This window comes from Nocardia sp. NPDC050712 (genome assembly GCF_040654295.1).
Lineage (GTDB): Bacteria > Actinomycetota > Actinomycetes > Mycobacteriales > Mycobacteriaceae > Nocardia.
Map to the genome: position 1 here is coordinate 620355 of NZ_JBFAHT010000001.1, position 221575 is coordinate 841929.

General features: G+C 69.2%; 220 protein-coding genes, 1 tRNA gene, 1 other RNA gene, 1 pseudogene and 1 riboswitch (2 of these 224 only partly in view). Of the genes and pseudogenes, 125 read left to right on the forward strand and 98 right to left on the reverse strand.

Annotated elements, in window-relative coordinates:
* The 15 genes from AB0H76_RS02895 to smpB form a co-directional block, all read left to right on the forward strand.
* Positions 1–8385, forward strand: the 3' portion of a protein-coding gene (locus AB0H76_RS02895) for an HAD-IIIC family phosphatase (RefSeq protein WP_357316481.1). It extends 1695 nt beyond the left edge of the window; the window shows 8385 of its 10080 coding nt (coding positions 1696–10080); its start codon lies off the left edge, out of view; its stop codon occupies positions 8383–8385.
* A complete protein-coding gene (locus tag AB0H76_RS02900) occupies positions 8382–10610 on the forward strand; it encodes a thioester reductase domain-containing protein (RefSeq protein WP_357316483.1) in 2229 nt (742 codons plus the stop codon). Before AB0H76_RS02895 ends, AB0H76_RS02900 begins: the two co-directional genes overlap by 4 nt.
* Entirely contained in the window at positions 10607–11671 is a 1065-nt protein-coding gene (locus tag AB0H76_RS02905) for an alpha/beta fold hydrolase (RefSeq protein WP_357316486.1), read from the forward strand. The genes AB0H76_RS02900 and AB0H76_RS02905 overlap by 4 nt, the downstream gene beginning before the upstream one ends.
* Positions 11672–11709: 38 nt before the next feature.
* On the forward strand, positions 11710–12999 hold the full coding sequence (locus tag AB0H76_RS02910) for a glycosyltransferase (RefSeq protein WP_357316488.1): 1290 nt from the start codon (positions 11710–11712) through the stop codon (positions 12997–12999).
* A 3-nt stretch (positions 13000–13002) separates the two neighbouring features.
* Positions 13003–14256 carry a glycosyltransferase gene (locus AB0H76_RS02915; protein ID WP_357316491.1) on the forward strand — a complete coding sequence of 418 codons (1254 nt, stop codon included), beginning with the start codon at positions 13003–13005 and terminating at the stop codon, positions 14254–14256.
* A gap of 11 nt (positions 14257–14267) precedes the next feature.
* On the forward strand, positions 14268–15383 hold the full coding sequence (gene prfB / locus AB0H76_RS02920) for a peptide chain release factor 2 (RefSeq protein ID WP_357316494.1): 1116 nt from the start codon (positions 14268–14270) through the stop codon (positions 15381–15383).
* Positions 15384–15521: 138 nt separating this feature from the next.
* On the forward strand, positions 15522–16373 hold the full coding sequence (locus AB0H76_RS02925) for a mechanosensitive ion channel family protein (protein ID WP_357316497.1): 852 nt from the start codon (positions 15522–15524) through the stop codon (positions 16371–16373).
* A gap of 19 nt (positions 16374–16392) precedes the next feature.
* Positions 16393–16566 (forward strand): hypothetical protein, encoded by a 174-nt coding sequence (locus AB0H76_RS02930; protein ID WP_357316500.1) that lies wholly within the window; start codon positions 16393–16395, stop codon positions 16564–16566.
* Positions 16567–16616: 50 nt separating this feature from the next.
* Entirely contained in the window at positions 16617–17306 is a 690-nt protein-coding gene (ftsE, locus tag AB0H76_RS02935) for a cell division ATP-binding protein FtsE (protein WP_357316502.1), read from the forward strand.
* Positions 17306–18208, forward strand: coding sequence for a permease-like cell division protein FtsX (gene ftsX, locus AB0H76_RS02940; protein WP_357316505.1), 903 nt, complete (start codon positions 17306–17308; stop codon positions 18206–18208). Before ftsE ends, ftsX begins: the two co-directional genes overlap by 1 nt.
* Before the next feature lie 173 nt (positions 18209–18381).
* A complete protein-coding gene (recQ, locus tag AB0H76_RS02945) occupies positions 18382–20232 on the forward strand; it encodes a DNA helicase RecQ (RefSeq protein WP_357320347.1) in 1851 nt (616 codons plus the stop codon).
* A 96-nt stretch (positions 20233–20328) separates the two neighbouring features.
* Complete coding sequence (locus AB0H76_RS02950) at positions 20329–21117, forward strand: alpha/beta hydrolase (RefSeq protein ID WP_357316508.1); 789 nt, start codon at positions 20329–20331, stop codon at positions 21115–21117.
* Positions 21118–21254: 137 nt separating this feature from the next.
* Positions 21255–22319 carry a metallophosphoesterase gene (locus tag AB0H76_RS02955; protein ID WP_357316511.1) on the forward strand — a complete coding sequence of 355 codons (1065 nt, stop codon included), beginning with the start codon at positions 21255–21257 and terminating at the stop codon, positions 22317–22319.
* A 100-nt stretch (positions 22320–22419) separates the two neighbouring features.
* Entirely contained in the window at positions 22420–22635 is a 216-nt protein-coding gene (locus tag AB0H76_RS02960) for a hypothetical protein (protein ID WP_357316514.1), read from the forward strand.
* A 59-nt stretch (positions 22636–22694) separates the two neighbouring features.
* Positions 22695–23171, forward strand: a complete 477-nt coding sequence (gene smpB, locus AB0H76_RS02965) for an SsrA-binding protein SmpB (protein WP_357316517.1) — start codon at positions 22695–22697, stop codon at positions 23169–23171.
* On the opposite strand, the gene AB0H76_RS02970 is transcribed toward smpB, so the two are convergent.
* Genes AB0H76_RS02970 through AB0H76_RS02980 form a run of 3 tightly spaced genes read right to left on the reverse strand, consistent with a single transcriptional unit; the run spans position 23168 to position 25949 of the window.
* Positions 23168–23836 (reverse strand): class I SAM-dependent methyltransferase, encoded by a 669-nt coding sequence (locus AB0H76_RS02970; RefSeq protein ID WP_357316520.1) that lies wholly within the window; start codon positions 23834–23836, stop codon positions 23168–23170. The genes smpB and AB0H76_RS02970 overlap by 4 nt on opposite strands.
* A gap of 45 nt (positions 23837–23881) precedes the next feature.
* A complete protein-coding gene (locus AB0H76_RS02975; RefSeq protein WP_357316523.1) occupies positions 23882–24625 on the reverse strand; it encodes an SDR family oxidoreductase in 744 nt (247 codons plus the stop codon).
* A gap of 7 nt (positions 24626–24632) precedes the next feature.
* A complete protein-coding gene (locus AB0H76_RS02980) occupies positions 24633–25949 on the reverse strand; it encodes an acyltransferase (RefSeq protein ID WP_357316526.1) in 1317 nt (438 codons plus the stop codon).
* A gap of 214 nt (positions 25950–26163) precedes the next feature.
* On the opposite strand from AB0H76_RS02980, the gene AB0H76_RS02985 reads away from it, so the two are divergent.
* From AB0H76_RS02985 to AB0H76_RS03005, 5 genes are read left to right on the forward strand one after another with little or no spacing between them, the layout of a single operon-like run.
* Positions 26164–26445: a hypothetical protein gene (locus tag AB0H76_RS02985; RefSeq protein WP_357316529.1), complete on the forward strand. Its 282-nt coding sequence runs from the start codon at positions 26164–26166 to the stop codon at positions 26443–26445.
* Positions 26442–27164 (forward strand): F0F1 ATP synthase subunit A, encoded by a 723-nt coding sequence (gene atpB / locus AB0H76_RS02990; RefSeq protein WP_357316532.1) that lies wholly within the window; start codon positions 26442–26444, stop codon positions 27162–27164. The genes AB0H76_RS02985 and atpB overlap by 4 nt, the downstream gene beginning before the upstream one ends.
* A gap of 44 nt (positions 27165–27208) precedes the next feature.
* Positions 27209–27469 (forward strand): ATP synthase F0 subunit C, encoded by a 261-nt coding sequence (atpE, locus tag AB0H76_RS02995; protein WP_357316535.1) that lies wholly within the window; start codon positions 27209–27211, stop codon positions 27467–27469.
* 6 nt (positions 27470–27475) lie between these two features.
* A complete protein-coding gene (locus tag AB0H76_RS03000; RefSeq protein WP_357316537.1) occupies positions 27476–27949 on the forward strand; it encodes a F0F1 ATP synthase subunit B in 474 nt (157 codons plus the stop codon).
* 4 nt (positions 27950–27953) lie between these two features.
* Positions 27954–28469: a hypothetical protein gene (locus AB0H76_RS03005; protein ID WP_357316540.1), complete on the forward strand. Its 516-nt coding sequence runs from the start codon at positions 27954–27956 to the stop codon at positions 28467–28469.
* 37 nt (positions 28470–28506) lie between these two features.
* On the opposite strand, the gene ssrA is transcribed toward AB0H76_RS03005, so the two are convergent.
* Positions 28507–28878: a transfer-messenger RNA gene (gene ssrA / locus AB0H76_RS03010) on the reverse strand.
* A gap of 215 nt (positions 28879–29093) precedes the next feature.
* Between ssrA and AB0H76_RS03015 the strand changes: the two genes are divergently transcribed.
* From AB0H76_RS03015 to AB0H76_RS03040, 6 genes are read left to right on the forward strand one after another with little or no spacing between them, the layout of a single operon-like run.
* Positions 29094–29879, forward strand: coding sequence for an ABC transporter ATP-binding protein (locus tag AB0H76_RS03015; RefSeq protein WP_357316543.1), 786 nt, complete (start codon positions 29094–29096; stop codon positions 29877–29879).
* Complete coding sequence (locus AB0H76_RS03020; protein ID WP_357316545.1) at positions 29876–30655, forward strand: ABC transporter ATP-binding protein; 780 nt, start codon at positions 29876–29878, stop codon at positions 30653–30655. Before AB0H76_RS03015 ends, AB0H76_RS03020 begins: the two co-directional genes overlap by 4 nt.
* Positions 30652–31848 carry an AMP-binding protein gene (locus tag AB0H76_RS03025; RefSeq protein WP_357316548.1) on the forward strand — a complete coding sequence of 399 codons (1197 nt, stop codon included), beginning with the start codon at positions 30652–30654 and terminating at the stop codon, positions 31846–31848. Before AB0H76_RS03020 ends, AB0H76_RS03025 begins: the two co-directional genes overlap by 4 nt.
* Entirely contained in the window at positions 31845–32786 is a 942-nt protein-coding gene (locus tag AB0H76_RS03030; RefSeq protein ID WP_357316551.1) for a branched-chain amino acid ABC transporter permease, read from the forward strand. The genes AB0H76_RS03025 and AB0H76_RS03030 overlap by 4 nt, the downstream gene beginning before the upstream one ends.
* Entirely contained in the window at positions 32783–33931 is a 1149-nt protein-coding gene (locus AB0H76_RS03035) for a branched-chain amino acid ABC transporter permease (protein ID WP_357316554.1), read from the forward strand. The genes AB0H76_RS03030 and AB0H76_RS03035 overlap by 4 nt, the downstream gene beginning before the upstream one ends.
* 27 nt (positions 33932–33958) lie before the next feature.
* The gene (locus AB0H76_RS03040; protein WP_357316556.1) at positions 33959–35263 is read left to right on the forward strand and encodes an ABC transporter substrate-binding protein; all 1305 of its coding nucleotides are present in this window, start codon (positions 33959–33961) and stop codon (positions 35261–35263) included.
* Position 35264: 1 nt separating this feature from the next.
* Here AB0H76_RS03040 and AB0H76_RS03045 read toward each other — a convergent pair whose 3' ends face one another.
* Complete coding sequence (locus AB0H76_RS03045) at positions 35265–36494, reverse strand: MFS transporter (protein ID WP_357316559.1); 1230 nt, start codon at positions 36492–36494, stop codon at positions 35265–35267.
* A 277-nt stretch (positions 36495–36771) separates the two neighbouring features.
* Between AB0H76_RS03045 and AB0H76_RS03050 the strand changes: the two genes are divergently transcribed.
* Positions 36772–37608: an alpha/beta hydrolase gene (locus AB0H76_RS03050; protein ID WP_357316561.1), complete on the forward strand. Its 837-nt coding sequence runs from the start codon at positions 36772–36774 to the stop codon at positions 37606–37608.
* A 30-nt stretch (positions 37609–37638) separates the two neighbouring features.
* Here the strand turns inward: AB0H76_RS03050 and AB0H76_RS03055 are convergent, their stop codons facing one another.
* The 4 genes from AB0H76_RS03055 to AB0H76_RS03070 form a co-directional block, all read right to left on the reverse strand.
* Positions 37639–38472 (reverse strand): NAD(P)H-binding protein, encoded by an 834-nt coding sequence (locus AB0H76_RS03055; RefSeq protein WP_357316564.1) that lies wholly within the window; start codon positions 38470–38472, stop codon positions 37639–37641.
* Positions 38473–38558: 86 nt separating this feature from the next.
* Positions 38559–39467, reverse strand: coding sequence for an alpha/beta fold hydrolase (locus AB0H76_RS03060; RefSeq protein ID WP_357316567.1), 909 nt, complete (start codon positions 39465–39467; stop codon positions 38559–38561).
* A gap of 156 nt (positions 39468–39623) precedes the next feature.
* Positions 39624–40295: a response regulator gene (locus AB0H76_RS03065; protein ID WP_357316570.1), complete on the reverse strand. Its 672-nt coding sequence runs from the start codon at positions 40293–40295 to the stop codon at positions 39624–39626.
* The gene (locus AB0H76_RS03070; protein ID WP_357316573.1) at positions 40292–41851 is read right to left on the reverse strand and encodes a sensor histidine kinase; all 1560 of its coding nucleotides are present in this window, start codon (positions 41849–41851) and stop codon (positions 40292–40294) included. The genes AB0H76_RS03065 and AB0H76_RS03070 overlap by 4 nt, the downstream gene beginning before the upstream one ends.
* 173 nt (positions 41852–42024) lie before the next feature.
* Here AB0H76_RS03070 and AB0H76_RS03075 point away from each other — a divergent pair, with 173 nt between their 5' ends.
* From AB0H76_RS03075 to AB0H76_RS03085, 3 genes are read left to right on the forward strand one after another with little or no spacing between them, the layout of a single operon-like run.
* The gene (locus AB0H76_RS03075; RefSeq protein WP_357316576.1) at positions 42025–43002 is read left to right on the forward strand and encodes a tripartite tricarboxylate transporter substrate-binding protein; all 978 of its coding nucleotides are present in this window, start codon (positions 42025–42027) and stop codon (positions 43000–43002) included.
* The gene (locus AB0H76_RS03080) at positions 42999–43619 is read left to right on the forward strand and encodes a tripartite tricarboxylate transporter TctB family protein (protein ID WP_357316579.1); all 621 of its coding nucleotides are present in this window, start codon (positions 42999–43001) and stop codon (positions 43617–43619) included. The genes AB0H76_RS03075 and AB0H76_RS03080 overlap by 4 nt, the downstream gene beginning before the upstream one ends.
* Positions 43619–45136 carry a tripartite tricarboxylate transporter permease gene (locus AB0H76_RS03085; RefSeq protein ID WP_357316582.1) on the forward strand — a complete coding sequence of 506 codons (1518 nt, stop codon included), beginning with the start codon at positions 43619–43621 and terminating at the stop codon, positions 45134–45136. The genes AB0H76_RS03080 and AB0H76_RS03085 overlap by 1 nt, the downstream gene beginning before the upstream one ends.
* Here AB0H76_RS03085 and AB0H76_RS03090 read toward each other — a convergent pair.
* Positions 45121–46056: an ADP-ribosylglycohydrolase family protein gene (locus tag AB0H76_RS03090; RefSeq protein WP_357316584.1), complete on the reverse strand. Its 936-nt coding sequence runs from the start codon at positions 46054–46056 to the stop codon at positions 45121–45123. The genes AB0H76_RS03085 and AB0H76_RS03090 overlap by 16 nt on opposite strands.
* A gap of 146 nt (positions 46057–46202) precedes the next feature.
* Here AB0H76_RS03090 and AB0H76_RS03095 point away from each other — a divergent pair, with 146 nt between their 5' ends.
* On the forward strand, positions 46203–46991 hold the full coding sequence (locus tag AB0H76_RS03095) for a Rossmann-like fold-containing protein (protein ID WP_357316586.1): 789 nt from the start codon (positions 46203–46205) through the stop codon (positions 46989–46991).
* On the opposite strand, the gene AB0H76_RS03100 is transcribed toward AB0H76_RS03095, so the two are convergent.
* Together AB0H76_RS03100 and hutC are read right to left on the reverse strand one after the other, a co-directional pair.
* Positions 46988–47479: a GNAT family N-acetyltransferase gene (locus tag AB0H76_RS03100; RefSeq protein ID WP_357316589.1), complete on the reverse strand. Its 492-nt coding sequence runs from the start codon at positions 47477–47479 to the stop codon at positions 46988–46990. The two genes, AB0H76_RS03095 and AB0H76_RS03100, sit on opposite strands and share 4 nt — an antisense overlap.
* 9 nt (positions 47480–47488) lie before the next feature.
* The gene (gene hutC, locus AB0H76_RS03105; RefSeq protein WP_357320350.1) at positions 47489–48241 is read right to left on the reverse strand and encodes a histidine utilization repressor; all 753 of its coding nucleotides are present in this window, start codon (positions 48239–48241) and stop codon (positions 47489–47491) included.
* 129 nt (positions 48242–48370) lie between these two features.
* Between hutC and AB0H76_RS03110 the strand changes: the two genes are divergently transcribed.
* From AB0H76_RS03110 to hutG, 4 genes are read left to right on the forward strand one after another with little or no spacing between them, the layout of a single operon-like run.
* A complete protein-coding gene (locus tag AB0H76_RS03110) occupies positions 48371–49810 on the forward strand; it encodes a cytosine permease (RefSeq protein ID WP_357316592.1) in 1440 nt (479 codons plus the stop codon).
* Positions 49811–49848: 38 nt separating this feature from the next.
* Positions 49849–51531, forward strand: a complete 1683-nt coding sequence (gene hutU / locus AB0H76_RS03115) for a urocanate hydratase (protein WP_357316595.1) — start codon at positions 49849–49851, stop codon at positions 51529–51531.
* A 3-nt stretch (positions 51532–51534) separates the two neighbouring features.
* The gene (gene hutI, locus AB0H76_RS03120) at positions 51535–52725 is read left to right on the forward strand and encodes an imidazolonepropionase (RefSeq protein WP_357316598.1); all 1191 of its coding nucleotides are present in this window, start codon (positions 51535–51537) and stop codon (positions 52723–52725) included.
* Positions 52715–53671: a formimidoylglutamase gene (gene hutG, locus AB0H76_RS03125; protein WP_357316601.1), complete on the forward strand. Its 957-nt coding sequence runs from the start codon at positions 52715–52717 to the stop codon at positions 53669–53671. The genes hutI and hutG overlap by 11 nt, the downstream gene beginning before the upstream one ends.
* A gap of 4 nt (positions 53672–53675) precedes the next feature.
* On the opposite strand, the gene AB0H76_RS03130 is transcribed toward hutG, so the two are convergent.
* Together AB0H76_RS03130 and aztA are read right to left on the reverse strand one after the other, a co-directional pair.
* Positions 53676–55172, reverse strand: a complete 1497-nt coding sequence (locus AB0H76_RS03130) for an FAD-dependent oxidoreductase (RefSeq protein WP_357316604.1) — start codon at positions 55170–55172, stop codon at positions 53676–53678.
* Between the two features lie 79 nt (positions 55173–55251).
* Positions 55252–55950, reverse strand: coding sequence for a zinc ABC transporter ATP-binding protein AztA (aztA, locus tag AB0H76_RS03135; RefSeq protein ID WP_357316607.1), 699 nt, complete (start codon positions 55948–55950; stop codon positions 55252–55254).
* A gap of 48 nt (positions 55951–55998) precedes the next feature.
* Between aztA and aztB the strand changes: the two genes are divergently transcribed.
* The 4 genes from aztB (at position 55999) to AB0H76_RS03155 (ending at position 61451) form a co-directional block, all read left to right on the forward strand.
* On the forward strand, positions 55999–57984 hold the full coding sequence (gene aztB / locus AB0H76_RS03140) for a zinc ABC transporter permease AztB (RefSeq protein WP_357316609.1): 1986 nt from the start codon (positions 55999–56001) through the stop codon (positions 57982–57984).
* Positions 57981–58898 carry a zinc ABC transporter substrate-binding protein AztC gene (gene aztC, locus AB0H76_RS03145; protein ID WP_357316612.1) on the forward strand — a complete coding sequence of 306 codons (918 nt, stop codon included), beginning with the start codon at positions 57981–57983 and terminating at the stop codon, positions 58896–58898. Before aztB ends, aztC begins: the two co-directional genes overlap by 4 nt.
* Positions 58899–58914: 16 nt before the next feature.
* A complete protein-coding gene (aztD, locus tag AB0H76_RS03150) occupies positions 58915–60078 on the forward strand; it encodes a zinc metallochaperone AztD (RefSeq protein WP_357316615.1) in 1164 nt (387 codons plus the stop codon).
* An 80-nt stretch (positions 60079–60158) separates the two neighbouring features.
* Positions 60159–61451, forward strand: a complete 1293-nt coding sequence (locus tag AB0H76_RS03155; RefSeq protein WP_357316617.1) for a glycosyltransferase 87 family protein — start codon at positions 60159–60161, stop codon at positions 61449–61451.
* Between the two features lie 3 nt (positions 61452–61454).
* Here AB0H76_RS03155 and AB0H76_RS03160 read toward each other — a convergent pair whose 3' ends face one another.
* The 3 genes from AB0H76_RS03160 to AB0H76_RS03170 all read right to left on the reverse strand — a co-directional run bounded on the left by AB0H76_RS03160 (position 61455) and on the right by AB0H76_RS03170 (position 63373).
* Positions 61455–61700, reverse strand: coding sequence for a glutaredoxin domain-containing protein (locus AB0H76_RS03160; protein WP_357316619.1), 246 nt, complete (start codon positions 61698–61700; stop codon positions 61455–61457).
* A gap of 132 nt (positions 61701–61832) precedes the next feature.
* The gene (locus AB0H76_RS03165; protein WP_357316621.1) at positions 61833–62576 is read right to left on the reverse strand and encodes a GAF and ANTAR domain-containing protein; all 744 of its coding nucleotides are present in this window, start codon (positions 62574–62576) and stop codon (positions 61833–61835) included.
* An 8-nt stretch (positions 62577–62584) separates the two neighbouring features.
* A complete protein-coding gene (locus AB0H76_RS03170) occupies positions 62585–63373 on the reverse strand; it encodes a GAF and ANTAR domain-containing protein (RefSeq protein ID WP_357316623.1) in 789 nt (262 codons plus the stop codon).
* 269 nt (positions 63374–63642) lie between these two features.
* On the opposite strand from AB0H76_RS03170, the gene AB0H76_RS03175 reads away from it, so the two are divergent.
* Together AB0H76_RS03175 and AB0H76_RS03180 are read left to right on the forward strand one after the other, a co-directional pair.
* On the forward strand, positions 63643–64779 hold the full coding sequence (locus tag AB0H76_RS03175) for a serine hydrolase domain-containing protein (RefSeq protein WP_357316625.1): 1137 nt from the start codon (positions 63643–63645) through the stop codon (positions 64777–64779).
* A gap of 115 nt (positions 64780–64894) precedes the next feature.
* Positions 64895–65194, forward strand: coding sequence for a hypothetical protein (locus AB0H76_RS03180; protein WP_357316626.1), 300 nt, complete (start codon positions 64895–64897; stop codon positions 65192–65194).
* Between the two features lie 4 nt (positions 65195–65198).
* On the opposite strand, the gene AB0H76_RS03185 is transcribed toward AB0H76_RS03180, so the two are convergent.
* Complete coding sequence (locus AB0H76_RS03185) at positions 65199–66134, reverse strand: threonine/serine dehydratase (protein ID WP_357316628.1); 936 nt, start codon at positions 66132–66134, stop codon at positions 65199–65201.
* A 71-nt stretch (positions 66135–66205) separates the two neighbouring features.
* Positions 66206–66976 (reverse strand): dienelactone hydrolase family protein, encoded by a 771-nt coding sequence (locus tag AB0H76_RS03190; protein WP_357316630.1) that lies wholly within the window; start codon positions 66974–66976, stop codon positions 66206–66208.
* 241 nt (positions 66977–67217) lie between these two features.
* On the opposite strand from AB0H76_RS03190, the gene AB0H76_RS03195 reads away from it, so the two are divergent.
* Both AB0H76_RS03195 and AB0H76_RS03200 read left to right on the forward strand, forming a co-directional pair.
* Complete coding sequence (locus tag AB0H76_RS03195) at positions 67218–67694, forward strand: hypothetical protein (RefSeq protein WP_357316632.1); 477 nt, start codon at positions 67218–67220, stop codon at positions 67692–67694.
* 28 nt (positions 67695–67722) lie between these two features.
* Positions 67723–68430, forward strand: a complete 708-nt coding sequence (locus tag AB0H76_RS03200; RefSeq protein WP_357316634.1) for a DUF6597 domain-containing transcriptional factor — start codon at positions 67723–67725, stop codon at positions 68428–68430.
* Positions 68431–68433: 3 nt separating this feature from the next.
* Here the strand turns inward: AB0H76_RS03200 and AB0H76_RS03205 are convergent, their stop codons facing one another.
* The 6 genes from AB0H76_RS03205 to AB0H76_RS03230 all read right to left on the reverse strand — a co-directional run bounded on the left by AB0H76_RS03205 (position 68434) and on the right by AB0H76_RS03230 (position 73960).
* Positions 68434–68823, reverse strand: a complete 390-nt coding sequence (locus AB0H76_RS03205; protein ID WP_357316635.1) for a VOC family protein — start codon at positions 68821–68823, stop codon at positions 68434–68436.
* Between the two features lie 49 nt (positions 68824–68872).
* Positions 68873–69283 carry an arsenate reductase ArsC gene (locus AB0H76_RS03210; protein ID WP_357316637.1) on the reverse strand — a complete coding sequence of 137 codons (411 nt, stop codon included), beginning with the start codon at positions 69281–69283 and terminating at the stop codon, positions 68873–68875.
* Between the two features lie 230 nt (positions 69284–69513).
* Positions 69514–70416, reverse strand: coding sequence for an oxygenase MpaB family protein (locus AB0H76_RS03215; RefSeq protein ID WP_357316639.1), 903 nt, complete (start codon positions 70414–70416; stop codon positions 69514–69516).
* Between the two features lie 105 nt (positions 70417–70521).
* Complete coding sequence (locus tag AB0H76_RS03220) at positions 70522–71823, reverse strand: D-arabinono-1,4-lactone oxidase (protein WP_357316642.1); 1302 nt, start codon at positions 71821–71823, stop codon at positions 70522–70524.
* A 59-nt stretch (positions 71824–71882) separates the two neighbouring features.
* Positions 71883–72551, reverse strand: coding sequence for a TetR/AcrR family transcriptional regulator (locus tag AB0H76_RS03225; protein ID WP_357316644.1), 669 nt, complete (start codon positions 72549–72551; stop codon positions 71883–71885).
* 101 nt (positions 72552–72652) lie between these two features.
* Positions 72653–73960 (reverse strand): lipase family protein, encoded by a 1308-nt coding sequence (locus tag AB0H76_RS03230; protein WP_357316647.1) that lies wholly within the window; start codon positions 73958–73960, stop codon positions 72653–72655.
* Between the two features lie 166 nt (positions 73961–74126).
* Between AB0H76_RS03230 and crcB (AB0H76_RS03235) the strand changes: the two genes are divergently transcribed.
* The 5 genes from crcB (AB0H76_RS03235) to AB0H76_RS03255 all read left to right on the forward strand — a co-directional run bounded on the left by crcB (AB0H76_RS03235) (position 74127) and on the right by AB0H76_RS03255 (position 78865).
* On the forward strand, positions 74127–74567 hold the full coding sequence (gene crcB / locus AB0H76_RS03235) for a fluoride efflux transporter CrcB (RefSeq protein ID WP_357316650.1): 441 nt from the start codon (positions 74127–74129) through the stop codon (positions 74565–74567).
* Positions 74568–74613: 46 nt separating this feature from the next.
* Positions 74614–74976, forward strand: a complete 363-nt coding sequence (gene crcB / locus AB0H76_RS03240) for a fluoride efflux transporter CrcB (RefSeq protein ID WP_357316652.1) — start codon at positions 74614–74616, stop codon at positions 74974–74976.
* 47 nt (positions 74977–75023) lie between these two features.
* Complete coding sequence (gene pgm, locus AB0H76_RS03245) at positions 75024–76667, forward strand: phosphoglucomutase (alpha-D-glucose-1,6-bisphosphate-dependent) (protein WP_357316655.1); 1644 nt, start codon at positions 75024–75026, stop codon at positions 76665–76667.
* Between the two features lie 127 nt (positions 76668–76794).
* Positions 76795–78054, forward strand: a complete 1260-nt coding sequence (locus AB0H76_RS03250; RefSeq protein ID WP_357320352.1) for an MFS transporter — start codon at positions 76795–76797, stop codon at positions 78052–78054.
* A gap of 73 nt (positions 78055–78127) precedes the next feature.
* Positions 78128–78865 carry a thioredoxin domain-containing protein gene (locus tag AB0H76_RS03255; RefSeq protein WP_357316657.1) on the forward strand — a complete coding sequence of 246 codons (738 nt, stop codon included), beginning with the start codon at positions 78128–78130 and terminating at the stop codon, positions 78863–78865.
* A gap of 1 nt (position 78866) precedes the next feature.
* Here the strand turns inward: AB0H76_RS03255 and AB0H76_RS03260 are convergent, their stop codons facing one another.
* The gene (locus AB0H76_RS03260; protein ID WP_357316659.1) at positions 78867–79307 is read right to left on the reverse strand and encodes a MarR family transcriptional regulator; all 441 of its coding nucleotides are present in this window, start codon (positions 79305–79307) and stop codon (positions 78867–78869) included.
* Positions 79308–79381: 74 nt separating this feature from the next.
* Between AB0H76_RS03260 and AB0H76_RS03265 the strand changes: the two genes are divergently transcribed.
* Both AB0H76_RS03265 and AB0H76_RS03270 read left to right on the forward strand, forming a co-directional pair.
* Positions 79382–80032, forward strand: coding sequence for a maleylpyruvate isomerase family mycothiol-dependent enzyme (locus AB0H76_RS03265; RefSeq protein WP_357316662.1), 651 nt, complete (start codon positions 79382–79384; stop codon positions 80030–80032).
* 6 nt (positions 80033–80038) lie between these two features.
* A complete protein-coding gene (locus AB0H76_RS03270; protein ID WP_357316664.1) occupies positions 80039–80914 on the forward strand; it encodes a hypothetical protein in 876 nt (291 codons plus the stop codon).
* Between the two features lie 7 nt (positions 80915–80921).
* Here the strand turns inward: AB0H76_RS03270 and AB0H76_RS03275 are convergent, their stop codons facing one another.
* Positions 80922–82388 carry a DUF222 domain-containing protein gene (locus AB0H76_RS03275; RefSeq protein ID WP_357316667.1) on the reverse strand — a complete coding sequence of 489 codons (1467 nt, stop codon included), beginning with the start codon at positions 82386–82388 and terminating at the stop codon, positions 80922–80924.
* A 123-nt stretch (positions 82389–82511) separates the two neighbouring features.
* Here AB0H76_RS03275 and AB0H76_RS03280 point away from each other — a divergent pair.
* Positions 82512–82584 (forward strand) — tRNA-Ala (locus AB0H76_RS03280).
* Positions 82585–83018: 434 nt separating this feature from the next.
* On the opposite strand, the gene AB0H76_RS03285 is transcribed toward AB0H76_RS03280, so the two are convergent.
* A complete protein-coding gene (locus AB0H76_RS03285; protein WP_357316669.1) occupies positions 83019–83846 on the reverse strand; it encodes a hypothetical protein in 828 nt (275 codons plus the stop codon).
* A 603-nt stretch (positions 83847–84449) separates the two neighbouring features.
* On the opposite strand from AB0H76_RS03285, the gene AB0H76_RS03290 reads away from it, so the two are divergent.
* The 3 genes from AB0H76_RS03290 to AB0H76_RS03300 all read left to right on the forward strand — a co-directional run bounded on the left by AB0H76_RS03290 (position 84450) and on the right by AB0H76_RS03300 (position 86402).
* The gene (locus tag AB0H76_RS03290; protein ID WP_357316672.1) at positions 84450–84725 is read left to right on the forward strand and encodes a hypothetical protein; all 276 of its coding nucleotides are present in this window, start codon (positions 84450–84452) and stop codon (positions 84723–84725) included.
* Positions 84726–85167: 442 nt separating this feature from the next.
* Positions 85168–85857 (forward strand): MauE/DoxX family redox-associated membrane protein, encoded by a 690-nt coding sequence (locus AB0H76_RS03295; RefSeq protein WP_357316674.1) that lies wholly within the window; start codon positions 85168–85170, stop codon positions 85855–85857.
* Entirely contained in the window at positions 85857–86402 is a 546-nt protein-coding gene (locus tag AB0H76_RS03300) for a hypothetical protein (protein WP_357316677.1), read from the forward strand. The genes AB0H76_RS03295 and AB0H76_RS03300 overlap by 1 nt, the downstream gene beginning before the upstream one ends.
* Positions 86403–86408: 6 nt before the next feature.
* On the opposite strand, the gene AB0H76_RS03305 is transcribed toward AB0H76_RS03300, so the two are convergent.
* From AB0H76_RS03305 to AB0H76_RS03315, 3 genes are all read right to left on the reverse strand, one after another.
* On the reverse strand, positions 86409–87386 hold the full coding sequence (locus AB0H76_RS03305; RefSeq protein ID WP_357316679.1) for an AraC family transcriptional regulator: 978 nt from the start codon (positions 87384–87386) through the stop codon (positions 86409–86411).
* A 33-nt stretch (positions 87387–87419) separates the two neighbouring features.
* The gene (locus tag AB0H76_RS03310) at positions 87420–87623 is read right to left on the reverse strand and encodes a hypothetical protein (RefSeq protein ID WP_357316682.1); all 204 of its coding nucleotides are present in this window, start codon (positions 87621–87623) and stop codon (positions 87420–87422) included.
* 90 nt (positions 87624–87713) lie between these two features.
* Positions 87714–88379 carry a hypothetical protein gene (locus AB0H76_RS03315; RefSeq protein WP_357316684.1) on the reverse strand — a complete coding sequence of 222 codons (666 nt, stop codon included), beginning with the start codon at positions 88377–88379 and terminating at the stop codon, positions 87714–87716.
* Positions 88380–88636: 257 nt separating this feature from the next.
* Between AB0H76_RS03315 and AB0H76_RS03320 the strand changes: the two genes are divergently transcribed.
* Positions 88637–89290: a TetR/AcrR family transcriptional regulator gene (locus tag AB0H76_RS03320; RefSeq protein ID WP_357316687.1), complete on the forward strand. Its 654-nt coding sequence runs from the start codon at positions 88637–88639 to the stop codon at positions 89288–89290.
* A gap of 7 nt (positions 89291–89297) precedes the next feature.
* Here AB0H76_RS03320 and AB0H76_RS03325 read toward each other — a convergent pair whose 3' ends face one another.
* The 3 genes from AB0H76_RS03325 to AB0H76_RS03335 all read right to left on the reverse strand — a co-directional run bounded on the left by AB0H76_RS03325 (position 89298) and on the right by AB0H76_RS03335 (position 91273).
* Complete coding sequence (locus tag AB0H76_RS03325) at positions 89298–89876, reverse strand: DUF4822 domain-containing protein (protein WP_357316688.1); 579 nt, start codon at positions 89874–89876, stop codon at positions 89298–89300.
* 30 nt (positions 89877–89906) lie between these two features.
* Positions 89907–90917, reverse strand: a complete 1011-nt coding sequence (locus tag AB0H76_RS03330; RefSeq protein ID WP_357316691.1) for an NADP-dependent oxidoreductase — start codon at positions 90915–90917, stop codon at positions 89907–89909.
* A gap of 68 nt (positions 90918–90985) precedes the next feature.
* Entirely contained in the window at positions 90986–91273 is a 288-nt protein-coding gene (locus AB0H76_RS03335) for a DUF427 domain-containing protein (protein WP_357316694.1), read from the reverse strand.
* 8 nt (positions 91274–91281) lie between these two features.
* Positions 91282–91480: riboswitch (cobalamin riboswitch) on the forward strand.
* A gap of 16 nt (positions 91481–91496) precedes the next feature.
* On the opposite strand from AB0H76_RS03335, the gene AB0H76_RS03340 reads away from it, so the two are divergent.
* From AB0H76_RS03340 to AB0H76_RS03350, 3 genes are read left to right on the forward strand one after another with little or no spacing between them, the layout of a single operon-like run.
* Positions 91497–93092, forward strand: a complete 1596-nt coding sequence (locus tag AB0H76_RS03340; protein WP_357316697.1) for an ABC transporter substrate-binding protein — start codon at positions 91497–91499, stop codon at positions 93090–93092.
* 4 nt (positions 93093–93096) lie between these two features.
* Complete coding sequence (locus AB0H76_RS03345; protein WP_357316700.1) at positions 93097–94062, forward strand: ABC transporter permease; 966 nt, start codon at positions 93097–93099, stop codon at positions 94060–94062.
* The gene (locus tag AB0H76_RS03350) at positions 94055–96277 is read left to right on the forward strand and encodes an ATP-binding cassette domain-containing protein (RefSeq protein ID WP_357316703.1); all 2223 of its coding nucleotides are present in this window, start codon (positions 94055–94057) and stop codon (positions 96275–96277) included. The genes AB0H76_RS03345 and AB0H76_RS03350 overlap by 8 nt, the downstream gene beginning before the upstream one ends.
* 46 nt (positions 96278–96323) lie before the next feature.
* Here the strand turns inward: AB0H76_RS03350 and AB0H76_RS03355 are convergent, their stop codons facing one another.
* The 7 genes from AB0H76_RS03355 to AB0H76_RS03385 form a co-directional block, all read right to left on the reverse strand.
* Entirely contained in the window at positions 96324–96707 is a 384-nt protein-coding gene (locus AB0H76_RS03355; protein WP_357316706.1) for a hypothetical protein, read from the reverse strand.
* A gap of 73 nt (positions 96708–96780) precedes the next feature.
* The gene (locus AB0H76_RS03360; RefSeq protein WP_357316709.1) at positions 96781–97764 is read right to left on the reverse strand and encodes an ABC transporter substrate-binding protein; all 984 of its coding nucleotides are present in this window, start codon (positions 97762–97764) and stop codon (positions 96781–96783) included.
* Positions 97765–97781: 17 nt separating this feature from the next.
* Positions 97782–98765 carry a hypothetical protein gene (locus tag AB0H76_RS03365; protein WP_357316711.1) on the reverse strand — a complete coding sequence of 328 codons (984 nt, stop codon included), beginning with the start codon at positions 98763–98765 and terminating at the stop codon, positions 97782–97784.
* Entirely contained in the window at positions 98762–99838 is a 1077-nt protein-coding gene (locus AB0H76_RS03370) for a hypothetical protein (RefSeq protein ID WP_357316714.1), read from the reverse strand. Before AB0H76_RS03370 ends, AB0H76_RS03365 begins: the two co-directional genes overlap by 4 nt.
* Positions 99835–100278 (reverse strand): hypothetical protein, encoded by a 444-nt coding sequence (locus AB0H76_RS03375; RefSeq protein ID WP_357316717.1) that lies wholly within the window; start codon positions 100276–100278, stop codon positions 99835–99837. Before AB0H76_RS03375 ends, AB0H76_RS03370 begins: the two co-directional genes overlap by 4 nt.
* Positions 100275–101756: a hypothetical protein gene (locus AB0H76_RS03380; RefSeq protein ID WP_357316719.1), complete on the reverse strand. Its 1482-nt coding sequence runs from the start codon at positions 101754–101756 to the stop codon at positions 100275–100277. Before AB0H76_RS03380 ends, AB0H76_RS03375 begins: the two co-directional genes overlap by 4 nt.
* A gap of 153 nt (positions 101757–101909) precedes the next feature.
* Positions 101910–102746, reverse strand: a complete 837-nt coding sequence (locus AB0H76_RS03385; RefSeq protein ID WP_357316722.1) for an alpha/beta hydrolase — start codon at positions 102744–102746, stop codon at positions 101910–101912.
* A 175-nt stretch (positions 102747–102921) separates the two neighbouring features.
* On the opposite strand from AB0H76_RS03385, the gene AB0H76_RS03390 reads away from it, so the two are divergent.
* Entirely contained in the window at positions 102922–103605 is a 684-nt protein-coding gene (locus tag AB0H76_RS03390; RefSeq protein WP_357316725.1) for a L,D-transpeptidase family protein, read from the forward strand.
* Position 103606: 1 nt separating this feature from the next.
* On the opposite strand, the gene AB0H76_RS03395 is transcribed toward AB0H76_RS03390, so the two are convergent.
* Genes AB0H76_RS03395 through AB0H76_RS03410 form a run of 4 tightly spaced genes read right to left on the reverse strand, consistent with a single transcriptional unit; the run spans position 103607 to position 107423 of the window.
* The gene (locus AB0H76_RS03395) at positions 103607–104932 is read right to left on the reverse strand and encodes a hypothetical protein (RefSeq protein ID WP_357316728.1); all 1326 of its coding nucleotides are present in this window, start codon (positions 104930–104932) and stop codon (positions 103607–103609) included.
* Positions 104929–105468 (reverse strand): GNAT family N-acetyltransferase, encoded by a 540-nt coding sequence (locus tag AB0H76_RS03400; protein ID WP_357316730.1) that lies wholly within the window; start codon positions 105466–105468, stop codon positions 104929–104931. The genes AB0H76_RS03395 and AB0H76_RS03400 overlap by 4 nt, the downstream gene beginning before the upstream one ends.
* Positions 105465–106460, reverse strand: coding sequence for a hypothetical protein (locus AB0H76_RS03405; RefSeq protein ID WP_357316733.1), 996 nt, complete (start codon positions 106458–106460; stop codon positions 105465–105467). The genes AB0H76_RS03400 and AB0H76_RS03405 overlap by 4 nt, the downstream gene beginning before the upstream one ends.
* A gap of 42 nt (positions 106461–106502) precedes the next feature.
* On the reverse strand, positions 106503–107423 hold the full coding sequence (locus tag AB0H76_RS03410) for a LysR family transcriptional regulator (RefSeq protein ID WP_357316736.1): 921 nt from the start codon (positions 107421–107423) through the stop codon (positions 106503–106505).
* A gap of 132 nt (positions 107424–107555) precedes the next feature.
* On the opposite strand from AB0H76_RS03410, the gene fdxA reads away from it, so the two are divergent.
* A complete protein-coding gene (fdxA, locus tag AB0H76_RS03415) occupies positions 107556–107894 on the forward strand; it encodes a ferredoxin (protein WP_357316739.1) in 339 nt (112 codons plus the stop codon).
* Between the two features lies 1 nt (position 107895).
* On the opposite strand, the gene AB0H76_RS03420 is transcribed toward fdxA, so the two are convergent.
* Both AB0H76_RS03420 and AB0H76_RS03425 read right to left on the reverse strand, forming a co-directional pair.
* A complete protein-coding gene (locus tag AB0H76_RS03420) occupies positions 107896–108477 on the reverse strand; it encodes a GNAT family N-acetyltransferase (RefSeq protein ID WP_357316742.1) in 582 nt (193 codons plus the stop codon).
* Between the two features lie 42 nt (positions 108478–108519).
* A complete protein-coding gene (locus tag AB0H76_RS03425) occupies positions 108520–109989 on the reverse strand; it encodes an FAD-dependent monooxygenase (RefSeq protein WP_357316744.1) in 1470 nt (489 codons plus the stop codon).
* A gap of 72 nt (positions 109990–110061) precedes the next feature.
* Here AB0H76_RS03425 and AB0H76_RS03430 point away from each other — a divergent pair, with 72 nt between their 5' ends.
* Positions 110062–110706 carry a TetR/AcrR family transcriptional regulator C-terminal domain-containing protein gene (locus AB0H76_RS03430; protein ID WP_357316747.1) on the forward strand — a complete coding sequence of 215 codons (645 nt, stop codon included), beginning with the start codon at positions 110062–110064 and terminating at the stop codon, positions 110704–110706.
* 76 nt (positions 110707–110782) lie between these two features.
* On the opposite strand, the gene AB0H76_RS03435 is transcribed toward AB0H76_RS03430, so the two are convergent.
* The 4 genes from AB0H76_RS03435 to AB0H76_RS03450 all read right to left on the reverse strand — a co-directional run bounded on the left by AB0H76_RS03435 (position 110783) and on the right by AB0H76_RS03450 (position 113775).
* Positions 110783–111499 (reverse strand): hypothetical protein, encoded by a 717-nt coding sequence (locus AB0H76_RS03435; protein ID WP_357316750.1) that lies wholly within the window; start codon positions 111497–111499, stop codon positions 110783–110785.
* A 238-nt stretch (positions 111500–111737) separates the two neighbouring features.
* Entirely contained in the window at positions 111738–112169 is a 432-nt protein-coding gene (locus tag AB0H76_RS03440) for an XRE family transcriptional regulator (protein WP_357316753.1), read from the reverse strand.
* Positions 112170–112211: 42 nt separating this feature from the next.
* Positions 112212–113255 carry a DUF6545 domain-containing protein gene (locus AB0H76_RS03445; RefSeq protein ID WP_357316755.1) on the reverse strand — a complete coding sequence of 348 codons (1044 nt, stop codon included), beginning with the start codon at positions 113253–113255 and terminating at the stop codon, positions 112212–112214.
* Positions 113256–113259: 4 nt separating this feature from the next.
* Positions 113260–113775: a hypothetical protein gene (locus tag AB0H76_RS03450; RefSeq protein ID WP_357316758.1), complete on the reverse strand. Its 516-nt coding sequence runs from the start codon at positions 113773–113775 to the stop codon at positions 113260–113262.
* A 172-nt stretch (positions 113776–113947) separates the two neighbouring features.
* Between AB0H76_RS03450 and AB0H76_RS03455 the strand changes: the two genes are divergently transcribed.
* Entirely contained in the window at positions 113948–114388 is a 441-nt protein-coding gene (locus AB0H76_RS03455) for a hypothetical protein (protein ID WP_357316760.1), read from the forward strand.
* A 5-nt stretch (positions 114389–114393) separates the two neighbouring features.
* Here the strand turns inward: AB0H76_RS03455 and AB0H76_RS03460 are convergent, their stop codons facing one another.
* The gene (locus tag AB0H76_RS03460; protein ID WP_357316763.1) at positions 114394–115230 is read right to left on the reverse strand and encodes a hypothetical protein; all 837 of its coding nucleotides are present in this window, start codon (positions 115228–115230) and stop codon (positions 114394–114396) included.
* 315 nt (positions 115231–115545) lie between these two features.
* On the opposite strand from AB0H76_RS03460, the gene AB0H76_RS03465 reads away from it, so the two are divergent.
* Both AB0H76_RS03465 and AB0H76_RS03470 read left to right on the forward strand, forming a co-directional pair.
* Positions 115546–116160: a hypothetical protein gene (locus AB0H76_RS03465; protein WP_357316764.1), complete on the forward strand. Its 615-nt coding sequence runs from the start codon at positions 115546–115548 to the stop codon at positions 116158–116160.
* 117 nt (positions 116161–116277) lie between these two features.
* Positions 116278–117378 (forward strand): alpha/beta hydrolase family protein, encoded by a 1101-nt coding sequence (locus tag AB0H76_RS03470; RefSeq protein ID WP_357316766.1) that lies wholly within the window; start codon positions 116278–116280, stop codon positions 117376–117378.
* Between the two features lie 61 nt (positions 117379–117439).
* Here AB0H76_RS03470 and AB0H76_RS03475 read toward each other — a convergent pair whose 3' ends face one another.
* From AB0H76_RS03475 to AB0H76_RS03485, 3 genes are all read right to left on the reverse strand, one after another.
* Positions 117440–117643 carry a DUF397 domain-containing protein gene (locus AB0H76_RS03475; protein ID WP_357316768.1) on the reverse strand — a complete coding sequence of 68 codons (204 nt, stop codon included), beginning with the start codon at positions 117641–117643 and terminating at the stop codon, positions 117440–117442.
* A gap of 272 nt (positions 117644–117915) precedes the next feature.
* A complete protein-coding gene (locus AB0H76_RS03480) occupies positions 117916–118458 on the reverse strand; it encodes a YaeQ family protein (protein ID WP_357316770.1) in 543 nt (180 codons plus the stop codon).
* 21 nt (positions 118459–118479) lie between these two features.
* Positions 118480–120081, reverse strand: coding sequence for an alkaline phosphatase D family protein (locus AB0H76_RS03485; RefSeq protein WP_357316773.1), 1602 nt, complete (start codon positions 120079–120081; stop codon positions 118480–118482).
* Between the two features lie 87 nt (positions 120082–120168).
* On the opposite strand from AB0H76_RS03485, the gene AB0H76_RS03490 reads away from it, so the two are divergent.
* Positions 120169–123594 (forward strand): arabinosyltransferase domain-containing protein, encoded by a 3426-nt coding sequence (locus AB0H76_RS03490; RefSeq protein ID WP_357316776.1) that lies wholly within the window; start codon positions 120169–120171, stop codon positions 123592–123594.
* Position 123595: 1 nt separating this feature from the next.
* Here AB0H76_RS03490 and AB0H76_RS03495 read toward each other — a convergent pair whose 3' ends face one another.
* The 3 genes from AB0H76_RS03495 to AB0H76_RS03505 all read right to left on the reverse strand — a co-directional run bounded on the left by AB0H76_RS03495 (position 123596) and on the right by AB0H76_RS03505 (position 126070).
* A complete protein-coding gene (locus tag AB0H76_RS03495) occupies positions 123596–125035 on the reverse strand; it encodes an MFS transporter (RefSeq protein WP_357316778.1) in 1440 nt (479 codons plus the stop codon).
* A gap of 73 nt (positions 125036–125108) precedes the next feature.
* The gene (locus AB0H76_RS03500) at positions 125109–125567 is read right to left on the reverse strand and encodes an SRPBCC family protein (protein ID WP_357316781.1); all 459 of its coding nucleotides are present in this window, start codon (positions 125565–125567) and stop codon (positions 125109–125111) included.
* On the reverse strand, positions 125564–126070 hold the full coding sequence (locus AB0H76_RS03505; RefSeq protein ID WP_357316784.1) for an NUDIX domain-containing protein: 507 nt from the start codon (positions 126068–126070) through the stop codon (positions 125564–125566). Before AB0H76_RS03505 ends, AB0H76_RS03500 begins: the two co-directional genes overlap by 4 nt.
* 34 nt (positions 126071–126104) lie before the next feature.
* On the opposite strand from AB0H76_RS03505, the gene AB0H76_RS03510 reads away from it, so the two are divergent.
* Complete coding sequence (locus AB0H76_RS03510) at positions 126105–126437, forward strand: MmcQ/YjbR family DNA-binding protein (protein WP_357316786.1); 333 nt, start codon at positions 126105–126107, stop codon at positions 126435–126437.
* A gap of 64 nt (positions 126438–126501) precedes the next feature.
* The gene (locus tag AB0H76_RS03515) at positions 126502–127275 is read left to right on the forward strand and encodes a 2-phosphosulfolactate phosphatase (RefSeq protein WP_357316789.1); all 774 of its coding nucleotides are present in this window, start codon (positions 126502–126504) and stop codon (positions 127273–127275) included.
* On the opposite strand, the pseudogene AB0H76_RS03520 reads toward AB0H76_RS03515, so the two are convergent.
* Positions 127232–128044 (reverse strand): annotated as a pseudogene (locus tag AB0H76_RS03520) (tyrosine-protein phosphatase). The gene AB0H76_RS03515 and the pseudogene AB0H76_RS03520 sit on opposite strands and share 44 nt — an antisense overlap.
* Here AB0H76_RS03520 and AB0H76_RS03525 point away from each other — a divergent pair.
* The 5 genes from AB0H76_RS03525 (at position 128004) to AB0H76_RS03545 (ending at position 132078) form a co-directional block, all read left to right on the forward strand.
* Positions 128004–128264, forward strand: coding sequence for a hypothetical protein (locus AB0H76_RS03525; protein WP_357316792.1), 261 nt, complete (start codon positions 128004–128006; stop codon positions 128262–128264). The pseudogene AB0H76_RS03520 and the gene AB0H76_RS03525 overlap by 41 nt on opposite strands.
* 97 nt (positions 128265–128361) lie before the next feature.
* Entirely contained in the window at positions 128362–130224 is a 1863-nt protein-coding gene (locus AB0H76_RS03530; protein WP_357320355.1) for a hypothetical protein, read from the forward strand.
* Complete coding sequence (locus AB0H76_RS03535) at positions 130221–130394, forward strand: hypothetical protein (protein ID WP_357316794.1); 174 nt, start codon at positions 130221–130223, stop codon at positions 130392–130394. The genes AB0H76_RS03530 and AB0H76_RS03535 overlap by 4 nt, the downstream gene beginning before the upstream one ends.
* Positions 130391–130759, forward strand: a complete 369-nt coding sequence (locus AB0H76_RS03540) for a hypothetical protein (protein WP_357316797.1) — start codon at positions 130391–130393, stop codon at positions 130757–130759. The genes AB0H76_RS03535 and AB0H76_RS03540 overlap by 4 nt, the downstream gene beginning before the upstream one ends.
* A complete protein-coding gene (locus AB0H76_RS03545; RefSeq protein ID WP_357316800.1) occupies positions 130756–132078 on the forward strand; it encodes a hypothetical protein in 1323 nt (440 codons plus the stop codon). Before AB0H76_RS03540 ends, AB0H76_RS03545 begins: the two co-directional genes overlap by 4 nt.
* A gap of 1 nt (position 132079) precedes the next feature.
* On the opposite strand, the gene AB0H76_RS03550 is transcribed toward AB0H76_RS03545, so the two are convergent.
* The 3 genes from AB0H76_RS03550 to AB0H76_RS03560 form a co-directional block, all read right to left on the reverse strand.
* On the reverse strand, positions 132080–132451 hold the full coding sequence (locus AB0H76_RS03550; RefSeq protein WP_357316803.1) for a hypothetical protein: 372 nt from the start codon (positions 132449–132451) through the stop codon (positions 132080–132082).
* Positions 132452–132581: 130 nt separating this feature from the next.
* Positions 132582–133265: a hypothetical protein gene (locus AB0H76_RS03555; protein WP_357316806.1), complete on the reverse strand. Its 684-nt coding sequence runs from the start codon at positions 133263–133265 to the stop codon at positions 132582–132584.
* 69 nt (positions 133266–133334) lie between these two features.
* Positions 133335–134657, reverse strand: coding sequence for a serine hydrolase (locus tag AB0H76_RS03560; protein WP_357316809.1), 1323 nt, complete (start codon positions 134655–134657; stop codon positions 133335–133337).
* A gap of 171 nt (positions 134658–134828) precedes the next feature.
* On the opposite strand from AB0H76_RS03560, the gene AB0H76_RS03565 reads away from it, so the two are divergent.
* From AB0H76_RS03565 to AB0H76_RS03585, 5 genes are all read left to right on the forward strand, one after another.
* On the forward strand, positions 134829–135788 hold the full coding sequence (locus AB0H76_RS03565; RefSeq protein WP_357316812.1) for an ATP-dependent DNA ligase: 960 nt from the start codon (positions 134829–134831) through the stop codon (positions 135786–135788).
* A gap of 20 nt (positions 135789–135808) precedes the next feature.
* The gene (locus AB0H76_RS03570; RefSeq protein ID WP_357316815.1) at positions 135809–137023 is read left to right on the forward strand and encodes a serpin family protein; all 1215 of its coding nucleotides are present in this window, start codon (positions 135809–135811) and stop codon (positions 137021–137023) included.
* Positions 137024–137385: 362 nt separating this feature from the next.
* Positions 137386–138153 (forward strand): hypothetical protein, encoded by a 768-nt coding sequence (locus AB0H76_RS03575; RefSeq protein WP_357316817.1) that lies wholly within the window; start codon positions 137386–137388, stop codon positions 138151–138153.
* 121 nt (positions 138154–138274) lie between these two features.
* A complete protein-coding gene (locus tag AB0H76_RS03580; RefSeq protein WP_357316821.1) occupies positions 138275–138706 on the forward strand; it encodes an anti-sigma factor in 432 nt (143 codons plus the stop codon).
* Positions 138696–139511, forward strand: coding sequence for an RNA polymerase sigma factor SigF (locus tag AB0H76_RS03585; protein WP_357316824.1), 816 nt, complete (start codon positions 138696–138698; stop codon positions 139509–139511). The genes AB0H76_RS03580 and AB0H76_RS03585 overlap by 11 nt, the downstream gene beginning before the upstream one ends.
* Here AB0H76_RS03585 and AB0H76_RS03590 read toward each other — a convergent pair.
* A complete protein-coding gene (locus tag AB0H76_RS03590) occupies positions 139508–140278 on the reverse strand; it encodes an SDR family oxidoreductase (protein ID WP_357316826.1) in 771 nt (256 codons plus the stop codon). The two genes, AB0H76_RS03585 and AB0H76_RS03590, sit on opposite strands and share 4 nt — an antisense overlap.
* Before the next feature lie 99 nt (positions 140279–140377).
* Positions 140378–140581, reverse strand: coding sequence for a hypothetical protein (locus tag AB0H76_RS03595; RefSeq protein WP_357316828.1), 204 nt, complete (start codon positions 140579–140581; stop codon positions 140378–140380).
* 144 nt (positions 140582–140725) lie between these two features.
* Here AB0H76_RS03595 and AB0H76_RS03600 point away from each other — a divergent pair, with 144 nt between their 5' ends.
* From AB0H76_RS03600 to AB0H76_RS03610, 3 genes are all read left to right on the forward strand, one after another.
* Entirely contained in the window at positions 140726–141637 is a 912-nt protein-coding gene (locus AB0H76_RS03600) for an NADP-dependent oxidoreductase (protein ID WP_357316831.1), read from the forward strand.
* An 8-nt stretch (positions 141638–141645) separates the two neighbouring features.
* Complete coding sequence (locus AB0H76_RS03605) at positions 141646–142410, forward strand: MBL fold metallo-hydrolase (RefSeq protein ID WP_357316834.1); 765 nt, start codon at positions 141646–141648, stop codon at positions 142408–142410.
* Positions 142411–142729: 319 nt separating this feature from the next.
* Positions 142730–143065 carry a transglycosylase family protein gene (locus tag AB0H76_RS03610; RefSeq protein WP_357316836.1) on the forward strand — a complete coding sequence of 112 codons (336 nt, stop codon included), beginning with the start codon at positions 142730–142732 and terminating at the stop codon, positions 143063–143065.
* A 65-nt stretch (positions 143066–143130) separates the two neighbouring features.
* On the opposite strand, the gene AB0H76_RS03615 is transcribed toward AB0H76_RS03610, so the two are convergent.
* Both AB0H76_RS03615 and AB0H76_RS03620 read right to left on the reverse strand, forming a co-directional pair.
* Positions 143131–143574, reverse strand: coding sequence for a nuclear transport factor 2 family protein (locus AB0H76_RS03615; RefSeq protein WP_357316838.1), 444 nt, complete (start codon positions 143572–143574; stop codon positions 143131–143133).
* Between the two features lie 71 nt (positions 143575–143645).
* A complete protein-coding gene (locus AB0H76_RS03620; protein ID WP_357316841.1) occupies positions 143646–146357 on the reverse strand; it encodes a discoidin domain-containing protein in 2712 nt (903 codons plus the stop codon).
* A 94-nt stretch (positions 146358–146451) separates the two neighbouring features.
* Between AB0H76_RS03620 and AB0H76_RS03625 the strand changes: the two genes are divergently transcribed.
* A complete protein-coding gene (locus AB0H76_RS03625; RefSeq protein WP_357316844.1) occupies positions 146452–147963 on the forward strand; it encodes a phosphatase PAP2 family protein in 1512 nt (503 codons plus the stop codon).
* A gap of 11 nt (positions 147964–147974) precedes the next feature.
* On the opposite strand, the gene AB0H76_RS03630 is transcribed toward AB0H76_RS03625, so the two are convergent.
* Positions 147975–148367: a helix-turn-helix domain-containing protein gene (locus AB0H76_RS03630; protein WP_357316846.1), complete on the reverse strand. Its 393-nt coding sequence runs from the start codon at positions 148365–148367 to the stop codon at positions 147975–147977.
* A gap of 184 nt (positions 148368–148551) precedes the next feature.
* Between AB0H76_RS03630 and AB0H76_RS03635 the strand changes: the two genes are divergently transcribed.
* From AB0H76_RS03635 to AB0H76_RS03670, 8 genes are all read left to right on the forward strand, one after another.
* Positions 148552–149913: a glutamine synthetase family protein gene (locus AB0H76_RS03635; RefSeq protein WP_357316849.1), complete on the forward strand. Its 1362-nt coding sequence runs from the start codon at positions 148552–148554 to the stop codon at positions 149911–149913.
* Positions 149894–150631, forward strand: a complete 738-nt coding sequence (locus AB0H76_RS03640; protein WP_357316851.1) for a gamma-glutamyl-gamma-aminobutyrate hydrolase family protein — start codon at positions 149894–149896, stop codon at positions 150629–150631. The genes AB0H76_RS03635 and AB0H76_RS03640 overlap by 20 nt, the downstream gene beginning before the upstream one ends.
* The gene (locus AB0H76_RS03645; protein WP_357316853.1) at positions 150628–151989 is read left to right on the forward strand and encodes an aldehyde dehydrogenase family protein; all 1362 of its coding nucleotides are present in this window, start codon (positions 150628–150630) and stop codon (positions 151987–151989) included. The genes AB0H76_RS03640 and AB0H76_RS03645 overlap by 4 nt, the downstream gene beginning before the upstream one ends.
* 7 nt (positions 151990–151996) lie before the next feature.
* The gene (locus AB0H76_RS03650; RefSeq protein ID WP_357316856.1) at positions 151997–152770 is read left to right on the forward strand and encodes a 3-oxoacyl-ACP reductase; all 774 of its coding nucleotides are present in this window, start codon (positions 151997–151999) and stop codon (positions 152768–152770) included.
* Positions 152771–152822: 52 nt separating this feature from the next.
* Positions 152823–153053: a hypothetical protein gene (locus AB0H76_RS03655; RefSeq protein ID WP_357316859.1), complete on the forward strand. Its 231-nt coding sequence runs from the start codon at positions 152823–152825 to the stop codon at positions 153051–153053.
* A gap of 72 nt (positions 153054–153125) precedes the next feature.
* The gene (locus tag AB0H76_RS03660; RefSeq protein WP_357316862.1) at positions 153126–154544 is read left to right on the forward strand and encodes a nitrilase-related carbon-nitrogen hydrolase; all 1419 of its coding nucleotides are present in this window, start codon (positions 153126–153128) and stop codon (positions 154542–154544) included.
* 224 nt (positions 154545–154768) lie between these two features.
* Positions 154769–156226 (forward strand): MFS transporter, encoded by a 1458-nt coding sequence (locus AB0H76_RS03665; protein ID WP_357316864.1) that lies wholly within the window; start codon positions 154769–154771, stop codon positions 156224–156226.
* 22 nt (positions 156227–156248) lie between these two features.
* Positions 156249–157145 (forward strand): TIGR03619 family F420-dependent LLM class oxidoreductase, encoded by an 897-nt coding sequence (locus AB0H76_RS03670; RefSeq protein ID WP_357316867.1) that lies wholly within the window; start codon positions 156249–156251, stop codon positions 157143–157145.
* Positions 157146–157150: 5 nt separating this feature from the next.
* On the opposite strand, the gene AB0H76_RS03675 is transcribed toward AB0H76_RS03670, so the two are convergent.
* Positions 157151–157849: an NmrA family NAD(P)-binding protein gene (locus AB0H76_RS03675; RefSeq protein ID WP_357320357.1), complete on the reverse strand. Its 699-nt coding sequence runs from the start codon at positions 157847–157849 to the stop codon at positions 157151–157153.
* Between the two features lie 46 nt (positions 157850–157895).
* Between AB0H76_RS03675 and AB0H76_RS03680 the strand changes: the two genes are divergently transcribed.
* From AB0H76_RS03680 to rox, 3 genes are all read left to right on the forward strand, one after another.
* Positions 157896–158726 (forward strand): helix-turn-helix transcriptional regulator, encoded by an 831-nt coding sequence (locus AB0H76_RS03680; RefSeq protein WP_357316869.1) that lies wholly within the window; start codon positions 157896–157898, stop codon positions 158724–158726.
* Positions 158727–158776: 50 nt separating this feature from the next.
* Positions 158777–159301 carry a hypothetical protein gene (locus AB0H76_RS03685; RefSeq protein ID WP_357316872.1) on the forward strand — a complete coding sequence of 175 codons (525 nt, stop codon included), beginning with the start codon at positions 158777–158779 and terminating at the stop codon, positions 159299–159301.
* Between the two features lie 83 nt (positions 159302–159384).
* A complete protein-coding gene (gene rox / locus AB0H76_RS03690; protein ID WP_357316874.1) occupies positions 159385–160812 on the forward strand; it encodes a rifampin monooxygenase in 1428 nt (475 codons plus the stop codon).
* On the opposite strand, the gene AB0H76_RS03695 is transcribed toward rox, so the two are convergent.
* From AB0H76_RS03695 to AB0H76_RS03705, 3 genes are read right to left on the reverse strand one after another with little or no spacing between them, the layout of a single operon-like run.
* Entirely contained in the window at positions 160813–161430 is a 618-nt protein-coding gene (locus AB0H76_RS03695) for a class I SAM-dependent methyltransferase (protein ID WP_357316877.1), read from the reverse strand.
* A gap of 32 nt (positions 161431–161462) precedes the next feature.
* Positions 161463–161801 carry a hypothetical protein gene (locus tag AB0H76_RS03700; protein ID WP_357316880.1) on the reverse strand — a complete coding sequence of 113 codons (339 nt, stop codon included), beginning with the start codon at positions 161799–161801 and terminating at the stop codon, positions 161463–161465.
* Positions 161802–161836: 35 nt separating this feature from the next.
* The gene (locus tag AB0H76_RS03705; RefSeq protein WP_357316882.1) at positions 161837–162406 is read right to left on the reverse strand and encodes a TetR/AcrR family transcriptional regulator; all 570 of its coding nucleotides are present in this window, start codon (positions 162404–162406) and stop codon (positions 161837–161839) included.
* 99 nt (positions 162407–162505) lie between these two features.
* Between AB0H76_RS03705 and AB0H76_RS03710 the strand changes: the two genes are divergently transcribed.
* On the forward strand, positions 162506–162943 hold the full coding sequence (locus tag AB0H76_RS03710) for a DoxX family protein (protein ID WP_357316885.1): 438 nt from the start codon (positions 162506–162508) through the stop codon (positions 162941–162943).
* 158 nt (positions 162944–163101) lie between these two features.
* On the opposite strand, the gene AB0H76_RS03715 is transcribed toward AB0H76_RS03710, so the two are convergent.
* The gene (locus AB0H76_RS03715; protein WP_357316888.1) at positions 163102–163851 is read right to left on the reverse strand and encodes an SDR family oxidoreductase; all 750 of its coding nucleotides are present in this window, start codon (positions 163849–163851) and stop codon (positions 163102–163104) included.
* A 19-nt stretch (positions 163852–163870) separates the two neighbouring features.
* Positions 163871–164242 (reverse strand): hypothetical protein, encoded by a 372-nt coding sequence (locus AB0H76_RS03720; protein WP_357316891.1) that lies wholly within the window; start codon positions 164240–164242, stop codon positions 163871–163873.
* Positions 164243–164459: 217 nt separating this feature from the next.
* On the opposite strand from AB0H76_RS03720, the gene AB0H76_RS03725 reads away from it, so the two are divergent.
* From AB0H76_RS03725 to AB0H76_RS03735, 3 genes are all read left to right on the forward strand, one after another.
* On the forward strand, positions 164460–164939 hold the full coding sequence (locus AB0H76_RS03725; protein ID WP_357316893.1) for a sigma-70 family RNA polymerase sigma factor: 480 nt from the start codon (positions 164460–164462) through the stop codon (positions 164937–164939).
* 188 nt (positions 164940–165127) lie between these two features.
* Positions 165128–166312, forward strand: coding sequence for an N-acetylmuramoyl-L-alanine amidase (locus tag AB0H76_RS03730; protein WP_357316896.1), 1185 nt, complete (start codon positions 165128–165130; stop codon positions 166310–166312).
* A gap of 51 nt (positions 166313–166363) precedes the next feature.
* Positions 166364–167440 carry a GTP-binding protein gene (locus AB0H76_RS03735; protein WP_357316899.1) on the forward strand — a complete coding sequence of 359 codons (1077 nt, stop codon included), beginning with the start codon at positions 166364–166366 and terminating at the stop codon, positions 167438–167440.
* Between the two features lie 137 nt (positions 167441–167577).
* Here AB0H76_RS03735 and AB0H76_RS03740 read toward each other — a convergent pair whose 3' ends face one another.
* The 4 genes from AB0H76_RS03740 to glp all read right to left on the reverse strand — a co-directional run bounded on the left by AB0H76_RS03740 (position 167578) and on the right by glp (position 171317).
* Complete coding sequence (locus AB0H76_RS03740) at positions 167578–168549, reverse strand: AraC family transcriptional regulator ligand-binding domain-containing protein (protein WP_357316902.1); 972 nt, start codon at positions 168547–168549, stop codon at positions 167578–167580.
* 81 nt (positions 168550–168630) lie between these two features.
* Complete coding sequence (locus AB0H76_RS03745; RefSeq protein ID WP_357316905.1) at positions 168631–169059, reverse strand: molybdenum cofactor biosynthesis protein MoaE; 429 nt, start codon at positions 169057–169059, stop codon at positions 168631–168633.
* Positions 169052–170077 carry a bifunctional molybdenum cofactor biosynthesis protein MoaC/MoaB gene (gene moaCB, locus AB0H76_RS03750; protein ID WP_357316908.1) on the reverse strand — a complete coding sequence of 342 codons (1026 nt, stop codon included), beginning with the start codon at positions 170075–170077 and terminating at the stop codon, positions 169052–169054. The genes AB0H76_RS03745 and moaCB overlap by 8 nt, the downstream gene beginning before the upstream one ends.
* Positions 170078–170111: 34 nt before the next feature.
* Positions 170112–171317, reverse strand: coding sequence for a gephyrin-like molybdotransferase Glp (glp, locus tag AB0H76_RS03755; protein WP_357316910.1), 1206 nt, complete (start codon positions 171315–171317; stop codon positions 170112–170114).
* 158 nt (positions 171318–171475) lie between these two features.
* On the opposite strand from glp, the gene moaA reads away from it, so the two are divergent.
* The 4 genes from moaA (at position 171476) to AB0H76_RS03775 (ending at position 174850) form a co-directional block, all read left to right on the forward strand.
* Entirely contained in the window at positions 171476–172534 is a 1059-nt protein-coding gene (moaA, locus tag AB0H76_RS03760) for a GTP 3',8-cyclase MoaA (RefSeq protein WP_357316913.1), read from the forward strand.
* Complete coding sequence (locus AB0H76_RS03765) at positions 172527–172769, forward strand: MoaD/ThiS family protein (RefSeq protein WP_357316916.1); 243 nt, start codon at positions 172527–172529, stop codon at positions 172767–172769. The genes moaA and AB0H76_RS03765 overlap by 8 nt, the downstream gene beginning before the upstream one ends.
* A gap of 123 nt (positions 172770–172892) precedes the next feature.
* Positions 172893–173609, forward strand: coding sequence for a YciI family protein (locus AB0H76_RS03770; protein ID WP_357316918.1), 717 nt, complete (start codon positions 172893–172895; stop codon positions 173607–173609).
* Positions 173606–174850, forward strand: a complete 1245-nt coding sequence (locus AB0H76_RS03775) for a sigma-70 family RNA polymerase sigma factor (RefSeq protein ID WP_357320360.1) — start codon at positions 173606–173608, stop codon at positions 174848–174850. The genes AB0H76_RS03770 and AB0H76_RS03775 overlap by 4 nt, the downstream gene beginning before the upstream one ends.
* Before the next feature lie 13 nt (positions 174851–174863).
* On the opposite strand, the gene nadE is transcribed toward AB0H76_RS03775, so the two are convergent.
* The gene (gene nadE, locus AB0H76_RS03780; RefSeq protein ID WP_357316921.1) at positions 174864–175688 is read right to left on the reverse strand and encodes an ammonia-dependent NAD(+) synthetase; all 825 of its coding nucleotides are present in this window, start codon (positions 175686–175688) and stop codon (positions 174864–174866) included.
* Between the two features lie 6 nt (positions 175689–175694).
* The gene (locus AB0H76_RS03785; protein ID WP_357320362.1) at positions 175695–176288 is read right to left on the reverse strand and encodes a helix-turn-helix domain-containing protein; all 594 of its coding nucleotides are present in this window, start codon (positions 176286–176288) and stop codon (positions 175695–175697) included.
* Positions 176289–176436: 148 nt separating this feature from the next.
* Between AB0H76_RS03785 and AB0H76_RS03790 the strand changes: the two genes are divergently transcribed.
* The 4 genes from AB0H76_RS03790 (at position 176437) to nrdE (ending at position 180294) form a co-directional block, all read left to right on the forward strand.
* Positions 176437–177009, forward strand: coding sequence for an NAD(P)H-dependent oxidoreductase (locus AB0H76_RS03790; protein WP_357316924.1), 573 nt, complete (start codon positions 176437–176439; stop codon positions 177007–177009).
* Between the two features lie 416 nt (positions 177010–177425).
* Complete coding sequence (gene nrdH / locus AB0H76_RS03795; RefSeq protein ID WP_357316926.1) at positions 177426–177659, forward strand: glutaredoxin-like protein NrdH; 234 nt, start codon at positions 177426–177428, stop codon at positions 177657–177659.
* 35 nt (positions 177660–177694) lie between these two features.
* A complete protein-coding gene (gene nrdI, locus AB0H76_RS03800) occupies positions 177695–178147 on the forward strand; it encodes a class Ib ribonucleoside-diphosphate reductase assembly flavoprotein NrdI (protein WP_357316929.1) in 453 nt (150 codons plus the stop codon).
* A 65-nt stretch (positions 178148–178212) separates the two neighbouring features.
* The gene (gene nrdE / locus AB0H76_RS03805) at positions 178213–180294 is read left to right on the forward strand and encodes a class 1b ribonucleoside-diphosphate reductase subunit alpha (RefSeq protein ID WP_357320365.1); all 2082 of its coding nucleotides are present in this window, start codon (positions 178213–178215) and stop codon (positions 180292–180294) included.
* Positions 180295–180349: 55 nt separating this feature from the next.
* Here nrdE and AB0H76_RS03810 read toward each other — a convergent pair whose 3' ends face one another.
* From AB0H76_RS03810 to AB0H76_RS03855, 10 genes are all read right to left on the reverse strand, one after another.
* Positions 180350–181126, reverse strand: coding sequence for an alpha/beta hydrolase (locus AB0H76_RS03810; protein ID WP_357316932.1), 777 nt, complete (start codon positions 181124–181126; stop codon positions 180350–180352).
* 140 nt (positions 181127–181266) lie between these two features.
* On the reverse strand, positions 181267–182259 hold the full coding sequence (locus tag AB0H76_RS03815) for an LLM class F420-dependent oxidoreductase (protein ID WP_357316935.1): 993 nt from the start codon (positions 182257–182259) through the stop codon (positions 181267–181269).
* Between the two features lie 69 nt (positions 182260–182328).
* Entirely contained in the window at positions 182329–182655 is a 327-nt protein-coding gene (locus tag AB0H76_RS03820) for a ferredoxin family protein (protein WP_357316938.1), read from the reverse strand.
* A complete protein-coding gene (locus tag AB0H76_RS03825; protein WP_357316941.1) occupies positions 182652–184226 on the reverse strand; it encodes an FAD-binding protein in 1575 nt (524 codons plus the stop codon). The genes AB0H76_RS03820 and AB0H76_RS03825 overlap by 4 nt, the downstream gene beginning before the upstream one ends.
* Positions 184223–185455, reverse strand: coding sequence for an MFS transporter (locus AB0H76_RS03830; RefSeq protein WP_357316944.1), 1233 nt, complete (start codon positions 185453–185455; stop codon positions 184223–184225). Before AB0H76_RS03830 ends, AB0H76_RS03825 begins: the two co-directional genes overlap by 4 nt.
* Positions 185452–186792, reverse strand: a complete 1341-nt coding sequence (locus tag AB0H76_RS03835) for an LLM class flavin-dependent oxidoreductase (protein ID WP_357316946.1) — start codon at positions 186790–186792, stop codon at positions 185452–185454. The genes AB0H76_RS03830 and AB0H76_RS03835 overlap by 4 nt, the downstream gene beginning before the upstream one ends.
* Positions 186793–186810: 18 nt before the next feature.
* On the reverse strand, positions 186811–187689 hold the full coding sequence (locus AB0H76_RS03840; protein WP_357316949.1) for an ABC transporter permease: 879 nt from the start codon (positions 187687–187689) through the stop codon (positions 186811–186813).
* Positions 187682–188542 (reverse strand): ABC transporter ATP-binding protein, encoded by an 861-nt coding sequence (locus tag AB0H76_RS03845; protein WP_357316952.1) that lies wholly within the window; start codon positions 188540–188542, stop codon positions 187682–187684. The genes AB0H76_RS03840 and AB0H76_RS03845 overlap by 8 nt, the downstream gene beginning before the upstream one ends.
* A complete protein-coding gene (locus AB0H76_RS03850) occupies positions 188539–189615 on the reverse strand; it encodes an ABC transporter substrate-binding protein (protein ID WP_357316954.1) in 1077 nt (358 codons plus the stop codon). The genes AB0H76_RS03845 and AB0H76_RS03850 overlap by 4 nt, the downstream gene beginning before the upstream one ends.
* 349 nt (positions 189616–189964) lie before the next feature.
* A complete protein-coding gene (locus AB0H76_RS03855) occupies positions 189965–190684 on the reverse strand; it encodes a helix-turn-helix domain-containing protein (protein WP_357316957.1) in 720 nt (239 codons plus the stop codon).
* Positions 190685–190803: 119 nt separating this feature from the next.
* Between AB0H76_RS03855 and AB0H76_RS03860 the strand changes: the two genes are divergently transcribed.
* The 6 genes from AB0H76_RS03860 to AB0H76_RS03885 all read left to right on the forward strand — a co-directional run bounded on the left by AB0H76_RS03860 (position 190804) and on the right by AB0H76_RS03885 (position 195544).
* Complete coding sequence (locus AB0H76_RS03860; RefSeq protein WP_357316960.1) at positions 190804–191316, forward strand: hypothetical protein; 513 nt, start codon at positions 190804–190806, stop codon at positions 191314–191316.
* A gap of 289 nt (positions 191317–191605) precedes the next feature.
* Positions 191606–192988: a magnesium transporter gene (gene mgtE / locus AB0H76_RS03865; protein WP_357316963.1), complete on the forward strand. Its 1383-nt coding sequence runs from the start codon at positions 191606–191608 to the stop codon at positions 192986–192988.
* Between the two features lie 166 nt (positions 192989–193154).
* Positions 193155–193997, forward strand: a complete 843-nt coding sequence (locus tag AB0H76_RS03870) for a dioxygenase (RefSeq protein ID WP_357320368.1) — start codon at positions 193155–193157, stop codon at positions 193995–193997.
* A gap of 172 nt (positions 193998–194169) precedes the next feature.
* Entirely contained in the window at positions 194170–194427 is a 258-nt protein-coding gene (locus AB0H76_RS03875) for a hypothetical protein (protein WP_357316966.1), read from the forward strand.
* Positions 194424–195152 (forward strand): hypothetical protein, encoded by a 729-nt coding sequence (locus AB0H76_RS03880; RefSeq protein WP_357316968.1) that lies wholly within the window; start codon positions 194424–194426, stop codon positions 195150–195152. Before AB0H76_RS03875 ends, AB0H76_RS03880 begins: the two co-directional genes overlap by 4 nt.
* A 140-nt stretch (positions 195153–195292) precedes the next feature.
* The gene (locus tag AB0H76_RS03885; protein ID WP_357316971.1) at positions 195293–195544 is read left to right on the forward strand and encodes a hypothetical protein; all 252 of its coding nucleotides are present in this window, start codon (positions 195293–195295) and stop codon (positions 195542–195544) included.
* A 92-nt stretch (positions 195545–195636) separates the two neighbouring features.
* Here AB0H76_RS03885 and AB0H76_RS03890 read toward each other — a convergent pair whose 3' ends face one another.
* Both AB0H76_RS03890 and nrdF read right to left on the reverse strand, forming a co-directional pair.
* Positions 195637–196788: a DUF3089 domain-containing protein gene (locus AB0H76_RS03890; RefSeq protein WP_357316973.1), complete on the reverse strand. Its 1152-nt coding sequence runs from the start codon at positions 196786–196788 to the stop codon at positions 195637–195639.
* Between the two features lie 127 nt (positions 196789–196915).
* Positions 196916–197878, reverse strand: coding sequence for a class 1b ribonucleoside-diphosphate reductase subunit beta (gene nrdF / locus AB0H76_RS03895; RefSeq protein WP_357316976.1), 963 nt, complete (start codon positions 197876–197878; stop codon positions 196916–196918).
* 394 nt (positions 197879–198272) lie between these two features.
* Between nrdF and AB0H76_RS03900 the strand changes: the two genes are divergently transcribed.
* From AB0H76_RS03900 to AB0H76_RS03910, 3 genes are all read left to right on the forward strand, one after another.
* Positions 198273–200393, forward strand: a complete 2121-nt coding sequence (locus tag AB0H76_RS03900) for an MMPL family transporter (RefSeq protein WP_357316979.1) — start codon at positions 198273–198275, stop codon at positions 200391–200393.
* A gap of 94 nt (positions 200394–200487) precedes the next feature.
* Positions 200488–201453 carry a hypothetical protein gene (locus AB0H76_RS03905; RefSeq protein ID WP_357316982.1) on the forward strand — a complete coding sequence of 322 codons (966 nt, stop codon included), beginning with the start codon at positions 200488–200490 and terminating at the stop codon, positions 201451–201453.
* A 53-nt stretch (positions 201454–201506) separates the two neighbouring features.
* On the forward strand, positions 201507–202373 hold the full coding sequence (locus tag AB0H76_RS03910; RefSeq protein WP_357316985.1) for a glycosyltransferase family 2 protein: 867 nt from the start codon (positions 201507–201509) through the stop codon (positions 202371–202373).
* Here the strand turns inward: AB0H76_RS03910 and AB0H76_RS03915 are convergent.
* From AB0H76_RS03915 to AB0H76_RS03925, 3 genes are all read right to left on the reverse strand, one after another.
* The gene (locus AB0H76_RS03915) at positions 202370–203386 is read right to left on the reverse strand and encodes a TIGR03617 family F420-dependent LLM class oxidoreductase (RefSeq protein ID WP_357316988.1); all 1017 of its coding nucleotides are present in this window, start codon (positions 203384–203386) and stop codon (positions 202370–202372) included. The two genes, AB0H76_RS03910 and AB0H76_RS03915, sit on opposite strands and share 4 nt — an antisense overlap.
* 55 nt (positions 203387–203441) lie before the next feature.
* On the reverse strand, positions 203442–204524 hold the full coding sequence (locus tag AB0H76_RS03920; RefSeq protein WP_357316991.1) for an ABC transporter substrate-binding protein: 1083 nt from the start codon (positions 204522–204524) through the stop codon (positions 203442–203444).
* Positions 204525–204593: 69 nt separating this feature from the next.
* Positions 204594–205391 (reverse strand): VOC family protein, encoded by a 798-nt coding sequence (locus AB0H76_RS03925; RefSeq protein WP_357316993.1) that lies wholly within the window; start codon positions 205389–205391, stop codon positions 204594–204596.
* 255 nt (positions 205392–205646) lie between these two features.
* Here AB0H76_RS03925 and ctaD point away from each other — a divergent pair, with 255 nt between their 5' ends.
* From ctaD to AB0H76_RS03955, 6 genes are all read left to right on the forward strand, one after another.
* Positions 205647–207386, forward strand: a complete 1740-nt coding sequence (gene ctaD, locus AB0H76_RS03930; protein WP_357316996.1) for a cytochrome c oxidase subunit I — start codon at positions 205647–205649, stop codon at positions 207384–207386.
* 119 nt (positions 207387–207505) lie between these two features.
* On the forward strand, positions 207506–208741 hold the full coding sequence (gene serB / locus AB0H76_RS03935) for a phosphoserine phosphatase SerB (RefSeq protein ID WP_357316998.1): 1236 nt from the start codon (positions 207506–207508) through the stop codon (positions 208739–208741).
* Positions 208742–208841: 100 nt separating this feature from the next.
* Complete coding sequence (locus AB0H76_RS03940) at positions 208842–209321, forward strand: protease inhibitor I42 family protein (protein WP_357317001.1); 480 nt, start codon at positions 208842–208844, stop codon at positions 209319–209321.
* 11 nt (positions 209322–209332) lie between these two features.
* Positions 209333–210088 (forward strand): aminoacyl-tRNA hydrolase, encoded by a 756-nt coding sequence (locus AB0H76_RS03945; RefSeq protein ID WP_357317004.1) that lies wholly within the window; start codon positions 209333–209335, stop codon positions 210086–210088.
* A gap of 375 nt (positions 210089–210463) precedes the next feature.
* Complete coding sequence (locus AB0H76_RS03950; RefSeq protein WP_357317007.1) at positions 210464–211297, forward strand: ABC transporter ATP-binding protein; 834 nt, start codon at positions 210464–210466, stop codon at positions 211295–211297.
* A gap of 44 nt (positions 211298–211341) precedes the next feature.
* Positions 211342–212151, forward strand: coding sequence for an NUDIX hydrolase (locus AB0H76_RS03955; protein ID WP_357317010.1), 810 nt, complete (start codon positions 211342–211344; stop codon positions 212149–212151).
* 10 nt (positions 212152–212161) lie between these two features.
* Here the strand turns inward: AB0H76_RS03955 and AB0H76_RS03960 are convergent, their stop codons facing one another.
* The gene (locus tag AB0H76_RS03960) at positions 212162–212989 is read right to left on the reverse strand and encodes a GNAT family N-acetyltransferase (protein WP_357317013.1); all 828 of its coding nucleotides are present in this window, start codon (positions 212987–212989) and stop codon (positions 212162–212164) included.
* 130 nt (positions 212990–213119) lie between these two features.
* On the opposite strand from AB0H76_RS03960, the gene AB0H76_RS03965 reads away from it, so the two are divergent.
* From AB0H76_RS03965 to AB0H76_RS03975, 3 genes are all read left to right on the forward strand, one after another.
* On the forward strand, positions 213120–213887 hold the full coding sequence (locus AB0H76_RS03965; protein ID WP_357317016.1) for an enoyl-CoA hydratase-related protein: 768 nt from the start codon (positions 213120–213122) through the stop codon (positions 213885–213887).
* Positions 213888–214019: 132 nt separating this feature from the next.
* On the forward strand, positions 214020–214997 hold the full coding sequence (locus AB0H76_RS03970) for a class I SAM-dependent methyltransferase (RefSeq protein WP_357317019.1): 978 nt from the start codon (positions 214020–214022) through the stop codon (positions 214995–214997).
* A complete protein-coding gene (locus tag AB0H76_RS03975) occupies positions 214998–216176 on the forward strand; it encodes a class I SAM-dependent methyltransferase (RefSeq protein ID WP_357317022.1) in 1179 nt (392 codons plus the stop codon).
* A 6-nt stretch (positions 216177–216182) separates the two neighbouring features.
* Here the strand turns inward: AB0H76_RS03975 and AB0H76_RS03980 are convergent, their stop codons facing one another.
* On the reverse strand, positions 216183–217460 hold the full coding sequence (locus AB0H76_RS03980; protein WP_357317025.1) for a PQQ-binding-like beta-propeller repeat protein: 1278 nt from the start codon (positions 217458–217460) through the stop codon (positions 216183–216185).
* 166 nt (positions 217461–217626) lie between these two features.
* On the opposite strand from AB0H76_RS03980, the gene AB0H76_RS03985 reads away from it, so the two are divergent.
* The 3 genes from AB0H76_RS03985 (at position 217627) to AB0H76_RS03995 (ending at position 219690) form a co-directional block, all read left to right on the forward strand.
* A complete protein-coding gene (locus tag AB0H76_RS03985) occupies positions 217627–218376 on the forward strand; it encodes an acyltransferase (RefSeq protein ID WP_357317028.1) in 750 nt (249 codons plus the stop codon).
* A 39-nt stretch (positions 218377–218415) separates the two neighbouring features.
* Positions 218416–218967, forward strand: a complete 552-nt coding sequence (locus AB0H76_RS03990) for a DUF1697 domain-containing protein (RefSeq protein ID WP_357317031.1) — start codon at positions 218416–218418, stop codon at positions 218965–218967.
* A gap of 78 nt (positions 218968–219045) precedes the next feature.
* Entirely contained in the window at positions 219046–219690 is a 645-nt protein-coding gene (locus AB0H76_RS03995; protein WP_357317033.1) for a hypothetical protein, read from the forward strand.
* A 9-nt stretch (positions 219691–219699) separates the two neighbouring features.
* Here the strand turns inward: AB0H76_RS03995 and AB0H76_RS04000 are convergent, their stop codons facing one another.
* Both AB0H76_RS04000 and AB0H76_RS04005 read right to left on the reverse strand, forming a co-directional pair.
* Positions 219700–220962, reverse strand: a complete 1263-nt coding sequence (locus AB0H76_RS04000; protein WP_357317036.1) for a glycosyltransferase family 4 protein — start codon at positions 220960–220962, stop codon at positions 219700–219702.
* On the reverse strand, positions 220959–221575 hold the 3' end of the coding sequence (locus AB0H76_RS04005; protein WP_357317039.1) for a glycoside hydrolase family 57 protein. Its footprint extends 961 nt past the window's final position; only the last 617 of its 1578 coding nucleotides appear in the window; the start codon falls outside the window, past its right edge; its stop codon occupies positions 220959–220961. Before AB0H76_RS04005 ends, AB0H76_RS04000 begins: the two co-directional genes overlap by 4 nt.

Sequence of the window (221575 nt, forward strand, 5' to 3'; positions counted from 1 at the left end):
CCGCTGCGGTCGCCGGAGGACGAGCTCTACGACGAACCGGATACCGACCCCACGGAGTCGACCGAGGCGGGGCCGTCCGCGGCGGCGATCAGATCCTGGCTGGTGACCGAGATCGCGCGCCAGGCCGTCCTGGATCCGGAACGCATCGACGTCCACCTGCCGCTGGTCGAATTCGGTTTGGGCTCACACGATCTGGTGGAATTGGTCGTCGACCTCTCCGACTTCGTCGGCCGATTCATCGATACCAACGTCTTCTTCGACCACCCCACGATCGACGGTGTGGCAACGGTATTGGCGCCCGCCGCGCCGATCGAGTTGGGCGACACCACTCCGGAGCCCGAACCGACGGTTACGGACGGCGGCGCGACCGAGCACGACGCCGACGCCATCGCGATTCTGTCGATGTCCTGCCGGTTCGCCGGCGCCGCGGACTCACCCGAGGCGCTGTGGCGGCTGCTGGACGGCGCGGCCGACGGGCTCTCCGAGGTGCCCGAGGGCCGCTGGGATATCGACGGGCTCTACGACCCCGATACCTCCGCGACCGGTAAGGCCTACACCTTCCGCGGCGGATACGTCGACGGCGTCGATCGTTTCGATGCCGCGTTCTTCGGTATCGGCCCGCGCGAGGCCGCGGTCATGGATCCGCAGCAGCGCATGATGTTGCAGCTCAGCTGGGAGGCGATCGAGCGGTCGGGGCGCGATCCGCGCACGCTGCACGGCAGCGCGACCGGGGTGTACCTCGGCGTGTACGGGACCGGCTATCTGGCCGACCCCGCGCCGGAACAGCTGAACGGTCAAGTGGGAACCGGTCTTTCGCCGAGCGTCGCCTCCGGCCGGATCTCCTACACACTCGGCTTGCACGGCCCGGCGGTCACCATGGACACCGCGTGCTCCTCCTCGATCGTCGCCATCCATTCGGCGATGGCCGCGCTGCGCGCCGGCGAGTGTGATCTCGCGCTCGCGGGCGGCGCCACGCTGCTGATGTCGCCGATCGCGCATATCGAATTGTGCAAGCTGGGTGTGTTGTCCCCGCGGGGCCGGTGCGCGCCGTTCTCCGCCGAGGCGGATGGCACTGTCTGGGCCGAGGGCGCCGGCCTGCTGCTGTTGAAGCGGCTCGGCGACGCCCGCCGCGACGGCGACCGGGTACTCGCCGTCATTCGCGGTTCGGCCGTCAACCAGGACGGCCGCAGCCAGGGCCTGAGCGCCCCCAACGGAGCGGCCCAGGAGCAGGTGGTGCGTTCGGCGCTGCGGGTCTCGGGGCTGACGCCGCACGATATCGACTACGTCGAGGCGCACGGCACCGGGACGGCGCTCGGCGATCCGATCGAGGCGCGGGCCTTGGCGCGGGTGTTCGGTCCCGATCGTGACCCGGCTCGGCCACTCGGGATCGGCTCGCTGAAATCCAATGTCGGGCATACCCAGGCGGCGGCCGGCGTGGGCAGCGTCATCAAACTGGTGCTCGCGCTGCAGCACGGGCGCATCCCCGCCACCTTGAACGCGAGTGTGCCCTCACCGCAAGTGGATTGGGAACGCAGCGGGGTGGCCGTCGCGGCCGAGCCGTTGCCGTGGCACCGCGGTGACCGGCCGCGCCGCGCCGGGGTGAGCGCCTTCGGGCTCAGCGGCACGAACGCACACCTGATTCTCGAGGAGGCCCCGCCCGAGGCCGAGTCCGCGCCGGAGCCGCCGGCCGACGTCAAGAGCATTGCCTTGCTGCCGATTTCGGCGCGCAGCACGGCGTCCCTGCACGGTCAGGCCGAGCGGCTACTCGCCCTGGTGGCGGCCGACACGAGTTTGGCGCCCGGCCCGGTCGCGCGCGCGTTGGCGTTGCAGCGCACCCAGTTCGAACGCCGAGCTGTCGTTGTGGCGGCCGATCGCGCGGAGATGGCCGGGGGACTGCGCGATCTGGTGGCCGGGGATTCGTCCGCGCAGGTCATCGTCGGCACCGGCCCGATTCTTACCAATGCCAAAACCGCGTTCGTCTTCCCCGGGCAGGGCGCGCAGTGGGTCGGTATGGCGCGCGACATGTTCGCGCACTCCGAGGAGTTCCGCACCGAATTCGAGCGGTGCGACAAGGCTTTCGGTGCGCACACCGGCTGGTCGCTGGTGGACCGATTGACCGCCATGACCGCCGCCGACCTCGATGACTTCCCGGTCGTGCAGCCGCTGCTGTTCGCGACCATGGCGGCGCTCGCGGCGACCTGGCGGGCGGCGGGCGTCATCCCGGACGCGGTGATCGGCCACAGTCAGGGCGAGGTCGCCGCCGCCTACTGCGCGGGCGCCATCGAATTGAGTGACGCCGCACGGATTATCGTCACGCGCAGCCGCCTCATGCAGGACGTGCGCGGCGCGGGTGCGATGGCGCTGGTCGGGCTGCCCGAAGCCGACGTCAGCGCGCGGATAGCGGTTTACGGCGGCCGGGTGTCCATCGCGGCCGTCAATGTGCGCCGTTCGACGGTCATCGCGGGCGAGCAGGACGCGGTCCAGGAGTTCGTGCGCGAGCTGGACGGCGCCGGGATCTACACGCGGCTCGCCGGTTCCGGCGCCGGTTTCGCCGGGCACAGCCGGTTGATCGATTCGATCCGGGAGCCCTTACTGGCCGAGCTCGCTCAGATGACCGCTTATTCGACTGCCACGCAATGGTATTCGACTGTCACCGGGGAGCCGGTGGACGGCGGGCAGCTCGGCCCCGACTACTGGTATCGGAACGCGCGTGACACCGTACGGTTCGGGCCCACCGTCGAGCGCATGGTCGCCGACGGTTTCCGGTACTTCGTCGAACTCGGCGTGCACCCGTCGCTGACGGCGGCGGTGAAAGCGGTCTCGGAGGAGTTGGCGCGCGAGGTGGTGGCGGTGGGTTCGCTGGTGCGCGACCAGTCCGGGCCGGCCTGCCTGGCCAGGGCGCAGGCCGAACTCTACGTCGCGGGTCACGACCTCGACTGGAGCGGATTGCTGCCCGAGTACGGGCGGGTGGATCTGCCCACCTATGCCTTCGACGAGCGGCGATTCTGGACCGAACGCGTCCAGCGCGACACCGCCGGGCTCGGTCTCGGCGACACCGATCATCCGGTGCTCGGTGCTGTTGTGCCGCAGCCGGATTCGGACGGTGTCATGCTGACCGGCCGGTTGTCACGGCAATCGCAGCCGTGGGTGGCCGAGCACGCGGGCCCGAACGCGGTGCTGCTGCCCGGTGCGGCGCTGGTCGAGATGGCCGTCCGCGCCGGTGACGAGGTGGACAGCCCCGTGGTCCGCGAGCTGGTGTTGCGGGCCCCGCTGCTGGTTCCCGAGCGCGGCGCCCTGCAGATCCAGACGGTGGTCGGCGGCGCGGACGCGCAGGACCGTCGGACCGTGCGTATCTACGGCCGCGACGAGAGCGATCCGGACGCCCGGTGGACGCTGCACGCCGACGGCACGCTGGCCGAAGAAACCGAACCTGTTCCGGCAGCGGTTGATTCAGCGGAGTGGCCACCCGCGGACGCGGTGCCCGTCGATGTCGACGAGCTGTACGCCGGGCTCTTCGCGCGCGGCCACCACTACGGTCCGCTGTTCCGCGCGATGCGCGCGGCCTGGCGCCGCGACGACGAGATCTTCGTCTCGGTCGAACTCGCCGAAGCCGCGCACGAGGACGCCGCGAAATTCGGCATCCATCCGGCTCTGCTGGATGCGGCACTGCACGCCACCGCGCTGTTCGCCGAGGCGGGCGAGCACGCGCTGCTGCCGTTCGTGTGGACCGACGTGGCGCTGTGGGCCTCGGGGGCCACCGCGCTGCGCGTCCGGCTCACCCGGTCCGGCGCCGACGCCATCACCATGTCCGCGACCGACCGTGGCGGACGACCGGTGGTGGCGGTGGGTTCGGTGCTCCTGCGGCCGGTCGCCGCCGCGCAGTGGGATGCCGCGTCGCTCACGCCCGCCCACCGCCGCCTGTTCCATCTGGAGTGGTCGGCGCTGGCGCTCACCGCGCCGGAACGGGCGCTCTCGCTGGGCGAGTGGGATTCCGCCGAGGCGGGGACCGCTGATGCCATCCTGCTGCCGGTGCCCCAGGGCGAGACGCCGGAGCAGGTGCGCGCTGTGGCCCAGCGGATTTTGGCCGCGCTGCAAAAGATCCTCGGCGACAGCCGATTCGAGAAGGCGACGCTGCTGGTCCGCACGCGCCGCGCCGTATCCGTCGACGGTGTGGAGGTGCCCGATCCGGCGGGCGCGGTGGTGTGGGGCCTGGTGCGCTCCGCGCAGTCGGAGAACCCGGGCCGGATTGTCCTGCTGGACACCGACGACACCGTCGTGGACAACGCCGCACTGCTCGCCTCGGGCGAACATCAGGTGGCGGTGCGCGGGGGCTCGGCGTTCATCCCGCGGCTGGCACGGCTGCCGGAGACGACGGAACACACGCCGCAGGGCCGGGTGTCGCTCGGCGCCGGTGCCGTGCTGATCACCGGCGCGCCGGGGCGGCTCGGTTCGGCGCTGGCCCGGCATCTGGCCGACGCGTACGGCGCGCGCGATCTGGTGCTGGTCAGTCGCCGCGGCATCGACGGCCCGGGCGGCCACGCGCTCCGCGACGAGCTCGAAAGCCTGGGTGCCCGCGTGCGATTCGCGGCGTGCGACATCACCGACCGCTCGGCGCTGGCCGAACTGCTCGACGGCCTGTTGCTGACCGGCGTGGTGCACGCCGCGACCGTCCTCGATGACGGCGTCCTCGGCTCACTCACTCCCGAGCGGCTGGACCGGGTCCTGCGCCCGAAAGTCGATGCGGCACAGCATCTGCACGAGCTGACGATCGAACGGAAGCTCTCGATCTTCGTGTTGTTCTCCGCGGCGGGCGGCTTGTTCGGCACGCCGGGGCAGGCCAACTACGCGGCGGCCAATGCCTACCTCGACGCGCTGGCGTTGCGGCGGCGGTCGCTCGGATTGCCCGCGCAGTCGCTCGCCTGGGGTGCGTGGGAAGTCGATATGCACGACCACTACGCGCAAGCCGACATTCGGCGGATCGAACGCGCCGGTATCCGCGCGTTCCCGGTGCCGAAGGGCATGGCCTGCTTCGATGCCGCACTGCGGCAGGGCGATCCGATGCTGGTGCCGCTGCTGCTCGATACCGGCGTGCTGCGTCGCGCGACGGGTATCCCGCCGCTGCTGCGCGGACTCGTGCGCCGCGCGCCGCGCCGGGCCGTCGCCGAGGCGGCGATCGTCGATCCGGCGACGGGATCGCGCTTCGCCGAACAACTTCGGGCGGTGCCGCCTGCTCAGGCCCGCGCCCAGGCGCTGGCCGCGGTGGCCGAGTGGACCGGGCAGGTGCTCGGTCATGCCGGCACCGAGACGGTCGCGACCGAGGAGAGCTTCCAGAGTCTCGGCCTGGATTCGCTGATGGCGATCGAATTGCGCAACAAGGTGCGCGAGCACACCGGCATCTCGGTGCCGCTCGGCACGATCCTCGCCGAGCGCAACCTGACCGACCTCGCCGAGTACCTCGTCGAAGAAGTACTGCGGCAGAACGACACCCGGGCGCCCGCGACCGTCGCGGTCCCGGAGCTCGAGGTGCTGCCGGTGACCCGCGACATGATGCGGTTGCTGCGCACCGAACAGCTCGGCATCCCGAGCGCCGCGCAGACCGGCGGTGTCGCCGTGCGCCTGACCACCCGGGTGACCGCGGCGGAGCTGGAATCGGCGCTGACCCGGCTGGCCAACCGGCATGCCGCGCTGCGCACCACTATTCGGCCCAGCCAGGAGCACGGACGGCAACTCGAGATCCGGCGTGAGCCCGGCGCGCTGGCGGCGTGGCGCGACCTCGACCACCTCGACGACACCGTCGTGCGGGAGTGTTTCCAGGAACTGATGGCGCGGCCGTTCGACCTGGAGACGGGTCCGCTGTGGCGATTCGAACTGCTCGATGCCGGATCCGCCGATCAGGTCCTGCTTTTCGGCGCCCACCACAGCATGAGCGATGTGCAGTCGATGCTGCTCGTCGCGGGTGAGCTGGCCGCGGAGCTGTCCGGTGCGCCGCTCGATGACACGGTGACCAACCGCGACCTGCACCAACTGCTCGCTGCCCAGCCCGCCAAGCGCGAGGCCACCGAGGCGGCGGCTACCCAATGGCGCGAGGCCTTCGGCGGAGCACGCCGACTGGAGCTGACCCTGGCGCATCCGCGCCCGGTGCGGCGCAGCTACGGTGCGGGAGCGATCGCCGTCGACCTGCCCGCCGGATTGCACGACCGGGTGGCGGACCGCGCCCGCGACCTCGGCCTCACCCCGGCCGCGATCTTCCTGGGCGCGCTGACCATGCTGCTGGCCCGCAGGCAGGGGGTGGACCAGTTCGCGCTGGCGGTCCCGGTGGATACCCGGATGCACGCCGACGCGACCGACGCCGTCGGGTACTTCGGTCTGCCCGTGCCGTTCCCGGCGTCGGTCACCGCCGATGATCTCGTCGCCGACGTGCTCCGGCGCACCGGCCTGCGGTTGCGGGCACTGCTCGCGCCCGGCGCGGGATTCGCCGACGTGCTCGCCGCCCTGGCCGGCGCGGGCCTGCACCGGGACAACGCGCCGATGATCGAGGTGTACTTCAACTATCTGCGCGCCAACTCCGCGGTCGCGGCGGCCGAGGTGGTGCCGGTGAGCACCGGCTACTCCGATCTCGATCTGATGGTGGCGGTGCTGCCCGATACCGGGCAGGTGTGGTTCACCTACAACAGCGACATCATCGACGCCCGCACCTGCGCGGAATTCGGTGCGGAATATCTGGCGACGGTCGCCGCGGCGATCGCCGACCCCGGTGCTCCGGCGCGGCCCGAAATAGCCGGGCAGCAGCCGGTTTCCGGCACGCGGGTGGCGCTCGGTGCGACCTTCGCCCTGGGCAGGCTCCCGGACTTGCTGGTGGCGGCCGCCGCGGACAGCTCAGCGATCACCGTCGCCGAAGCGCCCTATCACCATGTGCTGTCCTGCCTGCGCGACCCGTCGGGCATCTTCGCGCAGTCCTCGATGGCACTGAGCATCGTGCTGCTGCGTGCGGCGGATCTGGAACGGTTCGGCGCGCTGTCGGACGATCTGCTCACCGAGCTCGCCGCGGAATATCCGGCGGCCGTCCGTGAGCTGGCCGAACGGACGCGCAAGCCGGTGATCGTCGGCCTCTTGCCGTCGGCCGCACCGGAAGAGCGACTCTCGGCCTGGGAGCGGCTCGTCGGCGAACGCCTGCGAGAGATCCCCGGCGTCGCGGTGCTGGCACCGCAGGAGTGGACACGGCTGCACCCGGTGGGGGATCCCTTCGACGCCCGGACCGAAGCCCTGGCCCACCTGCCTTTCGCCGCGGAATTCCAGGCGGCCGTGGCACTTACACTCACCGCGACCGTCGCCGCCGTCCTCGAGCCCGCGCCGAAAGTGATCGCGGTCGACGGCGACGACACCCTGTGGAGCGGTACGGCCGGCGAGATCGGCGCCGCCGCAGTGGTGTTCGACGCACCGCGCCTGGCACTGGCCCGGCGACTGGCGCAGTGGCGCGCGGCGGGCACTCTGCTGGTGCTGGTCACCAACAATGACGCCGACGTGGTCGAAGCCGTCCTGAATCGGCCCGAAAGCCCGCTGCGCAGCGCCGATTTCGCCGCGATCTCCGCAGGCTGGAGCGACAAGACCGAACGGCTCGAGGCGGTCGCGCGCACGCTGCGGTTGGGCCTGGACAGCTTCTGCTATCTCGACGACAACCCCGTCGAGGTGGCGCGCATGCGCGTGCGGTTGCCCGAGGTGCTGTCGGTGACCTGTCCCCCCGCCGGGGAATTGGAGTCGTTCCTCGCCCGGCTCTGGCCGATGGTGCCGGTCGCGGCGACCGCGGAGGACAGTGCGCGCGCCGACTTCTACCAGCAGGAGCAGGCTCGCGACACGGCCCGCGCCGCCGCGGAATTCGCGACCTTCCTCGATCAGTTGGACCTGACCGTCGACGTCGAGCCGCTGACCGAGGCCACGCTCGAACGCGCCCGGCAACTGGTGCGGCGCACCAACCAGTTCACCCTCGCCGCCGTCACCCCCGACGACCTCGACCGCTGGCGCGCCGAGGGCGAAGTGTGGACCGCCACGGCCCGTGACCGGTTCGGCGACTACGGCCTGATCTCGGTACTCGCCCTGCGGATCGACGGCGACAGTCTGTGCCTCAGCGGCTGGCAGCTCAGCTGCCGCGCGCTCGGTCGCGGCGTCGAGGAACAGCTGCTGACCTGGGTGGCGGACCGGGCCGAATCCCTCGGTTGCGCGACCGTGCGGATAGTTGTCGACCACACGCCGCGCAATGAACCCGCACGCCGATTGGCCGCACGCCTGCTCGGCCGTACCTCGGACGAGCAGCGCATCGAGGGTGCGCTGACACCGGAACAGCTGCGGGAGTTCCGATCCTGGGCGAACAACGCGGAGGTGACCGGGTGATCGGCCCAGACGAGCGGACGACCGTCCGCAACGCGACGGTCGATCGCCGCGTATCCGGCGAAAACGGCGCTACCGGAATGGATATCGCGGCCCTGCTCGCGCGCACCGGCGCCACGCCGCGCGTCGAGACGCGGCCCGCCGCGCGGCAATGGGACGCCGACACGTTGGCCACGGCGATCACCGAGGTGGCCAACAGATTCAGCCGGACACCCATCGACGCCGACACCGACTTCTTCGACGCGGGCGGCACCTCGCTCGACGCGGTCGAATTGGTCGCGGCGCTACAGCGCGAACTCGATGTCCATCCGGATCTCGACACCGTGTTCTTCGACGCCCGCCCACGCCGGCTGGCGCACCGCTGGCTGGCCGACCACCCAGAATCCGTACTGCCGGAAACGAAGCCGCACCGCGAGGCGGAGAACGACGACCTCGCCCAGCTTTTCGCCGATCTCTCCGGGGCCGACCGGCTGCCGCTGGTCGCCGCGCCGGAACGGGTCGCGCCGCGCCATATCCTGTTGACGGGTGCCACTGGCTTTCTCGGTAGCCACCTGTTGCTGGATCTGTTGCGGCACAGCGAAGCCCACGTGGTGTGCCTGGTCCGCGCGGACGACGATCAGGCCGCCGCCCAACGGCTGGAGCAGGCGGTGCGCCGCTTCGCGCTGCCCTGGTCGCGCGAGGTGCTACGGCGGGTCACTCCGCTCGCGGGTGATCTGCGTGAACCTCGGCTCGGCCAGTCCGAGGAGCGCTGGAACTCTCTTGCCGCAGAAGTCGATTCGATCGTCAACGCCGGCGCCGCGGTGGACTTTCTGCGCGGCTATCCTTCACTGCGCCGGACCAACGTGCTCGGTCCGCTGACGCTGGCGGAGCTGGCCTGTACGGGCCGGCCCAAACCGGTGCACCACATCTCGTCCCTGGCGGTATTCAACGGCTCCGAGGCCACCACCCTTGGTGAGGACGAGCCGACCGCGAATGTCGCCGCGCTGCCCATCGGATACGACCGCTCCAAATGGGCCGCCGAGGCCATTCTGCGCCGGGCCGGTGAGCACGGGCTCGTAGTGACCATCCTGCGGCCCGGCGGGATCGGCAGCCATCCGGAGACCGGTGCGCACAATCCACGCGATCTCAATGCCGGAATCACGGCGGCGCTCATGCGTTTTCGCACGGTGCCGGGATTCCGGTATCTCAATGCCGCGCCGGTGGATTGGGTCAGCCGGGTGGCCGCGGAGGTCGTCGGCACGCCGAGCGCCTGGGGGCACACCTATCACCTCACCGGCGCACCCACCTCGCTCGAGCAGCTGGTCGCCGAGACCACGCTGGGCGGCTTGGGTATTCGCGTGCAGCACTGGGAGCAGTGGTGCGAGGAGACGGTACGGGGCATCAAGGAAGGACCGGTGCCGGAACTGGAATCGCTGGCCCAGGTGCTCCAGAGTCCCGTGGCCCGAACCCAGCTGGCGGCGATGGTGACCGCGCCACCCGCCGCGGCCGCGCGGACCGAGGCCTTCGTCGCCGCGCAGGGTCTGCCCGCGCCCGTCACCCCCGGTCCGGCGGCCCGCGGGAAGATGCTCGCGGCGATGGCGGGCGGGGGACCGCAGCCGGACGCCGATCCGTACCTGCGATTCCGCGAAACACTGACGGGGACAATCGGACCCGTCGGCGAGACGGCCGACATCCAGTGCGATCTCCGGCTGACCCTGTCGGTCGCGAGCAGTGCTCAGGTATTCAGCGCGCGAACCCTGGATGTCAGCGGCGAACTCACCTGCGGCGGGCTGCACACCGAGCCCCTCACCGTGACCGGCACCGCGATCGTCCGTCCGCACGACGGCATCCCGCTGCGCCACGAGACCCGGCATCCGATCATGCATTATCAACTGACACTGCGTGACTCGTCCGGCGGCACCTGGTGGCTGGCGGGCTACAAGTTCGCGGCCGCGCGCCGCCGCCTGGTGCGCCAGCTCGGCACCCAGGTGATCGAGATCGGCCGCACCGGGGAGCCCGCCTGCTATGCCGGCGAGGTCGCCGTGCCGATGCACACCTATCTGCCCGACCAGATCGACGGCATCGAGATCGATCCACGCCTGCCGGAACGACAGCGCCGACTTGCGAAACTGTTGTGGCTCAGCTGGTTCGGCGGTCAACTGGGAAAGAGCGTGATGGAACCGGTCTTGCGAGTGGGCACCGACCTGCTGGATCTGCGCCGCGCCCTGCGTAAGGAGCAGCGCCGGTGACCGGGATTCGACCGGAACTCGGTGCCGGGGAGACGATCTCCTTCCGCACCGCCGACGGGGTCGAACTGCGGCTGCGGCGCGTGGGCCCCGCCGACGCGCCCGCGGTCCTCCTGGTGCACGGGCACGGGGTGTCCTCGGAGATGTTCGCCCTCCCCGAGATACGCAATGTCACCGACGTCCTGGCCGACGCGGGCTATCAGTCCTGGCTGCTCGACTGGCGCGGCAGTTCCCAGCTGTCCCACAACACCTCTGGACGGCCCTACACCTTCGACGACGTCGCCCTGTACGACCTGCCCGCGGCGGTCGCGCAGATCCGCGAGCGCATCGGCGGCCGCCCGCTGTTCGTGGTGGCGCACTGCATCGGCGCGCTCGCCCTGGCGCTGAGCATGACCGGTGGCCTGCTGCCCGGATTGGCGGGTGTGGTCGCGCAGGGCGTCTTCCTGACCCCGAAGGTCAGCACCTCGACGCGCTGGCGCGTGCTGGTCGGCAGCGAACTGATGGGTTCCCGTGTCAGCCATATCGAATCGGATTTCCGCAAGGTCGGGCTGTGGAACCGCCGCACCCTGCTCTACGCCGCGCTGTCGCGCAAAGGCGACTGCCCCGACCCCACCTGCCGCATGGTGCACGGCGGCTGGGGGATGGGCGCCAGACTGTTCGAGCACGATCACCTCGACCCGCGCACCCACGATCGGCTCGCCGAATTGTTCGGCGCGATACCGCTTTCGGTACTCCCGCACCTGCGGCAGATGGAACTGGCGCACGCCGTCGTCCGCTGGAACGTCGACGACGAACGCTACCGCGCACTCCCGGAGAACGCGCTGGACCAGGCCGACCGCATCGACTGCCCGGTCCTGCTCCTGTCCGGCAGCCGCAACGAGGCCTGGCTCGATTCCAACCGGCTCTGCTCCGAGGTCCTCGCGGCCCGCAATCCGGGCGTCGAGGTCCGCTACACCGAAATCCCGTCCTACGGCCACCTCGATACCTTCATCGGCCGCGGCGCGGCCCTGGATGTGTTCGGGCACATCGTCGATTTCCTCGACGAGATGTCCGCTCGGCCGTAGTGGCACCCACCGGCAAGATCACGAACGGAGTCGAGAGTATGCGAATCGCATTGTTGACGGCGGGCACCCGCGGCGACCACCAGCCGTATCTCGCCCTGGCCGACGAATTCCGCTCGCGCGGCCATCATGTGGAGATCACCGCGACCGAGAACTACGCGGAGGTGGTGCGGCGCTCGGGCTTCGAGCCGCACGTCATCCCGTTCAACTCGGCGGAGCTGCTGGAATCGCCCGCCGCCAAACGTGGTCTGTCCTCCGGTAATCCGCTCCCGTTCCTGCAGATCATGCTGGATACCGTGAAGATCATGGCGGGTGAGCGCGGCGAGCAGATGCACGAGGTGCTCAGCGGCGCTTGCGAATCCGCCGATGTGATCGTGTCCTGCGCCTCGACGCTGCCGTGGGCCATGGAGCGTGGCGAGAAGACCGGACAGACCGTCATCGGTGGTCTGCCCTATCCCCTCGAGCGCACGGCCGAATTCCCGTCCTCGTTCATGGTCAAGCAGATGATCTCGTCGCGGCGGCTGCGCTTGGCCAGTTACTCGGCGTTCGAACTCGCCTACGGCGTCGCCTATCGCAAGATGGATCGCCGGGTCCGGGAAATGATGAAGCTGCCCGGTAAGCCCCGCAACCCGTTCCGGCGCATCCGCGAGGACGCGATTCCCCTGGTGCACATGGTGAGTCCGGTCCTCCTGCCGAAACCGGCCGACTGGCCGGACCGTTCGACCATTGTCGGTGCGCCGATCCTGCCCACGCACATGCGCGACGCGTGGGGCGAATCGGAGGTCGACCCGGCCCTGACCGCATGGCTCGACGAGGGCGAAGCGCCGATCTACTTCTGCCTGACCGGCATGCCGATCCTGGACCCGGCCGGGTCCTGCGATCTGATCGCCGCCGTCTGCCGCAGGCTCGGGGCACGTGCGCTGATCACCGTGAAGGGCGAGGGCTACCCCCGCGGGATCGGCTACGACCGCAACCTGTTCGTCCTGGACTCCTTCGATTACGACCGAGTCCTGCCGCGGTGCCGCGCCGTCGTCCATCACGGCGGCAGCGGAAACTCCCACGACGTCCTGCGCGCCGGACTGCCGGCGGTGGTGATCGGCGTGCACAGCGACCAGTTCTTCTACGGCTGGCGGATGTCGGCGCTCGGGATCGGCGCCGACTTCCCGTACCCGAAGCTGACCGCGGACCGCCTGCACGATGCCCTGGTGCGGACCCTGACCTCGCAGGCCCGCGACCGGGCGGCGGAACTCGGTGCGCTGGTCGCCGCCGAGAACGGCATCCAGGCCGCGGCGGACGCGGTGGAGAAGCTCGCCGTCTCGGCATCGGCCTGACGCATGGGCGATTCCGTGCACATCGCGTTCTTCACCGATTTCCACCCGGCCACCCTCGGCGGCGTCCAGACCGCGATGCGGTCGCTGTGTGACAGCCTGCGCGGCCTCGGGCACCGGGTGACCGTGTTCTGCCCACCCGCACCGGGCTCCCCGGCGGACGACGCCGATACGGTCGTCCTCGCGGCGGTGCCGACCCTGAAGATGTCCAACGGCCTGCCGGTGGTCCTCCCGACCCGAGCCAACCTGCGCCGCGTCGACGCCGCGTTCACCGAACGCGGCACCGTCGATATCGTGCACGCGCTCACCACCTACGGCTGCGGAATCTCCGGCCTCCGCGCCGCGCGCAGGCACGGCATCCCGGTCGTCCAGACCATGCAGAGCCGCGACGACGCCATGATCGAGAAGTACGCACCCGCGCCCTATCCAGCGGCCCTGACGATGCGGTTGCTGCACGGCTGGTTCGTGCCGCTGCGACACCAGCCGAAGTACGACGGCGACAGCCGCGTCGCCCGGCTGGCCTGGCGGCCGCTGATCGCCCAGGCACAGGCGGCCGATCGGGTGATCGTCCCGACGCGGCACTTCGCCCGCCGCCTGGCCGCCCGGGGCGTGGACCGTCCCGTCCACGTGGTGTCGAACGGAATCGACGACGCGCTGCTGGATCGCCTCCGAACCACGACCGAGACGGCGACGAGTACGGGCACGCCCTTGCGCGCGCTGTGGTGCGGGCGACTGTCCGCGGAGAAACGCCCGCTCGAAGCGATCGCCGTGGCGGGTCTGGTCGAAGACTGCACCCTCGATATCTACGGCAGCGGCCCGCTGGCCGACCGCACCCGCGCGGCGGTCACCGCGGCGCGACTGGGCGACCGCGTCCGGCTGCGCGGCGAGGTCACCCAGGCCGAATGCTTGCGGGCAATGCGCGAGCACGACCTGCTCCTGCTCACCTCGGATTGCGACACCCAGGGCATGGTGCTGTTGGAGGCGCTGGCGATGGGCCTGCCCATCGTGTACTGCGACCCCGAACTCTCCGAAACCGTGCCCGACGCGGGCGGTATCCGCGCCGCCGATCCCTCGGTGGCGGCGTTCGCCGCGGTCCTGCGGGACCTCGCGCGCGACCGATCGCGGCTGCCGGCGCTGCGCGCGGGTCTCGCCGCACACGCCGACGAACCGCGGCAGTCGCGGCACGTCGCTCAGATCCTGTCGGTCTACGCCGACGCACTCACCCGGGCTGAAGGGCCGCTCGGGCACGGCGCCCGCTAGTCTTGAACATCGTGCATCCTGACGTTTCCGCTGATCTCGCCGAACTCGACACCACGCTCAAGACGGTCGAGTCGGTCCTCGACATCGAGGAACTGCGCCGCCGTATCGATGAGCTCGAGCACCAGGCCGCCGACCCGGAGCTGTGGAACGACCAGGACCATGCCCAGCAGGTGACCAGCGAGCTGTCGCACGCCCAGAGTGAGCTGCGGCGGGTGCAAGACCTGCGGCAACGGCTAGAGGATCTGCCCGTGCTCTACGAGCTGGCCGAGGGCGAAGAGGGCGAGGCGCAGGTGCAGGCCCTGGCCGATGCCGACTCCGAGCGCGCGTCGCTGCACGTCGACGTGGAGGCGATGGAGGTCCGCACGCTGCTCTCCGGCGAATACGACAAGCGCGACGCGCTGGTCAACATCCGCTCCGGCGCCGGTGGCGTGGACGCCGCCGACTGGGCCCAGATGCTGATGCGCATGTACGTCCGCTGGGCCGAACGCCACAAGTACACCGTCGAGGTCTACGACACCTCCTACGCCGAAGAAGCCGGCATCAAGAGCGCCACCTTCGCGGTCAAGGCGCCCTACGCCTACGGCACCCTCTCGGTGGAGATGGGCACGCACCGCCTGGTGCGGATCAGCCCGTTCGACAACCAGGGCCGCCGCCAGACCTCCTTCGCCGAGGTCGAGGTGCTGCCCGTGGTGGAGACCACAGACCACATCGAGATCCCGGAAAACGAGATCCGCGTCGATGTGTACCGCTCCTCGGGTCCGGGCGGCCAGAGCGTCAACACCACCGACTCCGCGGTGCGCCTGACCCACATCCCGACCGGCATCGTGGTCACCTGCCAGAACGAGAAGTCCCAGCTGCAGAACAAGATCTCGGCCATGCGCGTGCTGCAGGCCAAGCTGCTGGAGCGCAAGCGGCAGGAGGAGCGCGCCGAGATGGACGCGCTCAAGACCAACGAGGGCGCCTCCTGGGGCAACCAGATGCGGTCCTACGTGCTGCACCCGTACCAGATGGTGAAGGATCTGCGCACCAACTACGAGGTGAACAACCCGTCAGCGGTACTGGACGGCGAGATCGACGCCTTTGTCGAGAGCGGAATCCGGTGGCGGATGCGAGAGCAGGCGAATTAGCTTGTCGCTCGCTGGATTTCGATCCGGATCCGCGCGCGCGGCCGGGCGACGGCGCTCGTGTCGCGGGGCGCTGCGCGGTAGCCTGTCTGGCGTGCGTGTTACGGATGGTACGAATCTGCGGCCGGGAGGTGCGCGGTGATGGCTCTCGGTCTCGCCTCGGACACCACGGTCTGGCTGCGTTCGCAGGGCTTGGAGATCGTGCTGCTGATTCTGGGCGCGATCCTGTTCAGCAGGTTCGCGACCTTTATCAGGGATCGGGTCACCAGCAAGATCGATGCCGGATTCCGCAGCAGCGACGCGCTGGTGCGGACCGAGGCGGCCAAGCACCGGCATGCGCTGGCGCAGGTGCTGACCTGGGTGGTGCTGACAATTGTCTACGTGCTGGTCGGCATGGAGGTGCTGCGCCGGCTCGGGTTCCAGGTCACCGGCCTGGTCGCACCCGCCGCGGTGCTCGGCGCCGCGCTCGGTTTCGGCGCGCAGCGCATCGTGCAGGACATTCTCGCCGGCTTCTTCCTGATCACCGAGCGGCAGTACGGCTTCGGTGATGTGGTGAGCATCTCGGTCACCGGCTCCTCGGAGCTGGCCGAGGGTACGGTCGAGGACGTCACGCTGCGGATCACCACGCTGCGCAATCCGGACGGCGAGGTGATCACCGTGCCGAACGGCCAGATCGTGAAGGTGACCAACCTTTCCAAGGATTGGGCGCGCGCCGCGATCGACGTGCCGGTGGCCGCCACCGCCGACATCACGCGAATCAACGAGATCCTGCATCAGGTAGGCGCTGAGGCCTATCGCGACCGCAGGCTCGAGCCGCTCCTGCTCGACGAGCCCAGTGTGATGGGCGTCGACGATCTCACCATGGACCAGATGAACATCCGAATGGTTGCCCGTACTTTGCCGGGCAAGCAATTCGAGGTCAGTCGCGAGCTGCGGGTGCGTGTGGCCGCCGCGCTGCGACGAGAGGGAATCAGTGAAACTTCAACTTCGTAAGCCGACTTCGATCAAGCCGTTGCAGACGACCGAGATGAAGCCGCGAAAGTCCACGGCCATCCTGATGGCGGCCTGGGTCGGAACGTTCGCGCTCTGGCTGTTCGTCAAGCCTGATGAACCGGCGCAACCGGGCGCCGGTTTCTTCGAGAACAACCTGTCTACTTCGCAGAACGCGGAGCCCGCTGGTCGATAGCTGTTGCGCTTGGGTGTGTGCGCGGGCGTTGCTGGCTACACTGGCTCCCCGTGATCACCATGCGGAACGTCACCAAGCTGTATAAGACGTCCACGCGCCCCGCGCTCCAGGACATTTCACTGCAGGTGGACAAGGGCGAATTCGTCTTCGTGATCGGTCCGTCCGGTTCCGGCAAGTCGACCTTCATGCGGCTGCTGCTGAAAGAGGAGGCGCCGACCACGGGGCAGATCAAGGTCGCCGACTTCCAGGTCGACCGGCTGCCCGGGCGCAAGGTCCCCAAGCTGCGCCAGCGAATGGGCGTCGTCTTCCAGGACTTCCGGCTGCTGCAGCAGAAGTCCGTCTACGAGAACGTGGCGTTCGCGCTGGAGGTGATCGGCAAGCGCCGCCAGTTCATCGACCGCACCGTCCCGGAGACGCTGGAGATGGTCGGGCTCGGCGGCAAGGCCGATCGGCTGCCCAACGAACTCTCCGGTGGTGAGCAGCAGCGCGTCGCGATCGCGCGCGCGTTCGTGAACCGGCCGCTGGTGCTGCTCGCCGACGAGCCCACCGGCAACCTGGACCCGGATACCAGCGCCGACATCATGATGCTGCTGGAGCGGATCAACCGGATCGGCACCACCGTGGTGATGGCCACACACGACAACAACATCGTCGACGCGATGCGCAGGCGGGTCATCGAACTCGACCGCGGCCGCATGGTGCGCGACGATGCCTACGGCGTTTACGGAGTGGATCGGTAATGCGGCTGAGCTTTCTGTTCAACGAGGTTTTCACCGGTCTGCGCCGCAACGTCACCATGACGATCGCGATGGTGCTGACCACCGCGGTGTCGCTGGCGATGCTCGGCGGCGGTCTGCTGTCGGTGCGGATGGCCGACAAGACCGAGCAGTACTTCACCGGCCGGTTGGAGGTGCGCTTCTATCTCGACGAGGCCGTCTCCGACACCGATCCGGATTGCGCGGCCGAGCCGTGCCGGTCGCTGCTGGCCGACATGAAGAAGACCGACGGCGTGGTGAGCGTGCAGTTCCTCAACCGCGCGGCCGCGCTGGAGGAGGCGAAGAAGCTCTTCGCCGACCAGCCCGAGATGGTGCAGTACATCTCCGAGACGCCCTTGCCCGCCTCGATGCGGGTGAAGATGAGCGACGGTAGTCAGTACGAGCACATCTACGAGTCCTTCCACGGCCGCCAGGGCGTGCGCACGGTCGCCAACGACCGCGAGTTCGTGGACCGGCTGCTGCGGCTGTTCGACGGCTTGCGCAACGCGGCCTTCGGCCTGGCGATCGTGATGGCGCTGGCGGCACTGCTGCTGATCGCGAACATGATGCAGATCGCGGCGTTCACCCGCCGCACCGAGGTCAGCATCATGCGGCTGGTCGGCGCCACCCGCTGGTACACGCAGCTGCCGTTCCTGATGGAGGCGGTGGTCGCGGCGCTGACCGGTTCGGTGCTGGCGATCCTGGGCCTGCTCATCGCGCGTCCGCTGGTGATCGACCGGGCGCTCGGGCCGCTGTTCGACAGCAATGTCTTCCCGCGCATCACCGGTGACGACGTCGCCGTGGTGGCGTTGACCATCGCACCGGTCGGCGTGCTGGTAGCGGCCGTGACGGCGTACGTGACACTGCGCTACTACGTGCGCGAATGACGTAATTCCCTGGTCCCGGCGCGCATTCGGCCGGGACACCCGACCTCGACGAATTTGGTTTATCCCCATGTGGACAACTTCGGCATCCGCCCAGGACGACCTTCGCGACGGCGGCGCGCTCGCCGCGCACCGCTCGTAGGATGGGCCGGGTGACCCTCTCCGATGCATTCCAGGTGACCGACGGCGACGCCCCCGTGGGCGCGGAATCCACTGCGGCGCAAGAGGTTCTACATCGCGTCTTCGGCTACGGCAGCTTCCGCGGCGAGCAGGAGCAGATCGTCGAGCAGGTGATCGCCGGCGGCGATGCCCTGGTGCTCATGCCGACCGGCGGCGGTAAGTCGCTGTGCTATCAGGTGCCCGCGCTGGTGCGTCCCGGCGTCGGCGTGGTCGTGTCGCCGCTGATCGCGCTGATGCAGGACCAGGTGGACGCGCTCAGCGCGCTCGGCGTGCGGGCCGGGTTCCTGAATTCCACGCAGTACCCGGACGAGCGCCGCCTGGTCGAGGCGCAGTTCCTCTCCGGTGATCTGGATCTGCTCTATCTCGCCCCGGAACGGCTGCGCCTGGAATCGACCGCGCAGCTGCTCGACCGCGGCAAGGTCGCGCTGTTCGCCATCGACGAGGCGCACTGCGTCTCGCAGTGGGGTCACGACTTCCGGCCCGACTATCTGGCGCTGTCCATGCTGCACGAGCGCTGGCCCGACGTGCCGCGCATCGCGCTCACCGCCACCGCGACCGGCAAAACCCGCGACGAGATCGTGCAGCGGCTCGATCTGGGCGGCGCGCGGCAGTTCGTGGCCAGCTTCGATCGGCCCAATATCCAGTACCGGATCGAGCCGAAGAACAAGCCCGATCGCCAGCTGCTCGAGTTCCTGCGGGCCGAGCATCCCGGTGACGCGGGCATCGTCTACTGCCTGTCGCGCAATTCCGTCGAGAAGACGGCCGCCTTCCTGACCGAGAACGGGATCACCGCGGTCCCGTATCACGCCGGTCTGGACCACCGCACCCGTGCCGAGAACCAGGCCCGGTTCCTGCGGGAGGAGGGCCTGGTGGTGGTCGCCACCATCGCCTTCGGCATGGGTATCGACAAGCCCGACGTGCGCTTCGTCGCCCATCTCGATCTGCCGAAGTCGGTCGAGGGCTACTACCAGGAGACCGGCCGTGCCGGTCGCGACGGGCAGGCCTCCACCGCGTGGATGGTCTACGGCCTCAACGATGTTGTCCAGCAACGGAAGATGATCGATTCCTCCGAGGGCGACGCCGCGCACCGCAGGCAGCTGCAACTGCATCTGGACGCGATGCTCGCGCTGTGCGAGACGGTGAGCTGCCGCCGCACCCAGTTGCTCGCCTATTTCGGGCAGCAGGGCGATCCGTGCGGCAACTGCGATACCTGCCTCACCCCGCCGGAGTCCTGGGACGGCACCGTCGCCGCCCAGAAGCTGCTGTCGACGGTGCTGCGCTTGAAGCGCGAGCGCGGGCAGAGCTTCGGCGCCGGGCACATCATCGACATCCTGCTCGGTAAGTCGAATCTTAAAGTGCTGCAACACGAGCACCACGAGCTGAAGGTGTTCGGCATCGGCACCGATCTGCGCGATCTCGAATGGCGCGGCGTCGTGCGGCAGGTGCTCGCGCAGGGGCTGCTCGCGGTGCACGGCGATTACGGCGTGCTCACCCTGACCGAGGCCGGCAACGAGGTGCTGTTCGACGGCCGCCAGGTGCGGTTGCGGCGCGAACCCGAGCGCGCCACCAAACCGGCCCGCGCCGCGAAAGCCAAGTCGGGCAAGGCCGCCGGTGCGGATCTCGCCCCGGCCGATGTGCCGCTGTTCGAGCGGCTGCGGGCCTGGCGCGCGGCGACCGCGAAGGAGCAGGGCGTACCCGCGTACGTGGTCTTCCACGACGCCACCCTGCGGGAGATCGTGAGCCGCAAGCCGGCCAGCCTGTCCGAGCTCGGTGGCGTCGGCGGCGTCGGCGAAGCCAAACTCGCCAAGTACGGCGAGGGTGTGCTGGAGGCGCTTTCGGCCGAGTAGCGGGTGTGTGTCGATGAATTTCGCGATGTGACGGCGTCCTACCGGTAGCAGACCTCGAGATCCGGGGTCCGCCCACGCGCTCGAGGAGACCGATTCATGAGTGACCAGCTGACCACCGCCCGCGGCGACCGCGTCGCCTACGACCTGCGCGGCTCGGGTCCCGCGCTGCTCTTCCTCGCCGGCGCCGGGCCTTACCGGGCCATCGATCCGGTCACCACCGCGACCGCCGAACTGGTTGCGCGGCAAGGCCTCACGGCCATCGTGTACGACCGGCTCGGGCGCGGCGAGAGCCAGGTCGACGGGCGTATCGATCTGGCCCGGGAGCTCGAGGCCGTGGCCGCCCTGATCGACCGGGCGGGCGGCAGCGCGGTCCTGTGCGGGCACTCGTCGGGTTGCTCGATCGCGCTCGCCGCCGCCGTGCGCGGCCTCGCCGTCGACGGGCTCGCGCTCTGGGAGGCGCCGCTGGGCCCGCCCGACAGTGGCGCCCGGGAATGGGCCGCCGAGGTCGAGCGGCGCATCGACACCGGTGATCTGGAGGGCGCCATGCGGTACTACATGAAGGACATGCCGCCGGAGTTCTTCGACGCCTGGCGGCAGTCGCCGGAGTTCCCCGATCTGGTCGCCCAGGCCGGCAGCCTGCGCCCGGATGGGGAGTCGCTGGTCTGGGCGGAGTCCGCGCCCCTCGCGGAACTGCTCAAGGGCATCGAGGTTCCGGTCTTGGCGATGTTCGGCGAGCAGACCTTCCCGGAGATGCCGGTTGCCGCGGCCTCGATCGTCGCCGCCGTCGCGGGCGCGAAACAGAAGCAGATGCCCGGGGCCCAGCACAGCTGGGAGCCGGAGTCGATGGCGAAGGAACTCGTCGAATTCGTGTTCGCCACCCGCTGATATCCCGGCCACCGGCCGATCGTTGCGGCAGGATGCCGGGTGTACGAGTCGTGAACGATCGGTGCCGCGCTGGACACGTCTTGGTCAGTCGACCAATATGTCCGGGGGACCGTCGCTGGAACAGCTGGAGGCAATGCATGAGTGGCGCGCAAGGCATCGGACGCCGGGAGCTGCTGACGGGTGCGGCGGCCGTCGCGGCGAGCGCGACCCTGGTCGGGCTCTCGCCCGCCCAGGCCGTGCCGGTGGACGAGGGCATCGAGAAGTTCGGCTTCCCGCCCGGTCAGCAGAGCGCCCGCGTCCTCATCACCGGTGACGCCGGCACCGGCACCCGCACCCAGTGGGCGGTCGCCGACGCCGCACGCGAGTTCCACCGGCGCGAGCCGTTCGCCCTGGCGCTCGGCCTCGGCGACAACATCTACGAATCCGGGCCCACCAGCGTCACCGACGTGCAGTTCGCGGACAAGTTCGAAAACCCCAACGCCGGGCTGGATTTCCCCTGGGCGATGGTGCTCGGCAACCACGACACCAGCTCCGCGCTCCCCGGCGACGGCGGCTGGCTGCTGCGCGGCAACACCGAGGTCGAGTATCACGCGGTCTCACCGCGCTGGTGGATGCCGAGCCGCTACTACTCCGTGCGCCCCAATCCGGTGGTCGAGTTCTTCGTTCTCGATCTCAATCCGCTGGCGGCCTACGTTCCGCCGCTGCTCTCGGAGTACTGGGCGGTCGACGGCACGTTCATGAACGAGCAGCGCGCCTGGCTGGACAACGCCCTGGCCGCGTCGACGGCCACCTGGAAGATCGTCTGCACCCACCACCCGTATCTGAGCAACGGCAGCCACGGCAACGCCGGCAACTACGAGAACCTGCCTCTCGAGCCGATCAACGGCGTGCACGTGAAGCGCTTCTTCGAGGAGCACGTCGCGGGCAAGGCGCATTTCATCCTGTCCGGTCACGACCACGACCTGCAGGTCCTCGAACCGACGCCGGAATCCAAGGGCACCCGTCAGCTCGTCTCCGGCGCGGCCGCCAAGACCTCCGGGCACGAGGCCCGCACCGGTCCCAACGCGGCTCTGTTCGAGAACCACCACCAGCTCGGCTTCATGGTCATGGACCTCTCCGCGCACGCGGTGGACCTGCGCGTTATCACCGTCGACCCGGCCACCGGCGCGGGCACCGAGGCTTTCCGCCGCCGCCTGAGCTGAGGGCAATAGCGCTGCGCCGCAATATCACCGAATCGCAACAGCTGGGGCGATCGGGGACCAAACCGGCCAGGATGGTCTCGCGGCCCGCTACCCTGCACGCGTGACATCCGGTGACGGCGAGTCCGAAGTATCCGGCGGATCCCCCGGCGAACCGGGGAACGCCGACATCTTCGGGCGCAGAAGAGGAGACTCCCTGGTGGATTCCGTCTGGCTCGGAAACAGACACGTGAAGCATCTCGGTCGCCCCCGTATCACCACGCTGCTGATGCTGGCCGCCTTCATCGGCCTGCTCGTGCTCTACTACAACGTGCACTGAGCCCGCCCAGGCTCCGGCCGCGGGAAAATCCGCTTGCCGCGTCACATAAAGTGGACGGAATGAAGGAGACGGGGCGCAAGGTCATCGCGACCAACCGCCGAGCGCGGCACAACTACACCATCCTGGAGACCTTCGAGGCCGGGATCGCGCTGGTGGGCACCGAGGTGAAGAGCCTGCGTGAGGGCAAGGCCTCGCTGGTCGACGCCTTCGCGACGGTCGACAACCGCGAGGTGTGGCTGCGTGGCCTGCACATTCCGGAGTTCAGCCACGGCACCTGGACCAATCACTCGCCCCGCCGGGTGCGCAAGTTGCTGCTGCACAAGCGGGAGATCGAGCGGCTGGTGGGCAAGTCCCGCGAGGGCAACCAGACCCTGGTGCCGCTGTCGATGTATTTCTCCGACGGCAAGGTGAAGGTCGAGCTGGCCTTGGCCAAGGGCAAGCAGGACTACGACAAGCGCCAGGACATCGCCCGGCGCACGGCCGAACGCGAGGTCACCCGCGAGATCGGCCGCCGCGTGAAGGGGATGAGCCGCTAGGCCAGTCGCCGGAACCGGGCCAGCCAGGCCGCGACGCTGACTTTGCCGTCGACCTGTGCCAGCCCGGCGGCCTGCTCGGCCACCGAATCGGTCACCCGGCCGAGGTAGCGGGCGGGCTGGAGATCCTCCAGTTCCCAGCCCGTGGCGAAGGATTCACGGATCAGGGTGTCGCTGATCCGCGGCCCGAAGCCCGATTCCCGGTCCGACAGGGCCAGGACGTGCAGCAGCCCGCCCGGTTCGCACACCGCGTGCAGGCTGCGCACATAGGCGGCGCGCGCCTCCGGGTACTCCCCGAAGACGTGGAACAGCGCGCTGTCCACGATGGTGTCGAATGCCGGGGCGCCCCCGTCGCCGGCCAGTGTCTCGGCCGCGGCGAGATCCAAGCCGTCGGCGACGTCGAACCGCGCCGCCGGCACGCCCTGGGCGGCCGCGTTGCGGCGCGCGTACCGCACCGCGCTGGGCGAGACGTCGACGCCGCGCACGTCATAACCCAGCCGGGTCAGCAGGATGGTGTGCTCACCGGCGCCGCTGCCCGGATCGAGAACACGTCCTCGAATCCAGCCCTGCTGCTCCAGCGCCACGATCGCCGGCTGGGGCTCGCCGATCACCCACGGTGCGGAGTCGTTGTCGTAGACGGCATTCCAAGTTTCCAGCGGTATGCTCATGCCTCCACTGTGCGTCCTCAACCATGGTTGGGGTCAAGTTTCGGGTCAGCCGAGCGCGCGCCCACCGTCGACCACCAGGCGCTGCCCGGTGACGAACCCGGTCGCCGCGGCGGCGAAGAAGCTCACCGCGTGCGCGATGTCGTCGGGCTTCCCCAGTCGGCCCACCGGCGTGCGGGCCACATAGTCGGCGCGTTCCGTGGCGGCAACTCCGGCGTGCCGCTCCACCGGAATGAAGCACGGCGCAATCGTATTGACGGTGATCCCGTCCGCCGCCAGCTCGCGCGCCCAACTCCGGGTCAACCCGATCTGCGCGTTCTTGGCGGTGGCGTAGGCGGAACGCCCCGGCCCCGACCGATCGGCGATATCGGAGTCGATCTGCACGATCCGCCCGAACCCGCGCTCGCGCATTCCCGGAATCACCGCCCGCCCCAGCAGAATCGGGCTCTTGACGAAGAAATCCAGCTGCGCCAGATGCTCCGCCCAGCCCACCTCGGCGACCAGTCCCTCCGGCTGCGGCCCCGTCGCGTTCAGCACCAGCACCGCGACCGGCCCGAGGCGCTCGGACACCGCCGCCACCAGGCGCCCGACCGAATCCTCGTCGGTGACGTCGGCCGGAAAACCCTCCGCGACACCGCCTTCCGCGCGAATCCGCTCGACCACCGCCGCCAGCTCCGCGGAATCCCGCCGCCCGTTCACCGCGACGGCCAGCCCGTCCCGGGCCAGCCGTTGCGCGATCGCGGCGCCCAGCCCGCGCGAACTTCCCGTCACGAGTGCTACCCGTCGTGCCATGCACCGATCATGGCACGGCCGGGACCGGTCGTAGCCGCAGCAGCAGTGCGCCCGCGGCGAGCAGGGCCACACAGCGCAGCGGCGTCACCTCGAGCATGAGCAGGGGAGCGGTGCGTCCGGCCAGCGCGCCGCCGAATCCGGCGGACGAGATACCGAGAACGCCCGCCAGGCACAGGGTCATGCCGAGCGCCGCCCGGCCGGTGCCCACCGCCGCGGGAGACAACGTGCGGGGCTGGTCGGCGCGCCGGAAGATCATGATCAGTCCCGCGGTCACCGCCGCGAACAGGGTCAGCTCGACCGGCCGGGTCAACCACCAGCCCGTCGACCCCACCACCGGCCCGGCGCTGTCCAGTGCCAACTTCAGGCCGCTGACCAGGAACAGGGCGGTCAGATGCCAGAGGAACGCCGTCATCGCGATGCCATTGGCGGCTACGACGCCGAGCCACACCCGCGGACGGGCCAGCAGGCGGCTGACCGGCTTGCGCAGCAGCAGCGCGGCCCCGATCAGCCACAGCGCGTGGGCCAGCAGGGCCGCCGTGGGCGGCGACATGTTGGACACGGCCGCGCCCGGCATGCCCACCATGGACAGCGGGTAGGGACCGAACGTCACCAGCGCCGTCGCGGCGAGCAGTCCGCCCGCGGTCAGCGCGGCCGCGATCCGCCGATTCAGGTGGCCGTCGGCGTACAGGAATCCCAGCTGATGCACGGCAAGCCAGACGAGCGCCACATTGACGATCCCGAAACCGCTGTGGCCCAGCCCGAATCGAACCACGTCCACACCGGCGACACCGGCCACGAGCACCGCGGGCACCATGATCCCGAACCGCCGGTGCAGCGCCCACATCACCGGTGCCAAGGCCACCACCCCCAGGTACACCCCGACGAACCACAGCGGCTGACCGATCAGCCGCGTCGCGGTCCGCAGTAACCCCGAGTCGTACCCGGTGAGCTCGACCGCCAGCCCGACCACCAACCAGACAGCGACGAACACCGCCGTCGGAATCAACAGCCGCGCCGCCCGCCCCCGCACGAACCCGGCATAGCCGGGATTACGGCGCAACGCCCCCGCATGAGCGAACCCGCCGACGAAGAAGAACAGCGGCATCACCTGAAACACCCAGGTCAACGGCTGCAACCCGGGCATGATCCCCAACGCGTTGTCCACCCGGACACCCCCACCGGCCTCCGGCACCAACACCACCATCAGCCAGTGCCCCAGCACCACCGCCGCCAGCGAGAACACTCGCAGCAAATCCATATAGCGGTCCCGCGAATCGGGCGTCACCGCCGCCAACTGCCGCGCGGAAAAAGTATGAACTGCCATGCCACAGAGCCTGCTCGCCCCCGCCCGCGAACAGCTGAGCACAACTACTCGAGCCCCCGGACCAAACCTACTCACGAGGGGCAGCCGCGGTTTTGCACGCGCGGCAGCGCATCTCTCTATTGCACCGCACGAGGGCACCCGCAGTCAATAGTCTTGTTGCGATCAAATGTAGCAACTATGCTACGTAGTATCACGACCTCGACGGGGAGGCCTCATGGCGATATCGCTGGTTTTGTTCATCTGCGCCGGGTTGGCGCTGGGCTGGGGGAATGACCGATTCACCCAGGTGTCGGTTGCGCGGATCGCGGATGCGGCGGCGGGTGTCGGTGCGCTCGCGGTGCTCTCGGGTGCGAGATTGGTTGTCCTGACGGCTGTTTCGGTCGCGTTCGCCTACTTCGTCCGACCGGGTGGTGTCGGAATACTGCTGGGGCTGGCGGCATTTCAAGCTGTTGCCCTGCTGCGGGTGACGCGGCCGCTGCTGCGGGGGCGGACATGACGACGGTGAAGGTCGGCGAGCACCACACGGCGCGGTGGCTCGGGATGGAGTTCAACCTCGACACGATCCTGTCGACGACGGTGGCCGCGGCGATCGTGCTCGGGCTGGCTTTCTACCTGCGGGCCACGGTGACTTCCGGTGTGCCGAACGGGGTTCAGCTGTTCTTCGAGACGGTGACGGTGCAGATGCGCGGTCAGGTGGAGGCCGCGATCGGGATGCGGGTGGCGCCGTTCGTCCTGCCGCTGGCGGTCACGCTGTTCACGTTCATCCTGCTGTCGAACTGGCTGGCGGTGCTCCCGGTGCGCTACGGCGACGGCGAACTGATTCACCCGCCGACAGCGGACATCAACTTCGTCTACGCGCTGGCGGCGTTCGTCTTCCTCGGCTATCAGGTGGCCGGCGCGGCCCGGCGCGGGCCGCTCACCCACCTGAAGCTGCTGCTCAAGGGGCACGGCGGCTGGGGCCCGATGGTCATCATCAACATCATCGAGGAGATCGCGAAACCGCTGTCGCTGTCGCTGCGGCTGTTCGGGAACATGTTCGCCGGCGGCGTGATGCTCTCGGTGATCACCCTGCTCCCGGCCTGGATCAGCTGGGGCCCCAACGCGATCTGGAAACTGCTCGATCTGTTCGTCGGGCTCATCCAGGCCTTCATCTTCACGCTGCTGACCATCCTCTACTTCGGCCAGGCGATGGCGCGCGCGGACGAAAAGCACTGACCCGCCACACCAAGACTTAATTTTCATCGAGAAGGGAAGCGAAGATGTCTGACATCACCAACACCGGCATGATCCAGGCGGCGGCACTCATCGCCAGCGGATTCATCCTGCTCGGCGGCGCGATCGGCGCGGGCTTCGGCAACGGCCTGGTCGGTTCGGCCTTGATCAACGGCGTTGCCCGGCAACCGGAGTCGGAATCCCGGTTGCGCGGCAACTATCTGATGGCGGTCGGTTTGATCGACGCCGTGTACTTCATCAACCTCGCGTTCATGGCGTTGTTCGTGTTCGCCACACCAGGGAAGTAGCGAGTCATGTCGACGAAAAACACTGCTGGAGAGAACTTCCTGCTCCCCAACGGCACGTTCTTCGCCGAACTGCTGATCTTCCTGACCGTGCTGGGCGTCATCTGGCGCTTCGTCGTCCCGCCGATCCACCGGGTGCTCGCCGAACGGGAGGAGCGGGTCGCCCGGACCGCGGCCGATCAGCAGGCCGCACGGGAAGGCCGCGCGGAGGCCGAAGCCGTCTACCAGGCGGCGCTGGCCGACGCGCGGGTGGTGGCGACCGGAATCCGCAAACAGGCACGTGACGAAGGGAATTCCCTCATCACGCAGCGGCGCGGCGAGGCACAGGCGCACTCCGACGCCGAAATCGCGGGTGCGCTGGCCGAGTTCGAAGCGGACGTGGAGCGCGTCACCGCCGAACTCCAGGACGACGTGGATCCGCTCGCCCGGACCCTCGCTGACCGGGTACTCGGTGCTGAAATCACCAGGGCGGGAAGGGGGTAGGCCCATGTTCCACATCATTTGGGACTGGCCGATCTTCCTCAGTCAGCTGTTCGGTTTCGCGGTCGTCGTCTACGTCCTGGTCCGTTCGGTGGCTCCTCGAGTACGGGCAGCGATGGACAAGGCGCAGAACGGTATTCGAGGTCAACTCGAAGACAGCGAGCACGCGGCCATCCAGGTGGCCGCGGCCGCCGAAGCCCACGAGGCCGCCCTGGCCCAGGGGGCCATCGCGAAAACGCAACTGACCGAGGAGGCGAACGCCGCAGCCGCCCAAATCCTCCTGGACCTGCGCGCGGAAGCCGAGGAGGCGGCCGAACGCACCGCGCGACAGGGCCGCGCCCGCATCCGGCAACTCCGTCGCGAACTCGTCGAGCAGACGCAAGCGCGAGTGCACACCGCCGTCCTGGACCGCACCGAGCACACGGTGCGAACCCGGGTCGGCACCCCGCAGGCCAGATCGGCCGGCATAGATCGCTTCCTCGACGACCTCGACGAGGTGGGTGAGCGCGCACGGGCGTGCTGAACGAACAAAGGCCCGGTCCGTCAGGACCGGGCCTTTGGAGTGGAGCTGCCGGGAATCGAACCCGGGTCCTCCGCCGTGTCTTCAGGGCTTCTCCGTGTGCAGTTCGCTAAGTCTCTACTTGGATCTCCGGGTCTCGCGAACAAGCTCGGATGACGATCCCAGTCGCTGTTCGATGTCCCACCCAGATCCGCGACCGACCTGGACGGTAATTCCCTCTAGCTGATGCCAGTACCCGGATCGAGGGACGAACCCGGACTGACAGACACGCTTCGCTACTTAGGCAGCGAGAGCGTAGTCGCGCTGATTGGAATCGGCGCTTAATTGGTTGCAGCGACGCTTACGGTGGTCTCTTGCCTGCACCGACACGCTTCCCCTGAATCGACGTACGCAGTCGAAACCGTTCAGCCCCGTACGTGCCCGCGCTTTGCGGGCTAGTCATGTTAACACCACCCGCGGTGGGGTTCATTCCCATTATTTCCGGCGCGCTCCCGCCGCCCGGCGGCCCCGTTTGAGACGGCTCCGCCTCAGATCTAGCAAAACGGACATATCGCCGTTTCGTGGCAGGTACTGTGCCGTCCAACTGCGCAGCAGAATGTGGCGCAGCGCACATTTGGGAGTGCCCGCGTGCTGGAAGTTCGCGACCTGCAGGTCGTCTACGAAGACGTGATTCTGGTCTGCCGTGGTGTCTCCCTCGACGTTCCCGATCAGGGCATCGTCGCGCTGCTCGGGGCGAACGGCGCGGGCAAGACCTCGACGTTGCGGGCCATCACCGGATTGCTCGGTGTGCACCGCGGGCGGGTCAGCGCCGGGTCGGTAACGGTCGACGGTGTCGAAGTCACCGCGGCGCGGCCGTCGCGGATCGTCGCGGCGGGCGTCGGGCAGGTGATGGAGGGCCGGCGGGTCTTCTCCGGGTTCACCGTCGAGGAGAACCTGCGGGCGGGCGCGCACACCCGCAAGCGCGCGTCGATCGCCGCGAGTCTGGATCGGATCTACGAGATGTTCCCGATCCTGGCCGACCGCCGCGCCCAGCGGGGCGGACTGCTGTCGGGCGGCGAGCAGCAGATGCTGGCGATCGGGCGGGCGCTGATGGCCGAGCCGAAGTATCTGTTGCTCGACGAACCGAGCCTGGGCCTGGCGCCCCGGGTGGTGGAGCAGATCCGCGATCTGATCGTGCGCATCAACTCCGAAGGGACCGGGGTGCTGTTGATCGAGCAGAACGCCGCGATGGCGCTGTCCATCGCGACCCACGGCTACGTGCTCGAACAGGGCCGGGTCGTGCTGGACGGGCCGGCGGCGGAGCTGTCGGCCAACTCCGATATCCAAGAGTTCTATCTGGGACTCGGTGCGGAGGGTCATGTTTCGCTGCGCGACCTCAAGCATTACAAGCGCCGCAAGGGGTGGGTGGCATGACCGCGCTGCTTCAGGTCGCGGACCTGAGCCTGAATTTCGGTGGCACGAAGGCACTGTCGGAGGTGTCGTTCGAGGTGCAGCCGGGGGAGCTGCTGGCGCTCATCGGGCCCAACGGCGCGGGCAAGACCTCGATCTTCAACTGCCTCAACGGGGTCTATCGCCCGCAGGCCGGCAGCATCACCCTGGACGGCCGGGAGCTGACCGGCCGGACGCCGGACGCGATCGCCCGGCTGGGTGTCGCCCGGATGTTCCAGAACATCGAGCTCTTCGACAACCTGACGGTGCTGGACAACATCAAACTCGGCCGTCACCTGCAACTCGGGTACGGCCCGGTGGCGGCGGCGCTACGGCTGTCCAAGGCGCGCCGGGGTGAACGTTCGGCGCGGCTCTACGCCGAGGGCCTGATCGAATTCCTGGAGTTGCAGCCGGTGCGCAACCAGCCGGTCGGGCTGCTGCCGTACGGGGTGAAGAAGCGGGTGGAACTGGGCCGGGCGCTGGCGATGGAGCCGCGCCTGCTGCTGCTGGACGAGCCGGTGGCGGGGATGAACGTGGAGGAGACCGCGGATATGGCGCGGTTCATCCTCGACGTCCGAGCCGAGCTGGAACTGGCGATGATCATGGTGGAACACGACATGCGACTGGTGATGGACCTGGCCGACCGAATCATGGTGCTGGACTTCGGTGTCCGGATCGCGCTCGGGTCACCCGCCGAGGTCCGGCACGATCCGGCCGTGCTGGCGGCCTATCTCGGCGGCGCCGCGGGGTCGGCCCAGTGACGGTGGTATCGACGGCGGCGCAATCGCCCGCGGCACTGCACCTCCAGGTAGCCGAGCGGGCCGCGCGCACGCCGACGACGGTGGCGATGCGCGCCAAGAAGCTGGGAATCTGGCAGCAGACCTCCTGGGCCGAATTGGACCGGGAGCGGCGGCTGATCGCGCACGGGCTGGCGGATCTGGGGGTCGGCGCGGGGGACCGGGTGGCGGTGCTGGCGGGCAACCGGCCGGAGTGGGTGTACGCGGAGCTGGGTGCGATGTCGTTGCGCGCCCGCTTCGTCGGCGTGCACCCGGAGGCCGCCGGCCCGGCGCTGGAGCAGTTGCTCAACGAGGCCGCGGTCCGCGTGCTCATCGCCGAGGATCAGGAACAGGTCGACAAGGCGCTCGGCACCGGGTGTCCACGGTTGCGCTGGATCGTGCACCTGGAAGCGCGCGGAGTGCAGGAGTATTCGGACCCGCGGCTCATTTCCTATGCGGCACTGCGGGAACGAGGCTCCGCGCATCGGGCAGAGCTCCCGGACCACGATTCGTCCGCGGAAGACGTTGTCGCCCTGGCATTCCCGCCCGGCGAGAGTGTCGCGGTCCAGCTGCGCGGCTCCGACATCACGACCGTGCTGAACGCCCTGCGTGCGGCGATCCCCGGGCTCGGCGCGCGCGATGTGGTGCTGCCGGGATTGTCCCTGGCCGAGCCCGCCGAACGTGCCGTGACCGTGTGGACCTGCGTGGCCACCGGCGCAGTCCTGCATTTCGCCGAGTCCTACGACACGCTGGCCGCCGACCTGGCGGAGGCACAGCCCACGGTGCGTTTGCTGCCCGCGGCCGGCTGGCAGCGCGCTCACGCCGGTGTCGAGAGCCGGATGGCCACGGCCTCCCGGTTCAAGCGCTTCTGCTACGGGCTGACCACGAGCACCGCGGAACGCATTGCCGCGCAGCGCAACCGCGGGCCGCTGGCTCGGCTGCGTTCCACGCTCGGATATCTCGCGAGCGGCCGTGCCGTGCGCGACAAGCTGGGCCTGCGCAAGACCCGCGCCGCGCTCTGGCGCATCGCGATCCCGGGAACCGCACTGCCGCCGGATATCCCGCCCGATGCGGATACCGCGGCCTTCTTCCTCGGCCTGGGGGTGCCGATCACCCGCATCGAGGCGGCCCGCACCGAGGCCGCCGATCCGCCCGAGAACTCGGATGTCCCGGTATGAACGAACTCCTGCAAGCGCTGATCCGCGGCGCCGGCCTGGGCGGCATGTACGCCACCATCGCGGTCGGCTTCGTCATCATCTTCCGGGCCACCGGGGTGCTGAACTTCGCGCAGCCGGTCTTCATGATCTTCGGCACGCTGTTCTCCTACTACCTGGTCGACTCGGCCGGGCTGCCGTTCCCGCTCGCCGCCGTCGCGGCGGTGGCCGCGGTGGCCGCCATCGCCACGGTGACCGAGCGAATCGCCATGCGGCCCATGGTCGGACGGCCGGTGTTCTCCGCGACCCTGGTGACCGTCGGGCTCTTCGCCGCCGGAATCGTGCTGGTGCACAAACTGTTCGGAGCCAAGGTCATCACCTCCGGTGATCCGTGGGGGCTGTCGAACTTCTGCCTCGGCGGGCATCGCCCGGCCGACAGCGTGGTGGCGGCGGCCTGCGTCGGCGGGGTGACGGTGAACTACACCGACATCTTCAAGGTGGTCGCCGCGCTCACGGTCATCGCGGCGCTGGTGCTGTGGCTGGAGCGGTCCCGCTACGGGCTGGCCATGCGCGCCGCGGCGATGGATCAGGAAACCGCGATGGCCCAGGGTGTCGATGTGGGCCGGGTGTTCGCGCTGTCCTGGGCGCTGGCGGGCGCGCTGGCGGCGGTGGGCGGCATCCTGCTCGGCACCGCGCCCGGCGGCGTCGAGGCGGCTGCGCTGCTGATCGCGCTGAAAGCCTTGCCCGCCATCATCATCGGCGGCCTGGACTCCCTCTACGGCGCGCTGGCCGGCGCGATGATCGTCGGCCTGGCCGAGGCGCTGACCAAGACCTATCAACCCGATGTCGCGCCCTGGCTGGGCGCCAACTTCGACGTGGTGATGCCGTACGTGCTCATGTTCGCGGTGCTGTTGATCCGGCCGCACGGGCTGTTCGGTGCGAAAGAGGTGCAACGCGTATGAGCGCGACCGTGCATGTGCCCCGCGCCGTGCGGCGTGGCCGGCCCCGGCTCTACACCTCCTACGCGCGGGCCGAGAGCGCCTGGAACACCGCCGCCAAAGCCTGGTGGACCGGCGGCCTGGTCGTCTTGGCCGTGCTGGCACCATTTTTCGTCGCCAAGGACGTCACCAACCTGCTGACCCTGGCCGCCATCTACGCGATCGGCGGCATCGGGTTGAACATGCTGACGGGGTACGCGGGGCAGGTGTCGCTCGGGCACGCCTTCTTCGTCGGCGTCGGGGCCTATACCGCGGCGGTCTTCGGCGGCGTCGGCACGAAAACGGTGTACGGCCTGGGCTGGGACATGGTGCTCTGGCTGCCGCTGACCGCCCTGATCCCCGCGATCCTGGGTCTGCTGGTGGCCCCGCTGGCCGCCCGGGTGCGCGGGTTGTATTTGGCGACACTGACTCTCGGCCTGGTGATGATCGGCGAGCACCTGTTCAAGGAGTGGCACTCGGTGACCGGCGGCGGTGGCCTCGGTCGCGCGCCCGCGCCGCCGGTGCTGTTCGGCGCGGATCTGCGCAAGCCGGTGCGGGTGGCCGGGGTGCTGATCAACGAGCAGCGGGCGCTGTATCTGATCGCCCTCGTGCTGCTCGTCGTGCTGGCGGTGCTGGCCCGGAACCTGATGTCCGCCAATGTCGGCCGCGCCTTCGCCGCGGTCCGGGACCGCGACGTCGCCGCGGAGATCATGGGTGTCCGGTTGCAGCGCACCAAGACGCTGGCCTTCGTGGTGTCCTCCGCCTATGCCGGGGTGGCGGGCGGGCTGCTGTCGGTGGTGATCGGCCGGATCAGCCCGGAACGCTGGAATCTGCTGCTCTCCGTGGACTTCCTGGCGATCGTGCTGATCGGTGGCGCCGCCACCATCACCGGGTCCATCATCGGCGCCTGCTTCGTGGTCCTGCTGCCGCGGGTGCTCGAGGAATTCACCCACGCGGTGCCGGTCCTCACCTCCGAGGACGGGCAGATCCTCGGCTTCACGCTCGACGAGTTGAAAACGATCCTGTTCGGCCTGCTGATCGCCGGTGTGATCGTGCTCGAACCGAGGGGCATGTTCGGGCTGTGGCTGCGTATTCGCAACTACTTCCGCACCTGGCCGTTCTCCCACTGATCAGCTGTAGTGAAAGCAGGAAAGATAATGGGAGTCAGCAGAATTCGACGGTTCGCCGTCGTGCCCGCCGTCGCCGCGCTGGTCCTGGCGGGGGCCTGCTCCAGCGCGGAGGACGAAGCCACCGGCGCGACCGGGCCCGGCGTCACCAGCGAGCCCTGCCCCAACGCGGTCGACAAGGCCAAGGGCTGCATCTATCTCGGGGTGCTCTCCGACCTCGAGGGCGGCCCGTTCGCCGCCCTGGGCCGCGACATCAACGACGGGCAGCTGGCGTTCTGGAAGAAGGTGAACGAGGCCGGCGGGATCGGCGGCAAGTACGAGGTCGACATCGCCACCAACACCAAGAACACCTCCTACGATCCGCAGAAGCACGCCGAGGCCTATCAGCAGGTGGAGCCGAACGTGCTCGCCCTGTCGATGAGCCTGGGCACCATCCACACCCAGGCGGTGCTGGACCGGATGGACGCGGCGGACCTGGTGTCGGTCGCCGGAACCCTGTGGTCCGGTTGGCAATTCAAGAGCGCCGACAAGGGCCTGCTGCTGGAAACCGGCTATTCCTATTGCTCCGAGGCCATCATGGCCCTGGATTGGCTGGCGCAGAACAAGTCCAAGCCCACCAAGCTCGTATCCGTCACCTACAAGGGTGATTACGGCGGCGACTACTCGACCGGCGCGAAGAAGTGGGCCGAGGCGAACGGCGTCGAGGTCGCCAATCAGATCCAGACCGCGCCCAACGCGGCGGTCGGCAACCAGGACGGTGCTGTCAGCCAGCTCATCGCCGCCGCGCCGGATGTCGTGATGCTGGCGACCGGCCCCGCCGAAGCGGGCGAGATCATCGGCAAGGCGGCGGCCGCCGGCTACAAGGGCCGCTTCCTCGGCTCCGGCCCGACCTGGAACGGTGGTCTGCTGAAAAGCGCTGCGGCGCCGGCCATCACGGCGCTCTACAACTCGACCTCACCGGTAGACGGCTGGGACGGCACCAGCGAGGCGGCCAAGGCCGCGAAGGCGGCGGCCACCAAGGACCCGGCCACCTGGGGATTCAGCGCGGGCTGGAACTTCTCCTATCCGCTCAAGGCGCTGCTGATCAAGGCGCAGGACAACGGCAAGCTGACCCGTAAGGGCCTGCGGGACAGCATCGACGGCCTCGAGGTCGACTTCCAGGGCGGTGCGCCGAAGTACACCTACGGCTCCGACAAGCCCGATCTGACCAAGCAGCGCGCGATCATCGGCGCACCGGACGCCGCCGCCCCGCTGGGCACCAAGACCGTGCTCACCGATTATCACGGGCCCACCCAGGACAAGGTCACCCTGAGCGAGCCCTGCGTGCAGCCGTAGGTCAGTTCGCCGAGACGTCGGCGGCTCGGCTACTCGGGTCGCTCCGGGTGAGAGTGCGAACGCTGGGGACGAGCAGCGCCCCGGCGATCGCCACGACCACCACGGCCGCCAGACCGGTCAGGGTGGCCGCGGTGCCGAAAGCGGAAGACAGTGGGCCGACCGCGATTTGGCCGAGCGGGATGGCGACGAAGGAGCCGACGGCGTCATAGGAATAGACCCGGGCCAGCCGGTCCGGCGGGACGTTCTCCTGCACGGAGACGTCCCAGGCGACGGTGAACTGCTCGACCGCGATGCCTGCCAGGAAATAGGCGGCGAGCAGCAGGACGAACTCGGGCGCGTGCGCCAGGGTCAGGAGCGGTATCGCCTCGACCAGGACCAGGGCGGTGCCGAACAGCAGGGCGTGGCGTGGCTGCCAGCGGCTGGCGAGGATACCGCCGAGCAGCGCGCCCGCCGTCTGGGCGCCGAGCACCAGGCCCCAGGCGAATCGGCCGATGGTGTCGTCCGCGATGGCGGGGCCGAGCACCTGGGTGCCGCCGACCAGGGCCGCGTTCACCAGCATGAAGCTGACCACGATGGTCCAGACCCAGGTGCGCGCGGTGAATTCGGTCCAGCCGGCGCGGAGTTCGGCCAGGGGCGTGCTGGGCTCGGCCGCGGTGACGCTGGGGACGCGCACCCGGGCGTAGCAGATGGATGCGATGGCGAAGATCGCGGCGGTGATCGCGATCGCCCAGCCCGGTCCCGCCAGTGCCGCGAGCATGCCGCCCAGTGAAGCGCCGGCGATGAGCGCGGCGTTGATGCCGATCCGCACGATGGCGTTGGCTTGGCGCAGCAGGGTGGGCGGCACGGTCTGCGGGGTGAGGGCCGCGGCGGCGGGAAAGGAGGCCGCCGAGACGGCGCCGTTGACGACGCTGAGCGCGATCAGCAGGGGAATCGAGGCGAAGTCGAGCAGCACCGCCAGCGCGGTCGCCGCCTGGGACAGGGCCGCGGCCAGGCTCGCCCCTTGCAGGATCACCCCGCGCGGCAACCGGTCGGCCAGGACGCCGCCCAGCAGTAGGAGCGTCACATTGGCGATCGAGCGCGCGCTGACCACCAGGCCGAGCGCGGTCACCGAGCCGGTGAGATCGAGGACGGCGAAGGCGAGCGCGACGGGGGCGATGGCGTTGCCGATGAAGGTGGTGATCCGGCCGGCGGCCAGGCGGCGAAACATCGGCTCACGGAGTGGGGCCAGCATTCCGGGCGCGGTCACCGCCCGGCCGCCCGGGACTGTCGTGCACGCGTCATGATCGCTCCCAACCGCTCGACTCTCCGTGCCATCTTGCGTGAGTTCGTGGCATGCCGTCGGCTATTCGCCGGCGCCTTTACCTGTTCTGTGCAATGACGTTGGCGGTGAAAGCAATTCGTGTTCCACGCTGTGGTCCGCGTCACAAACGCGCCGCGATGAATTCCGGATGGCGCTCCCGTCTACCTGACAGCAAGCTCCGATTACCGTGTCACGAAAGGCTTTACCGATGGAAACCGTTACCACTCGTTCGGGAATCGAGCTGGCTTTCGATCGCGTCGTCGGCGGCGATGCCGGCACCGTAATCCTCATCGGCGGCGCGTTCAGTTACCGGCGCTTTCCCAAGCTGGTCGAGCTGGCCGAGAAATTGGCGGCGGATTACCGGCTCACGGTGATCAACTACGACCGGCGCGGCCGGGGTGACAGCTCCGATTCGCCCGGCGAGTACGACGTGGACAACGAAATCGAGGACCTCGCCGCGATCGTCGACGCGGCCGGTGGTCGGGCGGCGGTGTTCGGCTGGTCCTCGGGCGCCGGTCTGGCGCTGCGGGCCGCGGCCTCGGGGCGGGTGCCCGGCATCACCAAGGTGGTGGCTTTCGAGCCGCCGTTCGTGGTGGACCACGACAACTTCGTGCCCTCGGCCGACCTGGCCGAGCAGCTGCACGCGCTGATCGCGGCGAACAAGCGGGCCGAGGTGGTGCGCTTCTACATGGCCAAGGGTATGGGCATGCCCCGGATCTTCGGCCTGCTCATGCCTTTGACGCCGATGTGGAAGCACCTGCTGGCCACCGCGCCGGCCACCGCGCACGATTGGGCCATCATGGCCGACTTCATGCGCGGTGCGGCGCTGCGGCCCGAGGACTGGGCCGGCGTGCGGGTCCCGACGCTGGTTATCTCCGGGGCCAAGAGCGACGCGCTGTTGCGCACCGCCGCCCGGGCGATCACCGCGGTTCTTCCCGATGCCAGCCACCGGGAATTGGCGAAGCTGAGTCACAACCCGGATATCGGTCTCCTCGCGCCGGTGGCGGGCGAATTTCTCGTCGACGCACCACAACCGGCGCACTGATCACCTCTGGTGCGAATTCGGGGAACGCGCTCAGCGGAATGCCGAGGCGTTCTCCTCGACCCACTGGCGATAAGTCCGGCCCGGGTCTCCGGTGAGGGCCGAAACAGTGTCGCGGACCTGCCGCAGTTCGTCGGTGATATCGCCACCGGTGACCTCGAGTACCGCGTCCACCTCGTCCGCGCCGAAGATCGGCAGCAGCTCCGAACGCGCGGTGTCCCGGCTGATCTCGGTGAACTCGATATCGCGGCCAAGCAGGGCGGCGACGGCCGCCACCTGTGCTCGGGGGCTGATGGATTCGGGGCCGGTCAGGGCGTACCGGCGGCCCCGGTGCCCGGGTTCGGTGAGCGCTACCCGCGCCGCGGCGGCGATGTCGGCGGGGTGGATGGTCGGGAGTTCGGCATCGGCGTAGGCCGCGCGGACCGGGCGCCGCGCCCGGATCGCCTCGGCCCAGAGCATCGTGTTCGAGGCGAACTGGGTGGGGCGCAGGATGGTCCAGTCCAGACCGCTGGCCTCCAGTTCCTTTTCGACGGACGACTTTTCGGCCGCCGGGCCGAGGTGCGGGTGCGTCTCGACCGTGATCGAGGACACCAGCACGACGTGCTCGACTCCGGCTCGGCGGGCGGCCGCGATGATCTCGGCATCCGGGCCGAGGCCGGAGATCAGGAACATCGCGCGCACGCCGCGCACCGCGTCCCGCAGCGCGCTGGGATCGGTCAGGTCGGCCTCGAGCGCCTCGACACCGGCGGGGAACGCGGCCCGGGCGGCGTCTCGGGTGAGGGCGCGCAGCGGGTTCGCGCCGGCGGCATGCAACTCGTGCAGCAGGGGGCGCCCGATATTGCCGGTGGCGCCGGTGATGAGCAGCATGGTGGTCTCCTGTTCGCGATGAATAACTGGTGGCGACGCTAGGACCTGAAGTTGACTTCAGGTCAAATCGAAGCCGTTGCGCGACGCTATGGCGCCGCGTCGCCGGCGGGGCATCGGACGCCGGTGTAGGGCAGGTCGAGCGCGCGGTGCACCAGATGCGCCACGGCGGGGGAATCCGGGAGGATGCCGTGGTGGAAAGTGTCTGTGGGACAGGCGTCTTGGACCCAGGCGTTCACGACGGTCGCGCCCGGACCGGCGTGCAGGAAGGTGGCATCCGGCGGGGTGACCACGCGGTCCACCCGGGTGGCGATCGCGGTGTACTCGATGCCGGGTTCGGTATCGCCCGCCGCGTTCAGCAGGCGCAGGAACTCACTGCCCGCCAGTTGCTGGGCGGCGGCGGTGCCCAGCACCTTGGCGATGACGACATCGGAGGGCCCCGAAGCGCTGCCGCCGGGTAGTAGGTAGCCCAGGCCGTCCGCGGTGGTGCCGTGGTTGGTGGCGGCGATCGTGACCAGCCGGCGCACTCGCGGCGCCGGCTGGGTGCCGCCCTCGAATCGCAGATACTGCCTGGCCAGCGGCCCGCCCTGGGAATGCGCGACGATATCGACCCGTGCCGCGCCGGTCGCCGTCCGCACCCGGTCGACGAACTCGGCGAGTTCCTTGGCGGACGAACGGATATCCGCGGTGCCGTACACGCCGGGTTCCGATCCCCGGAGGCTGAACCGCTTCTGCCCGTAGTTGAGCGAAAACACGCACGCCCCAGCCGCTTTCAACTGCGGAGCCAGCCCCGCCCACACGCTCTGATTTCCCCACGTCCCGTGCACCAGCACCACCGGCTCGGGATGGCGCGCCGTCGGCACGCACCCCCAGTCGTTCGCACCCGCGGGCGCGAGGGCCTCGTCACCCCTCTCCGCATGCACCGGCCCGGCCACCACTCCCGCGACAGCCACCGCCCCGAGCACGCACATCCAGCGGCACAGCCCGCGCACAGCCATCCGACGCACCTCCTTCCGCTCACACGAGTGCTCCGCGAATTCGGCCGCCATCCCATCCATCAGGTACCGCGCGCCCATACAAGCACCGGCCGGAACAGGTTCCAAACACCCCGCCGGGGTGGCGTCCGGCCATTCTCGAAACAGGGCGGTGAACGCTTACGCCCCGATCCAGTGGTAGCGGCGTTCGGGGCGGCCGGTGCCGCCGTAGCGGAGGCGGACTTCGGCGCTGCCGGTTTCGGCGAAGTGTTCCAGGTAGCGGCGGGCACTGACGCGGGAGAGGGCGGTGGCGTCGGCACATTCCTGGGCGGAGACGCCGGAAGGGGTTGCGCGCAGGACGTTTTCGACCAGCAGGGCGGTTTGGGCGGTGAGGCCCTTCGGGAGGGTGAGGGCGGTGCGGGGGCGGCCGGCGAAGACCTGGTCGACATCGGATTGGGCGGCATGGGAGAGCTCGGCGAGCTTGGTGTGCAGGGCCGCGAAGTGCTGGAGCTGGTCGTAGAGTGCGCCGTAGGTGAAGGGTTTGATCAGGTAGTGCAGGACGCCGCCGCGCATGGCGGTACGGATGGTGTTGACGTCGTCGGCGGCGCTGATCACGATCACGTCGGTGGCCTCGGCGGTTTCGCGGATGCCGCGCAGCACCGTCAGACCGTCCAGGTCGGGCAGATAGATGTCGAGCAGTACCAGATCGGGTTGCAGGTCGCCGATCAGGCGCAGCGCCTCGGCCCCGGTCCGGGCGACGCCCGTGACGGTGAAACCCGGTGTCTTGCTGACATATCCGCTGTGCACCTTGGCGACCATGAAGTCGTCGTCGACGACCAGAACCCGAATCATGCGCGCACCTCCAGCGGCAGGGTCGCGGTGAACACCGCGCCGTCGGCGTTGTGCACCGACACGGTGCCGCCACGCCGGACGCAGGCCTGCCGGGTGATGGCCAGCCCGAGCCCGCGCTGACCGCCCGCGGCGGCCTTGGTGGTGAACCCGTGCCGGAAGACCTCGCGGGCCAGTTCGGGCGCGACGCCGGGCCCGGAATCCCGGACCACCACGTGCACGGCGCGATCCCGTACACGGATGTCGACTTCGATCCAGCCGGGCCCGGACAGCGCGTCCAGGGCATTGTCGATCAGATTGCCCAGCACCGTGACGATGTCACCGGACAGCGCCGTGTCCACCTCGGATAACCCGCTGTCGGCCGAAAGCCGCAGTCCCACACCCTGTTCGGCGGCCAAACTGGACTTCGCGATGAGCAGCGCCGCCGCCGCGGGATCGCCGATCCGCGCGGTCACCTCGGCCTGCCACTGGTCCCGATTGGCGCTGACCCGGGTGATGTAGTGCGCGACCTCGTCGTATTCGCCGAGTTCGATCAGCCCGGCGATGGTGTGCAACCGATTGCTGAACTCGTGCGCCTGGGCGCGCAACGTGTCCGCGGCATTGCGGTTCTCGGTGAGCTGATCCTGCAATCGCACCAGTTCGGTCCGGTCCCGCAGGGTCACCACGGCGCCCAGCGTGCGCTGGTCCCACTGGATCGGGGTCCGGTTCATCACCAGCACTTTGCCGCGGCGCAGGCCGATCAGGTCGGTGCCCGCGGCGCGGCCGGTGAACACGTCGACCAACCGCTCGTTGAGCCCGAGGTCGTAGACGCTGCGCCCCACCACGTCGCCGAGCGTCAACAGGTCTTTGGCCTGGTCGTTGACGAGAGTGACGCGATGCTGCTGGTCCAGGCCGACCACACCCTCGTGCACGCCGTGCAGCATGGCTTCGCGATGTTCGACGAGCGCGGCGATCTCGGCGGGTTCCAGGCCGAAGGTCTGGCGTTTGACCCACCAGGACAGCGACAGCGAGCCGGCCACACCGACGGCGGTGGCGATGCCGAGCAGGCTGAGCAACCCGGGGAACGATTCGGCCAGGGTGTGCCAGATCGCGGGCTGTTCCTTCTTCGCGGCGACATAGCCGACCACCTCGTGGCTGCCCTGCCCGATCACCGGCACGTGCGCGACCACCTCGTCGTCGATCTCGCCGACCCAGGCCCGGCCCTCGGTGACGGTGGAGTCGGCCAGCCGCAGCGGCTTGTTGATCTCGGAAGGATCCTGTGAGGTGAGCACCTTGCCGTCGGCGCGCGCGATGACGACCTCGTCGGCCCCGGAGGCGACCTGCGCGGCGGTCGCGAACGGCGCCAGCAGCAGATGCTGTTTGGGATCGGCGAGCAGCACTCGCAGACTCGGGTTGGCGGCCACGTCCTCGGCGATGCCGAGCATGCGCCGCGATTCGGTGTTGCGGAACGTCTCGCTCACCTGCGCGACCACCACGGCGGCGACGGCGGCGAGCAGCACCAGCACGATCAGCAACTGCAGGGCAAGCAATTGCCGTGCCAGTGAGCCTTTCTTGCCCACGCCTACCTCCTGTGAAACCTGCCCGCAGTCAGTGTCCCTGCCCGCCACCGGAAACGGGCCCGGTTCGGCGTGAACACTATGACCACAACAAACGTTGTGGACGCAAAGCAGACAGGGGGTGGTGGGCCAGCTCACACTTCGTCCAGCTCAACGATGAGAGATGAGGATCTCCAGTGAATACTCGGAAGTTGCTGACCGCCTTCGCCGGTGCCGTCGCCGCGGTCGCGCTGACCGCCTGCAACGGTGCGGGCGGCGCGGGCGACACGTTGTCCGGCGTGCGGATCATGGTCCCGAACTCGCCGGGCGGCGGCTACGACATCACCGCCCGCACCTCGGCGAAGGTCCTGGAGGACGCCGGGATCGCCCGCTCGGTCGAGGTTTTCAACCTGCCCGGCGCCGGCGGCACGGTCGGCCTGGGTCGGCTGGTCGGGGAGAAGGGCAACGGCAAGCTGGTCATGCAGATGGGCCTGGGCGTCGTGGGTAGCGTCTACACCAACAAGTCGCCATCCAAGCTGACCGACACCACGCCGATCGCCCGGCTGATCGACGAACCCGACATCATCGTCGTCTCCAAGAACTCCAAGTACACCGCCATCGACCAGCTGGTCGCGGACTGGAAGGCGAACCCGGGCGCGGTCCCGGTCGGCGGCGGCTCCTCGCCGGGCGGCCCGGACCATCTGGCCCCGATGCTGGTCGCCAAGGCCATCGGCATCGAACCGAAGGCCGTCAACTACGTGCCCTTCGACGGCGGTGGCGAACTGCTCGCCTCGGTGCTCGGCAACAAGATCTCATTCGGAGTCTCGGGCGTCGGCGAATACCTGGACCAGATCCAGGCCGGTGAGCTGCGGGTGCTCGCGGTGACCGGGCCCAAGCGCATCGACGGTGTGAACGCGCCGACCTTGAAAGAAGCCGGCATCAATGTCGAATTCACCAACTGGCGCGGCGTGGTCGCCCCGCCCGGGATCAGCGACGACGAGCGCAAGGCCCTGATCGACGCGTACACGAAGATGCACGATTCCGCGGAGTGGAAGGAAGCGGTCCGCACCAACGGCTGGGGCGATGCGTTCCTGACCGGCGCCGACTTCGGCACCTTCATCCAGCAGCAGACCGATCAGTGCGGTGCCGTGCTGAAGGATCTGGGGCTGGCATGAGTCCGGCTCCGGAATCCGGCGCCGCGGAATCGGGCGCCGAGGAGCCGGAAGTCGCGCTGCGGGAACCGAGAACCGGTGTGGCGGGCTGGTTCCGGGACCGCTCGGAGCTGGTGGTCTCGGTCCTGCTCGCGGGTGCGGGCGCGGTGGTGATCGTCGACGCCCTGCGGATGTCGACCGCCTTCACCCAGCGCGGCCCGGTCGGGCCGAAGGCGATGCCCTTGGTGGTCGGCGCACTGCTGGTGGTGGTCGCGCTCGCGCTCGCCGTCGACGTGCTGCGTGGCGGCCGCGGCGTGGCCGAGGGCGGCGAGGACGTCGACCTGACCGCCCCGCCGGAATGGCGCACCGTCGCACTGCTGATCGCGGTCTTTGTCGCGAACATCGTCCTGATCGACATCGTCGGTTTCCCCATCGCGGGCACCCTGCTGTTCTGGGGCGCGGCCTTCGCGCTCGGCAGCAGACATCTGGTGCGCGACCCGCTCATCGCGGTGGCGCTGGCCCTGGCGACCTATGTGGTGTTCGGCGAGTTGCTCGGCGTGACGCTGCCCGGGGGACCGTTGGAAGGAGTCTTCTCCTGGGGGACGGCAGCCGGCGGAGCCGGCGGGGTGGGTGAGCTCTGATGGATGCCCTATCGAATCTCATGGCGGGCTTCGGCACCGCGCTGACTCCGACACATCTGCTGCTGGCCGCGGTGGGCGTGCTGCTGGGTACCGCCATCGGCGTGCTGCCCGGCATCGGGCCGGCGATGGCGGTGGCGCTGCTGCTGCCCCTCACCTACAGCGTCGAGCCGACGGGCGCGTTCATCATGTTCGCCGGTATCTACTACGGCGGCATGTTCGGCGGTTCGACCACCTCGATCCTGTTGAACACCCCGGGCGAGACCGCCGCGGTGGTCACCGCGATCGAGGGCCATCCGATGGCCAAGAAAGGCCGTGGCGCACAGGCTTTGGCGACCGCCGCCATCGGTCACTTCGTCGGCGGCATCGTGGGCACCGCCCTGCTGGTGCTGACCGCGCCCCTGGTGGCAAAGTTCGCGGTGGACATCGGCGCGCCCGACTACTTCGCGATCATGCTGCTGGCGTTCATCGCCGTCACCTCGGTGCTCGGCAGCTCCCGGGTGCGTGGATTCGCCTCGCTCGGAATCGGTTTGGCGCTGGGCCTGATCGGGCTGGACCCGATCACCGGCCAGCAGCGGCTGACCTTCGGATCGTTGCAACTGGCCGACGGCATCGACGTGATCATCGTCGCCGTCGGGCTCTTCGCGGTCGGTGAGGCGCTGTGGGTGGCCGCGCACCTGCGCCGCAATCCGGGCCGGGCCATTCCGGTAGGCCGAGCCTGGTTGAGCCGCAAGGACTTCGACCGCTCCTGGAAGCCCTGGCTGCGCGGGCCGGTCATCGGATTCCCGTTCGGCGCGGTGCCCGCGGGCGGCGCGGAGATCCCGACCTTCCTGTCCTATGCGACCGAGAAGCGGTTGTCCAAGCACAAGGACGAATGGGGCAAGGGCGCGATCGAGGGCGTCGCGGGCCCGGAGTCGACCGCGAGCGCGTCGGCGGCGGGCACGCTGACCACCATGCTGACCCTCGGCCTGCCGACCACGGCGACCGCCGCGGTCATGCTGGCCGCGTTCCAGCAATATGGGATCCAGCCGGGACCCCTGCTGTTCCAGCGGGAATCGGAGCTGGTGTGGACGCTCATCGCGAGCCTGTTCATCGGCACCGTCCTGCTGCTGGTGCTGAATCTGCCGCTGGCCCCGGTGTGGGCGAAGCTGCTGCGGATCCCGCGGCCCTACCTGTACGCGGGCATCCTGTTCTTCGCCAGCGTCGGCGCGTACGCGGTCTCCGGCGACGTGGTGGATCTGGTGCTGCTCCTCGTGATCGGCGTAATCGGTTTTCTCATGCGCCGATTCGGGCTGCCGCTGCTGCCCGCGATCATCGGCGTCATCCTGGGACCGAACGCGGAAATGCAGATGCGGCGCGCGTTGCAGATCAGCGACGGCGCGCTGAGCGGGCTGGTCGACACCTGGTTCGCCAGAATCGTTTACGCGATCATCGCGGTGATTCTGCTGTGGCCGGTGGTCGCGCTGGTGCTCCGGAAACTGCGCGGCGGTGCCGATCTCGGCAGTCAGTCCACCGAGTAGCGATCGTCGGGTGCGATCCAGCCGGACCACATGTCGGGCTTTCCCGCCGGGACGCCGGCCCACTTCGGCAGGGGTTCGCAGCTGCGCAACCAGTCCGGCGGGATCGCCTCGATCCCGAGCCGGGCGGCCAGGATGCCGCCGACGATGGCGCAGGTGGTGTCGACATCGTCGGAGGCGATGGCGGTGGCCCACAGTGCCTCGGTGAAGTCGTGCGGATGTTTGGCGACCACCCAGAGGCAGAGCGGGACGGTGTCGGGCGCGGAGACCTCGCGCCCGGTGCCGAGAGTGGCCGCGGCACTGCGGGAATCGTTCAGGTGCAGCAGGCCCGCCGCGGTCTCGATGCCGTTGCGGACCAGCCCGGGCGGGGTGTACTCGGCGACCGCCGCCAGCAGGTCGGCGCCGCGCAGATCGAGCGCGGCGGCCACGGCCACCGCGATCGCGCCCGCGATGCCTTCGGGATGGGTGTGGGTGACCTCGGCCGACAGCGCCGCCTCGCGGGCGACGCGGTCGAGGTCATCGGCGAAGAACGCGCCCACTGGCGCGACGCGCATCGCGCCGCCGTTGCCCCAGGAGCCGCGCCCGTCGAAGGCGGCACCGGCCAATTCGCGCCAGTCGCCGCCTTCCTGGCGGATCAGGCGGAGCATCCGGTTCACGCCCGCGCCGTAGCCCCGATCGAAATCGTGGTGCTCGGCGAAGGACGCGGCCAGCGCGTCCTGGTCGATCCGGCCGAGCCGGTCCAGGACGGCGTACACCGAGCAGGCCATCTCGGCGTCGTCGGTCCAGAACCACGGTGCGCGCGGGAGCGTGCGGGCGTGCAGGCTGGGCGAGTTTTCCGGGACGAAGAAGGAGGAGCCGAATCCGTCGCCGACGGCCACGCCGTGCAGCGACGCGACGGCACGGGTGCGGCGGTCAGCGTTCATTTCAGCAGAATACCAACCGACCGGAGTGTCTCTTTGTCTGCCGTCTAATTGTCTGCGGCACAACAGGATACGGCCATACACTGAGTTGGTTGGAATCCGGCGCTCGCCGGACAAAGAATTTATTCGCAGAATCGCAGGTCTTTCCTATGCGCGTAATCCTCTACGGCTGTGGCGATTTCTCCTATGTGATCGAATATTTGCAGGAAGCGCTGAAGGCGCTGCAACTGCCGGCTTTCGCGCCGTTCGATCCGCACGACTCGACCTCCCATGTGCCGGTGGATGTCATGGCCACCGAACTGCGCACCCTCGACCAGTTGCGGCGGCAGTACGGGACCCGGGTGGAGGCGAACATCGCGGCGCTCGTGCAGTCCGGCGTCAACGTCGAACTGGGTGTGAACGCGGTCGGGCACCCCTCCTACGGGCCGTTCGACCTGGTGATCTTCCGGAATCCGCACACCGGTAACTACGGCAACAGCCAGGATCCCTCGATGAGCTCCTACGTGGAGTCCATCGGGGCGAACAACGGCCTGTTCCAAGGCGTGCTCGCGCAGACCAACCACACCCGGGTGCCGTTCGGGCTGGTCCTGATCACCGTGGTGGGCTGGCCCTACCTCGGCAAGAACCCGAAGAGCCAGCTCGGCTTCAAGGGTTTGCAGCTCGAAAACCCGCAATATGCCAAGGAATACGGCGAGGTGGCCGGGCTGGAATTCCTGAAGTACCTCAATTTCGGGCCGCAGTGGGTGGCGCGCAATACCGGAAACACCTTCGTGGCCGACGAAGTCGGCCTGCTCTATCGCGACGCCACGCACTGGCGCGATATCCGGGAACTGGAGCACACCATGCGGGCCTATGACCCGGATCGGGTGCCGGGATGGTGCAAGCTGCATCCGAACTATGAGCAGATGCGGCAGAAGCTGGCCAAGGAGCGCAGCTAGCTCAGGTGCTTGACATAGCGGTGCGAGGGCACCGGCACCGGGCCGTCCGGACCCGGTGCGGCATGGACGAATTCGCCGTCGTCGAGCCAGCCGTTGCGCTCGTAGAACCGCCGTGCCCGGGTGTTTCCGGCGACCACGGCCAGCCACGCCCGCCGCTGGCCGTGGTCGCGTACCGCCTGCTCGGCGGCGGCCAGCAGCAGCGTGGCCACGCCGCTGCCGCGGTGCCGCGCGCCGAGGTAGACCTGCTCCACCTCGTCGTGTTCGACCATGACGAATCCGGCCACCGCACCGTCGACCGTGGCGACGATGGTCACCGGAACGAGCTGTGCGGCACGGGTATCGAACGATTCGCGGGAGCGGATCGCCACCAGCTCCTCGGACACGTTGCCGAGGTGCGCCTCGCGCCAGCCGTCATACCAGAGCTGTGCGACCGCGGGGGCGTCGGCCGCCCGGCCGGGCCGCAACTCGATTGCTGTCTCCTGCGCCATCGACGCACTCTAGCGGTTGCCGAAGACCCCTTCGAGCCGATTGCGCGAGCCCGGGTGGACCAGCCGGGCGGCGCTCACCAGGCCGGTCGAGGACCAGGTGCGCCGGCGGATGAGCAGGCACGGTTCGCCGCGCTCGATGCCGAGCAGCATGCATTCCTCGGCCGACCCGAGCACCGCCTCGACGATGTGCTCACCGCGTTCCAGCGGCGCCGCCTTGCTCAGATAGGTGTTCGGCGTCAGCGCGGTGAAATCCTGTTCCAGGTAGTCCGGCGCCTCGGCCGGATTGACCAGGCGGTCCTCGACCTGGATCGGCACGTCGTCCTCGTAATGCACGAGGACGGAATGGAAGACATTGCGCGGCAGCAGTTCTCGCATGACCGAGCGCCGGTCGAGTGCTTCCTCGCGGACCGAGACCACCTGGGTGCGGTGCCGGTGCCCGCGCTGCTGGATCTCGTCGGCGATGTTCTTCACCTCGAACAGCGCGGACGGTGCCTTGGTGCCCGCGACGAAGGTGCCGACACCGGCGTGCCGCACGACCAGCCCGGCGGCGGTGAGTTCGCGCAGCGCCCGGTTGATGGTCATCCGGGACAGGCCGAGGGCGGCGACGAGCTGGTTCTCCGAGGGCAGCTGATCGCCCTCGGACCAGCGCCCGGACTTGATCTGGGTGCTGACCAGGCTCTTGACGCGTTCGTAGGCCGGCGCGGACTGCCCCGAATCCCGGAACAGCGCAGCAAGTTCCGTGTCGACCGCCGCGATCGCCATGTCCACACCCATCCCTGAAGTCACCACCAGCGGCTGCAGTCTAACGCTTGACAGTGAGTTGTATATACAGGACTATACACCTCAGCCGCCGCGAGCGTGACGCGGCACACAGTGATTGAGGGCAAGCCAGTGACGACACACGACGACCGGTCCGGGGCCGGGCTCACTCCGGAACGCCGGACCATCGACGTCGTACCCGACCACGAACGGCACGGTTCGCCGCGCAGCCAGTTCACCCTGTGGTTCGGCGCGAACATGCAGATCACCGCGATCGTCGACGGCGCGCTGGCCGTGGTCTTCGGCGCCGACGCCTGGTGGGCCATCCTCGGCCTGCTCATCGGCAACGTGGTCGGCGGCGCGGTGATGGCGCTGCATTCCGCGCAGGGCCCGCGCATGGGCCTGCCGCAGATGATCTCGAGCCGCGCGCAGTTCGGCGTGCAGGGCGCGGTGCTGCCGTTGCTGCTCGTCGTGCTGATGTATCTGGGCTTCGCGGCCACCGGCACGGTGCTGGCGGGCCAGGCCGTCAACAAGATCCTGCACGTCGACAGCCCGGTGGTCGGCATCCTGGTCTTCGGCGGGCTCACCGCGTTCGTGGCGGTCACCGGATACAACCTGATCCACGTGGTCGGCCGGATCGCCACCGTGGTCGGCGCGCTGGGCTTCACCTACCTGTGTGTGCGGCTGTTCGCCGAATACGACGTCTCGAACTTCATGGGCACCAAGGGTTTCGACATCGCGACATTCCTGCTCGCGGTCTCCCTGGGCGCGGGCTGGCAGCTCACCTTCGGCCCGTACGTCGCCGACTACTCCCGCTACCTGCCGCGTTCCACCAGTGAGCGCACCACCTTCTGGTCCACCTTCGCCGGCTCGGTGCTCGGCTCGCAGTGGGCGATGACGCTCGGCGTGCTGATCGCCGCGTGCGCCGGCAAGTCCTTCCTCTCCGATCAGGTCGGCTTCGTCGGCGAGCTGGCCGGGCCCGCACTCGTCGCCACGCTGATCTACCTGGTGATCGTGGTGGGCAAGCTGACGGTGAACTGCCTCAACGCCTACGGCGGCTTCATGTCCATCCTGACCACCGTCACCGCGTTCAACGGCCAGTCCCGCATCTCGACCGCCGCGCGCACCGCCTACATCGTCGGCTTCACCGGCATCTCGATGCTCATCGCGATCGCGGCCAGCGCCGACTTCCTGAACAACTTCAAGAATTTCGTGCTCGTGCTGCTGATGGTGTTCACCCCGTGGAGCGCGATCAACCTGATCGACTACTACCTGATCTCCAAAGAGCGCGTGGACATTCCGGCGCTCTACGACGTCAACGGCCGCTACGGGCGCTGGAACGTGACGGCGCTGAGCTGCTACGTCGTCGGCGTGATCGCCCAGATCCCGTTCCTGGCCCAGAAGCTCTACACCGGTCCGATCACCACGATGCTCGGCGGTGCCGACATCTCGTGGATCGTCGGCATCGCGCTCACCGCCGCCCTCTACTACCCGCTGGCGCGGCGCACCAGCACTCCGCCCGACCGGATGATCTACCCGGCGGACACCGAAATGGCCGACACCCGAGCCTGATCCGGCCTCGCAACTCCAATCCTCAAGGAGCAGACCCCATGTCCGACCGTACCGAGGGCGCCCGCCCCGTATCCGCGCCCCGCGGCAGCGAACTCACCACCCTGGGCTGGCAGCAGGAGGGGGCCCTGCGCATGCTGATGAACAACCTGGACCCCGAGGTCGCCGAGCATCCCGACAGCCTCGTCGTCTACGGCGGTACCGGCCGGGCGGCCCGCAGCTGGCCGGCCTTCGACGCGATGGTGCGCACGCTGCGGACGCTGCGGTCCGACGAGACCATGCTGGTGCAGTCGGGCAAGCCGGTCGGGGTGTTCCGCACCCACGAGTGGGCGCCGCGCGTGCTCATCGCCAACTCGAATCTCGTCGGGGACTGGGCCAACTGGGAGGAGTTCCGGCGGCTCGAGGAACTCGGGCTGACCATGTACGGGCAGATGACCGCCGGATCCTGGATCTACATCGGTACCCAGGGCATCCTGCAGGGCACCTACGAAACCTTCGGCGCCGTTGCCCGCAAACTCGCGGCCGCGGGCCGGGGGAGCGGCACCCTGGCGGGCACCATCACCCTGACCGCCGGGCTCGGCGGCATGGGCGGTGCGCAGCCGCTGGCCGTCACCATGAACGAGGGCGTCGTGATCTGCGTCGACTGCGATGTCACCCGGATCGATCGCCGGATCGCGCACAAGTACCTCGACACCAAGGCCGACGATCTCGAGCACGCGCTGCGCCTGGCCGTGGCGGCGCGCGACGCCGGGCGGCCGCTGTCCATCGGCGTGGAAGGCAATGCCGCGGAGGTCTTCCCGCGTTTGCTGGCCATGGGCGCGCCCATCGACATCGTCACCGATCAGACCTCGGCCCACGACCCGCTGGCCTACCTGCCCGCGGGAATGCCGTTCGCGGACATGAAGTCCGCCGCCGAGCGCGATCCGGAGCTGTTCACCCGGCAGGCCCAGGAATCGATGGCCCGCCATGTCGAGGCGATGGTCGGCTTCCAGGACGCGGGCGCGGAGGTCTTCGACTACGGCAACTCGATCCGGGACGAGGCGCGAAAGGGCGGCTACGGCCGGGCGTTCGAGTTCCCCGGCTTCGTGCCCGCCTACATCCGCCCGCTGTTCGAGGAGGGGCTCGGCCCGTTCCGCTGGGCCGCGCTCTCGGGCGACCCGCAGGACATCGCCGCCACCGACAAGGCGATCCTGGAGCTGTTCCCGGACAACGATCATCTGCGCCGCTGGATCAAAATGGCCGGGGAGAAAGTCGCTTTCGAGGGGCTGCCGGCCCGCATCTGCTGGCTCGGCTACGGCGAGCGGCACCTCGCGGGCCTGAAGTTCAACGAGATGGTGGCCTCCGGCGAGCTGTCGGCGCCCGTCGCCATCGGCCGGGACCATCTCGATTCCGGGTCGGTGGCCTCGCCCTACCGCGAGACCGAGGCGATGCTCGACGGCTCCGACGCGATCGCCGACTGGCCGCTGCTCAACGCCCTGGTCAACACCGCCTCCGGCGCGTCGTGGGTCTCCATCCACCACGGCGGCGGTGTCGGCATGGGACGCTCCATCCACGCCGGTCAGGTGTGCATCGCCGATGGCACCGAGCTGGCCGCCGAGAAGATCAGCCGAGTGCTGACCAACGACCCCGGGATGGGCGTCATCCGGCACGTCGACGCGGGCTACGAGCACGCCGCCGACGTGGCCCGGGAGCGTGGCGTGCGCGTCCCCATGACGGAAGGCTGACCCGTGTCGGTGCTGCTGAGCAATATCGGCACGCTGGTGACCAACGACCCCGCCGCCGGGGACGGACCGCTCGGCGTGATGCACGATGCCGCCGTCGTTTTCGACGGTGAGGTGGTGGCGTGGGTCGGCCCCGCCGGGCAGGCCCCCGACGCCGATACGGCGCACGACCTGGCCGGCGCGGCCGTGCTGCCGGGGTTCGTCGAAAGCCATTCGCACCTGGTGTTCGCCGGGGACCGAGCCGAGGAATTCGGCGCGCGGATGGCCGGGAAGCCCTACGCCGCCGGCGGTATCCGCACCACCATCGCCGCGACCCGGGAGGCCACCGACGCGCAGTTGCGCGCGAATGTGCAACGCCTCCTGGACGAGTCGTTGCGCTCGGGCAGCACCACGGTCGAGATCAAGAGCGGCTACGGGCAATCGGTGGCGAGCGAGCTGCGCAGTGTGCGGATCGCGAGCGAGTTCACCGACGAGGTGACGCTGCTCGCGGCGCACGTTCCGCCGCCGGAGTACGCGGGCCGGGCCGACGCCTACGTCGAGCTGGTGTGCACGCAGATGATCGAGGCCTGTGCGCCCCACGCGAAGTGGATCGATGTGTTCTGTGAACAGGGCGCTTTCGATCGGGATCAGGCCGACGCCGTGCTCACCGCGGGCGCGGCGGCGGGCCTGACGGCGCGGGTACACGGCAATCAGCTGCACCGGGGACCCGGCGTGCAACTCGCCGTGCGGCACAACGCGGCCTCGGTCGATCACGTGGCGCACGTCGGCAAGGCCGATATCGACGCGCTGGCGGGCAGCTCGACGGTGGCGACGGTGCTGCCCGCCGCCGACTTCTGCACGCGCAACACCTATCCCGACGCGCGGGCCCTGCTCGACGCGGGAGTGACGGTCGCCCTGGGCGCGGACTGCAACCCGGGCACGTCGTACACGACCAGCATCCCGTTCTGCATCGCTCTCGCGGTCCGCGACCTGCACATGACACCCGAGGAGGCGGTCTGGGCGGCCACCGCGGGCGGCGCGAAAGCACTGCGCCGCAGTGATATCGGTGCGCTGCGACCGGGTACGCGCGCCGACGCCGTGGTGCTGGATGCCCCGTCGTATCTGCACCTGGCCTATCGGCCGGGCGTCCCCCTGGTGCGCCAGGTGTGGAAGAGCGGTGCGATCGCCACCTCCTGGGAGCCGCGACATGACCGGTGAAAAATCGATCCCGCCGTGGACCGGACGGGTGGACGGCACGACCGCCGAGCACCTGCGCTGGCATCAAGCGGTCGAACCCTATTCGGCGACAGCGGATCCCGGAGCGTGCGTCTTCCTCGGCTTCGCCAGTGACGAGGGGGTCCGGCGCAACAAGGGGCGGCCGGGCGCGGCGGCCGGGCCCGCCGCGCTGCGGCGGGCGCTGGCATCGATGGCGCTGCCCGCGCCGCTGCGCGCCTACGACGCGGGCGACGTCGAAGTCACCGACGGGCAGCTGGAATTCGGGCAGGACGCCTTGGCCGTCGCGATATCCGCCGCGCTGGATTCCGGCCACTTCCCGATCGTGCTCGGCGGCGGTCACGAGGTGGCCTTCGGGACCTACCTCGGTCTGGCCCGCTCGACCCGCCGCGCACCCGGCACCCGGCTCGGAATCCTGAACCTGGACGCGCACTTCGACCTGCGCCCGGATCCGATGCCCAGCTCGGGCACCCCGTTCCGTCAGATCGCCGACCTCGAGCAGGCCGGCGGCACGGCCTGGCAGTACTCGGTGATCGGTATCAGTCAGCCCAGCAACACCCAGGCCCTGTTCGATACCGCCGACCGGCTCGGCGTGCGCTACCTGCTCGACGACGACTGCGGCACAGCGGATCTCGCCGCAGTACGCGAGTTCGTCGACGATTTCCTGGCCGCGGTCGACCTGGTCTACCTGACCATCGACCTGGACGTGCTGCCCGCCGCGGTGGCGCCGGGCGTGAGCGCGCCCGCCGCGTACGGCGTACCGCTGGAGACGATCCAGGCGGTCGCCGACCGTGTGGCGGCCAGCGGCAAACTCGCGGTGTGCGATGTCGCGGAACTCAATCCGGCGCTGGACATCGACAACCGCACCGCCCGGACCGCCGCGCGGCTGCTGCACCGCATCGCCACCCGGCGGGTGGCCCGCGGGGACTGATTCCTCACCTGGTGGCGACGCGCGTGCGCAACGCCGTCACCACCTCGCGGGCCGAGGCGAGCGCGCCGTGCTGCCAGCCCACGGCATTCGAGAGGTAGTCCCCGGCGAAGTAGACGCGCTCCGCCGGGGACTTCAGTTCGGCGTAGTCGGCCGGCGCCACCCACGCACCCTCGGAATACCGGGTGCGCCGCCAGCTTCCGGAGAACGAGGACAGGATGTCGCGGCCGTAGCTCGCCCCGTGGATGGCAATGCCCTCGTCGACGGCTTTCGCCAGACGCTGCTGGTGCGTGCGGGATTCGAAGGCCTGCTGCTGCCGGCCGGTGTTGTAGTAACCGACGAGCACGCCGCCATCGCCGTGGAAATCGTAGGCGGGGAACATGATCTGAGCGATGTCCCGGTCGGTGTGGGTGATGCCGCCGTAGATCCGGGCGTCGAGCTCCCACCACCGGCGTGAGTATTCGATACCCAGCTTTCCCGCCGACGCGGGCCGCGCCGCCCGGAGCGTGGCCAGGACCGCGGCCGGCAGGTTGGTGGCCAACCGGCCGACCAGCTGCGGTGGCAGCGCGCAGACGCAGTAGTCGGCGGTGACGGCGTGCGCGCCGTCACCCTGATCGAATGCGACCCGCACCCCGTCCGCGGTGTTGTGCAGCCCGGTGACCTCGGCGCCGAACCTTATTCGGCCGTCCCCGATTTCGCGCTGGAACGCGCTGGCGAGCCGGTCCATGCCGCCGACCGGGGCCAGCATCATCATGGCCTGGTCCGCGCCGAATTCGAAGCTGAAGTCACGGCCGAGCCCGCCGCGGATCACCTCGGACATGCCCAGGGGCGCGGACTCCGTGCCGCGCCGCGCGGAGCCGAGGTAGCGCCCGTCGCTGGACAGATCGCCGAAGTCGCGCAGGAACGAGGACAGCGCCTCCTTGTCCGCGATGGTGAGCACGTCGTCGAGCGCGCCCCGGGTGGCGGCCTTCTGGAGCAGCTCCGAAAGATAGCCGTAGACATCGGCTTTGGCCGCCCGCTGCGGGATCGACCGCCCTGTGTAGTCGACCAGGGCGTTGGCGTTCTGATTGCCGAACGGCTGGAGCGCGACGCCGAGTTCGCGGCAATAGTCGATCGTGAGGTGGCCCTGGGGAATCCGGCTCGCGCCGAGGTCGACGTAGTGGCCGTCGCGGAAGGCGCAGGTCTGGGTCTCGCCCTCGAGGTCGGTCTCGGCGGTGCCGCCGCGTGCCGTCCACACCCGGCCACCCACGCGCCGCCGCGCCTCCAGCACGGTGACCTCGTAGCCCGCCCGGTGCAACTCGTAGGCCGCGCACAGCCCGGCCGGACCGGCGCCGAGCACCACGATCGAGGCCCGGCCCGGGCGCGCACTCGGGGCGGGGGATCGGAAACGGGTCGATCCGTCCGGGAGGCCCGGTGCCAGGCCGAGCGTCGCCATTGCCCCGTAGGCCAATCCGGCGCCGCCCGTGATGCCGAGACCCTGTACGAAAGCTCGCCGTGTGACCATCGGAGCCCCATCCTTCGCGCCGGGAGCAGGCACCGGCTTCCGAATGAGCGTGCCACCGCCGCGCGCCGCGCGCCGCGCTTTATTCGCAACGGCCTCGGAAACGGTGTGCCAGCACCTCCTCCGGTGTGCCCTGCGCGACGGGACGCCCGGCGCGCAGCGACAGGCAGTGATCGGCGCGCAGGGCCTCGTCGGGGTCGTGCGTGGCCTGCACCACGGTCACGCCGTCGGCGCTGATCTCGGTGAGGCAGCGCGAAATCGCCTCCTGCGCATCCGCATCCAGACCGGCGGCCGGTTCGTCGAGCAGTAGCAGCCGGGACTCCTGGGCCAGCGCCTGGGCGAGCAGGGTGCGTTGCCGCTGGCCGCCGGACAGGCTGTCGAGCCGGCGCGCGGCCAGGTCGGTGATGTCTACCCGGGCCATGCACGCCGCCACCAGGTCGCGGTCGGCCCGGGTCAGCCGCCGCCACGGGCCGCGCTCGCCCCAGCGGCCCATCGCCACCGTTTCCCGCACGGTCAGCGGGAGCGTGGCGGGCACCGCGGTGTGCTGCACGACGAAGGCGGGGCGGCCGGAGATCGACCGGTGCAACTCGCCGCACAGCGGTGCCAGCACGCCGGCGAGGACGCCGAGCAGGGTGGACTTCCCGGAGCCGTTGGGGCCGATCACTGCGGTGACCTGGGCTCGGGGAATGGTGGCCGTCACCTCGTGCAGCACCGCCGTGCCGCCGTACCCGGCGCTGACGGCATCCAGCCGGATCGCGTCCCGGTCCGGTTTGTGTTCCATGTCACCTCACTTGAAATGATAATCATTTTCATCATAGTGTCTCGCGTCATGGAGTGGCTGGTGGACCCGTTCGAGGTGACGTTCGTGCAGCGAGCGCTGTGGGGCGGGCTGCTGGTCTCGGCCATCTGCGCGCTGGCCGGCACCTGGGTTGTGGTGCGGGGCATGGCTTTTCTGGGCGACGCGATGGCGCACGGCATGCTGCCGGGGGTGGCGGTGGCCGCCCTGCTCGGCGGAAATCTGCTGCTCGGCGCGGCGGTCAGTTGCGCGGCAATGGCTTTCGGGGTGTCGGTGCTGAGCCGCAATCGGCGGTTCGCGGCGGACACCGGGATCGGGTTGCTGTTCGTGGGGATGCTGGCGCTCGGGGTGATCATCGTGTCGCGGTCGGATTCGTTCGCGGTGGACCTGACCGGGTTCCTGTTCGGCGACGTCCTCGGCGTGCGGACCAGCGATCTCCGGTTCCTGATCGTGGCGCTGCTGGTCGCGCTGGGCGTGACGATCCTCGGTCATCGCGCGTTCGTCGCGCTGGCCTTCGATCCGCGCAAGGCGCACACCCTCGGCCTGCGGCCGAAGTTCGCGCAGGTGGCGCTGGTGGGTCTGGTGACGCTGGCGATCGTCGCCTCGTTCCATGTGGTCGGCACGCTGCTGGTGTTCGGTCTGCTGATCGCGCCGCCGGCGGCGGCGACCTTCTGGGCCGATCGGATTCCGCTGATCATGGTGCTCGCGGCGCTGTTCGGCGCGCTGTCAACCGTTGCGGGACTGCTCATTTCGTGGCACGCGCAGACCGCGGCGGGCGCCACCATCGCGATCTCGGCGGTGGGACTGTTCTTCGTCTCCGCCCTCGCCTCGGCACTGCGGGACCGGCTGCGGCGCCGCGGCGGGCCCGCGGTGGTGCTGGCCGCCATGGTGGCGGTGCCGCTGGTCGGCTGCGGTGCGCAGAGCGCTCCGAGTCCGCCGCCGGAGACCCCGCACGGCTACGTCGAGGGCGCGGAGGAGACCGCCGACGCGCAATCACGCCTGATCCTCGCCGACCGGAGCACCGGTGCGATCCGAGTCCTGGACCTGAATACCGAAAAGGTCACCGAGGCGGGCAGTGCGCCGGGCATCCGGCGGCTGGTGGGGGATGGCCGCTACGGCTATGCGAGCGTGGGGGATTCGGTCCGGATCACCGATAGCGGTGCGTGGATGGTCGATCACGAGGACCACGTGCACTACTACCGCGCCCCGATCCGCGCGCCGGGTTCGATAGCGGGTGGGCCGATCTCGGCCGTGCACAGCGACAAATCCGTTGTCGCAGTTGCTTTCGGCGACGGCACGACCACGCTGCTGAACCGGGCCGAGCTCGATCGGGGCGCTGTCGTGGAGCTCGGCCGAATCGCGGACGGCGTCGCCGTGCCGTACGCCGAGAACCTGGTGGTCGCCACGGCGCAGGGCGTGCGGGTCTGGACGCGCGAGGGCGCGGCGGTCACCACGATCGGCGAGGTCTGCCGGGATCCGCGCGGCCACGCGGTGACTCGCCGCGGTGTCGTCTTCGGCTGCGCGGATGGCGCTTTGGTGGTGCGTAAGCAGGAGGACGGGTTCACGGGGGAGAAGATCCCGTATCCCCGGCCGGTGCCCGAGGACGAGCGCGCTGTCGAATTCACGCACCGGCCGGGCAGCACCGCGTTGACGGCCAAGGCCGGTCGGCAAGGCCTGTGGTCGCTCGACGTCCGCAAGCGGACCTGGCGGCTGGTGCCGCTGGCCGACGTCGCTGCGGTCAATACCGCGGGCGAGGGTGCGCCACTGCTGGCGCTGACCCGGGACGGCGTGCTGCACGCGTTCGATCCCGAAACCGGCACGCCGACAACCCAAAACAAGGTCTTGTCGGGGCCGGTCGGAACCGACGCCCCGGACCTCGTCGTCGACTCCGCCCGGGCCTACCTCAACGACGCACCCGCACGCGTGGTGCACGAAATCGACTACAACGACAACCTGCGCGTGGCGCGCACCTTCACCCTGGATATCGCGCCGACGCTGCTGGTGGAGACGGGCCAATGAGAACTCTGCTCCGCGTAATCGCTTGTCTGGCAGTGCTGTTGCCCGCGACCGCCGCGTGCTCGGGTGAGCAGGGCGAGCACACGGGCATCGTCGTCACCACCAATATCCTCGGCGACCTCACCCGCGGCATCGTCGGCGACGCCGCCCCGGTCACCGTGCTGATGCCGCCCGGAGCGGACCCGCACTCGTTCGGTATCTCCGCCCGCCAAGCCGCCGAGATCGAGCGGGCCGGGCTGGTGGTGCACAACGGCCTCGGCCTGGAGGAAGGCGTCGCGCGCCATGTCACCGCCGCCGTCGCCGCCGGTGTCCCCGCGCTCTCGGTGGCGGAGAAGCTCGACCCGATCGCCTACAGCTCCGACGAGTCCGCGGGCAAACCGGACCCGCACTTCTGGACCGACCCCCGGCGCGTGCGCAAAGCCGTCGAGCTGATCAGCGCGCGGGTCATCGACGACGTCGACGGCATCGACACCGCCGCGGTGCGGGCGCGCACCACCGCATACCTGGCCGAGCTCGACCGGCTCGACGCCTGGATGACCGAACAGTTCGCCGCGATCCCGGCCGGGCAACGCAAGCTGGTCACCAATCATCACGTATTCGGCTATCTCGCACAGCGTTTCGACTTCACGGTGATCGGCGCGGTGATTCCCAGCGGCACCACGCTGGCCTCGCCGAGCGCCTCGGACCTGAGCCACCTCGCCGACGCGATCCGCGCCGCGGGCGTCGGCGCGATCTTCGTCGACTCCTCCCAGCCCGATCGGCTCGCCCGCGTCCTGGCCGAGCGCGCGGGCCTGCACGTGCGGGTCATCGGACTGCACACCGAGTCGCTGACCGCACCGGGCCAGGGCGCGGGCAGCTACCTGGAGATGGCCCGGGCCAACACCGAAGACATCGTCCGCGGCCTCCTGCCGCACTAGAAAAATGGAGTAACACATGAATATTCGGTCACGCGCCACGAAAATCGTGGCCCTGTCCGGACTCGTCGCGTCGGTGGTGGCCCTCGGCGGCTGCGGCGCGGCCGACGAGGACGAGCACAGCCACGAGGCCGGCGCCGAGCCGATCGCCCTCACCTACGACGGCGGCATCCTCGTGCTGCACGGCAAGACCCTCGAGCAGCAGGGCGACGTGCGGCTGGAAGGCTTCAACCGGATCAATCCCGCGGGCGACGACCACCACCTGATCGTCACGCACAAGGACACCTTCAAGGTCTTCGACGCTTACGACGCGAAGTTCACCGACGTCGAGTTCGCCGCGGCCAAGCCGGGCCACGTGGTGCGCCATGCCGGTCGCACGGTGCTGTTCGCCGACGGTTCCGGCGAGGTGACCAGCTTCGCCTCCGATCAGCTCGAAGCCGGCAAGCCCGCGATCAGCAGCTACCGCACCGCGGCCGCGCACCACGGTGTGGCGATCGAACTGAGCAACGGGCAACTGGTCACCACCCTGGGCACCGAGGACAAGCGGGTCGGCATCGTGGTGCTGGACAAGGACCGCAAGGAGATCGCTCGCAGCGAGGACTGCCCCGGCGTGCACGGCGAAGCCGCCGCGCAGGGCGAGGCCGTGGTGCTGGGCTGCCAGACCGGCGCCGTGGTGTACCGGGACGGCAAGATCACCAAGGTGGCCGCCCCGGACGCGTACGGCCGGATCGGCAACCAGGCCGGCAGCGATGTGTCCGCGGTCGTGCTCGGTGACTACAAGAAGGACAAGGACGCCGAACTGGAGCGCCCGACCCAGGTATCGCTGATCGACACCGCCGCCGGATCGATGAAGCTGGTCGACCTCGGCACCAGCTACACCTTCCGGTCGCTGGGCCGCGGGCCGGCCGGGGAGGCGCTGGTGCTCGGCACCGACGGCAAGCTGCACGTCATCGACCCGGTCGCCGGTACGGTCACCAAGTCGATTCCGGTGCTGGACTCCTGGTCCGAGCCGCTGAAGTGGCAGCAGGCGCGGCCCGCGCTGTTCGTGCGCGGCGGCACGGCCTATGTGTCGGATCCGGGAACCAAGCGGGTGCATCGCATCGATCTCGCCGCGGGCGCCGTCGTCGCCAGCGTGACGCTGCCCTCGGCGCCGAACGAGATCAGCGGTGTCGCCGCGCACTGAGCGCTGCCGGGCGTACCCCGTCGTCCCCCGATCGCGGGGGCCGGCGGGGGGCCGCGGTCCTATCGGTATAGTTGCCGCGGATGAATAGTTCCACCGCGCGTGAGGCATCCAAGTCACCGGACCGTCGTTTCCGGCCCGTCCTGTGGCTGATTCCGGCACTCCTCGTCGTGGTGGCCTACCGCTTCCTGACCGGGGCGATCTGGCCGGTGCAGCTGGCCAACGGCGATGTCGCGATCACCGGGGACTTCATCGATCTGCAGGTCTACCGGCTCGGCATCGAGACGCTGCGCGACGGCGGCAATATGTACGGCGAGCTGCCCAAGACCGGCATCGGGATCAGCCTGCCGTTCATCTATCCGCCGTTCGCCGCCCTGGCCCTCGGGCCGTTCGCACTGCTGCCGTGGGATCCGGCGGCGTTCCTGTTCTTCTGGTCCTCGGTGGCCGCGCTGGCCGTGACGCTGTACCTGGTCGCACGCCGGATCTGGCCCGAGAAGACCCAGCTGCGCACCGCGCTCTTCGCCACCGCGTGCGCGCTGCCGCTGGCGATGCTCCTGGAGCCGGTCTGGGCGACGCTGAACTTCGGGCAGGTCAACCTGCTGCTGATGGCGCTGGTGGCCGCTGATGTGCTGGCTCGCAAGCCCAAATGGCGGCGCGGCATGCTGATCGGCCTCGCCGCCGCCATCAAGCTGACCCCGGCCGCGTTCGTCCTCTACTTCCTGGTGAAGAAGGACTACCGATCGGCCATCACCGCCGCGGTGACCGGCGCGGTCGCGAGCCTGCTGGCCTTCGCGATCCTGCCGAAGGCCTCGGTCGAGTACTGGTTCAACGGCATGGGCAATGTGTCCGGGTTGAGCGGGTCCTCGTTCCACACCAACCAGTCGATCCAGGCGGTGCTCGCCCGCTTCGGGATCGAGAAGCCGCTGTTCACGATCCTGTGGCTGGTGCTGAGCGCGTTGCTGCTGGTGCTGGTCGTGGTCGCGATGCGCCGCACCCTGGACTTCCCGCCGCTGGCGCTGGCGATCAACGCGGTCTTCACGCTGCTGGTGTCGCCGATCTCGTGGTCGCATCACTGGGTGATGATCGCGCCCGCGCTGTTCGCCATGGTCGGCTACGCGCTGCGGTTTCCGTGGCCGCGCCGGCTGCGCTGGTTCGCGGTCACCGCGCTCACCGCGTGGGTGTTCGTCTACGGTCCGCAGAACTGGTTGCCGGGCGACGACGAGCGCGAATTGTCGTGGACCCCTTGGCAGCATGTCGAGGGCAACACCTATGTCTGGCTGAGCGTGCTGCTGGTGGTGCTGTTCCTGGTGGCGACGCGGCGTTCGGTGCGGGTGCCCTCCGAGGCGGAACCGGCCGAGCTGCAGCCGGTTCGGTAGCGGCTAGCCGCGCAACGCGGCGCGTATCTCCTCGAGACTCGGATTGACCAGGGCCTTGCCGTTCACCAGGACGGTCGGGGTGATCTCGTCGCCGCCGGTGATCGCGCGCACCGCGGCCGCGGCCTCGGGATCGCGAATGGGGACCTTGCGGAACGGGATTCCCGCCGCACGCAACCGGACGGCAAGTCGCAGGCAGTAGGGGCAGCCCCAGCGCCAATACACGGTGATCGGAGTGCGGGCTTCGGTCATGCTGTGTCCCCGGACGTTTGGCGCTGCCTACCGCCCGGGAGATGATCCGGGCGGGGCAGCCACCACGAATTCAACCGGCCGAGCCTGAGGTCACGCGGGTGATTGGATGAAATTCTGCTGAGAATGCCTCGGCTAGTTGAGGCTGCCATGCTGCCCGCCCAGAATCGCATGGGATTCGATCGAACCCGAGACCACCTGTGCCGACAGATCGACCAGTCGAATGTTGTTCGCGCGCGCGTGATCACGGAGCCGATGGAACGCCTGATCCATATCCAGCTGCCCGCGTTCCGCGAGCACGCCCTTGGCCTGCTCGATGACGATCCGGCTGTTCAGCGCCGAACGCAGTTGGGCGTTCAGGGTTTCGGACCGGTTGAGCATGCGGTGCTGCAGGACGCCGATGCAGGCGACATCGGCCAGCGCCTGCGCCACCCGCAGGTCGTCGCGGCTCAGCGCGCCCTGGACCGCGCCGAAAAGATTCAGCGCGCCGATGGTTTCGGCGCGCAGCCGCAGCGGCAGCGCGTATACCGACCGATAGCCGTTGTCCAAGCCGCGGCGGGCGAACTCCGGCCACCGCGCCGTGGCCGATTCGAGGTCGTCGACCGACACCGGGATGCCGGTGTGGAACGCCTGCAGGCAGGGGCCGTGCGCGGATTCCAGCTGGAAGAGTTCCAGCAGGTGCGTCTGTTCGCTGGTGGAGGCCAATACCTGTAGGGCGCCGCGGTGATCGACCAGCAGCAGTCCGGCCTGGGCGGCGTCGAGCAACTGCACGCAGGCCTCGACGAGTTGCTGGCAGAGTTCGACCACGTCGTAGTCGGCGACCAATGTGTCGGCGAGCCGCACGAAGGCCTCGACCAGGGGTCCTTCCCGGGATTCCATGGCGTTGTTCACCTTCCTTCCGTTGTTTCGGGACCGAATCGCAACTGGCGGCGCACCACCAGATCGGCGACTTCGGTCAGGGAAAGCCCCTCGGCGTAGGCATGGCCGCGTAGCAGGGCGTAGGCGTCGCGCGCGGTCGTCCCCGCCTGCGCGATCACCATGCCGGCGGCCTGATGGATATCCCGGCTGGTGGTGGAGGCCTCCCACCACCATTCCTCGCCCGGGCCCGACCCGTCGGCGGCCGGGTAGTCGCCGCGCAACACCGGCGTGTCCTCTAGTCGGCGGAGATCCCGCTCCGCGTGGCCCTCGGTTCGCGGACCGCCGGACAGCAGCAGCGTGGTCACCAGATCGGCGACGTGCAGCCCCGCGGCCAGTGTGCGGCGATCCAGCTCGCCCGGCTGGGAGCAGTAGATGTCGAGCACGCCCAGGCGCACGGCCCCCAGACTCAGCGGCAAGGCGAACATCGCGCCGGAAATGCCCTTGTCGGCGACGGCACTGAGAAAACCGGGCCACCGTTGACTGCGCGCGGCCAGGTCGGCGACCAGCACGGGCGCACTGTCCTGAATAGCGGAGATACCGGGCCCCTCGCCGAGCATGGCCTGCACCTCCTCCACGTCGGCGGCCACCTTGTCGCTGGCGCACCAGACCTGCAGGCCCGCGTCTTCCTCGTCCACCGAGATCGCGGCTCGTTGCACCGACAACACCGTGGCGGCCGCCGTGCACAACCCGCCGACCCGATTCCCGTCGTGGTAGAGCACGGAGAGGAATTGGCTGGTCAGCTGATCAAAAGAGCTCATGGGCCGCGATCCGGGAAACCCACGCCACCGCGCCTGTCCCGTCCGCTGTTGCCATGGTCGCCGTCTCGGCGCGTAGCCCTCGCGTCGCGGACTTACGCGCGAAGGTCTTCGAGGTCGAGCATAGTCGGCCGATCAGTACGCCACGCGCACGACGCGATGCGGGAAACCGCGCCCGGCTACGGTCGGATTCGGCATTCTGGGTTAACAGGGGGTGCGCTGACGGTGATATCGCCTGCGGGGCCGACACATTCACAGCAGGGAGACGCTCGATGCGGATGTCCATGAGGCAGGCGGCCCTGGTCGTGGCCGTGATTTCGGGCTGGTGCGCGGTGGCGCCCGCCGCGGCGGTGCCGCCGCCCACGGCGCAGACCGCGACGTTGCAGGCGGAGCTGGACGAGTTGGTCGCGACGGCGGGGGTCCCGGGTGCGCAGTTGGTGCATACCGTCGGCGATCGGGTCGACCAGTTCGACAGTGGGATAGGGGATTACGGCGCGGGAGCGCGTTTCCCGGACGGCGCGCAGTTCCGGATCGCCAGTGTCACCAAGTCTTTCGTCGCCACGGTCGTGTTGCAGCTGGTCGCGGAGGGTCGCGTCGAGCTCGACAGCCCGATCGAGCGTTACCTGCCGGGTGTGGTGCGCGGGCCGGGCGGCGACGGCACGGTGATCACCGTGCGAAATCTGTTGCAGCACACCAGCGGAATCCCCAACTACCTGCCCCTGATCGATCAGGATTCGATCGCGGGATTGCGGGCGGCCCGACCGGCGCCGGAGCTGATCCGGCTCGGCCTCGACAGTGCCGCCGAGTTCACCCCGGGCGCCGAGGTCGGGTACTCGAACACGAACTATCTGCTCTTGGGGCAGCTCATCGAACGGATCGGTGGATTGCCCGTCGGGGTGGAGGTGACGCGGCGAATCCTGGTGCCACTGGGGATGTTTGCGACATATTGGCCGCTGTACCCCGTGGAGCAGGCGATCCGGGGCGCACACCCGCGCGGCTATCACGATTTCGAGGGAACCCGGGTGGACGTCACCGATATCGACGCCGGGTGGGGCCTGGCCGACGGTGCGATGGTCTCCACCGGGGGCGACCTCAACCGGTTCTTTCTGGCCTTGCTCGCCGGCGAACTCCTGCCGCCGCACCTGCTCGTCCAGATGCAGACCGGAGCGCCGACCGGCCTGATCGGTTACGCCGAAGCCGCCGGGCTCGGGCTGTTCCGCTTCTCCACCTCCTGCGGCGTGCAGGCCTGGGGGCATACCGGCGCCATCCACGGTTTCAGCACCCTGAGTGTCGCCTCCGGGGATCGCGCCGTCACCGTGGTCATGAACGAACTGCCCGGAGTCGCCGGAAATATCGGGATCACCGTCGGCACCGACACTATTCTCGAAGCGGTTCTCTGCATGGGCTGAGCGGTCCAATCCGACCGGTCGGCACTCTCTGTGAGTTCGGCTGTGGCTCAATCGGTTACGCGTACACGGAGTAGGATTTATCCGGCGTAATCGAACCGGCCGAAGGGGAAACACTGTGAGCATCGTTCTCGCCGCGACACAGGAATTGGTCGGCTCCGCCGTGCTGGCTCAGGTCGGCAATCCGGAACCGCTGGCCCCGCCGATCGCGGACAAGTTCCAGCAGATGGTCAGCTATTTCACCTGGTTCGTGCTGCTCGCGGGCATCGTCGCGATCATCTTCGCGGGCGGCAAGTTCGCCTGGGAGAAGTGGACCGGCGGCGGCCTGCAATCGCCGAAGATGGTGGCGGGCGCCATGATCGGCGGTGTCATCGCGACCAGCGCGGGCACCATCATGAACGCCCTGGTCGGTACCTGAGCGATTACCAGGAGCTCGGGTCGGTATTCGCGCCGCAGAGCACCACGCACACCCGTTCGCCGGACGCGGGCCGGTAGCGGCCCGAGGTGAGCGCCGCCAGCGCGGTCGCGGCGCCGTGCTCGACGGCGATGCGCCGGTCCGACCACAGCGTGCGGCGGGCCGCGACGATCTCGTCGTCGGTCACCAGCACCGATTCCGCGTCGTACCGCTGCGCGGCGGTGACGGCCAGCGCGGTGGCCCGGCGGGCGCCGAGGGAATCCGCGGCGATCGAGTTGACCTCGACGTCGACCGGCTCGCCCGCGGCCAGCGCCGCGCTCAGCGCACAGCAGGCCGACGGTTCCACCGCGATCGTGCGTACGCCGTAATGCCCTGCGGCCGTGGCGATTCCGGCGAACAACCCGCCGCCGCCGACGGCCACGAGCAGGGTGTCCAGTTCGGGCAGCAGGCGGTGGATCTCCTCACCCAGCGTGCCCGCCCCGGCCGCGATCAGCGGGTGGTCGTAGGCGGAGGACAGCAGCGCGCCGCTGGCGGCCGCGTAGTTCTGCGCCGCCGCCAGCGCTTCGGCGTACTCGGTCCCGATCTGACGCACCTGCGCTCCGTATCCGCGCAGCTTCTCGACCTTCACCCGGGGCGCGGTCGTCGGGACGAAGACCGTTGCCGGAATGCCGAGCTGGCGCGCCGCCCACGCGCACGCCAGGCCCGCGTTGCCGCCGGAGGCGATCACCACCCCGGCCTCGGGCACCCGCCCCTCGTCCTGGTGCGCCTGGAGGAAGTTCTGGGCGCCACGGGCTTTGAACGACCCGGTGTGCTGCATGTACTCGAGCGCGAACCACGCGGAACCGTCGGGTGCCAGGCCGTCCGCGGGTGCCACCGCGACCGGGCGAACCCGGCCTTCGATGCGGGCGGCGGCGGCTTTGACATCCCCGTACGACAGTTCCATCGGGCTCCTCGGTGCGCGGTCGATCCGCGCACCATTCTCCCCGATCGCGGTACGGCGCGCCGCGAGCACCCTCACCCGGCCGGCAGCGCGCGCCGCAGCAGGGCGACCAGATCGGTGAGATGTCGCTGGTAGGCCTGCTCGTCGTAGGCCGCGGTATCGCGCATCGTGAAGCCGTGCTGGGTATTCGGGTAGACGACCGAGGTGTGCGGCACGCCGGCCGTCGTGAGGGTGCGCTCGAGCAGATCGATCTGCTCGGGTGGCATCGACCCGTCCGAGCTCGCGTGCGCGACGAGGAGTTCCGCGGTGGCGTCCCCGAGCGTGTGGTGCGGGCTGTCGGACATGGCGGGATCGGCCAGCCGTCCGCCGTGGAAACTCGCCGCGGCGGCGATCAGCCGCCCGTACGCGGCGGCGGTGCGCAGCGCCAGCCGCCCGCCCATGCAGTAACCGACCACGGCGCTCGGCCCCGGCAGGCAGAACTCCGACGCGGCAAGATAATTGAGATAGGCCGCCACATCCTGTAGCGATTTCTCCGGGGTGAGCGCGGCGCGCAGCGGGCCGAGTTTCTCGAAGAATTCCGCGTGTGCCGCCGGATCGGTGTGATCGGGCATCGGCAATACCGGCGCGCGGCCGGAGCGATAGAACAGGTTCGGGGCGATCACCGTGAATCCCTCGCCCGCAATGGATTCCATAATTTCCCGGATAGCCGGACGTAAGCCATATGCATCGGGAAAGAGCAGTACACCTGGATGAGCTGCGACATCATCGGGATGGGCGAGATAGCTGTCCGCTGCGCCATCGGGTGTCTGGATATCTGGAGTGCTGAATGCGACGGGCTTGCTCATCGACGTCCTCTCAGGCAAATGCCGACCGTAGTGACGCACGCGGCAGGCAGCCACGCTCGAACTGCGATCTTAGCGGCGTGGCCTCGGCCGGATCATCGGCGCGGAATCCGGGGGCGGGTCGGAATTAATTCCGAATTAATGCGGCCAGGTAGTCTGCATTCGCTGTTGAAGATTCATGCTCGGTTCGAACCATTGATCCCGACCCGCCGCCCGAGGCGCGGGCGTGACGAGAGGTTGATCTGTGAGGCTGATCTGGCTGACGGTTCCGGCGCTGCTCGTGGCGACGGTGGCGGGGTGCGGCGCCGACGAGGCGACCCAGGCCGCGCCCGCCACCAGCACCACCACCGTGGCGCCGACGACCACTCCGGCGCCGCCGCCACCGGTGGTCGAGGGCGTGCGTATCCCGCTGGGGAAGTCCGAGACGGTGGTCGTGCCCGCCGATGCCGTGATGGACATCAAAGTGCCCGCCGCCTGGGGCGGCTCGGTGTCCGCGCTGCGCTGCACGGTCACCGACAGCAGCGGCCGCAACGAGGATCTGCGCTCCGGGGACCAGCGCAAACACGAGTCCCTGGACGGTCGCGACTGGACCACACTGTGGACCTTCTCCTCCTCCCCGGCCACCGAGGTGACCGTCGGCTGCAAGGATCCGCAGTCCAAGGTCAGCACCGGCGATGTCGACTACCTGCGCGTCACCCCCCGCGGCCTGCTCCCGGAGTAGTGTCACCGGCCCGCCGTAGCCTGGGGCGGTGGTCGAGAGTGCGAGCTACCGGGAGCGGCCGGCGCGATTCGGCGACGCCGTGGTGTGGGAGCGCACCGTCACCGGCGCCGTGTCGGGCCCGGTGCTGCCCGACGGCTGCATCGATCTGATGTGGCGCGAGGGCGAATTGGTCGTCGCGGGTCCCGATACGGCCGCCTTCACTCCGGAGCTGCCCGCGGGCACCCGCGTCGCGGGGATCCGGTTCTATCCCGGCACCGCGCCCACGTTGCTCGGTGTGCCCGCGCACGAACTGCGCGATCAACGGGTCGGCCTGACCGCCCTGTGGCCCGGCGCGACCGTGCGCCGGCTCACCGAGCGGGTCGACGACGCGCCCGACCGCCTGGCCGCGCTGGAAGCCATCGCGCTGGCCCGCGCGGCCGAGGCCGGCCCGCCGGACCCGGTACTGCGCCGGATCGTGCTCGCGCTCGCCGCGGGGCACTCCGTCGGGGCCACCGCGCGCGCCACCGAACTCAATGCCCGTGTGCTGCATCGGCGTTCGCTGGCGGCCTTCGGTTACGGCCCGAAGACCCTGGCGCGGATCCTGCGCTTGCAGCGGGCGCTGGCGGCGGCGCGCTCGGGCACGCCCTTCGCCGACGCGGCGGCACTGACCGGATTCGCCGATCAGGCGCACCTGTCGCGCGAGGTCAGGGAACTGGCGGGGATGCCGCTGGGTGAGTTGCTCGGGCGCGCCGCCTAGCGCTCACAGCGGGGCGTAGAGGTCGACGCCGTTGCCGTCCGGATCCTTGATGACGGCGTAGCGCTGGCCCCAGACCGCGTCGAAGGGCTTCAATTCGCCCTCGTACCCGGCCTCGGTCAGATCGGCGAAGACGCTGTCGACCTCGGCGGCGTCGGCGCAACGGAACGCCATGCCGATGCGCCCGCCCTCGGCGGAGGCCTGCCATTCGGGGTAGAACGAGCGGATCACGGCCTCGGTGTCCAGGGCGACCCGGATACCGCCGGGAAGCGTTGCCTCGACATGCGATTCGCCGTCACTGCCCTCCGGAAACGCCAGCCCGAGCCGTCGGTAGAAGGCGGTGGAGGCGGCCATGTCCGAAACCACGATGCTGAGGAAGTCCAAGTGCGGAGTCATGAGGCAACCTTAGAAGCCGCCGCCGGACCCGGTCTTGAAGAAAACGGACTCAGCGTCGCGCGGGGACCAGTTCCGCGATCAGATTCTCGACGAGCACCCGGATGTGGTCGCGAATCGTGCGCACCACCTCGATGGACTGACCGGACGGGTCGGGCAGCACCCAGTCCCGGTAGCTGATGCCGGGGAAGTAGGGACAGGCGTCGCCGCACCCCATCGTGATCACCACGTCCGAGACGCCGACGGCCTCGTCGGTGAGTTTCGTCGGGATCGCGCCGGAGATGTCGATGCCGACCTCCGCCATGGCCGCTATCGCGACCGGGTTGGCTCTCTCCCCGGGATCGCTGCCCGCGGACCGGACCTCGATGCGGTCTCCGGCCAGCTCGGTGAGGAAGCCGGCGGCCATCTGCGAGCGTCCGGCATTGTGCACACAGACGAACAGCACACTGGGTGTGTGGGTCATCGAGCGCCTTTCGGGGAGTGAGAGCGAACCAGGGCTGTGCCGCCTGCCCAACTCGAGGTGTTGGGCCCAAACGCTGTCGTAGCGTAAGGGATACGGGTGCTCGCCTCATGCAGATGGGCCGGTTCTGATGCGTTCGGCGCACCCCCGGTCTACTTGCCGAAAGATTGCTGTGCAGCTCGGAATGGGTTCTGGCAAACCGGGCCCGCGCGCGGCGGGCCCGGTGCGCCGGGTCAGAGCGGGCGCAGGTCGATCATCTTGCGCAGCCGCACGCGATCGCGTTCCAGCCGGCGCGCCTCGTAGGCGATCGGGAAGTAGCGCACCCGCTCGGGCAGCAGCGGCACCAGCCGCGCGATCATCCAGCCCACCGCCTGCAGCTTGCGCTCGTCGGCCTCGGACCAGGACAACCCGAGCTTGCGGCGGGCCGGCTCCGGGGTGGTGCCGACGGTGACGAAGTACTGCAGCTTGCCCACGGGGGCGACCGCGGCCCGCCAGAGCGGTGCCAGCGCGCGCGGCAACTGCTTCGGCGGGGCAACAGACTGGATGACCCGCAGGTAGTCGCGCGCGGTACCGGTGGCTTCCAGGTGGTTGTCCACGTAGTCGGCGAAGAACTTCTCGAAGTCGGCGAAGTTCTCCGGAATCTCCTTGGGCGCCACCGAGAAATTGCGCATCAGCTGCACCGTCTCGCGGTAGTACTCCTCCTTCTCCGCGTAGGTCAGCGGCCGGCGCGCGAAGTAGCGCGCGTTCTCGGTGAAGGCGAAGGTTCCGGTGTGCAGCACCCAGGCCCAGGGGCCGGACGCCAGCGCCTTGTGCTTGACCCCGGCGGCGTCGGTGGTGTTGAGCGTGGCGTGCATGGTGCGCAGCCGGTCGGCCTCGGCGAGGGCCTCCTCGCCGCCGTAGACCCACATCATCACCGAGGAGATGCTGCGCAGCGCGCGGCCCATCGGGTCGGTGCGGAAGGTGGAGTGCGCGTCGACCACCGCGGAGATGGTCGGTTCCATGGTCTGCAACAGGAACGCCGATCCCGCGGTCAGCGAGAAGGTGACGAGCCCGGTTTCGTCCCACATCCGGGTGCCGGGGCCGATCGGGGTGCGGGACGGGAGGTCCGGGGTGGTGGATTCGAGGGCGGCGGTCATCGCGATCTCCTTTGATCGTCCTTTTCAAGACAATGAGAAGATTAGACCAACATCCTCTCATTCTCTAGGGATGCCCGCGGCCGCCGTCGCCCAAACGCCCGGAAACTACTGGTCGATGGGTCCGAGAACCCGATCCAAATAGTCGTTGGCGAACAACCCCTTGGGGTCGAACCGGCGGCGCACCTCGGCGAACCGGTCCCAGTCCGGGTACCGCTCGCGCAGGGTGTCGGCCGTCTGGAAGTGCCGCTTACCCCAGTGCGGGCGGCCCTGGTAGCGATCGAAGACCGCCTCGCAGGCGCGGAAGAACGGCTCCCACTCCATGCCCCGGTACTGGTGCACCGCGATGTAGCAGGTGTCGCGCCCGCCCGCCGGGGACAGGAAGGCGTCGTCGGGGGCGACCCAGCGCACCTCGATCGGCATCGGGGTCTCGTACTTCGCGGCGAGTTCCTTGATCTCGCGGATCGCCTCGGCCGAATGTGCCCGCGGGATCGCGTATTCCATCTCGGTGAAGCGGAACAGCCGGGGGGAGGCGAAGACCCGATACGAGCGGTCCACCTGGCGGCGGTAGCTGCCCGCGTAGGCGGCGCCGCGGTGGATCCACGGGATCATCCCCGGCTGCCACCTGCTGAGCCGGCACAGGCCGTCGAAGAGGTGATTCGACATCAGGATGTCGGCGAACCAGTCCACCGCCTTGGCGCGCGGCTGCTCGGCCAGCTCGGTGGTGTTGTTGCGCTTGGTCATCGCCAGCGGGCTGTGCGCGAACATGTAGAACTCGAAGTGCTCGTTGCCGTCGATGTGCGCGTCCAGGTCGTCGAGGATTTCCGCCACCGGGACCGGGCGCTCGATGCCCTCCAGGACGAACGACGGCACCATCTGCAGCGTCACCGCGCTGACCACGCCGAGTGCGCCGATGCCGACCCGCGCCGCGCGCCAGCCGTCGGGGTCGGTGGTCGCGTTCAGTTCCGCCACGCTGCCGTCGGCGCGCACCAGTTCCACCGAATGCAGTGCGGCCGAGATGTTCTGCAGGCGGGCGCCGGTGCCGTGGGTGCCGGTGGCGGTCGCGCCCGCGATGGTCTGCACGTCGATGTCGCCGAGATTGGGGAAGGCCAGGCCCGAGGCGTGCAGGGCGTGGCTGGCGGCGTTCAGCGTGATGCCGCCCTCGACCCGCACCAGCCCGGAGGCGCTGTCGACCTCCAGGATCCGGTTCATGTTCGACAGGTTCAGCAGCGTGCCGTCGGTCAGCACGGTGTCGGTGAACGAATGTCCCGCCCCGGCGACCCGAACGGTGTGCCCGCGCGCGGCCGCGGCGGCCAGCGCCTCGGCGATTTCGTCACGGTTGCGCGGTGCGGCGAGATCCGCCGGAGCGCAGCGCTGGTCCCCGGCCCAGTTCACCCACGAGTTGGTCATGTGACCAACTTTAAGGGAACGATGTGACCTGCGCTACCCCTTCGATTGTTTTGCGAGAGTTACCGGCGGCGGCCGGTGCAGCCTTTGGCCTGTTCGACCTCGTCGTCGGTCAGCGGCGGGACGGTCAGCGGGCGGCGCGGGACGGTGTCCGAGCGCATGCCGTTCAGGGTGATGGCCATGTAACGCTGCCAGGTGTCGGCGTTGACCGGCCGGGCGAACTCGCCCACCGCGTCGACCATGTGGATGAGCGCGAAGAAGTCCGACGGCTCGATGCCGGGCGCGAGGGCGCCCGCGGCCTGGGCCCGGTCGATGATGCGGCCGACGGTCGGCTTGATCCGGTCGCGAACCTGGGTGAACCGCTCCAGGTCGTCCTCGAGTTCCAGCAGCACGTCGCTGAAGCCGCGATTGGTTGCCAGGTGTGTGCACGCGTACTCGAAGAACTGCACCACCCCGAGCCACGGATCCTCGTGCCGGGCGGCCTCTTCGGCGGCGACGGCGAACTCGTCGATCTTCTGCGCGAAGACCTCGGCGATCAGTTCCTTCTTGTTGGCGAAGCGGCGATAGACCGTGCCGACGCCGACGCCCGCCCGCTCGGCCACGTCGTCCAGGGTGATCTCCAGCCCGTGCTCGGCGAACAGCTCGCCCGCGGCCGCGATGATGCGCTGCTGATTGCGGGCGGCGTCGGCGCGAAGGCGCCGCGGCGGGGCGGAAGCGGTGGCCTGGTTCACGCCCCAATGCTAACCCCGGGATGGGTTAAGTGGAGGGTTGGTCTCCGTTAGTAATGAAACGGCCCCGGTGGGTAACCGGGGCCGTGCGCAGGTCACAGGGCTCAGCAGTTGCTGGGCGCCGGACGTCCGGCAAAGCGATCAGAGAGATACATAAACGCGTTCGGCAGACCCTGGATCACCGAGGTGGCGTGATCGGCCCCCGGAACCATCTCCAGCAGCATCGGCGTGCCCGCCTGGCAGTAGCGCCCGGCCAGCTCGCGCACCAGCCCCGGGTTGACCTGATCGGCCTCGCCGTGCCACTGGTAGATCGGTGCGCGCGGCACGCCGGGGTGGGTCTCCAGGCTGTTCTCGTGCAGGATCCGGATCAGCACCGGGTCGGCCTGGCTCAGCCCGGCCTGGGTCGCCGCCGGCAGGAACACGTCGTAGAAGCTGCGATTCGCGCCCGCCGAGATGATCTCGGCGGAGCAGGAGTTGGCGATCTGGTTGCGCAGCGCGTTGCCCGGCCCGTTGAGCTTGGATGCCATGTCGACCTCGCCGGAATACTCCCGCTCCAATCCGATCGCGGCCGCGAAGCCGAGACCGAACAGCGCGTGCGGCGTCTGCCCGACCTCCAGGGCGAGCTTGCCGATGTTCACCGGAACCCCGCCCTGCGCGACGCCGACGATCGGCAGTTCCGGCGCGTACTCCGGGGCCAGCGCCGCCGCGAAGCCGGTCGCCATGCCGCCGCCGGAGTACCCCGCCAGGCCGACCTGGCTGGTGCCCAGGTGCGCCGGCTCGAAGCGCCGGACCGCGCGGATGCTGTCGAGGGTGATCCGGCCGCCGAGCTTGGCGGCGCCGTAGGCACTGGTCGGGCCGAGGTGATCGGGAACGTTGACCGCCCAGCCGCGAGCCAGCGGCATGTTCAGCGCCACCGACTCCTGCATCTCGCCGTTGAACAGGCTGTGCGACGGCGCGCACTGGGTACCGAGCGAGTTGACGAAGGGCTGATACGACAGCAGCGGGCGGCCGCCGCTGCTCCCGGCGTCGCTGCTGCCGCTGCCGCCCGCGGGAATGAGCAGGGTGGTGGCCGCCGCGATCGGATTGTCGTGGGAATCACTGGAGCGGAACAGCACCTGCCAGCCGGTGGCCCCGAGGAAGCCGGGCGTGGCGACGGGCCGGCTCCGGATGACATCACCCGGTCCGAAGCCGCCGAGATCCGGCGGCGCCCAGTAGAACGGATCGGGGTCCGCGATCGGAAAGATCGCGGCCGTCGCGGGCGGGGCACCGGCCAGCCCGGCCGAAAGCGCGGTGGCCACAACCGCTGTCAGCGTGCGTGCCAACGTGGTGCGCAACCACCGCGCGCTGGAGGTTTGCGGCGACGCGGTCGCCGGGTCGTGACGTCGGGTCGAAACTGCCTGTCGTGCCGCCATCTTCGCTCCCAGCATGAGGGGTGGGGGATCGGTGGAGCCTCGGCGAAACCTTCGCGGAATTTCATCGGTGGCGGCGGCGCGCAAGTCGGCGAACGACAGTGTTGCGCATCTGCGCGGCGTCCCCTGGGGACCGTACCGCGCGGTCCTAGCGATACCATGCTGCCCGATGACATTCGGCGCGGCAGGAGGTCAGGACATGGGTTCACCGAGCCCTACCCCGGCCGTCGAGCCGATGGTGCTGGTGGCGATCGCGCTCGGCGGCGGGCTCGGTGCGCTGGCGCGCTTCGGGATCGGCGTCTGCTGGCCGGTGCCGCCCGGACGCTTCCCGTGGTCCACGTTCATGATCAATGTGTTTGGCTGCTTCCTGATCGGGATACTGATGTTCCTGATTACCGAGGTCTGGGTTGCCCACCGGCTGCTAAGGCCGTTCCTCGGCATCGGGGTGCTCGGCGGCTTCACCACTTTTTCGACCTACTGCCTTGAGATTCGTAGACTGCTCGAATCGGGTGATACGGCCGTGGCACTCGGCTATCTCGGGGGAACGGTGGTAGCGGCGCTGGCCGCGGTGCTGCTCGGCATGGCGGCCGCGCGCAAGGTGACGGGATGACGGCAGCGGGAACTGGTAACCGACGAGAGGCGAAGGGGGTCAACCGATGAACTGGGTACTGGTGGTGCTCGGCGGCATGCTCGGCGCCCCCGCTCGGTACCTCGTCGACCGCACGGTGGCAGCCCGTTTCGGATCCCGGCTGCCGTGGGGGACGTTGACCGTTAACATTGTCGGTTCGGCGGTGCTCGGCGCTCTCATCGGCGCCGGCGTGGACGGATCCTGGCTGGCCGTCGCCGGTACCGGCTTCTGCGGTGCGCTCACCACGTACAGCACCTTCGGGTATGAAACCATCCGGTTGGTCACCGACGGTGCCTACGCTGCGGCGTTGGGCAACGTGGTGCTCAGTGTGACGGCCGGCCTGGCCGCGGTGTTCGCTGCCGCGTCGATAGCCCACGGGTTGTCGGCATGATCCTGATGACGAGCCGGGCGCAGCCGACACTGAAGGGAGACCCGAGCATGGCCCATGATCGAGCCGGGCGTCCCGCGCGCCCGACCGACCTGGAAGACATCGCGCACCTGGTGACGGCCTACTACAGCCGTATCCCGGATCCCAAGGAGCCGGCCCAGCAGGTGGTCTTCGGCACCTCGGGCCATCGCGGGTCCAGCCTGGATACCGCGTTCAACGAGGCGCACATCCTGGCCATCACCCAGGCCATCGTGGAATACCGTGCCACCCGCGGGATCACGGGCCCGGTGTATCTGGCGCGCGATACCCACGCGCTGTCCGAACCGGCCTGGACCACGGTGCTGGAGGTGCTCGCCGGCAACGGCGTCACCTCGGTCGTCGACGCCCGCGACCGCTACACCCCGACACCGGCGCTCAGTCATGCCGTCCTGCGCCACAACCGGCGCCGCACCAAGCATCAGGCCGACGGCATCGTGGTCACCCCGTCGCACAATCCGCCGCGCGACGGCGGCATCAAATACAACCCGCCGCACGGCGGCCCCGCCGACACGGTCGCCACCGACGCCATCGCCGCGCGCGCCAACGAGCTGCTGCGCGGCGGCCTCACCGAGGTGCGGCGCACCACGCTGCGCAACGCCATGCGCACCCTGGTGGAGCGCTACGACTACCTCGACCAGTACATCGGCGACCTGCCGAACGTGCTGAACCTGGACGCGATTCGCGGCGCGAGCATCCGGCTGGGCGCCGACCCGATGGGCGGGGCCAGCGTCGACTACTGGGAGGAGATCGGCCAGCGGTACGACCTCGAACTCGAGGTGGTCAACCCGTTCGTCGACCCGACCTGGCGGTTCATGACGCTGGACTCCGACGGCAAGATCCGGATGGATCCGTCCTCGCGCTACGCCATGGCCGCGCTGGTCGCCATCAAGGACGACTACGACATCTCCACCGGCAACGACGCCGACGCCGACCGGCACGGCATCGTCACCCCGGACGGCGGGCTGATGAACCCGAACCACTTCCTGGCCGTCGCCATCGAATACCTGGTGGCGAACCGGATGGGCTGGGACGCGCTCACCAAGATCGGCAAGACGGTCGTCACCTCCTCCATGATCGACCGCGTGGTCAGCGTGCTCGGGCGCGACGTGCACGAGGTGCCGGTCGGCTTCAAGTGGTTCGTGCCCGGCTTGTTCAGCGGCAGCCTGGCTTTCGGCGGCGAGGAGAGCGCGGGCGCGTCCTTCCTGCGCCACGACGGCACGGTCTGGACCACCGACAAGGACGGCATCCTGATGGCGCTGCTGGCCGCCGAGATCGCGGCCGTCACCGGGCAGAGCCCCTCCGCGCGCTATGTGGAATTGGAGCGCCGCTACGGCGCACCCGCCTACGCCCGGATCGACGCTCCCGCCAGCGCGGAACAGAAAGCACGCCTGGCGAAGTTGAACCCGGACATGATTGCCAGCACAGAGATCGCGGGTGAGCCGATCACCGCGGTGCTCACCCGGGCCCGCGGAAACGGCGCGCCGCTGGGCGGATTGAAGGTCACCACCGAGAACGCGTGGTTCGCCGCCCGGCCCTCCGGCACCGAGGACAAGTACAAGATCTACGCCGAGTCGTTCCACGGCCCCGAGCACCTGGAACAGGTGCAGGCGGCCGCGGAGGAAGTGGTCGGGCAGGCACTCTCCGGTGGCAAGTAAGCCGGAACCGGGTCCCGAGGCGAGAGGCAGTGAACCGGCGGTTCCCGTCGACGCGGTGAGCGCGGACCTGGCGATCAACGGCTCGGCCGCCGCCGCGGACGCGGTGACCGGCGGCGTGGCCACCGAAATGCTGGAGCGGTCCGGGAGTTCGCCGGAGCCCCGCCCCGGCCGCACCCGGCCCGAGCCGCTGCCGATCGAGATCTGGGTGCTGGTCGGCGGTTCGTTCGTCATCGCGCTCGGCTTCGGTCTGGTGGCGCCGGTGCTGCCGCAGTTCGCGCGCAGCTTCGGCGTCGGCGTGGCCGCGGCGTCCGCGATCGTGAGCGCGTTCGCGTTGATGCGGCTGCTGTTCGCGCCGTTCAGCGGCCGATTGGTGCAGCGGCTCGGTGAGCGCTGGGTCTATCTCAGCGGACTGCTCATCGTCGCGGTGTCCACCGGCGCCAGCGCACTGGCCCAGACCTATTGGCAGCTGCTGGTACTGCGGTCGGTCGGCGGTATCGGGTCGACGATGTTCACCGTGTCCGCGCTGGCGCTGGTGATCCGGATGTCGCCGCCGCAGCAGCGCGGCCGGGTGTCCGGGGTGTGGTCGACGAGTTTCCTGATCGGCTCGATCAGCGGGCCGCTGCTGGGCGGGGCGCTGGCCGGTTTCGGGGTGCGGGCGCCGTTCGTCATCTACGCGCTGGCGTTGCTCGCGGTGACCGCCGCGGTGTATCTGGCGCTGCGGAATTCGACGCTGGCCGCGCCCGAGGTGAGCGGCGTGCTGCGAGTGATGTCGTTCCGGCAGGCATTGACGCGGCCGGAGTACCGCGCGGTGCTGTGGTCCAACTTCGCCAACGGCGCCGCCATCTTCGGGGTGCGCATGGCGTTGGTGCCCTTGCTCGTCGTCGAGGTGCTGAAGCTGCCCAGCGGAATGGCCGGCGTCGCGCTGACTGCGTTCGCGGCCGGCAACGTGGCGGTGCTGTTCTGGTCCGGGCGCGGGTCCGATCGCTTCGGCCGCCGGCCCTTCCTGATCGCCGGTGCGCTGATCTGCGCGGTCGGCACGGCCGGACTCGGTTTCGCGCCGGACCTGCTGTGGCTGCTGATCACCTCGGTCGTCGCCGGAATCGGATCCGGGATGCTCACCCCGGCCCAGCAGGCGGCGCTGGCCGACATCATCGGGCCCAAGGCGCGCGGCGGGCCGGTGCTCGCCGGCTTCCAGATGTCGGCCGACCTCGGGACCGTCATCGGAGCGGTGTCCGTCGGGGCACTGGCCGAGTACACCTCCTACGGGGTCGCGCTGACCGTGACCGGTGCGCTGCTCGCCGCGGCGGCCGTGGTGTGGGCGCTCGTGCCGGAGCCGATGCGGCGCGGTAGCGGAGTGCTCGACGAGCCGGACCGCTCGCCGGGCTGAGGACGCGTGTGCCAGGGCGTGTCGGTGCGGCCCGGCGGGCGGTAGGGGCGGCGGGTGCGGCAAAGTATCGGAGGTGAGCCAATCGCGTTCGAATTACACCCCGCGGCCGATGTCCAACGTGACCACCTACGCGCTCGGTGCGCTCGCGCTGGTCGTGGTCGCGATCGTCATCATCGTTGTCCGGTCCGGGCGCGACGAGCCGCTGCCCACCCGCAACGAGGGCTACGGCCAGGTACACAACGCCGCGGTCGTCTCCGCGCTCGGTTCCGACGGCACCGTCCTGCTCGGCCGCCCGGACGCCGCCAAGACCATCGACTTCTACGAGGATCCGCTCTGCCCCGCCTGCGGGCAGGTCGAACGCGCCTACGGCCAGGAACTCGCGCAGCAGCTCGACGAGGGCAAGCTCGCCATCCGCTTCCACTACGTCAACTTCCTCGACAAGAAGTCCGGCAGCGGTGACTACTCCACGCGCGCCATCGCCGCCAGTGAGTGTGTCGCCGCTTCCGGCTCCGGCGCGGTCTACTCCAAGTTCCAGCACGCCCTGTTCGTCGACAAGCAGCCCGCCGAGGACGGTGACGACCTCGGCAACCAGCAACTCGCCGACATCGCCCGGGACGCGGGCGCGCCCGCCGACGCGGTGCAGTGCGTCGCCTCCGGCGCGAAAGTCGAAGCCGCCAAGGCGAACGCGAAGACCGCCACCGACGCCCTGAAGAATCTGAACGACCAGAAGGTGTCCACGCCTTCGGTGTTCGACGGCACCAACCGCCTGGACATGGGTAACCAGAACTGGGTCGTCGAGGTCGCGGGCTGAGCTACCCCGCGTAGGGGTCGGTGATCTCGCGCAGCCGGGTCATCGCCGCGCGCAGGTGACGCATGTGCTGCGGGCCGAGGTGGACGGCCCACTCCCGCTGGACCCGCTCCGCGATCGAATTCGCGAACTCCGCGCCCGCCAGGCCGTGCGCGGTCAGCCGGACCAGGCGGGCCCGGCCGTCGCTGGGGTCCGCGACGCGTTCGACGTAGCCGCTGCGTTCGAGCTGGTCGACCAGGAAGCCCGCGGTCTGCTTGGTGACCTGGGCGCGTTCGGCCAGCTCGGTCAGGCGAGTGCCCGCCGCGCCGATCTGCGCGACGATCCGGCCCTGCGCCACGGTGATATCGCCGTATCCGGCCTCGGCCAGCCCGGCGAAGACGCGGTTCTCCATCGACCGGTGGGCGATCATCATCAGCAGGCCCACGTTGAGTTCCTCGTCGGGCATCCCACTCCTTGACATTAGTAAGAGAGACTGACAACATTAGTCAGACAGGCTGACTAATACTAGCGGGGTGCGTAATGCCGACCGAACAGCTCTCCCTGGATCGCGAAGCCAGCTGGCGTGTCATCGAAGCCCAGCGCCGCGCGATCGCCGATCTCCTCGCCGGCCTGACACCCGAGGAATGGGCGGGTAATTCGCTGTGCGCCGGCTGGCGAATACGTGATGTCGCAGCGCATCTCGCGCTCACACCGCGGGTGCCCTCGATCCGGGAGATGGTCGTCGCCTCGCTCCGGGCCCGCGGCGACTACAACCGCATGATCCACCAGCTCACCACGGACTATGCCGAACATCCTGTGACACAGCTCGTTTCGGACATCCGCGACAACGCCGCCGCCCGCACCCTGCCCAAACTCACCAACTACCGCAACATCCTGTTCGACACGATGGTGCACGGCCAGGACATCGCGATCCCGCTCGGCCGCACCCTCGATATCCCGCCGCTCGCCGCCGCCGTCGCGGCCCAGCGCGCCGCGAGCATCGGCTGGCCGGTCTTCGATCGGCACCGCCTCGACGGTATTCGATTGTGCGCCAGCGATATCGACTGGTCCTACGGCACCGGCCGCGAGGTCCGCGGGCCCAGCAAGGCGCTACTGCTCTTCGCCACCGGCCGGACCGCGCTGCGGCACGAACTCACCGGCGACGGCCTCGCGCTCGTGAGTAAAGGGTGATCGGTCATGGGATGGTCAGGATGGAAAGCGACCAACGCCGCGTGGCACATTCAGCCCCGCGAGATCACCGCGGCGGGTGAAGACGACGTACTGCACGTCATCATCCGGGACAAGCGCGACGACCTGCACGCGACGTCCTATCTCGGCTACGACTACTGGTCCTCCGACGGGAACATCGGCCAACCCGGCGCCGCGGGCCTCTCCGGCGCTCCGGCCCTGGCCTGCGTCACCGACCGCTCCGACCTGTTCGTCACCGCCGGTTACTCACTGCGGCACCGCTCCAAGACCAGGCCGCACGGATGGACCGGATGGGAAGACCTCGGACCGGTCTTCCCGCTGCCCGCCGGCATCGCCGCGGGACCTGCGGTCTGCCGAAGCCGTTGGCGGATGGACATTTTCGCGCTGTCAGGCACCGGACCGCCGTTCGAGATGCTGCACATGTACTACGACGACAATCACGGCTTCATGGGCTGGGAATCCCTGGGTGGTGAATGGTACGACGCACCCTACGGCGGGTTCCGGACCCCGGCCGCGACCACGTGGGGTCCCGACCGGCTCGATGTCTTCGCTGTCGGCAGAGACGGCGGAATCCATCACCAATGGACCGAGAACGGTGGCCTGAATTGGTCGGGTTGGCACGCGCTCGGCGGTGCCACCGACCACGGTCTTGCGGCCTGCTCGTGGGGTGCGGGCCGCATCGACCTGTTCCATCGAGGGATGGATGCGTCGATTTATCACGCGTGGTTCGACGGCGGGTGGAATGGGTGGGAGGACCTCGGTGGGGTTACGCAGCATGCGGTGGCGGTCGGTAGCCGAGGGGTTGGGCGGTTGGATCTGCTGCATATCGGGACCGACGGGGTGATGTATCTCAACGAGTTCTGACGATGCGCTAGTCGCTATCGGGAATGTCGTCTTCCGGAGCGATTTGGCGGAGTTGTCGGCGGAGGGGCCCGGCTACGGGGTAGGCGAGGTCTTCCGGGGTCGGGCGGTCCGCGGTGAAGGAGGAGAGTCGCCGCGCGGGCGGTGGGAGCGGGGCGTCGGCCTCGTTGTGAGGTGGCGTGTGCCGGCCGGCGGTGTCGGCCTGGGGGAGCCGGGTGTGTGGTGGGCGAGGGGCGTCGGTATGCGGCCCCTCTGTGTCGGTGTGCGGAAACAGATAGCGGCCGCCCTCGCGGGTAGTGGTGTGGATATCGCCGTTGGGGCTGGTCCATTGGAGGCGGTCGGTATCGGCCTGCCAGATGTCCCAGGGGTGTTTCCCGGTATCGGCCAGGCGCTTCAGGCGGTGGTGGCGGCTACAGAGGACGGCGAGGCCGGTCTTGGCGCGGCGGGGGAGTTCGCATTCCGCGGCGGGCAGGACACAGCCGGGGAATCGGCACATTCCGTCGAGCGCGCGGATTTCGCGGGCGGAGGGGGCCGCCGCCGCGACGACAGCCTCGGTGGAAGGCTCCGGAACCAACTCGAACCGCGCGTGCTCGGCCAGTATCCGGGCCAGAGCCGCGTCGATCGGGCCGTAACCCGCGAGGAAGGCCGGCGCCTCCTGAATCCCGAGGAGCGTGTCCGCGGGGATGCCGATCTGGATCAACGGGCGGCGCGGAGCGCGGGGCGCCACCTGGGCCGGGCAACGATCCCCGCGACCGCACCCGCATCGCAGGTGCTCGGAACCGTCCGCCAACGCCACCAGCGCATCGGAGCGGCGCTGCGGCATCGTGCGCGGATCGACCGCGCACACCTGCAAACTCATCTCCCGCAGCCGCATCGCCACGGTCTGCGCGTCCGGTGCGGGCAGCAACCCGTCGAACACCGCCATACTGTCCTGCACGGCCCGGATCCGTACATCCCGTTCCTCTTGCCGCACCTCCCGGCGCCGTTGCGCCCCATGCGGATCCAGCCGCGCCGCCCACCGCCGCGCCGCCTGCCGCAACCGCGCCGGATTCGTCCGCCCCGCCGCCTCGATCAACCGCGGCTCCAACACCTCCACCAACTCCTGGGCCAACGACCGCGTGCTGTCCACAATCACCCGAACCTTGGCCAGATCGATCCGCCCCGCCGCGAACGCCTTCCGCGTAGCCGGCAGCGACTCCTCCAACGCCAGCCCGATATCGATCAGCGCCGCCGCCGTCGCCTCATCGGCATGCAACGCCACCGCCACCTCGGTCGCCGCGAACTCCCCACCCCGCACCCCATCCGCCCCCGGCCGCACACTCGCTGCCCGATGCCGCCGATACAACTCCCGCACCGCCCCCACCTCGGCCGCCTGAGCCGCCGAAGCCACCCCGTGCACCTCCCGCAGCGCATCGATGAGTCCTTCGTCACTCATGGCCCCGAAGTCCAGGACAGACAACTGATTGACATCGAACATGTGTTCGATCGTACGCCCGCCCAACCCCACCCGCCAGCCCATATCTAGGCGATTTGGTTTCGGCACACCCCGTCGTGTAACTTCATTCAAGCGCGAACGGGGAAGCCCGGGAGCGTCCACCAAGGGGCTATGGCGCAGCTGGTAGCGCACCACACTGGCAGTGTGGGGGTCAGGGGTTCGAGTCCCCTTAGCTCCACTCGAACAAAAGCTGGGTCCGAGTATATTTCGGACCCAGCTTTTGTCGTTTCTGGATACTGCTCTTCTCCATTTGACGACAGGCCACTTGCGGTCGCCGAATACATTGCCCCGCTAGCGTTTCTGCGCCCGGTATCGTTTGAGAAGCGCAGTGATCACCCGGTAGTCCCGGTTTCCGTTCAACTCCGCCACCAGATCGTCCGGGCACAACTCGTAGTGATCACCCCACCAGCGTCGGGCCTTGTTGTCCCAGATTTGGTAGCCACCGGGCACCCCGCGTGCCACGTACCTTCTTCGGCTCATCGACCGATACTGCAGCAGACGTCGGGGCTTGTCGCCGCCATTTTCAGGCTGTCCGGGTGGGATCAAGAACAACGAGCATGGCGACACAATCAAGTCAGTAGCGCGTCGCCGACCGACTGCCGTCGGATCTGGTTAGCGCCTGATCCATGCGTGACCCACGTCGTGCAGGTTCCACCAGGAGACGTAGTGCTCGTCAATTGATTCCAGTGTCCATGCTGCGTCGAGGCGATCGAAGAATGCGTTGTCGGCCGTTTTGCCGCCCTTGGGTTCGCCGAGGTAGATGAGGTGGCTGCCGCCCGCTTTCTCGAAGGCGCGCAAGGCATTCGACGCCATAGGGTCGTCCCATCCCGGTGGCCAGCACAGCAGCAGGACCGACCCGGCCTTGGGTTCGTCTTCGAATCGCGTCAGATCCGCGACGGGGAACCAGCTATCGCGCTGGCCGGGTGCTGTCGAGAAGGAGGCGTTGCCGGTGCCTGGCGGGTTGGAGTCGAACGCGGCGACAGAGACGCCGGCCGCTGCCAGCTGAGCGCTCCAGTAACCGCGGCCGGCACCCAACTCCAGCACTCGGCGTCGCTGGGCAAACTGCCGGATCCAGGCGATGGTTTCGGGCGAGGGGATCGCGTAGGCGAAGAGATCTTGCAAGATCGTCTCCGCATATGCCAGGCGCGTGCTTCCCTTCGGTCGGCCACCGTTCACCACGCGCCGACCGTCCACGCTGCTCAGTGACGGCGCGATGATGTCCCAGTACGGGTTTCCTGAGGGTGATTCGCCGCCGGTGGCGTAATGCAGGAGCCGTAGATCGAACGCGGCGTCAGCGTCAGGATCATCCGTGCCGGGCAGGCGTGGCGCCGTGTCCAGGTACTCCGCGACCTTGGGGTACTGGATTCGGAGCCGTTGCGCGTCGTCCAGCAGGGCCGCCAACTCGGTTCGGCGTTCCGGAGTCAGCGCGAGACCAGTCATGCCTGCGATTGTCCACGCGCCGTGTGCCTTCGGTGCTCGACCGGTCCTTCGAGAACCTTTCGATCCGGCCGGCCCAGACCCGCTTCGACCAGGCGCGTGTCCTCGGGAACAGCCGCAAGGGCAGCGACAGCAGCCATAGAGCGACGATTAGGTAGCCGACGAATTCCGCGATCACTTGTGGAGCCACTGCCACTATGCACGTAACCGCGACAGCGGCGAGTAGCGCGAATAACGGCCACCTGCCTTGATCCCAGGCAGTGAATGCGCCGATCGTGGCGCCGGTGCCGACGAGAATGATCGGCAGGCCCAAAGGAAAGTGCCACCACTTGTCCGACCCGTTGGACCATAACTCAATTGCAGGATGAGTCTTGGATACGGCCATACTGGATCCCCCTATCAGCGAATACGATTCGACATTACCGCGCTTCTGATGGGTGGACTCGGCAGCGCCCGGCTTCCTCGGGCAAACGAAGTCAGCAGGTGCGGTGAGGTCCTTTCCGCTTTTCTGGGGATTCTGTGTCCGGTGGGCATCGTGGCGATTCGGGCGCATACTGGTCGGGTTGGTAGTTCCCGAGCACCATTCCTCACCCCGGAGGTATCTCGATGGAGCGTCACCAGGATCTTTCTCAGGATGCCCGGCGTAAAGCCGGTGATGAAAGCGCTGCCGCTCATCGGGCGGAACGGCACGATCAGATGACGGATATGAATACGGTGCGGGAAGAGTCCGGTGGGGATTATGAGGCGCCGACTCGCGGGGATATGGCGGGTGAAGTCGATCGGGAGCGGGAGAGTACGCCGCGGGAGGATCGGCATGCGGCAAAGGCCGCGACGCATGACGCGGCGCGCATTGCCAACGCTGAGCTCGACGAAGAGGCCTGATCGGTTCGGGTAGCTGGATCGGAACGAATAGCACGACGCGCAGGCCTGGCCCGGAGGTAATGGGTCAGGTCTAGTCGGTTGTGCCGGTCAGGGAACTCGCCGGGTAGATTGCCCGGTTGCCGACCCCGCTGTTGATACGATCGCGCTGCTTCGGAAACCTCGTTTCGATCGCATCAGCACTGCGCCAGTGGCGTTAATTGCCTAGAGCTGCTTCATCTTTCGTGTATGCCCGCCCTCGCGACCAATTCCGGAACGGCGCGGGGTCCAGCTTGGACCGAAAGAGGTAGAGGGTGAGTTTTCAACGCGGCAATGGGGGACGCAACCGTCGCTGGGTGCTACGCGCGGCCTTGTCCGCTCTGGGCGCCGGTGCTGCGGCGACGGTGGGTTTGACGGCTGCCACGGGCCACGCGCACGCTCAGAAGGGCATCGACTGCGAGGCCGAATGCCAGCGGCGCTGCGCCAAGTCCAGCAGGCACAAGATGTGTCTGCGGGCCTGTGCGAGCTGTTGCCGGGACTGCAAGTGCGTGCCGACGGGGACGTCCGGGAACGAGGACACCTGCCCCTGTTATCGCGATATCAAGAACAGCAAAGGGCGGTCGGTGTGCCCGTGAGTGCGGGCATTATCGAACTGCTGTTGCAGATCGTGCTGGCCGTCCGCCTGCTGGTGGCCGGGGCCGCGAAACTCGGCGATCCGGTATCGCTGCGCACGGCGGTGGCCCGCTACCAGGTATTGCCCGCCCGCCTGGTTGGACCTGTGGCAAACGGGCTGCCGATCGCCGAACTCGCGGTGGGAGCGCTGTTGTTGTCGGGGCGGGCAGCGAGCGCGGCAGCGGTGCTGTACGGGGCCTTCGCCGCGGCGGTCGCGATCAACCTGGTGCGCGGCCGATCCTTCGACTGCGGGTGCCGCGGCAGTCAGGGCGACGCACGAATCAGCTGGAACCTGTTCGCGCGCAACGCAATCTGCGCAGGGGCCGCCGTGATGCTCGCGGTGATGCCGACCACCGCCCGCACGGCCGGCGACGTCGTCGCGACAGTCATACTCGCCGCACTCGGAGTGTGTACGGCCCGCCTGCTGACCATCGGATGGGCCGTAGCCCTGCGGGTGACACCAGCATCGAACAGGAGCATCTGATGTCGTTGCCATGGATCATGGTCATCCTCGTACTGAGCGTCCTCGTGGTGGCACAGGGATTGACGTTGATCGGCTTGATCACCCGCATCGAGCCGCTGCTCGCCCGCGCCGAGGCTCACCTGATGGCACCGGATCTCACACCGGCACAAGGCACTTCGCTTCCCGAAGTCGACCTGTACGCCGCCGACGGCACCGTGACCCGCCCGTCGGCCTGGGCGGGCCACCCGCGCCTACTGCTCTTCGCCACCGCCTTCTGCCCCTCCTGCGACCAGCTGCTCGACGGCCTGCGCACCACCTCCCTCGCGCCCGATCTCCCCGTCACCCTGATCGCCGGCGAGGACTCCGCGACCATCCTGCGCGACGGAACGCTGCCCACCTGGCTGGACATCCGCCACGACATCGACAGCGAACTTGCTGACCGCATGGGCGTAGACCGCACCCCGTTGGCAGTGCTGCTGGACGAGGACAACCGCGTCCGCTCCACCTTCGTCCCGCACGCCGTCGAAGACCTGTTCCGAGCCGCCGAACCGGTTGCCGCGCACTGAGACCTCTCAGCGCCGCAGGTCCTGCTTCGGCGAATGCCCGAACTTCTTGCTGTACAGCTGCGCGAACCGCCCCTGATGACCGAACCCCCACCGGGCCGCGGTGATGGCGACGGTGAGTCCGTCGCTGGGTTCGGCGGCGAGGAGGTCTTGGCGGGCGCGGTCGAGGCGGAGGAGGCGCAGGTATTCCAGGGGGGTGGTGTCGTAGTGGTTGTGGAAGGCGTGTTGGAGGGCGCGGACGCTGGTGCCGGCGTGGGCGGCGAGTTCGGCGACGGTGAGTGGCTGGGCGGGGTTGGCGTGCAGGTAGTCGACGGCGCGCTGGAGGGCGGAGGGGGCGACGGTGCCGGGGCCGGGTTGCAGGTGCAGGTCCATGGTCGTGTTGGGGAAGACGGCCAGGGCGGCGGCGGCGAGGCTGCGGGTGAGGTTCTGCACGACGAGTCCGGTGAGGACCGGGGATTCGAGCGCGGTGAGTTCGTGGTGGGTGAGGTCGAAGAGCCTGCCCCAGAAGCGTTCGCGCTGTGGATCGGTCGGTGTCAGGGCGGTGAATCGGAACGCGGCGGCCTCGACGCCGGATTGGGCCGCGGCGTCGAGGAGGACCTCGTAGGGGATGTGCAGGATGTTGACGTCGTGGCTGTCGCAGTCGGCCAGGATCTGGGCGCCGATGGGGAACACCATGACGTCGTTGCGTTGCTGGCGGACGTCGTGGCCGCCGCCGCGTAACCGGCCGCGGCCACGCAGGGTCCGCTCGAAGTAGACGTGATCGCGCAGCGGCGCGATCTGGCAGCTGTAGCCGAGGGTGCTGCGGATCTCGGTGGCCATGACCTCGCCGGCCACCATGGCGGTGGTGCGAACTCGGCTCTGCGGCGCGGACTTCCAGAATCGCAGCTCATTGTCGGAATACATCTGACTGATGAACGCGATGGTTTCGTCCGCGTCCCGGGAGGCCAGTTCCTCCCGCCGCACATCTACCAGCTGATGCCCTGTCATACATCCTCTTCGCGCGGCGGAAGTGCCGGGGCATCACTCGTTTTCGGTCACCGTGGTGTCCGGGTGCCGCCGGCTGGTGTCGGGTTTGACGAAGTGTCCGGTGATCGCGGAGCGATCGCGGCGGTTGTCCCCGTCGTGGGGCTCGTCCTCCCCGAGTGTGGTCTTCGGGTGCTGCGCCGCCATCTCCTCGGTGACGTACTCGCCGGTCTCGGCGGAACGGTGGCTCTTCTCGGCCATGGCATCCTCCTCGGGCTCGCGCACGGGCCTGGGTGGCGCCGTGCGGTTCTGTCCCGGGTACCGCGGATCGCGGCGCCGAAACCAGGGCCGCTAGGTGGAGATGCGCTTGAGGTCGCTGACCAGCCATTGCCCGTCGGGCTGTTCCTCGGCGGTCACGACGGTCGCGATCAGGGAGATCCCGGGGCTCGCGGTGAGGTTGCTGGTGGTGGACTGTTTGACGTATCCGACGGCGAGTGCGGTGGTGCCGTTGACCGCCCGCAAGCCGGCATTGAATTCGAGGATCTCGCTGCGGCTGTTGGTGGTGACCAGATAGTCACGGGTCGCGCGCTGGGTATCGATCAACTGTTGCCGATACGCGCCGGTGGAGGTGGCGATCGCTCCGGCGAAATATTCGTCGAGCCCGACCGGATTGTAGGTATAGATGTGGCTCATGTAATTGTGAATAGCGTGTAGTGCGGCAATGTGCCGGCCGCCGATGCGCGCGATTTCCGGTGCCAGGACGGCGGCGGGCGCGGTCTGGGTGGTGATCGTTGTCGGGGTGGCGGTCGTGGTGGTGGTACCCGGTGTGGCCGAGTGCGCGTCACCGGCGTTGCGCGCGAGCTGCGCCGATCCGATGGCGACGGCGCCCAGCGGCAGGATGCCCGCCAGCGCCGCCAGTTTGCGCCGTCCGATGCCGCGCCGCGGGGGTTGCGCGTCGGGGAACGGCGGGGGAGCGGCGGGGGCGAAAGGTGGCGGCTCGTTCTCAGGTCTGGTCACTGATATTCCTCACTGTGTCGGTCAGCCGCTGCGAAATGCTACTCGTGACAGGCGGAATCGGTACCCGAATCTGTAGAGTTCTTGCCTCGCAACTCGATTCGGTCGCGATTCGGAATATTGCCGTCCTTGCGGGCTTTGTCCGATTTGTTTCGGCATGGGTCGATAAACCGATTCAGCAGTGTTGCAGTGCAATTGCTGAACTGGTCGGTCGGTCGACATGGCGCGGCGAGCCCGGCGGGCATGAGATTCTGGGGCCGATGCCACCCACACGACGCAGACCGACCGACGACGAACTACTGGACGCCGCCTGCGCGGTCTTCGCCGAGACCGGCTACCGCGCGGCCAGCATGGAAGCCGTTGCCCACCGGGCGAACTCGACCAAGCCGACGCTGTACGCGCACTTCGGCTCGAAGGCCGAGCTGTTCCGCAGGCTGTTCCACCGCGAGGCGGCCATCATGCGGGCGGCGCTGCTGCCAGTGTACGCCACGCTGCCGGGCCGGCCGCTCCGGGAGATGGTCGAGGTCGCGCTCGGCGCGGCCGTGCGGTACGGGATCGAGCATCCGGACGGCGTGCGCGTCGTCGGCGCGGCCATCAACGGCGGGGAGCCCGAGCCCGAGCTCGGCCGGGAACTACTGGAGACCCTGATCGAGGCGATCGCCGGGGTCGTCGACGAGACGCTGCGCCGGGAGGGGCGCGATCCCGGCGCGCTGGGCCGGATGCTCGCGGCGATGATGTGGGGCGCGGCTATCGAGGCGTCCCGGACCGGTCCCACGGTGGAGATGGCCACGCCCGAACTGGTGCAGTGGCAGATCACCTACATCGTCGGCGGATTGGAGGCGACGCTGGCGCGCGTCCTCGCGGGCGGGCGGCCGCCGCTGGCAGCCGGGCCCGCACTGGCGGACCCGGCCTAGCGTCGCGCTACCGCGGCTCCGGGTGGGTCGTGGGTGTGTGGATGATGTCGTAGTAGACGGCCTTGTCGGCGGCATCGGGATACACGCGGTAGGTGAATTCCTTGTCGTCGAGCGCGACGATGTCGACCGTGCGCCGGGACTGTTCCTGTCCGGCTTCGTTCTTCACGACGATGGTGCGGGTCTTGCCGTCCGGCGAGACGGTCCAGTCACCGCGCATCTTGGGGGAGTCGTCGAGGTTGACCATGGTGAAGGTGCCGTCCGGCTTGAAGTAGGCGTAGCCGACGTAGTTCTTGACGTTGTCGTCGGTCAGCGGGACCTCGGTGCCTGAGGCGTTGGTCGCCGAGGTCGTCTCCCAGGCCGTGGCGGCCAGGGTCGCGGCGGGCGTACCCGGCTGGACCGACGAGGGCATCGGGGCCGAAGACGCGGTGGACATCGCGGCGGACGTGCTCGTCGATGTGGTGACGGTCGACGTGCTCGAACTGTTGTCGTCAGTGTCGTCACTGCTGCATGCACCGAGCAGGCCGAGCGTCGCGGTGGCCGCGGCAAGGGCCACGACCTTCTTCGTCAGCATCTGTTTATCGGTCATCGCACCGATGCTAGTTATCGACTAGCAAACTCAAGGCCGATTGATGAGAAGCACGACCTTCCCCGTCCCGTGACCATGCTCCATCTCCTGATGCGCCAGCGCCGCGTGCTCCAGGCGGAAGGTGCGGGCCGGGCCCGCCAAGCGGAACTTGCCGCTGCGGATATCCTCGGCAACCTTTCCGGCCAGGTCCACCAGCGGCCGCCCGGGCGGACAGTCGGCGGCGGACTCGCCCAGCCAGGTGCCGGAGTAGCCGACTACCGATTCGGCACAGCGGAAGGCGTCGTACACCGCGTCGACGCCGTGCAGGGCGGCGGCGACCACCCCGAGTTGCGCGGCGGCGAAATCGGCGATGGCGATGATCCGGCCGGTGTCGCCGCGCAGGGCGATCGCCGCGGGCAGGCCGCCGTGCTGTGCGGTGTCGAACACCGCGTCGACACCGTGCGGGGCCAGGGCCCAGACCCGATCGGCGAGGCCGTCCCCATAGGTTGTCGGTATCGCGCCGAGCGCGCGGACGAGGTCCTGATTGCGTTCGCAGGCCGTGCCGATCACGGTGACGCCCGCGGCGACCGCGAGCTGCACCGCCATCGAGCCGACCACGCCCGAGGCCCCGTTGACCAGCAGTGTCTCCCCGGCCCGCACCCGCAGCATGGCCAGCACCTTCGCGGCGGTGTTCACCGCGATCGGCAGTGCGACGGCGTCGGCCCAGTCCAGCCCCGCCGGTTTACGCGCCAGCGCACTGCTCAGGGCGTACTCGGCGTAGCCACCGGCCTGCGTCCAGCCGAACACCTCGTCGCCGACCGCGAAGCCGCGGGCGTCGGGGCCGAGCGCGTCGACCGTGCCGGCCACCTCCCAGCCCGGGTACTGCGGAAACCGGTTGTCCCCGAAGGTCAGGATGCCGGAGCGCGTCTTCCAGTCCGAGGCGTTCACCGCGGCCGCGCGCACCGCGACCCGGACCTGGTCGCCGGTGGGCTCGGGCACCGGGATCTCGACGGGCCGCAGTACTTCCGGCCCGCCGAACTCGTCGAACGCAATCGCCCGCATAGTGCCCACCCTAGGGCTATGAGCTGGGCTTTTGCCCGAACAACACAGTCACTGGCCGGGCACCGGGCTCACTCGTCGGTCACGACGACCCCGCGCCAGAACGCCACGTGATCCTTGATCTGCGCGGCGGCTTCCTTGGGCGTGGGGTAGTACCAGGCGGCGTCCTCGTTCGTTTCGCCGTCCACCTCCAGCGTGTAGTAGCCGGCGGTGCCCTTCCACGGACAGACCGTCTGCGTCTCGGAGCTCTTCAGGTACGCGGCGTGCACGGATTCGGCCGGGAAGTAGTGGTTGCCTTCCACGATCTCGGTCTTGTCGCTCTGCGCGATGACGACGCCGTTCCAGGTTGCGGTTGCCATGTCTCCACTATGGCGAGGATCTCGGATGCCCGCCAGCCGGTAGGGTTTCCAACCGGCGTAGGGAACACCGGTGTGAATCCGGGGCTGTCCCGCAACTGTCACCGAGGAGCGATCCACCGTCTACGGCCACGACCTGCCCAGGTTGGAAGGCCGGTGGGGAGCGTTGATCCGGGAGCCAGGATACCTGCGCCCGCGGTACCGGGATCACCCCACGAGGATGGCTATGAACAACTACATGATGGGACGACCCGGTTTCGGGCGTCGAAAGTTCCTGCTCACCAGCGCGGGCGCGCTCGGCGTCGCCGCACTGGGCGGCACGGCGGTGCTCACGGGCTGTGGCACCGAGAGCGGCCCGGCGGGCGCCGAGGGGCCGCCGCGCGACGGCGGCCGGTTGCGGTCGGCGATCGCCGGCCGGTCGGCGAGTGCGGACGTGCTCGATCCGCATCGGGCCGGCAGTTCGGCGGGCGGCGCGGTGTCGAAGAACGTGTGGGACAAGCTGGTTGCCTACAACAACGACCTGACGCTGCGCTATCGCCTGGCGGAATCGTTGCAGCCCAACGCCGATGGCAGCGAGTGGCGGATCACGCTGCGCCCGGGCGTGCGGTTCAGCGACGGCAGCCCGCTGACCGCGCGCGATGTGCTCTGGAGTTTCGAGCGGATGCTCGATCCGGCCAAGCAGTCCTCGGGTGACCTCGCGGTGGTCGACATGACGCGCACCCGGGCCGACGGCGATCTCGGCGTGGTGGTGGCGATGAAAACGCCACTGGCGGACTTCGGTTCGGTGCTGGCGGGCTGGTACTGCTACATCGTCAAGGACGGCACCGGCGTCATCGACGGCTCGGTCCTGCCGGTCGGCACCGGCCCGTTCGTGTTGCAGAGCTGGTCGCCGGGCGACCGAACCCTGTTGCGGCGCAACGATCGATACTGGGACGGTCGGCCGCACCTCGACGAGGTCGAGATCATCCAGATCGCGGAGACCGAGGCGCGGGTGAACGCCTTCCTGTCCGGCGAAGCCGATGTGGTGCATGAGATCTCGTACCTGCAGGCGCGCACGCTGGAGAGCGATCCGGACACCACGGTGGTGGTGCCGCCCGCGGGTTTGATGGGCGCGTTCCAGATGCGGGTGGACACCGCGCCGTTCGACGACCCGCGGGTGCGGCAGGCCATGCGCCTGGCCGTGAATCGCGAGGCCATGGTCGAGGCTGTGTACTACGGCTACGCCGAGATCGGCAACGACGTCTACGGCAACAGCGCGCCGTACTACAACAACACGCTGCCGCAGCGCACCTACGATCCGCAGCGGGCGCGGGAACTGTTGCGCGCGGCCGGGCGGGAGAACCTCACGGTGACCCTGCCGACCGCGGACGGCATGCCGGGCATGCTCGAATCCGCGACCCTGTTCGCCGAGCACGCGAAAGCCGCCGGTATCACCGTCAACCTGGAATCGGTGCCCGCGGACACCTATTTCTCGCAGGTCAGCGGCAAGGCCGCGCTCAGCCATATCGGCTGGTGGAACTACAGTCTCGACTACTTCTACGGCCAGACCATGACGAGCGGCGCGCCCAGCAACGGCACCGGGTGGCGGCGGCCGGGCTGGGACGAGAAATTCGCCCAGGCGCGCGCGGCCATGGATCCGCAGCGCCGGCGCGAGCTGTATTTCCAACTCCAGGACGAACTCTGGAACGAGGGCGGCTACATCCTGCACAGCTTCGCCAAGCGACCGGACGCCGCCAAGAAGCACGTGGGCGGGGTCCGCAACGGTGTGCCCGGCACCGACGACTGGGCCAATTACCAGTCCACCTGGCTGGCCGCCCGGTAACACCGTGCTCGGATATATCGCCCGGCGCGGCGCCGGCGGGATCGGGATCCTCGCCGCCGTCGCGCTGCTGGTGTTCGCGCTCTTCGAAGCTTTGGATTCGGACGCGGCCACGGTATTGCTGTCCCGCACCGGCGGCGGTGATCCGACGCCGGAGCAGCTGGCGACGATGCGCGCCCAGCTCGGCCTGGACCGGCCCGCGCCGATTCGCTTCGCGGACTGGATGTCCGGGTTCCTGCACGGCGATTTCGGCACCTCGCTGATCTCGGGCCGGCCGGTGGCGGACATCCTGCTCGGCCGGGCCGCCAACAGCGTCACGCTGGCGGGCATCACCGCGGTGCTGCTGATTCCGGCGGCGCTGGCACTCGGTCTGGCCGCGGGCGCACGCGCGGGCAGTCGGACTGATCGGGTGATCAGCACCCTGGCCTTGGCGGCGGAGTCGGTGCCCTCCTTCGTCTTCGGCGTGCTGCTGGTTGCGACGGTGTCGCTGTCGCTGCACCTGCTGCCCGCGGTGTCGCTGCTGCCGACCGGCGCGGATCCGTGGAGCCGCCCCGCGATTCTGGTGCTGCCGGTGTGCTGCCTGGTGATCGGTTTGGCGCCGCATCCGGTGCGGATGGTGCGCGCGCAGACCGCGGAGGTCATGTCCGGCAATTACATTCGGACCGCGCGGCTCAACGGGGTCGGCGGGCCGCGGCTGCTGCTGCGCCATGTCGCGCCGAACGCGGTGTCGGCCTCGATCCATCCGCTCGCGGGTTCGGTCGTCGGGTTGATCGGAGGTGTCGCGGTGGTGGAGACGCTGTTCAGCTATCCGGGCCTGTCCCAGGAGTTGTTGCGTGCCATCGAGGCTCGGGACTACCCGTTCCTCCAATCGGCCGCCGTGCTGATGGCGGCGGTGGGGATCGGGATCTATCTGATCGCGGATCTGCTCACGCTGCTGGTGAGTCCGCGCGCCAGGCGGTCGGTCCATGAGTAAGCGACTTCGTTCGGTGTGGGCGGCCGCGACGGTGGCGGTGCTGCTGCTGGTCGTGTGCGGTCCGCTGCTCGCGCCGCACGCGCCCACCGCGGTCGTCGCGCGGCCATTCGCGGCGCCCTCGGCGCGGTATCCGCTCGGCACCGATGTGGTGGGACGCGATGTGCTGTCCCGGGTGCTGCACGGCGGACTGCCGCTGCTGTCGATCTCGGTGCTCGCGTTGGTGATCGCCTATGCGCTGGGTCTCGGGCTGGGCCTGCTCGCCGGGCTGCGGCGCGGCCTGGACGGCTGGATTTCGCGGCCGGTGGACGCGATCGTCGTCATCCCGTGGTTCCTGCTGCTCGCGGTGATCGCCACCGCGATGGGAGCGGGGCCCGCCGCGATCGTCGTGACCGTCGCCCTGGCCTCGGTGCCCTGGATCATCCGGATCGTGCGGACCTGTGTGCTCGAGCTCGCGTCCACCGGATACGTGGAATCCGCACGGGCACGGGGCGAACCGCTGTGGCGGCTCGCGGTGGTCGAGGTGCTGCCGAACCTGCGGCCGGTGCTGCTCGCCGACGCGGGCGTGCGGATGTCGGCGTGCATCTCGATGGTGGCGGTGAGTGGGTTCCTCGGGCTCGGGCTGCGCCCGCCCTCGCCGGACTGGGCGCTGATGATCACCGAGAATCGGCCGGGCTTTGGGGTGCAACCGTGGTCGGTGCTGGCACCGGCGCTGGTGATCATGGTGCTGGTGGTGTCGGTCAACATGCTGACCGATCGGGCGCTGCTCGCCACGCGCCGGAGCGCGGCGGCCGGAGCGGAGCGGTCGGCGGCGGGAACGGGCTTGTCCGTGTCCGCGCTGACGGTGCGCGACGACGCCGGAAACCTTGTCCTCGAAGATATTTCGGTGCGACTGCGGCCGGGTGCGGGATTGGCCGTGGTCGGACCGTCGGGGGCCGGTAAGTCGACGTTCGTGCTCGCGCTGCTCGGCGCGCTGCCCGCCGGGCTCACGGCCTCGGGCACCGTCGATATCGGCGGTGCGTCTGGCCGTCGCGCGGTCGGCTACGTCCCGCAGGATCCCGCGACCGGGCTCAATCCGGCCCTGCGCATCGGTACCGCGCTGCGCGATATCGCCAGGGCGCACGGCATTTCGGTCGATCGCGACACCGTCGCCGCGGCGCTGCGGCGGGTCGACCTGCCCACCGACCGCGAATTCCAGCGGCGGTTTCCGCACGAGCTCTCCGGCGGTCAGCAGCAGCGTGCCCTGCTCGCCATGGCGCTGCTCGGCGATCCGGCCCTGCTGGTGCTGGACGAGCCGACCACCGGGCTGGACGCGCGGACGCGAAATCAGTTGGTGCAGACGCTGCGTACGATCCGGCGCGGCGCCGAAATCACGGTGCTGATGATCACGCACGATTTGGCTACCGTGGCACCGCTGGCCGATCAGGTGCTACGGCTGGACCGGGGGCGAATCGTAGCGCTGGGTCCGCCGGACGAATTGCCCCTTGCCGCAGCGGTTTCGCGGAAGCCAAGGGCCGTGGGGTCGGCGTCCGCGGTACTGCGCGTCGACGGCCTCGCGGTGGCGCACAGCCGGAGCCGGCCGGTCGTCCACGACCTGTCCTTCGCGCTGCATCCGGGGGAGTGCGTCGCGATCACCGGGCGCTCAGGAGCCGGAAAGACCACGGTGGCAAGGGCATTGGCGGGGTTGCATCGGCCCGAACGCGGGCTCGTCGAACTCGACGGCACGCCCCTGCATCCGCGGGTCGACCGGCGGCCGATCGACCACCGCCGGGCCGTCCAGCTGGTCTTCCAGAACCCCGCCACCTCGCTGAACCCGGCGTACCGCATCGGCACCCAGATCGGCCGGCCGCTGCGGCTGCTGCACGGCGCCGACGGACCGGCCGCCGCCCACCGCACCCGGGAACTGCTCGACGGTGTCGGCCTGGACCATCGGCTGACGGTGCGCCGGCCGGGTCAGCTCTCGGGTGGTCAGCAGCAGCGCGTGGCGATCGCCCGCGCCCTCGCCGCCGGGCCGCGCGTCCTGATCTGCGACGAGATCACCTCGTCCCTCGACGCGCAGACCCAGGACACGGTGCTCGATCTGCTCGACGACCTGCGCCGAAAGGGGCTGGCGCTCATCGTGATCAGTCACCAGGAGTCCGTCATCGATCGTCTCGCGGACCGGGTGCTCACGCTGGCCGACCCCGCTGGAACAGCAGCTCCGCACAGCACACCGTGACCGAGCGCAGTAATCGCTCGGTCACGGTGGTCGAAACATCGTCTCCTTAGGGAGTGGCTACCTTGGCCTGCCCGGTGATGACGTTGTCGGTGTTGTCGACCAGGGCGACGCGCACCTGTACCTGCTGGCCGCGGGTGATCGGGGCACCGTCCAGCATCACCACCGTGTTGTGGGTGGCGCCGTCGCAGGTGAGCCCGCCCTGGGCGCCGACGGCCGAGGGCCGGTCGGCTTGCGGCTCACCCACCATCGCCTTGATGGACGTCGCGCCCGCACCGGCGTCACAGCTGTAGTCGACCGAGATGTTCTCCGGGCCGAGCGCGGTGGCGTCGATGGAGTTGCCGGCGAGCGCGGGGGCGGCGGTGGCGATGACGGCCGCCCCCAGCGCGCCGAAAACGGTCAGGGCAAGGCGGGATTTCTGGAATGTTGCCATGGATCTCGGTCCTCCTGGGTAGCGGAAGCAGATCGTGGAAACACGTGCAGAAGATCGATATTGCCACTACTCGTTACTTGAAACGCTGCGCGAACAGATCAAGGGTCGCCATCGAGTTGCGGTAGTCCGGTCGCTGGCTGGCGGGCGGCAGGTCGAAGACCTGGTTGTTCTTGAAGGCGGGCAGCGCGCCCAGCACGGGATCCTCCTTCAACTGCTCGATGGAGCGGCTGCCCTCGAGTCGCACGACGAACAGCGAGGGGGCATCGGCGACGGTGGACAGCAGTTCTGGGCTGATCGTGACCCAGTCCGCGGCCGCGGGCCGGGCGGGGTTACCGGCCTTGGCCTCCACGGCGGTGTCCATGGTGAAACCGACCTCGGTCAGCAGCGCCGCCAGCGGCGTGCCGGGGGCGATCAGCGAGGGCTTGTTGTCCTTGCGGGACTGCAGCACCGACACCGCACCCTGCGGCACCTTGATGGTGGCCTTCACCTCGGCCACCTTGGCGGTGTAGGAGGCGATGATGGCGTCCACCTTGTCGGACTTGTTCACAATGTTCGCCACCGACTTCAGTTGGTCCTGCCACTTGGTGAGGTTGGAGGGCACCAGGACTGTCGGGGCGATCGCGGACAGCTTGTCGTAAGCGTCGATGGACTGCTGACCCGGGAAACCCTGGCCACCGCCGATGATCAGGTCGGGCTGCTGGGCCGCGATGTACTCCAGGTTGATGTTGTCATTGGAGGTCAGCACCGTGGTGCCCTGCTTCTTGGCGTCCTCGGCCCAGGCGACGGGGAATTCGCCCGGGGCGAGGGTGACGCCGAGGACGCGCGGGTCCGCGGCCTTCACGTTCGCGCCGAGGTCGAACAGATACCCGGCGAGGCCGCCGTTGACGACGACGATGCGCTGCGGGTCGGCGGGTACGGCGACGATGCCGCGGTCGGTCTGCACGTCGCGGGAGCCGGAGCCGGCCTCCGCGTCGGTGCTGGAATTGCTGCAACCCGCGACTACCGCGACGGCCGCGAGCAGGAACAGGGCGATCGCGGCGCGCATGCGGGCCGTCATTCGGGTTAGGCTAAATCTCACGAACGGAAGGGTAGCCTAACTTTATTTCCGTGGGAACTGCTGGCGATTTGCCGGTAGGAGGGGGCCGGCACCGTGGCCGGTCTGCCGACGCGGGCGATGTGCAGCAGGTGCGCCGGGTCGTCCACGCCGAGCCGGTCGGCGAGGACCGCCCGGGTGGCCGGGCAGTCGATGAGCTGGCTGAGCGGGTGGGTGGCGTGACCGCGGCGAGCCAGCTCCAGCCAGATCCGCAGCAGGGCCCGGCCCGCTTCGACGGGCGCACCCGGGTCACCGATCAGGACGAAAAGCTCGCCGTCGTCGTCGAATCGGGTCTGTGCGGCCAAGAGCCGGGGTAGGCCGAAGTGACGCAGGACTGGATAGATGGCGAGTGCGAGATGCAGGCCACGGGCCTCGAATCGGCTGAGGCCCAAGGCCTTATCGGTGAGGCCGTCGTGTCGATAGCCCGGATCGACGGGCGTGAGCCGCAACCAGGTGCGCAGTTCGGCGACGACCGCCGGGATGCTGAACAAGTGCCGGTCGGCCTCTCGTGCAAGCAGATTCGCGCTATTCGCGGGGAGGTAGCCGAGCCGGCAACCGCCGGCTGTCGCGAGACCGGTGATCCGGGCAGACACCGTATTGTCCAGGGGGCCGGGCAGATACGCACCGCGATGACTGGCGCGGCGATACAGATCGTCGATCGTGTAGGGCGTCTCGTAAGGCACGCCGACAGAGATGAGGCGGCCGATCCGCCCCGGCGCCGGGGCGGGTTCGAAGGTGATCGGCAATCCGGCGTCCGCGCAGGCGATCAGGCAGCATTCGACGAACGCGCCGAGGGCGAGCATCAGATCGCGCCCGCTCGGATCGCTCTCGGGCAGGGTGCGGTCCGCATCCCAGCCGATGTCGACGTGGTCGTCGTGATAGGTCAGGGTCCACGGCTGGGTGTTGTGCGCGCTGGGCGCGCGCCGGAAGGCGGGCTCCAGCGCCCGCACGGCGTCGATGTTCACCGCAGCTCCTTGTCGTAGAAGGTGTAACCGTGCAACGGGCGGCCGCCCATCGCCCGAAAGTGCTGTGCCGAAGCGGGATTCGCGTGCTCGACATAGGTACTGCGCAGCTGCTGGTAGCCGCCCGCGCGCAGATTGCCGAGCAGCTCGCGCGACAGATAGCGCATGTAGCCGTGACCCTGCTGGTCGGGGACGGTGCCCTTGATGACGAGCACCGCCGCACGCCGATACCGGGAGCGGACGGCCAGCAGGCGCAGCTGATTACGCAGACCGAGGTCGCCGCCGACCTTGACGAGGAACTCGGATATGTCGGGGACGCAGAGGATGAACGCCACCGGGCGCTCCGCCTTGGTCAGATACAGCAGCAGCGATTCGTCGAGCAGGTAGGCCAGTCCGTCGGTCTGGACCGCCAGCTGTTCAGCGGAAATGCTGGTGTAGTACCCGAGTTGGTCGAACGAGGCGTTGAGCATCTCCCGCAGGATCGGCAACTGCCGGGCGATGTTCTTCTTCTCGCCCCGGTGCACCCGCAGCTGCTCGGCCGCCAAGCGGGTGTCGTCGAAGCCGAACACCGCGCCGGGATCGGCGGTGGTGGGGCAGATCCAGGTGTCGGCTTCGAAACGCCGGGTGAAGCCGAAGGATTCGTACTCCAGCGGGTAGTGCTCGGGATTCCAGGCGCTGTCGAGGAAACCGCGGTCCGCGAAGCCGGAGGTGATGACGCCGCCCGCCTGATTGGGCAGCAGCGCCACCGGGCCGAAGACCGCCTGGCGACCATCTCGCGCCGCGGCGGAACAGATTTCGCCGAACAGCGCGGCTGCGGCCCCGGGCTGGAACTCGGTGAGCCCGAACAACTGGGTGCGGCGCGTCAGCTTCGCGTCGAAGGCCGCGTCGGTGTGCAAGGTGGTGCGGGCGATCGCGCGGCCGGTGTGGTCGCGCAGCAGATACAGTCCGATCCCTTCGCGGTACCACCGCTCGATGCTCTGATGCGGTGTCGGCACATAGCGCTGGTCGTGCAGGCGGCCCGGCAGGGCCAGGAATTCCCGCAGGGCGCGGGAATTCGCTACCCGCTCGAACCTCATCGCCGCACCACCGGCGGACCCGCCTGCTCCGTGGACATCGGCGTGAAGGTCGGGATGTGGCCCATCGTGTTGCCCTCGGCGCGCCACACGCCGTTGCTGTAGCCCGCGGGATCGGCGTAGTACAGCCGGATGAAACCGCCGGTGGCGTTCTTGGTCTCGTCGGTCACCCAGATCATCAGCTCGCGATGGTGCTTACTGCGCGCTAAGGCCAGCATGGCGTCACGATCGGCGAAGAACGCGATGGTCCCGAGGGTGAACGGGAACTCGTAATAGACCTTGTGCCAGCGGTATCCGCGCATCCGCCGCATATCGCGCACCAGCCGCACCCAGGTGCGGGTCATGGTGAAGATCGAGCGCAGGCCGCGATAGCGGGTGGCGCCGACGAACATGGCCGTCGCCTGCCCCTGCGGCGGGGCCAGACGGAAATCGGTGGTTCTCACGACGCCTCCACCAGGTAGGAGTTCTTGAGCTTGGTCATCGCCGCGAACGGGCCCGCATTGGGTTCGAACAGGCGGACCCGCAGGTCGGCGGCGCTCGGGTCCTCGCGCAGCGAGGCGGCGAAATCGCGCGAGACATGCGCGAGGTGACTCAGCACGCCGTCGCGGCAGGACTCGGCCAGCCGGAGGCGATCGCCGGCGGCCAGGCCGGTATCGCGCAGTTCCAGGTTGACCACCGGACGCGATTCCAGGTCGGGCAGTTCCTCCAGGGTCAGACAGAACCGTGAGATCCGGTCGGCATACGGATTGTCTTGGTAGAGGCCGTATTCGACATCCTGGGGGTAGAGGTTCGCGCCCATGTAGGAGACGGTGCTGTCGGTGCGGCCGAACAGGAACAGCAGCGGCAGATTCATCCGGTCCGCGCCGCGGTGGCGTTCGAATTCGGCCCAGCGCAGCGGATCTCGGCGCAGCGCGCGCAGCACCGCGGGCAGCGCGTGCACCCGGGCTTCGTCACCGATGTTGTAGCGCAGTTTGGGTTGCAGGCAGTGCCGGGAGGTGATGGTGCACAGCAGTTCCGAGCGCTCGTTGACCTCCAGGTAGGTCTCCAGCGGGTTGTAGTGGAAGATCATCGGCAAGCGCTGCTCGTCCGGGCCGAGCAGTTCGCGCCGCAGTTCGGGATCCGCGTCCAGCTGCTTACGGAGCCGGACGGTGAAGCTGGTCTCGGCCCCGATGCCGATCGACAGATCGCTGGCCCCGTAGCCCGAGCGCACCCGGACGAACCGCTGCTCCAGATAGTCGCGCAGCGCCTCGGTCAGCGCTTCGCCGCCGACCATGCCCTGCAATCGGTAGGCGGCCCAGTCGAATCCGAGCTCGTCGAGCCGGTCACGCAGGTGCTTGAGGAACGGCGGGTAGGCGGCCACGATGTAGTCGTAGCCCGGTCCGAAGTGCCGCAGGGTGTCGATGATCTTGTCCAGATCCGGCCCGGTGTTCTTCACCATCGCGATCCGCGCCAAGGCGGCGCCGGTGGTGGTGCCGGTCGCCCACGCGCCCATCGAGTAGGCGTTGATGACGAACAACCGCTCGCCGGGAAACGCCAGCTGCACGTACCCCGCCGCGTTGCGGTAGATCGTGCGCAGTTCCTCGGGGCCGCGCGCCCAGTTGAACGGCCTGCCGGTCGACCCCGAGGACTCGTCGACGATCACGCCCGGGCGGTGCAGCCGCCCGTCCCGGCAGCGGCTCTCCTCGTCGTAGCGGCCGGCGTAGCCGATCTTGTCGGTCTCGGGAAACTCGCTGAGCCGCTTGGCGTTTCCGGCTCCGGCCTGCCGCAGGAAGTCGCGATAGGCGGGCACCTGCACGGCGGCCAGGCGGCAGGCCGCCGCGGCGTGACCGGCCGCCAGGTGGGCCAGGCTCGGATGATAGGTCCGCGCCATCCGCCGCCACAGCGCCGGATGCGCCGAGACCGCGTGGTAGATGCCGGTCAAGCCCCCCGAAACAGCTTGCAGCCGAATGCTTCTCGCCCGTTCCCGCGCCGTCGTCCGATGCGTTCCCCCGCTGGAAGTTCTGTTCATGCTTCGAGCTTCGCCGAATACGAGGCCCGCCGGACCGGTGCACCTACCCGACCGGATTAGGTGTCTCTACTCACTGTGCCGCCGCAGGAAAGGCAGCAGATACGCCGCGACCGCCTCCGGGTCGTCGGCGAAGGGCCAGTGTCCGAGGCCGGGCAGGACCCGCACCTCGGCGCCGGGCCAGATCCGGGCCTGGGCCTGGGCGTAGTGGGCGGGCACCCACGGATCGGCTTCGCCCCACAGGATCAGCGCCGGGATGTCGCGGGGAATCTCGAAAGCCGACTCGGCGAGCATGCCGGAGGGCTCGCGAGCGGCGCGGTACAACTCCAGCACGGTGCGGCGGGTGTGCTGGTCGTAGGCGGCGTACATGTGGTCGATGAACTCGCGCGGTAGCCGCGGGTTGGACCGGCGCAGCAGCCGGCGCATGCCGGAGCGGTTGGTCACCGCCTGGACCACCTCGCCCAGCAGCGGGGTCTGCCAGATCTTGGCGTAGGCGTGCCAGCGGTAGCCCAGCAGCGCGCCCGCGTTCATCAGGGTGACCGAGGCGACCCGCTCGGGTCGCGCCGCGGCCCAGGCCAGGCCCCAGGGGACGCCGAAATCGTGCCCGACCAGGTGCACCCGTTCCAGGCCCAGCGCCTCGACGGCGGCGAGCAGGAAGGTGCGGTAGTCGCCTTCGACGCGATGGTCGAAGCCGGGAAAGGTGCGGGCGGCGCCGTAGCCGGGCAGGTCGACGGCGATCGCGCGGGTGAACTCCCCGGCCAGGGGCAGGAAGTGTAGCCAGTCCCCGGCGTTGCCGGGGGTGCCGTGCAGGAAGAGCACGGCTTCTTTCGAGGTGACATCGCCGGATTGCAGCAGCGTCGTGGTGATCTGGCCGGCGCGCAGCGTACCGGCGGTGATGGGTGCCATGAGTTCGGATTCCCCCTGTGAACGGTGATCGTCCCCAATCTGCCCGGTGCCGGCCGCCGACGATACCTACCAGGGGACGATGTTCACCCCTACCGCGGCAGGAGACGCGGGGCGGCGACACGCTGGCTACGCGGGCGGTCGGCCACCGGAGTGGCGGACCCGGAGAAAATGACCGATGACCACTGGCGGCTTTCGCGCTCGGTTGCGTTCGGCGATGTGCCTCGGGGTGGCGGTGGTCGCGTTCTCCGGCGCACCGGCGCGGGCCGAAGCGCTGCCGCTGCCCTACGACGGCCCGGCCGGACAGGTCGTCACCGTCGTCGCGCCCTCGGCATCCTCGACTACAGCGGAGCTATCGGCCTGGGATCGGCTGGGCGGCAAGTGGGTTCGCGCGCTGGGACCGTTCCCCGCGTTCGTGGGCGCGGCGGGAATCGGCACGGCCGGTGAGGCCGTCGCGCGTACTCCGGCCGGAACCTGGGCGCTGACCCATGCCTTCGGCAACCGCCCCGGCAACGGCACCCGGCTGCCGTATCGCCAACTGACACCGTGGGATTGGTGGGTCGGCGACTCCCGCTCGCCGTTCTACAACCTGCCGTTCCTGTGCCCGCCCGGCCTGTGCCCGTTCGACGAGCGCGCCAGCGAGCGACTCGGCGTGGTCGGCCCGGCTTACGATCGCGCCGTGGTCATGGACTACAACCGCTGGCCCGGGCGGCCGGGTGCGGGCTCGGCTTTCTTCCTGCATGTCGCCACCGGCGAGCCGACCGCGGGCTGCGTCGCCATCGCCGCCGCCGACCTCGACGCCGTCCTGCGCTGGCTGGACCCGGGCCGGCAGCCGGTGATCGTCATCGCCGCCGGAGCCTGACTCAGCGGAAACCGAAGAGCGGCGGGAAGATCAGCACCACGATCCAGGCCCATGCCGCGTAGACGACGAGGTAGCCGGTCTGCCAGCGTTCCAGGCGGGTGAAAGCCGTTCGGCCGCGCAGGAATCCGAGCAGCAGCCAGGCCGACCAGGCCAGGTTGGCCAGCAGGATCAGGTTCTCGCCGAGCGCGGCGATCTTGTTCGGGGTGGACCCGTAGTCGGTGATGCGGCTGGTGATGGCGGTGAGCACCAGCACGTCGACCAGCAAGGCGCTGACCACCAGGCCCAGCTGGAGCTTGTCGAACAGCGTCGGCTCGTCCGGGCGGTCGATGGCCGAGAGGCCGTAGAGCAGCAGGCCGAGGATCACCACCAGCAGCAGGTCGAACAGGATGAGCACCTCGCGGTCCGCCTCGAGGCCGGTGCTGCTCAGGCCGAAACCGACCAGCAGGGCGAGCAGCACGACGGTGAACAGCGGGGTGAAGATCCTGGTCAGCATCGGGGCGATGGTCTCGAGGACGCCCTGCCTGGTCTCCACCAGCCAGGCCGCCACCACGATCGCCGCGACCGCGCCGCAGGGCAGCAGCCATTCGCTGGTGAAGGTCTCCACGTCGATGCCGATGGCGCCGAAGGTGCCGACCGTGATGCCGGTGAGCACGCCGCCGCCCAGGCCGATCAGGACCAGGTAGACCACCCATTCGCCGGTGAAGCGGATGAAATCCATGCGGCGGTGGTGTGAGCGCCAGTCGCCGCCCGCGTAGGCGACGCCGGTGGCCAGCCACAGGGCCAGGGGCAGATGGATGGCGCTCAGCACCACCGATTGCGAATCACTTTCCAGCCCATAGGCATTCGAGGCGACCGCGCCGAGCGCGAACAGTCCGGCCACGGCGGCCACGACGGCGGGGCGCAGCTGGCGGCGCAGGCCGAAATAGAGCGCCAGCGGCGCCAGGGCGAACAGCGCGAGGTTGCGCAGATAGAAATCGCCGTCGTCGAAGTCGACGCCGAACAGGGCGGGCGCCTTGATCGCGACGGCCGCCAGCGCCGCGCACCCGAGCATGGTGAGCAGCGCGGGGCGGTTGCCGCCGCGTTCGGACCGCTCGTTCAGCACCAGTTCACGCCACAGCCGCGCCGAGTGGGCCCGCGCGAATTCGCGTGCCGGGCCCTCCTCGGCGGCAAGGCGTTTCAGCGCGACCAGGAAGCTCTCGTCGGGCGCGAGTCCGGCAGTGGTCAATTCGTCGATACCGGCTTGCAGCCGATCGTCCGTCTGGGTGCTGTGCTTGCGCAGGTAGGCCTGCCATTGTGCGAGCTGCGTATCGATCCCGTCGGCGCTCATTCCGTCATCACAGGCTGATCGAAACACAGGATGTTGTATTTTCTGTGGCTTTCCTGGGACGGAATGGTGCAGCCTGCCGGACGCCAGCCCCAGGCCCGGTACATCGCGTCGGCCGGGGCCGACGGGTCAACGCTGAGAATGGCGAGCGGCTCGGGCCGGGCCGCCACCAAGGCCTCGAGCAGCCCGCGGCCCAGCCCGCGACCCCGATGTGACCGGCGCACAGCCAATTCCATCACCGCGAACTTCGGTACCGCCAGGTCGGCGGGCGACGGGGGTGTGTCGGCGTCCGGCCACCAGGTGCCGGCCGCCAGGGTGAATCCGTAGGCCATGCCGACCAGCTCGCCGTCCTCGACGGCCCGCACGAGCTCGAATCCCGGTTCGGTCCGCTCCACGGCCAGCAGCTCGCGGAAGCGCGCCAGCTGCTCCGGTCCCTCGTTGTAGGGCGGCTCCGCGAAAACCTCCGCGTACACCTCCAGCAGCGCCTCGGTGTGCTCCGCCGCGGTGGCCGCGTCGGCGTGGAGGAATCGCGTGGTCATGCCGGCTCGGGAGACAGGGTGACGGCGGCCTGTGCCAGCCGGGCGAGCTGCTCGGGCGCGGGCCAGCCGCGGATCTCGTAGCGGGGCGGATGCATGCCGGGGATCGGTGTGAGACCGGTGATTTCGGTGACGGCGGCGAAGGGAACCTCGAAAAGCCTTTCTATGCCGCCTGATTCGCTGTCCTGACAGAAGGCGACGTAGTCCGTGTGGGGGAGCAGGTAGTCGACGTCCTCGCCCCAAACGGTGAGGGTGCAGGGGCCGTCGGTGGTGCTGACGAACTGGGCCGCCGCCACATAGGCGGGCTCCAAGTCGTACTCGGGTATTTCGTACTGGTCCTCGAAAGTTTCTCGGAGCCAGTGCGTTTGGATCGCGTACTCGGCGGCGGCCAGGCCGCGGCTCGCGCGCCGGGCGGCGGGCAGCTGCTCGTGCGGGCCGGCCTGATCGAACGGGACGACGGTGTCCCGCGCGTCGAGGGTGTAGCCCTGCGGCGAGAGCCGGTGCTCGGCGCCGCGGTACTGCTCCTCGGCCAGTTCGTAGGTCCGGGCGAGCAGCGCCGGTACATCGGGCACCACGATCAGGCTGTCGGTGTCGGGCATGAAGGCGACCGGGCGGCGGTCGCCGTAGCCGGCGCGGAAGGACGCCAGCCAACCGGGCGCCAGCAGCCAGGAGGCGAAGTAGGCGTTGCCGTCATCGACGTAGCGCAGGACGCTGTCACCGGCGCCGTCGTGCGGTTCGACCAGGGCGGCCAGATTCGCGCGGGCGGTGGCGAAGACCTCGTCGGCGGAGACGCCCCACCGCGCGAGGGAATCCGCCGAGACGATGATCCGCGATTCGGGTTTGTCCAGCGCGACGAACTCGTGGACGAACGGGAATACGGGGCGCGACAGCGGTCGCGGGGTGAGCTCGATGCCGTAGGTGACCGGCCGCAGCACCGGGCGCAAGCGCGGGCCCGCAGCGGGCCAGTCCGGCATGTCCTCCGCGAAATCTGCCACCGGACAACCGTAGTCCGGGCGACTCGCGGCCGCACGGGAGAATCAGGCCGGTCCGTGCTGTTCGATGCCCTCGGCGTAGCGAACGAGCAGTTCGCCGGGGCCCGCGGGTGGGGACCGGCGGCGCCACACGGCGCGAAAGTTCCGGGTCAGGACCGCGTCGGCGAGCGGGATTTCGATCAGGTCGCCCGCGGCCAGGGCGGCACCGGCGACGAGCCGGCTCAGGACCGCGGGTGCGGTGCCGGTGCGCGCGGTGGTCAGGATCGCCGCCGTGGAACCCAATTCAGCTGCGGGGGAGTGAGGTTCGGTCTCGGCGGCGAGCAGTTCCCACACGGTGTCGCGGGTGCCGGAGCCGGGTTCGCGCCACAGCAGCGCCGTACCGGCCAGCTCGCGCACGGTCAGCGGCTCGCGGCGGCGCGCCCACGGATGACCGCGCCCGACTACGACCACCAGATCGTCGGCGCCCAGCACCCGGCTCGCGAGTTCGACCGGGGCGTGCGGACCCTCGACGAACCCGACGTCGGCCTGCGCCTGCTGTACCCACGCCTCGACCTGCCGGGAGTTGCCCACCTCCAGTGCCACCGTGACCTCGGGCCGGGCCTGCCGCAACGCCGCGAGCCAGTGCGGCATCCGGTGATCGGCAATGGTTTTCGAGGCCGCGATGCGCAATCTGGGCCGGTCGGCGGCTTGCAGCGCGGCGACGGCGGAGCTGAAGGCGTGCGCCGCGGCGAGCACCGGTTGGGCGTGCGCGACGACGGCGCGGCCCGGCTCGGTCAGCACGGAGCCGGTGGGCCCGCGGTCGAGCAGCCGCAGGTGCAGGCGCCGTTCCAGCGCGGCGATCCGCATGCTCGCGGCGGGCTGGCTGATGGCGTGCCGGCGGGCGGCGGCGCCGAGGCTGCCCAGCTCGGCGACCGAGACGAGGAGATCGAGCACCTCCAGGTCGGGTGTGCCCGGGGGGAGGGTCATGCGGGGATTATGCGGCATCGGGCCATAAGCCGGGCTGATGAGGTGCTCGGCTTTCGGTGTCTACCGGAGCGGGACGCGGGCGGTGAGGGTGGAACTCTGTCCCGTGCGGGCAGGGAAAACCGAGGAGACATCATGACTTTCGTCATCGGAGCAGCCTGCGTCGACGTGCTGGACCGGGCCTGCATCGAGGAATGCCCGCTCGACTGCATCTACGTCGGCGACCGGATGGCCTACATCAACCCCGACGAATGCATCGACTGCTCCGCGTGCGAACCGGCCTGCCCGGTGGAGGCGATCTACTACGAGGACGACATGCCCGCCGGGGAAGAGGTCTTCGTGGCCGAGAACGCGCGCTTCTTCACCGAGGTGCTGCCCGGCCGCGAGGCCGCGCTCGGCGATCCCGGCGGCGCCACGCGCCTCGGCGTACTGGGCGTGGATACGGCGTTCGTCGCGGCGTACCAGCCGGGCTAGATCAGGGATCTTCCGGAGCGATTGTCGGGGGCCATTCGCTTTCCAGCAGGGCGAAGTCGAGTTCGGTGGCCCATTCGCCCTTGAAGAACTCGTTGTGGACCAGCCGGGCTTCCGCGCGCATGCCCAGGCGGCGGGCGACGGCGGCGGAGGCGGTGTTGCGCTCGTCCAGGCGCGCGACGATGCGGTGCAGGCCGAGTTCCTCGAAGCCCAGGCGCAGCATGGCGTGCGCCGCCTCGGTGGCGTAGCCGTGCCCGCTCGCGTCGGGATGCAGGACGTAGCCGATCTCGCCGGCGCCGTGCAGCTTGCTGTGCCAGAACAGGATCGCGTCGCCGATGAGGGCGCCGGTGCTCGCCACCTCGATCCCGAGGGTGAGCGCCTGCCCCTCATCGGTGAGCCCGGTATTCGCCCAGAGGGTTTCGAGCCGCTCCAGGATCAGTTCGCGGGTCATCGGCTCGAACGGCACGTACCGGCAGACCTCCGGCCGACTGCGGTAGGTGAGCAGGGCGTCGACGTCGCCGGTCGTCAGCGGGCGGAGCAACAGCCGCTCGGTGCGAACCGGATACGTGGGATGTAACGAGGACACGGCTCCCATCGTGCCACCGCGGGAGCCATCCCGGGTCCCCGATCACACACCGGGCCACCGTGGTTCGGTGGAGGCGCCGAACCAGGTGGTGAGCGCGTCGGTCAACCCCGCGTCACCCGTGTCCGACGCCCAGGCGACGTAGCCGTCGGGCCGGACGAGAACGGCGGCGGGAGCGGGGATTTCGCCGAGGCCGGGTACTTGCCAGGCCGGTTCCGCGCTCACGATGTGCACCGTGTCGACGCGATCCTTCCAGCCCGGCGGCACCTCGGTTCCGTTGCTGCTCAACAGCGTCGGGCGCGTCGAAAGGACGCGATGGACCCGGGTGCCCCCGTCGAGTTCGGCATCGGAGACGCGGCGGCCGCACAGCGGGTGCGCACCCTCGCTGTCGTAGCGGATGTCGAGCGCCGTGATCATGAGACCGAGCCGCCGGCGCACCTCGTCCATGCCGATGAGCTCACTCATGGTCTGGCGCAGGGCATCCGAATGCGCTCCGGGACGCTGGAGCGCGGTCTGGGCGCGGGTGTTCTGGAGCACGCGCGCCGCGACCGGGTGCCGTTCGCTCTCGTAGGTGTCCAGCAGTGCGTCGGAGGCGTTGCCGCGCAGCACCGCCGCGAGCTTCCAGCCGAGGTTGACCGCGTCCTGGATACCCAGATTCTGGCCCTGGCCACCGGCCGGGAAGTGGACGTGGGCGGCGTCACCGGCGAGGAAGACCCGGCCGGCCCGGTAGCGGACGGCCTGGCGAGCCGCGTCACCGAACTGCGAAACCCAACGCGGACTGTGCATTCCGAAGTCGGTGCCCGCGGTCTCGGTGTAGTAGCGGCGGAAGTCCTCGAAGGACAGCGTGGCGCCGCGCTCGGCCACCAGATCGTGGCGGTGCAGGATGAGGCGGTACCAGCCGGGCTCGAACTGGATCGCCGAGAAGTCGCCGGCGCCCTGCCTGCGGCCGAAGAACTGCGCGGGCGGTGGGTCGGCGAGTTCGACGTCGGCGAGCATGCCGGTCATGGTCGCGTCGGTGCCGGTGAAGTCGATGCCCGCGAGCTTGCGGACCGCGCTGCGCCCGCCGTCGCAGCCGATCAGATAGGCGGCCCGAATCCTACGGTCGCCGAGTTCTACTTCGACACCCGCCGCGTCCTGCCGGAACCCGGTGACCGGTGTACTCCACCGCACCGGGGCACCGGATTCCGTGGCACGGCTGTCCAGTTCGCGTTCGATGACCGATTGCAGGACGGCCAACATGTGGGGGTGGCGGGTATCGAAATCGCTGAAGTCCAAGGGCAGCCCGCCGAAGTGCCCGGCTTGCATGGTGCGCCCCTGCGCGAGCAGCGCGTCGAGCAGCCCGCGCTGTTCTAGCAGTTCCATGGTCCGCGCGTGGAGGCCCCCGGCTCGCGACTCGCCGGTGCGCTGCGCGAGCCCGTCGACCAGGAGTACCCGCACCCCGGCGCGCCGCAGCTCGAGGGCCAGCATCAGCCCGGTCGGCCCGGCACCCGCGATGACTACCTCGGTGGTTTCCATGATCCGTCTCCTTAACGCTGTTAAGCTCTTTAACGTTGTTAAGGAGAACAGAACATTGTTAAGGTGTCAACCGTGAGGGATACGAAGCTCGACACGAAGGCGATCGCCGAGGCCGCGCTGGGCCTGCTCGACGAGCTCGGCCTCGACGGCCTGACCATGCGCAAGGTGGCCGCGGCGCTGAATGTGCAGGCGCCCGCGCTGTATTGGCACGTCAAGAACAAGCGCGAACTGCTCGACGCGATGGCGCGCGCGGTGTTCGTCGCGGCCGTCACCGGGGTGGAGGCGCCGCGGCAGGGTGAGGACTGGCAGGACTGGCTGACCGGGCTGGCCACCCGGTTGCGCCGGGCCATGCTGCGCTACCGCGACGGCGCGAAGGTGCTCGCGGGCACCTTCATCGACGATGAACACCTTTGGCGCACCATCGAATTGACGCTGCGCATGCTCGACGACGCGGGGTTCGCGCCCGCCGACGCCGAGCGCGTGTTTCCGATCATGCTCCACTACACCGTCGGGTTCGTCATCGAGGAGCAGTCCCGCACGGGCACGGAATACGGCGGCGACAACCCCTACGACGAGTACTCACAGCTGGTCGACCCGCAGCGCTACCCGCGCACCGCGCAGCTGGTCGCGGGCGGTTTCAGCGCCGACCCCGACGACGAGTTCGACCGCGGGCTGCGCATCATCATCGCGGGAATCGTGGCCACCCGGGCGCGGTGACTCAGTCGCGGCCCGGGTCGGGCGGAACGCGAACGGCCCGGCCCGCGGGTGCGGGCCGGGCCGGAAGATCGGCGCGCTACTGGTTCTCGGGCGCGTTGATCCGGTTGACGAAACCGATGCCGACCACGATGGCCGCGGGCACGCCGGTGATGACGAGACCGGCGGCGGCACCCAGCGGGATGCCGACGGCGGCACCGGCGAGGCAGCCGGCGATGCCGGTCGCGCCGCCCAGGTCCAGGATCGGCAGGCCCAGGATCAGGCCGCCCGCACCGCCGACGGCGCAGCCGAAGCCGCCGCCGACGATGGTGCCGATCAGGGTGCCGATGGCGGTGATGATGCCGAACTGGGTGGCCGCGGCGGAGACGGCGTCATCGAAGGCGTCCTGCTTGACGACATCGTGGCGCAGGCCGACCGGATGGGCCGCGCCCGCGTCCTTGACCGGGGTCAGGGTGGCGCGCAGGCCGTCGACGCTGGCGTTGATCGGGTATTCCAGATCGTTCAGGGTGTAGGCGAGCGGCAGGCCGACGACCACGTTGCCGCTGTCGTCACGCACCTGGAACTGGCCGTTGTCGGTGGTGAGCGAGCCGGCGTCGGTCTCGACGACCACCGAATCGCCCTCGATGGAGGTCTTCCAGCCGATGCTGGGCAGCACCTGCTGGACGCCCTGGTTCACGCCGTCGAGGAACGACGGGATGACCGGGGACGGGGCCGGCTCGGCATGCGAAGTGCCGGTAGCGATGCCGAGAGCCGCGATAACCAAAGCCGAGGTTGCGGCGATCTTGCTGAACTTCATAACTTTGCTTTCCCTCAGTGGCGCGGTCCCGTTTCCGGGGCCGCAGGTCCTCGACCGAGCACCTATGGTCAAGTGTCCAAGGGAATGTTGCTGAAAAGTAACTTAAAGTTTCATAAGCGTGCGAAACGGACTGTGATCTAGGTCAAAGTCCCGGTGATCGCCCGGTCGGCGCGCGGTTTTCCGGACTGTGTCGAACCTGTGACTCGCGCCACAAATCGGTAACTTCGGTCTGAATGGGTCACGATCGGGCTTCGGGCAGGTCCGGCGGATCGGCCGGGAGCCCCTCCTGCACACGCAGGAATTTGAGGTAGTCGATCAGCGAGGCCAGCGACTGCTGGGACAGATCCATCGCGCGGAAGGCGATCGCCTCCAGGCCCGGCGCGGTGCTCAGGCGCAGATACTCGATCTCTTGGCGCCCGCGCTGCCAGGCGTCGTCGTCGGTGAAGAAGCGGATATCGACGCCGAACGCCGCGGCCAGGCCGGTGGCATGCTTCAACGACGGATTCTGCTTCAGGCCGGAGCGCAGCTGGGCCACGTAGACGGCCGAGATCGGAAAGCCCTGCGCGGTGGCTCGGCGCGAGACCTCGTCGGCGGTGTATCGCCTGCCGTCGGGGTTGGGCATCGTGCGGAACAGATACTCCAAGCGGTCTGAGAAGGCTGCTTCTCCCATGCCGCGCTCCTCAATGTTTTCGGGCTCACCGTCGAGTGTGCGTCATGCTACAGCATCGTGAAGAGGAGCGGTCTGCTCCGGTAACTGGGGAAGACGGCCGCTGAACAGCCGCGCGGCGGCCAATTCGTATGCGGCGCAGTGGGTGCTGTCGCGCGCGCTGGTGCGGATCGTGTGGTCGGCCAGTCCGTGCGCGGCCGCGAGGTGCGGCACATCGCGTTGCAGCAGCCGCAGGGCATCGCTGATCTCGATCAGCATGTCGGTGACGCGGGTTTCCGCACGCCGGCTGGCCGATACGCGGAACCGGACCTGCGGGTAGCGCCGCGTCAGCCACTCGTGCAGCGGTGTCAGCTCGCCGATATAGGAACGCGCCAGCCGGGTGCTCCGGACCGCGCCGAGCAGCCCCGGCCCGACGCTCCCGGTCACCAGCAGCAGGCTTGCGACGATCTGGAACGCGGTGGTGAGCAGCTGCGCCCGCGGGGGCGGCAGCGCCGGCCACACGGTGACCACGACGATCACCCAGGCTTCGTACAGGCTGTACACCACGACCACACCCGCCAGCAGGCTCAGCAGCACGCGCCGCCAGTGCCGTTCGCGCGCGCTGGCCCGCGCCGCGACGATGCCCAGCGTGCAGGTCGCGTGAATCATCATCAGCGCCTGGATGATCCAGTAGAGCTGGATGCGCGGACTGTCGTCGAACTCGCGCGCGAAACCCAGGCCGTGCGGCTGCTGCGGCGAGGTCGCGAACAGGTACACGAGGACGACGGCGACCACGCCGTACAGCGCGCGGGTCAGCAGCACCCGTTGCCGGTTCGGCGGCGTCGCGGCGAGGGCATGGCCCCAGTAGAAGGTGGTCAGCGCGACGGCGCTCAGGCCGCACAGATGGCTGAACAGGTAGGCGCTGTTGACCCAGACCGCCGCGAACAACGCCTCGGCCACCGGGGTCAGCACCACGAAGCTGAGCGAGAGCAGCAGCAGGATCACGATGGGCGCGCGCTGCCCGCGCGCACCCTGCGGTGTCAGCTGCCAGAGCAGGGCGCACACCCCGAACAGGATCAGCAGGGAGACGACGGCGGTGAACAATCCCACGCGGCTACTCGATTCGGGTGCGGGGAAAGCCGAGCGCCCCCCGGATATCCGCGGCTTCCCCGGTGTCGACATCGCTCCACAGAATGGTGCGCAGCGTCTGCCGGGCGAAGGCCTCGGCTTCGCGTTCGCAGTCGGATTCGTAGGCGGATCGATACCGGACCCGGGCGAAGTTCCCGATGGCGGCGGGGCTGACGATGGAACACAGGGCCTGGCCGGCGTCCAGGCGGAGCTCGACGCTGGTGTGGCCGTGCAGGATATGGCCCGCCTCGTGCAGCACGGTGTTGATGCGCGCGATCTCCGGCAGGTCGGCGTCGTACTCGATCAGATCACCGGAATCGGTGCGGACCCAGCGCCCGGCGACGGCGGACGGCAGGGCCGAGCTCGCCGCGATGCGCACCGGAATGCCGCTGGCAGCGGCCAGGATCGTGCCGAACTCGGCGAGCGTGAACGGCTGTAGCTGGGCGGTCTGGCGCTGGACCGCGGTCAGCGTGCGGCGTCGGGTGCGGCGGCTCATCTTCACTCGGCTGGGTCCTCGGGGCAGGTCCCCCTCGGATGAATAGTGCCACAGCGCGGGGCCGGACCCGACTCGAGCCGAGCCCGGACTTCCTGGGGCTTGTGTGCAATAGGTCAGCGGCACAGCCGAATTGAAAACGATCTTGCTGGTCGGGGCGAAATTGCGGGAGGATGGCGGGATGGGCAGACGGTCGCGCGAGCAGGATTCGCCCTCGGCCGCGGCGGGCACGCCCGCGGGGTCGGCCGAGGTGGTGGCGGCCCTGCATTCGGACCTGGCCGAGTGGATGGGCTCGGACGCGCCGCCGAAGGTGTTCGACCGGTTCGCCGAGGCGTTGCACGAGAAGTTCACGGCGGTCACGATTCTCGCGCAGGTGGTCGACCGGGAGGCGCTGCTGACCGGAGTGTGGTCGGTGCGCAATGTGCAGCCGGGTCTGCGGATCGAGATCTCCGAGGTCGAAGAACTGGCGAACGACGACGCCGTTGTCGCGGTCCGCTTCGTGGCCGAGTACCGGCACGGGGAGATGCGCGCGCGGCGCATGGTCACCGCGGTGCTGACCGGCTCCGAACTCGGCTACCGGTGGCGGTCCCTGCACGAGACCGCCTTCCCCGAGGCCGGGTAGCCGAGCTAGCTGGTCAGGGTCAGCGTTACCCCGGCTCGGTTATTGGCGCTGTTCGGATCGCCGGTCATCAGGGTGGTCACGCTGACCTGTACGTAGCGCGGACCCTGGTGCGAGAGGTTCTCCACCTCGATATCGCGGGTGTACTGCCCGCCCGCCGCGATCGCCGGCACCGTGCACACGAACTGGCTGTCGGAGGTGTTGGGGATGAAGCTGCTGGTGCAGTCACCGCCGGCGCCCGCCTTGTAGGAGAAGCCCTGGACCGGGTGCACGACGATGGTCATGGTGGCCGGGCCCGAGGCGGCGCCGTTCGGATTGCGGACGGTGGCGCGGACCTTGCCGATCGTCGAACTGGAGGAGGTGACCACCACATTGGTCGCCAGGTCCACGGTGGAGCCGGAGGCCGGCGGCGCGGGCGCGGGTTGCGGCGTGGGCTGCGGGGCCGGCTGGGTCGGGCGCGGGGGCGGTGCCGGTTGCTGTGCGCGCGGCGCCGGGGGCGTGAGCAGGGTCAACGCGCTGTAGGGCACCAGATTGACGACCGCGCCGCCGCCGACCGGAATCAGATCGTGGCCGTTCACCGTCGCTACGCCGCCGGGATAGCCGATCGAGACACCGGCGACCTTGAACTGCCTGCCCTGGTACTCGACGACGCTGCCCGGCAGGTAGTAACCGCGCACCGCGGCTTCGGCTTTCGCTTGTTCGAGGGTCAGTTGTGGCGGCGCGGCCGACTCCGGCGGTGCGGTGGACGGTGGCGGAGTAATTAGTGTCAGCGCACTCGTCGGCACCGAATTGACAATGGCGCCGCCGCCGACCGGGGCGATGTCGTGGCCATTGAGGGTCTCCACGCCATTGGGATAACTGAACGAAACCCCTAGTACTTCATACCGATTGCCCTGATATTCGACAATACTGCCCGGTCCGTAATAATTCGGCATGGCATCGACCTTCTGGTGGAATCAGATCGCGCACGGGGAATTGCGCTGCGAATAGCGTAAGCCCGCGGCCGCCGGCAAGGTGCCGTATTTCGGCGCTGGCGCGCACCGTACCCGGCGGTATCGGCCCGCGATCTCGGCCAGAGCGAGCCGGCCGGACCAGTGACACGCGCAACGCCTCGCCCAGGCCATTCGTCGCGGGGCGGGGTGAAGCGCTAACTTGTTCGGGTGACGAGAAGCGGTGTATCCACGGTGGCGGCGGCATGGCAGGCAGGCGACCGGACTCCGGTGCCCTTGAAGGACGCGACCGTGGCCTGGGCACTGGCCGCGCACACCGAGTTGGCCGAAATCGCCACCGGATACGGCTATTTCATCACCGTGACGGAACTCGCCGAGCGCGTGCAGGAGGTGTCCGGCGTGCACACCGCCGCGCCGACCCGCACCTGGATGGAAGCGATTCTGCGCAAGGTCGCGCGCCGCTGTCACAAGGCGGGGGAGCCGCCGTTGACCGCGCTGTGCGTGCGGCAGAACCACACCGTCGGCGAGGCCTACAAGTACGTCCTCGAGCTGGCCGCGCTGCCCGTCCCGGACGATCTCGAATTACACGCCGCCTATGCCCGCTGGCAGTGCTACCAATTCCACGGCGCCGAAATGCCCGAGGATTTCACCGTCCCGCCGCTGACCCCCAAGGTCGCCAGCCGCCGCCGTCCGGCCGCGAAGATGACCACGCAGGTCACCCACACCGGTGCCGCGGCCGAGCCTGCGCAGCCGGCCCGCGAGGCCGTGTGCTCGCAGTGCTTCATGCAGTTGCCCCGCGCCGGCACCTGCCTCAACTGCCTCTGAGTCGTTCCGCCAACTATTCAGCGTCGCATCGGAATTCGCGGCGCGGTAGTCTGCATCCCGGAAGCGTGGGGACGCGGCCGGGTTCGCGGGCGCGCGGCGGAAAGGTCATGGCCGACTATGTGGGGTGGAACGCTCGGGCGCGTCCTGGCCGGTGCGATAGCGGCGGTGCTGTTGCCGTTCGGGGTATCGGCGGCGCCCGCGACGGCGGAATACAATCCCGATGCCTTCGACTTCTTCGTCGATTCCAGCATGGGGCAGATCAAGACCCGCATTCTGCGGGCGGCCGACGGTAACACCGATCGGGTGGTGTACCTGCTCGACGGCGAGCGCGCCGAATCCGATATGAACGGCTGGGAGGAATACACCGGCATTCCGGCCGCGCTGGCCGCGTTCGATGTGAATGTGGTGCTGCCGGTTGGCGGGCAGTCCAGTTTCTATGTCGACTGGGCCGAGCCGAGCAGTTTCCACGGCGTCAATCCGGACGGAAACGCGTTGCCCGGTTCGGATTCCGGGTCCGCGGTATCGGGCTGGGCCGAGACCTCGGGTAAGACCAGCCGCTACGTCTGGGAGACCTTCCTGACCCGGACGCTCAAGGACGCGCTGGCCGAGCGGCTCGGCTTCGCCACGGAACGCAACGGGGTCTTCGGACTGTCCATGGGCGGCAGTGCGGCGCTGCTGCTGGCGGCCTACCATCCGGACCAGTTCGGCTACGCGGGCTCGCTGTCCGGCTACCTGCACATGTCGGCGCCGGGGATGCGGGAAGCGCTGGGGCTGGCCATGATCGCGGCCGGTGGGTACAACATCGACGCGATGGCGCCGGCGGGTAGCCCGCAGTGGGCCCGGATGGATCCGTATCAGTTCGCCCCGAAGCTGCTGGCGAACCGGACTCGCCTCTACATTTCGGCGGGCAGCGGGCAGCCTGCGCAGCAGGACCTCGCCTCGGCCGACGCGGTGCTGCAGGGCATGCCGCTGGAGTCGATCGCCCTGGCCAATACGCGCGCGTTCCAGGCGCGGTTGACCGAACTGGGATACACCGAGAACGTCACCTACGACTTCCCGGCCATCGGCGTGCACAACTGGGGCAACTGGCAGCAGGTGGCCAATCGGCTGGTACCCGAGATCGCCAAGTACGTCGGACGGCCGGTGCCGCACGGCGGGTCGCCGCCCGCGCCGCCGGCCGACGGTCAGCCGCCGCCGGGCGGGGTGCCGCCGAGGTAACCACAGCGATCCTTCGCCCGCTCGGATGACCATGGGCCGGCGAAGGATCGCCGCGGTGGGGTTACCGGTCGAATGTGCCGGACGCGATGGACGTCGTGAACGCGGTCCACTCGCCGGGGGTGAATACCAAGGCCGGGCCGGAGGGGTTCTTCGAGTCCCGCACGCCGACTCGCCCGGTGTCGAGGAAGGCGACCTCGACACAATCCCGGGACGCGCCACTGCGCCGGCTCTTGAACCACTTCGCGGCGGAAAGTTCTGATTTCACGGGTTTTCTCCTTTGCAATCCTGCGAATGAGAGTTGGCGCCTCCCCGCCACATCCAACAGCGCAGACCCAGGGGTCTGTGCAGAACCACGATACGACTGGATCCGCGCGAGCACTATCGATTCCGGCGGAATTCCGATGCCGCCGTAATATTTCGAGCTCGACCGGCCGTGCAATTGTAATAATCAATAGGTCGCGATCATGTGATTAACAAAGTTAACGAATGTGTTATCACGATGCGGCGCAAGCCATTTCGGTACGCGCAATTGCCGGATCAGGGGATGTGATGCGCCTCGATCGCGGTGCTGAGGCCGACCCCGTTCAGCTCGAGGAACAGCTCACGCTCGGTGATCGACACCGTGACGGCGTTGCGGCGGTCCAGGGCGGCGACCGCCTCGTCGATGAAGGCCCGGTCGAAGCTGTAGACGGGGATGTCCGCGCTGCGGTGGATGCGCTTGCCGGTCAGTTGCGCGAGCACCTTGACCGGATCGCGGTGGGTGTAGACGGCCGCGCGGCCGGCCAGCTTGCTGCCGCGGTGCAGCCGCTCGGCATCCGGCGCGCCGACCTCGATCCAGGCGGTGACCCGGCCGGTGAGGTCGCGCACCAGTACGGCGGGCTGATCGGTGGAGGAGACGCCGCCCTCGCTGAAGGTGATGCCGTCGGTGTATTCGAGGCAGTACGCCAGCAGCCGGGTCAGCATGAACTCGGCCGTCTCGGAGGGATGCCGCGCGACCCGCAGGTCCAGCTCCTCGTAGACGCCGCGGTCGACGTCGGCGAGCTGGACAGCGAAGGTGTGCAGGGTTGCGCTCAGGGCCATGAGTCCGGAGCCTACTGCGTGCTACGCGTTTGCTTGCAGGTCGAGCTCGGCCACCTTGATCAGGCCCTCGTCCGGGCGGGCGGTCTCCAGCACGAAGGTGGCGGCGCGGCCGTCGATCACCAGGGAAGCAATGGAATTCCCGAAGTGCGGGCCGCTCACCTTCTGCCACTGCACCGGATCCGGCGAAATCCCGCGCTTGTCGGCGAGCTTGCGCAGCGCCGCGGCGATCGGGCGGGCCCAGGACAGCGCGAACAGCGCGTGGAAACGCTTCGGCGGATCGTTGTGCACCGGCGAGCAGACCAATTGCAGCACCGTGGATTTCGTGGGCTCGGCATAGTCGGCGCGGGCGGCATAGCTGTGATGGACGTCGCCGGACAGGACGCAGATGGTGCTCGGGGCGTCCGCGGCGGAACCGAGCCGGTGGATCAGGGCGGCCAGGCGCTCGAAGGAAGCCCGGAAAGCGGGCCAGTGCTCCAGGTCGGCGGCCTGTCTGACCAGCTCGCCTAGTCGGCCGCGCAGGCCCGGCAGGCTCGCGGCCCGTTCGTTGAGCGATTGCAGATGGCTCACGGCGTGTGGCATCAGCCACGGTAGCGAGGAGCCGATCAGCAAGTGGTCGAAATCACCCGCGGCGTTGGCCTCGATCCAGTCGAACTCCTCGTCGCCGACCATCAGGCGTTCACCGTCGAGGATGCGGCCGCTGCGGGTATCGACGACCAGCAACCGGATCCGGCCGAAATCGCGGCGGTAGGACCAGCGGGTGGGTTTGCGGCCGTCGGCCTCCTTGTCGGCGTGCTCGGCGAAATCCTCCAGCAGCTCCTGAACATCGGTGCCGGCCTTGGTGATCTCGCGGTAGAGGTCGTTGCGTTCCAGATCGTCCGGGCCGAGATTGCCCAGATGCTGGTAGACCCAGTACGACGCCAGGCCGGCCCGGATGCGGCCGCGCCACCACGGCTTCTCGGCCATCTGCTCGCGCCAGGTGCGCGAGGTGTTCCAGTCGTCGCGCACGTCGTGATCGTCGAAGATCATCGAGGTCGGAGTGGTCGACATCAGCCAGCGGATCTCCGGATCCGACCAGGATTCGTGGTACAGCTCGGCGTACTCGCGGAAGGACACCACCTCCTTCTCCGGCTCCTCGCCGTTGCGCCGCTCGGCCAGCCACTGCTCCACCTGCGGGGTGGGCTGGTCGGCGTAGACCTGATCGCCGAGCAGCATCAGGGCATCCGGCCACTGCTGTTCGGGCAGGTCCCGCATTCGCAGCGCGTAGGCGTCCAGGGCGTCGGGGCCGACCTTGTCGGCCTCCAGGACACCCGGGGTGGCCTTGGCCGCGCGGCAGGAGCCGAACAGGATCGTACGCACCGGCTGGGTGCGGATACGGCACGGCGGGAACTCCGAATCCGGTTCGGGCCAGACCGTTTCACCATCCAGCGCGACCTGATAGGGAATCGAGGCGCCGGTCTCCAAACCGTCGAGGCAGACCAGCGCGAAATGCAGCTCGCCGACCTGGAACGTCCGGGCCCGCTGCCCCAGCACCTCTACCTCGCACGCCGTGTCGGTTTCCACCCACACGGTCGCCGAGGTCGCGTCGACGTGCCGTAACACCGGGCCCAAGACCAAATCCGCCATATTCTCGACGTTACGTCGTCGCGGACGATCGGGCTCGGGGAAATGTGCCCTCGGTTTTCCCGCCGGGTATGGCTAGCATCCTGATTCGTGCGTGCGGATTCGCCCGGGTTGTCCCGGGTACACCTGATCGCCGTCATCTCGGGGGGTCTCGGTGTACTGCTGGCGGTGCTGACACCGCTGCTCCCGGTACGGCAGCAATTCGCGAGCCTGGAGTGGCCGCAAACCCATGCGACTCAGGTCACCGCGCCGCTGGTCGGCTATACAGCCCGGAATCTGGATTTCAGCGTGGGCTGCACCACACTGCGCGATCTGCCCGGCGGGACGGTGGTTTCGACCGTGCCGGGGGCGGGGGACAGGGGACTGCTGGTCCGGATCGAGGAACGCGCCGGGATCGGGCGCACACTCGCCGTCTCGCTACGCGGTACGCCCCTGCTGACCGCCGCGATCGCGGAAATCACCGGTGGGGGGCCGGTGTTCGACAACAGTGCTCCGGAAGGGGAGGGAACGCCGCCGCCCGGCCCCACCGCGCCCCCATCCGGCGGTGCGCCGCCTCCGGAAGGCCCCGTGGGTGCGCCGTATCCGCCGCCGATGGGCTCGGAATCTCCGGGAGTTCAGCTGCCCTCCGGCGTCGATTCGGAGCCCGAGTCCGTCCCGCCTCCTGGGGTGCAGCGACCCGTGACCGCGCCGGGTGCGAATTCGGCTGGGACGCAGGGGCTGCCGGGTGGCGTGGTGGCCGAGGTCGAGAAAGCGGCGGGGACCGAGTTGTGCGGGGCGCTCAGTGTGCACTCCGCCGCGTCGGGCACCACAGCTGAGCTTTCTGGGATTTCACGATCGGACGGCACGCCGTTCCGGAAGACGGTGTCCGAGGATGTGCGGCCTCAAATCGTGGGTTTGTATACCGATTTGGATCGGACGCAGTTGGGTGACGCGCGTCTGCGCGCGGAGCTCGACACCCGATTCTCTTCCAGCCCGAGCTCGGTGAAGATCGCGGCGATGGGTGGCGCGGTGCTGGGCACGCTCCTCGCGCTGATCTGCCTGCATCGTCTCGACGGCGCGGAGGAGCGTCGGACGCGGCGGTTTCTTCCGGTCGGCTGGTGGCGGGTCACCCGCCTGGACGGCGCCGTGGGCGGAATTCTGCTGGTATGGCACGTGATCGGGGCCAATACCTCCGATGACGGCTATATCCGCGTCATGGCGGAGGCGGCGCGGGAGGCCGGGTATACGGCCAACTACTACCGCTGGTTCGGGGTGGCGGAAGCGCCGTTCGGATGGCCGTACGAGGTGCTGGCGTGGCTGACGCGAATCAGCGACGCCAGCCTGTGGCTGCGGCTACCCGCGCTGCTCACCGGCCTGCTGTGCTGGTGGGTGCTCAGCCGGGAAGTGCTGCCGCGTTTGGGTTCCCGGGTGCGATCGAATGCCACGGCCCGGTGGAGCGCCGGCCTGGTGTTCCTGACGATCTGGTTGCCCTACAACAACGGCCTGCGCCCGGAGCCGCTGATCGCCCTGGGCGCCCTGCTCACGTGGTGCTCGATGGAACGCGCGATCGCCACCCGTCGCCTGCTCCCCGCCGCGATAGCGATCCTGACCGCAGCCTTCGCGCTCGCCGCCGGTCCGAGCGGATTGATCTGCCTTGCAGCTCTTTTCGCCGGTGCCAGACAAGTTCTGCGCGGGATCGACAGACCTGTAAAGAGGCTGGGCTATCTCGTGCTGGCGCTGCCGCTTCTCGCCGCTGGCACCGTCGTACTGGTTGTGGTGTTCGCCGATCAGACGTTCGCGTCGGTGCTGGAGGCGGTGCGGGTGCGGCGGTTGATCGGGCCGGATTTGGCCTGGTTCGAGGAGCCGACGCGGTGGGAGTCGCTGGTTTCGCTGACTCCGGATGGTTCGCTGGCGCGGCGGTTCGGGATCTTGGTGATGCTGTTGTGCCTGGGTGTGTGCGTGCTCGTGGTGTTGCGGAAGGGCGGCCGGGTTCGGGGGGCCGCGAGGGGCCCGGTGTACCGGGTCCTGGCGGTGGTCGTCATGTCGCTGCTGTTGATGATGTTCACGCCGACCAAGTGGACGCATCATCTCGGGGTGTATGCCGGGCTGGCCGCCGCGGTCGCCGCGGTGACGGTAGTTGTGCTGGGCGCCGGCGTGGTGCGCGCGGACTACTGTCGCTCGCTGTTCGGTGCCGCGCTGTTGTTCCTGCTGGCTTTCTGCTGCACGGGGTCGAATGGGTGGTGGTACGTCTCCGGGTATGGGGTGGCGTGGCCGAATCGCTCTCCCCAACTGGCGGGGGCCGCTTTCTCGACGGTGTTGCTGGCGCTCGCGGTAGTTCTCGCCGGGGTCGCGGTCTGGCAGTACTTCCGCGCGCCTGCCGCGCCGAAGGATTTCCTCGTGCACCCGCTGGCGTTCGCCGCCGCGGCTCTGGTGCTTTTCCAGGTCGGCACCATGGCCACCGCCGCCTATTCGCAATACCCGGCCTACTCGGTCGGCCTGTCCAATCTGCGCGGCCTCACCGGAAACGGCTGTGGCCTGGCCGATTCCGTGCTGGTGGAGACGGACACCGCGGATTCGCTCATGCAGCCCTACGTCGGCTCGGCCGCCAACGGGCTCGCCGCCGAGAACGCCGGATTCACCGCCGAGGGCCTCGGGGAACTCGCGCCCGACGGTCCTGGTCCCGCCGGTCCGCCCAGCGCCGGCCGGCCGCAGCCCCCGCAAGAGGCCCGAACCGCTGCCGGAATCAACGGCAGCACAGCGGCATTGCCCTTCGGCCTGGACCCGCGGCGCACTCCGGTGCTGGGCAGCTACACCAACGGGGAGAAACGCCGGGCGCACCTGACCACCCAGTGGTACCTCCTGGATCTCACTACCGCGCAACATGATCCCGCCTACCGCGCCGTGATCCTCACCGTCGCTGGACGTTTCGAAGGACGGCAGTTGCGGTTGGAGTTCGCCCGGCGTGCGGGCGACGGGACACTCGAGATCCTGGGTGATCTGGCGCCCCCGGCCGTCGGCGGCGCTCCGATGTGGCGGAACCTCCCCGTCCCCCTGGACCGAATCCCCGAGGACGCCAACGCCATCCGGCTCGTCGCCGATATCGATACCCCGTCGGACAAGCAGTGGCTGGCCGTCACGCCGCCACGACTACCGCACCTGTCCACGCTGAACGCGCTGGTGGGCAGCACAGCTCCGGTGCTCGCGGACTTCCAGACCGGCTTCGCCTTCCCCTGTCAGCGACCGTTCGACCATCGCGACGGCGTGGCGGAACTCCCGGTCTGGCGCATCACCCCGGACAAGCTCAACGCTCAGGTCGCGGGGACCTGGCAGGACGAGACCGGCGGCGGCCCGCTCGGCTGGACCGGCCAGCTGACCCGGCCGCGCACCCTGCCCGGGTACCTGGAACACGACTGGACCCGGGACTGGGGCGAGCTGCAACTCCTCACGCCGATCGTCGACGCCCCCGCGGCGGCCATCGAGACACGATCCGAGACAACCTGGGGCACAGCCGATTACGGGCCGATCAGGACCGGTTGACCTACTTCTCCGCCGACGCACTGAGCGGCCGCGCCAACTCCTCCAGCGACCGCCCCTCGGCCTTCACCCCGAACACCACCTCCACCAGCCCGGCGAGCAGCATCGCCGTCGCGCCGATGGCGAAGGCCAGCGCGATCCGCCCCGGATCGCCGTCCTCGGCCAGTTTCGAGAACACGAGCGGACCCGCGACACCACCCGCGACCGTGCCGATGGCGTAGAAGAAGGCGATGGCCATGGCCCGCGTTTCCATCGGGAAGATCTCGCTGACCGTGAGATAGGCGGCACTGGCACCGCAGGAGGCGATGAACAGCACCGCGGTCCAGCAGGCGGTCAGGGTGACGGCGCTGAGGTGCCCGCCGTGGAAAAGCCATGCGGTGCCGAACAGCAGGAGCGCCGACCCGATATAGCAGCCCGAGATCATCGGTTTGCGGCCCACGGTGTCGAACAGCTTGCCCAGGAACAGCGGGCCCAGGAAGTTGCCAAAGCAGATGATCGCGAAGTAGTAGCCGACCCGGTCGTTGGGGATATCGAACGACTTCGTCAGGATCAGCGCGAAATTGAAGGTGATCGCGTTGTACAGGAATGCCTGCCCGATGAACAACGAGAACCCGAGAACGGCCCGCTTCGGATACAACCGCAGCAGCACCGAGGCGATCTCGCCGAATCCGGTGGAGCGGCGCTGCTTGATCTCCAGTTGCTGATCGGAGACGTCCTCGAGTTCCGCGCCGGTGCTCGCGCGCACCTGTTTCTCGATATCGACCACCGTCGTTTCGGCGGCGTCCTCGCGCCCGTGGATGAACTGCCAGCGCGGACTTTCCGGCACCGACCGGCGCACGAACAGGATGACCAGCCCGAAGACCGCGCCGAGCGCGAAGCTCAGCCGCCAGCCCACGTCGGCGGGGAACAGGTCGGTGTTGAGCACGACCACCGACAGCAGCGCGCCACCGACCGCGCCCAGCCAGTAGGTGCCGTTGATGACGATGTCGATGCGCCCGCGGTATTTACGCGGAATCAGTTCGTCGATAGCGGAATTGATCGCCGCGTATTCGCCGCCGATACCGAATCCGGTGAGGAAGCGGAAGAACACGAACCACCACATATTGAACGACAGCGCCGTCATAGCGGTGGCGAACAAATACACCGCGAGCGTGATCAGGAACAGCTTCTTGCGCCCGAACCGATCGGTGAGCCAGCCGAAGAACAGCGCACCCGCGCCGGCGCCCGCCACATACAGCGCCGCCGCCAGGCCGGAAACCTGGGCGGCGGTGATGGCCAGGCCGCTGCCGGGCTCGGACAACCGGCCCGCCACGCTGCCGACGACGGTGACCTCGAGCCCGTCCAGAATCCATACCGACCCGAGGCCGATCACGATGGTCCAGTGCCAGCGCGACCAGGGCAGCCGATCCAACCGGGCGGGAATATCGGTGGAGATGGTTCGCACGGGACACCGCCTTGGGATCGCGATCGGCTTGCGGTGCGAATACCCGCCGGCCGCCCTCGCAATCGGCGGTGGCTCAGGACTTTTCGGCGTGCTCCGCGAGGCGGTCGACCGAGGCCTGCAACTTGTCGGGCGTGGTGGCCCGGGCGCGGGGCAGACGGGTCTCGTCGGTGAGCCGGGTCCAGTCGTAACTGTGGGTGACCAGGGTGCGGTTCTCGTCCAGCGGTTCCAGCTCCCAGCGCCACAGGTGCCCGGGCGGTTCCTTGCCGGGCTCGGACGGGTTCCAGGCGATCCGGCGGCCTTCCTCGAACTCCACCACCGTGTTGTCGCGCACGTGGCCGTTGGTGAGCGTCATCGAGAAGACCGCGCCCGCGTCGCGCACCCGCTGCCCGACGGGCGCTTCGGCGAGATTGTCGTTGCCGTCCCACTCGGGCTGGCGTGCCGGGTCCGCGATCAACTCGAAGATCGCGGCGGCGGGCGCGGCGATCTCCCGGCTGGCGATGACTACCTGTGGCACATCGATGTCGTTGGTCATGGCTTGATCGAACCATGCGGTGACCGGGCGTGCTGGGCCGGTGCGAACCAGGTGGGGCCGGCGGCCAAGGCGTGCTCGATGCGGCGCCGCTCGTGCGGCGCCAGCTCGGGCAGACCGTCGAGCGCGAACCAGCCGACCTCGAGCGACTCGTCGTCGTTGACGCGGGCGGTGCCGCCGACGGCGCGGCAGAGCAGGGTGATGTCCATGAATTGGCAGGTGTCGCCGTTGGGGTAGGTGTGCGGCGGCAGCGCCATCACATGGGCGACGCGCTCGGGGACGCAGTGCACCGCGGTCTCCTCGAACACCTCGCGCACGGCGCAGTCGGCGGGCTGCTCGCCGGGCTCCGGGATGCCCGCGATCACGGTCCAGCGGCCGGTGTCGGCGCGGCGCCCCAGCAGCACCTGTCCCGCGTCGTCGAGGACGACCGCGGCCACCCCGGGCAGCCAGAGCAGTTGCTGACCAGCGGTGGCCCGGAGGTTCCGGATGAAGTCGGGAGTTGCCATGCACCGACAGTAGAGGGGTTGGGAGAATCCCCTGGTGAGTGCCACTGGTGATGATGTTCGTGCGGCAGCGCTGGCGCTGCCGGAGGTGGCGGAGGAGTTCGCCTGGGGGATGCCGATCTTCAAGGTCGCGCGCAAACTGTTCCTGACGCTGCCCGAGGAGGAGACCTCGATGGCGGTGCGGTGCCCGATCCTGGACCGTGACGAGCTGGTGCTCGCGGAGCCGGACAAGTTCTGGATCGCCGCGCACGAGGCGAACAACGCGTGGGTCCGGGTGCGCTTGGCGGCACTGGAGGATCGCGACGAGCTGACCGCGATCGTGGCGGACTCCTGGAAACTGGCCGCCCCCACCCGACTGCTCGACCGGTGAACGAGTACCGGTCACGCTGATCCGATCCCTGGTGTTCGGAGCCGCCGCAGCCGACACTCGAGGTGTGGAATGGGTGCGGCAGAACGACTTCGGGGTGCGGGTCGAGTGGGGTTTGGCGGGTGCGCAGGAGGTGGGACCCGGTAGCTCCTGCGTGGTGGTTGTCGACGTGCTCTCGTTCAGCACCTCGGTGACCGTGCTGGTCGAGCGCGGCACACACGTGCTCCCGTACCCGTGGCGCGAGGGTGCCGCTGATTTCGCGGCGGCCCAGGGTGCGCAGGTGGCGGTCGGGCGGCGCGCGGTGACCGCGCGGCAGCCCTGGTCGCTCTCGCCCGCGGCGCTGCGCCGGGCCCCGTTCGCCGACCGGCTGGTGCTGCCCTCGCCGAACGGCTCCACGATCTCGGCCGCGGTATCGGAGATTCCGGTGGTCGTCGCGTCGCTGCGCAACGCGTCGGCGGTGGCGAACTGGATCCGCGGCCGCGGCTGGGGTACCGCCGCGAATCCCGTCACCGTGATCGCCGCCGGTGAACACTGGCCGAATCGCGACCTGCTGCGCCCGGCCGTCGAGGACTGGCTCGGCGCGGGCGCGGTCGTCGCGGCTCTGGGCGACACCGGGCCCCTGTCCCCGGAGGCCGAGGCCGCTCGCGCTTCCTACCTGGCCGCCACCGATCTCGCCGCGACCGTCACCGAATCCGCCTCCGGCCGCGAACTCCGCACCGGCGGCTTCCCCGACGACGTCGCGATCGCCGTCGAACTCGAAAGCAGCTCCGCCGTGCCGCTTCTCGTCGACGGCGCTTTCACGGACGCGGGACGAGTAACCGGGACTGCAGCCGGTCGATGACCTGCGCGCCGAGCCCGACGGGGCCGGTCAGATAGTTGCGGGGTGAGCCGTAGGCGGCGGTGAGATCGGCCAGGACCAGGCGCATGATCTCGGCGGGTGCGCGGCCGTAGGCGGGCCAGCGCAGGGTGCGGCCGGGGTGGGCGGCCTGCCAGTCGGCGACGAGCTGGGCGGTCGCGCGTTCGGTGAGCGCGAAGTCGGCCAGGATCTGGTCGTCGCCGATGTCGAGGGCGGTGAGCAGCAGCGCGGCGATCAGGCCGGTGCGATCCTTGCCGGAGGCGCAGTGGATGACCACCGGCCCCTCGGCGACGGCGATCAGTTCCAGGGTTTGCCGGATCTCGGCGATACCGTCGGCGGCGACCTCGGCGAAGCGGTCCGCCAGATAGCGCCACGGGTCGAGCTCGGGATCGAGGCCGGCCTGGTCGTAGGGCCGGTGTTCGATGCTGCAATTGGGTTAGTGGAACCGCTCCGGTTGCGGGACACGGCCGTTGGCGTCGATCTCCCAGGAGTAGCGCAGATCGATGACCGTGGTGACGCCGAGGTCCAGGAAACGATCCCAATCCGCACCGCGCAGTTTGCCGAGTGAATCCGACCGGTACAGCAGGCCCCAGGCCACCGTGCGGCCGTCGGCGGATCGGTACCCGCCGAGGTCGCGGAAATTGCGCAGATGGTCGAACTCATGGTGCCGCTTCATGTTTCGCAGACTGTCACAGTCCTCGTACGCTCGGGAGATGACGCTGCTGGAAGTGCTGGCCACGACGCGGCGGTACATGGTGCTGCCGGGGAACGATTTCGCGTGGTCCACCTGGGACGACGAGGCCGAGGCGCTCGCGGAGTTCGACGCCCTGGTCGAGCAGGTGCGGCAAGGGGAGCGGCCGTTCACGTTGCACGTGCTGTACCTCCCGACCGGTCCGTTGCAGGAATTGGCGATCTCGAGCGGTTGGGCCGAGCAATATTTGGTGCTCGCGGCCCGTTTCGACGAACTGTTCTGACCCTTTCCGCCAGGTCTGGATTTCGCCGCATACCGACTCGGATCCCGGGCACACTCCTAGTACAAGAGACTCCGGGTTACAGAAAGAGCGGTCCATGATGAGGCCTGTACTCGCGCAGGGAACCGAGGGCGGCGGCGCCGCCCTGGATCAAGTGCTGATACTCACCGGATCGGCCACGTTGATCGCGGTCGGGCTGATGTGGGTCGCCTATCTGCACCGGACCAGACGGATCACCTGGCTGAAGACGGCCGCGGACAAGCTGGGGCAGCTCTCGAACCGGCCGGGGTGGGTGGCGCTGCCGATCGCACTGTTCATCACCACGATCCTGACCGCGATGCTCGGCTTCATCTGGGACGTCAGCCTGCACATCGGGCAGGGCCGGGACGAGGGTCCGCTGGCCAACCCGGCGCACTACTTCATCATGGTCGGCCTGTTCTTTCTGTTCATCTCGGGCATGCTGGCGGTCATCCTGCCGCTGGACGAGAAGCCCGGCCCGGCCGCGATCCGGATCACCCGGGACTGGCACGCGCCGGTCGGCGGCGTCCTGATGGCCGGCGCGGGGTTGTACGCGCTGATCGGCTTCCCGCTCGACGACATCTGGCACCGGCTCTTCGGCCAGGACGTAACCCTCTGGGGCCCCACGCATTTGATGCTGATCGGCGGCGCGGGACTGTCGCTGATCGCCATCCTGCTGCTGGAATTCGAAGGGCGATCCGACAAGCCGGACCCGGACCGCGAAGACGGGCCGTTCCTGTGGATCGCGCGCAGCTTCGCCTTCGGCGGCCTGGTGATCGGCCTGTCGGTGTTCCAGGTCGAATTCGACTTCGGCGTACCGCAATTCCGGCTGGTGCTGCAACCGATGCTGATCGTCGCCGCCGCCACCGTCGCCCTGGTGTCGGCGCGCTACACGCTCGGCCGCGGTTCCACGCTGATCCTGGTGGTGTTCGCGTTCCTGGTGCGCGGCATCATCGCGGTCATCGTCGGCCCGGGTCTCGGCGCGCCGTACAACGTCTTCCCGCTCTACCTCGGCATCGCGATCGTGGTCGAGTTGATGGCGCTGCTGCCGCTGCTGCGCAAGCCGGTGTGGTGGGGCGCGCTGACCGGTCTGGCGGCCGCCACGGTCGGCCTCTGGCTCGAATCACTGTGGGTGGACCGGATGTTCGTCGATCCGTGGCCCACGTCGATGTGGCCGGAACTGCTGGCGATGGCGGTGCCGGTCGGTATCGCGGGCGGCGCGCTGGGCGCGCTGCTCGGTGTGGTGCTGCGCGGTGAGCAACTGCCGCGCCCGGCGATCCGGCGCGCGCTGGTGATCGGGGCGGTACTGGTCGCCGCCATCGCCACCACCAACGGGCTGCGCCACGATGTCCCCGAAAACGCCACGGCGACAGTTCGATTGCGCGATGCCGAGCCGGTGAACGGCGGCCGCATGGTGACCGCGGAGATCACGCTCTCGCCCGCCGACCTGGTGAGCGAGGACCCGGAGTGGGTGCAGGTGCTGGCCTGGCAGGGCGGCACCGGCGGGGTGCTGGGCCGCTGGCGGGCCGACGGCGCCGAGAGTCCCGGTCGCGGCCTGGTGGTCGACGAACTGCGCCGGACCGGGCCCGGGCAGTACGTGACCACGAAACCGGTTCCGGTGTACGGCAGCTGGAAGACAGTGCTGCGACTGAACGACGGCCGCCTGCTGACCGCGCTGCCGATCTTCATGGCGGCCGACCCGGGTATCGGCGCGACCGAGGTGGCGGCGGACGCGCAGTTCACCCGCCCGTTCGTCAGCGAAGTGACCGTGCTGCAACGGGAACGGACCTTCGACAGCGCCGCCTGGCTGATGCCCGCGGCGGGGCTGCTGGTGCTGCTCTGCTCGCTGCTGCTCATCTGGGCGCTGTCCTGGGGTGCGGCGCGGGTCGATCTGGCCTACCGGCGCACGGTCCATCCGGAGCCGGTGGATCTGGTTCGCCAGTGAGATATGAACCGGGAGTAGATGTTCTGGCCGATCACTCCGCGCTGCTGGCCATCCCGGCGTTCGCGCCCGCGTTCGCGATCGTCGGGGTGGTCGTCTATATCGCGATGCGCGACCGGCGGGCGGAGCGGCGCGAGTCCGCCGAGGGCTCGGCGAGCGAGGAGGAACGATGAGGTCGACAGGCGCGTGGGGATCGACGGTGCTCGCCGTCGCGGCGCTCGTCTCCGGTTGTTCGTCGACCACCGAGGAACCGCCCGCGACGACCGGCGGGGAGACGACGGTGGCCATCCGGATAGCCGGTCGCACAGTGCAACCCACCAACGGTCGCGCCGAAGCCAGGGTGGGACAGCCGATCGTCCTGAAGGTCGACAGCGACACCGCCGACGAACTGCACGTGCACTCCGATCCGGCGCACACCTTCGCCGTCGAACCCCGTGCGGGCCAGGAGTTCCGGTTCACCGTCACCGTTCCCGGCCAGGTGGAGGTGGAGTTGCACGAAGCGGGTAAGACCGTGACGACCCTGCAGGTCCGCCCGTGACGCTGCTCGCACACGGTCTCGGTGGCGCCGACGATCTGCCGATTCCGCTGTCCTACGCGCTGATCGGCGCCGCGTGGGCGCTGACGTTCTCCTTCGCGATCCTGCTGGTGGCCTGGCGGGAACCGCGCCTGGATCCGGCGGCGCCGGGGCGGCGGCTGCCCGCGCTCATCGATTCGGCGTGGCTCCGGACGGTGCTCGGGGTGCTGAGTGTGCTGGTCGCGCTCTTCCTCGGTCTGGTGCTGGTCTTCGGTTCGGCCGACCCGCAACGGAATCCGATACCCGGGGTGTTCTACATCTACCTCTGGGTCGGGGTGATGACGGCCTCGCTGCTGTTCGGCCCGGTCTGGAAGCTGCTCTCCCCGCTGCGCGCGCTGCACCGTTTCGCCTGCCTGCTGCTGCGCCGCGACCCCGGGCAGGGCGTGCTGGCGTATCCCGAATCCTGGGGGTATCGCCCCGCGGCGATCGGACTGTTCGCCTTCGTCTGGCTGGAACTCGCCGCGCCCGAACCGGGTTCGGTGCTTGCCGTGGGGTGCTGGCTGCTCGGCTACGTGCTCGTCACCGCGGTGGGCTTGGCGCTGTTCGGCACCACCTGGGCCGAACGCGCCGACCCCTTCGAGGTCTACAGCACGCTGCTGTCGCGCCTGAGTGTGTTCGGGCGTGACACCTCCGGCGCCCCGGTGCTGCGCGCCCCGCTGCACAATCTGGCCGCGAGCCCGGTGCTGCCCGGCGTGGTCGCGCTGGCCGCGATCCTGCTCGGCTCGACCGCGTTCGACAGCCTCTCCGCGCTGCCCGCGTGGGCGAACTTCGTCGACAGCCGGGGCGACGGCTCGGCGCTCACCGAAACCGTCACTCGCACAATCGGTCTGCTCACGGTGATCGCGATCGTCGGCACGCTGTTCATCCGGGCGGCCCGCGCCGTTCCGGGGATCGGCCGGGACGAACGCGCCCGGCTACCCCGCCCGCTCGCCCACAGCATCACCCCGATCGTCGCGGGCTACCTGATCGCCCACTATCTGACCTTCCTGCTCGAAAAAGGCCAGGCGACACTGGCTTTGCTCGCCGACCCCTTCGATCGCGGCTGGAACATCGCGGGACTGGCCGACCATCAAGTCGACTACTTCCTGTCCACCCATCCCGCCGTCCTGGCCACTGTGAAGGTGCTCGCCGTGCTCACCGGCCACATCCTCGGGGTGACCGCCGCGCACGACCGCTGCCTGCGGCTGCTGCCCCGGGCACACCGCGCCACCGGTCAGCTGGCGCTGATGCTGCTCATGGTCGGATTCACCTTCACCGGGCTCTACCTGCTCTTCGGTGGGTGATTCACTGCCGGATGGTGAACGAATCCTCCATGAACGCGTGATAGCGGCAGTAGAAGGGGTGCACGCCGGGCTCCGCGGGCGCGGTGAAGGTGATGGTCTGCCGCGGGCCGATCTCGTAGTCGAACAGGCCGGCGCGCTTGCTGGTGATGCTGTGCTTGACCTGGTCGTTGTTGACCGCCGTGACTACCGCGCCCGGCCGGATCGGCGGGACCACGCTGAAGGTGCGCTCGTCGATGGTGATGGTCGTCGACGCGATCGGGGCGGGCGCCGGGACCGGTGGCGGATCGGGCGGCACGGTCTTGCCGCAGGCCGCCGTCAGGGCGAGGGCGAGCGTGGTCGCCGCGAGCGCGATCCGGTGTCTCGGTGCTGGCATGGCTGCCTCCTGCGCGTGGGCGAACCTGTTCCCGATAGTAGATCGAGACTGATCGCCATCGCGCATGAATCGGTCCCGGCGCCGGTCGAGGAGCTCGAGCCGCGGCGCCGGGACCGAACTGCTGTTCGCCTCAGGCGGCAGGCGCGGGGGCGGTCATGCCCTCGGCGGCGCCCGCAGCTGCGCCGACCACGGCGCCCACGGCGGCGAACGGGGCGGCCACCATCGCGTAACCGAGGGCCGCGCCGACCACGGGCACGATGACCAGCCCGATGGGTGCGAACGGCAGGCCCGCGACGAGCCCGGCGACCGCTCCGATCAGCGCGCCGGTGGACGCGATGGGCGCGGCGGCGACGCCACCCACCGCGGCGCCCACGGCGGCCGAGCCCAGGGTGTCCTCCGCGACGCGTTCGGCGCGCCACGGGTCCAGCCCGGCCGATTGCAGAGCGGTGGACAGCGCGAGCTCGGTGCCGCCGGCCGCGTCGTTGATCTGGGCGGCCGTCTCGGCGGGCAGCCACTCGGGGCGGTCGACCTGGGTGTCACCGATGCGGACGCGATTGTTCTCGGGATCGACCGGCGCCGGGACGTCCTCCGCGACCGGCGCGGGCGGTGGCATCGGGAGCAGGGATTGCAGGAATGCGAGCGGATCCTGCGGGGCCGGCGCGGATTCGACCACCGGCCGGTCCGGCGGCGAGTTGTCGGCCGCGGCGGCGCCGGCGCCGAAAACGACGACCGCGAGCGGTGCCGCGCACGCCACGAGGGTGGTCGCGCGCAAGCGAAGGGATCTGACCGGAGTGTCGGACTGCTGTGCGTCCATGGGCTACCTCATTCGAAACGACGGTGCTTACACACCAACATTCGGAACAAGACGCGTTCCGGATTGTGCTCAGCGAATACCGGGTGTCGCCGGGTCGCGGCCGATACAGCCGAGCAGGTAGCACCCCGGCGGCCAGTCGCCGAACGGCGCCGCGAGCGGTTTGCCCAGGCAGGTCGCGAGATTGCAGCCCGGATAGGCGGCCGGTCCGAAGCCGAGCGCGCCGAGCAGCGCGTCCGGATTGGAGATCATCGGATCGGTCACGCTGACGTCGGGCAGCGGGACATACGGGCCCGGATCCGGCAGGAGCGGCGCGCGGAAGGCGGCCACGACGGCCCGCAGCACGTCGTGCGGGAAACTCACCGAGTCACCGGGCACGGTCACCCCCGTCCAGCTGACCAGCAGGCCCAGGCTGGGCACGATGAAGTTGTCCTGGCGCATCATGCCCGCCATCTCCACCGCGTCCGTGGGCAGGCCGGGGAAGGAGATGGCGCAGCCGGGCCCGTTGACGACCACGAGGAAGCCGAAACACGGCTTGGCGGGCGAGGGTTCGCTCGCCTGCCGCAGATACTCGGCGGAGACCACCTGGGTCTCGTTCCACCGGCCCTGGTTGCCGATCAGCAGGCCGAGTTTGACGAAGTCGTCCGGCGGCAGCACCAGATGCGCGTACCCGTAGGTGTTTCCGCTGCGGTCCCGGGCCCAGTGGTAGTCGGTGGCCGGAATGCCCATCGGCGCGAACAGCTTTCGCTGCGCGTAGGCCTGAAAATCCTCGCCGACCGCCTGCTGCACCACATAGACCAGCAGGTCGACCGCGCGCTGGCTGTACTGCCACACCGTGCCCGGCGGATTGTCGATGGGCAGGGCCAGCGCTTGGGCCACCACGTTCGGATCGAACTGCGCCAGCCCCGTAATGCCCTCGGAGGCAACGGCAACCCGCATGCCGGAGGACTCGTCGAGCAGGTGCCGGACCTTGATCGCGCGGTGCGCCGCGTCGCCGAGGCCGGGCGGCAGGTAGGTGCCGATCGGGTCGTCGATCCGCAGCCGCTGCTCGTCGACGGCGATGCCCGCGACCAGCGACACCACGCTCTTGGTGCTGCTCCACATGTTCCAGGCCTGGCCGCCGGTCTCGGCATTGCGCGCGCCGGTGGCGATCAGGCAGTTGTTGCGGAAGACGTGCACGGTGCGCCGGGACGGATCGTTCGCGATCCGCATCGCCGCGGCCAGCGCCGCCGAATCCAAGCCCACCTCTTCGGGTTTCGCGGTCTCCGGCGTGCGGCCGTCGCGCACCGCGCACTGTTTGAACTCTGCCGGCGCCGCACCGGCGACGGCGGGCACACCCCACAGCGCTGCCGCCGCCAGGCACACCGACGACACCAGAATTCCCAGACGACGCACAGCACTCTCCGCTCCGATAACCCTTGCCCGGGTCATCGGAGCGCGGCACCCGCGAATTACGCCGTGACGTGCCCATACTTGTCGGGGCGGAAGTTGTCGGGGCGCAGACCGCCCAGAGTGTCGGACCGTCGCCGTACCCTCGGGTGCGCCGCACGAAGGAAAGGCAGGCCGATGGCTGACGAGGAACGCGACGGCGTCGCACTGACCAATCTCGACAAGCCGCTGTTCGACGGCGCCGAGGCGACCAAGCGCGACCTGATCGACTATCTCGAGGCCACCGGCGATCGCCTGGTGCGCCAACTGCGCGACCGCCCGCTCTCGGTCATCCGGATCCGGCCGGGCCAGGAGCCGTTCATGCAGAAGAACCTGCCGAAGTACACCCCGGAGTGGGTGCCGCGGGTGACGGTGTGGGCCGAGAGTTCGCGCCGCGAGGTCACTTACGCGCTCTGCGAGAACGTCCGCACCCTGCTCTGGTTCGGCAACCAGCGCGCCATCGAATACCACCCGACCCTGCTGCTCGCCGACCACGCCAAGGGCCCCACCCATCTCATCCTCGACATCGACCCGCCCGAGGGGCAGCCGTTCCGGCAGGCGGTGCTGGCCGCGCACCTGATCCGGCAGGCGCTGGCCGACGACGGCCTGGCCGGCGCGGTGAAAACCAGTGGCGCCAAGGGCTTGCACATCTTCGTGCCCCTGGTCGAGGGCCTGGCCATCGACGATGTCGCCGCCGCCACCCGGGCGGTCGCCGCCCGTGCCGAGCGCCTCGACCCGGCCCTGGCCACCACCGCCTTCATCGTGGAGGACCGCAAAGGCAAGGTCTTCCTGGATTCCACCCGGGCCGGCGGCGCGACCGTGGTGGCCGCCTACAGCCCGCGCATTCGCCCGGGCGTCCCGGTCTCGTTCCCGCTGTCCTGGTCGGAGCTGGACGACATCACCCCGGCCGACTTCACCCTGCGCACCGCGCCGGGCCTGCTCGGTGACCGCGACCCGTGGAGCACCGAAATGCCCGCTCCGCAAACCCTTCCCGCCGATCTGCTGGCGGAGGGGCACACCATTCCGATCGCCCGGGTGCAGGCCATGCACGAGGGTAAACGCCGCGCTCGCGCCGCACGCAAGAAGGACGAGGCCTAGGCCGCGCTAGCGTGAGTGCGGTGTGTGCCGCTCCCGCTCCGAATGTCCTGGCGTCCAACCGGCTGACCGCCGCGTGGTGCCGGTCCGCCGCGCCCGGCGATTTCGTCCTCTCCGGGGTGGGCCTGTGGCCGCTGCTGGCGGTTCTGGCCGACGCGGCCGCGGGCCCCGCCCGCGCGGAACTCGAAGGGGCCATCGGGATTCCGGTCGCGGTGGCCCGCGAGGCGGCGCTGGACATCCTTGCCGTTCTCGAGGACTCGGCGTCCACCTCCGCCGCGCTCGGGGTGTGGGCCGACGTCGACTTGCCGCTGAAGCCGGAGTGGGTGCGCGGCCTGCCCGACGGCGTGGTGGAGCGGCTCGCGGGACAGCAAGCACTGGACAGCTGGGCGAGCAAGCACACCCGCGGGATGATCGAGCGGTTCCCGCTGCGGGTCACCCCGGAGACAGTGCTGGTGCTGGCCACCGCGCTGTGCGCCGAAACCAGCTGGCGCGAACAGTTTCAGCCGCACAGTCTCGCCCCGGCCGCCGGTCCCTGGAAGGGGCACCGGGGTCTGGCGCTCCAACGGTATTCCTCCGATACGCGGGCCGCGTCGATCCTGGACGATGCCGCGCCGGTCACCCGTGTCGTCGTCGAGGGCGACAACGACCTGGACGTCCACTTGCTGCTCGGCGACGCCGAACCGGACGTCGTCCTCGGCACCGGGCTCCGCGCGCTGAACGGGGAGACCCCGATCCGGACGGACCTGCCGCCCGGCACCGTGGCTCCGGGCCTGACCGTCACCGAGCAGCGGAACATCGTGCCGCTCGATGATCTGCGAATCGTTGTGCCGCCCTTCGATATCCGCTCGTCGCACGACTTGCTCGCGCGCCCGGACCGTTTCGGTCTGACCGCGGCGACCAACCCCGATCTCGACAACCTCCCCGCGATCAGCGCCATCCCGCTGTTTCTCAGCGAAGGCCGCCAGGATGTCGTGGCGCAGTTCTCCGCCAAGGGTTTCAAGGCCGCGGCCGTTACCGCCTTCGGTGCGCGCGCCGCGGGCATGCCGCCGCCGGCTACTCACACCACCCGGCTGGTGAACGTCGGCTTCGACCGGCCCTTCGGTTTCCTCGCCGTGCACCGCCCGACGGGTCTGGCCGTGGTCGCCGGATGGGTTGCCTCCCCGCCCGCCCCGGAGCCGGCAGACGACACCGAATACCCGCCCGGCGCGCCCCGCCCGGTCCGTTCCCCACTCCTGTGAGATCCGCGTCGCGGCGCGGAGTTGACGAGACATTAGCTGCGCCGGGGCAGCCGGATCACCCCGCTGGCCTGGGCGTTCGCTGATCTGTTGCGGGGCAGTTCGTTTCGGCGCGCTCACACCGGAGAACTTCCGGCGGTGCGGCTCGGTGCGCCCATTCACCCTCCATCGGCCGGAGAGTTATGCAATGTTGGTACTGCGCAACGGCATTGAGGAGATGCCGCGGGTCGCTGTGAAGCGTCGGTCAAGGGAGTGTGGCGAACATGTCGTCGGCGTACGCATCCGAGCCAGGCCGCCGTGCCGGCGCGCGTCAGTTCGGGGGGCGCGCCGGCCGAGCCGGTCGTGGCGTCCCCCTGTGGCCGGGCATGATCCCGCTGCACCAACAGGCGCGTCAGCAGCAGCAGGCCCGTCAGCAACAACAACCGGCCCGGCCGCCGCAGCGGTCCGCCGCACCGGCGCCCGGCGAGATCACCCAGCCGCATACCGCCCCGCTGCGGCAAACCACCCCGCGGGCCACCCCGCAGCGCATCGAGCCGCGCCAGCCGATCCCGGCCCGAAGGGTGGAACCGCATCAGCGGCTCTGGGACGCTCGGGCGACGCGGCCGCACAGCCATCGCAAGCGCTCCCGGCATCCGTGGGTGGTCGTCTCGGTGGCCGGCGGCGCCTCGCTCGCGGCCGTCGCCATCGTGGCCGTCTACACCGCGCAGGCCACCGGCCCGAACGAATCCTCGCCGACGGTGGCCGGCGCGGCCCTGGGCGGCGGGCCGGGCTGTGAGGCGGCGCGCACCGAGCAGTTCGTGCGCGGCAACGGCGTCGGCTCCGCCGAGACCGGGCCGGACGCGATCCTGGCGTTCCAGCACGCCTACTACGTGGCGCGCTCCGGCGTGGCCGCTCGCGCGCTGGCCGCGCCAGAGGCGGCCGTGCCCGCGGCCGCGGTGATCGACAAGGGCATCGCCTCGGTCCCCGAGGGCACCCGGCACTGCGTGCTGATCACCCCCATGCCCGACGGCCGTTTCGACGTCGTGATCACCGATATGCGCCCCGACGCCTCGGTCCGCACCTATCGCCAGTTCGTCACGGTGGCGGTGCGCGACGGTGCGATCGTCATCACCAAGATCGCCCCTCCGACCTGACCCTTCGTCGCCCCGGGTTGGTTGCCGCGTTCCGCCTCCGCGTTTCGGGGTAGGCTGACCGCCGCGGTCGGCGTGGCCACGGCAGTGCGCGCCGGATGACCACTCAGAGGGCGGTGATGGGATGGACGAGAAGATTTCGGAGTCCACAACAGGTACGACGACGGTCGGGGTACGGGTCCCGGCGGAGCTGGAGCAGCTGACCATGCTGCGCGCGCTCGCCGAAACCGTGACTCTCATCGCGGATTTCGGGATCGACGAGGTCACCGACATTCGGCTCGCACTGGACGAGATCGCGACGGCGCTGATGCTGGGCGCGGTCCCGGGTTCCGAGGTCGAGACCGGCTTCACCTACCGCGAGGGCGCCATCACCGTGCAGATCTCCGGTGTCGCGGCCACCGATACGGCACTGGATCAGGGCAATTTCGGCTGGCACATCGTCGAGACCCTCACCGACACCATCTCGGTGGCCCAATCTCCGTTCGACGCAACGGTTTCCGGCTATCCTACGGTCGTCGTCTTCACCTGGGTCAGAGGAACAACCGATGAGCAATGAGGCGCGTTCGCCTCGCCCCGACCGCGGACCACGCAAACGCGGCAGCGATAGCTACGACAATATCGAACCGCTCTTCGCCGAGCTGGCCGCGCTCGACCCGCAGGACTCGCGCCGGCACGAGGTCCGCGAAGAACTGATTCGCCGCTGCCTGCCGCTGGCCGAGCACATCGCGCGCAAGTTCACCGGGCGAGGCGAGAACTTCGAAGACCTGCTGCAGATCGCGCGGGTCGGCATGGTCGCGGCCGTGGACCGGTTCGATCCCTCGCACGGTGCCTCGTTCCTGTCCTTCGCGATCCCGACCATCATGGGCGAGGTCCGGCGGCACTTCCGCGACTACGCCTGGGCGGTGCGAGTTCCGCGCCGGCTCAAGGAGATTCAGCAACTCATCGGTCCCGCCGTGGAGATGCTCTCGCAGCAGCTGGGCCGGATGCCCAAGGCGAGTGAGATCGCCGAGGAGTTGCAGGCCGACCTGGTCGAGGTGACGCAGGCGCTGATCGCCCGCAACGCCTATCAGACCTCGCCGATCGACGCCACGACCGGCAAGGACGACGACAACAGCCCGCTCACGCCGATCGACACCCTGGGCACCGACGACCCGGAATACCGCAACGTGGAGGATTACCTCGCGGTGCGGCCGCTCATCGCGGCCCTGCCCGAGCGCGAGCGCAAGGTGCTGATCCTGCGCTTCTTCGAATCCAAGACGCAGACCGAGATCGCCGAGCAGCTGGGTGTCTCGCAGATGCAGGTGTCCCGGATCCTGTCCAAGACCTTGAGCACGCTGCGTGAGCAGGCGCTGAAGGACTAGGCGCCGTATCCGCCGTCGATGTCCAGCTTTTGGCCGCTGATGTAGTCGGCGCGATCCGAGGCCAGGAAGCACACCGCTTCGGCGATGTCCTCGGCATCGCCGAAGCGGCGCAGCGGGATATTGCCGCGCGCGATCTCGCGCGCCTGCTCGTCCAGCTCACCGGAGGCGAACAGCCGCACCGCCATGCCGTCGCCGGTCATGCCCGGGCCGACGCTGTTGGCGCGGATGCCGAAGCGGCCCTCCTCGGCGGCGATGGCGCGCACCAGCGCCTCGACGGCGGCCTTGGGCGCGCTGGAGAGGCTGTCGCGCACCGGATATCGCGCGGTGGCCGCGGTGGTGACCGCGACGATATTGCCGCGCGCGGTGCGCAGATGCGGTAGCGCCGCGTGGGTGGCGTTGAAGAACGCGGTGGTGTCGTCGAGCAGCTGCCGCCGGAAATCGGCCGGCGCGATCCGGCTCAGATGCACCATCGGAACATGCGGCCCGGCGGCGTAGACGAGGGTGTGCAGGCCGCCGAGCCGGGTGGCCGCCTGGCCGACGACCTCGGCGGTCTGCGCGGCATCGGCGAGATCGAGCTGCCAGGCCCGCGCGGTGCGGCCGTGCGTCGCGGCGGCCGCGTGCAGCGGGTCCAGCGCGCCCGCCGACCGGAAGTAGGTCATCGCCACGTCGCTGCCGCGTTCGAGCAGCATGCGGGTGATCGCCTGCCCCAGGCCACCGCTGGCGCCGAGCACCAGCGCGGCGCCGGTGCGGTGCGCGAAATCGAGCATGGCGATGCCTCCCTCGGATGGCCGCGGGTCGGCGCTGTCCCGGGTTCATTGTTAGCCGAGCCGACGGAACCAAGCAAGTGCTTGGGTCGGATCGGGAGCTCAGACCGTGTCGCGCTCGCAGTGGAAGCGACCCCGGTAGATATCGCGGACCGGCTGCCGCGCGCCCAGCCGGTCCCGCTCCCGGGCGGGCGGCTCCGGGACGAAAACCGCGGGCGGGTGCGGGAATTCGAGATCGATCGGGTCGGCGTCGGCGTTCCGGATCCGGGCGTCGTTGGCGGCGGAGTTCCGGTGGGGGATCTGCATGGGGCCAGATTAGGCCGGAGCCGGCGCGCAGTGCACGCGTAGTCCTACTCGGGTGCTGAACGTAATGCACACTAGGCCAAAGGCTTTCAAGTCCGGTCCGTGTCGCTCCCGGCCACGGTCGCGGCTGCGCCTAGGGTGGGCGGTATGCGGGCGATTGCGTACAGCGAATTCGGTGGGCCGGAGGTCTTGCAGGTCGTCGAGGTGCCGGTGCCCGAGCCGGCCGGCGACGAGGTGCGGGTCGCGATCCGCGCGGCCGGGGTCAACCCGGCCGACTGGAAGATGCGCTCCGGCGCCCTGGTTTTCGGGGAGCCGCGCTTCCCGCAGTTCCCCGGCGGCGAGATCGCCGGCTTCGTCGACGCGCTCGGCCCCGACGCGCACGGGCACGCCATCGGCGATCAGGTGTTCGGGTGGGCGCGCAGCGGCGGCTACGCGGAGTACGCGCTGAGCAGCACGCTGGCCCGCAAGCCCGCCGGGCTGGACTGGCCCGACGCGGTGGCGCTGCCGGTCGCGGTGAGTACCGCGGCCCGGGTGCTGGCGCTGCTGCACTTGCGGGCGGGGGAGACCCTGCTGGTCAACGGCGCGTCCGGCGCGGTCGGCTCGATGGCGGTGCAACTCGCGCTCGCCGAGGGCGTCACGGTGATCGGTACCGCGTCCGCCCGCAATCAAGATCTCGTCCGCGAACTCGGCGCGATTCCGACGACCTACGGTGACGGGCTCGCCGATCGGGTCCGGGCGCTCGCCCCGGGCGGTGTCGACGCCGTGTTCGACGCGGCCGGCCAGGGCGGCCTGCCCGCCGCCATCGACCTGCGGGGCGGCACCGACCGGATCGTCACCATCGCCGACCCGGCGGCCGAGCAGCTGGGCGTCACCTTCGCCAGCGGGCCGCCCGGGCCGCGGCCGGTCGAACTGATCGAGCAGGTCGCCGAGCGCGTGGTCACCGGTGAGTTCCGCCTGCCCGCGCCCGCCCGCACCTTCACTCTCGACGAGGCCGCGCAGGCGCAGCAGGAGCTGGAGCGTGGGCACGGGTCCGGCAAGGTCGTCCTGCTCGTCAACTGATCGCGCCGATGGACGCCGACCATCTGGTGCTGACCGTGCTGGGCAGCGCCACGCCCTACCCGACGCCGGACAACGCGTGCTCGGGCTACCTGGTGACGCGGGGCCGTACCCGGCTGTGGCTGGACGCGGGCACCGGCACACTGGCACAACTCCAGCGCCACACCCGCCTGGACGAGCTCGACGCCATCTGGATCTCGCATCTGCACGCCGACCACTGTGCCGATCTGCTGACCGCCTATTACGGAGCGCTCTACGCGGACGTGCGCCTGGCCGCGCCCATCCCGCTGTTCGGTCCGCCGGGCCTGGCCGACCGGCTGGCGGGCTTCCTGACCAACGGTCCGCGCCGCAGTCCGGTCGAATCGGCGTTCGAGATCCACGAACTGCACGACGGCCATAGGACCCGGATCGGCGAGCTGACCGTGCGGGCGGCCGCGGTCGAGCACGGGATGCCCGCGTTCGCGGCGCGCATCGAAGCGGGCGGAGCGGCGCTCACCTATTCCGGGGATACCGCCGCGTGCCCGGCCCTGGCCGAGTTGGCCGCCGGATCCGGCTTGCTGCTGTGTGAGGCCGACGGCGCGCCGGAGGCGGGGCCCGCAGTGCACTGCACACCCGAGGACGCCGGCGCGATCGCCGCCGAGGCCGGGGTGGGGGCGCTGGTGCTGACGCACGTCAGCCGATTCCTGACCCCGCAGGACGCGGTCGCGCGGGCCCGCGCCCGGTATCGAGGGCCGATCGCCTACGCCGCACCCGGCCGCAGCTTCGCCGTGGAGTGATGCGGACCACTATCTCGTAGTGATCTCTTCCACATAACGCGCAGATAACGACAAACGTGTAATTTTTACGCCACGCGGCCCGACTTGCGACGATGCCGGAATGTCCGAAATTCGATTCATACATGCGCAACTATTTGCGGCGTGACCGGATCGTGATTGTTGGTTACGGTCATTGGCGACCCGAAAAACATGGGTCGCGACTCGACCGCCGAATGCCGGAATCCCTGTCCCGCGGTTAGAGGATCCCCGAGTTTCCCTGGGGGCAGGGACCTGGCTGGAGTAGCGCCGGGACGGTGTGGTGCAGGGCAGGAATTCTTCTATGTCGTTTATGCGTAATGTCAGCACGCGTGCCTTCGGCCTGACCGCGGTCGCCGCCGCCCTCGTGGCCGTCCCGTTCAGCCTCTCCACCGCTACCGCCTCGGCCGCCAGCGGCGACTGGGACGCGGTCGCCGCGTGCGAGAGCGGCGGCAACTGGGGCATCGACACCGGCAACGGGTACTACGGTGGCCTGCAGTTCTCGCAGTCCACCTGGGCCGCCAACGGTGGCGCGGGCAACCCGGCCAACGCCTCGCGGGAAGAGCAGATCCGCGTCGCGGAGAACGTGCTCGCCACCCAGGGTGTCGGCGCGTGGCCGGTCTGCGGCGCGCACCTCTGAGGCCGCACCGCCGCGAATAGTCCGACTCGATGCCCACCGCACGCCGTGCGGTGGGCATCGTGCTGTCAGAACCCCGGCGTCGCCGGGGTCACATACATGTAGCTCTTCTCCTCGGACCGCCGCGCGATACGCCACTGCCCGTCCACGCGGGCGAAGGTGTCCAAATACCAGAGGCCGCAGAACATCACCGTCTGATTGCCGTCGTTGTCTTTGATCAGCATCGGGTTGTGGCAGATCGTGCGGGCGGTCGCGCTGTCACCGTCGACGGTGATCGAGGAATTACTGATGAGGTGCTGGTATGCCGGGAAATTGGGCAGCGTGGCCGCCAGGAAGGCCTTGGTCGAGGCGAGATCGCCGGTGGCGCCGCCCATCGCGGAGTAATCGATGTGGGCGTCGGCGGTGAAGAGGTCGTCCAGCAGATCCCACTGCCCGGTATCGACGGCGTGGGAGTAGCGGACCATCAGGTCCTCGATTTCCAGACGGTCCGAAATCTCCTGCAACGACAACATCTTGCCTCCGAAAAGCTTGGGTGCGTGTGCGTAATCGGAGCAGGACGGCGGCGCGGAAGCAAGAGGCAGGTTCAGCGCGGGGCGGTGACGTCGAGTTCGCGGACGCCCGGATGGCGTGCCGCGCCGGTGAGTTCGAGCCGGACGTAGCGGGCGGTAACCGGCCGTTCGAGCAGGCCGGTCACCGGATCGACCGAGCTCGCCGCCCAGCTCTTGTCGTCGGTGGACGTCGCGAGGGTGAAGGCGGTGGGCGCCGGCTCGGTCCAGCGCGGGATGACCGCGCCGATCGCGGTGTCGCGGCCGAGATCCACCGTGAGTACGCCCCGGTCGTCATCCGGCTGCCAGGCCGTGGCCATGCTGCCGTCGACCGCGGCGGCGCCGTAGCGGCCGGGCGCCTCGGAGCTGGTGTGGACCGGCTTGCACTGCGCGAGGTCCGGTCCGGGTGCGAGATCGGGTCGCCGGGTTTTCAGCACGAGTGGCGTTCCGGCGCTCACCAGCTGCGTGCCCGTCGGCGTGCGTACCGGCATCGGCGCACCCCGCGATACCGAGATCCTGGTCTCCTCCGCGCCGATCGTGGCCTCGAAAACCCTTCCTTGCCAGTGCATTCCATGAATCGTCAGACCGGAGCCGAACTGCGGCGGCAGCAGTGGCGCGATCTCGATCTCGCTGTCGTGGAACCGCAGGCCGAGCAGGCCGTTGGTGAAGGTCTGCAGGAAGCCGCCCGCCGCGGTGGTGAAGGTGAAAGCCGGTGCGCCCGCGAGTGGGTCGAGCGCGCCCGCTTTCGCGCCACGCGCCTCGGCGAACTGCGCGAACGGCGGCCGGAGGAACGGGCGCACCGCGCGTTCGAGGAAGGTGCCGGTGGCGCAGCCGGGTGCGCCGACGCGGGCGGCGTCGATGGCGTTCACCGAGTCGGTCATCGCCGGACCGTCGGGATCGGTGCGCTCGGCATAGTATTCGAGCACGTCGGCCGCGACCTGCGGCGCCATCGGCCAATCCAGCGGGTAGCCGAGCAGCACCGTGTCGGCCTGTTTGGTGGGTGTGCCCGGGTAGCCGTCGTACTGCAGGAAGATCTGGCGCACCGGGTCGAACGGCATACGCAGGCCGTCGGCGATCGTGTTCCACTCCGAAGGTGCTGTTAAGTCCAGGATTTCGGCCGCGCGCACGGCATTGCGCAGGGCCAGGGCGGCCCCGCCGTTGGTGTAGACCGCGTCGTTCACGCCGTTGCTGTACTCGTCCGGCCCGGCGACCTCGAGCAGCGAGTAGCTGCCGTCGGCGTTGTGGTGTACCCGGGAGGTCCAGTACTCGGCGATGCCGTGCAGGATCGGCCAGACGCGTTCGCGCAGAAAGGATTTGTCGCCGGTGCCGAGGTAGTACTGCCAGGCGGCCAGGGCGATGTCGCCTTGGAGGTGGATCTGGGTGAGGCAGTGCGGGGGATCCCAGCTGTGGCACTCGGCGAGGTCGCCCGTGGTGGCGCTGGTCCAGGGATAGAACGCGCCGCGATAGCCGAGCCGCTCGGCGTTGGCCCGGGCGGCGGGCAGCGTCTTGAAGCGGTACTCGACCACGGACTTCGCCAGCTCCGGAGCGAGTTGCAGCAGTCCGGGATACATCCAGATGTCGGCGTCCCAGAACACCAGGCCGCCGTAGTTGTCACTGCTCAGCCCGACCGGTGAAATGCTGTTGTCCTGGCTGGAATTCGTGGCGGAGTAGAGCGAATAGAGCGCGCCGCGAGTCCAGGCTTGCCGCTGTGGGTCGCCCGGTATCTCGATGTCGCCGCGCCACAGCTCGCGCCACGCGGCGGCGCTGCGGGCGAGCAACCGGTCCCAGCCCGTGGTGGCGGCGCGCTGGGCGGCGGACAAGGCCGCGGCGGCGGGAACGGGCGCGGTGTGCGCGGTGTCGACGCCGATGTACTTGGTGACGGCATAGGATTCGCCCGCCCGCACGGAGATTCGCGCGTTCTGCCGCACGCTCAGGTCGTTCGCCTCCGGTTCCCGCTCCCGGTCCGGCCGTACCGAGCCCGAATCGAGCACGGAGACAAGGCTTCCGGCCACTCCGGTGCCTTCGGTCCGGAACTCGACGCCGATGCTGCGGTCGTCGCGCGCGCCGCCGCCGGTCTGCGCGATTCGCCGTGCGCCCGCGCCGTCGAGTGCGTCGGTCACGACGATCTCGCCGGTCCAGCGCGGGGTCAGTGTGAGCCGGACCGCACCGGCGTGCTGATCGGTGCGGTCGGTCAGCACCTCGTAGGTGAGATCGGTCGCTTTGCCGTCGGGGGTGGTCCAGGTCAGCGCCGTGCGGACCAAACCGCAACGCTGATAGAGCGTTTGCTCGAAGCCCGAGACCTGGGCCGCCGGGGTAGCGGGGGAGAACTGGTCCGCGCCGATCCCGACGAGCAGGGTCGACCAGTTCGGGATGGCCGCCGCCACCTGCCGGTCCTCGGCCACCCCGGGCGCGTTGCCGTACAGACCCGCGACGAACGCCCCGTCGTAGGCGGGCATGTACAACGGCCAGCCGGTGCCCTCGGTCGTCACGGCGTAGCCCATGCCGTGCGGCGGCACCCGCAGCCCGAGGTATCCGTTGCCGACGAACGGGTGCTGATCTATCCCGGCATCGACCCGGGTATTCGACGGCGCCCAGCCCGCGGACGGGACGGTGTCGTCCGGGCACCCGGGCGCCGCCGCGGTCCGCTCCGCGGTCTCGCATCCGGCGACCAGGGATGCCCCCAGCAGCACGACTGCCAGCGCCGATCCCGTTTTCCACCGCCCCGCGCCTGTCCGGGCTCGTGAACGCACCTGGCACCTCCGTTGTGAGAGAACCCGACCCGGCCGACGGTCGCGGCAGCAGATGATGCCATGCCGCGCGGCCCACGGTGGCTAGGCTGGGGCGATGCGTGTTAAACGGGATCGAAAGACCGCCAGACCGCACGGACTGGCCCCCAAGGTGGACGCGTGGCTGGTCCGCCGCAGCGCCGAGGTCCGCCCCTCGCCCGCCGACCGGATGCTGCGCGGGTTGAGCATGAGCGCGAACTACAACCGGTTGTGGATCGGCGCGGGCGCGGCCATGATCCTGCTCGGCAACCCGGCGCTGCGCCGGGCCGGTGCGCGCGGGCTCGTCGCGGTCGGCTTGGCCAGCGGGATCGCCAACGGCGTCGCCAAACCGCTGTTCCCGCGCCGGCGGCCACCGGACGAGTCGGTGCCGTTCGTGCGCCGGCTGGTGAAGCCGCCGGTGTCCTCGTCGTTCCCCTCCGGGCACTCGGCCTCGGCGGCCGCCTTCGCGACCGGCGTCGCCCTCGAATACCCCGCCGCCGCACTGGCGGTGGTGCCCGTGGCCGCCGCGGTCGGCTACTCGCGCGTGCATATCGGCGTGCACTGGCCCTCGGATGTGGTGGCCGGCGCCGTGCTCGGCGCCGGTGTCGCATGGGCCACGCACCGGTGGTGGGCGGTGCGGGAGGACGAGCCCGCTCTGCTCGGTCCCGCCGAGCGGATCGAACCGCTGGAGCGCGGGCGGGGTCTGCTGATGGTGGTCAATCCGAACGCGGGTCTGGGCGGCGCGCCGGCGGCCTACGATTCGACCTCGCTGCGCGAGCGCCTGCCCGAGGCGGTTTTCGTCGAGCTCGATCCGGCCGTCGGGCTGGACAAGCAGATCGAAGAGGGTCTGGCCCGCAAGGGTATTCGGGCGATCGGCGTCTTCGGCGGCGACGGCACGGTGTCCTCGGTGGCCGGTTACGCGGTGCGGCACCGGCTTCCGCTCGCGGTGCTCTCCGGCGGCACGCTCAATCACTTCGCCCGGGACGCGGGCCTCGCGGACATCGACGACACCCTGGCCGCCGTCGAAGCCGGGCAGGTGGCGGCGTGCGACGTGGCCACGGTGCGCTACGACGACGCCGAATCGCGCACCTTCGTCAACACCGCAAGCCTCGGCGGCTACCCCGATTTCGTGCGGCTGCGCGAGCGCTGGCAGGAACACCTCGGCAAGTGGCCGGCCGCCGGCATCGCCATGGTGCGCGTGCTGCTCGGCGCCGCGCCGCTGCGCGTCGAGATCGACGGTCAGCCCACCGAGATCTGGATGCTGTTCATCGGCAACGGCCGCTACCACCCGCCCAACCAGATCCCGCGCTCGCGGCCGGAGTTGCACCACGGCACCCTCGATGTCCGCTACCTGCGCGCGGATGTCCCGTTCTCCCGCACCCGGCTGATCTGGTCCACCCTCACCGGGACGCTGGACCGCTCACCCACCTACGTCCGGCACGAGCGCCATCAGTTCGAGGTCGCGGTCACCGAGGCCTCGGTGTCCCTGGCCACCGACGGCGAAGTGGACTACAAGGGCCGCGATTTCGTCTTCGAAAGTCATCCGGACACGCTGACCCTGTTCCACCGCGATCCGCGCGGCACGACCTGACGGCGGCGCGGTCACCGCTCGGTGTGGTCGAGCACGACATGGGCCGCGGGCACCGAGGCGACCGCGACACTGCCGACCACCAGACCGAGCTCGTGCGCCGATTCGGTGTTCAGCAGCGAGACCAGCCGGAACGGCCCGGCTCGCAACTCGACCTGCGCCATCACCCGGTCCGTCGAGACCCGGGTGATGATCCCGCGCATCCGGTTGCGGGCCGCGGCCGGTCCGCCGGGCTCCGCGGCGTCGGCGGCCGAGCGCAGTAGCTGCGCCAGCTCGCGCCCGCTCACCCAGTGCGGTCCGTGGCCGGACCGGATCGCGGTGAGTTTGCCCTGCTCGATCCAGGCCCGCACCGTGTCGTCGCTGACACCCAGCAGCGCTGCCACTTCTTCGATCCGCAAATACGACACAGCAGGTAGGTTACCGCCGTATTTACGGCGCACAATGCGCGGTTTCCTCGAATTCAAGGGATGAATCTCGGGTGCGGGTTGGGGGATGCCACAGGCGCGCGGCAGGCATTTTCGTGTCCGGCGCACGGAGCGGCCGGAATTCCTTTAGCGTGAGCACCGGATTGGACGCCGAGAGGGGCCTGGGATGCGATCGGGGATGCTGGGGCTGGCGGAGTTGCGGGTGCGGGTGGAGTCGGGCGACATCGACACCGTCTTGGTCGCGATGACCGATATGCAAGGCCGACTGCAGGGAAAGCGGTGCGCGGCACAGTATTTCCTCGATGAGGTGCTCGGGCACGCGACCGAGGCCTGCAACTATCTGCTCGCGGTGGACGTCGAGATGGCCACCGTCGAGGGCTACGCCATGTCCTCGTGGGACACCGGCTACGGCGATTTCGTGATGCGGCCGGATCTGAGCACGCTGCGGGTGCTGCCGTGGCAGCCCGGCACCGCGCTGGTGCTCTGCGATATCGAGCAGGTGCGGCCCAGCGGCACGCCGGTCTCGGTCTCGCCGCGCCAGGTGCTGCGCGCCCAGCTGGATCGGCTCGCCGAGCACGGCCTCACCGCCTACGTCGGCACCGAACTGGAGTTCCTGGTCTTCGACGACACCTACGAGTCGGCCTGGAACAGCGGCTATCGGGGCCTGACACCGGCCAATCAGTACAACGTCGACTACTCGATGCTGGGTACCGCCCGGATCGAACCGCTGCTGCGCCGCATCCGCAACGAGATGGCCGGCGCCGGACTGTATGTCGAGTCCGCCAAGGGTGAGTGCAATCCCGGCCAGCACGAGATCGCCTTCCGCTACGACGAGGCCCTGATCACCTGCGACAACCACAGCATCTACAAGACCGGGGCGAAGGAGATCGCCGCGCAGGACGGGCGCAGCCTCAGCTTCATGGCGAAATACGATGAGCGGGAAGGCAATTCCTGCCACATCCACATCAGTCTGCGCGGCGAGGGCGGCGCGGCGGTGTTCGCCGACGACAGCGGCGACATGTCGGCGCTGATGCGGCACTTCGTGGCCGGCCAGCTGGACTGCCTGCGCGAGTTCACCTACCTGCTGGCCCCGAACATCAACTCCTACAAGCGTTTCGTGCCCGGCAGCTTCGCACCGACCGCCCTGGCCTGGGGCCGGGACAACCGCACCTGCTCGCTCCGGGTGGTGGGCGAGGGCCAATCGCTACGGGTGGAGAACCGGGTGCCCGGCGGCGACGTGAACCCCTACCTCGCGGTGGCGGCGACCATCGCGGCGGGCCTGCACGGCATCGAACGCCGGCTGCCGCTGGAACCGGAATTCCACGGCAACGCCTATCGGTCCCAGCGCCCCCGGGTGCCCGCCACGCTGCGCGAGGCCGCCCAGTTGTTCGGGGACAGCAAGCCGGCGCGCTCGGCGTTCGGCGACGATGTGGTGGACCACTACCGAAATGCCGCGCAGGTCGAGCTGGACGCGTTCGACGCCGCGGTCACCGATTGGGAGCGCATTCGTGGCTTCGAACGACTCTGAGCGTCGTCCGGTCATCGGCCTGCCCACCTACCGGGAGCAGACCCGCTTCGGCACCTGGGACACCGACAGCGCGGTGCTGCCCATCGGGTACGCCGTCACGGTGCAGCGGGCCGGCGGCATCCCGGTGCTGCTGCCGCCGACCGGTGTCGCGCACCCGGAACTGGTGGAGCGGCTCGACGGGCTGGTGCTGACCGGCGGCGCCGATATCGACCCGGCCCGCTACGGCCGCCCGCTGGAGCAGGCGCTCGGCTACACCCGAACCGACCGGGACACGTCGGAATTCGAGCTGTTCACCCTGGCGCGCGCGGCGGGCCTGCCGATCCTGGCGGTGTGCCGCGGCCTGCAACTGGTCAATGTGGCGCTGGGTGGCACGCTGATTCAGCATCTGCCCGACGTGGTCGGCCACGAGGAGCACTCGGGCGGGCCCGGCTCGTTCACCGTCGTGCCCACCTCGACCACGCCGGGTAGCGCCGTGGCCGCCCTGCTCGGGCCGGAGGTGAAGGCGCACTGCCATCATCATCAGGCGATCGAGGAGCTGGCCCCGGGCCTGAGCGCCACCGCGCACGCCGCCGACGGCACCATCGAGGCCGTGGAGGCGCGCGACGGCTCGTTCCTGCTCGGCGTGCAGTGGCATCCGGAAGCCGACAGCACCGACGATCGCCTGCTTCGCGCGCTGGTCGACGCGGCTGGCGCCTACCGCAAGGGAGTGCACAAGTGACGAGCACCGAGGTGATCAACCCGGCGACCGAAAAGGTCGTGCGGACGGTCGAACTCGTGGACGCCGCGGGCACCGACGCCGCCATCGAGCGCGCGCGGGTCGCGGCCCCGGCCTGGCGTGACGTCGCCCCCGGCGACCGGGCTCGGCTGCTGCGCCGATTCGCCGAGGCGATCGATGCGAATCTGGAGCAGCTCGCGCAGCTGGAAGTCGCGAACGCCGGGCACACCATCGGCAACGCCCGCTGGGAGGCGGGCAACGCGCGCGACGTGCTGCACTTCGCCGCCGGGATGCCGGAACGCCTGCTGGGCAACCAGATTCCGGTGGCGGGCGGCGTGGACATCACCTTCCACGAGCCGCTCGGCGTGGTCGGGGTGATCGTGCCGTGGAACTTCCCGATGCCGATCGCCGCCTGGGGCTTCGCGCCCGCGCTCGCCGCCGGGAACACGGTGGTGCTCAAGCCCGCCGAGCTGACGCCGCTGACCGCGATCCGCCTGGGCGAGCTCGCCCTCGAGGCCGGGCTGCCCGAGCATGTCTTCCAGGTGCTGCCGGGCAAGGGCTCGGTGGTGGGGCAGCGTTTCGTCACCCATCCCGCCGTGCGCAAGGTGGTGTTCACCGGCTCCACCGAGGTGGGCAAGCAGATCATGGCGGGCTGCGCCGACCAGGTGAAGCGGGTGACGCTGGAGCTGGGCGGCAAGAGCGCCAATATCGTGTTCGCCGACGCCGATCTGGAACGCGCCGCCGCCACCGCGCCCTACGGCGTCTTCGACAACGCCGGCCAGGACTGCTGCGCACGGTCCCGAATCCTGGTGCAGCGCAGTGTTTTCGACCGGTTCATGGAGCTGCTGGAGCCCGCGGTCCAGGGCGTGCGGGTCGGCGACCCGGCCGCCGAGACCACCGAGATGGGCCCGCTCATTTCGGCCGCGCACCGCGACCGGGTCGCGGGCTTCGTCGAGCCGTCGACCAAGGTCGCCTTTACCGGCGCCAAGCCCGAGGGCCCCGGATTCTGGTATCCGCCAACGGTTGTGCTGCCGGACGGGCCCACCGACCGGGTACTCACCGAGGAGATCTTCGGCCCCGTCGTGGCGGTGCTCCCGTTCGACGACGAAGCCGACGCCCTGCGCCTGGCCAACGACAGCGACTACGGACTGTCCGGCTCCATCTGGACCAACGACGTCGGCCGGGCGCTGCGCGTGTCGCGCGGAGTGGAAGCCGGGAATCTGTCCGTGAATTCGCACTCGTCGGTGCGGTACTGGACGCCGTTCGGCGGGTACAAGCAATCCGGTCTGGGCCGCGAACTGGGCCCGGACGCGGCGCTCGCGTTCACCGAAACCAAGAACGTCTTCATCGCCACCCAGTAGAGGAGAAGTGTTGCAGAGCTCACGCTTGCAGGATCGCGTCGCGGTCGTCACCGGCGGCGGCAGTGGCATCGGCCTGGCCACGGTACGGCGCTTCGCCGCCGAAGGCGCGAAAGTGGTTGTCGCCGATATCGACGCGGGCAGCGGCCAGGCCGCCGCCACCGAGGTCGGCGGCACCTTCGTCAAGGTCGACGTCACCGACGAGACCGAGGTGCGTGCCCTGTTCCAGACCGCCGTCGACACCTACGGCGGGCTCGACATCGCGTTCAACAACGCGGGTATCTCACCGCCGGAGGACGATTCGATCCTCACCACCGGGCTGGACGCCTGGCGGCGCGTACAGGAGGTCAATCTGACCTCGGTTTACCTGTGCAGCAAGTACGCCATCGAGCACATGCTGGTGCGCGGTAAGGGCTCGGTGATCAACACCGCCTCCTTCGTCGCGGTCATGGGCGCGGCCACCTCGCAGATCTCCTACACCGCGTCCAAGGGCGGCGTGCTCGCCATGAGCCGCGAACTCGGCGTGCAATTCGCGCGGCAGGGTATTCGCGTCAACGCGCTGTGCCCCGGGCCGGTGAATACGCCGCTGCTGCAAGAGCTGTTCGCCAAGGACCCGGAGCGGGCCGCCCGCCGCCTCGTGCACATCCCGCTGGGCCGGTTCGCCGAGCCCACCGAAATCGCCGCCGCCGTGGCGTTTCTGGCCAGCGACGACGCCTCGTTCATCACCGCGTCGCAATTCCTCGTGGACGGTGGAATTTCCGGGGCGTATGTAACACCGCTGTAGGGCCCCCGATTGCACTGGTAGAACGGTGAACTACCCGGGGAGGGTTGCCGCCATGGCCGTCCGGAACTGCGCAGGCGACGGCTGCCGGCGCCTGCTGTCGATCTCGGTGATCCCCGGCGGCAACCCGGTCGCCCGCGCCGACCCGGAGCATTTCGCGGTGCACTTCCTGCTCTGCACGCTGTGCCGCTCCGGTTTTTGCGACCGCTGCCTGCCACCCGAGTCGCCGTTCCACCGGCTGCGGGCCTGCCCGAAATGCGGCGCGGATCTGGTCGGCCGAATCTAGCTCTCCAGGGTGATGCCGGGTTGTACTCGGCCTCGCGAAGATCCCTTCAGCGAATGATCTGGAGGATGGGCGATGAAGTGGTGGTGGGTGGCGGCTGCCGCCGTGGTGTCGGCGGTGCTGTGGCACTTCGGTTTCGGGTTGCGGCCCGTGGCGGGGCTGGCGGTGCTCGCGCCGTTGCCGGTGCTGCTGGTCGCGCCGCGGATCCCGGCGACAGCGACGTTCGTCCTGGCCCTCGGCTCCTGGCTGGCGGGCGGTCTCGGATTCTGGTCGTACCTGGTCGGAACGGTGGAGCAGCCGGTCCCGAGCGCCGTTGCCCTGGTTGGTGTTTCCGCGCTGGTGTACGGCGGGGGGGCGGTGCTGTGGCGGGCGCTGGTCCGGTGCGGGCGGCCCGGCCTGGCGGTGCTGGCGTTCCCGGCGGCCTGGGTCGCGTTCGAATTCCTGCTGGCGCTGTCCGGCTTGTTCGGCGCCTGGTGGAGTCTGGCCTACACCCAGGCCGGTGTGCTGCCGCTCATTCAGACCGCGTCGCTGACCGGGCCGTGGGGGATCAGCTTCCTGATCCTGCTGGTACCGGCGGCGATCGCGGTGCTCTCGACCGCGCCGGTGCCGCCCACGCACCGCGTCCGGATCGGGGCCGCCGCGGGCGCGCTGCTGGTCGGCGTCGGGGCCTTCGGTGCTTGGCAGCTGGCGCAACCGGCTCCCACACAGTCGGTGCGGGTCGGTCTGCTCGCGGTATCGCAGCCGCCGGAATACGTTCCGGTCGACTCGGCCGCCGGGCGCGACATGATCGGCCGGGTGGTCGCCGAGGTCGAGCGGCTGGCGGACCAGGGTGCCGAAGTCGTGGTGCTGCCCGAAAAGGCTTGGCGTGCCGATGAATCGAGCCTCCCGGTGCTTTCCGTGCCGCTGACAGAGGTGGCGATCCGGCGCGATATCCACATAGTCGCCGGGCTGATTCTCACCCGGGGGGACCGCAGCGTGAACGCCGCGATCGCCTACCCGTCCGGCGTCGAGTACGCCAAGCATCACCTGATCGCCGGATTGGAAGACGACCTGCGGCCGGGCACCGACTGGCAGCTGGTTCCGGGTGAACCCTGGGCACTGGCAGTGTGTTTCGATCTGGATCGGCCGAACCTGGTGCGCGAGAACGCCCGCCGGGGCGCGACGCTGATGCTGGTGCCCGCCCTCGATTTCACCGGCGACGCCTGGCTGCACAGCCGGATGGCGGTCCTGCGCGGTGTCGAATCGGGGGTCGCGGTGGCCCGGGCGCCGCAGCTCGGCGAACTTGTGGCAAGCGATGCGCGCGGTCGCGTGCTCGCCACCGCGCGGACCGATGTCGGCTTTACCAGCTCCGCGCTCGCCACCGTGGGGCTCTCCGAAGCCCGCACCGTGTACGCCCGCTTCGGGGACTGGTTCGGCTGGTTGTGTGTCCTGCTGGTGGCGCTTGCCGCCGTCGCGGCGGCCCGCGGGCGCGGGAATCTCAACGCTCGCGATTAGCCGCCCGGCAACATGCGGGATCATGTATGTGACCGGGCTCACAATCGGCCTCGAAAATGCAGGTCGTTACCGGTCCATACGACCTCCTGGGGGCGGCCCCGGTGTTTGCTGATCAGCAAACCTGGGTAACGGTTCATTCTGTGTCGTGCACTCTCGAAATCCGGGGGTCCGCGGCCGGGGAGAACCGATAGAGGTCCGTCGGGGGCGGACCGAAGGAGGTACGAATGACCGCGTCCACTGCCGCCGAGCTCGGCGACCCTGGATCCAAGCAACTACGGAAATCCGTCGCGGCCTCCGCGATGGGTAACGCCACCGAGTGGTACGACTACGGCGTCTACGCGGCAACCGCGACCTACCTCACCGACGCGTTCTTTCCCGGCGAACTCGGCACCCTGGGCACCATGCTCGGTTTCGCCGTCTCCTTCCTGCTGCGCCCGCTCGGCGGCATGGTCTGGGGGCCGATCGGCGATCGGATCGGCCGCAAGGCGGTCCTGGGCACCACGATCCTGCTGATGGCCGCCGCCACCGGCGCGATCGGCCTGATCCCCTCGCACGCCTCCATCGGTGTCGCGGCCCCGATCCTGCTGATCCTGCTGCGCGTCGTGCAGGGCTTCTCCACCGGCGGCGAATACGGCGGCGCCGCAACCTATCTCGCCGAGTGCGCGACCGACCGCAAACGCGGCTTCTTCGGCAGCTTCCTGGAATTCGGCACCCTGGCCGGTTTCGTCGGCGGTTCGGCCACGGTGCTGGCCTGCCAGCTGGTCCTGGGCTCGGACGCCATGCACGACTGGGGCTGGCGCATCCCGTTCATGATCGCGGTGCCGCTCGGCCTGATCGGGTGGTACCTGCGGACCCGGCTGGACGAGTCCCCGGTGTTCGAAGAGGTCGCCGAGCAGGAGAAGACCCCGCCGGGCGGCCTGCGCGAGGTGCTGACCACCTACCGGCGTGAGACGCTCACGCTGATCGGCCTGGTCGTGGCGTTGAACGTGGTGAACTACACGCTGCTCACCTATCAGCCGACCTATCTGCAGAACACCATCGGCATCAGCGAATCGACCACCACGGCGATGATGCTGATCGGCCAGCTGGTCATGATGGTGGTGCTGCCGTTCTTCGGCGGCCTGTCCGACCGGGTCGGCCGGCGGCCGATGTGGCTGGTCTCGCTGATCGGCCTGTCGGTGCTCGCGCTGCCGATGTACTGGCTGATGGGGCAAGGCATCGTCTGGGCCGTCATCGGGTTCATCGTGCTCGGCCTGTTCTACGTGCCGCAGCTGGCGACCATCAGCTCCACCTTCCCGGCGATCTTCCCGACGCACGTGCGCTACGCGGGCTTCGCGCTCGGCTACAACGTCTCCACCGCCGCGTTCGGTGGCACCGCGCCGCTGGTGAACGAGGCGGTCATCGAGAACACCGGCTGGTCGCTGTTCCCGGCCGTGTACATGATCGGCGCCTCGCTGATCGGCCTGGTGGCCTGGACGTTTCTGCGGGAGACTGCCGGAACCTCGTTGCGCGGCACCGAGGTTCCGGATGTGGAGACCCCGGATCCGCCGGTTTCGGATGCGGCGGTGACGAATACCGCCGTCCTGGATCCGATCACGGACACCGCGGTGCTCGACCCCGTGCCGAATCGCGGCCCGGACGCCGAGGACTCCGGTCCGGCACCCGCGAAGGCGCCGGTCTGACCCGACCTGGTACGACGAAGCCATGAAGATCGGTTTGTCGATACCACAATTCGGTGCCCACGCGCGGTCGGCGGCTCGGATCCCCGAGTTCGCCGCCGCCGTGGAAGCGGCCGGCGCGCACAGCCTCTGGGTGGGTGACCGGCTGCTCGCCGCGACCGAGCCGAAGGTCGGCTACAGCGGAACACCCAGCATCCCGGTCGAATTCAACCAGGTGCTGGATCCGTTCCTGGCTCTCGCGCTGGCGGCGTCGGCCACCGAGCGGGTCCGCCTGGGCGCCAATGTGCTGATCGCCCCGCTGTATCCGCCCGCCGTCCTGGCACGTGCGCTGACCACCCTGGACGTGGCCAGCGGCGGCCGATTGATCCCGGGCTTCGGGATCGGTTGGTCGCCCGAGGAATACGCAGCGGCCGGGGTGCCGTTCACCCGCCGCGGCGCCCGGCTGGAGCAGACACTCGACGCGCTGGAAGCGATCTGGACCACCGATCCCGCCGAGTATTCCGGCAGCCTGGTCTCGGTGCCCCGCCACCGCGCGGAGCTCGAGCCGATCCAGAAACCCCGCCCGCCAATACATCTCGGCGGCTTCACCCCGGCCGCGCTGGCCCGGGTCGGCCGCCGCGGCGACGGCTGGCTGCCGGTGCTGCCGGTGCCCGGCGCGCCACGGTGGGGCACCCAGTTGCGCACGCTGCGCGGCATCGTCGACGACGCCGCGCAGCAGGCCGGCCGCGACCCGGAGGCGATCGAGACCATCGTCCGGGTCAACGTCACGGCAGGCACCACGCTGGAGCAGATCGCGGACGCGGTGCGGCGCACCGCCGAGCAGTCCGGCTTCGACGAGTTCTTCATCGACCTGATCTATCTCTCGGATTCGATGGACAGTGCGCTGGCGGACGCGCGCCGCCTGCTCGACCTGCTCGGCTGAGCCGGTCACGGCCGCCACTCGGTAGCGCGCAGCCAGCCCTCGAAGTCCAGCAGGTCCGGGTGGTGCGCGCGCAGCGCCGCGGTGTCCACCGGCTGGTCGGGGCCCTCGTTGAAGTAGGCGAACATCTTGCCGACCTGCTCGTCGAACGCCTTGACCTGCTCGACCGGGATCTCGTTGCTGCGCGCGGGCAGTCCCGCGATCCGGCCGACGACCGCGGCGATCTGCGGGGGCGTCAGGCGGTCACCGGCGAGCGGCACGGTGCGGCCGAGGTAATCGCCGGGCCGGTTGAAGGAGGCGAAGTTGTCCATGAAGAACACCGGCCGCAGGATCGTCGCGGGCAGCCCCGCCTCGGCGATGAAGCCCTCGATGGCCTGCTTGGCGGCGTAGTACTCCACGCCGGAATCCGCGCCCGCGCCGTTGAGCGAGCTGTAGACGAAGTGGCGGACGCCGAGTTCCTTCGCGAGCTCGACCACGGCCTTGCCGCGGCGCTGTTCGGCCGCGATACCCGCGGCGGTGATGTGGACGCCCTCCATCATGGTCAGCATCAGGAAGACCCCGTGCACGCCCTTCATGGCGGCCCGCAGCGACTCGAGGTCGTCGAGGTCGCCGACGGCGAGTTCGGCGCCCGCCGCGTGCAGGGCGGCGTCCGCCGGGGCCGTCGCGTCGCGGACGAAAGCCTTTACTTCCCAGCCGCGTTCGAGCAGCTGCTGGGTGGTCGCCCGGCCCTGCTACCCGTAAAGGGATTCCGGGATGAGTGAGAACCACCGCGCCGAACTGGCCGATTTCCTCAAGGCGCAGCGTTCTCGGCTGCGGCCCGAAGAGGTCGGCCTGCCCGGTGATCTGCTCCCGGGCCGGCGGCGGACTCCGGGCCTGCGCCGCGAAGAGGTCGCCGAAATCGCGGGGGTCAGCCTCACCTGGTACACCTGGCTGGAGCAGGGCCGCAAAATCGCCGCGAGCCCGCAGGTGATGGACGCGCTCGCCCGGGCGTTGCGCCTGGATCCAGTGCAGCACCGGCATTTACGCCGACTGGCCGGGCTCGCCGATCCGGCCGTGAAATATCAAGCGGGCGGCGAGATCTCGCGCCTGCAACGGCTGGTGGACGCGCTGTATCCGACGCCCGCCGTGATCCACGATGCCCGGCTGGATTTCGTGGTCTGGAACAGCGCTTTCAGCCGTATCCGCACCGACCCGGCGGCTCTCGCGCCCGAGCGCCGGAATCTGCTGTGGTGGATGTACACCGATGCCCGCAACCGCGCGATGATGCGCCGCTGGGAACCCGCCGCTCGCGCCATCCTCAGCCAGTTCCGCGCCTTGGTCGGCAAGGCGCCGGACGATCGGCGCCTCGCGGTGGTGGTCACCGAATTATCCGCCGCCAGTACCGAATTCCGCACCTGGTGGGCGGAATACCAGGTGCAGGACTTCCGCCCGACCGTCATCGGCCTGGACCACCCCGACCTGGGCCGGCTCGCCTTGGAGCTGTATCAGATGCGCCTGGTGGAGAACCCGGAACTGCTGCTGGTGGTGCAACTTCCGGCCACCGAGGACGATCGAGAGCGTATCCGGGCTTATTTGAACGAGTAGCGGTCTGCGACGTCATTGACAGATAATAAGCATCTGCCTACCGTATGCATGTGCAGACGAATTCGATACGTACCGCTCGGCGACCGAGGCTCGATCTCCCGACCCCCTGGCAGACCTGGTGGCGGCTTCGAGCGCCCGGCTCGCCGCTGGCCGATCTGGTGCTCAACAGCGGGTGGAAGCGAGGCCCCGCGAATCCCGCGGGAAACCCGCTGATGATCAGCATGACCCAGTACACGACGCGGCACGCCAGGGATATTCCGGCGATCTGGCGGGCTTCGGAGGAGCTCGGCGATCAGCTGGCCCGGATCGAGGGTGCTGTCGGGGTGCTGACCTATTTCCGGCCGGTTCGGCGGCAGGTCGGGTCGCTCTCGATCTGGGTGGACGGCAAGGGGTTGGCCGAGTTCATGGGGTTGCCCGATCACGTTCGGATCATGCGGAAGTACCGCCCGCGTGGGCTGCCGATTCGCTCCGCGAAGTGGTGGGCCGACGACTTGGACGTCGGAGCGGCGATGATGGCGAGCCTGCGGTTGCTCGACACGGACCCGGAGCGCAGAGTCGTCCGGCCGCGGCAGTAATTTCGGTTGCGGCTGGGCCCGGGGCTGCCGCACAATGGGCGACCGATGCCAGGACCTGCGGAAACTGGGCGAATGGGTGGTGCATGTTCGATGTGATCATTGCCGGATGCGGGCCGACCGGTGCGATGCTGGCCGCCGAACTGCGGCTGCACGAAGTGCGGGTTCTCGTGCTGGAACGCGAACCCGAGCCCTCGTCGTCGTTCGTGCGCGTCGTCAGCCTGCATATGCGCAGTCTCGAGCTGATGGCGATGCGCGGACTGCTGGATCGCCTGCTCGAACGCGGACGGCAGCGACCGGTCGGCGGCATCTTCGCCGGCATCGTCAAACCCGTTCCCGCGGGCCTGGATTCGACGCATCCCTATCTGCTGGGCATTCCGCAGCCGGTCATCGATCGACTGCTCGGTGAGCATGCGCTCGCCCTGGGCGCGCAGGTCCGGCGCGGTTGCGCGGTAACCGGTTTCGAGCAGGACGAGGAGGGGGTGGCCGTCGAACTGGCCGACGGGGAGCGGCTGCGGTCGCGGTACCTCGTCGGCTGTGACGGCGCGCGCAGCACGGTCCGCAAGGTGCTTGGCGTCGGCTTCCCCGGCGAGCCCGCGCGGACCGAAACGCTGATGGGCGAGCTCGAAGTGGGTGTGCCGCAGGCGGAGGTCGCCGCCAAGGTGGCCGAAATCCGGGAGACCAACCCGGTATTCAGCCTCGGCCCCTTCGGCGACGAGGTCTATCGCGTCGTCGTTCCCGCCGCGGGAGTCGGCGATCGCGCGGACCCGCCCACCCTCGAGGACTTCCAGCAGCAGTTGCGGGCCGTCGCCGGCACCGATTTCGGCGTGCACTCGCCGCGCTGGCTGTCCCGCTTCGGCGATGCCACTCGGCTGGTCGAGGAATATCGGGTCGGCCGGGTGCTGCTGGCCGGCGACGCCGCGCATATCCATCCGCCCGCCGGCGGTCAGGGCCTCAACCTCGGGGTGCAGGACGCGGTCAATCTCGGCTGGAAACTGGCCGCGCAGATTCGAGGCTGGGCGCCGGAAACGCTGCTCGATACCTATCAGGCCGAACGTCATCCGGTCGCCGCGGACGTACTGGACAACACCCGCGCCCAAGTGGAACTCGCGTCCACCGAACCGGGCCCGCGAGCCGTGCGCAGGCTGCTCACCGAATTGATGGACTTCGATGAGGTGAACCGCTACCTGATCGAGAAGATCGCCGCGATCGGCCTGCGCTACGACTTCGGCCCCGGCCCCGACCTGCTCGGCCGCCGCCTGCGCGACCTCGACCTGAAACAGGGCACCCTCTACGACCGGCTCCATCGGGGCCGCGGCCTCGTCTTCGACCGCACCGAACACCTGAGCGTCCAGGGCTGGTCGGACCGGGTCGATCTCCTCGCGGATCCCACTGCGGCCCTTGATGTTCCGGCCCTGCTGCTGCGCCCCGACGGCCACGTCGCCTGGATCGGCGCCGACCAGCAGGAGTTGAACGAGCACCTCACGCGCTGGTTCGGTGACCCCGTCGCCTGATCAGTCGTTCACCCATCGCCACTGGATGTTCGACCAGGGCCTGGCACGGGGGAGGAGTTCGTCGACGGCGGCGACGACGCCCGGCCAGGCGGCGGGGATGTAGTCGTCGCCGGAAAGCCAGCCGCCCGGGGCTATTTTCGGCTGCCAGGCGGTGATGTCGGCTTTGACGCTGTCGTAGTCGTGGCGGGCGTCGATGTGCACCCAGGTCAGGGCGCCGTCGGCGAAGAGGCGGGCGGTGGACTCGGAATCGCCGACCACGAGCAGGACCTGGTCGGCGTAGCCGCAGGAGATGAGGTTGCGGTGCAGGGTGTCGGCGAAGGTGCCGCCGCCGGCGTCGACGGCGGGGCCGTGCGCGTTGACGCCACGCTGCCCCTCCGGCCCACTGCCGCGGCAGGTGTCGACGCCCAGCACCGTGACGGTTTTGCCGCTGCCGGAGACGACTTCGGCCAGCGAGCACAGGCTGCGGCCCAGATAGTTACCGACCTCGACGAACGTGCTGCCCGCCGGGAAATGCGCGACCGCTTCTTCCTGGGCGTCGCGCCAGGTGAACCAGCCGGGTATGTCCTGCCAGCGCCGGACGGGGACGTCGGCCTCGGGTGTGCCTGGATTCGACAGCATGTTTCGACGTTACGGTGCGCCCACTTCGATGGCTAGCGACCCGGCCAGTGCTCTTCGATGACCAGGCCCGCGTCGGCGAGGGCGGCGCCGTAGCGCTCCGCGACGAGCGTGACCGGGTAACTCGGCCAATAGGACACGGCGCCGGTGGCCTTGTCGATCACCGAGACCGGGGTGAGCGGGGGCGCGATGGTCTGGTCGGCGGTGCTCGGCACCCGCGCCACCACGGTGAAGCAGGTGTCGAATTCGGTGACGATGCTCTCGATGCCCGCCGCCGCGTCCCCGGGATCCGCTAGGTGGGTGGCCGCGATCCGCTCGGCCTCGGGCAGCGCCACCGGGACGGTGGCATCGGTCGGATAGGCGTGGACTTGCATGGTTCTGCCTATCACAGATACAAATCGGCTGCGGCTCAATCGAGTTGGACGGTGGCCAGCATCTCGCGGGCCAGGGCCTCCGGATCGGTGGTGCCGGCCAGGGTCGAATTCTCCAGCGCCCCTTCCCGCCACAGTGAGGCGAACCCATGCACCAGCGACCAGGCCGCCAGCTGCGTGGCCTGCTGACGCTGGTGTGGCCGTGCGGGATCCAGTTCGGCGACACCCGAGCGCAGCGCGGCGCCCGAGCGGGTGCGGGCCGCCGCGAGTTCGGGATCGTCGGCGCGCAGCAGATCCCGGCGGTACATCACGTCGAAGTGCCCGGGGTGGCCCAGCGCGAACCGCACGTAGGCGACCGCGACCTCCCGGAAATCGGTTCCGGCGGAGTTCAATTCGGCTGCCAGCAGATCGAAACCCGCGATCGCCAATGCGGTGAGCAACCCCGCGCGATCCCCGAAGTGATGCGCGGGCGCGGCATGTGAGACCCCGGCCCGGCGCGCCAGCCCGCGCAGCGATACCGCGTCGACACCCTCGCTCGCGATCTGTTCGGCGGCGGCGCTCAGGATCGTGGCCCGCAAGTCACCGTGGTGGTAGGTGCTCTTTCCCATGGCTCGATCATGACCCCGAATCTTGTCATTGACAAGTTCCACGGCGCGGACTTAATCTAGCCACTGTCAAGATTTGCTGCCACAGCACAGGAGAACCCGATGGCACCGCTGCTCGTCCTCGCCGTCATCACCGTGATCGCCCGCCTCGCCGGCCGGCTCGGCGGAATCGCCTGGCTCGATTCGTGGCCGCACGCGGTCACCCTCGGCCTGGCCGCCATGTTCCTGCTCACCGCCACCGCGCACTTCGCCGAACCGCGGCGCAGCGCACTGGTCGCGATGGTCCCGCCCCGGCTGCCCAACCCCGGCGCCTGGGTCACCCTCACCGGCGTCCTGGAAATCGCGGGCGCCGTCGGCCTGCTGATCCCGGCGACCTCAAAGCTCGCGGCGATCGGCCTGGCGCTGATGCTGCTCGCGATGTTCCCCGCCAACATCCGGGCGGCCCGCGCGGACCTCGGCATCAAGACGATGCCGCTGCCGGTGCGCACCCTGGTGCAGGGCGTCTTCCTCGGCGCGGTCGCCTTGGTCGTGCTCGGCTGAACCGTCGAAAGCAGAGAAGCTCGGCGACATCTGGTGTGTCGCCGAGCTTCTCGTTCCCCGGAGGCCCTGCACCCCCCTCCTGGAGCAGGCCCTGCCGGTTGATAAGAACAATGCCTTGGGGTACTTGACAGGGCCTTAAAACAGCCTTAAAGGAATGATCACCCCATCCGGGCGATCACCGATCCGGGCAGCCGGGGCAGCAGCACGTCGAACAGACGCCACGGCCACGCCGGCACGCAGGCCCGGACCTGCTCCTTCTCGATCGCCCGCACCATCGCGGCCACGCCCTTGTCCAGGGGCGCCACCAGTTTCGCGTCCCCGGCCTTGGCGGCCATGTCGGTGGCGATGAAACCCGGCAGCAAGGTGGTGACGGCGAGCGGGGATTTGGCCAGCTCCACCGCCAGCGCCTCGCCGAGCGCGGCCAGGCCCGCCTTGCTCGCCGAGTAGGCGGCCTTCTTCCCGGGCAGCCCGCGCACCGCGCTCATCGAGGACACCAGCACCAGATGCCCGGCGTCCTGCGCCCGGAAGATCTCCATCGCGGCCTCGGCCTGCGCCAGCGCGCTCACGAAATTGGTGGTGGCCGTGGCGATGTTCGCGTCCGCGCGGCCACCACCGATCCGCGCGCCCTTGCCGATGCCCGCGTTCACGATCACCCGGTCCAGCCCGCTCAGCTCGTCGCGCAGCTCACCGAAGACCCGCGGCACCGCGGCATGATCGTCGACATCGAGCGCGCGGACCGCGACGGTGATGCCCGGGTGCGCGGCGGTGAGTTCCGCGCGCAGGGCTTCCAGGGCGTCCACGCGCCGCGCGCACAGGGCCAGGTCGCGGCCCTTGGCCGCGAACTCGCGCGCCATGCCGGCGCCGAGTCCGGCGCTGGCGCCGGTGATCAGAATTTTGGTCCTCGTCATACCGAGGACCCTAACTGTCTCAGCCGCCGAACGAACCGGTGCTGGGCGGCGTCGGAACCAGCCGCCAGGGGCCGCAATTGGTGGTTTTGAACGCCACGTCGGTCGGCTTGATGACGGTGCGCACCGGCCGCACCCTGGTGAAGTCGTTGCCGATGATGTAAGCCTGGTCGGTGTTGTCGCCCACGACCTTCCACAGTCGCCGGAAATCGCAGCCGTAGGCCAGGTCCGGGGTGCCTGGCGCCTCCCAGGTGCCCGGCCGGATATCGACTCCGACCAGGTAGAGGCCATCGCCGGGCATGGTGTCGGCAGGCTCGGCGGCCGCCACACCGGACATGGACATGGACAGCGCGGACGCCATCGCGCCCGCGATCAAGAACGCGCGTGCACGCATGATCTGTTCTCTCCCTCGTGCATCAGACCCGACCTAGCGGTCAGTGATACCAGAGGTCACTAATAGCCGCAGACATTTGGGGAGATTCTGCTCACGTGCACAAGCGCCCCGGGAATCTCGATCCGGTTGTCATTCGACCGCCCCGCCGCGATATCTATGCGTGAAAGGTTGTGGCAGCACCTGCGCCGGTTTGTGTACCGAGCAGGGCATCTCATCGGTGTTGAAAGCGGACCGCGCGCTGTTGCATTGGCGCGCCATGCGGGGCCTCGGCGACTCCGGGCTGGCCGAGCAGGCGGTGCAGGAGACGTTGCTGCGGGCCTGGCGGGCCTGCGCGCGCTTCGACGCGGGCAAGGGCAGCGTGCGGACCTGGCTGCTGGCGATCCAGCGCAACGTGCTGATCGACATGGGCCGGGCCCGCGCCGCCCGCCCGGTCGACACGGAGTGGTCCGAGCACGGTGAACTGCTCGATCTGCGGCACGCCAGCCCCGACTTCGCCGACGGACTGATCGACGGCCTCGTCATCGACGATCTACTCGCCCGGTTGCCCGCGGTCCAGCGGCAGGCGGTGGTCGAGGTGATCCTGCGCGATCGCGCCTACCGCGAGGTGGCCGCCGAGCTCGGAGTCCCGGTCGGGACCGTGAAAACCCGCGTGCACTACGCGCTGCAGACCCTGCGTCGCGTCCGACTGGCCGCCTGACCAGCACTGATAGCCGATTGCAGTTCGGTAAAGGTGCTTGCACTGCTGTGACGTATGTTGCAAGAGTGATCAGTGAGTTTGGTGTTACTAGTGGGAAGGGAGGGGTGCTCCGTCCCGGGGCGCCGACACCGCACATGAAGCCAAGCACTCTGAAAGCCGGTCTCTGCACCGGCGTGACGGCCGCGATCGTGGCTACCGTATCGGGCTTGCTGCCCGGCGCCGCGCAGGCCGCTCCGGTACCGCCGGAGTTGTCCACGAAACTGCTCGGCAAGACGATCTTCCTGGACCCGGGTCATCAGGGGTCCGACCACGGCGAGAACCTCGCGCGCCAGATCAGCAATGGTCGCGGCGGCAGCAAGGACTGCCAGACCACCGGCATGGTCAGCCTGAACGGCATCCCCGAGCACACCATCAACTGGAATGTCGCCCAGCTGGTCAAGTCGTCGCTGGAGAATCTCGGCGCGCAGGTCGTGCTCAGCCGCGCCGACGACAGCGGCTGGGGCGGATGCGTCGATGATCGGGCGCGGGCGGCCGCGGCCTCCGGCGCGGCGGTCGCGGTCAGCATCCACGCCGACAGCGCTCCGGCGGCCGCGCACGGTTTCCATCTGATCGTGCCGCAGCTGCCGATCCCGGATCCGGCGGCCGACCAGGCCCAGTCCGGCGCCGGCCTGGCGGCCTCGAAGCTGGTGCGCGACGCCTATATCCAGGCCGGTTTCGAGCCCGCCAACTACGCCGGTGTGCAAGAGGGCCTGCAGACCCGCGCCGATGTGGCCGGGCCGGCGCTGTCCACGGTGCCGACGGTGTTCCTGGAAATGGGCAACGGAGCCAACCCCGACGACGCGGCCGTGCTGGAGACCGATGCCGGTCAACTGCGCCACGCCATGGCGATCACCACGGGGCTGGCCGGTCATCTGCTCGGCGTCGCGCCGGGTGGAACCGGTTCGGCCGACACACCGGCCGCCGCGCCGCTGGCTCAGTCGTCGCCGCTGCCGGGGACGACCAACCCGGTGCGCGTGGTCCCGCCGGAGACGTCGACCGCGCCGGCCGCGCCGGGGTACGCCGTTTCCCCCGGCACGTCCACAACGCCGAGTTCGCAGACAACCCCCGGTGCCCAGACCTCGCCCGGCACCCAGAACCAGGCGAATCCGGCCTGCCCGAAGACGGCCGGCGCCGCTCAGACTCCGGGTTGCGCCACGGACCCGAAGTCCAAGCAGGGCACCGAGAAACCGGACTCCAGCGCCCTGGTCACCGCGGGCATGCAGCTGCTGCTCCCGCTGATCCGCTCGTTCGGGATGGACAACTCCGCGATCACCTCGGAGCTGATCAACCTGGCCTACACGCTGGCGAGCACCCTGCTCGGTCCCGCCGAATAACGCACACCCTGTTCCGGAATGCCGGACGCCGCTCGGAGCCTGGCTCCGAGGATGGCGTCCGGCATTTTCGGTTCCACTAGGCTCGTCCGGGTGGCTGACCGGATTCCTGTGCTGATCGTCGCCGGTTTTCTCGGATCGGGGAAGACGACGCTGCTCAACCATCTACTCCGCAACACCCGCGGGACCCGGATCGGGGTGGTGGTCAACGACTTCGGGTCGATCAATATCGACGCGATGCTGGTCGCCGGCCAGGTCGACGCCATGGTGTCGCTCGGCAACGGCTGCGTCTGCTGCGCGGTCGACGTCTCCGAACTCGACGACATGTTCGCCACGCTGTCCGAACCGCGCAACCGCATCGATGTGATCGTGGTCGAGGCCAGCGGCCTGGCCGAGCCGCGCAACCTGATCCGGATGGTGGTGGCCAGCGCGAATCCGCGGATCCGCTACGGCGGTCTGGTGGAAGTGGTGGACGCCGAGCAGTTCCCGGCCAGCCGGGACCGGCATCCGGAGCTGGCCACGCACCTGCGCCTGGCGGATCTGGTGGTGCTCAACAAGGCCGACCGGGTCCCGGCGGCGGATCTGGCGGACCTGCGCGGCGACCTCACCGAGCTGGTCGGTCAGGTCCCGGTCTACGCCACCACGCACGGCCGGATCGAACCCGGCCTGCTGTTCGACGAGCCGTTGCGCGAGGCGTCCACGGTGGCCGAGCAATTGAGCTTCGACGAACTGCTGTCCGACCACGACCACGAGCACGACGACCCGGGCCACCGGCACCTGCACGACGACTACACCAGCGTGTCCTTCGGCAGCGAGCAGGATCTGGATCCGCGCCGTCTCGTCGACTTCCTGGAGGACCCGCCCGCCGGGCTGTTCCGGGCCAAGGGTTTCGCCGCCTTCGCCGTGGCCGGCGAGCGCCGGAAATTCGGGTTCCACCTGGTCGGGCGCCACCTCGTCTTCGAACCGAGCGCCTGGTCGCGCGGCGAGTCCCGCGGCTCCCAGCTGGTGCTGATCGGCGCGGGCCTGGATCCCGACACCACGCGCAAGCGCCTGCACGACACCGTGCACACCGGCGCGGAACCGCTGGATCCGCAAGCCCTGCTGGGTGTTTGGCGCTACACGCCGCACTGATCGAAACTTGGCGCGTTTCCCGGGGAGTCTGGCGCGTTGGTCCCTGTCGAGCCCGCGGTCCGGCGACGACAATTGAGCCCTGCCTGTCCGGCCGGGGTCCTGCGCAACGAGGCGCAGGCCCCCGGCGCGACGGGCTGCTACGTGGACAAGCGGCGCGCCGCCCGGCGCATGGAGTCCGCGTTCGCGTAGCCGAGTAGCTGGGCCTGGCGCGCTCGGCTCAACGGCCCGGCCGTAGTGGCCCGGCGCAGACGAGTGCTGCGCGCCAGGTCCAGTTCCGCGCGCCAGGTGGTGCCCGCCTCCCGCAGGCGCCGCTGCAGGGTGCGAGGGCTGGTGGCCAGCCGGTGCGCCACCACGTCCAGCGAGACCTCACCCGTGGTCAGGGCGTCGTCGAGCGCCCGCGCGACGAGTTGCGTCCAGCCGGCGACCACCGGCGGCGCCGGCGGCAGCGCCTCGGCCAGCGGCCGCAGCACCGCGGCGAGCATCGGATCGGCGGTGATCAGCGGCAACGCCATGTCCTCGGTGCGGAAGGTGAGACAGTCGTCGGCCGCGTCGAATTCGAGCGCGGTGGTGCCGAAGACCGCCCGCCAGCGATCCAGGTCGGCCGGAGCGGGCTGGCGCAGCTGCACCCGGATCGGTGCCAGCGGCGCGGACAGCGTCCGGCGGGCCCGGTGCAGCACCCCGGCCAGCCCGAACTGCAGCGTGAGGTCGCGGCCGCGGCCCTCGCCCTCGGCCATGCTCAGGTGCAGGCTCGTCTCGCGGTCGTCGGCGATCAGCTGGAAGCGGTGATTGGTGGAGACCGCGGTGATGTACTGATCGCAGGTCGCCAGTCCGGCCCCGAGCGTCGGCGCCGAGGCGAACAGATAGTCGTAGAGCCCCAGCCGGTTGAGCTCGTAGCGCTGCCCGACCCACAGGGCGATGTCCGGGCCGGTGCCGGGCTCGGCGAGCTCCCACAACCGGGTCAGGATCTGGCTGGGCACGTGCAGGTCCGGGCCGCGCACCATGGCCCATTCGGGCAGCCCCGACTCGCGGATCAGCCGGTCGCGGTCGAGTCCGGCGGCGACCAGCTGAGCGATGACGAACCGATGTAGCAATACCTGGTTGGAACCCATGCGCCCTCCTGCCGCCGGTGGCGGACCACCTGGGACGACGCTAACTCGGCGGCCGGAATCCGGCAGCCGAATCAAGGCGGCTCAACCGCAGGCGTTGACCCATTCGGAGAGTCCGTCGGTGAACAGCTGGCGTTTCCAGATCGGCACCTCGTGCTTGATCCGGTCCACCAGCTCCGCGCAGGTGCTGAAGGCCTCGGCGCGGTGCGGCGCGGCCACCGCGACGACGATCGCGAGGTCGCCGATGCTCAACGGTCCGATCCGGTGCACCGCGGCGACCGGCAGACCGGACGCGGCCGACACCTCGGCGCAGCACTTGCGCAGGAACCGTTCGGCCTCCGGATGCGCGGAGTACTCCAGCGCCGAAACCGACTGTCCGCCATCGTGATCGCGCACCTTGCCGGTGAACACCACGACCGCGCCGTGCGCGGGCCCGGTCACCGCCTGCTCCACCTCGGCGGGATCGAGCGGCTGATCGCTGATCCGGGCGACTGTTACCGCTGTGTCACTCATGGTTGCCGCCTCCGGCTACTTGCGCGAGCAGATGATCGAGCAGGGGTTCGAGCACCGCGATGCCGTCCTGCACCCCGCCGGGCGAACCGGGCAGGTTCACCACGACCGAGCGCCCGGCCAGCCCCGCGACGCCGCGGCTGAGCGCCGCCAGCGGGAACTTGGCGGTGCCGCGCTGGCGGATCGCCTCGGCGACGCCGGGCAGTTCCCGGTCGAGCAGGGCCAGGGTGGCCTCGGGGGTGGCGTCGGTGGGTGAGGCGCCGGTGCCGCCGGTGGAGATCACCAGGTCCGGTTCGAAACGCAGCGCGTCCGACAGGCCGAAGGAGATGTCGGCGTCCGCGTAGACCAGCGGGCCGCGGACCGAGAAGCCGAGTCCGGCAAGCCATTCCACCAGCAGCGGGCCGGTGGTGTCGTCCCGGGTGCCGGCCGCCGCGCCGGTGGAGGCGACCAGGACCACGGCCGATCCGGACTCCGGCGCGCCGTGCTGCGCCTCGTGCAGCTCGGCCAGCGGATCCTCGGCGTCGGATTGCGCCGCGGCGCTGCCGTTTTCGTCCGGTCGCTGCCAATGTCCGTGCTTGCCGCCCTCTTTGGTGAGCAGCCGGACCCCGTTCAGGACCGCGGCCGGGTCCACCGCCTTGACCATGTCGTGCAGCGTCAGCCCGGCCACCGCGACGGCGGTCAGCGCCTCCATCTCGACGCCGGTCTGGCCCCGGGTCTTCGCCGACGCCTCGATGGTGATGCTGGTGTCGGTGAACCCGAACTCGACCTTCACCGAGGACAGTGCCAGCTGATGGCACAGCGGGATGAGCTCGGAGGTCTTCTTCGCGCCCATGATCCCGGCGATGCGCGCGGTGGACAGCACGTCGGCCTTGGGCATGTCATCGGCCCGCACCAGCGCCACCACCTCGGCGGTGGTCTGCAACTCGCCCGCCGCGACGGCGATCCGGGTGGTTTCGCTCTTCGCACTCACATCCACCATGCGGGCCCGGCCCGCCTGATCGACATGCGACAACTCACTCATACTTTCCAGCCTCGCACAGATGCTTCGAACACGGTCACAGCGCGCGCACGCCGACGATCGTCCCGGCGGCGACCTCGGTGACCTCGGCCGGGATATCGATCAGCACCTCGGCCTTGGCCATGCCCGCCACCAGGTGCGAGCCCTGCCCGGACACCGGTTCGACGCCGTCCGCGGTGATCCGTCCGCGCAGGAACTGCCGGCGGCCGGCGGGGGAGCGCACCGCCGCCAGCAGCGGCAGGTCCCGGATCTCGATGGCGGGCAGCCCGGAGAGCTGCCGCAGGATCGGCCGGGCGAACACCTCGAACGACACCATCGTGCTGACCGGATTACCGGGAAAACTCAGCACCGGGACACCGCCGAGCACGGTCAGCCCCTGCGGGCCGCCCGGCTGCACCGCGACCGAGCCGAACTCACCGCCCAGCGGCCGCAGCACCTCCTTGACCACCTCGAAATCGCCCTGCGACACCCCGCCCGAGGTGAACACCACATCGGCGGATTCGGTTGCGGCGTCGATCAATCGGCGGAACTCGGCGGGATCGTCGGTGCTGTGCGTCACCGAGACCACCTCGACGCCGTTCGCGGCGAGCGCGGCGGCCAGGGCGATGCCGTTGGAGTTGTAGATCTGCCCCGGGCGCAATGGAGTTCCGGCCGGAACCAGCTCGTCGCCGGTGGTGACGACGGCGGCGCGAATCGGCTTGAACACCGGCACCTCGGCCAGCCCGACCGCCGCGAGCGCCGCGATGTGGCGCGGCGCCAAGGCGACGCCGGCCGGGACCAGCAGTTCGCCGGTGCGCACGTCGGTGCCCGCCTCGCGCACGAATTCGCCTGCGGCCCGGCCGCGTTCGATGGTGACGGTGTCGCCCTCCGAATGTGTGTGCTCCACCGGCACCACGCAGTCGGCGCCCGGCGGGATCGGCGCGCCCGTCATCACCTTCAGTGCCGCGCCCGGCGGCAGCGGCGTCCGGCCCGGCTCGCCCGCCGCGACGACACCGGCCAGCGGCAGCGTGACCGGCGTGACCGCGACGGACTCGGCGGTGACCGCGTACCCGTCCATCGCGGAATTGCGGAACACCGGCAGATCGACCGGGGAGCTGACGTCCTCGGCCAGCTGCCGCCCGAGCGCCGCCGGTACCGGCACGGACGCCACCGCCCGCGCCGCCAGCGGGCGCAGCGTCTGTTCGATGGTGTCGCGGTACTGGTCGACGGACCGCGTCGTGCCGCTCACGGGTCGAGAACTCATGCGTGCAGCCTAGGGCCCGGGCCGGCGCCGCTGGTGCGCCGCGCATCCTTTCGGTGGTTCGACCGAAACGGGCTCACCGCGCGGATGCCCTGTTGGTGAGATCCTCCGAACCTGTGGCGGATCCGCCCAGTCCGCTAGGACAAGTACATAATGAAAGCGTGACGTTGGTCGAAATGGGCATCCCCGCCGTGCGATCAGGGCGCCCCTCGCTCGACGGGCGTCCGGAAACGCCGTTCCTGGTGGACCGTTTCGGACGCACCGCGCGCGACCTCCGGGTCTCCATCACCGAGAAGTGCTCGCTGCGCTGCACCTACTGCATGCCCGAAGAGGGCCTGCCGCCGATTCCGCAGGACGAACTGCTCACCGTCGACGAGATCGTCCGGCTGGTCGTGCTGTCGGTGCGCGAACTCGGCATCCAGGAGGTGCGCTTCACCGGCGGTGAACCCCTGCTGCGCCGCGACCTGGAGCACATCATCGCGGGCTGTCACGCGCAGGTGCCCGAGGTGCCCTTGGCGATGACCACCAATGGTGTCGGGCTCAAGCATCGGGCGCGGGGGCTGGCCGAGGCCGGTCTGCACCGGGTCAACGTCTCCCTCGACACTGTCGACCGGCTCGGCTTCGCCCGCCTGACCCGCCGCGACCGCCTCGAATCGGTGTTCGCCGGCATCCGCGCCGCCCGGGACGCGGGCCTGGCCCCGGTCAAGGTGAACGCGGTGCTGATGCGCGAAACCCTTTCCGGCGCCGCCGATCTGCTGCAGTGGTGTCTCGACGAGCAGTGCGAACTGCGGTTCATCGAGGAGATGCCGCTGGACGCCGATCACGAGTGGGCGCGCTCGAACATGATCACCGCCGCCGAACTCCTCGACGTCCTCGGCGCCCGCTTCCACCTCACCGAGGCCGGCCGCGCCGACCCGTCCGCCCCGGCCGAGAAGTGGCTCGTCGACGGCGGCCCCGCCACCGTCGGCATCATCGCCACCGTGACCCGCAAGTTCTGCGACACCTGCGATCGCACCCGGCTCACCGCCGACGGCATGCTGCGCTCCTGCCTGTTCAGCGACCAGGAATTCGATCTGCGCGGCGTGCTGCGCTCCGGTGCCGACGACGCCGAGATCTCGGCCATCTGGCGCGGCGCGATGTGGAACAAATGGGCCGGCCACGGCATCGACGCCGCGGACTTCGTACCCCCGGAACGCACGATGGGAGCCATCGGTGGTTGAGATCCGCTATTTCGCCGCCATCGCCGACGCGGTCGGCAAGGCCGGGGAAACGCTAGAGCTCCCCGCCGCGGCCACTCTCGCGGATCTGCGCACCGTGCTGGCCGACACCTACGGCCCCGACCTGGACAAGATGCTGGGCGTGTGCGCCTACCTGGTGGGCGACGAGCTCACCCGCGATCCGTCGACCGCGCTGACGCCCCGCGTGGACGTCCTGCCGCCGTTCGCCGGGGGCTGAGCCCCGGCCCGCTCGCGGGTGCCCCGAAATTCTTCGCGCGTCGATGTAGAGATGATCGCGCCGTGTTCGTCGTCTGGATAGCGTGGGGTATCGGACCCCCGTGATTCGAGGGAGGCAGACGCGATGCACTATCTGGCGACATTGGCGGGACGCGAGGACGACAGCGCGGAGCCGGGCAGCCCGGAGTTCGACGCCGAGGTCCAGCGATACGCGGATTTCGAGGCGGCGGCGGGTGCGGCGATCGCCGGCGGCGCGGCGCTGTACCCGGCCGAGACGGCGCTGATCGTGCGGCATCGGGCCGGGCAGACGTTGATCACCGATGGGCCCTTCACCGAGCAGGCCGAGGTCGTCGGCGGGTTCCTGGTGCTGGACTGCGCGGATCTCGACGAGGCCATCCAGCTGGCCCGCACGAGCCCCGCCGCCGAGTCCGGCTCGATCGAGCTGCGCCCGACGGTCATGTACTCCCCGCACGAGATGCCGGGTGCGGACTGGTGGATGGCGCTGCTGTGGGAGCGGCCCGACGCGGTGCTCGCCCCCGACAGCGCCGGGTGGGACGCGGCAGTGGCCGAGCACAAGCTGTTCGGCGACAAATACGCCGCCGCGATTCGCGGCGGCGGTGCGGTGCTGCCGCCGTCGACGGCCACCACCCTGCGGGTGCGCGGCGGTGAATTGCTGCTCACCGACGGGCCTTTCCCCGAGTACGCCGAGGTGGTCGACGGCTTCTACCTGTTCGCGGCTCCCGACCGGGTGGCGGCGGCCGAGATCGCCGCGGAGATCCCCTGCGGCGAGCACGGGTACGTGGAGGCGCGTCAGGTCGTGGATCTGAGCGCTTGGCAATGACCCTCGACCCGGCCGGAATCGACGCGATCTACCGCGCCGAATTCGGCCGGGCGCTGGCCACGGTGGCCGCGCTGACCGGTGACCTCGGGCTCGCCGAGGACGCGGTGCAGGACGCCTTCGCCGACGCGCTGCGCAGCTGGCCCGGCAGCGGGCTCCCGGCGAACCCCGGCGCGTGGATCACCACCGCCGCCCGGCATCGCGCGCTGGACCGCCTGCGCCGCGAATCCGCCAGGGCGGCAAAAGAACAGAACGCGGCACGACTGGACCGGACCGGGTATCCCGCGCCGGACGAGGAGCTCGACATGACCGCTGTCGCCGACGACCAGCTGCGGATGATCTTCACCTGCTGTCATCCCGCGCTGTCGGCCGAATCCCAGGTCGCCCTGACCTTGCGGCTGGTGTGCGGGCTGCGCACGGCGGAGATCGCCCGGGCCTTCCTGCAACCCGAACACACTGTGGCGCAACGACTCACCCGCGCCAAGACGAAGATCCGGCAGGCGGGCATTCCGCTGCGGGTGCCGCCCGCGCACCTGCTGCCCGAGCGCACGCCCGCCGTCCTGTCCTGTATCTACCTGGTCTTCACCGAGGGCTACTTCGCCACCTCGGGCGCCTCGGCGCTGCGAGATGAACTGTGCGACGAGGCGATTCGGCTCGGCCGCCTGCTCTGCGGGCTACTTCCGGCCGACCCGGAAGCCCGGGCGCTGCTGGCCCTCATGCTGCTCAACGACAGCCGCCGGGACCAACGCCGTTCCCCCGCGGGCGAATTGGTTCCGTTGGAGGAACAGGACCGCGCCGGCTGGAACCACGCGGCCATCGAATCGGGCCTACGCTGCCTGATCTCGGCGGCCGCGGACGGCCACAGCGGTCCCTATCTCGCCCAGGCCCGGATCGCCGCCGCGCACGCCACCGCCACGAGCTGGGCGGACACCGAGTGGGGCGCGATCGTTGCCGCCTACGACGAACTCGCGCGGTATTCGCGCTCGCCGGTCGTGCAGGTCAACCGCGCTGTCGCACTGGCCTTTCGCGACGGCGTCGAGGCGGGGCTGGCCGCCCTCGACGCCGTCGCCGGTCATCCCCGCCTGGCCGAGGCGCACCTGGTCGCGGCTACCCGCGCCGACCTGCTGCGCCGGGCGGGACGCGACGCGGAGGCCGCCGAGTACTACCGCGCGGCCGCGGCGAGTGCCGCCAACGCGCAGGTGCGGCGGTTTCTCGCGCGGCGCCTGGCCGAGGTCGAGGGCTGATGCCGGAAAGTGGTCAGCGCCACCAGTCGTCGAGCGGGGTGACCGGGACCGTGCGCTTGTGCCGGGTGTTGAGGAAGATCGTTTCCAGCTTCTTCGCCACCTCCTCGGTGACGTCCTTGCCCTCGAGGTAATCGTCGATCTCGCTGTAGCGCAGCCCGAGCGCTTCCTCGTCGGGCAGCGCGGGCCGCTCGTCCTCCAGGTCGGCGGTCGGCACCTTGGACCAGATGCTCGGCGGCGCGCCCAGCTCTTGGAGCAGGGCCGCGCCCTGGCGCTTGGTCAGGCCGGTCAGCGGGGTCAGGTCCACGCCGCCGTCGCCGTATTTGGTGAAGAAACCGGTGACCGCCTCTGCCGCGTGATCGGTGCCCACGACCAGCAGGTTCTCCTGCCCGGCCAGCGCGTACTGCACCACCATGCGCTCACGGGCCTTGATATTGCCGCGCACGAAGTCGCGCAGCTTGTCCACCTTCACCGCGGAGGCCACCTCGGCGGCGACGGCATTGGCGCTGGGCCGGATATTGACCACGACCGAGCGATCGGGCTGGATGAAACGCATCGCGGTGCGGGCGTCCGCCTCGTCGGACTGCACGCCGTAGGGCAGGCGCACGGCGACGAAGCTGGTCTCGTATCCGGCGGCCCGCAGTTCCTCGGTGGCCAGCTGGCATAGTCGGCCGGCCAGCGCGCTGTCCTGCCCGCCGCTGATGCCGAGGACGAAACCCTTTGCGGGAGTGGACCGCAGATAATCCTTCAGGAAATCGACGCGCCGCCGCACCTCTTGTTTCGGTTCGATGCTCGGCTGGACACCCAACTCCATCACGATCTGTTCGCGCAGACTACCCATGGCAACTCACTCTACGATGCGGCGTACGAAGGCTTCCCAGTTGTCACCGATTTGCCCGCGCGTGTAGCCCAGCACGTTCATCTGGTGCATGACCATCGGCGCGGCCAGCACGGCGAGCAATCCGTCGGCCAGCAGTGGCAGTTCACCGCGGGCGCCCGCGTCCCGCAGCAGCAGCGACACGTGCGCCTTGAGCAGGCCGTAGGGCGCACCGGCGTAGCGGTCGTTGCCCTCGCCGATCTCCGCGGCCCGGTGCAGCTCGCCCTCGACCTCGATGTCGAGCAGCCGGGCGCGGCCGAAGGCGACGAGCCGGTCCAGGGCGGGCGCGCCGGGGCCCAGCGGCGGCGGACCGAACATGAAGGCGCCCTGGAATTTGCGGTCGGAGTGATCGAGCAGGGCGCGCATCAGCCCCGTGCGGTTGCCGAACCGGCGGAAGACGGTACCTTTGCCGACACCGGCCCTTTTGGCGAGCGCGTCCATGGTCAGGCCGTCCGCTCCTTGTTCGCGGACCAGCTGCTGGGCGGCATCCAGGAGAAGCTGCCGGTTACGGGCGGCGTCGGCGCGTTCGGCGGGCTCGGTTCCCGCGGAACCGATCGGCAGCAGGTTCCGTACGCCGACCCCGTCGTCGGGCAGGGATGTGCCGTAGGTCACAGTACTTCTCGCACTCTCGAAGGAATGGAACCGGACCGCAGTCCGGTTGATCTCTGGTGAAAGCTTGCCACCACTAACGCTCAGTACATCAGGAGACATCATGTCGGAGACCCGGATCCTCGCTCTCGTCGGTAGCCTGCGCGCCGCGTCCATCAATCGTCAGCTCGCCGAGGCCGCGGTCCAGACCGCCCCGGAGGGCGTCGAGATCAGCCTCTACGAGGGCCTGGGCGAGATTCCCTTCTACAACGAGGACATCGACGTCGAAGGCGCGGTGCCCGCCGCCGCGCAGGCGCTGCGCGAGGCCGTCGCGAATGCGGACGCCGTGCTGCTGGTAACCCCGGAGTACAACGGGACCATTCCCGCGGTCCTGAAGAACGCCATCGACTGGGCGTCGCGGCCGTACGGCAACGGCTCGCTGAAGGGCAAGCCGGCCGCGGTGGTGAGCGCGTCGATCAGCTCGAACGCGGCCCGCTGGTCGCACGGTGACGCGGTCAAGGCGCTGGGCGTGGCGGGCGGTGTGGTCGTGGAGGCCGCGCACGCGCACTTCGGTGTGATCGGCGAGCGGTTCGGCGCGGCGCACCCGCGCGAGGACGCCGAGGCGCTGACGCAGCTGGGTGCGACGGTGCACGAGCTGGTCGTGGCGGCGCGGGGTGAGGAGTTTGTCCCCGCCTGATTCCGCCGCCTGTCCCAGGGCCGTCCGGTGTATACACCGGACGGCCTTTTGCTGTCGGCGTGTCGCGTGGTTCCGCCGGGGTGGACGGGGCGATCGAGGCGGGTGTGACGGAAGCGTCGAAAAAAGTTTGCTGAGAAAGAGCTACGGTACGAAATTGTGATCTACACCATTGCCGTGTCGTGTTGCAAATCGCGAGTTCAGGTACTTACCGATCCGGAATTCCACCTTTGTGACTCGCAACATGTCGTGTTGGATGAAACTGTCTGCCACTAGGTGTAGTGTCTTCACTGCTGGAGGACGACGCGAGACACCCTCCGGGACGCACCGGTTCGAAGCGGTGCGAACAGGGGTTTCGCAGTCGGATCCAAGAGTTTGCGCATCAAGGACCGCACTGCTACTTGGAGAGAGGGATACCTATGACCATCACCGTGTACACCAAGCCTGCTTGTGTCCAGTGCAACGCCACCTACAAGGCGCTCGACAAGGTCGGGGTGGACTACGAAGTCATCGACATCTCCGAGAACGCGGAGGCGCGCGACTACGTCATGGCCCTCGGCTACCTGCAGGCCCCCGTCGTCGTCGCCGGTGAGGACCACTGGTCCGGCTTCCGGCCCGACCGCATCAAGTCGCTCGCGACCGTCGCTGCCTGATCTTTCGTAGTCCTTCGAGGAAGGAGGGGCCGGCCATGTCTGGTCTGGTGTACTTCTCCAGCGCCTCGGAGACCACGCATCGTTTCGTCGAGAAGCTGGGTATCCCGGCCACTCGCATACCACTGCACACTGCCGACACGCTCCGCGTCGACGAGCCCTACGTGCTGATCGTCCCCACCTACGGGGGCGGTCGGCACGTCCTGGGGGGCACTCGCTCCGACAAGGAATTCGTGCCGCGGCAAGTCGCCAAGTTCCTCAACGATCCGCACAACCGTGCCCTGCTGCGCGGGGTGGTCGCGGCCGGTAACACGAACTTCGGCGATACCTTCTGCGCTGCCGGTGACGTCATCTCGCGTAAATGCGGGGTGCCCTACCTGTATCGCTTCGAACTCATGGGAACCGCTGAGGACGTCGCACGCGTCCGCGAGGGATTGGGATTGTTTTGGCAACAGCAACAACAGCACCGGCAGGCAAGTCAGCTCGTTTAGAGCAGCAGCAGTCGGCCCGGAACGCGGAAGCCGGTGAGGTCTTGGATTACCACGCCCTCAACGCGATGCTGAACCTCTACGGTCCGAACGGCGAGATCCAGTTCGAGAAGGATCGCGAGGCCGCGAACCAGTACTTCCTGCAGCACGTCAACCAGAACACCGTCTTCTTCCACAACCTGGACGAGAAGCTGGACTACCTGGTCGAAGAGAACTACTACGAGCCCGAGGTGCTCGAGAAGTACAGCCGCAAGTACATCAAGCAGCTGTTCAAGCAGGCCTACGCGCACAAGTTCCGGTTCCCCACCTTCCTCGGCGCGTTCAAGTACTACACCTCGTACACGCTGAAGACCTTCGACGGCAAGCGCTACCTGGAGCGCTTCGAGGACCGCGTCTGCATGGTCGCGCTCACCCTCGCCGACGGCGACGAGGTGCTGGCCAGCAAGCTGGTCGACGAGGTCATCGACGGCCGCTTCCAGCCGGCCACCCCGACCTTCCTGAACTCGGGCAAGAAGCAGCGCGGCGAGCCGGTGTCCTGCTTCCTGCTGCGCATCGAGGACAACATGGAGTCCATCGGGCGCTCCATCAACTCCGCGCTGCAGCTGTCCAAGCGCGGCGGCGGTGTCGCGCTGCTGCTCAGCAACATTCGTGAGCACGGCGCCCCGATCAAGAAGATCGAGAACCAGAGCTCCGGCGTCATCCCGATCATGAAGCTGCTGGAGGACTCGTTCTCCTACGCCAATCAGCTCGGCGCGCGTCAGGGCGCGGGCGCGGTGTACCTGCACGCGCACCACCCCGACATCTACCGCTTCCTCGACACCAAGCGGGAGAACGCGGACGAGAAGATCCGCATCAAGACCCTGTCGCTCGGCGTGGTGATCCCGGACATCACCTTCGAACTGGCGAAGAAGAACGAGGACATGTACCTGTTCTCGCCGTACGACGTGGAGCGCATCTACGGCAAGCCGTTCGCCGATATCGATGTCACCGAGAAGTACTACGAGATGGTCGACGACAAGCGGATCCGCAAGTCGAAGATCAAGGCGCGCGAGTTCTTCCAGACCATCGCCGAGCTGCAGTTCGAGTCGGGCTACCCCTACATCATGTTCGAGGACACGGTGAACCGGGCCAACCCGATCGCCGGCAAGATCACGCACTCGAACCTGTGCTCGGAGATCCTGCAGGTCTCCACCCCGTCGGAGTTCAACGACGACCTGTCCTACGCCAAGGTGGGCAAGGACATCTCCTGCAACCTGGGTTCGATGAACATCGCCAAGTCGATGGACTCGCCGGACTTCGCGCAGACCATCGAGACCGCGATCCGGGCGTTGACCGCGGTGTCGGATCAGACCCACATCTACTCGGTGCCCTCGATCGAGCAGGGCAACAACCAGTCCCACGCCATCGGCCTCGGCCAGATGAATCTGCACGGGTACCTGGCGCGCGAGCGGGTGCACTACGGGTCCGAAGAGGGCATCGATTTCACCAACATCTACTTCTACACCGTGGTCTTCCACGCGATCCGGGCCTCGAACCTGATCGCCCAGGAACGCGGCAGCTACTTCGGCGGGTTCCCCGAATCCAAGTACGCCAGCGGCGAGTTCTTCGACAAGTACACCGATCAGGTGTGGGAGCCGAAGACCGAGCGGGTGCGTGAGCTCTTCGCCGACGCGGGCGTGCACATCCCGACCCAGGACGATTGGCGTCTGCTCAAGGGCCTGGTCATGGAGCACGGCATCTACAACCAGAACCTGCAGGCCGTCCCGCCGACCGGCTCGATCTCCTACATCAACAACTCCACCAGCTCCATCCACCCGGTGGCGTCGAAGATCGAGATCCGCAAGGAAGGCAAGATCGGCCGCGTCTACTACCCGGCGCCCTATCTCACCAACGACAACCTCGAATACTACGAGGATGCCTACGAGATCGGCTACGAGAAGATCATCGACACCTACGCCGCCGCCACCCAGCACGTGGACCAGGGCCTGTCGCTGACCCTGTTCTTCAAGGACACCGTCAGCACCCGCGACCTGAACAAGGCCCAGATCTACGCCTGGCGCAAGGGCATCAAGACCCTCTACTACATCCGCCTGCGCCAGATGGCCCTGGAAGGCACCGAAGTCGAGGGCTGCGTGTCCTGCATGCTGTAGTCAGCACGTACCGAAAGGGGCGGCTTCCGTGCGGAAGCCGCCCCTTTTCGGTTCCTCAGAGCTCGGCGAGGAATTCGGTGACGTGCTTGGCGAAGCCGGTGGGGTCGGCGGCGTAGATGAAGTGATCGGTGTCGAGTTCGGCCAGGCGGGTGCCGGGCCGGCGGGTGGTCATGGCTTCGGCCTGGTCGGTGGGGATGACGCCCTGGGTGCCGCGCAGGAGGAGGGCGGGGCAGGTGGTGGCGGTCCAGTCGGCCCAGTGGTCGCCGTGGACATGGTGTTCGGAGTCGACGATGTCGGCGGGGTGGAAGGGCAGGCTCCAGGTGCCGTCGGCGCGTTCGCGCACGAGGGCGCCGAAATGGGCTGCCATCGGGCCCATTTCGGCGATCAGCTGGGCGCGGGTGGGGGCCTCGTGGGGGAGGGCGAGGACGAATTGGAGCGGGTTGACGCCGTCCAGGCCGAGCACGGCAGGCCCTTCGGCGTTGATGAGGGCGGTGATCCGCTCGGGGTGCCGGGCGGCGAACTGGTAGGCGTTGATCGCGCCGAGGGAATGGCCCAGAGCGACGACCTGGTCCAGGCCGAGGTGGTTCAGTAGCGCTTCGATGTCGGCGAGGTAGCCCGCGCGGGAGTAGTCGGCGGCGCGATCGGAGTAGCCGTGGCCACGCTGATCCAGGGCGATCACCCGCCATTCGGGCGCCAGAGCGGCGGCCAGTTCGGTGAAGCTCGCACCCTCGGACATGTGGCCGTGCAGGGCGAGCAGCGGGCGGCCGGCACCGCCGAAATCGAGGTAGCTGAGGGCGCGGCCGTTGCTGTGGAAGGTGTTGCGAGTGCTCATTGTGGTCTCCGTTCCGAGGGCGTGCTCAGAACGGTAAACTGTTTTAGACATTTGTGCAAGACATTTGTCTTAGTCGGTGGGGTCGCGACGACGAAGGGGCGGCCTCCGTACTGGAGGCCGCCCCTTGCGTTGGTCGTGACTCAGCGCAGAGCCGGGGCGATCTCGCGTTCGAAGAGGTCGATGCCGGAGGTGTCGTAGGCGGACTCGGGGAAGTTGAAGATGGCGTAGGCCAGGCCGAGATCCTTGACGGCGGTGAGGTTTTCGATGACCTGCTCCGGCGTGCCGACGGCGAGCGAGGTGCGGAACATGCCGTCGACGTAGCCCTTGGCCTGATCGTCGCCGATGACCGACGCCAGCTTGGCCTGCACGGCCGAAAGCCGTTCCTCGACTTCGACTTCGGTGGCGCCGAGGATGATGTTGAAGTTCGACGAGCGGGTGATCGCGTCGAAATCGGTACCGACGGTGGCGCAGTGGCCGCGCAGGAGCTCCGACTTCGCCTCGAACTCGGCCGGGTTGCCGCTGAAGTTGGTGTACTGCGCGTACTTCGCCGCGATCTTCAGCGTCACCTTCTCACCGCCACCGGCGATCCACAGCGGAATACCGCCCTCCTGCAAGGGCAGTGGCCGCACGATCGCACCGTCGACCTGGTAGTACTTGCCGTCCAGGGTGGCCTCGCCCTTGGTCCAAGCCTGCCGGAAGATCTGCACACCCTCATCGAGGCGGCCCAGTCGCTCCTTCGGGGGCGGGAAACCGTAGCCGTAGGCCCGCCACTCGTGCTCGTACCAGCCGGCGCCGATGCCCATCTCGGTGCGGCCACCGGAGATCAGATCCACGGTCGCGGCGACCTTGGCCAGATAGGCCGGATCCCGGTAGCGCATCGCGGTACACATCTGGCCGAGCCGGATCCGCGAGGTCGAGGCCGCGAACGCCGACATCAGGGTCCACGCCTCGTGCGTGGCCTCCTCGGTCGGCACCGGAACGGTGTGGAAATGGTCGTACACCCACAGCGACTCCCAGGTCTGGGAGGCGTCGGCGCGCTGCGCGAGATCGCGCATCACCTGCCATTGCGCGGCCGGCTCGATGCCGACCAGGTCGAGCCGCCACCCCTGCGGGATGAAGATGCCGAAACGCACAGATATCTCCTTTGGTGTGTGTACTCCCGAACCTAGCCGCACCCGGTCGAGGCGGCAGGGCGTCCCCGGTCAGGGCAGTTCGGGACCGATCGCGTCGCGGGCGGTGAGGCGGCCGCCGCCCCAGCCGAGCGCCTTGCGGTAGCTGCCGAGCAGCCCCTCCGCGATGAGGTGACCCTCGTCGCGTTGCGGGTGGTCGGCGGGCAGCGGTGTGGTGCGCGCCGCGACGAACAGGGCGTCGGCGGGGCAGTACGCCTCGCACAGGAAGCAGGTCTGGCAATCGGAGTGCCGGGCCAGCACCGGGATGCCGTCGGGGCCGCGATCGAAGACCCGGGTGGGGCAGACCTCGATGCACTTGTCGCATTCGATGCAGCGGTCGGCGGAGACGAGTTCGATCATGCCGGCACCAGCGTCCGGCGGGTGCGGAAGCTCGGCTCGGGCGCGGTCCAGATCTCGTCGAGGCCGCCGGTGATCAGCCGATGGTGCTGTGCCGGATCGAGTTCGGGGAAGTCCTGGCGGCGCGCCATGCCACGGGACTCGGTGCGGGCCAGGGCGGCGGTGTACATCCAGCGCGCGTGCGCGGTCATGGCGGCCGCCGAGCGGGCCTTGGCGGTGTCGGCGCCGGTCAGACCGGAGCGGGCCTGCTGCCACAGTCCGTGCAGCGTGGTCAGGGCGGGCCGCAGCCGGTCACCGTGGCGCAGATAGTTCTTGTCGTAGGGCAGCACCTCGGCCTGGACGGCCGCGACCAGGTCGGCCGGGCGCAGCTCGGCGTCCGGCCGGTCGAGCGGGCGCAGGCCCGCACCGCCCGCGCCGAGCCGGGGCCGGGCCACCGCGTCCCGTTGCCGCAGCGCGTATTTGCCCGCGCCGCCACCCGCCCAGCTGCCCGAGGACATGGCCCAGGCGGCGTTGTGGCTGCCGCCGCCGGTGAACCCGCCGCAGATGAGTTCGCGGGTGGCGACATCACCGGCCACGAACAACCCGGGCACGCTGGTCGAGCAGTCCGGGCCGGCGATCCGGACGCCGCCGGTGCCGCGCACGGTGCCCTCGAGCAGCAGCGTGACCGGGAAGCGGTCGGTGAACGGGTCGATGCCGAGCCGGTCGAAGGTGAGGAAGAAGTTGGGCTGGCCGTGGCGCATGGCCTGGCGCTGGGCCGGATCGGCGCGGTCGAGCGTGCAGTACACCGGCTCGTTCAGCAGCGCCTTGGCGATCGGGGTGCGGGCCTTGCCGGAGGCGCCCGCCAGCGGTTCGCCGTTCCCCAGGTAGAAGGTGGCGAAGGAGTAGTAGGCGGTCTTGGTGACCGAGGTGAACTCCGGGGCGATGGCGTAGGCGTTGGAGAACTCCATGCCCGACAGCTCGGCGCCCGCCTCGACCGCCATCAGCGCGCCGTCGCCGGTGTTCACGTTGCAGCCCAGGGTCTTCGACAGGAACGCGCATCCGCCGGTGGCGAGCACGACCGCGTCCGCGGCGATCTCGACCTGCGTGCCGTCGGCCAGCCGTTGCAGCCGCGCGCCCGCCACCGCCCCGTACGGGTCGACGAGCAGTTCCACCGCGGGGGTGTGATCGAGAATGCGGACACCGGCGCGCTGCACCCGAAGCCGCTGGCGCTTCATGTAATCCGGCCCCTGGACGCCGGTGCGGATCTGCTCGCCGTCGGGTCCGACGGGGAACGGATACCGGCCCGCGGTCGCGAGTTCGTTGACCCGGGCATAGGTTTCGTCGAGCACCCGCGCCATCCACTCCCGGTCGGCGAGATAGCCGCCGAGCGCCTCCCGGCTCGCCATCGCGCGTTCGCGCAACTCGGGCTCGGGTTGGACGTACCAGATTCCGGTGCCCGCGGCGGCGGTCGCGCCGCTACTGCCGCAGAAGCCCTTGTCCGCCAGCAGGACCGAGGCGCCGGTGGCCGCGGCCTCGAGCGCGGCCCAGGTTCCGGCGGGTCCACCGCCGAGCACGAGCACATCTACGTCGATCATGAGATCACCTTCTGTGGAAGAGGTTGCGGTACCGGAGGCCAGGGAATGTGGCGGGGGATGAAGCGGCCCATCACCACCGCGCCGAGCGCGGCGACGCCGCCGATGGTGAGCGCGGCCACGGCCAGCGGCGCGGCGCTGGCCAGGACGCCGAGTAGCAGCGGACCGCCGAAGGCGCCGCAGTCGTGGGTGAGTCGCCAGGCGGCCAGGAACTCCGCGCGGATCCCCGGCGGCGCGACGTCGGCGCCGAGCACCATGATCAGCCCGTTGCCGATGCCGTTGCCGACCCCGAGGGCGACGGCCACCGCGCCCAGGGTGACGGTCGAATATGTCAGTGGCACCGCGGCATAGGAGGCCGCCAGGATGCCGAGCGAGGGGACCGCGATCGGCGCGCGGCCGTAGCGATCCATGAGATGCCCGGCCGGATAGGCGAAAACGAGCTCGAGGGCGGCCGCGATGCCGAAGAGCAGGCTGGCGGTGGCCGCGTCGATCCCGATGTGATGGGCCCACAGCGGCAGGATCACCTCCCGCGAGGCCCGGGCCGCGCCCATCAGCATCGAGCCCGCGCCCAGCGTGCACAGCACGAGACGATGCTGCTGGACCACGCCGAGCAGCGAGATCGGCGGGGCCAGAGCAGGTTCGGTGTAGGTGCCGCCGGGTAGCGGCAGCCGCACCATCATCCAGCCGGCGACCAGAAATGCCACGAACTGCACCGCGAACCCGCCGCGGATACCGACGCCCAGGATGGCGAGCGCGCCGAGCAGCGGCCCGACGAAGAACCCCAGCCGCATCGAGCCGCCGAACAGCGACATCGCGCGCGCTCGCAGCGGCAGCGCGATGGCCTCGGCCATGAAGGTCATCCGGGCCAAACCCCAGACGGCATTGGACAATCCGACGATCAGCAGGCCCACGCACAGCACGGGCACGTTCGGCGCGAACATGCACAGCAGCACACCCACCAGGCCGACGGCGGTGCCCCAGATGGTCGAGGCGCGCTCACCCATCCAGGCGACGAGCTGACCGGACGGGATGCCGCCGAGCACCTGGCCGAGGCCGACCAGCGCCACCGCCAAGCCCGCCACCGCCACCGACGCACCGAGGTCGACGGCGGTGAGCGTCATCACCGGTGCGGCGGCGCCCATGCCGATGCCCCGCGCCAAGGTGGGCACGTAGACCGTGAACACCAAGGGACGCAGGGTATCGATCGGGGCAGCGTTGATCTGCGCGGTCACGCGCTCGCTTCGGTGCGTACCGCCGCGAACTGACTCTCCACCGCCGCCAGGCCGTAATGCCCACGCAGCGAGTTCGATTCGTAGTCGGCGCGGAACAGGCCCCGCTCCTGCAGGATCGGCACGACCTTGTCGACGAAGTCCTCCAGGCCGCCCGGCAGGAACGGCGGCATGATGTTGAAGCCGTCCGCCGCGCCGCCCTCGAACCAGGCCTGCAGTTCGTCGGCGATCTGGGTCGGCGTGCCCGCGAAGGATCGGTGCCCGCGGCCGCCGCCGAGCTTGCCGATGAGCTGGCGCACGGTCAAGTTCTCCGACTCGGCCAGCTCCTTGACCAGCAGGAACCGGCTCTTGCCGCCCTCGATCTCGGTGACCTCGGGCAGCGGCGGAAGCGGGGCGTCCAGGGCGTGCTGGGTCAGGTCGACGCCGAGCAGCCGGGAGAGCTGGCTCAGGGCGTAGTCGGGGGAGATGAGGTCGGTGAACTCCTGCTCCAGCGCCTTGGCCTCGGCCTCGGTGTCGGCGATGTAGGGGACCAGGCCCGGCAGCACCTTCAGCTCGTCGGCGCCGCGGCCGTACTTGGGCAGCCGCGACTTGAGGTCCCGGTAGAACGCCTGCCCCTCCTCGAGGGTGCGCTGGGCGGTGAACACGGCCTCGGCGTACTGGGCCGCGAATTCCTTTCCGGCTTCGGAGGATCCGGCCTGCACGAGCAGCGGCCGCCCCTGCGGGCTGCGCGGCGAGTTCAACGGTCCGCGGACCTTGAAGCGGGGACCGTCGTAGTCGAGGGTGTGCACCTTGTCGGGGTCGGCGAAGACGCCTTCCTCCTCGTCGAGCACGATCGCGTCCGACTCCCAGCTGTCCCACAGCCGCACCGCGAGATCGACGAACTCCTGGGCCCGTTCGTAGCGGCGCGCGTGCTCGGGGATCGCGTCGTAGCCGAAGTTGAACGCCTCCTCCTCGCTACCGGAGGTGACGATGTTCCAGCCGGCCCGGCCGCCGCTGATGTGATCGAGCGAGGCGAATTTGCGGGCCAGATTGAAGGGCTCGTTGTAGGTGGTGGACGCGGTCGCGATGAGACCGACCTTGGAGGTGGCCGCGGCGATGGCCGCCAGCAGCGTCACCGGCTCGAAGACCGCGAGGGTGTTGCGCTTGATGCGCGGGCCGACCGCGAGGCCGTCGGCGAAGAACACCGAATCCAGCTTGCCGCGCTCGGCGATGCGGCCGAGTTCCTGGAAGTGCGCGACGTCGAGCACGTCGTGCGACTTGGTGCGCGGGTGCCGCCAGGCGGCCTCGTGGTGGCCGACACCCATGAGGAAGGCGTTGATGTGGAACTGCTTGGGAGACATGCGTTTTCCTTAAGAAATTCAGGCGTTGGACTGGACGCGCCAGCGGGAGAAGCGGCGTTCCAGCGTGACGAGCAGGCCGTTGAAGGCGAGGCCGAGCAGCGAGATGGCCAGAATGCCCGCGTACATGTTCGGGATCTGGAAGTTCTGCTGGGCGGCGGTGATCAGATAGCCGAGACCGGCGCGCGCGCCGACCATTTCGGCGGCCAGCAGCACCAGGATGGAACTCGCCGCGGCCATCCGCAGACCGGTGAAAATGGACGGGATCGCCGCGGGCAGGATCACCTTCTGGAACAGCCGGATCGGCTTGAGGCCCAGCGACACGGCGGATTTGACGAGCAGCGGGTCGACCGTGCGGACACCGGTGATGGTGTTCAGCAGGATCGGGAACGAGCTGGCGTAGACGACCAGCGCGACCTTGGAGGTCTCGCCGATACCCAGGATCAGCACGAACACCGGCAGCAGCGCCAGCGCGGCGGTGTTGCGGAACAGCTCGAGGATCGGGTTCAGCAGCTCGGAAACCGGCTTGTACCAGGCGATCGCGATACCCAGCGGCACCGCGATCACGAGCGCGATACCGAAACCGGTCACCGAGCGGCCCAGGCTGGTGGAGACGTGGTTCCACATCTCGCCGCTGCGCACCAGGTCGACGAAGGCCTCGGCCACCACGGTGAACGGCGGCAGGAAGACCTCGTCCACCAGGCCGGCCGCGGGGGCGAACTGCCACAGCAGCAGGAACGCGGCAATGGCCAGGAACGGCTTGGTCACCCGCCAGGCCAATTGCCCGGCACGCGAGAAGATTCGCAACGACACTGCGGGAGAGCGTTTTTCGACCGGCTGATACGGCGCGGCGACGGTGGTGCGGACGGGGGGATCGACGAGTTCCACTGCGCTAGACATGACTCGGCCTTTCGGTGCGGGATTCGGCGGCGGTGGCGCTCTCGGCGCGGGACTCGAGCTCCAGGCCCTGCGCCCGTTCGACCTCACTGCGCAACAGGGTCCAGATCTGATGCCGGTAGTCGCGGAAGGTCTCGGTGGAGCGGATGTCCTCGTCGCCCGCACGGGTGAGGTTCACCTCGACCACGGCCTTGACCCGGCCGGGCCGCGAGGTCAGCACCGCGACCCGCTGCCCCAGATACACCGCCTCGTCGATGCCGTGTGTGATGAACAGGATGGTCTTGCCGGTGGCGCGCCAGATCCGTAACAGCTCGTCCTGCAACGACTCCCGGGTCTGGGCGTCCAGCGCCGCGAACGGCTCGTCCATCAGCAGCACCTCCGGGTCGAAGGCCAGGCTGCGGGCGATCGCGACCCGCTGCTTCATGCCGCCGGAGAGCTCGTGCGGGTAGCGGTCACCGAAACCGGTGAGCCCCACCAGATCCAGGTATTCCTCGGCGCGGGCGCGGCGTTCCTTGCGGCGCAGTCCTTTGGCCTCCAGGCCGAATTCGATATTGCCCCGCGCGGTGCGCCAGGGGAACAGGGCGTACTGCTGGAAGACGACGCCGCGGTCCAGGCCGGGCCCGGTGATCGGGGCACCGTCCAGCAGGATCTCGCCCGAGCTCGGCTTGGTCAGCCCGCCCAGTAGATCCAGCAGGGTGGACTTGCCCGAGCCACTCGGGCCGACCAGGACCAGGAACTCGCCGGCGCGCACGTCGAGCGAGATGTCCTCGATCGCGGTGAAGGTGTCGTTCGTGCCGCGGACCGGGAACCGCTTGCTCACCCGGTTGATCGCGAGTTTCGGTGTCCTGTCGCTCATTTCGCCACCGCCTCACCGGTCGGGCCGCTGGTGGGCTGGTAGGTGCCGTTGGCGTAGGGGTTGAACTTGTTGGTGAACAGATCCGCGGCCTTCAGCTGGTCCTGCTTCAGCTCGCCGTTGCGCACCAGCCAGTCGATCCAGATCTGGATCTCCTTGTCCTGCACCACCGCGCCGGGCGTCGGCAGGCCGGAGCTCTTCCAGTACTTCAGCAATTCGATGTTCTCGTTGCGCCCGCGCTTTTCGATGATCGAGGTGAAGCGCGCCAGGACCTCGTCCCGCGGGGTGACCTGCAGCCAGCGGGTGGCGCGAGCGGTGCCCTGCACGAAATCCTGGACGGCGTCGGCGTTCTTGGCGAGGAACTCGTTGCGGAACACGTAGGTGCCGTAGCTGGCCTGCCCGAAGATCGCGGTATCGGTGTAGAGCGGGTGGATGCCGCCGCGCTCCAGGGCGGAATCCCGGAACACCTGGCCCAGGGTGCCGACCTCGACCTGGCCCTTGCGCAGCGCGTCCTCGGTGTTGGCCGGCGGCACCACCAGCAGCTGCACCTGCTTGATCTCGTCCTCGGTCAGGCCCTCCTTGTGCAGCCATTCCCGGGTGATGAACTCGTGGTGCGCGCCCAGGGTGTTGACCGCGACCTTCTTGCCGATCAGGTCGCGGGCGGTCTTGATGGGGGAGTCGTCGCGGACGTAGTAACCGGTGAAGGTCTTGTCGTCCGAACCGTAGGAACTCAGCACCGAGGTGACCTTCGCCCCACCGGCGATCAGCTTCACCACCGCGCCGTTGAACGCGCTGCCGAACTCCACCTGATTGGTGGCCGCGGCCTGGATATTGGCCGGGCCGCTGGTGGTGTCGCCCTCCCACTGCAGCGAGATCTTGCTGAAATACCCGAGGTCCGCGGCCAATTCGTACGGGGTGACCTGACCGGTGCTGCCCTGGTAGCGCAGCACGGTCTTGCCGTCGGCGGTCGTGCTCACCTCGGACTTGCCGCACGCGGCGAGCACGGAGACGCTGGTGAGCAGGGCCAGAGTGGCAGCGATCGCGCGGTGTCGTCGCCGTGGTGCGGTGAAACGCATGGTGTTCCTTCGGAATGAAAAATGCTGCCGCGCAAGCGAAAAGGGCATGCGGCGGCCGGGTGTCGGGGTGCTGGAAGAAGTACGGGTCCGCGGGAGCCGCGGATCGGACGCGAAGCGTCAGAGTCGACAGATCCCGTGCGGAACCCGCATGAGGTCGATCGCGCGGCGGCGGATCAGCGCAGTGGGTGTCAACACGTGGGTACTTCCATGGTCTGGATCGGAGTTCGGGTGGGCCCCGTGGCTTCTCATGGTGTGGGTGCGTAGAGCCGCAGACAACGGCCATTCCACATTGTGAAAATCAGGGTGAGTTTAATTAGGACCTGCTATAGCCACAGCTGAGCTGCGGTTATTACGTTGCGGGCGTGCTGTTCTGGACGACGGAACCGATACGCACCGCGAAATGCTGCATGGCGGGCAGGATCTCGCGGACCAGGTCGTCGGTGAGCCGGGCCGAGCGCGCCTGCACGCTGAGCGCGCCCCAGACCTGCCGGCCCGGGCCGAACACCGGCACCGCGACGGCCCGCAGCGGGTCCTCGACGGCGATCTCCTCGAGCGCGAAACCCTTGCGCCGCACCAGATCCAGATCCGGTCCGCGGCGCCGGCCGCCCGGCGCGTAGGCGAGTAGCGCGTGCCCGGCGGCACTGGACCGCAGCGACTGCCTGGGCCGGGGCAACTGGTTGTTGCAGAACAGCACCGGCGGGCGGGCCTGCAGGATCGTCACCGCGTCGCCGGCGTCGACCACGCTGAGGCTTGCGGTGATCTTGATTCCGGCCGCCAGCGCGTACATGTGCGGTGCCGCGGAATCGGTGCCGAGCCGGGTGAGGGCGGGCCGGGCCAGCGTCGCCAGCCCCTGGCCCACCCGATACCGGTCGGTGGCCGGATCCTGTTCCAGCAGCCGCCCGCGCACCAGGGCCTTGGCCAGCCGGTGCGCGGTGCTCACCGGAACACCGGCCAGATGGGCCAGCTCGCTCAGCGAGAATTCCGGGTCGTCGCCCTCGAAACAATTGAGCAGATGGATAGCTCTTTCGACGGCCTGCGACCCAGAACGCGGCTGATCGGTGCTGGTCATGGCGCTTATTCTCGGCGGCGGCGCACCGTCCGGACAAGGGTTGCGCGCCGCCTGCATTAAATGCTGGCGAATAAAGGGCTGGCGCGAAGCACCGTCGCGCGGTCATGCTCGAAAGCGTTATGAGTACAACGGAAAAACAAAGTCTCGGTGTCGATTTCGGCCGAGTGATTCAGGGGGCGGCGCTGCGGCCGGGCGAAGCCGACACGGTATTCCTGGACGGAGGATTCGACGAGGCCATGCGGACACCGCCGAGCCCGCAGGCCTTCGAGGTGCTGAGCCGGTTGGTGGCGCGGTTCGAGCGCCGGGTGTGGGTGATCTCCAAATGCGGGCCGCGGGTGCAGCAGCGCACCCGGCAGTGGCTCGACCATCACGAGTTCTACGACCGGACCGGAGTGCCGGAGGGCAACGTGCGGTTCTGCCGGGCCCGGGCGCAGAAGGCCGGGCACTGCGGCGAGCTCGGGATCACGCACATGATCGACGACCGGATCGAGGTGCATCAGGCGCTGCGCGGGCTGGTGCCGCACCTCTACCTGTTCGGGGCCCAGGCCCAGCCCGTTCCGGACTGGGTCTGCCACGTCCCCACCTGGGACGACGCCGAGCCGGTGATCCTGGCCACCCTCCCGGCCGCCTGACCGGACCGGGCGGTTTGCCGACGTGGTCGGCAGGATCCGCCGAGCCATGTATCCTTTCTCGGGGACGCATTCGCGTTCAGTCAAGGTTTCAAGCAGGGGACGCGTAGACCGTTCGGGTCCGCGGCACGACGAGCAGGAGGTGGGTTGCCATGCGCAGTGAACCTCCGAGTCGATTGCCGCGCGGCGCCGCCCCTTCGCAATTCTGATCAGTCAGCGACGTACGGGCGCGCGCCTCGTGGTGTGAAGTATTCGACCTCACCTCTCACTCCCGCCTGCGCGAGGAATACCCATGTCGCATATCGATCTGATCGACGCACGCCCGCAGCAGCTCGACACCCCGACTCCGTCGGCGAGCTTGCAGGACATCGTCGATAGCCAGCGCGTCGACGCCACTCAGGAGTGGCTCGACAACCACCCGCCGCACCTCATCGCCGACCAGCTCGCCCGGATGGACGCCGTCCAAGCCGTCATGGCGTTCCGGCTGCTCGACAAGGACGCGGCACTCACCGTCTTCGAAGAACTCGAACCGGTCGATCAGCAGCAGATCCTGCAGGGCCTGCGCGATCAGACCTTCCGCGAACTCGTCGAGGAGATGGCCCCCGACGACCGCGCCCGCATGCTGCGCGAAGCGCCCGCGAAGGTCGCCAAGAAGGTGCTCGCCGGGCTCAGCCCGCGCGAGCGGCGCATGACCGCCACCCTGCTCGGCTACCCCGAGGGCTCGGCCGGTCAGTACATGACCCCCGAGGTCGTCGCGCTGCCCCGCAATCTCTCCGTCGCCGAGGCGCTGGCGGTGGTGCGCGCCAAGGGCGGCACCGCCGAAACCGTGTACACGCTGCCCGTGGTCGACGGCGGCCGGCGCCTGACCGGCATCGTGGAACTGCGCGAACTGGTGCTCGCCGAGCCCGGGACCATGGTCTCGGAGCTGGTCGTCACCGAGCCCGCGTTCGCCCGCGCCACCGACTCCGCGGAGAAGGCCGCCCGGTTGATGCGGGAAACCAACGACATCAACCTGCCCGTCGTGGACAGCGAGGACCGCCTGGTCGGCCTGCTCACCATCGACGACGCCGTCGAGGTCATCGAGGCCGCCGACAGCGAGGACGTGGCCCGCCAGGCCGGGTCCGCGCCGTGGGAGGGCCACTACATGGCCGCCGGTGTCTTCCAGCTGGCGCGCTATCGGGCGCTGTGGCTGATGCTGCTGCTCTTCGCGGCGACGCTGACCGTCAGCGTCACCGATTTCTTCGCGGGGACGCTGGAGCAGGCCGCGCACCTGGCGCTGTTCATTCCGCTGCTGATCGGGGCGGGCGGCAACGCGGGCGCGCAGGCGGCCACGGCCTGTGTGCGTGCGCTGGCCGTCGGCGAGGTCCGGGTCTCGGACCTGTTCAAGGTGATCTGGCGCGAATGTCGCGTCGGACTCGCGCTCGGAACCCTCTTGGCCGCCGCGGGTTTGGTGATCGGCGCGGTGTTCGTCGGCCCCGGCATCGCCGCGGTCGTCGCCATCACGCTGATCCTGATCTGCGGCTGGGCCGCCACCATCGGCGGCACCATGCCGCTGCTGGCCAAGAAGCTGCGCATCGACCCCGCCGTCGTGTCCGCGCCCATGGTGACGACCCTGGTCGACGCCACCGGGCTGATCATCTACTTCACCACCGCCAAGCTCGTCCTCGGGATCTGATCCCGCCGGCGCTCCCAGCCGACTCCCAGCGATCCCACAGGGTTCGGGGAGTAGGCGTCGATAGCGTTGCTGTCGTCGGGGGCGGCAACGGAAGGAGCGCGGCGTGAGCGGCGGTGATGGACAGGTGCACGAGCACGATCTCGGGCTGGCGCACGATCTGAAGGTGATGAACCGGCGGCGGGCGCTGTGGATGTTCGGTGCGGCCGGCGCGGCGACCGTGGTGGCGGGGTGTGCGAGCGGTGAGACTGGTTCGGGCGCAACAGATTCGGGCGTAACAGCTTCGAGTGCGACTGCTTCGGGCGCGGCGGCCGATGTGACGGCGATTCCGCAGGAGACGGCCGGGCCGTATCCGGGCGATGGGTCCAACGGGCCGAACGTGCTGATCGAATCCGGTGTGGTGCGTTCCGACATCACCACCAGTTTCGGCGCGTACTCCGGTGCCGCCCAGGGTGTTCCGATGAAGGTGACCCTGAACCTGAAGGACCTCGCCAAGAGTGCGGCCGCGGGTTCCGGCATGGCCGTCTACCTGTGGCACTGCGACCGGGAAGGGCGCTATTCCCTCTACACCGACGGCGCCACCGACCAGAACTACCTGCGCGGTGTCCAAGTCGCCGACGACAACGGCGCCGTCACCTTCACCTCGATCTTCCCCGCCTGCTACGCCGGCCGCTGGCCGCACCTCCACTTCGAGGTCTACGACTCCCTGAGCACCGCCGTCGCCGGCGACAACGCCCGCCTCACCTCCCAGATCGCGCTCCCCGAAGACATCTGCGACGCCGTCTACGCCCACGACCCCGGCTACGCCGCCAGCCCCCGCAACCTCTCCAGCGTCGCCCTCGCCTCGGACAACGTCTTCGGCGACGGCTGGGACGCCGAACTCGCCACCGTCACCGGCACCCCCGCGACCACCCTGAATGTCGCCCTCACCATCGGCGTCGCCGACAAATCACAGAACACCGCCGCCGCCCCACCACCCGGCGGCGGTCGCGGCGGCCCCCCACCCCGCTGATTGATTTGCTGAAAACCCCTGTCCAGCAAACATTCTCAGTGTCCAGTTCACCAACGGTGAAATTCAGCGTGTCGACACGATGTTCTGATCCAATTCTCTGGCCTAAGCCATACGCGCTGGCTATTCTTCGTCCGTTAGTTCGAAGCTCCACCGGATGAAGGAGGGCTCGACCATGGGTAACAAGAACGGCAAGTCGAAGTCTGAGCGGTTGGCTGAGATCGAGGAGTGGCAGACATTTCGAGGGGAGATCGACACCTGGGCGTTCGAGGAGATCGAGGGCCGCCTCTTGAAGCTGCACAGCAAGGTTACCGAGACCTACGATCCACCCCCGAACCTCGACAGCGTCGCCTCGGACGTGCGGGACGTCCTCAGCGTTGTGCGTCGGCGCCGCGATCGTCTGCGCCTGCGCGAGGGGCAGGTGGCCGAATGAGTAAAGGTCAGGAGGATGAACCGGAGCGGGTGGCCGAGCTCGAGGAGCGAGTGAAGAAGATCGAAGACACTCTGGACATCGTGATCGTCCTGGATACTGTGACCGTGACCCAGATCCATGAGCAGTTCGGAAAGGTTCGCGGGGATGTCGCCGGTGTGCAGGCCAGCATCGGCGGCGACCTACCCGGCACTTTGCAGGGCCGGTCGGTCCTGAGCCGTCTGGTGTCGGTCGAGACCGGCATCGACAACTTGGCCCGACGTCAGGACCTTCTGGTGCGCCGCCAGAACGGCGTCGAGGAAGCGCTCAAGGTGATGGGCGGGAGTCTCGAGTCGTTGGATGCGCGCCTGGCGGTCATGGATGAGCGCTTCGATTCGATTGACGAGCGTTTCGGGGTGATTGACGACCGCTTCGATTCGATCGACGAGCGTTTCGGGGTGATCGACGAGCGCTTCGATTCGATCAATGACCGTTTCGCGGTGATTGACAAGCGCTTTGACTCGATCGACGAGCGTTTCGGCGTGATCGACGAGCGCTTCGATTCGATCAATGACCGTTTCGCGGTGATCGACGAGCGCTTCGACTCGGTCGACGAGCGTTTCCGGGTGATGGATAACCGCCTCGAGTCGTTGGAGTCCAGCGTCGGCACGCTCAAGACCGATGTCGGCGCCTTGGCCGGGGGGATGGACGAAGTGCTGCGGATCCTTCGGGGGCGCGGCGGCAGTTGAGATCTGACGGTTGGTGCTGTCGCCTGTCGACAGCACCAACTGGCAACATTATTTGGCCATTTTGCTGGCCTAGTCCACGGGTGGTGGCTATCCTTCAATCCTCTGTACGAAGCACTGCTGGATGAAGGAGGGCTCGGATCATGGGGAGCGATGAGAAGTCGGACGCGGGGCGGCTGGCGGAGATCGTTGCGTGGCAGATGTTCAAGGAAGAGATCGATACGTGGGCCTTCAAAGAGTTGACCGGCGGGCTCATCGATCTACTTCGGAAGGTCCGCGAACCCCATAGTCCGCCTGCTGGTCTCGGCAGTATCGAATCGGATGTCGACGCCCTGATCCGCGTCATCTACGCGCGCCGGGAGCGGCTGCGCACCTACCGCGAGTTGCCATCGTGAGGTGTGGGCACTAACGGGGTGGGGGTATGCAGATCGTGCACTATCGCGCGAAATGGGCCGTTGCAGTGGATTACTGCACGATCTGCACAGGCTCAGCGGCTGGACTTCCAGGAGGCGATTTGCTGGGCGGCGATGGCGACCAAGCGGTCGTAGCCGAGGTTGATGTCTAGGAGATGGCTTGTGGCGTAGGGGAGTTCGTTGATTTGGGGGGCGGAGGGGTCGAGGGTTCGGTATTGGTAGACGTGGTATCCGTGTCGTTCCTGGCATTCGCCTTGCATGCGCTGGGCGCTGGTGGTCCAGGTGGACGCTGATTTCGGCAGGGTGTGCGGGAAGGTCATGTAGTCCAGGAGCAGGGCGAGGTAGCCGGAGGCGTAGGGGGCGGTGGGGACGGTGAGGCCGACGGGTTCGGGGGCGCCGCTGAGGATCGCGGGGTCGGTGCAGGCGACTTCGAATTGCGGGCCGCTGGGGGCGCCGGCGCTGGCGGAGAGGATGTCGGCGGTGCTGTTGCCGAAGATCGAGAGGGCGAGCAGCGGGTCGACCTGGGTGGTGGAATAGGCGACGGCGCAACCGGATTCGCCCTGCTGGGTGCAGACCGGGATGTTGGCGAAGTCGCCGCCGACGGTGCTGCCGCGCAATGTTTCGACGTTGCCGCCCAGGAGGAACGCGCCGACCAGACGCTGCCGCAGGTCGGGATCCGGATCGATGGCTTCGCGAATCAGCTTGCGCAGCAACAGGGTTCCCTGCGAATGCCCGATGAAGATGACACCGCGCCCGTTGTTCTCGTGCACCAGGTACTGCTGCCACGCGTCGAGCACGTCACGGTAGGACTGTTGCAGCAGCGGCAACCCGAGCAGTTGCAGGGAGATGCCGGGATAGAGGGTCAACTGCCGGTACAGCGGCGTGAAAACCCGGCACTGCCCGGCGAATCGGGCCGCCTGCATGCTCGCGATGGAGTCGACCTCGGGCTGCCGCGGCGGGTCGGCGTAGAGGCCGAGCTGATCGCTGACGGTCGGATACACGTAGAAGCAGTCGACCGGCTTCTCCGACTCCGGCGGCACCAGGGGTGCGGTGACCGCGCCGGTGCGCTGATCGGTGGTGTCCAGCGGAATATCGCAGGGGTCGGCGTCGAAAGCGGGATGGCACAACCATTGCACCGGCGGCAGGGCTTCCTCGGCGGCCGCGGGCGCGACCCATAACCCGGTGAGCAGTGTGAGCGCCCCGATCAATCCAACAATGCGCGCCATTACTCACCTGTGCTCTGGGTAACCTCGGTCGCCCTTGTATAGCAGTCGCCGCAGCGCGCGGGAACCCTTGCGGGCCAACGAAAACGACGAAGGCCCCGCCGGAGCGGGGCCTTCGCGGGCGGAATTGTCAGAATTCCCAGTCTTCGTCTTCGGTATTGACGGCCTTGCCGATGACGTAGCTGGAACCCGAACCGGAGAAGAAGTCGTGGTTCTCGTCGGCGTTCGGCGAAAGGGCCGACAGGATGGCCGGATTCACCTCGCACTCGTCCTTCGGGAACAGGCCCTCGTAGCCGAGGTTCATCAGCGCCTTGTTGGCGTTGTAGCGCAGGAACTTCTTGACGTCCTCGGTGAGGCCGACCTCGTCGTAGAGGTCCTGGGTGTATTCGACCTCGTTGTCGTAGAGCTCGAAGAGCAGCTCGAAGGTGTAGTTCTTCAGCTCCTCGCGCTCGGCTTGCGAAACCAGTTCCAGGCCGCGCTGGTACTTGTAGCCGATGTAGTAGCCGTGCACGGCTTCGTCGCGAATGATCAGGCGGATCATGTCGGCGGTGTTGGTGAGCTTGGCCCGCGAGGACCAGTGCATCGGCAGGTAGAAGCCGGAGTAGAACAGGAACGACTCCAGCAGGGTGGAGGCCACCTTGCGCTTGAGCGGGTCGTCGCCGTTGTAGTACGACAGGACGATCTCGGCCTTGCGCTGCAGGTTCCGGTTCTCCTCGGACCAGCGGAAGGCCTCGTCGATCTCGCGGGTGGAGCACAGGGTGGAGAAGATATTGCTGTAGCTCTTGGCGTGCACGGACTCCATGAACGCGATGTTGGTGAGCACCGCCTCCTCGTGCGGGGTGATCGCGTCCGGGATCAGGCTCACCGCGCCGACGGTGCCCTGGATGGTGTCCAGCAGCGTCAGGCCGGTGAAGACCCGCATGGTCAGCTGCTTCTCATCGGCGGTGAGGGTGTTCCACGAGGGAATGTCGTTGGAGACCGGGACCTTTTCGGGCAGCCAGAAGTTGCCGGTCAGCCTGTCCCACACCTCGGCGTCCTTCTCGTCGGGGACCCGATTCCAATTGATGGCCGATACCCGATCGATAACCCTCATCCTGCCTCCACGCCCTTTCCCGAGCACGCTGCCGTTCGGAATACCTTGCACTGAACACTACTCCTAGTGGGTGACAAGTCCATGCAGCACAACACCTTGTGTCGCAGCGGCTGCAACTCACCGGAGCCGAAAGCGGCGGTGAGCACCGCGTGCGGCTCCCTATTGTGCGGTACGGACTCGGGGGTGGTTGCGGCGGTCCGGCGGGCCCGGATCGATCGCCTGCAGTTTGCCGGTTCCCGGCGGTTTCGGCGGGAAGGTGGTCGGTGCGGCGTCTGCGAGGTTGCCGGGTCCCAGGCCGGCCCGCGATCGGCGTATAGCGGTCTCGACAGTCCGGGTGGAATGCCGGATTCCACCCGTAAGATCGGGCCGTACGCAGCACCGAGGGGGACTCGCGATGCCCGCACCAACCGACCCGGACATGACCGATCTGCTCGGCAAACTCGCGCGGATTCCGAGCGGGCGCCGGACCAAATGGGTGGTTCTCGGATTCTGGATCATCGCGCTGCTGGCCCTCGGATCGTTCGCCGGAAAGCTGACCGGCGCCCAGGAGAACGAGAGCGTCAACTGGCTGCCCGACAGCGCCGAATCCACGCAGGCCTTCAAGCTGGCCGAGACCTTCGGCAACAGCGAACACGTGCCGGTGGTGCTGGTCTACGAACGCGCCGGCGGTATCACCGACGCCGACCGGGCGGTGATCGCCGCTGACACGGCGCGCCTGAAGCAGGTCCGATACGTCGTGGCCGACAAGGTGATCGGGCCGATCCAGTCGCGCGACGGCCAGGCCGTGGAGGTGCTCGCGCCGATCGACATGGGCACCGAAGGCTGGAGCCGGTTGACTCCGGCAGTCGAGCAGATCAAGGCCGCCGCGGGGGAGCGCCCGGCGGGCCTGTCCTTCCACACCACCGGTCCCGCCGGCTTCGGCGCGGAGTTCGGCGAGGCCTTCGAGGGCATCGACGGTCTGCTGCTCTACTCCGCCGCGGCGGTGGTCGTGGTCATCCTGCTGCTCACCTACGGGCCCATGCTGTGGATATTGCCGCTGCTGGCAGCGGGTTTCGCGCTGGCCGTCTCGCAGGCCGCGGTCTACGGCGCCACCCAGCTCGGGCTCACCATGAACGCGCAGAGCCAGGGCATCCTCACGGTGCTCGTGTTCGGCGCGGGCACCGACTACGCGTTGCTCCTGATCGCGCGCTATCGGGAAGAGCTGCGCCGCCACGAGGACCGGCACGAGGCGATGGCGGTGGCGCTGCACCGCGCCGGGCCCGCCGTGCTGGCCAGCGGATCGACGGTGATCGTCGCGATGCTGGCGCTGCTTGTCGCGGAGATGAATTCGACCCGCGGCATCGGCCCGGTCTGCGCCATCGGCGTCACGGTGGCGTTGCTGGCCATGCTGACCCTGCTGCCCGCCCTGCTGGTCATCACCGGGCGCTGGATCTTCTGGCCGCGCCACCCGTCCTACGGCACCACCGATCACACCGAGTCCGGTCTCTGGGCGCGAGTGGGCCAGTTCATCGCCGGGCGTCCGCGCGTGGTGTGGATCGGCACCGCGCTTGCCCTCGGCGCGCTGGCGCTGGGCGCGACCGGGCTGGAGGCGAACGGCATCGCCAACAAGGACTCCTTCGTCGGCCAGTCCGACGCGGTCGACGGAATCGAGGTGCTGGAACGGCATTTCGAGGCCGGCACCGGGAATCCGGTGGTGGTCATCGGGCAGGCGGCGCGGGCGGGCGAGCTCGCCGCGGCCTTGAAATCCACGCCGGGCCTCACCGCGACGACCGAACCGATGAGCAAGGACGGCCTGGTCTATCTGGAGAGCACGCTCGCCGACCCGCCGGACAGCAAGGCCGCCGACGCCACCGTCGACCGGGTGCGTGCCGCGGTGCGCGCCGCCGACCCGGACGCGAAGGTCGGCGGGCAGACCGCGACCGTGCTCGACATCAAACGCGCGGTGGCACAGGACAATCGGGCGATCGGGCCGGTGGTGCTGGTCATCGTGATGGTCATCCTCATGCTGCTGCTGCGCTCGATCCTGGCGCCGGTGCTGCTGACCGCGACCGTGGTGCTGTCCTATTTCGCCGCCCTGGGCCTGAGCCGGTGGATCTACGATCTCGTCGGTTTCGAGGGCGCCGACGCGGGCCTGCCCCTGATTGCCTTCGTGTTCCTCGTCGCCCTGGGCATCGACTACAACATCTTCCTGATGTCGCGGGTGCACGAGGAAGCCCAGCAGCACCGCACCCGGGCGGGCGCGCTGATCGGCCTGGCCGCCACCGGCGGCGTGATCACCTCCGCGGGCCTGGTGCTGGCGGGCACCTTCGCGGTGTTCGCCACCATGCCGGTGGTCACCTTCGCCCAGATGGGCATTCTGATCGCCGTCGGCGTGCTGCTCGACACCGTGATCGTCCGCTCGATCCTGGTGACCGCCCTGACCTTGGACATCGGCGACAAGATCTGGTGGCCGAGCGCCCTGTCGAAACCGCGGGCGGACGAACCGGTCGAACGCGAGGTCAGCCTCAGCAAATGAGAGCCCGCCGGGCGCGCACGGGTTTGCCGTCCGGGTAGCGGGCGGGCACACTCTGCGGCGATGCTCGAAAAGTCATTCGCTGAGGGGGAGTTCGTTGTTCAGACGGTTGGCGTTGGTCGCCGCGCTCGCGGTCGTAGCTGTCGGATGCCAGCAGGAGTCGCCCGCGGGCTCGCCGTTGGACGCGTTCTGGTCCGCGGCCGCGCAGACCGATGACCAGCGGTCGGAGGTGCTCGGCCGAACGCGCGCCCTCGACTCCTGCGCCCTGCTGCCGCGCGCGAAGCTGGCGGAACTGGGCAGTGTGATCCGGGTCGGCACCAAGGATCTGAATCGGTGCGAGGCACAGCTGGATGTGGAGTCGCACACCAAGGGCAAGCGCGTCTCCTGGGGTGTGGACGCCCCGCTGAAGGAGGCGCCGTACGAGTCGCTGGCACCCGGTAAGGGCACAGTCGAGCGCATCGGGGCCGCCACCGTCGCGCTGCTCAGCGATCAGGAGATGGATCCGTCGGCCGCGGCCGTTCGAGACGTGCAGCGCACCTGTTCCGCGCAGGTCCGATTCCCGGCGGGTGCGGGCGTCACGCTCGCCGTGGACACCCCCGCCGGTACCGAGCCGTGCGCGTTCGCGAAGTCGGTGGCCCAGGTGATCGTCGGCGAATGGAATCGGGAACCGCGCCAAGGTGATTCGGAGGACACCGTCACCACCGCGCTGACCGGCGCCGACCCCTGCGCGGTGCTGCCGCGCCTCGGGCCGGCGGCGCGGGCCACCGGACGCGAGCTGGCCCGGTGCGCGGTCACGCTCCGCGACCAGGAGATCACGCTCGAATACGAGTACAGCGGCGCCGAATACATGCAGAGCGGATTGCTCGCCTTCACCGTGGGCGCGCGGCCGGTCTATGCGGTCGAGGCGAACGGATACACGTTCCTCGATGCCGCGGTCGGAACGGGCTTCGAGCCGGCCGCGGAATCCGCGTCCGGCCCGCTGCTTCCGGTGATCCACGTGGCCGGCGCCGATCGCGCCGCCCTCGAAGAGGTTATGCGGCAGGCACTCTCGCTGTTCCCGTAGGCGAGCGCGGGGCAGCCGCTCGCGGTGTGCCCCGGGATGATAAGTTCGCCCGCATGCCTCACCGCGACGACAAAACGGTCGGCCTGATCCTCGTGACCTACCAATCCGCCGAGGATCTACCGCCGTTCCTGGACTCGCTGCCCGCCGCGGTCGAGCCGTACACCCTCGATGTGATCTGCGTCGACAACACCTCCACCGACGACAGCGCCGACCTGGTCGAGGCGTTCGGCGGCCGGGCGATTCGCAACAGCACGAATGTCGGCCTGTCTGCGGCGATCAATCAGGGCGCCGCCGCGACCGAGGCCGAATGGCTGCTGGTGGCCAACCCGGATACCCGGCTCAGCCCCGGATCGATTGCGGCACTGCTGGAAACGGCCCGCGCGGACGATCGGATCGGCATGATCGGCCCGGGCATCGCCCGGCTGGACGGCACGCCGTACCCGAGCGGCCGGCGCTTCCCGTCGCTGCTGATCGGCGTCGCCCACGCCCTGCTCGGCGGTGTGTGGCCCGGAAACCCGGCCACCCGCGCCTACTTCGGCGAGCCCGTCACCACTGTCCGCGACGTGGACTGGATCTCGGGCTGCTGCATGCTGTTCCGCCGCACCGCCTTCGACGAGGTCGGCGGCATGGACGCCCGCTACTTCCTCTACTTCGAGGAAACCAAGATGGCGCTGGACATGCATCGCGCCGACTGGCGGGTGGTGCTCGACCCGAGCGTGGAGATCCGGCACCGCGAGGGCGGCAGCATGCGGCACGCGCCCTTCCGCAAGGTGCGGACCCATCACCGCAGCGCGCTGCGCTTCTACTGCGACTACCACCGGAACTCGCCGTGGCTGGTGTTCGCGCCACTGGTCGCGGCCGGTCTGCTGGTGCGGGGCGCGCTTTCGCTGCTGCGGACCGCGATCCTCCAGCGGCGTTAGATCGCGCGGATCCGCTCCAGCATCGCGCGGAACGCGGTGTCGTCGGCCTGATCTTGCGGTGGTTCCAGCGAAATGCCTTGGCACCGACCGCGATACCACTCGCCGAGAACCTCCGGCAGCTCGGCGTAGGGCGCCTGCGGCACCAGCCGGGCCACCATGTCGTCGGTGAGCAAGTCCGGCAACCGATCCCACTGCGCGGCCTGTGCCGCGGCGCCGAGCGCGGTGGCGATGTCGCCGAGGCCGAGACGGTCGAGAGTGCCGCGGTAGGCGGGCGTGGCATAGAGGAAGGCGAGTTCCTTGCGGACGGTCTGCCGCGCCCGGTCGACGGCGGCCGCGTCGCGGCCCGTGATCACCTTGGGCACCACGACGACTCGGGGTAGCTCGCGGTCGCGGGTGCCCGCACCCGCGCGCAGGGCGGGAATCACCTGCTCGGTCAGCGACCGCGGATGTGATCCCGTCGGATGCGCGACGAACCCGTCGGCGACCGCGCCCGCGAGCTCGCACATGCGGGTATTGACGCCGCCGAGCCATATCTCGGGCTCGGCCACCTCGAGCGGACCCGGATTGAAGAACGGCTGTAATCGCGTGAAGGTGTAGTGGCTACCCCGGTGTTCCAGCGGGGTGCCGTGCTGGAACGCGGCGAAGATGGCGCGCAGCGCGTCGGCGTAGTCCCGCAGTTGCGCCACCGGATCGGTCCACGGCATCGAGAACCGGCCCACGATATTGCCGCGCACCTGCGAGGAGATCCCGAGCTGGAAGCGCCCGCCGGAGAAGCGGGCCAGCTCCCAGGCGGCGCAGGCGGTGATCATCGGGCTGCGCGGGAACGCCACCACCATGCTGGTGCGCACCCGCAGGCGGGTGCTGTGCTCCACCGCGAGCGCGCAGACGGCGAACGGATCGTGCACCGTCTCCGAGACGTGCACGGTGTCGAAGCCGAGCTGTTCGATCCGCCGGATCCGCGGCGCGACCGCGGCGAGGCCGGTATCCGCGGGCAATGAGGTCACGATCTCCACGGCGCCACCCGAACCACAGTGTTCATACCGACACTGTGGCAGGCCGGCAACGCCGTCAGTCGGTGACGTACCCGTTCAACGTGTTCCGCAGGTCGGTGAGCATGGCCCGGGCGGCGGTCAGGCCGTTGCCGTGCCAGACCGAATCCTCGGCCGCGAACACCCGCTTGTCCTTCGAGGCGCCGAGTTCCTTGAAATCGTCGGAGCGCAAGGTCTTCTCGCCGAAGGTCTTTCCGGCCGCGCCGTCGAACAGCACATAGATGATGTCGCCCTCGACTCGCTCCAGGTCGGCGGGCGGCACGTCGGCCGAGGTGCCGCGCTGCGCGGTCGGCCGCTGCACCCCGGCGTCGGCGAGCACCTGACCGGCGAAGCTGTTGCTGCCCTGGATCTGGATGGCGCCCGCGGTGAACCGGACGACCGAGGCCTGGCTCTGGGCGGCGGCGATCTCGATGCCGGTGGTCTCGGCCTCGGCGCGGTAGTCGGCCAGGGCCTTCTCGGCGGCCGTGCTCCGGTCCAAACCGGCGGCGTAGGACAGGAATTCGGCTTGCCAGCCCTTGTCGGTGCCGACCAGGACGGTCGGCGCGATCTGCTGCAGACCGTCGAAACTGGAAGCGCTGCTCGGCATTTCGCCGATGATGACATCGGGCCGCAGCTCGGCGATCTTGGCCAGATCGGGCTGGGCGCCGGAGCCGATGCCCGGGATCTCCAGCACGCCGTAACCCAGGTACTGCGGCTGCGCGCGCGGGCCGTCCAGGGCGACCGCGCCGACCACGCGCTCCCACAGGCCGACTCCGCACACCGCGTCCAGCGCCGCGGTGGACAGCACCACGATGCGCTGCGGATCGGCCGGCACCTGGGAGACACCGGCGGCGTGGGTGACGGCGCGGGTGCCGCTCGCCTGATCGGGCGTGCTCGGCAGCGGGCAGGCCGTGGTGGTGTCGCGTTCCACGCCGACCACGCCCGCGCCCGCGATATTCGTGGTGGTGCGGACGATCGAACTCGCGTTGTCCTCTTTACCGCCGCAGCCCGCGACCAAGGCGAGGGCCGCCACCGCGCACAGCGCCGCGGCACGGCTGCGACGGCTGCGGGAAAGACGGAATTCGACGTGGTTTCGGGTGCGATCCAAGACGCTCACCGGCATGCCGGAGAGGGTACATGGACGCGCGGAGCCGCCGGGCGCGCACCGGACCCGGGCGCGACCGGCGGGTGTTCAGGCCGCGTCGCCGCCGAGATTGAAGCGGGCGCCGGTCACGTCGGTCACCGTGGCCATGCGGCCGTAGGGGGTGTCCATGGCGGGCGCGACGACCGCGCCGCCCAGTTCCACCACCTTGGCCACGGACTTGTCGACATCGGCGGAGCCGAAGTACACCGACCAGCCCGCCGGCTGCCCCTCGGGCAGGAACTCCGAAGCGTCCATCACACCGCCGAGCATCGGGCTGGTGGAATGAATGGTGCTGTAGCGGAATCCGGGGACCTCCGGCATGGCGAACACGTCGTCCCAGCCGAAGACCTCGCGGTAGAAGTCGAGCGAGGCGTCGTAGGCGCGGGTGTGCAGCTCGAACCAGGACGGCGCGCCCTCGGCATCGATCCACTTGCCGCCCTCGACCAGCGCGGCGGTCTCGAACCCGGCGTGCGCGCCCGGCTGCCAGATGCCGACGCCGGCGCCGCCCACGTCGCCGAGGATCGCCATGGCGCCGAGCTCGCCGACGTCCATCGGCTCCACGACCACGACGCCGCCATGGGCTTTCGCCTTCGCGGCGGTGGCGCGCGCGTCGGGGGAGGACAGGTAGACGGTCCACTGATCAGGGCCGTCGACCCCGTCCTCGGTCTTGCCCATGCCGCCGCCGACGGCCTTGCCGTCCTTGCGGAAGGTGATGTAGCCGCCGAATTCGGCGCCGGCGCGCTCGGCTTCCCAGCCGAAAAGCTCGGCATAGAAGGCGATGCTGGCGTCGGGGTCGGCGGTGTAGAGGTCGACCCAGATCGGGTCTCCGGGCTTGGGGTGAGTCATTGGCGCAATCTCCTGTCCAGTGGTGGAACACTCTCTGCGGATAGAGACGGCTGACGTCGCCGGAAATCATCGTCGCACGCCAGACGAGGTGCGCAGGCTCGGAACACAACAGCGCCGCCAACGAAATACGACACAGAGTAGGACCCGTGCGGATCCCTGCGGCAGCACGGTTTACGATCTCAGGAGCGCAAGCGAACTGTCGTCTATCGAGCAGCGGAGCCTGCGGAGCGACCTAAAGCACCTTCAGGAGGATCAGTGACTGCGGTAGAGCCCCAGCCAGTCCAGTTGGAAGCGACTCGGCCGTATCCGGCTCGGACCGGGCCGAAGGGTTCGTTCATCTACAAGGCGGTCACCACGACCGACCCGAAGGTCCTCGGCGTCATGTACCTGGTGACCGCGATGACCTTCTTCATGGTCGGTGGTCTCATGGCGCTGCTGATGCGCACCGAGCTCGCGCGCCCCGGCATGCAGTTCCTCTCGGCCGAACAGTTCAATCAGCTGTTCACCATGCACGGCACCATCATGCTGCTGTTCTACGCGACCGCGATCGTGTTCGGCTTCGCCAATATCATTCTGCCGCTGCAGATCGGCGCACCCGACGTCGCGTTCCCGCGGCTGAACGCCTTCAGCTACTGGCTGTACCTGTTCGGCGGCACCATGGCCACGGCGGGCTTCATCACCCCCGGCGGCGCGGCCGACTTCGGCTGGACGGCGTACTCGCCGCTGACCGACATCGTGCACTCGCCCGGCGTCGGTGGTGACCTGTGGATCATGGGTCTGGCCGTCTCCGGTCTGGGCACCATCCTCGGCGGCGTCAACATGCTCACCACCGTCGTGGTGCTGCGCGCCCCCGGTATGACCATGTTCCGGATGCCGATCTTCACCTGGAACATCGCCGTCACCGCCGTGCTCGTCCTGCTGGCCTTCCCGCTGCTGACCGCCGCCCTGATGGGCCTGGCCGTCGACCGGCACCTGGGCGGTCACATCTACGACCCGGCCACCGGCGGTGTCCTGCTCTGGCAGCACCTGTTCTGGTTCTTCGGCCACCCCGAGGTGTACATCATCGCGCTGCCGTTCTTCGGCATCGTCTCCGAGATCTATCCCGTCTTCTCGCGCAAGCCGATCTTCGGTTACACCACGCTGGTCTACGCGACGCTCGGTATCGCCGCCCTGTCCATCGCGGTGTGGGCGCACCACATGTACGCCACCGGCGCCGTGCTGCTGCCGTACTTCTCGTTCATGACGTTCTTGATCGCGGTCCCGACCGGCGTGAAGTTCTTCAACTGGATCGGCACCATGTGGCGAGGTCAATTGACCTTCGAGACACCGATGCTGTGGTCCATCGGCTTCCTGGTCACCTTCCTCTTCGGTGGTCTGTCGGGCGTCATCCTGGCTTCGCCGCCGCTGGACTTCCACGTCACCGACTCGTACTTCGTGGTCGCGCACTTCCACTACGTGCTCTTCGGCACCATCGTGTTCGCCACCTTCGCGGGCATCTACTTCTGGTTCCCGAAGATGACCGGCCGGATGATGGACGAGCGCCTGGGCAAGTGGCACTTCTGGGCGACCTTCGTCGGCTTCCACACCACCTTCCTGGTGCAGCACTGGCTGGGCGCGGAGGGCATGCCCCGGCGCTACGCCGACTACCTGCCCTCGGACGGCTTCACGGCGCTGAACACCATCTCCACGATCGGCGCGTTCATCCTGGGCGCCTCGATGCTGCCGTTCGTCTGGAACGTCTTCAAGAGCTACCGGTACGGTGAGGTCGTCACCGTGGACGACCCGTGGGGTTACGGCAACTCCCTGGAGTGGGCCACCAGCTGCCCGCCGCCGCGGCACAATTTCTACGAGCTGCCGCGTATCCGGTCCGAGCGCCCCGCGTTCGAGCTGCACTACCCGCACATGGTCGAGCGCATGCGCGCCGAGGCGCACGTGGGCTGGGGCACCGGCAAGCACTCGCACGCGGTCACCGAGGACGCGGTAGTTACTAAGTAGTATTCACGACGACGACGTGTGCACCTGCTGGTCACCAGCGGGTGCACACTCGTTTGATCAGGCAGTTCCCCGAACGTTCTGGCGACAACGGCGACGCGGCGCAGGGAGGGCACAGACATATGGAGCAGGACTTGGCTGACACCACCGTTCTCGTCACCGTCACCGGACCCGATCGGCCGGGCGTGACGTCCGTGCTGCTCTCGGCGATGTCCCGGCATCGGGTGAGCCTGCTCGATGTCGAGCAGGTGGTGATCCGCGGCCGGCTCACCCTGGGCGTGCTGGTCACCTGTCCCAGCGATCCCGAGGCGCTGCAGGACGAACTCGAAGAGGCGATGAACACCGTCGGCATGACCGTCGAGGTGGAGGTCGGGGCGGCCATCGGCCGGCAGCCGATGTCGACGCACGCGGTGGTCATCCTCGGCGCGCCCGTCACCGCGCGCGCGTTCAGCGAGGTGTCGCGGCAGCTGGCCACGCTCGGCGCGAACATCGACACCATCCGCGGCATCGCCGACTACCCGGTCACCGGCATGGAACTGCTGGTCACCGCGACCGACACCGGCTCCGGCTCGGATGCGCGGCTGCGGACCGCGCTGGCCGAGGTCGCGGTCGCCGAACAGGTCGACGTCGCCGTGGAGCGGGCCGGGCTGGCCCGCCGGGCCAAGCGCCTCATCGTCTTCGACGTCGACTCCACGCTGATCCAGGGCGAGGTCATCGAGATGCTGGCGGCGCACGCCGGTGTCGAGGAGGAGGTCCGCCAGGTCACCGAGGCGGCGATGCGCGGCGAGATCGATTTCGCCGAATCGCTGCGCCAGCGCGTGGCGACCCTGGAGGGCCTGGACGAATCGGTGATCGAGGAGGTCGCCGAGCGGATCGAGCTGACCCCGGGCGCCCGCACCACCATTCGCACGCTGCGCCGCATCGGCTTCCGCTGCGGCGTGGTCTCCGGCGGGTTCCGGCAGGTCATCGAACCGCTGGCGCACGAGCTGGAACTGGATTTCGTGCAGGCCAACACCTTGGAGATCAAGGACGGCAAGCTGACCGGCCGGGTCGTCGGTGAGATCGTCGATCGCGCGTTCAAGGCCACCGCGCTGCGCAAGTTCGCCGCCGAGGCGGGCGTGCCGATGGAGCAGACCGTCGCGGTCGGCGACGGCGCCAACGACATCGACATGCTCAACGCCGCCGGGCTCGGCGTCGCCTTCAACGCCAAGCCCGCGCTGCGCGAGGTCGCCGACGCGGCGCTGTCGCACCCCTATCTGGACGCGGTGCTGTTCATTCTCGGCGTCACCCGCGACGAGGTGGAAGCCGCCGACGCGCGTGACGGCGGCATTCGCCGGGTGCCGCTCGTCGGGACCTGACCGATCGCCGACACGGTCCGCCGCCCGAGTTGCCGAGGGGTTACTCGCTGTCCGCGGCGGTAGGCTTGGGCGAGTTGGTCATTCGGCGAACGGAGGCGTGGTGCGGAGATCCCTGGTGCTGCTGCTGCTCGGTCTGACGGTCGCCTGCGGCGCCGACGGCGGCGGTGAGCACGCCGACCACACCTCGGCCACCCCGCCTGCCACCCCGACGCCGGTTTCCAGTGCCGCGTCCGCGACCGCGGTGCCGCCGGTCGGCACCGTGACGGTCACCGAGGCCGACAACGGGCAGGAGCGCCGGCTCGAGGCGGGGCAGCGGCTGATCGTGCGGCTGGCGTCGAACCCGTCCACCGGTTACAGCTGGCAGTTGGCCGCCGCCCTGGACCAGAATGTGGTGCGGCAGATCGGCGACCGGGAATATGTCTCCGAGGAACCGGTTATGCCTGGTGCGCCGGGGACCGAGCAGTGGACTTTCACGGCCGTAGCGGCCGGTGTCACGCAGGTGCGGATGGACTACGCGCGGCCCTGGGAGCAGGGTGTGGAACCCGCGCAGACCTTTTCTCTGGTGCTAGTGGTGGTGTGATGAGTTTCCCGGTGGACAGCGAACTAGACACGCCGGACACGGATTTCGGCGTCCGGCACGCGGAGTTGGCGCGCGGCTACGGCGGCGCCGGCGATCCCGCGGATCCGGATCAGGTGCAGGCCATGCAGATGGTGCTGCACCTGCCGAAGGTGGATCCGCCGCCGCGCAGCGTGCTGCTGGCGGCGGCCGCGACCGCGGTGGTCGCGCTGTGCATGGACCGGCGGGTCGGCCCGGACGGTGTCTGGGAGCAGCGGTTTCTCACCTGGAAACGCTCGCGTATCCGCAAGGTGGCCCGCCGTGCGCGCGGTGCGCAGTGGCTGGCGGCGAACGAGGTCGACGGCGTGACCGTCGAGGTCGGCGGCGCGCAGGCGCGGGCTTTCGTGCCGAGCGCGGTGAGCGAGGTCGACCCGCGGATCAAGCGCTTGCAGATCGGCGGCACCGACCTGGAGCACGACGAGCCCGGTCCCGCCGATACGGAACTGCCGGTGCTGTGGGTGAATTCGGCCCTGGAGATGACCCTGGGCAAGGCCGCCGCGCAGGTGGGGCACGCGAGCATGCTGCTCGCCGGCGCGCTGCCCGAGGAGCTGGTCAGACGCTGGGCCGACAGCGAATTCCACTGCACGGTCCGCGAGGCCGGCGCCGAGCGGTGGCGGGAACTGTCGGCCAGGGTGACCGCCGGGACGGCGGTGGCGGTCCGGGACGCGGGTTTCACCGAAGTCGCTCCGGGTTCGCTGACGGTAATCGCGGTGCCCGCCCACGCGTGGTGAGCACGGACGTAAACCCCGGTATCGCAGGTATATTCGGAGTTTTGTCCGATTTATCCCCGGAACGTCGAGTGTGGCTCGCGTAAATCTGGGTAAATGTGACGGAACAGGGCTGCACCTACGCTAGTTGCGGTCCATGCTGGTTCGGAGGATAAGTCATCATGACCATGCTGATGCTGATTCTTGCCGGTTGGGCGGTGTTGTCCCTTCCGCTGGCCCTTCTCGTCGCTCGAATGTTCCGGACCACCCCGCCCGCCGATCGTCCGCGTCAGGGTCGCCTGACCAGTCGGGCCCGGATCATCCAAGTGCGCAACCGAATGCCGCGCTCCGCCCGCCCGGTGTGGGTCGGTCGGACATCCGCAACGCAATTGGGCCAAGATGGAGCGCGTGCCGCAACCGGATCCCGATCTGCTCATTGATTTCACCGATGTCACCGTCCGACGCTCGGGCCACACGCTGGTCGGCCCGGTCACCTGGCAGGTCGAGCTCGACGAACGCTGGGTCGTCCTAGGACCCAACGGCGCGGGCAAGACCTCCCTGCTCCGCATGGCCGCCGCCGAACTGCACCCCACTTCGGGCCAGGCCAATCTGCTCGGCGAGATACTCGGCAAAACCGATGTCTCCGAACTTCGTCCGCGTATCGGACTGTCCTCCGCCGCCATCGCCAGCCGGGTGCCGCGCGAGGAGAAGGTCAGTGATCTGGTGGTCTCGGCCGGGTACGCGGTGCTCGGCCGCTGGCGCGAACGCTATGACGACGTCGACACCGATCGCGCGATCGACATGCTGGAAAGCCTGGGCGCCGAGCATCTTTCCGACCGCACCTACGGCACCCTGTCCGAGGGTGAGCGCAAGCGCGTGATGATCGCCCGCGCCCTGATGACCGACCCGGAGCTGCTGCTGCTGGACGAGCCCGCGGCGGGCCTGGACCTCGGCGGCCGCGAGGAACTGGTGGAACGCCTCGGCGATCTCGCCGCCGACCCGGACGCGCCCGCCATGGTGCTGGTCACCCATCACGTCGAGGAGATTCCGCCCGGCTTCACCCACGGCCTGCTGCTCAACGAGGGCGAGGTGGTCGCGCAGGGTCTGCTGAGCGACGTGCTGACCGCGGAGCACCTCAGCGACGCGTTCCGGCAGTCCATCGCCCTGGACCGGGTGGACGGCCGCTACTTCGCGCGCCGGGCCCGCCGGGCGGGCAAGCACCGCCACCGCTGAGATCGGCGTCACCAAGCGCGCGTTAGGGTGCAACGGTGAGTGATATGTCTGAGGCAGTGCCGCTGAAGGACGCGTCCACCGTGATGCTGGTGCGCGACGGGGCCGCGGGGCCCGAGGTGTTCCTGCAGCGCCGGGTCGGGGCCATGGCCTTCGCCGCCGGCATGACGGTGTTCCCGGGCGGTGGCGTCGACGCGTCCGACGGTACCGCCGACATCGCCTGGTCGGGTCCCGAACCCGCCTGGTGGGCCGAGCGTTTCGGCACCACCGAGCAGCGCGCCAAGGCGCTGGTCTGCGCGGCGGTGCGCGAGACCTTCGAGGAATGCGGTGTGCTGCTGGCCGGCCCGACCGCGGACACCGTCGTCTCCGACACCACCGAGTATCGCGAGGCCCGCGGCAAGCTGGAACGCCGCGAACTGTCGCTGGCCACGTTCCTGGCGGAGTCGAATCTCGTGCTGCGCGCGGATCTGCTGCTGCCGTGGGCGAATTGGATCACCCCGGTGGTCGAACAGCGGCGCTACGACACCCGCTTCTTCGTCGCCGTGCTCCCCGCGGGGCAGCTCGCCGACGGCGCCACCTCCGAGGCCGACCACGTGCAGTGGCGCACCCCGGCCCAGGCGCTGGACCGCTGGCGCGCGGGCGAGGACATCCTGCTGCCGCCCACCTGGTCGCAGCTGGATGCTCTGAGCCGCTTCGGTTCCACCGCCGAGATCTTCGCCGCCGAAGTGGTCGTCGACCCGATCATGCCGGTGCTGACCCAGGTCGACGGCGCGCACGTGCTGACCTTCCCGGACAACAAGCGGTACTTCGCGGACTTGCCGGACCAGAGCAAACTGCGTGGCTCGCTGCGCGGCTGAGCGGCCGGCCTCACCCGAGCAGTTTGTATCGGCTGTACTGGGTGGCCGCGTAATCGAGCGACTCGTACAGGCGCAGCGCGGGAGTGTTTCCGGCGAAAACATGCAGACCCAGGGTGATCTGTCCGGCGCCGAGCGCCACCTGCTCGGCGAGCAGCATCAGGGATCGGCCGTGGCCCTGCCCGCGGTGCTCCTGCGCGACTTTCACGTCGTAGACGAACGCCCCGATGTCGTCGCGGCGTGCCACCCAGACGTGGCCGACCGCCGTCCCGTCGTGCTCCAGCACCCGGAACCAGGTGCCGGGTGTCGCGAGGCCATCCGGCAGATTGTCGCGGTTGTCGGCCGCGGCTTTGGTCCGGGCCTGCTCGGCGGTGAGCCCCCGATCGATCCAATCCTGGGTGTATTCCGCGAGTTCCGCGTGCTGCCAGGACTCGAACTCGGCGCCGGTCATCGGGCGCGCGGTAGCGGCCGCGGGCAGGGCGGGCGGTTCGGTGGGCAGCTGTTTGACCATGTTCCGGCTGCGTTCGCGATAACCGAGGGCGGCGCTCAACCGCAGGCCCGCGGCGGCGTCGGCCGGAACGGTGATCGTCACCTGCGTGCAGCCCCAGCCCCGCAGCACCTCCTCGGCCGCGAGGACCGCGATCGCGCCGCGCCCCTTGCGCCGCTCGTCCTCGTCGATGCGCAGCGCGCGGATGGTGCCGACGCCGGGCCCGAAGCGCGGCATGGTCGCGATCCGGATCAGGCCGACGCGCCTGCGGTTCACGCAGACGTCGTAGGCGCGGGAGCGCGCGCCGCTCGCGTCGTGCTGGAGCGGCTGCGTGGGCCGAATCGTGGTGGTCATCACCGCCGTTGTACCTCTTGCGGCAGCGCTTGTCGCGGAATGCGCTGACTCCGTGATGACAGGGTTGCGAGCTGACCCTTTCGAGCGACCTGACAAGCAGTCGCTAGCGGCGAGCGGTAGCGTGCCTCCCATGGCCGAATTCGTGACCCTCGAGCTGCCCGCCGCGCGGGGTGTGGCGGTGCTGCGGATGAACCGCCCGCCGATGAACCGGATCAGCGTGCAGCTGGTGCGGGAGGTGGCCGAGGCCGCCGCGACGGTCGCGCGGGAGGACCGGGTCGCGGCCCTGGTCGTCTACGGCGACGAGCGGGTGTTCTCCGCCGGTGACGAACTCGCCGAACTGTCCGAGCTGACCCGTGAGCAGGCCACCGCGATGGCCGCCGACGTGCAAGCCGGGCTGGGCTGCCTGGCCAGGGTGCCGCAGCCGACGGTCGCCGCCATCAGCGGCTACTGCCTGGGCAGCGGCCTGGAACTGGCGCTGGGCGCGGATCGCCGGATCATCGGCGACAACGTGAAACTCGGTCTGCCGCAGATCGAATCCGGCCTCATCCCGCTCGCGGGCATCCGCCGCCTCGCGCTGCTGATCGGCCCGGGGCCCGCCAAGGATCTCGTCTACACCGGCCGTTTCGTCGAAGCCGAAGAAGCGAAGGACCTCGGTCTCGTCGACGAGGTGGTGCCGCCGGACGAGGTCTTCAACGCGGCCATCCGCTGGGCGGAACGCTGCACCGCGGCCCCCACCCGCGCGCTGGCCGCCGCCAAGGCCGTCTTCGAAGCGGGCCCGCACGGCCTGGACCGAGCCCGCACCGAATGGGCCGATCTCTTCGGCACCGAGGACGCCCGCACCGGCACCGCCGCCTACCTCGCCGACGGTCCCGGTTCCGCGACTTTCGCCGGGCGCTGAGCCGGCGCGGGCCGAGAACCGCACGTCCCCGCACGCAGACCCGCAGATAGGAACAGGTTTCAATCCGGCGGGCGTCCCGTTCGGTGGCCCGATTGCTGGCCTCATCTGGGGATTTGGGTAGGCTACCCGACCATGACGGTACGACCCGACGACCCCGCGCCGAACCCGCACGCCACCGAGGCCGAGGTCGAAGCAGCGCTCAAGGATACGAAGCTCGCCCAGGTCCTCTACCACGACTGGGAAGCGGAGACCTACGACGACAAATGGTCCATTTCCTATGACGAGCGCTGTATCGAATACGCGCGCGGCCGGTTCGACGCCGCGGTCGGCCCGGCTCCGCTGCCCTACGACAAGGCGCTCGAGCTGGGTTGCGGTACCGGTTTCTTCCTGCTGAACCTGATGCAGGGCGGTGTCGCCAAGTCCGGCTCGGTCACCGACCTGTCCCCGGGCATGGTGAAGGTCGCGCTGCGCAACGCCGGCCACCTGGGCCTGGACGTGGACGGCCGGGTCGCCGACGCCGAGACCATCCCGTACGAGGACGACACCTTCGATCTGGTCTGCGGCCACGCCGTGCTGCACCACATCCCCGATGTGGAGCTAGCGCTCAAGGAGTGCCTGCGGGTGCTCAAGCCGGGCGGCCGCTTCGTCTTCGCGGGCGAGCCGACCACCATCGGCAACCGCTACGCCCGCCGGCTCGGCCAGGCGACCTGGAAGGTCACCACCGAGATCACCAAGCTGCCGTTCCTGGCCGGCTGGCGGCGTCCGCAGACCGAACTCGACGAGTCCTCGCGCGCCGCGGCGCTGGAGGCCGTGGTGGATCTGCACACCTTCGATCCGCGCGAGCTCGAGGCGCTGGCCGGCTCGGCCGGCGCGGTGGACGTGAAGGCCACCACCGAGGAGTTCGCCGCCGCGCTGTGGGGCTGGCCGGTGCGCACCTTCGAGGCCGCCGTGCCCGACGAGAAGCTGACCATGCGCTACCGCCTGGCCCAGTACAAGGCCTGGCTGGCGCTGAGCAAGCTGGACGACAAGGTGCTCAAGCACGTCGTGCCGCGGCAGTTCTTCTACAACGCGATGATCACCGGCGTGAAGCCGGCCGCCGCGGCCAAGTAGGTGGGTTACGGCTTCAGCCGCGAGGATGTCGCCTTCCTGACCAGTGCGGCGGGTACTGCCGCGCTGGCGGAGGTGGATCGGCTGGAGCTCACCCCCGCGACGCACCTGCGCGACCTCGAGCGGGTGCGCCGCGCGCACGGTGCCGTCACGCCGGCGCTGATCGACACGGTTCGATTGCGCCGCAAGGCGAGTGCGAAACTCTCCGGCGCGGCGCAGTGGCTGTTCACCGACGACGCGCTCCAGCAGGCGACGCCGTCCCTGGTGGCCCGCGCTCGCGCACAGCGCCTGGCCGGGCGCGCGGTGCACGACGTCACCTGTTCCATCGGCGCGGAACTGGCCGAACTGGCCCGGGTCTGCCCGGCCGTTCTCGGCAGCGACCTGGACGATGTCCGGTTGCGCATGGCCGCGCACAATCTCGCGCACTCGCCGGCGTCCGGCAACGTGCTCGTGGCGAAGGCGGACGCCCTGGTGCCGGTCAGCCGGGACACCGTCGTCATCGCGGATCCGGCGCGGCGCGCGGATGGCCGCCGCACGCACGACCCCGCCAAACTGCAACCGCCGCTGCCGGATCTCCTCGCCGCCTACGCCGGGCGCGACATCGCCGTGAAGTGCGCTCCTGGACTGGATTTCGACAGTCTCGACGGGTCCGGGGAGGTCGAAGTGGTGTCGTTGGACGGCGCGGTCCGGGAAGCCTGCCTGTGGTCCCCGGGTCTCACCGAGCCGGGCGTGACGCGCCGCGCCACCGTGCTGTCCTCGACCGGCGCGCCGGTCGTCCTCACCGACGCCGAGCCGGACGACATCCCGGAACGCGCACCGGGCGACTGGATCATCGACCCCGACGGCGCGATCGTGCGCGCCGGGCTGGTCCGCCACTACGCCGCGCGACACGGCCTGTGGCAACTGGATCCGCAGATCGCCTACCTGACCGGCGACCGGGTCCCCGCGGGCCTGCGCGGCTTCCGCATTCTCGACCGTCTCGAACTCCGCGAGAAGGCACTGCGCCAGGAGCTGGCCCGCCGCGACTGCGGTGCGCTGGAGATCCTGGTCCGCGGCGTCGACATCGATCCGGACGCGCTGCGCAAACGCCTCAAACTCCGTGGCGCCCAGCCCTACACGCTGGTGCTCACCCGCATCGGCCGCACCGGCACGGCGTTTCTGTGCACCGCCCACCGGGCCTGAGCGCGGCTACTTCTCCGGCTCGAAGGTGAAGACCTCGCCGATCCGGGTGGCCACGACGACCTCGCCCTCGGCGCCGACCGAGGTGCCGGTGGTGCTGCCCTTGCCGCCGGGCAGCGGATCGGAATCCTCGGTGGCGCCGGTCTTGGTGTCGAAGGTGATGAGGTTGAGCCCGTCACCGATGGCGGCGGTGGTGTAACCGACCCCGCCCGCCGTCTGCACCGGGTTGCCGCGCAGCACGAGATCCTTGCGTTCCCACACGGTTTCGGCGGTCTCGCCCTTGTCCCGCAGGGCCAGCAGGAAGCCGTCGTCGCCCGCGGGGATGATCAGGCCGTCGTTGGAGACCGAGATGCCGCCGCGGGGCGCCCATTCCAGGTTCTCTACCCAGCGGGTGCGGCCGTCGGCGGTGTCGAGCGCGAGCAGCCGCTTGCTGTTGTCGCCGACGTACACGGTCTCGCCGTCCGCCGACAGGGTGGGGCTGGTGCCGCTGCCCGCGGACAGCACCTGCGCGCTCCACTCCTGCTGGATCTTGTTCTCGTGGTACCGCATCGCTACCAGGGCGGCGGCCGGCGCGCCGGGCTTCCACAGCGTCAGATAGAAGCGGCCGGTAGTCGCGTCGACGGCGGAGATATTGGCGACGGGGCAGTACGGGCCGCCGGTTCCGCAATCGGTGAGACCCTGGCCCGCCGCGGGCCGGGTCAGGTCGGGGTTGGCCAGGAAGTCGGGCTCGCCGAGCAGCTGCACCGTGGAGACGACGCGCGCGCCGGTCTGGCGGCTGAGCACGTCGACCTGGCCGGACTGGGTGACGGTCAGCAGGTTTCCGTCGCCGGTGAACTGCACCGAGACCGGCACGCCGGAAACCGGTGTGCGCCAGCGCGGCTGGCCGAGATAGTTCAGCGAATTCACCGCGCCGTCGTCGCCGGCGTAGACGTTGGTGGCGCCGTCGACCGCGGTGGGGGAGGCGATGGCGTTGGGGCCCAGCTGATTACAGAAGCGCTTGCGCCCGGTGGGCATCTGGAAGGAGAGCAGGGCGCAGTTGTTCGGGGTGCGGGTGGTGAGGAACATCTGGCCCTCGGGGCCGATGGTGACGGGCTCCTCGATCGGGCCGCCCGCGGGCCGCGACCAGCTCAGCGCCATTTTCCGGGCGCCGACCACCGAGGTGACGCCGGCGTTGCGGCCATCGTGGTGTGCGGCGGGCCAGCCCGTGCCCGAGCCGACCTTGATATCGTCGACGTCGGTGCCGCAACCGGCCACCGTCACCGCGCCGATGGCCGCGAGAACGGCCATCGCATGCATCCGGGATCGCGTACGCACCTGGTTTTCTCCCCTCGGGTCGATGGCCGAGGGCAAGAGTAGTCGGTAGCCGACGAGCCCTGACCCGCACCCCATTAAGCTGTCAGCCGATGGACAACCCCCGGGGTTCGGCCCCGGGGAACACGACGGGAGACGGTTCGTGACGAGCATGTGGGGCGCACCGTTGCGCTCACGGTGGGCGGGTTCGCGCCGCCGGGATCCGCAGCAGGCCCGATTTCTGACGATGGCCTCGCTGCGCTGGGTGCTCGCCAACCGCGCGTACACGCCGTGGTACCTGGTGCGGTACTACCGGCTGTTCAAGTTCAAGCTGACCAACCCGCACATCGTGCTGCGCGGCATGGTGTTCCTGGGCAAGCGCGTCGAGATCCACGCCACCCCGGAGCTGGGCCGGATGGAGATCGGGCGCTGGGTGCACATCGGTGACGGCAACGCCATCCGCTGCCACGAGGGTTCGCTGCGCATCGGCGACAAGGTGGTGTTCGGCAAGGACAACGTCGTCAACACCTACCTCGACATCGAGATCGGCGAGTCCACGCTGGTCGCGGACTGGTGCTACATCTGCGATTTCGACCATCGGATGGACGACATCACCATGCCGATCAAGGATCAGGGCATCGTGAAGAGCCCGGTCCGGATCGGCCCGGACACCTGGATCGCCGCCAAGGTGACGGTGCTGCGCGAGACCCGCGTGGGCCGTGGCTGCGTGCTCGGCGCGCACGCCGTGGTCAAGGGCGAGATCCCGGATTACGGCATCGCCGTCGGCGCGCCCGCCAAGGTGGTCAAGAACCGCAAGGCCGCCTGGGAGGCGGGTGCGGAGGAGCGCGCCAAATACTTTGCCGCGCTGGAGGACATCGAACGTAAGAAGAACGGTGTCGCCCAGCAGGCCTAGCGTCCGCGCGGTGTCGGTGCGGTTGGGTACGGTCGGCGCATGACCGGATACGCGGCGCTGTTGCGCGGGATCGCGCCCAGCCTCCCGAACAATTCCAATGACAAGCTGCGCGGGGTCTTCGAGCAGCTCGGGTTCGAGAAGGTGGCCTCGGTCCTGGCCAGCGGCAACATCCTGTTCCACAGCGCCGAGACCGATGTGCCCGCACTGGAACAGCGGATCCAGGACGCCCTGGTCGCCGAGCTGGGCATCGGCGGCGGCACCATCATCCGCAGCCGCCAGGAGCTGCGCAAACTGCTGGACAGCGACCCGTTCCCGGGCCTCACCCACGGCCGCGGCACCTACCTGACGGCGACCTTCCTGAAAGACGGCACTTCGGCCCCGAAGAAGCTGCCCGAACAGCCCGACCCACTGGTCGAGGTGGTCGGCTTCGACAAGCCCGCCCGCGCCTTCCTCTGGATCATCGACAACAGCGAGGCCGGCAAAACCCCGGATTTCATGGCCTGGCTGGACAAGACCTACGGCAAGAACATCACCACCCGCACCTGGCTCACCGTCCAGCGTATCGTCAAGAAGCTGGAAAGCCTGGAGTAGCAACGCTATTGGATGGCAGGATGGTGTCGTCCCGACCGTCCAGGGGGTGCCGTGCCGCGTCGCTCAGCATTGTCGTTCGTGCCCGTACTCGGTGCATCGGCGGTGCTGCTGGCGCTGGTGCTCGGCGCCGGTCTGCTGACACTCGCGGGCTGCCTGCCCGAGGGCACGGCTCCGTCGGATCGGCGCTATGCCGCCATGCCGCTCACGTGCGCGCGCTCGGCCGACCTCGCCCGCGACGCCATCGCCGCGTTCGCGGGCCCACTGCACGACCCGCGGCAGGCCCCGATCGAGCAGTCCTGGCGGGAAGACAACTACTACGACGAGAATTCGGGTTTCCCGATCCTGAGCTGCCGGTGGGAGTATCGCGCGGACGCGGTCGGCGTCGAACCCGGCGGGCCGATCCTGCGAACGGTGTATCTGAAATTCGAACGTTATCGGAACGCTGCCACGGCCACCGGGCGCATCGACCACTGGGCGGATTCCGCACTGCACCGCTCGGCCACGGCGCACCGGTTGCCCGAGATCGGGGACGGGGGATACGTCTCCGATCGCCCGTCCGGTCCGACCGGCACCGCGGACCTCACCTTCCGCAGCAGCAACCTGCTGGTCGGAGTCCACGTCGGCGAGGAGAACAAGGGGGCGCCGGCACCGGAGTGGCAGCACCGGCGCACCGGCGCCGGGGCGATCGCCCGTGCGGTGGCCGCCGGTCTCCAGCAGCGCTGATCCGGCCGTCTAGACGGGGTTGTTCGGGTCCCGTTCCGGCAGTGGGCGTTCCACGATGACCGGGCGGCTCAGGGGGTTGCGGACGCGGCGCTTGGCCGAGTGGTAGACCTGCGCGGTTTCCGCGGCGACGACGTCCCAGGCGAAGTCGGCGGTGAGGCGGTCGCGGGCGGCGTAGGCGCGGGACTGGGCGGCGGCGGGGTCGGCCAGGGTGACGCAGACGGCCTCGACCAGGCCGTTGACGTCGGCGGGTTCGAACGAGGCGCCGGTGACGCCGTCGATGACGGCCTCGCCGAGACCACCCGCGGTGGAGGTGATCAGGGGCGCGCCGGCGGCGGCGGCTTCCAGGGCGACGATGCCGAAGGGCTCGTATCGGCTGGGCAGGACGACGGCGTCGGCGCCGTGCAGCCAGCCGAGCAGTTCGGAGTGGTCGAGCTGACCGGCGAAGATCACCGCGCGCGCGACGCGATGCACCCGGGCGCGCTCTCGCAGCCAGTCGAACTGGGTGCCGACGCCGGCGATCGTCAGCGTGGTGCCGGGGTGGGCGCGCCGGATGCGGGGCAGCGCGGCGATGGCGTCCTGCACGCCCTTCTCGTATTCGAGGCGGCCCACGTACAGCAGCCGGGGCGGGCCGTTGCGCGGCGCGCGCGGCCGGAAGGTCCAGGCGCCCACGTCGATCCCGTTGCGGATCACCGTCATCGGGACGCGCTCAGGACGGTAGAGCCGCTCCACCTCGTCCTGCATCGAGCCCGAACAGGTGATCAGGGCGTCGGATTCGTTGGCCAGCCACCATTCGACCGAATGGACCTGCTTGTTGACCCGGCCCGCGACCCAGCCGCTGTGCCGCCCGGCCTCGGTGGCGTGAATCGTCGAGACCAGCGGCACGTCGTAGTACTCGGCCAGCGCGATGCCGGGGTGCGCGACCAGCCAATCGTGGGCGTGCACGACATCGGGGGTCCAGCCCTCGCCGATGCCGGGCTTGCCGAGCGCGACGCCGGCGCGCACCATCGCGTGACCCATGGCCAGGGTCCAGGCCAGCATGTCCTCGCCGAAGTCGAAGCAGGGCGGATCCTCCGCGACCGCCACCACCAGCACGCCGTCGGCGACGAAGGAGTGCGTGGGATGGGTCGAGGGGTCGGTGCCGGAGGGCCGGCGGGCGAGCACGACCACCTCGTGGCCGCCGGCGGCCAGCTCGGTGGCGAGGTGATGCACGTGGCGACCGAGCCCACCGACTACGACCGGCGGGTACTCCCACGACACCATCAAGATCTTCATGTAAGTCCTTCTGAAGCGGAGCCTGGTTCCGCAAGAGCCTGTTCCGGCACGCCGGCCTCGTCTCTGGCCCCGAGTCGTCTGGCATCGAGGCCGGGGAAGAGTCCGTCGGCCGCACCCCATCCTGCCGCCAACCGGTGTGCTTTGGCGAGTTGGCCCGCGCCGACCGCGGCCGCGATTTCCCGGACCGCGTGCGCGTGCTGGTGCGCGCGATCCCGGGCGTATCCGGCGGCGGAGTCCTTGGAAACCATGAACGCCCAGTCGCTCTGCACCGCGAGGATCGCTTCGCGCAGCAACTGGTCGGCGACGGGGTCGCGCAGGGCCGGGCCGGTCTCGGCGGCCCGCATCTTGTCCAGGGTGTCCAGCGCCAGGCGGACGATGTCGTGGTTGAGTTCGACCAGGTCACGCACCTGATCGCCGGCCCAGACCCGCCAGTCCTTACCCGAGCCCCAGGACGAGTCGCCGAGCTCTACCGGCGTTCCGACGTACCCGTTGGCGCGGGCGTCGGCCAGGGTGCCGACGGTGACGCCCGCTTCGGGCAGTTTGCGCAGCACCTGGGCCAGCCACTGCGGCCCCTCGTGCCACCAGTGCCCGAACAGTTCGGTATCGAAAGCGG

What these genes read in the sequence shown, in the direction of transcription:
- AB0H76_RS02910 (WP_357316488.1), top strand. Translation starts at nt 11,710, where the DNA reads ATGCGAATCGCATTGTTGACGGCGGGCACCCGCGGCGACCACCAGCCG.
- AB0H76_RS02915 (WP_357316491.1), top strand. Translation starts at nt 13,003, where the DNA reads ATGGGCGATTCCGTGCACATCGCGTTCTTCACCGATTTCCACCCGGCC.
- AB0H76_RS02925 (WP_357316497.1), top strand. Translation starts at nt 15,522, where the DNA reads ATGGCTCTCGGTCTCGCCTCGGACACCACGGTCTGGCTGCGTTCGCAG.
- ftsX (WP_357316505.1), top strand. Translation starts at nt 17,306, where the DNA reads ATGCGGCTGAGCTTTCTGTTCAACGAGGTTTTCACCGGTCTGCGCCGC.
- AB0H76_RS02950 (WP_357316508.1), top strand. Translation starts at nt 20,329, where the DNA reads ATGAGTGACCAGCTGACCACCGCCCGCGGCGACCGCGTCGCCTACGAC.
- AB0H76_RS02955 (WP_357316511.1), top strand. Translation starts at nt 21,255, where the DNA reads ATGAGTGGCGCGCAAGGCATCGGACGCCGGGAGCTGCTGACGGGTGCG.
- smpB (WP_357316517.1), top strand. Translation starts at nt 22,695, where the DNA reads ATGAAGGAGACGGGGCGCAAGGTCATCGCGACCAACCGCCGAGCGCGG.
- AB0H76_RS02970 (WP_357316520.1), bottom strand. Translation starts at nt 23,836, where the DNA reads ATGAGCATACCGCTGGAAACTTGGAATGCCGTCTACGACAACGACTCC.
- AB0H76_RS02975 (WP_357316523.1), bottom strand. Translation starts at nt 24,625, where the DNA reads ATGGCACGACGGGTAGCACTCGTGACGGGAAGTTCGCGCGGGCTGGGC.
- AB0H76_RS02980 (WP_357316526.1), bottom strand. Translation starts at nt 25,949, where the DNA reads ATGGCAGTTCATACTTTTTCCGCGCGGCAGTTGGCGGCGGTGACGCCC.
- AB0H76_RS02985 (WP_357316529.1), top strand. Translation starts at nt 26,164, where the DNA reads ATGGCGATATCGCTGGTTTTGTTCATCTGCGCCGGGTTGGCGCTGGGC.
- atpB (WP_357316532.1), top strand. Translation starts at nt 26,442, where the DNA reads ATGACGACGGTGAAGGTCGGCGAGCACCACACGGCGCGGTGGCTCGGG.
- atpE (WP_357316535.1), top strand. Translation starts at nt 27,209, where the DNA reads ATGTCTGACATCACCAACACCGGCATGATCCAGGCGGCGGCACTCATC.
- AB0H76_RS03000 (WP_357316537.1), top strand. Translation starts at nt 27,476, where the DNA reads ATGTCGACGAAAAACACTGCTGGAGAGAACTTCCTGCTCCCCAACGGC.
- AB0H76_RS03005 (WP_357316540.1), top strand. Translation starts at nt 27,954, where the DNA reads ATGTTCCACATCATTTGGGACTGGCCGATCTTCCTCAGTCAGCTGTTC.
- AB0H76_RS03020 (WP_357316545.1), top strand. Translation starts at nt 29,876, where the DNA reads ATGACCGCGCTGCTTCAGGTCGCGGACCTGAGCCTGAATTTCGGTGGC.
- AB0H76_RS03030 (WP_357316551.1), top strand. Translation starts at nt 31,845, where the DNA reads ATGAACGAACTCCTGCAAGCGCTGATCCGCGGCGCCGGCCTGGGCGGC.
- AB0H76_RS03035 (WP_357316554.1), top strand. Translation starts at nt 32,783, where the DNA reads ATGAGCGCGACCGTGCATGTGCCCCGCGCCGTGCGGCGTGGCCGGCCC.
- AB0H76_RS03040 (WP_357316556.1), top strand. Translation starts at nt 33,959, where the DNA reads ATGGGAGTCAGCAGAATTCGACGGTTCGCCGTCGTGCCCGCCGTCGCC.
- AB0H76_RS03045 (WP_357316559.1), bottom strand. Translation starts at nt 36,494, where the DNA reads ATGCTGGCCCCACTCCGTGAGCCGATGTTTCGCCGCCTGGCCGCCGGC.
- AB0H76_RS03050 (WP_357316561.1), top strand. Translation starts at nt 36,772, where the DNA reads ATGGAAACCGTTACCACTCGTTCGGGAATCGAGCTGGCTTTCGATCGC.
- AB0H76_RS03055 (WP_357316564.1), bottom strand. Translation starts at nt 38,472, where the DNA reads ATGCTGCTCATCACCGGCGCCACCGGCAATATCGGGCGCCCCCTGCTG.
- AB0H76_RS03060 (WP_357316567.1), bottom strand. Translation starts at nt 39,467, where the DNA reads ATGGCTGTGCGCGGGCTGTGCCGCTGGATGTGCGTGCTCGGGGCGGTG.
- AB0H76_RS03065 (WP_357316570.1), bottom strand. Translation starts at nt 40,295, where the DNA reads ATGATTCGGGTTCTGGTCGTCGACGACGACTTCATGGTCGCCAAGGTG.
- AB0H76_RS03080 (WP_357316579.1), top strand. Translation starts at nt 42,999, where the DNA reads ATGAGTCCGGCTCCGGAATCCGGCGCCGCGGAATCGGGCGCCGAGGAG.
- AB0H76_RS03085 (WP_357316582.1), top strand. Translation starts at nt 43,619, where the DNA reads ATGGATGCCCTATCGAATCTCATGGCGGGCTTCGGCACCGCGCTGACT.
- AB0H76_RS03090 (WP_357316584.1), bottom strand. Translation starts at nt 46,056, where the DNA reads ATGAACGCTGACCGCCGCACCCGTGCCGTCGCGTCGCTGCACGGCGTG.
- AB0H76_RS03095 (WP_357316586.1), top strand. Translation starts at nt 46,203, where the DNA reads ATGCGCGTAATCCTCTACGGCTGTGGCGATTTCTCCTATGTGATCGAA.
- AB0H76_RS03100 (WP_357316589.1), bottom strand. Translation starts at nt 47,479, where the DNA reads ATGGCGCAGGAGACAGCAATCGAGTTGCGGCCCGGCCGGGCGGCCGAC.
- hutC (WP_357320350.1), bottom strand. Translation starts at nt 48,241, where the DNA reads ATGGCGATCGCGGCGGTCGACACGGAACTTGCTGCGCTGTTCCGGGAT.
- hutU (WP_357316595.1), top strand. Translation starts at nt 49,849, where the DNA reads ATGTCCGACCGTACCGAGGGCGCCCGCCCCGTATCCGCGCCCCGCGGC.
- hutG (WP_357316601.1), top strand. Translation starts at nt 52,715, where the DNA reads ATGACCGGTGAAAAATCGATCCCGCCGTGGACCGGACGGGTGGACGGC.
- AB0H76_RS03130 (WP_357316604.1), bottom strand. Translation starts at nt 55,172, where the DNA reads ATGGTCACACGGCGAGCTTTCGTACAGGGTCTCGGCATCACGGGCGGC.
- aztA (WP_357316607.1), bottom strand. Translation starts at nt 55,950, where the DNA reads ATGGAACACAAACCGGACCGGGACGCGATCCGGCTGGATGCCGTCAGC.
- aztB (WP_357316609.1), top strand. Translation starts at nt 55,999, where the DNA reads ATGGAGTGGCTGGTGGACCCGTTCGAGGTGACGTTCGTGCAGCGAGCG.
- aztC (WP_357316612.1), top strand. Translation starts at nt 57,981, where the DNA reads ATGAGAACTCTGCTCCGCGTAATCGCTTGTCTGGCAGTGCTGTTGCCC.
- aztD (WP_357316615.1), top strand. Translation starts at nt 58,915, where the DNA reads ATGAATATTCGGTCACGCGCCACGAAAATCGTGGCCCTGTCCGGACTC.
- AB0H76_RS03155 (WP_357316617.1), top strand. Translation starts at nt 60,159, where the DNA reads ATGAATAGTTCCACCGCGCGTGAGGCATCCAAGTCACCGGACCGTCGT.
- AB0H76_RS03160 (WP_357316619.1), bottom strand. Translation starts at nt 61,700, where the DNA reads ATGACCGAAGCCCGCACTCCGATCACCGTGTATTGGCGCTGGGGCTGC.
- AB0H76_RS03165 (WP_357316621.1), bottom strand. Translation starts at nt 62,576, where the DNA reads ATGGAATCCCGGGAAGGACCCCTGGTCGAGGCCTTCGTGCGGCTCGCC.
- AB0H76_RS03170 (WP_357316623.1), bottom strand. Translation starts at nt 63,373, where the DNA reads ATGAGCTCTTTTGATCAGCTGACCAGCCAATTCCTCTCCGTGCTCTAC.
- AB0H76_RS03175 (WP_357316625.1), top strand. Translation starts at nt 63,643, where the DNA reads ATGCGGATGTCCATGAGGCAGGCGGCCCTGGTCGTGGCCGTGATTTCG.
- AB0H76_RS03185 (WP_357316628.1), bottom strand. Translation starts at nt 66,134, where the DNA reads ATGGAACTGTCGTACGGGGATGTCAAAGCCGCCGCCGCCCGCATCGAA.
- AB0H76_RS03190 (WP_357316630.1), bottom strand. Translation starts at nt 66,976, where the DNA reads ATGAGCAAGCCCGTCGCATTCAGCACTCCAGATATCCAGACACCCGAT.
- AB0H76_RS03205 (WP_357316635.1), bottom strand. Translation starts at nt 68,823, where the DNA reads ATGACTCCGCACTTGGACTTCCTCAGCATCGTGGTTTCGGACATGGCC.
- AB0H76_RS03210 (WP_357316637.1), bottom strand. Translation starts at nt 69,283, where the DNA reads ATGACCCACACACCCAGTGTGCTGTTCGTCTGTGTGCACAATGCCGGA.
- AB0H76_RS03215 (WP_357316639.1), bottom strand. Translation starts at nt 70,416, where the DNA reads ATGACCGCCGCCCTCGAATCCACCACCCCGGACCTCCCGTCCCGCACC.
- AB0H76_RS03220 (WP_357316642.1), bottom strand. Translation starts at nt 71,823, where the DNA reads ATGACCAACTCGTGGGTGAACTGGGCCGGGGACCAGCGCTGCGCTCCG.
- AB0H76_RS03230 (WP_357316647.1), bottom strand. Translation starts at nt 73,960, where the DNA reads ATGGCGGCACGACAGGCAGTTTCGACCCGACGTCACGACCCGGCGACC.
- crcB (WP_357316650.1), top strand. Translation starts at nt 74,127, where the DNA reads ATGACATTCGGCGCGGCAGGAGGTCAGGACATGGGTTCACCGAGCCCT.
- crcB (WP_357316652.1), top strand. Translation starts at nt 74,614, where the DNA reads ATGAACTGGGTACTGGTGGTGCTCGGCGGCATGCTCGGCGCCCCCGCT.
- pgm (WP_357316655.1), top strand. Translation starts at nt 75,024, where the DNA reads ATGGCCCATGATCGAGCCGGGCGTCCCGCGCGCCCGACCGACCTGGAA.
- AB0H76_RS03250 (WP_357320352.1), top strand. Translation starts at nt 76,795, where the DNA reads ATGCTGGAGCGGTCCGGGAGTTCGCCGGAGCCCCGCCCCGGCCGCACC.
- AB0H76_RS03260 (WP_357316659.1), bottom strand. Translation starts at nt 79,307, where the DNA reads ATGCCCGACGAGGAACTCAACGTGGGCCTGCTGATGATGATCGCCCAC.
- AB0H76_RS03265 (WP_357316662.1), top strand. Translation starts at nt 79,382, where the DNA reads ATGCCGACCGAACAGCTCTCCCTGGATCGCGAAGCCAGCTGGCGTGTC.
- AB0H76_RS03270 (WP_357316664.1), top strand. Translation starts at nt 80,039, where the DNA reads ATGGGATGGTCAGGATGGAAAGCGACCAACGCCGCGTGGCACATTCAG.
- AB0H76_RS03275 (WP_357316667.1), bottom strand. Translation starts at nt 82,388, where the DNA reads ATGTTCGATGTCAATCAGTTGTCTGTCCTGGACTTCGGGGCCATGAGT.
- AB0H76_RS03285 (WP_357316669.1), bottom strand. Translation starts at nt 83,846, where the DNA reads ATGACTGGTCTCGCGCTGACTCCGGAACGCCGAACCGAGTTGGCGGCC.
- AB0H76_RS03290 (WP_357316672.1), top strand. Translation starts at nt 84,450, where the DNA reads ATGGAGCGTCACCAGGATCTTTCTCAGGATGCCCGGCGTAAAGCCGGT.
- AB0H76_RS03295 (WP_357316674.1), top strand. Translation starts at nt 85,168, where the DNA reads ATGCCAGCGGCGCTGCGCCAAGTCCAGCAGGCACAAGATGTGTCTGCG.
- AB0H76_RS03300 (WP_357316677.1), top strand. Translation starts at nt 85,857, where the DNA reads ATGTCGTTGCCATGGATCATGGTCATCCTCGTACTGAGCGTCCTCGTG.
- AB0H76_RS03305 (WP_357316679.1), bottom strand. Translation starts at nt 87,386, where the DNA reads ATGACAGGGCATCAGCTGGTAGATGTGCGGCGGGAGGAACTGGCCTCC.
- AB0H76_RS03310 (WP_357316682.1), bottom strand. Translation starts at nt 87,623, where the DNA reads ATGGCCGAGAAGAGCCACCGTTCCGCCGAGACCGGCGAGTACGTCACC.
- AB0H76_RS03320 (WP_357316687.1), top strand. Translation starts at nt 88,637, where the DNA reads ATGCCACCCACACGACGCAGACCGACCGACGACGAACTACTGGACGCC.
- AB0H76_RS03325 (WP_357316688.1), bottom strand. Translation starts at nt 89,876, where the DNA reads ATGACCGATAAACAGATGCTGACGAAGAAGGTCGTGGCCCTTGCCGCG.
- AB0H76_RS03330 (WP_357316691.1), bottom strand. Translation starts at nt 90,917, where the DNA reads ATGCGGGCGATTGCGTTCGACGAGTTCGGCGGGCCGGAAGTACTGCGG.
- AB0H76_RS03335 (WP_357316694.1), bottom strand. Translation starts at nt 91,273, where the DNA reads ATGGCAACCGCAACCTGGAACGGCGTCGTCATCGCGCAGAGCGACAAG.
- AB0H76_RS03340 (WP_357316697.1), top strand. Translation starts at nt 91,497, where the DNA reads ATGAACAACTACATGATGGGACGACCCGGTTTCGGGCGTCGAAAGTTC.
- AB0H76_RS03350 (WP_357316703.1), top strand. Translation starts at nt 94,055, where the DNA reads ATGAGTAAGCGACTTCGTTCGGTGTGGGCGGCCGCGACGGTGGCGGTG.
- AB0H76_RS03355 (WP_357316706.1), bottom strand. Translation starts at nt 96,707, where the DNA reads ATGGCAACATTCCAGAAATCCCGCCTTGCCCTGACCGTTTTCGGCGCG.
- AB0H76_RS03360 (WP_357316709.1), bottom strand. Translation starts at nt 97,764, where the DNA reads ATGACGGCCCGCATGCGCGCCGCGATCGCCCTGTTCCTGCTCGCGGCC.
- AB0H76_RS03370 (WP_357316714.1), bottom strand. Translation starts at nt 99,838, where the DNA reads ATGAGGTTCGAGCGGGTAGCGAATTCCCGCGCCCTGCGGGAATTCCTG.
- AB0H76_RS03385 (WP_357316722.1), bottom strand. Translation starts at nt 102,746, where the DNA reads ATGGCACCCATCACCGCCGGTACGCTGCGCGCCGGCCAGATCACCACG.
- AB0H76_RS03390 (WP_357316725.1), top strand. Translation starts at nt 102,922, where the DNA reads ATGACCACTGGCGGCTTTCGCGCTCGGTTGCGTTCGGCGATGTGCCTC.
- AB0H76_RS03395 (WP_357316728.1), bottom strand. Translation starts at nt 104,932, where the DNA reads ATGAGCGCCGACGGGATCGATACGCAGCTCGCACAATGGCAGGCCTAC.
- AB0H76_RS03400 (WP_357316730.1), bottom strand. Translation starts at nt 105,468, where the DNA reads ATGACCACGCGATTCCTCCACGCCGACGCGGCCACCGCGGCGGAGCAC.
- AB0H76_RS03410 (WP_357316736.1), bottom strand. Translation starts at nt 107,423, where the DNA reads ATGACCCTCCCCCCGGGCACACCCGACCTGGAGGTGCTCGATCTCCTC.
- fdxA (WP_357316739.1), top strand. Translation starts at nt 107,556, where the DNA reads ATGACTTTCGTCATCGGAGCAGCCTGCGTCGACGTGCTGGACCGGGCC.
- AB0H76_RS03425 (WP_357316744.1), bottom strand. Translation starts at nt 109,989, where the DNA reads ATGGAAACCACCGAGGTAGTCATCGCGGGTGCCGGGCCGACCGGGCTG.
- AB0H76_RS03435 (WP_357316750.1), bottom strand. Translation starts at nt 111,499, where the DNA reads ATGAAGTTCAGCAAGATCGCCGCAACCTCGGCTTTGGTTATCGCGGCT.
- AB0H76_RS03440 (WP_357316753.1), bottom strand. Translation starts at nt 112,169, where the DNA reads ATGGGAGAAGCAGCCTTCTCAGACCGCTTGGAGTATCTGTTCCGCACG.
- AB0H76_RS03455 (WP_357316760.1), top strand. Translation starts at nt 113,948, where the DNA reads ATGGGCAGACGGTCGCGCGAGCAGGATTCGCCCTCGGCCGCGGCGGGC.
- AB0H76_RS03470 (WP_357316766.1), top strand. Translation starts at nt 116,278, where the DNA reads ATGTGGGGTGGAACGCTCGGGCGCGTCCTGGCCGGTGCGATAGCGGCG.
- AB0H76_RS03480 (WP_357316770.1), bottom strand. Translation starts at nt 118,458, where the DNA reads ATGGCCCTGAGCGCAACCCTGCACACCTTCGCTGTCCAGCTCGCCGAC.
- AB0H76_RS03485 (WP_357316773.1), bottom strand. Translation starts at nt 120,081, where the DNA reads ATGGCGGATTTGGTCTTGGGCCCGGTGTTACGGCACGTCGACGCGACC.
- AB0H76_RS03500 (WP_357316781.1), bottom strand. Translation starts at nt 125,567, where the DNA reads ATGACCAACGACATCGATGTGCCACAGGTAGTCATCGCCAGCCGGGAG.
- AB0H76_RS03505 (WP_357316784.1), bottom strand. Translation starts at nt 126,070, where the DNA reads ATGGCAACTCCCGACTTCATCCGGAACCTCCGGGCCACCGCTGGTCAG.
- AB0H76_RS03525 (WP_357316792.1), top strand. Translation starts at nt 128,004, where the DNA reads ATGACGCTGCTGGAAGTGCTGGCCACGACGCGGCGGTACATGGTGCTG.
- AB0H76_RS03530 (WP_357320355.1), top strand. Translation starts at nt 128,362, where the DNA reads ATGAGGCCTGTACTCGCGCAGGGAACCGAGGGCGGCGGCGCCGCCCTG.
- AB0H76_RS03540 (WP_357316797.1), top strand. Translation starts at nt 130,391, where the DNA reads ATGAGGTCGACAGGCGCGTGGGGATCGACGGTGCTCGCCGTCGCGGCG.
- AB0H76_RS03550 (WP_357316803.1), bottom strand. Translation starts at nt 132,451, where the DNA reads ATGCCAGCACCGAGACACCGGATCGCGCTCGCGGCGACCACGCTCGCC.
- AB0H76_RS03555 (WP_357316806.1), bottom strand. Translation starts at nt 133,265, where the DNA reads ATGGACGCACAGCAGTCCGACACTCCGGTCAGATCCCTTCGCTTGCGC.
- AB0H76_RS03565 (WP_357316812.1), top strand. Translation starts at nt 134,829, where the DNA reads ATGGCTGACGAGGAACGCGACGGCGTCGCACTGACCAATCTCGACAAG.
- AB0H76_RS03575 (WP_357316817.1), top strand. Translation starts at nt 137,386, where the DNA reads ATGATCCCGCTGCACCAACAGGCGCGTCAGCAGCAGCAGGCCCGTCAG.
- AB0H76_RS03580 (WP_357316821.1), top strand. Translation starts at nt 138,275, where the DNA reads ATGGACGAGAAGATTTCGGAGTCCACAACAGGTACGACGACGGTCGGG.
- AB0H76_RS03585 (WP_357316824.1), top strand. Translation starts at nt 138,696, where the DNA reads ATGAGCAATGAGGCGCGTTCGCCTCGCCCCGACCGCGGACCACGCAAA.
- AB0H76_RS03590 (WP_357316826.1), bottom strand. Translation starts at nt 140,278, where the DNA reads ATGCTCGATTTCGCGCACCGCACCGGCGCCGCGCTGGTGCTCGGCGCC.
- AB0H76_RS03595 (WP_357316828.1), bottom strand. Translation starts at nt 140,581, where the DNA reads ATGCAGATCCCCCACCGGAACTCCGCCGCCAACGACGCCCGGATCCGG.
- AB0H76_RS03600 (WP_357316831.1), top strand. Translation starts at nt 140,726, where the DNA reads ATGCGGGCGATTGCGTACAGCGAATTCGGTGGGCCGGAGGTCTTGCAG.
- AB0H76_RS03605 (WP_357316834.1), top strand. Translation starts at nt 141,646, where the DNA reads ATGGACGCCGACCATCTGGTGCTGACCGTGCTGGGCAGCGCCACGCCC.
- AB0H76_RS03610 (WP_357316836.1), top strand. Translation starts at nt 142,730, where the DNA reads ATGTCGTTTATGCGTAATGTCAGCACGCGTGCCTTCGGCCTGACCGCG.
- AB0H76_RS03615 (WP_357316838.1), bottom strand. Translation starts at nt 143,574, where the DNA reads ATGTTGTCGTTGCAGGAGATTTCGGACCGTCTGGAAATCGAGGACCTG.
- AB0H76_RS03625 (WP_357316844.1), top strand. Translation starts at nt 146,452, where the DNA reads ATGCGTGTTAAACGGGATCGAAAGACCGCCAGACCGCACGGACTGGCC.
- AB0H76_RS03635 (WP_357316849.1), top strand. Translation starts at nt 148,552, where the DNA reads ATGCGATCGGGGATGCTGGGGCTGGCGGAGTTGCGGGTGCGGGTGGAG.
- AB0H76_RS03655 (WP_357316859.1), top strand. Translation starts at nt 152,823, where the DNA reads ATGGCCGTCCGGAACTGCGCAGGCGACGGCTGCCGGCGCCTGCTGTCG.
- AB0H76_RS03660 (WP_357316862.1), top strand. Translation starts at nt 153,126, where the DNA reads ATGAAGTGGTGGTGGGTGGCGGCTGCCGCCGTGGTGTCGGCGGTGCTG.
- AB0H76_RS03665 (WP_357316864.1), top strand. Translation starts at nt 154,769, where the DNA reads ATGACCGCGTCCACTGCCGCCGAGCTCGGCGACCCTGGATCCAAGCAA.
- AB0H76_RS03670 (WP_357316867.1), top strand. Translation starts at nt 156,249, where the DNA reads ATGAAGATCGGTTTGTCGATACCACAATTCGGTGCCCACGCGCGGTCG.
- AB0H76_RS03680 (WP_357316869.1), top strand. Translation starts at nt 157,896, where the DNA reads ATGAGTGAGAACCACCGCGCCGAACTGGCCGATTTCCTCAAGGCGCAG.
- rox (WP_357316874.1), top strand. Translation starts at nt 159,385, where the DNA reads ATGTTCGATGTGATCATTGCCGGATGCGGGCCGACCGGTGCGATGCTG.
- AB0H76_RS03695 (WP_357316877.1), bottom strand. Translation starts at nt 161,430, where the DNA reads ATGCTGTCGAATCCAGGCACACCCGAGGCCGACGTCCCCGTCCGGCGC.
- AB0H76_RS03700 (WP_357316880.1), bottom strand. Translation starts at nt 161,801, where the DNA reads ATGCAAGTCCACGCCTATCCGACCGATGCCACCGTCCCGGTGGCGCTG.
- AB0H76_RS03705 (WP_357316882.1), bottom strand. Translation starts at nt 162,406, where the DNA reads ATGGGAAAGAGCACCTACCACCACGGTGACTTGCGGGCCACGATCCTG.
- AB0H76_RS03710 (WP_357316885.1), top strand. Translation starts at nt 162,506, where the DNA reads ATGGCACCGCTGCTCGTCCTCGCCGTCATCACCGTGATCGCCCGCCTC.
- AB0H76_RS03715 (WP_357316888.1), bottom strand. Translation starts at nt 163,851, where the DNA reads ATGACGAGGACCAAAATTCTGATCACCGGCGCCAGCGCCGGACTCGGC.
- AB0H76_RS03720 (WP_357316891.1), bottom strand. Translation starts at nt 164,242, where the DNA reads ATGCGTGCACGCGCGTTCTTGATCGCGGGCGCGATGGCGTCCGCGCTG.
- AB0H76_RS03735 (WP_357316899.1), top strand. Translation starts at nt 166,364, where the DNA reads ATGGCGTCCGGCATTTTCGGTTCCACTAGGCTCGTCCGGGTGGCTGAC.
- AB0H76_RS03740 (WP_357316902.1), bottom strand. Translation starts at nt 168,549, where the DNA reads ATGGGTTCCAACCAGGTATTGCTACATCGGTTCGTCATCGCTCAGCTG.
- AB0H76_RS03745 (WP_357316905.1), bottom strand. Translation starts at nt 169,059, where the DNA reads ATGAGTGACACAGCGGTAACAGTCGCCCGGATCAGCGATCAGCCGCTC.
- moaCB (WP_357316908.1), bottom strand. Translation starts at nt 170,077, where the DNA reads ATGAGTGAGTTGTCGCATGTCGATCAGGCGGGCCGGGCCCGCATGGTG.
- glp (WP_357316910.1), bottom strand. Translation starts at nt 171,317, where the DNA reads ATGAGTTCTCGACCCGTGAGCGGCACGACGCGGTCCGTCGACCAGTAC.
- AB0H76_RS03770 (WP_357316918.1), top strand. Translation starts at nt 172,893, where the DNA reads ATGCACTATCTGGCGACATTGGCGGGACGCGAGGACGACAGCGCGGAG.
- AB0H76_RS03775 (WP_357320360.1), top strand. Translation starts at nt 173,606, where the DNA reads ATGACCCTCGACCCGGCCGGAATCGACGCGATCTACCGCGCCGAATTC.
- nadE (WP_357316921.1), bottom strand. Translation starts at nt 175,688, where the DNA reads ATGGGTAGTCTGCGCGAACAGATCGTGATGGAGTTGGGTGTCCAGCCG.
- AB0H76_RS03790 (WP_357316924.1), top strand. Translation starts at nt 176,437, where the DNA reads ATGTCGGAGACCCGGATCCTCGCTCTCGTCGGTAGCCTGCGCGCCGCG.
- nrdH (WP_357316926.1), top strand. Translation starts at nt 177,426, where the DNA reads ATGACCATCACCGTGTACACCAAGCCTGCTTGTGTCCAGTGCAACGCC.
- nrdI (WP_357316929.1), top strand. Translation starts at nt 177,695, where the DNA reads ATGTCTGGTCTGGTGTACTTCTCCAGCGCCTCGGAGACCACGCATCGT.
- nrdE (WP_357320365.1), top strand. Translation starts at nt 178,213, where the DNA reads ATGCTGAACCTCTACGGTCCGAACGGCGAGATCCAGTTCGAGAAGGAT.
- AB0H76_RS03810 (WP_357316932.1), bottom strand. Translation starts at nt 181,126, where the DNA reads ATGAGCACTCGCAACACCTTCCACAGCAACGGCCGCGCCCTCAGCTAC.
- AB0H76_RS03820 (WP_357316938.1), bottom strand. Translation starts at nt 182,655, where the DNA reads ATGATCGAACTCGTCTCCGCCGACCGCTGCATCGAATGCGACAAGTGC.
- AB0H76_RS03825 (WP_357316941.1), bottom strand. Translation starts at nt 184,226, where the DNA reads ATGATCGACGTAGATGTGCTCGTGCTCGGCGGTGGACCCGCCGGAACC.
- AB0H76_RS03835 (WP_357316946.1), bottom strand. Translation starts at nt 186,792, where the DNA reads ATGTCTCCCAAGCAGTTCCACATCAACGCCTTCCTCATGGGTGTCGGC.
- AB0H76_RS03840 (WP_357316949.1), bottom strand. Translation starts at nt 187,689, where the DNA reads ATGTCTAGCGCAGTGGAACTCGTCGATCCCCCCGTCCGCACCACCGTC.
- AB0H76_RS03845 (WP_357316952.1), bottom strand. Translation starts at nt 188,542, where the DNA reads ATGAGCGACAGGACACCGAAACTCGCGATCAACCGGGTGAGCAAGCGG.
- AB0H76_RS03850 (WP_357316954.1), bottom strand. Translation starts at nt 189,615, where the DNA reads ATGCGTTTCACCGCACCACGGCGACGACACCGCGCGATCGCTGCCACT.
- AB0H76_RS03855 (WP_357316957.1), bottom strand. Translation starts at nt 190,684, where the DNA reads ATGACCAGCACCGATCAGCCGCGTTCTGGGTCGCAGGCCGTCGAAAGA.
- AB0H76_RS03860 (WP_357316960.1), top strand. Translation starts at nt 190,804, where the DNA reads ATGAGTACAACGGAAAAACAAAGTCTCGGTGTCGATTTCGGCCGAGTG.
- mgtE (WP_357316963.1), top strand. Translation starts at nt 191,606, where the DNA reads ATGTCGCATATCGATCTGATCGACGCACGCCCGCAGCAGCTCGACACC.
- AB0H76_RS03870 (WP_357320368.1), top strand. Translation starts at nt 193,155, where the DNA reads ATGAACCGGCGGCGGGCGCTGTGGATGTTCGGTGCGGCCGGCGCGGCG.
- AB0H76_RS03875 (WP_357316966.1), top strand. Translation starts at nt 194,170, where the DNA reads ATGGGTAACAAGAACGGCAAGTCGAAGTCTGAGCGGTTGGCTGAGATC.
- AB0H76_RS03880 (WP_357316968.1), top strand. Translation starts at nt 194,424, where the DNA reads ATGAGTAAAGGTCAGGAGGATGAACCGGAGCGGGTGGCCGAGCTCGAG.
- AB0H76_RS03885 (WP_357316971.1), top strand. Translation starts at nt 195,293, where the DNA reads ATGGGGAGCGATGAGAAGTCGGACGCGGGGCGGCTGGCGGAGATCGTT.
- AB0H76_RS03890 (WP_357316973.1), bottom strand. Translation starts at nt 196,788, where the DNA reads ATGGCGCGCATTGTTGGATTGATCGGGGCGCTCACACTGCTCACCGGG.
- nrdF (WP_357316976.1), bottom strand. Translation starts at nt 197,878, where the DNA reads ATGAGGGTTATCGATCGGGTATCGGCCATCAATTGGAATCGGGTCCCC.
- AB0H76_RS03900 (WP_357316979.1), top strand. Translation starts at nt 198,273, where the DNA reads ATGCCCGCACCAACCGACCCGGACATGACCGATCTGCTCGGCAAACTC.
- AB0H76_RS03910 (WP_357316985.1), top strand. Translation starts at nt 201,507, where the DNA reads ATGCCTCACCGCGACGACAAAACGGTCGGCCTGATCCTCGTGACCTAC.
- AB0H76_RS03920 (WP_357316991.1), bottom strand. Translation starts at nt 204,524, where the DNA reads ATGCCGGTGAGCGTCTTGGATCGCACCCGAAACCACGTCGAATTCCGT.
- AB0H76_RS03925 (WP_357316993.1), bottom strand. Translation starts at nt 205,391, where the DNA reads ATGACTCACCCCAAGCCCGGAGACCCGATCTGGGTCGACCTCTACACC.
- serB (WP_357316998.1), top strand. Translation starts at nt 207,506, where the DNA reads ATGGAGCAGGACTTGGCTGACACCACCGTTCTCGTCACCGTCACCGGA.
- AB0H76_RS03950 (WP_357317007.1), top strand. Translation starts at nt 210,464, where the DNA reads ATGGAGCGCGTGCCGCAACCGGATCCCGATCTGCTCATTGATTTCACC.
- AB0H76_RS03955 (WP_357317010.1), top strand. Translation starts at nt 211,342, where the DNA reads ATGTCTGAGGCAGTGCCGCTGAAGGACGCGTCCACCGTGATGCTGGTG.
- AB0H76_RS03960 (WP_357317013.1), bottom strand. Translation starts at nt 212,989, where the DNA reads ATGACCACCACGATTCGGCCCACGCAGCCGCTCCAGCACGACGCGAGC.
- AB0H76_RS03965 (WP_357317016.1), top strand. Translation starts at nt 213,120, where the DNA reads ATGGCCGAATTCGTGACCCTCGAGCTGCCCGCCGCGCGGGGTGTGGCG.
- AB0H76_RS03970 (WP_357317019.1), top strand. Translation starts at nt 214,020, where the DNA reads ATGACGGTACGACCCGACGACCCCGCGCCGAACCCGCACGCCACCGAG.
- AB0H76_RS03980 (WP_357317025.1), bottom strand. Translation starts at nt 217,460, where the DNA reads ATGGCCGTTCTCGCGGCCATCGGCGCGGTGACGGTGGCCGGTTGCGGC.
- AB0H76_RS03990 (WP_357317031.1), top strand. Translation starts at nt 218,416, where the DNA reads ATGACCGGATACGCGGCGCTGTTGCGCGGGATCGCGCCCAGCCTCCCG.
- AB0H76_RS04000 (WP_357317036.1), bottom strand. Translation starts at nt 220,962, where the DNA reads ATGAAGATCTTGATGGTGTCGTGGGAGTACCCGCCGGTCGTAGTCGGT.